This window comes from Alphaproteobacteria bacterium (assembly GCA_033344895.1).
Taxonomy (GTDB): Bacteria; Pseudomonadota; Alphaproteobacteria; order UBA8366; family Aestuariispiraceae; genus Pacificispira.
Genome location: JAWPMN010000001.1, coordinates 3724195 through 3954880, shown reverse-complemented (window position 1 = coordinate 3954880; position 230686 = coordinate 3724195). Strand labels below are relative to the sequence as shown.

The following is a 230686-nucleotide window of genomic DNA, read 5'->3' as shown; positions in this document are numbered from 1 at the left end:
CTCGGGGCCTGCGTCCTTGCGTATTTCGCCTACCACACGGTTCAGGGCGACCGGGGACTGCTGGCGCTCATGCGTCTGTCCAATGAAGCAGAGAAGGCGCAGCTGGTCCTCAACCGCTTGCGCGGAGAGAGACTCTCGCTGGAGCATCGTGTTTCGCTGCTGGACAAGCGCAGCCTGGATCTCGACATGCTTGAGGAACGCCTGCGGCTCGATCTACAGAAGCTGCGCGACAACGAGATCGTTATTTTCCTGCCGTCGCAATCCTGATTTCCGTGCCAAACGCAGGCATGCGCAACCCGCCATCTGTTGGTGGGGAATTTCGCGCGTGCGATGCTGCACTGCGCAAAACAAATCGCTTTCAAGCAATTCAACTATAATCCAGTTAAGTGTCATTTTATTGAGACAAATCAATAATTTGCCGTGCCTATTGATTAAGGAAACAAAACCGGCTACCGCTTTTAATAACAGCGCAGGGGCTGGAATGCGGAACCTTCCGAACCACTTCCCTGTCATCAATTCAGAACCGATATGCTGGCGGATATGCCGCTCTATCGGATGCGTGGGGTTAACCGACCGACCCGCGGCTTTCATACCGATTGTCGGCGATGGAACGCATAACGGGCGGCAACAGGGGAACGACCAATGGCGAAAAAGGCGACCGCCAAACGCGCGGCCAAGAAAACCGCGTCCAAGTCCGCACCGGCGAAGAAGGCGTCGGCCAGCAAGGACGACCTGCTTAAATACTACAAGGACATGCTGCTGATCCGGCGCTTCGAAGAGAAGGCGGGGCAGTTGTATGGCATGGGTCTGATTGGCGGCTTCTGCCATCTTTACATCGGCCAGGAAGCGGTCGTGACGGGCATGCAGGCCGCCAGCAAGGAAGGGGATGCGGTCATCACCTCCTACCGGGACCATGGACACATGCTTGCAACCGGCATGGATCCGAAGGGTGTGATGGCGGAGCTGACCGGTCGCGAAGGCGGCTATTCCAAGGGCAAGGGCGGCTCCATGCACATGTTCTCAAAGGAGAAGCAATTCTATGGCGGCCACGGCATCGTCGGTGCGCAGGTTCCCCTGGGGACCGGTATCGCCTTTGCCATGAAGTATAACGAAACCGACAATGTCTGCATGACCTATACCGGCGACGGTGCGGTGAACCAGGGGCAGGTCTACGAGGCGTTCAACATGGCGGCGCTCTGGAAGCTGCCGGTCATCTACGTCATCGAAAACAACAAGTACGGGATGGGGACGTCGGTCGAGCGCATCTCGGCGTCGGGCGCGAACCTGCATGATCGCGGCAAGGCATACGGCATTCCGGGCGACGAAGTGGACGGAATGGATGTCCTGGCCGTCCGCGAAGCTGGCGAGAAGGCGATGGCACACTGCCGCGCCGGCAAGGGTCCGTACATTCTGGAGATGAAGACCTACCGTTATCGCGGTCATTCCATGTCCGATCCGGCGAAGTACCGGTCGAAAGAGGAAGTCAACAAGATCCGCTCCACATCCGATCCGATCGACCGGGTGAAGGCCATGCTGATCGACGGCGGCCACGCCAGCGAAGACGACCTCAAGGAAATCGACAAGAAGGTGAAGGCCGTCGTGTCCGAAGCCGCGGACTTCTCGCAATCCAGCCCTGAGCCGGACCCGTCCGAGCTCTGGACCGACATTCTCATCGAAGCCTGATTGCGTCGCAGAAGAAAGGATCACCAGACATGGCCATTCAAATTCTGATGCCGGCGCTGTCGCCCACGATGACCGAGGGCACCCTGGCCAAATGGACTGTTAAAGAGGGGGACAGCGTGTCTTCCGGGGACGTTATCGCCGAAATCGAGACCGACAAGGCGACCATGGAATTCGAAGCCGTCGACGAAGGCGTCATCGGAAAGATTCTGGTCGAAGAGGGTTCGGAAGGAGTTGCGGTCAATACACCGATCGCGGTCCTGCTCGAGGAAGGTGAGGATGCAAGCGCCGCAGAGCAGGCATCGTCTCCCGCGCCGGCCACCCGATCCGAGGAACCCAGGGAAGAGAAGAAGGCGGAAAGCCAGTCCGCATCCGTCCCTGCCACACCAAAATCGGCTGATGCACCCGCGCCGGAGCCGGAATGGACGGGCGCAACGAAATCGCAGACCGTGCGCGAAGCGCTGCGCGACGCCATGGCCGAGGAAATGCGCCGCGACGGAAACGTCTTCCTGATGGGTGAGGAAGTTGCCCAGTATCAGGGTGCCTACAAGGTGTCGCAGGGTCTGCTGGACGAATTCGGGGACAAGCGGGTCATCGACACGCCGATCACCGAACACGGTTTTGCCGGACTTGGCGTTGGTGCCGCCTTTATGGGGCTGAAGCCGATCGTTGAGTTCATGACCTTCAACTTCGCCATGCAGGCAATTGACCAGATCATCAACTCGGCCGCCAAGACGCTTTACATGTCCGGCGGCCAGATGGGCGCGCCCATCGTCTTCCGGGGCCCGAACGGCGCGGCCGCGCGTGTCGCCGCCCAGCATTCGCAATGCTATGCCAGTTGGTATGCGCACTGCCCGGGCCTGAAAGTCGTGTCGCCGTACAGCGCCGCCGATGCCAAGGGGCTGTTGAAATCGGCGATCCGAGACCCGAACCCGGTGATCTTTCTGGAAAACGAGATCATGTACGGCAAGACGTTCGATGTGCCCGACACCGACGATTGGACCGTGCCGATCGGCAAGGCGAAAATTGTCCGTCCGGGCAGCGACGTCACGATCTGCGCCTTTTCGATCATGGTCGGCAAGGCCCTGGAAGCGGCTGATTCCCTGGCCGAGGCCGGGATTGATGCGGAGGTCATCGATCTGCGCACCATTCGTCCGCTCGATACGGCAACCATCATCGAGTCGGTGAAGAAGACGAACCGGCTTGTGTCGGTCGAGGAGGGATGGCCCTTCGCCGGGATCGGCTCCGAACTTGGCATGATGCTGATGGAGCAGGCGTTCGACTATCTGGATGCCCCGGTTGCCCGGGTCGCCGGCGCGGATGTTCCGATGCCGTACGCCGCCAATCTCGAGGCGCTGGCGCTGCCGCAAGTCGATCAAATTGTCGAGGCGGCCCGCGCCGTCTCGTATCGCTGAGCCGGGAAGGGAGGTCCGATCCCATGGCTGTAAAGATCCTGATGCCGGCCCTGTCGCCCACGATGACCGAGGGCACGCTGGCGAAATGGCTGATGAAGGAAGGCGATGAAGTCGCTTCGGGCGACGTGATGGCCGAAATCGAAACCGACAAGGCAACGATGGAATTCGAGGCCGTCGATGAAGGTGTCATCGCCAAGATCCTGGTGTCCGGCGGCACCGAAGGCGTCGCGGTCAATACGCCGATCGCGATTCTGGCGGAAGAGGGCGAAAGCGCCGAAGATGCCATCGCCGCTGTCGGGGATGAATCCGGCAGCAAATCCGAGGCCGCGCCGGTCGCAAAGGAAGAGAAGAAGGCAGACGGTCCGAAGCCGCAGGCCGATAAGGAAGAGCCGAAAGGCACGCCCGCGGCGGCGCCGTCTGCCGCAGGAACGCAGGCGTCGCCCCAAAAGGGCGATCGCATCTTCGCCAGTCCGCTGGCCCGCCGGATGGCCGCCAATGAAGGCCTCGACCTGGCACAGTTGTCGGGATCCGGCCCTCACGGTCGCATTGTGAAGCGCGACATCGAAAAGGCCCTTTCCGAAGGCACCGGCAAGGCGAGTGCGCCTGCGGCTGCCGCAAAGGCGGACGCGGCGCCGCAGGCCAAGCCGGCCGCGGCGGCGCCGGCTGTTCTGTCCGCCGACGATCCCATCTTCAAGATGCTGCCGGAAGCGGAGAGCGTTCCACATACCGGGATGCGCAAGACAATTGCGAAGCGTCTGACCGAGTCGGCCCGCGACATCCCGCATTTCACGCTTCAGGTCGATGTCGAAATCGACAAGCTGCTCGCCATGCGCAAGCAGTTGAACGAGCGGGACGGGGCCGACTACAAGATTTCGGTCAACGATTTCATCGTAAAGGCCACGGCGCTTGCGTTGACGCGGGTTCCGGATTGCAACGTCGCCTATACGGACAGCGCGATCCTGAAATTCAAGCAGGTCGATATGGCAATCGCGGTCGCGATCGACGGTGGCCTGATCACGCCGATCATCAAGAACTGCGCGGCGAAGGGACTGGCGACCATCTCGAAGGAAGCCAAGGAACTTGCAGGCAAGGCCCGAGACGGCAAGCTGGCGCCCGAGGAATATCAGGGCGGCACCTTCACGATCTCCAACCTGGGCATGTTCGGGGTGAAGAGCTTCACCTCGATTATCAATCCGCCTCAGGGCGGCATTCTGTCGGTTGGGGCGGGTGAACAGCGGCCGGTCGTAAAGGACGGCGCGCTTGGCCTCGCCACCGTGGTGACGTTGAGCCTCGCGGTCGATCACCGTTGCATCGACGGCGCAACGGGCGCGGCCCTGGTGAAAGAACTCAAGGCGCTGATCGAAGACCCGATCGCCCTGATGCTGTAAGCGGACGGATTAGGAGAATAGCCATGGCTGACAATTCCTTCGACGTCGTCGTGGTCGGCGCCGGTCCCGGCGGCTACGTCACGGCGATCCGCGCCGCGCAACTCGGCATGAAGACCGCCGTTGTGGAGGCGAACCATCTTGGCGGGATCTGTCTGAACTGGGGATGTATTCCGACCAAGGCGCTGCTGCGATCCGCCGAGATTTACCACTATATGCAGAACGCCAAGGATTATGGCCTGAAATGCGAAGGGGCGGGGTTCGATCTCGACGCCGTGGTAAAGCGCAGCCGTGCGGTTTCCAAGCAGCTGAATTCCGGCGTCGGCCACCTTCTCAAGAAGAACAAGGTCACGGTCTTTGACGGCTGGGGCAAACTCGCCGGTGGATCGAAGGGGGCACGCAAGGTGTCGGTCGAAAAGGACGGAAAATCCGTCGCGGAATTGACCGGCAAGCACATTGTTCTGGCAACCGGCGCGCGGGCTCGGGAACTGCCCGGCCTGGAAGCAGACCACAAATTGGTCTGGACCTATAAGGACGCCCTGGTTCCCAACACCATGCCCAAGCGGCTCCTGGTCATCGGGTCCGGTGCGATCGGCATCGAATTCGCCAGCTTCTTCAATACCCTCGGGGCTGAGACAACGGTCGTCGAGGTGATGGATCGGGTACTGCCGGTCGAAGACCCCGAAATCTCCAAACTGGCAAAGAAGAGCTTCGAGAAGCAGGGCATGAAGATCCTGACCGGGGCGTCGGTCAAGGGCCTGAAGAAGGCCGGCGATACCGTCACCTGCACCGTGGACGCCGGCGGCAAGACGCAGGAGATCACAGTCGATCGCGTCATATCGGCTGTCGGAATCGTGGGGAATGTCGAAGACATCGGTCTGGAGGGCACCAAGATTCGTGTCGACAAGACGCATGTTCTGACCAACGAGTGGTCGGAAACCGACGAGCCTGGAGTCTATGCAATCGGTGATCTGACCGGGCCGCCGTGGCTGGCGCACAAGGCCGAACATGAAGGCGTGATCTGTGTCGAGAAGATCGCGGGCCTGAAGGGCGTGCACCCGCTGGATACCTCACGGATTCCCGGCTGTACCTATTGCCATCCCCAGGTCGCGTCCGTCGGGTTGACCGAGGAAAAGGCCAAGGAGAAGGGCTACGACGTCAAGGTCGGGCGGTTCAGCTTCATCGGGAACGGCAAGGCCATCGCCCTGGGAGAGCCAGAAGGCCTGATCAAGACGGTGTTCGACGGCAAGACAGGCGAATTGCTGGGCGCCCATATGATCGGTGCGGAGGTGACCGAACTGATCCAGGGCTATTCCATCGCGAAGACCCTGGAAACGACCGAGGAAGAGCTGATGCACACCGTCTTCCCGCATCCGACCCTCAGCGAAATGATGCATGAGTCAGTGCTGGACGCGTATGGCAAGGTCATTCACCTGTGAGCGAACACGCCTTGTGTTCAACCGCTTGGCGCATTTGCACAACATACGCCTCATATTCGAAGGAGACTTTAATAAAATAAATATAAAATTTTAGACGTTTTGTCTTCTCCCTTGATCGGTTCTGTGGCACGTGTAGTCTCATGGATACGGTCATGGACATTGATGAGGGAAAAGGGGCGGCCGCCATGAATGCCATCGAGCATCCGCATATTGCGGAGGTTCGTCGGGAAATCGTGTATGACGGTGGTCGCTGGCGTCACATGCTGGTGGTAGTGACCGATCTGTCATTGGACCCCGCCGCACCCGATCACGACGCAAAGGCCCTGAACGAGGTTATTCAGGCCGTTGCGAATTCCGCTATCGAAAACAAGAGCGGCTATCACGGGATCGTCGTCCGGAACCCCTGACAATTCGACTGAACCGAGGTCATTTGGGAAACACCCCTTGACCCCGCCGGTTCCACTCCTCAGCTTTATCGAGCCCGCAGAGCTGGTGGAAGGCCAATGACCGAACCGACCGACGTTAAGACCCGCGCACATCGACACCCCGAAAAGCGCAATCGACCGGACAATCCGATTCAACGGAAGCCGGACTGGATTCGTGTAAAGGCGCCTGTCAGCAAGGAATACAAGGCGACCCGCAAGATTGTCGAAGACCACCAGTTGGTCACGGTCTGCCAGGAAGCCGCCTGCCCGAATATCGGGGAGTGCTGGGCGAAGAAACACGCCACATTCATGATCATGGGGGAGATCTGCACACGCGCCTGCGCGTTCTGCAATGTCTCCACCGGCCGACCGAATGCGTTGGACCCTTTCGAGCCCTATCGAATCGCGGACGCAGTCGAGAAACTGGGGTTGGAACATGTGGTCATCACATCCGTTGACCGTGACGACCTGGACGATGGCGGAGCCGCGCATTTCGCAAATGTCATCAACGCGATCCGGGAGCGCACGCCGGCCACGACGATCGAAATCCTGACGCCCGATTTCAAGGGCAAGGCGGGCGCGCTGGAAACCGTGGTCGCGGCGAGGCCCGACGTCTTCAATCATAACCTGGAAACCGTGCCACGCCTGTACCCGACGATCCGCCCGGGCGCGCGATATTTCACGTCGCTGCAGCTGCTCGCCATGGTCAAGCAGCTCGATCCGTCGATCTTCACAAAATCGGGACTGATGGTCGGTCTGGGAGAAACCAAGATCGAGATTCAGCAGCTGATGGACGATTACCGCGCTGCAGATGTCGATTTCCTGACGATCGGGCAATACCTGCAGCCGACACCGAAACACGCGGCCATCGACCGTTTCGTTACACCGCAGGAATTCGAATCCTACGCCTCCATGGCTCGTGCCCGTGGCTTCCTGATGGTCTCCTCCACGCCGCTGACGCGGTCTAGCTATCACGCCGGGGACGACTTCCGAAAACTGCGGGAGGCCCGCGAGGCCAAACTCGCCGCGCAAGGGAAAGCGTGACCCATCCGTCCGAATAGGATAGTTCCGCAATCGATCTGACGCCCAGGCCACATTAACGGACGCCACGACCGAATGCCCAGTCATACCGAACAGCGGTTGCTGCCCTATCGCGCCGACGACATGTTTCAACTTGTCGCCGATGTCGGGCGGTACCCCGAATTTCTGCCCTGGTGCCGCGCAGCCCGAATCCGAACCAAGAACGAAACCTTGCTGGTCGCGGATCTGGTGATTGGATTCAAGGGGATAACGGAGAAGTTTACCAGCCGGGTCACACTGGACCGACCCAATGGAATCATTCGCACCGCCTATGAAGACGGTCCATTCAAGTATCTGGATAACTATTGGGAATTCAAGGACGAACCCGATTCGCATTCGTGCCGGGTCGATTTCCATGTCGATTTCGAATTCCGGTCCCGATTGCTTCAGACAATGATCGGGCTTGTCTTCACGGAAGCGGTCAAACGGATGGTCTCGGCATTCGAAACACGGGCCGAAGAACTCTACGGCAAGGGTGGAAATCCCTGACTGCATCCGCAGTTCCCGCGATTCTTCCAGAACTACACCCGCAGTCATGCCTCGTTGTCGATTCGCAATGACCTCGAATCAGCGAATCGGGAGCGGTTCCAAAATTGACCTCATCCACGAAATCTTGAGGCCTTTCCGGGACTCATATATCTCTTCCCTAATCAATTAGGTGTCAGACCGAATTTTGGGGAGGTCGGCGATTGATATCGGCCGCGCAGATCCGGGCAGGAAGATCGCTGCTCAATGTCAAACAGAGCGAATTGGCGAAAGCGGCCGGTGTCTCCCTCGCCACCCTCAACAATATCGAACGCGGTGTCGGCGATCCGAGGGCAAGCACTCTGGAAGCAATCGAGCGCGCCCTTTTTGGCGCCGGTGTCGAGGTTGAATCCGACGGCGCCACCGAAACGGTCCGGCTTCATCGGCTGGCCCGGCCGAGTGCCTATGAAACCTTTCATGCCAGTCAGCGGATTCTGGAATGCCTGTCACGCGACAGCCTGCTGAAGGTGGAGGGCATTCTCTTCTACCCCCGACGCGACCACGCCATTCGCGACGGCGCGGAAGCCGTGAAGCTCTGTCTCATGTTGATCGGTCGGGTACGAACCGTGCTGTTCGATCAGGTCAGTTTCACGATGGCAAGCGGGCCCCGCACGGCTGAAACGGCAGGCATCCTGCTGGCTGCTTTCGCTCTGCATGCCCCCAATCTCACATTCATCGACAGGATCGTGGAAGATACCACCCTGGCGCCGCTATCCGAGGCCGTGGAACGGCTGCGTGACGCGGAATGGCGGCCATTGGATCACCCGCAGTCGCTGATCGACATATTCGACGACTGGGAATCGAAGTGTGAGCGTTTCGGGGATAGGGCTGGGCACCCCCTGGCGGATCTGGTGCGTCTTACCGGACGCAGTATCGCTACACCGGCGCTCGGGACGCCAGCCTGATCGCCAGATCGAGGGCGGCCACGATGGTTGCCCGTCGCACAGCAGCCCGATCCCCCGAAAAACTGTGCTCCTCAACCTCGATGTCAGTACCGGCAGCCGCCGCCACATACACCAGTCCGGCCGGTTTGCGTTCGGACTGGCCGGGCCCTGCAACGCCTGTGACCGCGACCGAGACCTTGGCCCCGGATTTCAGCAGGGCACCTTGAGCCATGGCGCGGGCAACCGGTTCGGATACAGCCCCATGGGCCTCGATAAGTGCCGCATCCACATCCAGCATTTCGGTCTTTGCCGCATTCGTATAGGTGACGAACCCCCGATCGACGACATCCGAAGACCCCGGCACCTCCGTCAGCGTACCGGCGATCAGCCCGCCGGTACAGGATTCCGCAGTGGCGATCGTGGCCCCCATATGGCGAAAGACCTGCAGGGTTTTTGTTGCGATTTCATAGAGTTCCGAATCGACCATCACGCACTGCTCCAGGCAATCAGCCAGCCAAGACCATAAACTGCCGCCATGGCGTAGAGGGCCGCCAGAACGTCGTCTGCCATCACACCCAATCCACCGGCCAGCCGCCGGTCGACCCAGCCGACAGGCCAGGGCTTGGCGATATCGAAGACCCGAAAGGCCAGAAAACCGGCCAGATAATGCATCCAGTCCGGGGGCACCAGGGCGAGAACCATCCAGACCCCGACGACCTCGTCCACGACGATTTCGGAGGAATCATGGGCGTTCTTCATCGCGTCGTATCGATTGGATGCCCAGACACCGACCGGGAATAGCAGGGCAGCGGCCGCAAATAGCCAAAGAGGCCCGGCAAGCGTTGCAAGAACCCAGGCAAAGGGCAGGGCGGCCAAAGTCCCCCAGGTTCCCGGCATCGGGCGCAACAGGCCGCTGCCGAACCACGTGGCGATCAGATGTGCCAACCGATTCACTGAAACCCTCCATCCGGCGGCACCGCCACCGTCGCGATCGCCTGACAGGCAATTCCTTCGCCCCGGCCAGTGAAGCCCAGCCGTTCCGTCGTTGTCGCCTTGATCGAAACGCGATCCTTGGTAATGTTCAGAATGTCGGCGATCCGGGCGCGCATGGCATCGCGATGCGGCCCGACCTTGGGCCTCTCGCAGATCAGCGTGGCGTCGATATTCAGTATCCGGCCGCCCAGGGCCGAAACACGGTCACCCGCATGTCGTAGAAATCTGGCGGAATCCGCACCGCGCCACGTCGGGTCGCTTGGCGGGAAGTGGCTGCCGATATCGCCATCGGAGATCGACCCCAGAAGCGCGTCTGTAATGGCGTGAAGACCCACATCCGCATCGCTATGACCTTCCAGTCTCTTGTCATGCGGCACCAGGATTCCACACAGCCAGACGCCGTCGCCTTCCGCAAAACGGTGCACATCGAATCCCATCCCGGTGCGCGGTTCCATCAAATTGACCAACCCTTCTTCCGCGGCGGCAAAATCGTCCTCGGTCGTCAGTTTCACATTCGCAGGGTCGCCCGGAACGATCCAGACCGGTTTTCCCAGCGTTTCGAACAGAGCCGCATCATCCGTGACTTCCGAAACGGCGGCCCGGTGTGCATCCAGAATTTCGCTCAGTCGAAACCCTTGGGGGGTCTGGGCTCGGAAAAGGCCCTCCCGGGGGACAGTATGACGAATTCGGCCCCCATCCGGCGCCTGTTTCAAGGTATCGACAACCGGCAGGCCGGGCAGGGCGGCACCATGATCGGTAACGCCATCCAGGACCCGGTCGATCAACGCGGTGGTGACGAAGGGGCGCGCGGCGTCGTGAATCAGGACGATGTCCTGCTGGTCCGCAAGGCGCGCCACTGCGTTCAAGCCGGACAGGACTGATTGTTGCCGTGTCGCACCGCCGGGTGCGAACACGACTTTCTCCGTGACGGATCCGAGCGCATCGCGGCACAGATCTTCCTGCCCTTCGCCGATCACAACGATGACCGATCGGCAGGCCACATGACGGAGATAAACCTCGATGCTCCTCCGGATCAGCGGTATGCCGCCGACCGGGCGATATTGCTTCGGAAGGCCTCCGCCCGCCCGCACCCCCTGTCCGGCGGCGACAAGGACAAGGTGAAACGGCTGAATCGATTGTTCGGCTTCGGCGGACATTCAATCTCTCGGGACAGGCTCGGAGGAAGGCATTTCAGGGCGGCTCACCCGGTGATATATAGCGCGGCATGCTAGCGGAGTCGCCGATCTTTCAAATAGCCGCTTTGGCCTGCCTGTTGCCGGCAATGTGGTTGGCTGTCCGTCCGGGCGGCCGAGGCGCCTTGCTTTTACCAGCACTGGTCCTGGCGGCGGTTGGCCCGGCGCTTCTGTGTCTTGCCGCCGTTCAGTCCGGATGGCGCACCGATTTTGCCTTCACGGTCTGGGTTTCCGCGTCCGCGACGTTGATACTTTTCGGATGCCTCGCAGTCCTTTCCCGGACTGCCCGTCGGATGGCGGCACTGGTCCTGCCGTATCTGGGCCTGTCGATCCTGATTGCGATCCTGACGAGTCACGACGGCCAGCCCATGACAGATGCGCCGGGCGCTTGGCTTGCCGTCCATATCGTCGTCGCTGTCTCGACCTATGCCCTTATTACCGTCGCGGCGGTGGCGGCCCTTGCCGTTTTCCTGAAGGAAAGGTCGCTCAAGGCAAAAACCCAGAACGGTCTTGCCGCGCTGCTGCCCCCCGTGGCGGAAAGCGAACGGCTGCAGGACAGGTTGATGGTGGTATCCGAGGTCGTGCTGGCCCTTGGCCTTGCCTCCGGGGTCGCCATACACATTCAGCGCGCCCAGCCGCTTCTCGAAGCGGACCATAAGACACTTCTGACCCTGGCGGCGTTTCTGGTGATCGGCCTGCTGCTGGCGCTTCAGCGCTTCAGCGGTTTGCGCGGACGCCGCGCGGCCCGCGTCGTCATGATTTCCTATCTGCTCGTCACGATGGCCTATCCGGGCGTCAAATTCGTCTCGGACATTCTGGTCGGCTAGCGAGCTCGCAATCCTGCGTCAGATTTACCTCTGGTGCTTCCGCGCAAGCAGGGGTACAAGCGCTATCGGGAAAATTGCCTAAAGTTTGAGCTGACCAAATGCCTGCGCAAAAAATCGGCACATATCCGAAGGGCGCGCCGTTGAGCGTGGGCCCGGTCGCCATCGATACCCCGGTCTATCTCGCACCGATGTCGGGGGTGACGGATCTTCCTTTCCGGACCGTTGCGCGGGCGCTCGGCGCCCCGGTTGTCGTATCCGAGATGATCGCCAGCAGCGAAGCCATCCGCGAAACCCGCGGCACGCTGAAACGGGCGGAAGCCCTGGATGACGACACGCCGCATATCGTCCAACTGGCCGGTCACGACCCTGCGACCATGGCGGAGGCGGCAAAGCTCTGCGCGGACCTTGGCGCCGATATTGTCGATCTGAACTTTGGCTGCCCGGCCAAGAAGGTGACCCGCAAACTGTGCGGGTCGGCGCTGATGCGGGATCTGGACCAGGCATTGCGCATCGTCGACGCCGTTGTCGCCGCGGTCGATGTCCCGGTGACGGTCAAGATGCGTACCGGTTGGGACGACGACAGCCGCAACGCCCCGGAATTCGCTCGGCGCGCGGAAAACGCCGGCATTCAACTGGTCACGGTTCATGGCAGGACGCGCGAGCAGAAATATACCGGACGCGCCGATTGGGGCTTCATCCGCTCGGTCAAGCAGGCCGTGACAATCCCGGTCATCGCAAATGGCGACATGACCGATTTCGACGCAGTTGACCGCTGCCTGTCGGAATCCGGCGCGGATGGCGTCATGATCGGCCGCGCGGCACAGGGTCGACCCTGGTTTCTGGGGCATGCCGCAACCTATTTCCGGACCGGCGAACGTCGCGGCGATCCGCCGACCGCGCGCCGCTGCGAAATCCTGCTATGGCACCTCGATGAAATCCTGCGCTACCACGGTGCGGACCGCGGCCTGCGAATGGCACGCAAGCATATCGCCTGGTCCATTGCCGACGTTCCCGGTGCCGCCGCGCTACGGGCCGAAGCGATGGCGGCGGAATGCCCGGAAGCGGTGGTTGATACGTTGAAACGGGCCTTTGCCGCTGCCGCGGATCTGGCGGAGGCCGCCTGATGTTGAAGGCGATCAAGAACACCTTCGGTGGCGGCCCGGAGCGTCCCAGCATCGACAGCATCATGGATTCGCTGCCCGAGCCGGTCATCGTGGTCGATGCCACGGGCAATGTCAGCTACCTGAACGCCGCCGGTCAGAGCTTTCTTCAGGGGTCGGAGGCCGTTCTCAGCGGCGTCAATCTGCAGGACCTGATCCCCCATGACAGCCCGATCCTGGCGGCGGTCGACAGGGCCCGCCGGGTTGGGAGTTCAATGACCGTTCACGGTGTCCGCCTGTCGACACCGCGCATCGGCAATCACACGGTCACAGTCGACGCGGCGCCGCTGACGGATCGCCAGGACAGTGTGGTCATCACCATCAAAGAACACTCGATCGCCGGCAAGATCGACCACGCCCTGACACAACGAGGCGCCGTTCGGTCGGTGACCGCCCTGGCGGCGATGCTGGCCCATGAAGTCAAGAACCCACTATCCGGCATTCGGGGGGCGGCGCAGCTTCTGGAGACCATGGTCCCCGCCGAAGACCGGCAACTGACCAAGCTGATCACCGAAGAGACCGATCGCATCGTCAAACTGCTGGACCGTATGGAGATCTTCTCGGATCGGCCCAATCTGGAGCGGGCGCCCGTCAACATTCATGAGGTCCTGGACCGCGTCCTCGACATTGCGCGCAACGGGTTCGCCAGAGGGATGCGCCTGGTTGCATCCTATGACCCCTCCCTGCCGCCCGTACTCGGCGACCGGGACCAGTTGGTTCAGATCTTCCTCAATCTGGTTAAGAACGCAGCGGAAGCCGCCTCGGAAGGCGAAGGCCTGGAAGGCGAGATCACGGTTACCACCGCCTATCGCCATGGCATTCGCCTGGCAGTACCGGGTATCGAGGCCCGCATGCATTTGCCGCTGGTCATTTCCATCCGCGACAATGGTCCTGGCATTCCCGACGATCTGCGCCCGCATCTGTTCGAACCGTTCATAACAACCAAATCCGGCGGGTCCGGGCTGGGCCTCGCTCTGGTCGCAAAACTGGTTTCGGAACATGGCGGCGTCATCGATTTCGAAAGCCGCCCGCGCCGCACTCAGTTCAATGTCATGATGCCGGTTCTGCGCGAAAATGCGCCGGTACCGGATGGGAAAGGCGACTGATCATGGCGGGGGAAACGATCCTGGTCGCGGATGACGACCGTGCCATCCGAACCGTGGTAAGCCACGCGCTGGCCCGTCATGGGTACGAAGTCCGCACGACCGGTAACGCGGCAACCCTGTGGCGATGGGTGTCGGAAGGCGAGGGCGACCTTGTGGTGACGGACGTGGTCATGCCGGACGGCAACGGGCTGGACCTGATCCCCCAGATCCGAAAGATCAGGCCGGACCTACGGGTCATCGCCATGAGTGCGCGCAACACTCTGCTGACCGCGGTCCAGGCGACCGAACGGGGCGCCTTCGAATATCTGCCGAAACCGTTCGATCTGACCAATCTGGTCGATACTGTCCGCCGTGCCCTGAAGTCGCAGGCCGAAGCGCCGGGGGATATTGCGCCGCATCAGGAATCGGAAGACCCGCTGCCGCTGATCGGTCGGTCACCGGCCATGCAGGACGTCTATCGCGTTATCGCCCGACTGACCGGCACTGACCTGTCGGTTCTGATCACCGGGGAATCCGGGACCGGCAAGGAACTGGTCGCCCGCGCGTTGCATGACTTTTCCAGACGGAAGAACGGACCGTTCATCGCGGTCAACATGGCGGCGATTCCGCGCGACCTGATCGAAAGCGAACTCTTTGGCCATGAAAAGGGCGCCTTTACCGGGGCGACACAGCGCAAGTCCGGCCGCTTCGAACTGGCCGACGGCGGCACGCTGTTCCTGGACGAGATCGGCGACATGCCGCTGGAGGCCCAGACCCGCCTCCTGCGCGTATTGCAGGAAAGCGAATACACGATGGTCGGCGGGCGCAACCCGATCAAGACGGATATCCGAATCGTTGCCGCTACCCACCGTGACCTGCGACAGCTCGTGTCTCAGGGACTGTTTCGGGAAGACCTGTACTACCGGCTGAATGTCGTACCGATCCGCTTACCGCCGCTGCGCGAACGCCGCGAGGATGTGCCGGATCTGGTCCGTCATTTCCTGGCACAGGCGGCGGACAGCGGACTGCCGCAGAAGACCCTGACGGAATCGGCAATGGAACGCCTGACGCGCCATCGCTGGCCCGGCAATGTGCGGGAACTGGAAAATCTCGTTCGCCGGTTGGCGGCGCTCTATGCCCAGGACCGGATCGATCAGGAAATCATCGAGGCAGAACTGGGCGAGACGCCGAACTTTGCCGATCCAGAGGATGCCATGTCCTCCGAATCGGACAACCTGTCCGAGTCCGTTCGCAAGCATATCGTCGCCTATTTCGACGCCCATGGGGATCATCTGCCCGCGGCCGGGCTGCATGCCCGCATTCTGAGGGAGATCGAGCGTCCGCTGATTGAGGTCTGCCTCAAGGCGACCCGCGGTAATCAGGTGCGAACGGCAGAGCTTCTGGGGTTGAACCGCAATACGCTGCGCAAGAAGATTCGCGACCTGGACATAACGGTCGTTCGCGGCAGCCGCGACGAATGATGCCGCCGCGCAATCGCGCTTGCCGGGGTTGGGACAAACCATGTTAAACCTTCCCCGGTCATGAAGATTGAATCTGGAAACAGCGCATCCCAGACACGCGACGCGCCCGTTCGAAAGGGCGGGCTGGCAGCGCGGATAGAGCGTCTTTCTGGATCGAAGAGGATTTCCCGTATTCTCGGCATTGCCTTGATGTCGCTCGCGGTACTCGCGGGTTTCGGGACCTATGCTGCCTTTACCGGTGTGCCGCCGCTGGGCGGCGACCCCGATACGCTGGTGGTCATGGTCTATGTCGACCTGGTCATCATGCTGCTGCTCGGCTTCATCGTCGCCCGCCGGATCGTGGCGTTGTGGTCCGAAAGACGTCGCGGCTCGGCCGGGTCAAGGCTGCATGTCCGGCTGGTGGCACTGTTCGCAGCACTTTCCGTGACGCCGGCCATCATCGTTTCGACGTTCTCCCTGCTGTTCTTCGACCTGGGGATCGAAAGCTGGTTCAGCGAACGCGTGCGTACGGCCGTAAACGAGAGTCGCGCCGTGGCGGAGGCCTATCTTGTCGAACACAGGAACAACATCCGCGCAGATGCATTGCGCATGGCACGTGACCTCAATCGCGACGCACGGCAACTGCAACTGAACCCGCCCCTGTTCAACCGAACCCTGGAAATCCAACGCCGGGTGCGGGAGCTGAGTGAAGCCATCGTCTTTCAGGGAACCACACGGGAAGTCGTGGCCCGCGCCGGCCTGACCATAGTTCTGGAGTTCGAGCCGATCGATTCCCGCGACCTGCTGGCGGCATCCAACGGCGAAATTGTCGTGCTGACCGGCGGGGCGGATGACCGCGTACGGGCCCTGCTGAAGCTCGACGCCTTCGCTGACATGTATCTTTACATCGGCCGACTGGTGGACCCGCAGGTTCTGTCCCGGATCGAGCAGGTTCGCGGCGCTGCGGCGCAGTTCGAACGCCTGGAATCGCAGCGGTCCGACATCCAACTGTCCTTCGCGCTGGCCTTTGTCGTGGTGGCGCTTTTGCTGCTGCTCTCGGCCATCTGGATCGGGCTGACCCTGGCGACGCAATTGTCCTCCCCGATCAGCGCCCTGATTGGAGCCACCGAACAGGTGCGGGCAGGGGATCTGGACGCCCGTGTGTCTGAAATCGCCGGGGAGGACGAATTGGCCCTGTTGAGCCGCGCCTTCAACCGCATGACCTCGCAATTGCGGTCGCAGCACAATGAGCTCATGGAGGCAAATCGGCAGATCGACGGCAGGCGACGGTTTTCCGAGGCGGTCTTGTCCGGCGTGAGTGCCGGTGTTCTGGGGCTGGACCGGAACGGGCGGATCGATCTGCCGAACCGCCGCGCCAGCGAACTCCTCGCCATGGCGCCGCACGCGCTGATCGGAGAAAAACTGACGGATATCCTGCCGGAACTGCAGGAATCCATGGATCAGGCACGCAATTCAACGCCTGGGCGCCCGGTCGAAGCGCAAATCCGCCTGACGGTGCAAGGAGAGACGCGCACCCTGTTCGTACGCATCGTGGTCGAGCAGGACGACGGTCAGGTGCAGGGATATGTTGCCACTTTCGACGATGTTTCACCGCTTGTTTCCGCGCAGCGCAAGGCGGCCTGGGCCGACGTTGCCCGCCGCATCGCCCACGAGATCAAGAATCCGCTGACCCCGATCCAACTGTCGGCAGAACGCCTCAAGCGGAAGTACCGCAAGGAAGTTACGACGGACCCGCATGTCTTCGAGACCTGTATCGATACCATCGTGCGACAGGTCGACGATATCGGTCGGATGGTGGACGAATTCTCGTCCTTCGCCCGCATGCCGGCGCCGACTATGCGCGATCAGGACATCGTGGATATCTGCCGGCAATCCCTGTTTCTGCAGCGCAATGCCAACGCCGATGTCGACTACACATTTGACGGGCCGGAGGTGCCGCTGGTGATCCGCTGCGACGGCCGCCAGCTTAGCCAGGTCATGACGAATCTGCTTCAGAATGCCCATGATGCAATCGAAGGGCGTTTCGAAATTGCGGAGGCCGAGGGACGCCCGGTCTCTGAAGAACCCGGCGGCCGCATAGGGCTTTCAATAGAGGCTGACGACAGGCATGTTCGAATTGCGATTCAAGATAACGGGAAGGGCCTGCCGACTGCGGAACGGGAGCGTTTGACGGAGCCCTATGTGACGACCCGCAGGAAGGGAACGGGCCTGGGCCTGGCGATCGTGAAGAAGATCATGGAAGACCATGGCGGAAGCTTGCAGTTGGACGACGCACCGGGAGGCGGTGCACTGATCACGCTGACCCTGCCGTTGGGATCCACGGAAACGAACAATGATGTACCGCCCGGTGGGGAGGCGGCCTGACATGGCATACGACATTCTCATCGTCGACGACGAGGCGGATATCCGCATGCAGATCGCCGGCATCCTGGAAGACGAAGGGTACCAGACGCGCGAGGCGTCGAATTCGTCGGATGCGCTGGCGGAGGTCGCGAACCGGCAGCCGTCGCTGATGATCCTCGATGTCTGGCTGGCGAATTCCGAATATGACGGTCTTCAGATTCTGGAGATCGTGCGGCGAGACCATCCGACCCTTCCCGTCGTCATGATCAGCGGGCACGGCACCTTCGATATGGCGGTCAACGCGACGAAGAAGGGCGCCTACGATTTCATTTCCAAGCCCTTCAAGACCGATGTCCTGATGCTGACGATCGAACGGGCCCTGTCCGAAGCGCGTCTGAAACACGAAAACGAGTCTCTGCGGAAGCTCTCGCCCTACGCCGTGCTGGACGATCTGGTCGGAAAGTCCCACGCCATCGCCGAGGTTCGGCGCGGCATAGACAAGGTCGCGCAGACCGACAGCCGCGTGTTGATCGCGGGGCCCCCAGGGAGTGGGAAGGGCGCCGTTGCCCGGGTCTTGCACAGCCGGTCTTTGCGCAAGGACGGCCGTTTCGTTGTCCTGACCTGTGCATCGCTGACCGAAAGCACGCTGGAAGCGGCGCTTTTCGGCGTCGAAGCGCGGGGCGACAACCGGCGACAGATCGGCGTTCTGGAGGAAGCCCATGGCGGCACATTGTTGCTGGATGAGGTCGCCGACATGGATTTGGCGACCCAGCAGAAGATCGTACGCGTTCTCCATTCCCGTCGCTTTCAGCGTCTCGGCGGCGACAACTGGGTCGAGGTGAACACCCGCGTCCTGGCCACGACATCCCAGGACCTGACGGAACTGATCGCCCAGGGCAAGTTCCGCGAAGATCTGTTCTACCGGCTGAACGTCGTGCCGTTGCAGGTCCCGCCTCTGTCGGACCGTCGCGAGGACATTCCGCTGCTGGCCACCTATTTCATGGAACGGTCGGCCGCAGCAAAGGGGCGCTCCCCGAGGCCGCTGACATCGGACGCCCTGACGGCACTTCAGGGTCATGAATGGCCCGGGAATGTCTGGGAACTGGCCAATGTGATCGAACGGTTGCTGCTGATGGCGCCGGGGGGACCGCAGGATCCGGTCCGTGCGGACGCAGTCGCCAGCGCGATCGGCAGCGCGGAAAGCACGGTTTCACGCTGGGACCGCGCCCCGGAAGTGATGGGCCTGCCGCTACGGGAAGCCCGGGAGGCCTTCGAACGCGAGTATCTGGTATTTCATCTGGCCCGTTTCGGGGGCAACATCTCCCGAACAGCTGAATTCGTCGGCATGGACCGGGCCGCCTTGCACCGGAAACTGAAGGGGCTGGGTGTGGCGGCCAGCAACCGGGCGAAGCAGGACGCCACGGATTGACGCCCGCCGTCGCAACGGCTGAACAGAAAAACCAGTGAGAAACCAATGAAAGTCGTCATTTGCGGTGCCGGTCAGGTCGGCTTCCACATTGCGCGCTATCTCTCCGGTGAGGACAACGACGTCACCGTCGTGGATCAATCGCCGGAATTGATCGGCAAAATCAATGACCAGCTGGATGTTCAGGCCTTTGTCGGACACGCGTCCCATCCGGACGTGCTGGAGCGGGCAGGGGCCGCGGATGCCAACATGCTGATCGCCGTGACTTTCGCGGATGAGGTCAACATGATCGCCTGTCAGGTTGCGCATTCGCTGTTCAACGTCCCGACCAAGATCGCCCGCATTCGACAGCAAAGCTATCTGAACCCGATCTGGTCCAATCTGTTTGCCAGGGACCAACTGCCGATCGATGTGATTATCTCCCCGGAGATAGAGGTTGCACGGGCCATAGCCCGCAGAATCCGGGCCCCGGGCGCGTTCGACATGATCCGGATGGGCGACGACAAGGTCCGCGTCATCGGCGTTCGCTGTACCGACACATGCCCGGTCATTCATACACCGCTGCGGCAGCTGACCTCGCTGTTCCCGGACCTGAACATCACCGTAATGGCGATTTTCCGCGACGAGACCATGATGATCCCGTCCTCCGACGACCAGATGCTGCCGGGGGACGAGGTCTATTTCATCGCCGAGACCAGCCATGTGCCGCGCGCCATGACGGTGTTCGGCCATGACGAGAAGGAAGCCCGCAAGATCCTCGTCATCGGCGGCGGCAATATCGGCATGACCCTGGCCGGGGAACTGGAAGCGAGCAACGACGGCTATTCCGCCAAGATCGTCGAAATGGACAAGGTTCAGGCCAGGAAGGTTGCGGAAGCATTGCCCACGACAGTGGTCATCCAGGGCGATGCCCTTGATCATGAGATCCTGGAAGAGGCCGGCATCCGGAATACCGAGGCGGTGGTCGCCGTCACGGATGATGACGAGACCAACATCCTGTGTTCGCTGCTCTGCAAGCGTTACGGCGTCGACAGGGCCATCACGCTGGTCAACAAGAACTCATACGGACCGCTGATTACGACCCTTGGCATCGATGTCGTGGTCAGTCCGCGCGAAATCACGGCCTCAACCATCCTGCAGCATGTCCGGCGCGGCCGCATTCGTCAGGTCCACAGCCTGCGCGACGGATTCGCGGAACTGATCGAGGCGGAGGCGATGGAGACGTCAAGCCTGGTCGGCGAGCAGTTGAAGGATGCCAAACTGCCGAATGGCGTCATCGTCGGTGCTGTCATTCGCGGCGACGATGTGATCATTCCGCGGCCGGATACCGTTGTCCGCGCCAAGGACCGCGTGGTACTGCTGGCCGCGGCACAGGCCGTCAAGAAAATGGAAAAGATGTTCGCCGTAAGGCTCGAATATTTCTAGGAAAATGCACGATACCGTACTGCCTCGCCCGTCTGCGATCCTGTATGACTGGGACAATACGCTGGTCGATACCTGGCCGGTCATCCACGCCGCGATGAACAGCCTGTTCCGCCATATGGAAATGGCAGAATGGACGCTAGAGGATACGAAGGCCCGCGTCCGCAAGTCGATGCGGGACAGTTTTCCTGAAATGTTCGGGGATCGCTGGGAAGAGGCGCGGGACGTCTTCTACGCCAGTTTCGAGGCCGTCCATCTTGATGCCCTGGTTGCCGCCCCGGGCGCGGAAAGCATGCTGTCAGCCATTCAGAAGGCAGGTATTCCGCAGGGTGTCGTCTCGAACAAGCAGGGGCGATATCTGCGAATGGAAGCGGACCACCTGAACTGGACGCCCTATTTCCGCAAACTGATCGGTGCGGGGGATGCCGCACGTGACAAGCCCGCGCCGGACCCTGCGATCCTGGCCCTGGACGGCCAGCCAAGCGGGATCGGCCCGGCCGTCTATTTCGTGGGGGATTCCAGCGTCGATATGGAAATTGCCCATGCCGCAGGCATGACCCCCATTCTGATTCACCCCAACCCCGATCTGTCCGGAGAGTTTCGCGATTGCCCACCGGTGCGGCACTTTGACGGGCTGCCGGCATTTCACCATTTTTTAACGGCGGAACAACGGTTTGTCTGATAGTGTCTGGTTGACTCGGCGGAATCGGTGATTCCGCCCCATACGTGTTTGCGACATTAAACCGTTGTATTTTTGCGGATTTGTCCAAAAATCGGATGGAAGCAGCAAGAGCGGACCGAAAAACAACAACGTTGCCATACGGAAGGGGGCATCCATGTCGTCCGACAAGAACCAGAACCTCCAAGATACGTTTCTGAACCATCTTCGGAAAAACAAACTTCCCGTGACGGTGTTCCTGGTGAACGGCGTGAAACTTCAGGGAATCGTTACGTGGTTCGATAATTTCTGCGTGCTGCTGCGACGTGACGCCCACTCGCAGTTGGTTTACAAGCACGCCATATCCACCGTCATGCCTGGCAGCCCGATCCAGTTGTTCGAGCCCAATGAAGGCAGCGGCGAGGAGAGCTGAGCGTAATTGACCGAGACCCGATACCGTACGGAGCACCGGGGCTGGACCGCCGCCGGTGCTCGGCGTGCTGCCGTCATATACCCGGAAATTCCCGGCGTCTCCCAGAGGCGCCGCAGCCCTGAAGCACGTCTGGAGGAAGCCGTCGGTCTGGCGGCCGCCATCGACCTGGACGTTGTCCACGCCGAGGCCGTTCGGCTGTCCAAGGTTGTCCCGGCCACCCTGCTGGGCGGCGGCGTGGTCGAACGTCTGAAGGGAATCTGCGCGGCTCTCGAGACCGAACTTCTGATCGTCGATGCCAGCCTGACGCCGGTTCAGCAGCGCAACCTGGAACGGGACATCGACACAAAGGTCATCGATCGCACCGGCCTCATTCTGGAGATCTTCGGAGCCCGGGCACGCACCCATGAAGGGCGTCTGCAGGTCGAACTGGCGGCATTGACGTTCCAGCGATCCCGCCTTGTCCGCAGTTGGACCCATCTGGAGCGGCAACGCGGCGGACTGGGCTTCATCGGCGGTCCCGGGGAAAGCCAGATCGAAATCGATCGCCGCCTGATCGACGAGCGCATCGTGCGCCTGAAGAAGGAGCTGGAACAGGTCGCCAGAACCCGGGGCCTGCACCGCAAGGCGCGGGAGAAGGTGCCTTATCCGGTGGTCTCCCTTGTCGGCTACACCAATGCGGGCAAGTCCACTTTGTTCAACCGGCTGACGGATGCGTCCGTCATGGCCAAGGACATGCTGTTCGCGACGCTGGATCCGACCATGCGCAAGCTGGATTTGCCGAGTGGCCGAACCGCCATTCTGTCTGACACTGTCGGGTTCATCTCGGACCTGCCGACCGACCTCGTGGCCGCCTTCCGCGCCACTCTGGAAGAAGTAAGGGCAGCACAGGTCCTGATCCATGTGCGCGATATCTCGTCCGGCGAGACCGAGGTTGAGAAATCCGACGTCGAGCAGGTCCTTTCCTCCCTTGAAATTGATCCTCAGACGGTCATGTTGGAGGCGTGGAACAAGACGGACCTGCTGCCTGAAGAGGGAAGGGGGCCGGTCGAAGCGCGTGCCGCGGCTGCTCGGGACAGTGAGGACGACCCGTCGGCCTATGCGATCTCCGCCGCTGAAGGCACCGGATTCGATCAGCTTCTGGCGGCGATCGATGCCGCACTGGCCCGGTTCCGGGAGACACGCCGCGTTCGGGTTCCGGCCGGTGACGGTGCCGCCGTTGCCTGGCTGCATCGCTTCGGCGATGTGTTGGGGCACGAGACGGACGAAACGGAGGGGACGCAGATCGTGACGGCCTCTCTCGATCCCGGGGACTGGGACCGGTTCGCGCAGCGTTTCGGTCATCCGACTGAGGCCGAAGAATAGAAAATCCAGCGATTCCGCCCTTTTTTCCCCGCCATCCATTGACATACCCCGTATGGCCCGTATATGCGGATAGCACTCACATGCGGGGAGTGCTAACACCTCGTTCACGGGCCGACCGGCGAAACGTCGCCAAGGCTCCCGAAACAACGCTGGCTTAAGGGGAAACACCATGAAATTCCGGCCTCTGCACGATCGCGTTCTGGTGAAGCGCGTCGAAAGCGAGACCAAGACCGCGTCCGGCATCATCATTCCGGATACGGCCCAGGAAAAGCCGATGCAGGGCAAGGTCCTGGCCGTCGGCAACGGCACCGTCAAGGAAGACGGCAGCGTCCGCAAACTGGACGTGAAGAAGGGCGACACCGTTCTGTTCGGCAAATGGTCGGGCACGGAAGTCAAGATCGACGGCGACGAGCTGCTGATCATGAAAGAGTCCGACATCATGGGGATCATCGAGTAAGCGCGACCGCTCCGGTACCGCGCTTTTTTCGTATCCGAACAAACTTTTAGAAGGAGTCTAGGGCAATGGCAGCCAAGGACGTCAAATTCTCGACCGAAGCCCGGGACAAGATGCTGAAAGGCGTCGACATCCTGGCCGATGCGGTCAAAGTCACCCTCGGCCCGAAAGGCCGCAACGTCGTGATCGACAAAGCCTTCGGTGCCCCGCGCATCACGAAGGACGGCGTCACGGTCGCGAAGGAAATCGAACTGTCCGACAAGTTCGAAAACATGGGCGCCCAGATGGTGCGCGAAGTCGCGTCGAAGACGAACGATCTGGCCGGTGACGGCACGACGACGGCGACGGTTCTGGCCCAGGCCATCGTGCGCGAAGGCGCCAAGGCCGTGGCCGCCGGCATGAATCCGATGGACCTGAAGCGCGGCATCGATCTGGCCGTCGAAGCGGTCGTCGGTGACATCCAGAAGCGCGCCAAGAAGATCAAGACCTCCGACGAAGTCGCCCAGGTCGGCACGATCTCCGCCAACGGCGACCGCGAAGTCGGTGAAATGATCGCCGCCGCCATGCAGAAGGTCGGCAATGAAGGCGTCATCACCGTGGAAGAAGCCAAGGGCCTGACCACGGAACTGGACGTCGTCGAAGGCATGCAGTTCGACCGCGGCTACCTGTCGCCGTATTTCGTGACCAATCCGGACAAGATGGTCTGCGAACTGGAAAACCCGATGATTCTTCTCCACGAGAAGAAGCTGTCCAACCTGCAGGCCATGCTGCCGGTTCTGGAAAGCGTTGTTCAGAACGGTCGTCCGCTGCTGATCATCGCGGAAGACGTCGAAGGCGAAGCGCTGGCGACCCTGGTCGTCAACAAGCTGCGTGGCGGCCTGAAGGTCGCGGCCGTCAAGGCCCCGGGCTTCGGCGACCGTCGCAAGGCCATGCTGGAAGACATCGCCATCCTGACGGGCGGCACGGTGATCTCCGAAGACACCGGCATCAAGCTGGAAAGCGTCTCGCTGCAGATGCTGGGTCAGGCCAAGAACGTCACGATCACCAAGGACGAAACCACGATCGTCGACGGCGCCGGCAAGAAGAAGGAAATCGAAGGTCGCTGCGGTCAGATCCGTCAGCAGATCGAATCGACCTCCTCCGACTACGACCGTGAGAAGCTGCAGGAACGCCTGGCGAAGCTGGCGGGCGGCGTTGCCGTCATCCGTGTCGGCGGTGCGACCGAAGTCGAAGTGAAAGAGAAGAAGGACCGCGTCGACGACGCCATGCACGCAACCCGTGCCGCCGTCGAAGAAGGCATTGTCCCGGGTGGCGGTGCTGCGCTTCTCTACGCCACCAAGTCGCTGAAAAAGCTGGAAGGCGCCAACCACGACCAGTCCGTCGGTGTCGACATCGTGCGCCGCGCCCTGACCGCCCCGTGCCGTCAGATCGCGAACAACGCCGGTGAAGATGGCGCGGTCATCGTCGGCAAGATGCTGGAGTCGAAAGACGCCAACTGGGGCTTCGACGCTCAGAACGCCGTCTATGGCGATCTGGTCAAGGCCGGCATCATCGACCCGGCGAAGGTCGTCCGTTCCGCCCTGCAGGACGCGGCCTCGGTCGCCGGTCTGCTGGTCACGACGGAAGCCATGGTTGCCGACAAGCCGGAACCGAAGGGCTCCGCCCCGGCCGGTGGCGGCATGCCCGACATGGGCGGCATGGGCGGCATGATGTAAGCCTGCCCAGGCACCACGTTACGAAGAAGGCCGTCGGGGCGACCCGGCGGCCTTTTTCTTTTCGGCGATGCTGATAGGTTCTCCTTTACGCCAAACAATGAAGCCCGCCATGCCCGAAACCCTCTCCCTCAAAGATGTCTACACCCTCGCCAGAGCAGCGCTGATCGGCGCGGGCACGGCGGAAGATCCGGCGGAAGTCGTGGCACAGAGCATCACGGATGCCGAGGCGGAGGGGATCCGGAATGTTGGGCTGGCCTATCTGCCGATCTATTGCCGGCATGTGTCCATCGGCAAGGTGGTCGGCGATGCCGTCCCGGTGGTGACACGAACCGGACCCTCCGCGCTGATGGCCGATGCGGGGCACGGCTTCTGCCATCCGGCCTTTACGGCAGGGGAGGAGGCCTTCTACGCCCTGGCGCGGGAAAACGGGATCGCCGGGTTCGGCATCCGTCATTCCTATGCGTCCGGCGTCATCGGCTGGTTCAGCGACCGCATGGCGCGCGCCGGGCTGATCGGCATGACCTTCACCAATGCCTCCGCCACGCTGGCCCCGTTCGGCGGCAGGAAACCCCTGTTCGGCACCAATCCGATCGCCTTCGGCGTCCCGCGCCGCGATGGACCGCCGCTGGTCATCGATCAGAGCTCCACCGCCACGGCCCGGATCAACATCGCCCTCAAGGCGCAGGCGGGCGAACCGATACCGGAAGGCTGGGGCCTGGATGCCGACGGCAATCCCTGCACCGATCCCACTATAGTCCTCGGCGAAGGCTCAATGGCCCCGTCCGGCGGGTATAAGGGCGCCGCCATGGCGCTTCTGGTCGAAATCATGGCCGGGGGCCTGACCGGCGCAAAATGGTCTTTCGAAGCCTCCAGCCTGGGGGGAGACGAGGGCGGTCCGCCGGACATCGGGCAATTCTATCTGGCCATCGATCCCGCCCGTTTCGGCGGCGAAGGAATGGCCGACCGGATCGAAACGTTGTTCGGCGCGATGCTGGAACAGGATGGCGTGCGCCTGCCAGGCAACCGACGGCACGAGAACCGGGCCAAAGCGGAAGCCAAAGGGGTCGAAGTGCCGGACGACCTGCTGGCCACCCTGGGCGGCTATGCCGAAGGGGGGCAGGGGTGACTCTGACGGACCGCATCGACACCGCGAAAGTCGAGGCGCTGCTGCGCGCGGCGGCGGAGACCATCGTATTGCCCCGGTTCGACAGTCTGCGCGGTCATGAGATCATCGAGAAGGCGCCGGGCGACCTCGTCACAATCGCGGATCTGGAGGCGGAGCGGTTCCTGACGAAGGAATTGAGCGCCCTGTTGCCGGGCAGCCTCGTCGTCGGCGAGGAGGCCCATTCGAAAGACCCGGAAATCCTGCGCCGGTTCGAGGATGACGGCCCGGTCTGGGTCATCGACCCGGTCGACGGCACCAAGAACTTCACGAAGTCCAGTGCGACCTTCTGCATGATGGTCGCCCTGGTTGAGCGCAACCGGCCGGTCATGGGCTGGATCCACGATCCGCTGCCCAACCGGACCGCCATTGCCGTGGCTGGGGCAGGGGGCTGGCTCGACGGTCAGCGGCTGACCATTCCGGAGGCACCGCCGGAAAAGGAGATGATCGGCCTCGTCAACGCCTGGTATTTCGAGGAGCCTCGGCGCAAACAGGTCCGCGCCGAGGCGCAGGCCCGGTTCGGGCATGTCTCGTCGCTGTCCTGTGCCGGCCAGGATTTTCTGGCGCAGGCTCTCGGGCAGCGCCATTTCTCGTTCTACCGACGGCTCTGGCCCTGGGATCACGCCCCGGGGGCGCTGCTGCTGCGAGAAGCCGGCGGCATGATCGAACGCGTCGACGGCACCCCGTATCGTGCCGGCGACCGCGTCCACGGCCTGCTAAGCGCGCCGAACGCGGAAATCTGGCGAAAACTGCGCCGTTTTCTGATGAGCCGCGACTAGCGGAAAGGACTAGACCGGGAACAGGCCGTCCGGATTGCCGACAGGATAGAATGTGACCGGCGCCGTGCGGCCGCGAACCGGCACTTCGGCCGCGGTCAGTGTCGCCGTCGCGACCCCCGCCGCCAGGGCTACCTCATGGGATAGGATCACCGGAACGCCATGTTCCTTGGTAAGGCTTTCCAACCGGGCGGCGATGTTGATCGTGTCGCCGATGGCTGAGGTGATCTGGGCGCGGGGCGGGCCCATCGCGCCGACGATCGCTTCACCATGATGCAGGCCAATTCCGACGGCCAGCGGGAAGGGCAACTCACTCTCCAGGGATTTATTCAGTTTTTCAAGGCGTTGCAGCATGGCTCTCGCCCCGTTCAGGGCCGACCGTGCCCCGATCTCCGGCGACGTTTCCAGGCCATAGAGCGCCATCAATCCGTCGCCGTTGAACTGGGCATAATGACCACCGGTCTCCGCAATGGCGTGGCTCATCTCGGAAAAGAACTGGTTCAGGATGAAAAGGACGTCATAGGGAAGCTTTTCCTCGCCGAGCTTGGTCGACCGGCGGATGTCGATGAACAGGCAGGTAACCTGCCGTTCCTCGCCCTCGAGGCCTCCCATCTGGCGGCCGTCCCGCGCGGTTGCCGTGGGCGGCAGCAGGGGGGAGACACCCAGATGCGCCTTCGGCCGGATCTGACAGGCAAGACGGACGCCTTCCAGGGCCTTGATCCGCTGCAGGGCAGACTCCTCCAGGTCTGCGGGCGGCTCCAGTTCCTCCGCGCCCTGAATGACCCGCACGCGACAGGTTGTGCAGCGGCCGCGGCCGCCACAGACCGCGGCATGGGGCCGCCCGGCCGCGCGCAGGGCCTCCAGGGCCGTCGCCCCCAGCGGTACCGGCACGCGCGTCCCGTCCGGCAGCATCAGGGCCACGCGCGGCTTGCAGACAATGCGGTCGCGGACAAACCGGGCCAGAAACGGCACGGTGCCGAGAAGGACAAAAGTCGCGGTCGCCGGGGCTTTCCAGGCAAGCAGCGGCTGTATTTTCGCCGGATCGAACCGGGCCTGGGACAGGATGGCATTCACCATATGGTCGCGATCCAGTTCGAACAGCACTTCGAACCCGGACGACACATAACCGGCAAGGGATAGCGCCGGCAGAACCAGGGCGACGCCCAGCAGCTGCCGGCGCCATGCGCCGTACCAGTCCTTTACGCGCAACCAGAAATGCAGACCGATGCAGCCATGGGTCCAGGCCACGATCACGGCCAGCCCCTGAAGGACGCCGGTCACCGGTTCGGCAACCCAAAGCGCCGCGATGACATAGCGGTAGGTCGGATCGACCCCGGCGACTTCCTCGGCAATCCGGGTGCCCAGGATATGCTCGACAATCAGGATCGGGATGATCAGGCCGCTGCCCATCTGGGCAGCTTCCCAGCCGGTGATCGTCATCGTGCGGCGGCGATAGATCGCCAGGATTGCCACGAAATAATGCGTCAGGAAGGCAAGGGACAAAATCGCGGTTCCGACCGGCGTGCGCCAGGTCGTCATCAGGATGTCATGCGCGTGGCCCATTGCCTGGAACGAGACCAGGCCGAATGCATGGTTGATCAGATGACAGGTCAGAAAGAGAAACAGGATCGATCCGCTGATCGCCCGCAGGCGCGCCTGTACCGTCATGACCGTCCCATGTTCCCGCAAGTTGCTCTTGTTGCTTGCCGGCAGGGTATCACGGCTGCGGGCCGCGTGGTACAAGGCAGAACCGCCTTTGGCCCATGGGATACACCCCAATTTATTTTCCATAATATACATTATCACGATTACGGAATGGCAACCGGACACTTCGCATTGCGCCGGTGCTCGCGTCATTGCACTCTACCGCCCGACAGACACCCTACCACCAACATCCTGACCGTTTGAGACCCGCCTGTGACGATTCAAGAACTGAACGCCTACCTGAAGGCCCATCCGGAAACGAAATACATCGACGGAGTGCTGTTCGACATGTGCGGCTTCGCGCTTGGAAAGCGCTATCCAATCCGGGATGCGGCGAAGCTGTATGAGGACGGGCTGACCATGTGTGCGGCGGTCACCCTTCTGGACGCGACCGGCAACACGAGCGACCCGAAGGGGTTCGGCGTGTCCGACGGTGATCCGGACGCCCTGGCCTTTCCGATCGCAGGCACATTGACGCCGGTTCCCTGGGCGGCGGAACCGACGGCCCAGGTTCTGATGTCGATGCGGCGGCCGCAATCCGGCGAAATCGTGCCGTTCGAACCAAGACAGGTTTTGAAACGTGTCGCGGACCGCTTCGACGACCTGAAGATCACCCCGGTCGTGGCCCTGGAACTGGAGTTCTACCTGATCGACCTGGATCGGGGCTCCCAGGGCGGGCCCCTTCCCGTGCGTTCACCGGCAACCGGTCGCCGAATGGACTCCAAGAAGGTCTACAGCATGGACACGCTGGACGAATTCTCGGAGGTGCTGGGGGCCATTACCGATGCCTGCGCCATCCAGGGCATACCGGCCTCCGTCGCGTCGACCGAATTCGCGCCGGGTCAGTTCGAGTTGAACCTGAACCATGTCACGGATCCGCTGCAGGCGGCGGACCATGCCTGTCTGCTGCGCCGCTGCGTCAAATCCGTCGCGCGTCAGCACGGCATGGACGCGACGTTCCTGTCCAAGCCGTTCGCGGAAGAATCCGGGTCCGGCCTCCATGTCCACATCAGTTTTCTTGGAGAGGATGGGGGCAATATCTTCGACGAATCAATCGATTCGAATGAAGAACGCATGCGACACGCGATGGCCGGCCTGCAGGCGACGATGGGACAGTCCATGGCCTTTTTCGCACCCAACCTGAACGCCTTCAGGCGGTTCGAGCCGAATCTCTTCGTGCCCGTCACGACGGACTGGGGCTATGACAATCGCTCGCTTGCGTTCCGGATTCCCTCGGCGCGTGGACAGGCGAAACGGATCGAACACCGTGTCGCCGGGGCGGATGCCAATCCTTATCTCGCCCTCGCCTGTGTCCTGGCCGGATTGCACCACGGATTGTCGAACCGGCTGGAGCCGACGACACCGCCGCGGGACGGCAATGCCGGGGAGGAAGCGGATCCCGCCCTGCCCCTGACGATCTGGCGCGCCCTGGACGCCCTGTCCGGCGCGACCATTTTGCAGGAGTATCTGGGCAGCGATTATGTCGACATCTATCACACGGTGAAGAGCAACGAGTTTCTGGACCTGCTGTCCGAACCGCTGCCCAGGGAAATGCAATGGTATCTGTAGAAATGACGGCGGTGATCCCGGAACTTGTCCTGATCGCCGGCATTCTGGGGACATTGATGATCGGTGCCATGAGCCCGGGACCGAGTTTCGTACTGGTGACGCGCATCGCCATCGGCGGCGGACGTTCGGACGGACTCGCCGCCGCCCTGGGAATGGGGACCGGCGCCGCCCTGTTCGGGGCCCTGGCGCTGCTGGGCCTCAACTTCCTGATCGCCCAGGCGCCCTGGCTCTGTACCGGGCTGAAGATCGGTGGCGGACTGTATCTGCTGTATCTGGCCGTTCGCATCTGGCGTGATGCCCGCATACCGGCCGGGCGAATGACCGAAGACGGATCGCCGCCCCCTGCCCGATCTGCGCAACGCGCCTTCGGACTGGCCTTCCTGATCCAGGTCAGCAACCCGAAACTGGCCGTGGTCTATGGCAGCGTCTTCGCCGCCTTCCTGCCGCCTGAAATTCCCCTGTGGATGAACATCGTGCTGCCGCTCGCCTTTTTCATCATGGAGACTCTCTGGTATGCCGTCGTCGCAATCGCCTTCTCCTCAAGGCATCCGAGGGCGGCCTATCTGCGTTTCAAGGTCTGGATCGACCGGGCGGCAGGCGCCGTCATGGGGGTCCTGGGCGGCAAGCTGATCGCGGAAGGCGTGGCGCGCTAGCCCGTCCCAAACAAGAAGCAGAGTGCTCGACATATGCAGAACGGCCGCAATATCGACCGACTTATCGACGTCATGGCGCAATTGCGCAATCCGAACGGCGGCTGTCCCTGGGATTTGGAGCAGGATTTCACGACAATCGCACCCTACACGATCGAGGAGGCCTACGAGGTCGCCGACGCCATCGCCCGCGGTGATATGGACGAGTTGCGGGATGAGTTGGGGGATCTGCTGCTGCAGGTCGTCTTCCACGCCCGCATGGCCGAGGAACAGGATCGTTTCGACTTCGATTCGGTGGCCGGTGCCATTGCCGACAAGATGATCCGACGTCACCCGCATGTCTTCGGCACCGACGGTGCGGACACGCCGGACGCGGTCAAGCAAAGCTGGGAATCCACCAAGGCCGCGGAACGGGCGGAAAAGGGTCAGGATGACAGTGCCCTTTCCGGGGTCGCACTCGCCCTTCCCGCCCTTCAAAGGGCTGAGAAACTGTCCAAACGGGCTGCGCGTGTCGGCTTTACATGGCCCGAAGTGTCTTGGGTTTTCAAGGACCTGGACGAAGAGGTTGAAGAACTTAAGGAAGAAATTGAGGCCGGCGGCGATCCAGACCGGCTGGAGGACGAGTTGGGCGACATCCTCTTCGTCGTCGCCAATCTGGCGCGCATGCTCAATGTCGATCCGGAAAAGGCCCTGCGCCGTACCAATCGCAAGTTCGAGCTCCGGTTCCGGGCGATGGAGACATCATTCGCGCAGGAGGGCCGGCAGCTTCCGGAATGCAGCCTGGACGAGATGGATGCCCGTTGGGACAGTGTCAAAGGCGTTGAAAACGACTAGGCGGCCATCCGCCGCTCAGACGTTCAGAGCGTAGATCGGCTGAGGTTCCGTCACGCCGCGCAGTCGATGACTGCCCATCGCCTCCCAGTCGGCATGGGCCAGGGCGATGAATGCGTCCGATGCCAGGATCGGCCGATCAAGCGGTTTGGTCAGGTCTTCCAGACGGGCGACTTCGTTGGCGGTCGGGCCGATCACCGAGAATTCCAGGCGCTCCGGCACGCCGATATTGCCGTAAAGTACATCCCCGACATGGAGGCCGAGACCAAAGCGGATCGGGTCGCGGTCATGGGGCGGCGGATCGGCATTGATGGCTTCAAGTCTTCGGATCGTGTCCCGCGCCGCGGAGACCGCCATGCGCCCTGCCCGTTCCGCGCCGCCGGGCCCGCCGATCGGAAAGATCGCCAGGACGGCATCCCCGATGAAGCGCAGCACCTCTCCGCCGTGATCCAACACGGATCCCGCAGTGCATTCGAAATATCGATTGAGGCGCTCCAGAAAGATGCGCGGGTCCATCTTGTCCGCCGTGACGGTGGAGTCACGCATGTCCGAGAACCAGACCGCGGCGCGGATGGAATCGCAATCGCCGCGCCGGATATGCCCGCGCAGCACGCGCTCCCCGGCCTGACTGCCGAGATAGGTGGACGCCAGATTCTGCGCCGTGGTTTCCCGAACCAGCGATTTCAGGGCAACCGCCAGACGCGGGAAGAGGCGCTTGATCGTCTGAATGCAGGCATCGGAAAACCCGCCCTCCGCATCCGTCGAGAAGCTGGCTATACAGCCATCCAGCTCGTCCAGGGCGCGTTCCAGCGGCTCCGAAAAGCCGGCACGGACGCAGAGGTAATCGGTCATTCCGCGCTCCTGGAATTCGCGGATCACCGGAAACTCGTCGACGCCTTCGCCCAGATGAATTCGGGCCCGAATTTCGGTCCTGTGGACGTTCAGGACCGCCTTCAGCGGACTCTGTTGCCAGGCATCGGTCGAGGCACCGTGATAGCTGAACCGGTCGCGGACCAGTCCGTCATCGCGGCTCCATACGACAGAGAATGCCTTGAACAGGGGATGCAGCTGGCCGCAGGCGATGTGAACCCGGCTGATCGGGATTCCGCCCGCGACCATCTGCTCGCAAAGATGCTTCATCAGGCGGTCCGCTCGGGTGCCCCGCAGGCTTTCGTCGACCAGCCAATCGCTGGTCTGCTGAATCCAGTCTGTCAACATGGCCCGAGAATACCGCCTGACGCGCGATCAGTCATTCGCCAATAGATGGATCAAGCTGGATGTATCCCAACGGTTTCCACCTCGTCCCTGGACTTGGGCGTAGAACTGATCGACCAGGGCCGTCACGGGCAGACGCGCGCCGTTGTTCTTGGCCTCGGAAAGGCAGATGCCAAGGTCCTTGCGCATCCAGTCGACGGCGAATCCGAAGTCGAACTCACCCTTGCACATGGTGCCGCCCCGGTTTTCCATCTGCCAGGAACCGGCGGCGCCCTTGGAGATCACGTCGATCACCTTCTCCATGTCCAATCCGGCCTTCACGCCGAAATTCATGCCTTCCGACAGCCCCTGCAGCAGGCCGGCAATGCAGATCTGGTTGACCATCTTGGTCAACTGGCCGGCCCCCGCCGGTCCCATCAGCTTGCAGGAACGGGCGAAGGCGCCGATTGCCGGCTCGGCCTTGGCGTAGACAGCCTCGTCTCCGCCGCACATGACCGTCAGGACGCCGTTCTCCGCGCCAGCCTGGCCACCGGAAACCGGCGCGTCGATAAAGCCAATGCCCGCCTCTGCACCGACCGCAGCCAGTTCACGGGCCACATCCGCGGAGGCCGTGGTGTGATCGACAAAGACCGCACCTTCGGCCATTCCCGCGAAGGCGCCGTCATCGCCCAGCACCACGCTGCGCAGGTCGTCGTCATTGCCGACACAGGCAAAGACGATCTCGGCGCCCTCGGCGGCCTCACGCGGCGTCGTCTTGGCGCTGCCACCGAACTCGGCCGCCCACTTCTCCGCCTTGGCCGCCGTGCGATTATAGACCGTCACGTCGTGGCCGCCCTTGGTCTTCAGGTGACCGGCCATCGGATACCCCATGACCCCGAGCCCCAGAAATGCAACCTTCGCCATAAAGCGTCCTCCCTTGATGCGTGTGGAAATCCCCACGTTCGAAGTAACCGATCTGGCCGTCCGGTCAAGCCAGCGGCCGTTCAGACATCCAGTTCCATTCCGTCGTAAGCGGGTTCGACCCCGTCCGGCAGCGTACGCCGCAGGGTCGCGTAATCCAGATCGATATGCATGTTGGTCAGCACCGTACGTTTCGGCTTCAACCGGTCAACCCATTCCAGGGTGCGGGCCAGATGCGCATGGCTCGGATGCGGCCGGTAGCGCAGCGCGTCGATCACGAACAGCGACAACCCTTCGAACATGCTCATCACGTCTTCCGGAATCTCCGACACATCCGGAATGTAGCCCACATCCCCGATGCGATATCCCGTCGCCGGAATGGATCCATGGACGATGCGGACAGGCGTGACCGGCACTCCGGCAACGTCGACCGGACCGGTTAGCCCATGAGCATCAAGGATCGGCGGATAGTCCTTAACCTGCCGGAAACAGTAGTCGAAACGCGATTTCAACTGCTCAAGGATATCCGGCTCGGCATAGACAGGCACGCGGCGGCGGTTGAGCAGGACCAGGCCGCGCAAATCATCGATCCCGTGGGCCTGGTCGGCATGCAGGTGCGTGTAGAAAACGGCGGCGATGTCCGAGACACCGGCAGCCAGAAGCTGCTCGCGCATGTCCGGCGATGTATCGACCAGGATGTGCTTTCCCTTCACCGATGCCAGCAGCGAACACCGGGTACGGCGATTGCGCGGCTCGGTCGGGTCGCAGGCCCCCCAGCCGCTGCCCAGCCGCGGCACACCGCCGGAAGAGCCGCAGCCGAGAATCCGAACCCTCATGCGATGCCTTCCGGCCGGACCGTCTTGGAAAACAGCCGGAAGAAATTATCGGTCGTAACCGTTGCCAGTTCCGATCCGGTCATCCCTTTCAGTTCCGCCAGACGCTCGGCCGTGTGCACGACGAAGGCCGGTTCGTTCTGCTTCCCGCGCTTCGGCACCGGGGCGAGATAGGGCGAGTCCGTCTCGACCAGCAGATTTTCCGCCGGGACCGCGGCCACCGCTTCGCGCAGTTCGTCGGCCTTCTTGAAGGTCAGTATGCCGGAGATCGAAATCGCCATACCCATCGCGACCGACCGCTCCGCGAGCCACTTGCTGCTGCTGAAACAGTGAATGACCCCGGGATAGGCGCCGTTGCCCATCTCGTCTTCCATGATGGCAACCGTATCCTCATCGGCGTCACGAGTATGGACGATCAGCGGCAGACCGGTTTCCCGCGCGGCCGCGATATGGGCACGGAAGCTCCTCTGCTGCGCCTCGCGAGGACTGTGCTCATAGAAGTAATCCAGACCGGTCTCGCCAATGCCGACGACCTTCGGATGGTCGGCGAGTTCGATCAGCCGTTCCGCCGTGATTTCCGGTTCGCTTTCTGCCTCATGCGGATGAATGCCGACGGTGCACCAGACATTGTCATGATCCTCCGCAATCGCGCGGATGGTCTCGAACTCGGTCACCTTCGTGCAGATCGTCACCAGGGTTCCGACACCAACCCGCCTTGCGGCCGACACGACCTCCGTCAGGTCGCGCCCGTCGCGTTGCAGGTAGTCGAGATGACAGTGACTGTCGACCAACATGCCGGCTTAGTCCGCTTCCGGTTCGACGTAGCGCGGGAAGACGGGCGCCGGTTTCGGCAGGGCCGTCCCGGCAACAAGGGCCGCGTCGATATCGGCGAAGGATCTGTTGTCAGCCGGGACTTCCAGTTGATCCAACAGTTTCGCAGCGGAAGCGGGCACGACCGACTGGACATAGATGCCGAGGATCCGAATGACATCGGCCAGAACGTACAGAACGGTCTCCATTCGCGCCGGATCCGTCTTGCGCAGGGCCCAGGGTGCCTGGGCGTCGACATAACGGTTTGCCTCGCCGACGACTTTCCAGACCGCCTCCAGCATCTTGTGGATGGCCTGCATGTCCATCGCTTCGCGCATGCCGGTCAGAGCGCCCTTTGCAGCCGCGATCAGTGCCTCGTCCTCCGGCGTCAACGGACCTGGAGTCGGAACTTTGCCATCACAGTTCTTGGCGATCATCGACAGAACGCGCTGCCCCAGATTGCCCAGGTCGTTGGCCAGATCGGAATTGATCCTGTTGACCATGCTTTCCTTGGAGAAGGACCCGTCATTGCCATAGGGCACTTCGCGCATCAGGAAATAGCGCACCTGGTCCAGCCCGAACTCATCGATCATGGCCTGCGGCGTAATTACATTGCCCAGAGATTTCGACATCTTCTGGCCTTCAATGTTCAGGAATCCGTGCCCGAAAACACGCTTCGGCAGCGGCAGATCCGCAGACATCAGGAAGGCTGGCCAGTAGATCGTGTGGAACCGCATGATGTCCTTGCCGATCACATGCAGATCGGCCGGCCAGTACTTCTGATAGCTTTCCTTGCCTTCGTCCGGAAAACCGGTCGCGGTGATATAATTAGTCAGGGCGTCGAGCCAGACATACATGATATGCCGGTCATCGCCCGGCACCGGAATGCCCCAGTTGAAGCTGGTGCGGGAAATCGACAGATCCGTCAGCCCCTGCTTCACGAAGTTCACAACCTCGTTGCGGCGATAGTGCGGCAGGATGAAATCCGGATTGGCCTCGTAATGCGCCAGCAGTTTGTCGCCATAGGCCGACAGCCGGAAGAAATAGCTCTCTTCCTCGACCCATTCGACCTCGGCACCGGACGGCGCGAACTTCTTGCCTTTGTTCGGCCCCTCGCCCTCGGTCAGTTCGTCCTCGCCGAAATAGGCTTCGTCCCGGACTGAATACCAGCCGGCATACTTGTCCAGATAGATGTCGCCCTTGGCGGCGATGCGCTTCCAGATCTCCTGGACGCTGTCATGGTGCCGCGCCTCCGTGGTCCGAATGAAGTCGTCATTCGAAATATCAAGCGTCTCGGCCATCTCCTTGAATTTCGATGCGATTTCATCGCAAAAGGCAGATGGCTCCTTGCCTTGACTGCGGGCAGTCTTCTCGACCTTCTGACCGTGCTCGTCCGTGCCGGTCAGAAACATCACGTCATACCCGTCCAGACGTTTGAAACGGGCGATCACGTCCGTGGAGATCGCCTCATAGGCATGGCCGAGATGCGGCGGTCCATTGACGTAGGAGATCGCCGTGGTGACGTAAAACGATGGTTTGCTACCGGCATCGCGCGACATGAACTGGTCCAATTCGAAATCACCGAGGAAACTCAGCGCCGTGCCGTCGCAACCTTTTGCAGCTCGCCAAAGGCCGCCACGATCAACTGACGCTTATCTAGATTGGCCGGGTTGTCCGACTGGGCAAGAAGGCCGGTCAGTTTCTCCCATAGCTGCATCGACGTTTCAAGGCCGCCCAACGCGTTCCAGCCCTCGAGCGCCCGCTCTTCCTCGGGAACGACGATTGCCGGTCGAATGCCCGTCGCCTGGGACCGAATGGCACGCTTGATCCACCAATCGAACAGGTTCCGAAACGCCAGATAAGCCGCTTCCGCATGCTTGGGTGACAGTGTGTCTGCAAGTCCGTATAGCTGCTTCGGATCGGGTCTGGCCGGATTGGAAAGCAGCACCAGCACCGCGCGATACAAGTCGATCCCACCGGCGGCGGCGTAATCGAGGGCACGGCCGATACTGCCCTCCCCCAACTGGATCAGGATACCCGCGTCGGAATCCGAAATGTCCGGCGCATGCTGCCGGATCAAGGCCCGCATATCGTCCGGCGACAGCGGCGACAGAGTCAGCTTCCGGCACCGAGACCGGATCGTCGGCAGCAATCGGCCCGGCGCATGGCTGACAAGCAGGAACAGGGTGTGGGGCGGCGGTTCTTCCAGGGCCTTCAGAATAGCATTGGCCCCGGACGTATTCAGTTCGTCGGCACTATCGATGACAATGGCCTTCCAGTCGCTTTCCGCCGGTGTCTGATGGACGAATCCCAGAATGCCGCGCACGTCCTCGACCGGGATGGATGTCTTGCCTTCCGGTCGCTCCAGGGCCCTGAAATCCGGATGTCCGCCGGACACGATCCGTCGAAAGGTGCCGCTTTCCGGGGACAGGTAGAGCCCATCGCCGGCCGGCTCGCCAAACAATCCGGCGCCCTGCCCGCCATCGCCGCCCGCCAGCACCCAACGGGCCATTCGATAGGCCAGCGTGGCCTTTCCGATCCCTTGCGGACCGCAGATCAACCAGGCATGCGGGAAGCGACCCGACGCCCAGGCCTTCGTGACGGTTTCCTCGGCGTCGGCATGTCCGAAGAGGTCCGGATTGTGACGGGCGCGCGGCGGCCCCGAATCGTCTTCACCGCTCATGCCGGCGCCCCAGGGAGCGCGAATCGATCCAGAACAACCGCCTGAATTCGCTCTGACACGGCATTCATGGACCCTTCCGCGGAGACCGTGACAATCCGGTCAGGTTCCCGGGACGCAATGGAAAGGAAAGCCTGGCGCAGCGATTCATGGAAGGTACTGCCCAGCTTTTCGAAGCGATCCGGCCCTCCCCGCTCCGCCGCCCGCGCGAGGCCTGTCGAAACCGGCATGTCGAGCAGCAATGTGAGGTCCGGCTTGAACCCATCGAGGCTCAGCCTGTCCAGTTGCGCAATCCAGTCCGCCCCCAGCTCGCGGCCATACCCCTGATAGGCGAGTGTCGAATCGCTGAACCGGTCGCAGATCACCCATTTGCCGTTCGACAGGGCTGGCTTGATGACGCGATCGACATGGTCGCGTCGCGCGGCATACATCAGCAGCGCTTCGCTGACGGGTCCCCAACGATCCCCGGCGCCTGAAACAACGAGGTCCCGAATTGCCTGCGCCCCTTCGGTGCCGCCGGGCTCTCGGGTGACGACCGTCTCGATTCCGGCTTGCGTCAGGAATTCGGCCAGCCGCGCGCATTGTGTGGATTTTCCGCTGCCTTCACCGCCTTCAAAGGTGATGAACCGGCCAACTTCCGCCATCAGCCGGACTCGCCAAAGACCAGGTATTCCAGGGCGGCGCGCAAGCGACCGAAGGAGCCGAGCCGTTCCACCGGTTCACCGGCAACGACGGGAATTCGGACCGTATCGAGGCCGGGGGCGCTGACGACCACTTCGCCGTAGGGCGTGCCGGGTGTGATCGGCGCGGCAATCGGCTCCTCGGTATGCAGCACCACCTTCAGATCGTCGCGGACGGATCGGCGCAGCACAATGTCGACTGGCTCCTGGACAATCAGCGGAACGCGCCCTTCCTTGCCCAGCCAGACCGGTGCTTCGGACACTGTCTCCCCCGCTTCGAACAGACGGTATGTTCCAAACTCCCGGAAGCCCCAGTCAAGGACCCGCTCGGCCTCAAGCGCCCGCTCTTTCGACGAGGTCAGACCGTTGACCACCAGGATCAGGCGCTGGTCGTTCCGAACGGCCGACGCGGTGAGCCCGTAGCCGGATGCCTCGGTATGGCCCGTCTTCAGGCCATCGGCGCCAATGTTCCGGTACAGCAGCGGATTCCGGTTGCGCTGCGTAATCTCGGAATAGGTGAACTCCGTCTCGGCGTAGAAATGGTAGTATTCCGGGAATTCCCGAATGATGCGCTCGGCCAGCACGGCCAGATCGTGCGCCGTCGTGTAGTGCTCGTCATCCGGCCATCCGCTGGCATTCCGGAACTGGGTGCCGGTCATGCCGATTTCCCGGGCCTTTGCGGTCATTTCCCGGGCAAAGGCTTCCTCGCTGCCGGACAGGCCCTCCGCGACGACAATCGTGGCGTCGTTGCCGGATTGAATGATGATCCCCCGCAGCAGGTCCTCGACCCGGACACGGGCGCCGACTTCGACGAACATCTTGGATCCACCCTTCCGCCAGGCCTTTTCGCTGACCGGGAAGGTATCATCCAGAGAGAGGGTGCCGTTTTTCAGGCGCTCGAAGACCAGATAGGCGGTCATGAGTTTGGTCATAGACGCCGGGTACATCCGCTCATCGGCATTCTTGGACAGCAGAACCGTCCCGGTATCGTAGTCCACCAGGACAGCCTGAAGGGCCTTGGTCTCCAGGCCGCTGACATCCTGCGCCGCTGCTGGGACGGTCGCCAATCCGATGAAGGCGATGGCAAGAAGCGACTTTCTGGCGAGGGTTGCGAGCATCCTTCCTCCAAATTCGGCGAGTCTGATCGTTCGGGTGGCGACGGTCGCCAGTTTGCCCCATCGTATCGTGTGAAATCCAGGCAGGATCGCGGTCCGATTGGGGCTAATTCTTGTTGACCACGATCTGCGCGTCCGTATAGCCCGCCTCGATCACCGCGACCAGCAGCGATTCCAGTCTTTCGTCATCCTTCAGCGGGCCTAGTCGGACACGGTATAGCGGGGTGGACGATCGCGTAATCTCTTCCACGATGATCGGCCCGAGATAGCTGAGCGAGACCCGCGCGCGGTCGGCATTGTGAAACTGTCCGAAGGCACCGGCCTGGATGTAGACCGAGGGGTCGGGTGTCACCGGCACCACCTCCAGATCGGATTCGATGCGCGCGTCGGCCTCCGGGCGCTCGATCGGCACTTCTTCGCGCGGCAGTTCCGCCTGCTGCACCGTCGATGAAGCCGTCCCTGGCGGCGCGGACAAGTCTTCTCCAGCCACCGCGCCGGTGGGCGCCGATTGCGGCGGCGGCGGTTCAGGCCTGGACGCCTGAACGAAGGCCGGGCCACCGGAAACGGCGGCGGCCAGCTTGCGGCTCTCCGCCTCCAGCACCTCAACCCGGACCAGGGCGGTTCCCTTCACTTCGAACCCCAGAAGCTGGGCCGCACGGCGCGACACATCGATGATCCGGCTGTGGGCGAAGGGCCCCCGGTCATTGACGATGATCTTCAGCGACCGCCCGTTTTCCAGATTGGTGACGCGCACCATGGAAGGCAGCGGCAGGGTGCGGTGGGCGGCGGACACCCGATTTTCGTCGAAAATGGCGCCGTTGGCAGTGTGCTTGCCGTGAAATCCGGGACCATACCAGGAAGCAATGCCTTCTTCGACATAGCTGAAATCTTCTTTAGGATAATACCATATATTCTTGATCTGATACGGCTTTCCGACCTTGTACGCCGCACCGAGCTCCGGCATCTGCGGGTCGGCGGATGGCGGCACCACGGCATTACCGACGGATTTGGACGCCTGGGACAGGAAGGACAGTTCCGCACACGCGCCAGGGAGCAGCAGGACCAGTAGCAGCGCGAACCGTGCGATGGCATTGGGCATTCAGACTCACCCTCCCCTCAGGGTATTCAGCAACTCATGGGTCGGATACCCGTCCGGCGGAAGACCACGGGACTTCTGATAGGCCTTCACCGCGCCGCGTGTCATCGGTCCGACCATGCCGTCCGGCTCCCCGGTATCGAATCCCGCCGCCGTAAGGCGCTCCTGCAGGTCGATGATGTCGTCCCGGTGCAAAGGTTTTTCGTTCGCCGGCCGCTTCGCCACCAGGTTCCCCAGCCCAATCAACCGGTCCGACAGATGACCGACGGCCAGGGCGTAGTAGACGGAGCGGTTCCAGGTCATGATGGCTTCGAAATTGCCATAGACCAGAAAGGCGGGTCCGTTGACGCCGGCCGGCAGAACGATGGCGCCTTCGATATCGGCTACCGGTAAATCCGCCCCGTTGGCCCGCCGCACACCGAGCGACTGCCACTCGGAAATATGCTTTCGGACCGACAAGTCCGCGGCCTCCAGATCGAAGCCGTCGGGAAGTCGGACTTCCCGGCCCCAGGTTTCGGTGTCGTCCCAGCCGATCTGGGACAGATAGTTCGCCGCCGAAGCAAACACATCCGGCAAGCTGTTCCAGATGTCCTTGCGGCCGTCCCCGTCGCCGTCCGTGGCGTAGCCGGTGAAGGTCGACGGCATGAACTGCGGCTGCCCCATGGCCCCCGCCCAGCTGCCCTTCATGTTCGAAGCGGCAATATGGCCCTGATCGAGAATCGTCAGGGCATGGAACAACTCGGCACGGAAAAACTCCGAACGCCGCGCATCATGGGCGAGCGTGGCAACCGCGCCGATCACCGGGAAGCCGCCCGTATAATCCCCGAAATTGGTCTCCATCCCCCAGAAGGCGACAAGAAAGCGTGGCTGAACCCCGTATTTGTCTGCCACGTCGCGCAGCAATCCTGCATGCTGCTGCAGCAGCGCGCGCCCGCGGGTAATCCGGTCTTCGGTCACGAAGGAATCCAGATAGCCCCAGAACGTCCGGGTGAATTCCGGCTGGCGACGGTCCAGTTCCAGAACACGCTCGATCGGCTGCAGATCATTCAGCGCCAAATCCAGAGTTGACCCTTTGAGCCCCTTGGCGAGCGCCTCGCTACGGACCCCGTCGAGCCAGGTTGCGAAGTCGTTGGATTGGGCGGAAGCGACGGTCGGGCTTGCCCAAACACTCGCCATTGCGGTTACAGCCAGGAGAAGATTTCGCATCACCGGATTTTTTCGATTGAGTTGCCGACAGACAGGCTTACGCCAATCCGGAACCTCACCACAAGGGATGTCTACATCCTTCTGAAAAACATCCTTTTTTGGCCGCAATTCCCAGACGGCGGCAACAAAGGCACGCGAATCGCGGCCGGGGCATTTGCCTGACGCTACGGTCTGGTGTAACTCAGCTATAGGACGGCAGGGTGATAACTTCCTAGGCATGGACCCGCGGATGAGCGGACAGGATGGCGATAGCGAAGCGGAACGTCGGACGTTTCAGCTTTACATCGACGAGAGCGGTCGCATCGCCATGGCACGGGGCAATGCGGACCGTTGGCTCGGTACCAATCTGTCCGACCTGGAGGGCCGCTCCGTTGCAGAATTCGCCGCCGAGGAATCCCAGTTCGCCATCAGTGAAATCCTGGTCCAGGCGGCCCTGCGCGAGTTTCTGCCGAAAAGCCTGTTCTTCATGCGCGACGGACGGACGGGGTCTGTCAGCGGGTTCGAGGTCACCGGCAAGCCGCAGACCTTCAACGAGTTGTATCGCCTGAACTTCGTCCAGGACCCGGACATGGAGTACGGGCCGCAATCGAAGAACTCCCGTGAGGGCTTCGTCGGCGCGGTGGAACGCGCAATCCAGGATGCCGCCGAGAACGATCGCGATATCGACATGACCTTCCTGGATATCGGCGATGTCGGACGCCTGGGGTCGATCCCGGGGCTGAGTCCGGAGGACGTTCGCCGGTTCACGGACCGTGTCGAAAGCCGCCTGAAGGCGGAAAGCGTCGGCGGCGACTCCCTGGGGCGGGTTGATCGCGGCAAATACGGGCTTGTCCACGATCGCAACGCCGACATGTCAGGACTGCGCACCGAGCTTGAAAGCTACGCCAAGGATGTGGATCCGGGCGGACAGGCCCTGAAAGTCGATGCCTCGACGGTCGCTCTTGACGCCGAGACGATGGATATCGGCGACGTTCGCACTGCGCTGGAACACGCGGTCGACGAGTTTGCGGATACCGGCATCGATGCGGTCATCTTCGATACGCTGGCGGACAGCCAGGCCTCCTATCTCGACCGCAAGGAGACGCGCACGGCCCTGCTGATGCGCTGCCTCGAAGATGACGTGCTGACCTGCGCCTTCTCACCGGTCTGCGACATTGCAAAGTGGACCACGCATCACCTGACATCGGAGTTCCGGGCCAATCTGGACGATGACGGGCTGGGCGCAGCAGAGATTCTGAAGCTGACGGATGGCGACGACGACCTGCGCACCAAGGTCGATACCGCCCAGTGCCGCTATATCCTGACCCATGAGGCGCTGGACGATGTCGGCGTATCGGTCAACGTGGCGATCCGGTCCCTGCTGGAGCCGGAAGTGATCCGGATGCTGCTGGATTTCCGCCACAAGGCGCCACAGCGCATGGTCATCCTGCGCCTCAACGGTCTGGACCGGATTCCATGGGAGAAGGTGCAGGCACTCGACATTCTGCGCCGCGCAGGCTTTGCCATCGCACTGTACGGCCGAGATGTCGGTGCCGTGACGGCGGAGAAGCTGGAAGCCATTCCCGCCGATTACATCCTTCTGGACCCCAGTTTCGTGGTCAATCTGGACCAGTTGAAGCGTGGCCTGCCCATGATGGCGAATATGGTGGCACGCTGCCGGGAATACGGAATTCGCATCGTGTTCGAAGGCGTTCTTGAGGCGGCCGGGGCACGGCTGCTGTCCAAGATCGAGGGTGCCCTTTGCAACGGCCCCTACTTCGGTGAGCCGGTGGAATCCCTTGAGCAGCTTAAACTGCCGGTCCAGGGCAAATAGGAGCCGCTTGGACTTGCTTGCCGCTGCGCAATGATGGTAATCACCCGCGCCCGATACGGCATGCGGACAGGTGGCCGAGTGGTTGAAGGCACTGGTCTTGAAAGCTTAAGCGCTAAAGTCTGCAGTCAATTTTGAAGCAAGAATATTGCTATTTTTTACAGAGGGTTCTAGGTACGCCATACAGACTCAGCTTTCAGGTATTTTCTCACTGACAAGCAAGTCGTAAGCGGCAAAAGACGGAAGCGTGGCCGAGTGGTTGAAGGCACTGGTCTTGAAAACCAGCAACGGGGAAACCCGTTCGTGGGTTCGAATCCCACCGCTTCCGCCAGTATTGCCAGCCTTACTTGCCTTCCTGCGGGATTGTGAGGGCATACCGGCCAATACGTCTGCCTTTCCGGAAGTGCTGGGATGCCTTGTGTCAAAGGCGTGTGACGCATGAAGAATGCCACCCTCGGGCGACTTAAATTTTGCTAAGGACGATCACGGGATATATGAGAGTGTCTGCCGGATCATGTCGTCAACGTACCCGATGGCGGCATTCATGCTCGGGCGGTAGAGCGTCGGATGAGCGCATTGATTTCGCAGAGATAGCTGCCCATCGAGTATTCGAAGCTGGGCCTTGGTCGTAAACTTCACATCCTTGGCGACGATAAGAAAGTGGGATTCTGCAACGGATTCTTTCAGCTCTGGCAGGTCTTTGAAAGTCCACTTTGGGCGGGCGGCTCGAATGCCAGATTCATGCTTCTGATAGCACCGCTCCGAGAACACGTGGAAGTGTCCCGCCCAAGCAAGTACGATACCCGATCGATATAACTCACCTTCGAGACACGCGATTGCTTCACTGAAGTAATCCTGCACGTCAACGGGTGTGCCCGACAAGCTTTTGGTCAAATCCTCCAACAGTACGACACGCGAGGCGGCGCTTTCGTGCTTCGACAAGGCTTGATGCGCCGCGCGGCGCGCCTTACTTGCCCGCGTAGTCCAGTCTTCCAAACTCATCGCTCACGCCTGCGGCCTAAGGAGGTGTTCGCGTAGAGCTTTGAACAGCTTCTCGTACACCTCTGCATTGTCTGTTTCCGGGAGGTGTAGTTGAATGTTGATTGCGATTTGCGGCGTCAAGGCTCCCGTCTGCGGAACCGACGGCAGGGATGGTAGAGGAAGCGGCGATTGGGCCCCAACTCCGTTGCTATATCCGTTATCCGATGCGCCCGGTTGCGTTGCTGCTGGAATAGTGGGGTTGAGCCCCTCGGATATCTCCTTCGCCGGTGCCGAAGACACAACCAGCTTACCATTTTCCTCCTGAAGTAGTTTGGCGGCGAGCAAGACATCAACAACACAGCGAGCACCGGTCTTGTTTCCTGAGTTGTTCTTTTGGCCGGAGACGTACAGCACGTGTGCGGAGAAATCGCCTTCCGTCATGCCGTCTTTGATGCGCACTGTCGTAACAAGTCCGGCAACCTTTTCGTTGGTCTGAACGGCCTCCTTCCAATAGCCTTCGGCATCGGCAATCTGCTTATGTTCGAGGGCACGTCCGAGCTTCTTGCCCAACTCGGTCGCAGTTTTTTTCATCCCACCCGCGATGAGTCCGATGTCCGAGAGGAATTTGTTGTTCCTACTGATTACCGTTCCGTGAAGCCCTGTCAGTTTCGATAGCTGGTCGAGAGACGCTTGCTCCGGAGCATTGTTGTATCCCTTAAGTATCTTTTGAATCTCTTCAAAAGACGAGCCTGGCAAATTGAATTCAGTGGCCACGTCTATCCCCTCCGCTGCATAAGTTTACGGTGCATGAAATTTTGAGGTAAATCTTGTCGATCTACAAGCGTCAGTTGCGCAAGGTAGGGAGAAGACTCAGCCCCCGCGCCGTGCCACGGGGAGAACGGCGTTTTTGTCATCGGCGTCTGCATCCGCAGTTGGCACGTGTGGGAATTGCAATGAATCAAAAGTAGCTGAGGCAGCTGTATCGAGAAGAGTAGCTCCAGGTGCGCCGATGCGGCGGTCGGAAACTTGCTCGATCAATGCTCGACATCTTGTCACGATTGTATGCGGCTAGGCTGCCGGTAGGAGTGCTTCTCAAGCCAAACCGCTTCACTCAGCCATCCCAATAGAAATCGACCTTGGCCCTAGCTTTGATCCGATCCATCTAGCCTTTGGCGAGTTTTGCTCGATTCGGTTTGCCGCTCATGGCAGTCTCCGTAAGCAATTCGTAAGTAGCAGTGCTAGAGCTACGCATATTTTCCTACGGCTTATCGGTCAAGACAAGAAACTGATTTTTGAAAATACTTCAGTTACATCGAAAAGAACCAAGATGTATAAAGTTCATTGATTGTAAACTTGAAAACCGGCGTACGGGAAACCGTAACGTGGGTTCGAATCCCACCCTGTCCGCCATTTGACCACCGAATGGCCCCACGGTTCACCATTGATGCCGAACAATCTCGGATCAGGCTCCACTGGCAGCAATTGGGGGTTCCACACAATCGCCGTCAGGAGCCCGGAAGTATCCGGCGTAGCCGCCGCAGAAGGTGTCCTGTGGCGCCTTGGCAACCTCGGCACGGGCGCGATGCGCCGCATTCATTGCTTCGCCCAATTCATGCCGATGTAGCACATTGTGCCCGATCGCTGTCGCAGTCGAAAGGACAGGGGGTTCGGGCGGGTCGATATGAGGTGAAATGTCGTCCCGGCCCAAATGGCGACCATCGTTCCGGTACGCTGCCGCGGCCGTGTTAGCCCGCCACAAATCCTTGAACTGGTTCGCCTGTCAGAAGGTCGGGCGACCTGCACGTGGCATGTCCAGCCCGCGCGCCTGCGCGGCCCCGGCCCGCCTTACCATCCGCCGGAATGTCGGACAGGCCATGTGGTTCGGTGCCGGGCACGCCGCCGCGTGTCTCAGGCCGTCGCGCAATGACGTCAGATCCTCAATGTGCCTGTCCAATTCGTCGGCCCTGTCGGACAGTCTGGTGCGGTCGATCCGAGGCGCCCCATCCGGCCCGAACATGGCGCGTATTTCATCCAGGCTGAAACCGGCAATCCGACCAAGGGCAATCAGAGACAGGCGCTCCAGCGTGTCGTCGTCGAACACCCTTCGCAGGCCCCGGCGGCCGATGGATTCGATCAGCCCCTTTTCTTCATAAAACCGCAATGTCGACGCCGGCAATCCCGAAGCGCGTGCCAGGACAGCGATATCGACGGGCATGATCTATCCCTCTTGACCTAAAGTTCACTTTAACTTGTAGCATCCGCCCATGATCGCGTCACGCATTCACAAGGAGAGAGGGATCAGGGTATGACTGGTGCGTTGGAAATTGCGACCGGAACGGCACTTGTCGGGCTGGGGGCTACGGCATTCATGGATCTCTGGGCGGTGGCTCAGCGCGTCGCCTTCGGCATCCCATCCTTGAATTTTGCCCTGGTCGGGCGCTGGGTTTGCCATATGGCGGAGGGCCGTTTCACGCATCCGAGTATCGCCAAGACCTGTCCGGCAAGAGGCGAGCGCCTTGTCGGCTGGATCAGTCACTACCTGACCGGCGTGCTGTTTGCAGCGCTCCTGGTCGGGACCGCCGGTGCCGGATGGCTGTCCGCCCCTACCCTGCTGCCGGCCGTCGCCATTGGTGTGGGAACAGTGCTGCTTCCGTTTCTGGTGATGCAACCTGCCTTCGGCCTCGGAATTGCCGCCTCAAAGACTCCCCGCCCCGCCGAAAGCCGCGTTCGGAGCCTGATCGCGCATGCCTCTTTCGGACTGGGCCTCTACCTCTCCGGGCTGGCCTGGGCCATGATTCCGAATTCAATCCTTCCCTGAAGCATCTTCCATCCGCATAGCCCCTTGTCTGCCCCTGCGATGGACGCCAAGTTCATCTCAGGACACGGGAAGGACATGCACCATGCGGAAACTCTCAGGCTGGATCTCAACCATCGTCGGGCTGTGGCTGCTGTTTGCGGCGGGCACTGCAGCGGCGCAAGACGAGATCGGCAAAGTGACCCGGCTTCAAGGCGGCGCGACCCAGACGCTGGAAAACGCGGCGCAACCGCTTGAAGCCGGATCGCTGATCCGGGCCGGAGGCGTTGTCGAAACCGGCGCGGACTCCCGCTTGCAAATCGTGTTCATCGACGGGTCCCAGATGACGCTTGGTGCAGAGGCCCGGCTGGTGATGGACGAACTCGTCTACAACGTCGCCGCATCGGAAGCCGGTGCGGTTTCCCAAGCCTTTGAAGTGTTTGCCGGGACCTTTCGGTTCATTACAGGGGCGGTCGGACGAGAGGACCAAAACGCGGTGCGCATCGCGACGCCCGTTGCGACAATCGGCATTCGCGGCACGGATTTCTTCGGTGGACCGCTGGCATCCGGAATGCCGCCCGGTGAACTGCACTATGGCTTCATGAGCATTTCCGGCGCCATCGAGGTTTCGACACTGCAGGGATCGGTCACGCTGGACGAGGAAAACGAAGGCACCTTCCTGCCCATGGTCGGCGGAGCCGCGCCGACGCCTGCTAACATCTGGGAACAGGAAGCGATCGATGAGGCCTATGCCTCGATTGAGTTCCGTTAGGAAACTCTCCGCCGTACCGGCCGCCCATTGCGAATAAGGCGGGTCCCTGGACCCGCGACGGCCATCGGCTGTTATTTGTGGCGGAAGGTGATGCGACCCTTGGTCAGGTCGTAAGGCGTCATTTCCACGTCGACCTTGTCGCCAACCATGACGCGGATGCGGAACTTGCGCATCTTACCGGCGGTATGGGCAATGATCTCGTGGCCATTCTCCAGCTCCACGCGGAAGGTGGCGTTGGGCAGCTTTTCGACCACGGTGCCCTGAAATTCAATCAGTTCTTCTTTCGACATAGACGCGTTATCCGAACCTTCTTCTAAACGATCAAACGGCGGAAAGCCTGTCGCCTTCCGCCGCCCCATAAACGGGCGCGTAGGATATGAGCCATTCGGCCCGGAAAGACAAGCCCCGCCGCTGACCGACACAATTCGTGCCGGAAATGGCAATAGGGCTCAAAAATATCGTTCCACGGTTACCGTGTGCCTGCTATCAAGTGGGTAACAAGCGTGGGCAATGCAACAACCTGTCGGGAGGGCACCGGTGTTTTTCCGGGACAGGTGTTCTTTGCTTTATCGGGAATTCGTTTCGTATCGCGGCGCTGGTCGCGTGTTGGGGTGCCCTTGGGGATGGCGTACGACCTCAGTCAACTTTCGATCCTGGTCGCGGATGACGACAGTTTCATTCTGTCGCTGACCCGATCCCTTCTGAACGGCTTCGGAATCACGAAGGTCCGAACCGTCACCGATTCCAACATCGTGCTGGACGAATTGCAGACATCGACGGTCGATGTCCTGATGGTTGATTGGGACATGGAGCCGATGAACGGGATCGAACTGACCCGATTTATCCGGATGCATCCTGACAGTCCGAACCGATACCTTCCGGTTATCATCATGACCGGCCATACCGAGATGTCGATTGTGCTGAAGGCAAGGGATGCCGGCGTGACGGAATTTCTGGCCAAGCCGATGACGGTGCGGTCCATGTATCAGCGCATCGTGTCCGTCATCGAAAGGCCCCGCCCCTTCGTCCGGTCGAGCGACTATTTCGGCCCCGACCGCCGCCGCATCGACGACCCTAACTACAGCGGACCGGAACGACGCGGCGACCCGGAAGACAGTATCGAAATCTAGATACGCCCACCGGTCAGGAAGGCGTTTCGTCCGCCGCAGCCAGATATTTCGGGTTCACCAGCGACAGGCGGTCGCGCACATCCTCCATCAGCAGCGCATGCAGACGCGATGCGGCATCGCCCTCGTCGAAATCTCCTGCCCGAATTGCGGCACTGAGTTGTCGGACATCGCCGCCGGGCATGATCTTGTCCAGCCGCTGCTCCTGACGGGCCGCCAAGCCTCCGGCATCCGCGAGGTCGCGCTCCGCAGCCCCCAGGATTGCCAGAATCATGAGCATGTCGAGGGTTTTCTCCTCAGGGAGAACCGGCATGATTTCAGATTTCAGCACGTCCGCCGCGGTGCGCAGCAGATCCGCGCTATCCGGTCTGTCAGGGGTCATGCGGTTGCTTCCTTCGGTGCTGTCATGCGCAGAAGTTCCAGTTCCATCTCCGCCGGTCGCCGGCCGGTCAGCCCCAGGTCCAGCGTGCGTTCGCCGCCGACCAGATAACGGTCCCCCTGCTGCATGGCGATCACCGCCCAGCGCAGATGGGCATAGACTTCCCAATAATAGACCCGTTCTGGATCAACCCGGACACCCGATACCGCCTCGTAGCCGCGCAGGAAGGCGGCCCGGCTGCCGATCCCACCGGCCGGCTTGTCCCGGCCTGAAAACCGCCAGCACATGGCGTGGAACCAGCCGATATCCTCATGCCGGTCCGACCAGCCGGCGAACTCCCAATCGAGAATGGCAGTCAGCCCGCCTTCATCGACCATGTAGTTACCGGTGCGGAAATCATGATGCGCCAGTACGATATCTGCGGGCGCCGGTTGATGCCGCTCCAACCAACGAATCGTCCAGTCGAGAACCGGGCGTGGTCGGTCCATCTCGTCCAGGAAACGGCACATTGTCGAGAGTTCCGCCTGCGCCGCATTCGCCGGCGGATCAGGCAGAAAGTCGAAGCGATGGGTCTCAGGGGTGATGCTGTGAATGCGGGCCATTTCGGCCCCCATCCTTTCGGTCAGGGTCTCTCTATCGCCGCCAAGTGCCATGTCCCGGGTGATCTTTTGCCCAAGCGCCGTGCCGGCAACCCGCCGCATCAGGCAAAATTCCTTTCCGATGACCGACTTGTCCGTCACGCAGGCCAACGGCTCCGGCACTGTGACACCGGCGTGCCAAGCCGCGGAAAGAAGTTCGAATTCCTGGGCCCGTGACAGGCTGACGGCCACACCGGTCGGGCTGTCCGTCCGCAGAACAGCGGAAAGCGATCCGGCCTTCGGTCCGCCTTCGACGGTCAGGTCGACAGCCCAGTTCTCCTGGATTGCGCCACCGGACAGGCGCTCCATTCGGCCAATTTCGACCGAATGCGCCTCCAGTTCCTCTGCCAAGCGCCGAGCCAGACGGTCGCGCGCCGCGCTATCCCCCGACAAATCCAACATTCCGGATCAAACGCCCCATCGCCAGAAATCGTCGCCTTCCTGCGACAGAAACCGATTGAGAACCATCTTGTGGACTTCGGACGCGCCATCGACCAGGCGCGCCTGCCGCGCGTAGCGGTAGATCCATTCAAGGACGGTGTCCTTGGAATAGCCCCGCGCGCCGTTCAGTTGAATAGCCGTGTCCACGGCCTGATGCAGCGCATCGGCGACCTGAATTTTCGCCATGGAGACCTGTTTGCGGGCTTTGTCGCCCTGGTCGAGCGCCCAGGCAGCCCGCATCGTTAGCAGCCGGCCGATATCCACCTGCATCGCCGCATCCCCCAGCAGCAACTGAACGGACTCCCTGTCGCCCAGTTTGACGCCGAACCCTTCGCGGTTCTCGACATAGGTGCGGGCAATGGACAAGGCACGCTGCGACAGGCCGAGCCAGCGCATGCAGTGGGTCAGCCGCGCGGTGCCGAGGCGAATCTGTGTCAGTTTCAAGCCGTCCCCGACTTCCATCAGCCGGTTCTCGTCGGGAATCTCCAACCCCTCGAAATGCAGCTCGCAATGGCCGCCATGTTCCTCGGGCCCCATGATGGGAATACGCCGCCCAATGCGCCAGCCGGGCTGATCCTTATGAAACAGGAATGCGGTGAGGCCCTTGCGCGGATCGTCCGACGTCTTGGCGATCAGGATAAAGTGGCTGGCGACCCCCGCCCCGGTGATGAACCATTTGTGCCCGTTCACGATCCACTTGTCGCCCCGCCTTTCGGCACGTGTCCGGATCATCGAAGGATCCGATCCCCCGCCCGGTGCCGGCTCCGTCATCACGAAGGATGAGCGTACGGTCCCGTCGATAATCGGCTGCAACCAGGTCTGCTTCTGATCCTCACGGGCGACCCGGTTCAGGATGAACATATTGCCGTCGTCCGGCGCGGCACAGTTGAACACGACCGGCCCGAAGATCGACCGGTTGGCCTCTTCATAGAACGCGGCCATCCCCTGCGTATCGAGACCTAGACCACCCCTGTCCCGAGGCATCTGCGGCGCCCACAGGCCGCTGGACTTCGCCTTCTCGCGCATGCGGGCCAAGGGCTCCTCGGCGATGTTTTCATGCGCATCAAAGCACGCAGGATCGGATTCCAGCGGGATCAGCTGTTCGTCCACAAAGGCACGCACCTTCAGGCGCAGGGCATCGACATCCGGCGAAAGGGTGAAGTCCATGGCGGCCTCGGCTCACATCAGGGTTTAAAGAAGGGCGCGGGCGACAGAATCTTGTTTTCCATCTTCTGCAGCAGCGGCATACCCAGCTTCAGATAGTCCTGCCAGCCCGGGTCGGCGGCCAGTTTCGCCCGTCGCGCCGCGCGATCGGCAAGATCCTCATACTGCCACATATGAACGACCTGATTCAGTTCGCCGATATCCATGGAAACATACCAACCGACCGGCTCTCCCAGGTATTTGCGCTGCAGAGGCAGTCCCTTTTCTTCATAGATCTTCAACAGTTCGGGCAGTTTCCCCGGGATAACGGAATAGGTGCGATGGTCGATGATCATGAACTGGTCTCCTGATTTTCTGGATTCTGTCGGTTCGATTACGGTGTGGCGAGCGCGTGCCCGCCATCGACGGTCAGAACATGCCCTGTGGTCCAGGACGCGAGGTCACTGAGCAGATACAGCAGCGCTCCATCCAGGTCTTCCGGCCGGCCAAATCGGCGGATCGGAATCTGTTTCATCATTCTGGCGCCCAGATCGCTTTGCAGGAACGATCGATTGAGGTCGGTTTCGACATAACCCGGAGCGATGGCGTTCACGCGGATGCCGTGCTTCGCCCACTCATAGGCAAGCGCCCTGGTCATGTGCGACAGCCCTGCCTTGGAGACACAATAGGATATCTCCGTCTTGGACACCCGTTCCGCCAGTAGGCTGGAGATATTCACGATCGCGCCCCCCTGCCCTTCAGCCATTGCCGCGGCACAGGCCTTCGCAACGAAGAAGGCGCCCTTGAGATTGACATCGACCACCGCATCCCAGTCCGCTTCGCTCTGCTGAAGGGACGGTTTCGGCACCACGGTTCCGGCATTGTTGACCAGCAAATCCAGGCCGCCGAGCGCCTCTGCCGCCGCGGTCACACCGCTTTCAATGGATGGCACGTCCGCAACATCCATCGCCACGGCAACCGCTCGCCGCCCTGTCTCCTGGGTGATCGCCGTCGCTTCATCCTGCAGGCGATCGACCCGTCGCGCCGCAAGGACGACATCCGCACCCGCCCGGGCAAGCGTACCGGCGAAATGGCGCCCAAATCCGCTGGAAGCGCCGGTAATGAGCGCTTTGCGCCCGTCCAGTCTTAAATCCATGGCTTAAAGTTCCTTCGCCCGGCTGCGCAGCACGAATTTCTGGATCTTTCCGGTCGCAGTCTTGGGCAGCGGACCGAAGACAACCTTTGTCGGCGCCTTGAACCGGGCCATGTTTTCCTTGCAGTAGGCAATCACTGCGGCCGCATCGACGGCATTCTCGCGCCCGGGCGCCATGGTGACGAAGGCACAGGGCGTCTCCCCCCATTTTTCGTCCGGGGCTGCGACGACGGCCGCTTCCATGATGTCCGGATGCTTGAACAGGACCTCTTCGACCTCGAGCGACGAGATGTTCTCACCCCCGGAGATGATGATGTCCTTGGCGCGATCCTTGATCTCGACATAGCCGTCTTCATGCATCACGGCCAGATCACCGGTATTCAGCCAGCCGGTTCCAAGTGCCTCTCGGGTTGCGTCGGGATTCTTCAGATAACCGCGCATGACGGTGTTGGAACGCAACATCAGCATGCCAATCGTCTCACCATCGCGCGGTACGTCCTGCAGGGTCTCCGGATCGGCAACACGCTGGTCTTCCAATGCGACCATGGCAACGCCCTGGCGGGCCATCAGTGGCGCCCGTTCGGACAGTTCCATGTCGTCCCACTCCGGCTGCCACTCACAGACCGTCGACGGGCCGTAGCATTCCGTCATGCCGTACATATGGGTGACGTTGAACCCCATGCCTTCCATCTTTGCGATCACGGCCGACGGCGGCGCGGCGCCCCCGGTACAAACTTCAACCCGCTGCGGAAACTCGACCTTCTGCTCTGCCGGCGCATGAATCAACATGGTCAGCACTATCGGGGCACCGCACATATGCGTGACACCGTGGTCTCGGATCATCGGAAAGATCAGCGCCGGATCGACACGCCGCAGGCAGACATGCGTACCGCAGGCCGCCGTGACAGCCCACGTATAGGTCCAGCCGTTGCAGTGAAACATCGGCAGGGTCCACAGATAGACGGACCGATTGTTGACCCCAAAAGTCAGGGCGTTCGACATGGCGTTCAGATACGCGCCGCGATGATGATAGACCACCCCTTTGGGGTTGCCGGTCGTCCCGGACGTGTAGTTGAGCGCCAACGCATCCCATTCGTCAGGCGGCAGGCTGTGAACGAAGGTCGGGTCGCCTTCTTCGGACAGCATCGTCTCATAATCCGTCGTACCGATTCGCGGACCATCCGGTTCGACCGGATCGACAATATCGATCAGGATATCCGGGCGGTTTGCCGTCTTCTCCAATGCCTCGGCCATAACCGCGTTCATCGAACATTCGGACAGAACAGCCTTGGATTCCCCATGTTCCAGGATGAAGGCGACAGTCGCCGCGTCCAGCCTGGTGTTCAGCGCGTTCAGTACGGCCCCCAGCATCGGCACCGCATAATGCGCCTCCAGCAGAGCCGGAATGTTCGGCGACAGGATGGTTACCGTGTCGCCCTTGCCTATTCCCCGCGCCTTGAGGGCGGAAGCAAAGCGACGGACCCGTTCGTAGAACTGAGCATAGGTGAACCGCAGTTCGCCATGGATCACCGCCGTGCGATGCGGAAACACGCCGGCCGCTCGTTTCAGAAAACTGACGGGCGAAAGCGGCACGTAATTGGCGACGCCCTTGTCCAGATCCCGGTCGTAAATACCAACTTGCGTCACTGATCGGCCTCCCATGCATTTGCGACGGCGGGGAACCCCCTCGGCTTTTTCTCTCGCCACCCCGGACGGTTTTGTTATCTTTGTTGTAGAGGTAAACGGGGAGGTCAAGAACCATCGCCGTTCAATGACTTCCGAAGCCCGACGGCTTCACCGGTTCTTTCAGGACGAGGGACGTGATGCGGCATTTGGCATATCTACTGATTGGCGACCCCGATCCCGATTCCGCCCTGTCCAGATCTGAAGCCCTGACGGCCAAGGGCTATCGCTGCATTCAGGCATCGGATGGCCATACACTTCTCTCGCTGGCGGATTCCCGAAAACCCGATGTGATCCTTCTCGGCACGTTCGCGGCGCCGGTCGATACCGCCAGTATCGTCAGTGCCCTGAAATCCGCGGACGCCACGCAGAATATTCCGATCGTGTTGATCGATGCACCGCTGGACGGTCCGGCTTTGGCGCAATATCGCGACGCGGGCGCGGACGACCTGCTGCCGCCGGATGACACGCTGGATGAGCTTCTGGCGCGACTGCCGCGCCTCAGCCGGTCCTCCGTGATGTTCTCGGAATTGCAGCGGCGCGTTCAGACGGCCGCCGAATTCGGCATCGACGTGGACCCGCGCCAGTTCCACCGCGGATATCCAAATGAGCCTCAGGTCATTGCCGTCGCACAGAATGGGGCCACCTGACATCCCTCGGCAAAACGCTGAACGCTTCGGGACTTCACTGCATTCCGGAGGTAAGCCCCTTCCGGGCGGCGGACCGTCTCGACGAGGGCCGGTTTGACGCGGCCATCATCGCCATTGACGAAGGCGATGATCTGGGCCGGGTACAGTATCTGTGCTCTCACATCCGCAACAATCCGCGACTGTTCAATCTGCCGACCCTGGTCCTCTCCAACGGCCGGGCGAACCATGTCGACATGGATCTGTATCGTGGGGGTGCTGCCATCGTGCTTTCAGGCAAGGCCGATCAGGCCCTGTTGAGCACCTACATCCATATGCTGGTCAACCGGCAGCGTCTGCGCTGGACCATGCGCGACCCGTACAAGGCGACCCTGTCGAACAAGACAGCGGATCAGACCGGCGTCGCCTATTCTGCTGAATTCTGGAACGCGCATCTGCCGCGATGTGTCCGCGCCGCGCAGGACCGGGGCGCTAACCTCGCGCTCGGCTACATCGAGGTCCCGACCCTGCCCCGCATTCGGGAGGAGTATGGCGAAGAGAATGCGGAGATCCTGGCGCATCAACTGGCGGATTGGATCACCGGTATGACCCGCATCGAAGACACCGTGGCCCGCATCGGCCCGGATACTTTCGCGATCCTGCTGCCCGACACGCCGGAAAGCGAAGCAAACCGCGTCGTGCAACGAATCATCGGCATTCTCCACAGTTCCGAATTTCATCTCGGCGAAGAGGTCATGCAGGTCATCCATGCCTGGGCGGAAGGCGGGGTTGCCGGATTGCAATCCGGCGACACGGCGGAGAGCCTGCTAGAACGCGCAAGGCAGATTGCGACCTGACAAGTTGGTGAGGTCCTATGGCCACGGCCGTCCTTTGATCCTATATGTCCGGGCATGATCACGATCGACGTCTTTTCCGACCCCATCTGCCCGTGGTGCTACATCGGCAAGAAGCGCCTGGATGAAGCGCTTGCCGCGCGACCGGATATTCCGGTTACGGTGCGCTGGCGGGCGTTTCAGCTCAATCCGGACATGCCGCGCAGCGGGATGGACCGCCAGGCCTATCTTTCCGCCAAATTCGGCGGGGCCGACCGTGCCGGCGAGGTCTATGGCCATATTCGCAGGGTCGGCAGCCAGGTCGGCATCGACTTCCAGTTCGATCGTATCCCGAGAACGCCCAGCACCCTGAAGGCGCACCGCCTGATCCGCTACGCCCACCGCCCCGACATCGACAAGGCGAATGACCTCGTTCCGGCCCTGTTTCAGGCCTATTTCCTGGACGGCCGGGATATCGGCGACGACGAGACCTTGCTGGACATCGCGGAAGGCGTCGGCATGCAACGGGCCGATCTGGCCGCGTATCTGGCAACCGATGAGGACGAAAACGAAGTCCAGGCCGAAGACGTCTATGCCCGCCGGCTTGGTATAGGCGGCGTACCGTGCTTCATCGTCGACGGGAAGTACGCCCTGTCCGGGGCTCAGGAACCGGAAGCGTTTCTGCCGATCCTGGACATGGCGCTTCAGGAAAGTTCGGACGCGGCATCCAGTGCCTCCGAATAGGTCCGAACGCCCCTCCCCTGGTCCCGGGTCTTAGCCGGCGACCTTTGCCAGGGCCTCAGCAACCTTTCGAACGCCTTTCAGACGGCGCTTCGAGTCCGTCCAGGGCCGCATGATCACCAATTTGTGGTCCGGCCGCAGTTTGGTTGTGCCGGCCATCCGCTGAATGAAGCCGATCAAACCCGCGGGATTGGAGAATGCGTCATTCCGGAAGGAGATCAGGGCGCCTTTCGGACCGGCATCGACCTTTTCAATCCCCGCCGCCTTGCAGGCCTGCTTGATCGCCACCACGGCCATCAGATTCTCGACTTCCTCCGGCATTGGGCCGAAACGGTCGACGACCTCCACGGCGAACTGGTCAATTTCCTTGGCGGATTTCAGGTCGGACAAGCGGCGATACAGGCCGAGCCGTACCGACAGGTCCGGAACATATTTTTCGGGGATGAGAACGGCGATCCCGACATTGATCGTCGGCGTCCAGGTCTCTTCAATTTCCTCCGCGGCGACATGATCACGGGCGGCGGCGACGGCCTCCTCCAGCATCCGTTGATACAGCTCGACACCGACTTCCTTGATATGACCGGACTGCTCTTCCCCGACCAGGTTACCCGCGCCTCGGATATCCAGGTCGTGGCTGGCCAGGGTGAATCCGGCACCAAGACTGTCCAGGGTCTGCATGACATCCAGTCGCTTCCGCGCGGTTTCGGTCAGGACCTTCCCCGGCGGCAGGGTCAGATAACAATACGCGCGCTGTTTCCCGCGCCCGATCCGGCCCCGCAACTGATAGAGCTGCGCCAGACCGAACATGTCGGACCGATGAATGATCATCGTGTTGGCGTTGGGAATATCCAGACCGCTTTCGACAATGTTGGTGGCCAACAGCACGTCGTATTTGCCGGCAACGAAATCCGTCATCACGGTTTCCAACTCCCGCGCGCCCATCCGACCGTGCGCCACGGCTACGGATGAGTTGGGGGTCAGTTCCCGAATCCGCTCACGAACGCGGTCGAGATCGGACACTCGCGGGCAGACATAGAAGATCTGGCCGCCGCGATAGCGCTCCCGCCGGATCGCCTCTCGCAGCACCACCGGATCGTAAGGCAGAACGAAGGTACGGACGGCCAGACGATCCACCGGCGGACTTGCGATGATCGACATTTCCCGAACACCGGCCAACGCCATCTGCAAAGTCCGCGGAATAGGCGTCGCCGTCAGGGTCAGGACATGCACGTTGGCCCGCAGCTGTTTCAGCCGTTCCTTCTGCTGAACCCCGAAATGCTGCTCCTCGTCCACGATCAGCAGCCCAAGATCCCGCACCTTCACGGATTTCGCCAGCAATGCATGGGTTCCGACAACGATGTCGACCGTCCCATCGGCCAGTCCCGCCTTGACCTCTTCCGCCGCTTTGCCCGTCACAAGGCGCGACAACTGGCGCACGCGCACCGGCAGGCCCTGGAAACGTTCCTCAAAAATACGGAAATGCTGGCGCGCCAACAGTGTCGTCGGTACGACAACGGCGACCTGCTTTCCGGTCATCGCCACGGCGAAGGCGGCGCGCAGGGCGACTTCGGTCTTGCCGAATCCGACATCGCCGCAGACCAGCCGGTCCATCGGCTTGCCCGATGCCAGATCGGTGAAGACGTCTTCGATCGCCTTCAGCTGATCCTCGGTCTCGCTGAAGGCGAAGCGTGCGCAGAACTCGTCATAGGCGCCCTGCTGCGGCACGACGGGCTCACCCTTGCGCAGGGCGCGCTCAGCCGCGATTTTCATCAGCGATTCCGCAATCTCACGTACGCGCTGTTTAAGCTTTGCCTTGCGGGCCTGCCAGGCAACCCCGCCCAGCTTGTCGAGCTGCACTCCGGCCTCTTCAGAGCCATAGCGGGACAGCACTTCCAGGTTCTCAACGGGCAGATAGAGCCGATCGTCCCCGGAATACACAAGCCGCAGGCAATCGTGCGGCGCCCCATCGACGGTCAGGGTTTCCAATCCGTCATACCGCGCGATGCCGTGTTCGACATGCACCACCAGATCACCGGTCTCGATCGCGGAAAGTTCGGTAATGAACTCTTCGCCGCGCCGCCGCCGACGCGCCGGCCGGGACAGCCTCTCGCCGAGAATATCCGGTTCGCTGATGACCTGGATATCGTCTGTTTCAAAACCCGCATCGACCGGAAGGACACCGATGGCGGCCTTGCCCATCGGAACACCATCCAGCTCCGACCAGGACCGGACATCCGCCAGATCCGTCAACCCACCGTCCCGCAGCAGCAGCTTCAGACGCTCTCGAGCGCCTTCTCCCGACGCGGCAATCAGACTGCGTCTCTGATCTGTGGTTTTGACACGTTCGGCAACGGCCTCGAACAGATCGACATCGGGGGATTTCCGCGCCGCTGCAAAATCCGGAATCCGTCGCGCCCCGAACTCCACGCCGCCCTCGGACCCGACATCCGGCAAGGGATAGGCATTCAGCGCGAAGACGCGGGACAAGGCGATCCGCTCCGACCATTCCTTCGCGGTGAAATACAACATTTCCGGCGCGATGGGTTTGTACGGCGGTGGCCCGTCATCATCGGTCCGACGCCGTTTCTGACGGATGGCCTCTTCGTCCTTGCGGGCAGCATAGTGATCCTGGACGGTCTCAAGCCGCGCCGCGATCGCCTCATCGGCCTGGATGTCCAGTACGATCGGTGAGTCTTCCGGCATCCAGTCCGGGATGCATTCCATGTGATCGTGGAACAGGGGCAGCCAGTGTTCGACACCCGGCGCGCGCCGCCCCTCGCTCACAGCCTCGAATAGCGGGTCCCCGGTAGCGTCCCCGCCGAACAATTGCCTGTAGGATTGCCGAAACCGATCGATATGCTCACGATCCAGCATGATTTCGCTGACCGGACGCAGAATCAGGCTGTCCGCCTGGCCCAGAGTGCGCTGGGACATGGCATCAAACCGGCGGATGGATTCCAGTTCGTCACCGAAAAAATCCAGTCGCAGCGGATCCGGCTCGCCAGGCGGAAAAACATCCAGAATACCGCCACGCACGGCGTATTCCCCGGGCTCCCGCACCGTATTCGCGCGGCGATATCCGTTTCGCTCAAAGAAGGTTTGCAGTGTCTCGACAGCGCAGCGTTCGCCCTTATCAACCGTCAGCGTCGATTCCTGGAACGACTGCACCGGCGGAACCTTCTGAAGTACGGATGCAACCGTTGTCAGGACGACGACCATGCGACCGTCGATACCGGCGGCCAGTTCCGATAGCGCGTCGAGCCTTCCTGCAACGCTTTCCGCATTCGGCGACACACGGTCATAGGGAAGACAGTCCCAGGCCGGCAGCAGAATCATTTCCAGATCAGGGTCCACGAAGGAAAGGCGCGCGGCGGCCTGCCGCATCCGCCCCTCATCGCGCATGACGGCCAGAACGGGACCGCCGCTGCGGCGCACGATCTGGGCCAGGGCCAGGGTATCGGCGCCTTCTGGCGCGCCGGCGACAACGGTTCGGCCGGGTCCGGTCGCAAGTGAATCAGGCAGGCTCAAGACTGGCTCAACGGTGATTTGGCGAATTCGAATATCCGGCGGAACATCGGGCCCTCAATCTGCTCCGGGACCTCGGCACCATGAACCAGCATGGAATAGAAGGCCTGATCGGGGACATGCAGCAACGCCTCGAAATCGTCGAGCTGCGCCGGTTCGAACGAATCGAGGTTCCGGTCGGCGAAGTTGCCGAGGATGATATCCATCTCCTTCATGCCCCGATGCCACGCCCGAAACTTCAGCTTCTTTCGGCGTATCTCAAGAGGCAAAGCGTTGTCGTTGTCAGGTTCCATCATTCCTTGTCCGGGGACGGTGACGCAGCCGCCGGGCTGTCATGAGGCGCGTTTTACCGCCCTGATCCCGCCACCGCAAACCCGTCAGTTTGAATCGTTGATTTTCGTTCCGGCATCGGGCCGGTACACTCTGTTTCCCGCCGTGATTTACAGTTTGCAGGTCCATGCGTCCCGAAATCCTCTTTCCGCTCTTTGCCAAGCTGGACAGCCTGAAAGGCGTCGGGCCGCGGATTGCTACCCTACTGGAAAAGGCGGCGGGGCCGCATGTCATTGACCTTCTTTGGCACTTGCCAAGGGAGATTATAGATCGCCGGGCACGCCCGACCATCGCCGACGCGGTTCCCGGCAAGATCGTCACCCTGACTGTCACGGTCGGGCGGCATGATGCCCCGTCCGACCGGCGTCGTCCCTACCGAGTACAGACCTCGGATGCTACCGGCACGCTGACCCTGACCTTCTTTCGCGGGGATCGGAAGTATCTGGAGCAGCAGTTGCCGGAAGGCTCCCAACGCCTCGTGTCCGGCCGACTGGATCTTTATAACGGCATCAAGCAGATGGCCCATCCGGACCACATTCAACCGCTGGATAAAGCCTCCGAGATCCCGGAGATCGAACCGGTTTACCCCCTGACGCAAGGCGTCACACCGAAAGTTCTGGCAAAAGCTCTGACCGCTGCCCTGGACCGGGTGCCGGATCTGCCGGAATGGCTGGATCCTGCACATCTGGAGCGCATGAAATGGCCGACATGGCACGAGGCGATCCGGGATGCGCACAATCCGCGCGGAACTGCGGATCTGTCGCCTCTGTCGCCGCTCCGCCAACGGCTGGCCTATGACGAACTGCTGGCCAATCAGTTGGCATTGACGGTCGTACGCCGAAAGGCAAAGCGTCAGGGCGGGCAGGCCATCCAGGGAGATGGATCGCTGCGCGACAAGGCTCGCGGGGCCCTTCCATTTGCCCTCACCGGCAGTCAGGAGATGGCCCTGGCCGAAATCTTCGCCGACATGGCCTCCGGCAACCGGATGCTGCGGTTGCTGCAGGGCGACGTCGGCAGCGGCAAGACCGTCGTTGCCCTCATGGCCATGCTGAACGCCGTCGAATGCGGCGGACAGGCGGCCCTGATGGCGCCGACCGAGATCTTGGCCCGGCAGCATTACGAAACGATCGCACCGCTTGTCGCCAAGCTGGGTCTCAAATGCATCGTCCTGACGGGCCGTGACAAGGGGGCGGCACGGCGAGACGCCCTTGCAGCACTGGCGGAAGGGCGCGCGCCGATCGCCATCGGAACCCATGCCCTTTTCCAGGACGACGTTACCTTCCGCGACTTGAAACTCGCGATCATCGACGAACAACATCGTTTCGGGGTCCATCAGCGGCTGTCCCTGGGATCCAAGGGGCAGCGGGCCGATGTTCTGGTCATGACGGCAACGCCGATCCCCAGAACCCTGACCATGACTGCCTACGGGGATCTCGATTCGTCCCGCCTGACCGACAAGCCGCCGGGCCGGCAGCCCATCAAGACCGTCGTCATCTCGGACAGTCGCCTGCATGAGGTCGTGGACGGCATCGGGCGCAAGCTCAAGGAAGGCGCAAAGGTCTATTGGGTCTGTCCGTTGGTCGAGGAGTCCGAAACCAGCGATCTTGCCAATGCGGAGGGACGCTACGCAGATCTGTGCCGGGCCTTCGGAGAGGCAAAGGTCGCCCTGGTGCACGGCCGGATGAAGGCCAAGGAGAAGGATGCCGCCATGTCCCGTTTCGTCGACGGTCCGGCGGATATCCTGGTAGCAACGACGGTGATCGAGGTCGGCGTGAATGTGCCCGCAGCGACAGTCATGGTCATCGAACAGGCAGAGCGGTTCGGTCTGGCACAGTTGCACCAGTTGCGCGGGCGCGTCGGGCGCGGCGACGCTGCCTCGACCTGTATTCTCGTGCGGGCAGAACAATTGAGCGAGACCGCCCGGGAACGGTTGCGCACGATGGCCGAGACCGAAGACGGGTTCGTCATCGCGGAAAAGGACCTGGAATTGCGCGGAGCCGGGGAAATACTGGGTACACGACAGAGTGGCCTGCCGGAGTTCCGTCTGGCGGATATCGGGCTGCATGGCGACCTGATGCGGATCGCGAATGACGACGCGCGCCTGGTCCTGGAACGCGACCCGGACCTGACCGGCGACAGGGGCCGCAAGCTGCGCTATCTGCTGTATCTCTTCGAACGCGACGCGGCGATTGCCAACCTGAAATCCGGTTAGCCGGTGTCCTTCTTGCCGTTTTCGTCTTCGCCGACCAGATGCACGCCCGGATGCACGATCCCGGCGGAGATCACCAGCTTCACGGCGTCTTCGACCGACATACTCAGCACGATCAGGTCTTCCCGCGGCACGAAGAGCAGGAAACCGGAGGTCGGGTTCGGCGTTGTCGGAAGGAAGACATTGACCGTGTCCCGGGCCAGTTTCTCACGCAATTCGCCTTCGGTCGAAGCTGTCACGAAGGCCACAGCCCACAGTCCCTTGCGGGGATATTCGACCAGCACCGCCTGGCGAAAGGCGTTGGACTGGTTCTGCAGCACGGTCTGAAAGATCTGCTTCGTCAGCTTGTAGAGGCTGCGAATGACTGGCATCCGGTCCAGGATCTTCTCGCCCAGTCCAACGACCCAGCGACCGACAAGGCCCGCGGTAAAGGCGCCGATCAGCGTGATGACAATCATCAGGACCAGAACGCCCAGGCCTGGAACACCGAAGTCGACCCCCAGATACTGCTGGAAATAGGTGTCGGGGTTATAGCGTGCCGGAATCAACGGCATGATGGTGTCGTCGATATAGGTGACGATCCATACCGCTAGGGCGATTGTGATCGCGACCGGCGCGGTAACCAGAACCCCCGCCAGGAAGTAAGCCCGGAGCTTGGCAAACAATCCGCCGCGCGGATGATGATGCGATTGCTGATCGTCTTCGGGCGTACGCATTATATCAGAGGCCCCTTGCGTTTGCTGCCCTTCGAATGGGCGAAATCTGGTCGATATTGCACCGCAATAAACGGCAGCCCCACTATAGGGCCAATCGGCGACGGATCAAACGGCACATGGATGGTTCATCCGGCCCGCCCGAGGACGTCATCGGCATGTCCGACACGATCCGGCCCGAATATCAGAGAAACCACTGTGCCACGACCCAATTCCGAAGAAATCTCGAGCTTCGCATCGTGAAGCCGGGCCAGATTATCCGCCAGGGGTAGTCCCAGACCGGTACCCGGCAGTTCCTCCTGGGGTGCATTGTCCAGTTGCTGAAACTTCGTCATCGCCAGCGGAATGTCGCTCGGGCGCATGCCGATTCCCGTATCGCAAACCTGAAAGCGGACGCCGCCCTCCGCCGTCGTATCCGCCCGAACGGTCACCATACCGCCGCGGGGCGTGAACTTGATCGCGTTGGAGAGCAGATTCAGGAGGATTTGCTTCACACGGCGCTCGTCGCACCGCACCAGCGCAATGCCGTTTTCAATCTCGGTTTCGATTTCCAGTCCATTGTTTCGCGCCCGTTCATGGACCAGTCGGACCGCCCCTTCGATCGCCGCCTCCGGTTCGATGTAGGATTCATCGAGTTCCAGATGGCCGGCCTCGGCCTTGGAAAGATCGAGAATATCGTTGATCAGGGACAGCAGGTGCCGACCGCTCTGCCGAATGTCGGCGGCATACTCCCGATATTGCTGCCACGATTCCGGACCCATGACCTGGGATTCCAGGATCTCGGCGAAACCGATGACGGAGTTGAGCGGTGTACGCAGTTCATGGCTCATATTGGCCAGAAACTCGGACTTGGTGCGGTTGGCAATTTCCGCCTGATCCCGCGCACGGGCCAGTTCTTCGGTCCGGCTGCGAACCGCCAGGGTAATCCGCCGGTTGACCTGCAGCAGCAACGCAATCAGCAGACCGACCACAACAAACAGGCCGGCACCGCCGTACCGCACGATCGTCCCCAACGACTCGTCGCGGCCCCCTTCATAGCCGGGCAGCATGTCCCAACTGTACCGCCAGACCGTTTCGCCATAGGCAATCGGCACCTCGAAGGTCTGCACGGCATTCGGCAGGGGCAGCCCATGCCCGATCAGCGGCTCCTCCCCGTCCCGGCCAGCAATCTTCACGCCCAGGCGCAACACCAACCCGTCGGGAGCGACCGAAGTCAGGAAGGACTCAAAGAAGGTCAACAGATCAAAGACGGCGATCAGCACCCCCTCCTTGCCGTTGACATCCGTCCGCGCCGCCAGCGTCAGGGTTGGCCAGCCATCCGCGCTTTCGAAGGGCGAGCCCAGCACGACCCGCCCGACGAGCCGAAATGCACTGGAAGCAGCTTGGTGCACCGCCGGAATCTCCGACAGTGCCATACCCGTTTGCAGCGGGACATCCGTGCCGCTGGCCGCTGTGACAATGAACTGTTCGGAAGGCAGCGCCCCGGCATCATGGTGCCGAACCGCATAGATCACGGAGTCGAACCGGACGGAATCGGTATGTCGCAGTGACTTTCGGATCACGGCGGACAGGGCCTCCTCCGTCAGGGGCGAAACCGTGCCATGCACGCGCTCCGACATCACGCTGACCGACACCTCTCCCTGATTGAGGGCAAGCGTCGCAAACTCGGTCAGACGATAGGCATCGCTTCGGGCGCGGTCTGTCCAGTCATCGAACTCCCGCTGCTCAAGGCTGCTTGCCGCGTAGAAGCTGGTCGCAACGCCAAACAGGATGATGCAGACAGCGATCGCCGCCGTACCGAGCGAGTATCCGCCCGGCCTCCACGGGAGCCAGTTCGACAGTCCGTCCATCACCAAAATCACCCTCGGTCGACCGCAAGCATCATTCTGGAAAAGCGCCAGTTTGTAAAAACTAACCGCTAACAATCCGGATGGCGACAACCCTCTCGCCATCGTCTTGGCCATGCGGTAACTTGAGATGCATAATCGGAGGGGATAGGGCCGTTACGATGACGGGGGAAAGCGCCAGGACGCTGGCGAATGTTTTTCTTTTCAAAGATTTGTCTGAGGAAGATCGTGCGCGTGTTGAAGCACGCTGCCGCTGGCGGGACTTTGCGCCACAGGAACAGATCATCGATTTCCAGGACGATAGTCAGGACGTCTATTTCATAACCCGGGGCGTTGCCCGCGTCGTGAACTACTCCATCTCCGGCCGCGAGATCGCCTTCGACGATCTGAAGGAAGGAGCGGTCTTCGGAGAACTGGCCGCGGTGGACGGAGAGCCCCGTTCCGCGAATGTCGTCGCGGTCGCGCCGACCACGGTCGGTCTGATGCACCCCCAGACGTTTCGCAGCGTCCTGGAGGAGCATCCCGAAATCGCCTTTACCCTGATGAAGCGCCTCACCCAGATGGTGCGGATGTCGGTGGAACGGATCATGGATTTGAGCACTCTGGGCGCCAACAACCGCGTCTATGCCGAATTGCTTCGCCTCGCCAAGCCGACGGTTCAGGACGACGGTACGGCCAAGATTGACCCGATCCCGATTCATTCCGAACTGGCCAGCCGCGTTTCCACGACCCGCGAGACCGTGGCGCGCGTGCTCAGTGACCTGTCGCGCAAGGGATTGGTAAAGCGGGCCGGCAACGTCCTTCAACTGACCGACACCAACCGCCTGCGCGACATGGTCGAGCAGTTCCGCGGCGACTGATTCCGTCTCCAGCCGCTATGAATGCCCTGAAATTGTCAAATTTCGGCCGCGTCCTGTGACCGAAGTCACTGCATCCTCCAACCGTGGGAGGGATACTTCATCTATCAGAGGAGTATCGAGACATGGTGGAGATCAAGACGCTGATTTTGACGGTTCCGCTGACCATGCTGGCGCTCATTCTGAGTGCTTCAGATCGCTGGCTGCTCGCCGTTTTCTGAGCCGTTCGAAAAACGACCGATGAATGCGTTCTAGTGATTGACCCTTCGGGCGGCCTTCCCTATGTTCCGCCCCGGTCGACGGGCGGACCGATCCGGTGCCGCCCTTCCCGGGCACTTAGCTCAGTTGGTAGAGCATTCGACTTTTAATCGAACGGTCACAGGTTCGAATCCTGTAGTGCCCACCAAAATCCCCTAAAAATCAATACGATAGGCCGCCACCCGAGGCGGCTTTTTTGTGGTTTTTGACCTTGGGGAACTCTTGGGGAACGCTAGTACGGATTTTGGTGAATAATATCAGATAGATATTCAAATTATTTAGCCACCAAAGGTTGCCGCCCAACTTTTAATCGAACGGTCACAGGTTCGAATCCTGTAGTGCCCACCATTTTCCCTGATAATCAAATAGTTAGATAATGGACCTCACTGCAGGGGTTTCAGGAAACCGGCTTGTGCCCGGTCGGCCCATCGGGGTTTCCCGTTCCGGCGGCGAGGGGAATCTTGACGGTGACTTCCAGGCCGACCGGATCTCTTGGCGTGAGAAGCAAGGCCCCGTTCATCTTTTCGACCAGTTTCAATGAAATCGGGAGGCCGAGGCCGGTTCCCGGCTGACTGGCGACCATGGGATTGGCGGACCGCGTAAACGGCTCCAGCATTCGGTCCAGTTCTTCCGGCGCAATACCGGGTCCCTTGTCTCGAATCGACAAAACGCCGAACCCTTGCACTTCCGACAGTTCAATCCGAATTTCCGATTTGTCCGGGGAGAATTTGACGGCATTTGCCAGGACATTCACAATGACCTGATGGAGCGCGCGCTTGTCAGCGAGAACGGTCGGGTCGCCGGAGGGATCATCGATCTGGACCACGATACCGCGGGAGCGGACAGTCAGCCGCAGCAGGCTCATCGCATCATTCAATGCGCGATACAGGGATTGCGGCTTAAGTTCGAGCGCGCGGCCACCACGCTCCAGTTCAGAGAAATTCAGAATATCATCGATATGGGCATGCAGGATCTTTCCGGCGCGGTGAATCTGCCGGACGAACTCGACGTTCTTCTCGAGTGAGAACGTATTGTCTTTTGAGGTCACCAGTTCCGAATAGCCGATGATCGCATTCAACGGCGTTCTCAGTTCATGGCTCATATGGGCCAGAAACGTCGATTTCGCCTCGCTTGCCACATTTGAGGCATTCAGCGCCGCCTTGGTCGATGCAATCTGCTCCTCAAGCTGACGTTCGGTCGCCCGCCGGATCGCAATCTGTTCGGCGACTTCGGTCACGAATCGATCACCGGTCCGGGCCAGGGCGCCCAGTTCGTCATTCTCATGCCCTTTGGGCGATTGTATTCGGGAAGAACCCGGATCCGAGGAATCAATGGCCCGAAACGATTCGAGCAAGCTTCTCAGCGGTTTGGACGCGATATAATGGAACACGAACAAGAGAACCAAAGTCAGAAAGACATTTCGCGCCATACCGACCAGGAAAACCACGACCGCGCGATCCAGGAATCCGGACAGTGCCTCCGCCCGGCTGACCCGCACGATCATCTCACCCTGCCCGACGGCCTGGCTCTGCGCGATCGGCGGCGCCAGGGAGCGATGCAGTTCGACCTGTTCTTCCAGCAGACCTTTCAGGGCGTGATCCGGCCGACCCTCCAATGATTTCTTCGCCGACCCCAGAAGTTCACCATGATCGCCTATAATCTTTGCCTCGATTACGAAATCATAGATCAGAAGGCTTTGAGCCACCTGATCAGCCAGAGCGTAGTCGATTGTGAAGACCGCCCGAGCAGCCGGTTTTGCAGCCACACCGAGCAACTCCTCGATCTGTCGATCCAATGCGGCTTTCTGGCTGCCATAATCGAGATAGACCTGGAACGAGGACAGAATGATGCCGACGGTAATGGCCACCAGAACGCCGGCGCGCGCCAGCCGATAGGCCAGGCCACGCCCGAACCCGCCAAACTCTTCCTGGGTGTCTGCCGGCCGCCCCCCTCCAGTGGCCACCGGCGCCTCAGTCGACGCTGAGGCAGTCGCGGAACGCACTTCCCCACTCCTCATCCGGACGGATCCTGGCTGTCACCGGCAGAAGCCGCCCAAGCACAAAAATTTCATTACAACGCTCGCGCATAACGGAGCGTATCGGACAACGCGTTAACAGAATGTTGCGGATGGGAGGAAAAATCGACCCTCGAAACGCAAAATTGCAATCAGCCGATCTTTTCGTCCAGCTTCGCCATCACCCGGGGACTGACGAATTCGGAGATGTCACCGTTCAACTGCCTGATTTCTTTAACAAATCTGCTCGAAATAAACTGATGCCTCTCGGAGGCCATAAGAAACACGGTTTCGACATCACGATTCAGTCGCGCATTCATGCCCGTCATCTGGAACTCATACTCGAAATCCGACACGGCTCGGAGACCGCGAATGATGAGTTCCGCGCCGACGGAAACGGCATGATGCATCAACAGACCCTCGAAGGGCATCACGTCGACACGATTGCGCACCGCCTCCGGCAGGGTCGCGACCTCGGCCCGAACCAGTTCCGTGCGTTCCTCGAGGGAGAACAGCGGCCCCTTGCCGGCATTGATCGCAACCGAAACGATCAATCGGTCCACCATATGGGTGGCAGCCCGTCGGATGATGTCAAAGTGACCATTGGTAATCGGATCGAAGGTGCCAGGATAAATCCCCACCCGTTCGGTCTGCCCCATGAGATCTGGTTCCCTGGCTTCCGCTACGACACTGGACCTTAAGCGGCCGCCCCCGTTGCGGGGGCGGCACTGCGGTTATAGACCGGAATCATCGGAATCGGAAGTCAGCGGCTCCGGCTCGTCGGAACCGGTCTGCTCCGGCACGTTCCCTTCTTCGGAACCATCGCTTTCGATGACGTTCCCGTCCTCGTCCGTCGCCTCTGCATCCTCTCGCAGCCGGGCCACGGACACGACACGCTGTTCGCTGCCGACATCGAATACGATGACGCCCTTCCCGCCCCTGCGGCGCCAGGAGATACCCTGGCCGTGGATCCGGATGATCTGGCCCGCATCGCTGACCATCATCAGTTCATCCTGCGTCGGATCAAACAGGAACGCCGCGGCCACACTGGCGCCACGAAGATCCATGTTGTTGATCCCCTGCCCGCCGCGGCCGGTGACGCGATAGTCATAGGCAGAGGCCAACTGCCCCATGCCGCGGTCCGAGACGGTGAGAATGAATTCTTCCCTTTCCGCCATTTCGGCGAACTTTTCCTGCTGTAACAGCGCCGCGCGCTCCTCGTCCCGGACACGATCTTCGCCATTGGCATATTCGCCCGACGTTAGACGCTTCGTCGCCGCCTGGGCGCGCAGATAATCGTCCCGATCCTCCGGCGTATGATCGCTGTGGCGCAGGATCGACATGCCGATGACCTGATCGCCCTTCGCCAGCTTGATACCACGCACGCCGGTTGACGTCCGGCCGGAGAAGACACGAACCGCCCCGACCTCGAAGCGAATGCACTTCCCCTGCTGGGTGGACAACAGAATATCCTGATCGTCCGAGCAGACGCTTACGGAGACCAGACGGTCGCCCTCGTCCAGTTTCATGGCAATCTTGCCATTGGCCTTCACATTGGTGAAGTCGGACAGCTTGTTGCGTCGGACGTTGCCGGTCGCGGTTGCGAAAACCGCATCCAGTTCGGACCAGCTTCCCTCTTCCTCCGGCAGCGGCATGACCGTCGTGATCCATTCGTCCTTCTGCAACGGCAGGACGTTCACCATGGCTTTGCCGCGCGACTGCGGCGATCCGGCCGGCAGACGGTAGACCTTCATCATGTAGACCATGCCGCGCGACGAGAAGAACAGGACCGGCGTATGGGTCGACGTGACGAAGACGCTGGAAATCGCATCCTCATCCTTCATCGACATGCCGGTTCGCCCCTTGCCCCCGCGGCGCTGTGCACGATAGGTCGCCAATGGCGTGCGCTTGATGTAGCCGCCATGGGTGACGGTAACGACCATATCCTCGCGCTGAATCAGGTCCTCGATGTCGTGCTCGAACTCGTTTTCCAGAATCACCGTCCGGCGGGGATCTGCGAAACGGTCCCGAATGTCCCGCAGTTCATCCGTCAGAACTTCCATACGCCGCGGCCGTGAGCCGAGAATCTCCAGATAATCGGAAATCTGAATCTGGATTTCACGCGCTTCAGCTTCCAGCTTCTCGCGCTCCATGCCCGTGAGGCGCTGCAGCCGCAGGTCGAGAATCGCACGCGCCTGACGTTCGCTCAGCCAGGCATTCTCACCGTCGACGCGGCTCTCCGGATCGTCGATCAGCTTCAGGTAGGGCAGGATTTCAGCGGCCGGCCAGGGCTTCGCCATCAGGGATTCGCGGGCCGACTGCGGGTCCGGCGCCTTGCGGATCAGCTCGATCACGGGGTCCAGGTTCAGGATCGCGATCATCAGGCCGGCCAGGATGTGCGCCCGGTCGCGGGCCTTGGCCAGTTCGAACGCCGTCCGGCGCTTGATCACGTCCTCCCGGAAATAGACGAAGGCGCCGATAATGTCCTTGAGCGACAGCGTCTTGGGCTGCCCGTCATGCAGCGCCAGCATGTTGACGCCGAAACTGGTCTGAAGCGGCGTGTGGCGGAAAAGCTGCGCCTTCACGACTTCGGGTTCGACACCGCGCTTCAACTCGATCACGACACGCACGCCGTCCCGATCGGATTCGTCGCGCAGATCGCCGACACCTTCCACCTGCTTCTCACGCACGACTTCAGCGATGCGTTCCAGCATGCGGGACTTGTTCACCTGGTACGGAATTTCCGTGACGATCAACGCCTGACGATCCTTGCCGACATCCTCGATGTCGACCTTGGAGCGCATGATGACGGAGCCGCGCCCCGTCGCATAGGCCGCCCGAATTCCGGCGCGCCCCAGGATTTCGCCACCGGTCGGGAAATCCGGACCCGGCACGATCTCCATGAGTTCTTCCATGGTGATATCGGGATTGGCGACATAGGCGATGCAGCCATCCAGAACCTCGCCGAGATTATGCGGCGGGATGTTGGTTGCCATGCCGACGGCGATACCGCCGCCGCCATTCACCAACAGGGCCGGGAAGCGCGCCGGCAGGACGCTGGGCTCGGTTTCCGATTCGTCGTAGTTCGGCTGGAAGTCGACGGTATCCTTGTCGATGTCGTCCAGCATCGTCTCGGCCGCCTTGGACAGGCGCGCCTCGGTATATCGCATGGCCGCAGCGGCATCGCCGTCCATCGACCCGAAATTCCCCTGCCCGTCGACCAGCGGCACCCGCAGGGAGAAGTTCTGCGCCATGCGAACCATGGCGTCGTAAATCGCACTGTCGCCATGGGGGTGGTACTTACCCATGACATCACCGACGATACGGGCGGATTTACGATACGGTTTGGTCGAATCGTAGCCGTTTTCCTTCATCGTATAGAGGATGCGGCGATGGACCGGTTTCAGACCGTCCCGAACATCCGGCAGCGCGCGGCTCACGATCACGCTCATGGCGTAATCGAGGTAGCTGCGGCGCATTTCGTCCTCGATCAGGACGGAGGAAATGTCAAAATCTGAAGGGGGTGCTGTATCGTCGGACAAGGCTGGAAGATCGCTTTTCGCTGTGGGATCGAAGGAGGGTCGTCGGACCGTCTCTGTCAGGAATCGCGCTGAACGCGATGGCTCATATATCTAGCATGCGCACCGGGTTCTGAACAACCAAATAAGGGAAATTTGCGCCGTTTTCAGGCCGCTTTGCACCCGTTCCAGGCCTGGGTAAACTGGCTCCCATGACAGATGCAAACTCCCGATCCGTTATCCTTGTAACGCATCAGCCGAGACCACTTCCGGATAGTGCTTCACAACGTCTTTCCGAACTTGGATATCGCCTTGAATGGGTCTGCCCCGCCGCAGGGCAGCCATTGCCGGAAATCGAGCCGACACATGCCGGTGCAATCGTCTATGGCGGCGAGTACGCGGCCACGGAGACGCGCCGCTTCCCTTTCATGGCGGATGAGGTCGACTGGGTCGGCCAATGGCTTGCCACGGGGCGCCCCTTTCTGGGTATCTGTTCCGGCGCACAGGTTCTCGCCGTCCAGCTGGGATCGGGCCTTTCCCCGCACCCGGATGGTTTGTCCGAGATCGGCTATTATACGATCGATCCGACGCCGGACGGCCTCTCGGTCTTCCCGACACGCATGACGGTCGCACAATGGCATTTCCTGGGCTTCGAAATCCCGGACAGCGCGATCCAGCTTGCGACCTCCGGAATATTTCCAAATCAGGCCTTCCGATATGCGGAGAACGCCTTCGGGTTTCAGTTTCACCCTGAGATCACCATGGAACAGCACGAGGCGTGGCTGGAAACACAGATCGACATGACGACCATTCCCGGCGCACAGGACGTCTTCACGCAACGCCAGTTGGCGGATGTCTATCACGCGCCGATGAGGGACTGGTTCATCGACTTCCTCGACAAATGGATTCGCGGCAACGTTCCCTGGTAGTCGGGGACGGGTTCCGAAACGGCTCGGGGCCCTCCCGGTGGACCGCCGCGTCATGCGACGATACCGAAAGGGCCCCGAACAACCGACGAGTGGATCGGTTTGGTCCGATCCCGTCCGTGGATCAATCCAGGGTTTCGAACATCTTCTCACTTTCGTCCGTCGCCGGGCGACCCGGAAGAACGAGATTCAGGACGATCCCCGCGATGGCGGCCAGGGCCATGCCGGCAATCTGCAGATTATCCGAAACCTGAATGGTCGCGCCGCCGACCCCGATGACAAGAATGACCGAGGCGATAATCAGGTTACGCTTGGCGCCCAGATCAACGCGGCTTTCCACCATCATGCGCAGACCGCTGGCTGCGATAATGCCGAACAGCATGATCGCGACACCGCCCATGACCGGCACCGGAATGGTCGAAATCAGAGCGGCGACCTTGCCGATGAAACCGAAGCACAGCGCCAGAACCGCGGCCCCGCCGATCACAAAGATCGAGAAGACCCGAGTCACGGCCAGCACGCCGATGTTTTCGCCGTAGGTGGTGTTCGGCGGCCCGCCCAGCAGGGAGGCCAGGATCGTTGCGACGCCGTCCCCCAGGATGGATCGGTCGAGGCCCGGCTTGCGCAGGAAGTTGCGGCCGACGACCTTGCTCAAGACCATCTGGTCGCCGATATGTTCGGCCACTGGAACAATGGCGGCGGCAATGAAGGCGAGGATGATCGCGCCGCTGAATTGTGGTGAATAGGAAACGAACGGCACGGAGAAATCGGGCATGGCGAAGACCGGCGCCGCCACGACCTCGTCGAAATTCACCAGACCGAGCATCGCCGAAACGACATACCCCACGACCACGCCGATCAGCACCGGCACCATGGAGAAGAAATTCTTCAGGTAAACCGCACAGCCGACCGTCACCGCAAGGGTGAACAGGGCAACCCCGAAATAGGTTCCGCTATAGGTGCCGTCCGGCGCGCCGGTCCCCGTCGTCGCCATATTGACCGCGACGCCTGCAAGCCCGAGTCCGATCACCATGATCACGGGACCGACCACGACCGGCGGCAGAATTCGCAACAGCCAGCCGACGCCCAGCAGACGAATCAAGATGGATATGACGACATAGACCAGTCCGGCGAAGAAACAGCCAACCAGGGCGAGATTGGAATCTCCGGACGCAGTTGCGGCCAGGATCGGGGCAATGAACGCGAAACTCGACCCGAGATAGGCCGGGATCTTGCCCTTCGTGATAACGATGTAAAGCAGTGTCCCGGCGCCGCTGGTCACAAGCGCGACCGCCGGGCTGAGACCGGTAATCAGGGGCACCAACACGGTCGCCCCGAACATGGCAAACAGATGCTGTAAACTCAGGGCCGCCCATGCCGGAGGCGAAGGACGGTCCTCTACATCAAGTACCGCAGACCGATCGACCATTTGGATCTCCTGTTCATTCGTTTCGTTTTTATGACCCGGTGGCCTTCCCTTCTGCCGATTCGCAACGTGACGCGAGCGATTCTTTCCGTCCGACTGCAATGGAAGCCCGGCCGGATCGCATTCGGCACCCGCATCCAGATGCCGTGACGCCAAGGCAGCATCCCTCAGAAATGATCGGGCAAACAAAAAACCGAGGGGAAATCCCCTCGGCTTCAAGTTTGTTCGGTAACTCGTTCCTAGAACGGAATTTCGTCGTCCAGATCGGCGCTGTAATCACGGCCACCGCCGCCACCGCCACCGGAACCACCACCGGACGGTCGGCCACCGCGGTCATCGTACCCCCCGCCATAGCCGCCGTCGTCATAACCGCCGCCCGACGGGCCACCGCCGCCATATCCGCCGCCACCGGACCCGCCGCCGCCTTCACGGCCGTCCAGCATCGTCATATTGCCGCTGTAGGGGCGCACGACGACTTCGGTCGTATAGCGGTCCTGTCCGTCCTGACCCTGCCATTTACGGGTCTGAAGCTGCCCTTCGATCAGAACCTTGGAACCACGTTTCAGGAAGCGTTCTGCAACTTCCGCCGTTCGGCCGAAAATCACGACACGATGCCACTCGGTACGTTCCTGATTGTTGCCTTCGCGGTCGCGCCAACGTTCATTCGTCGCGACTGACAGGTTCGCCACCTTGTCACCGGACTGCAGCGACCGGACGTCGGGATCCTGGCCCAGATTGCCTACCAGAATGACCTTGTTGAGACTGCCCGACATTAATACCCCCTTGGGACGATTTCTTGAGAAATTCAGCAGGACGATGCGCCGCCGTATCGAGGGCGCAAGTCTAAGCCATCCCCCGGGTGGATGAAAGCGTTACGGCGGTTCCGGGGAGACGATCTTCGACGACCGCCGGTCAGCCGATTTCCTTCTCCACGACCTCAGAAAGGGCGTGAACGACAGCCTGGGAAATCTCGTCCCCGCTGCCCTTGATCGACTGGCTGTAGACGACCTGCAACGCCTTCAGATGCTGGTCTACCAAGGCTGGCTTGACTTCGACATTGGCCGGGCGTTCACGGACGTAACGACAGAAGGTTCGGCCGATTTCCGTAATCAGCGGAAATCCGAACGTCGCCCCCTGACCGCGCATGTTATGAACCAGCCGGAACAGCTTATCGAGGTTTTGCTCGGACGGGTCGGCCCGATAAGCCGCCGCCAGCGCCTTCATCTGCTCGATATCTCCTGCCAGCTTGCTGACATATTCGGCGGCCATCCGCTTGACGATGGTTTCCGCCTCGGCAAACGCCTTCTCAGGGTTCTTGCCACCGACCTTGGGCACCTTCTTCGCCAGATTGTTCGGGCGCTCGACCACCTGGTGCCAGGATTTGTTCGGGTTCGGGGGCACTTCGGGAAGTTCGTCTTTCGCCATCACCCTATGGTCCTCTCAATGTCCGCCGCCAATCCGTCTTGCGGTGTCGGCTAGATCTCCAGCGCGTCGTCCATCGAGGCGCGACGATCGCTGCCGTCGAAGGTCGGCAGGTTCAGGCGCCGCCGGCACGGTCCGAAAAAGGATGCCGTACGCACGAATGGACGCGGATTCTCGATGATATTCACGATCCTGGCATGAAGCGATCGGGCCGCCAGCGGCTTTGCCAGAAACTCGGTAATTCCGAAATCGCGCGCACTCATGACCTTCGACTTTTCCGTATACCCGGTCAGCATGATCACCGGGATGTAACGGGCCGGGCTATCGCTGTCCATTCGGAGACGCCGCACCAGGGCCGGACCGTCTTCCGGTTCCATCTCCCAATCGGTAATCAGCAGGTCGAAATCGTCGGTCGCCAAATAATCCCAGGCATCAATCCCGTCCGACGCAGTTCGGACAAAACCGCACCCCAAGGCCTCCAACATACGCTCAAGTATGTTCCGCATGAACTTGCAGTCGTCGACGACCAATACCCGCAAGTTCGTGAAATCGTAGCTCTTCGACATGACCTCCCGCCACCATTTCGCCGGCGACGATTGGGCCCTCCCTTCCCCAAGCGCTACAGCGTATCATTCCGGTACAATAAGCGCCTTGGTTTCACAAGTCTTCCCCTCTCTGTTCGATTCGCCAACTGGTGCCTTGCGGCCCCGCATGGGGCGCCCTACGCTGGAATGCAGGCAGACGATCATCCATGCACGGGAATCATGGCGTGAGCGACAGCGGTCGTGTTCTCAATCGGCGAACATTCTTTCCAGGCGATATCATTTTCAATGAGGGTGATCTGGGAAGTCAGGCGTTTATTCTGCAGAGCGGGCGCGTTCGGATAACGAAAAACGTCGCGGGCGGCCGCCAGGGAACCCTGGGATTCGTTGAGCCTGGCGGGATTTTCGGCGAAATGGCACTGATCGACCAATCCGAGCGGATGGCCAGTGCGATCGCCGAACAATCCTGCGTCTGCATCGTGATCACGGAGGAATCCCTGAAGGCCAAACTGGCCAAGACCGATCCGGTTCTGCGCATGCTGATGCTGATGCTGATACGGCTCCTGCGGCGCGTCGCTGACGATACACCGATCCCACCGGACGACCTTGAGGCACTGGCCCGGCAAGCGGATGATCAGGCCGGCACCGTCGCCGCACAGAGACGGCAGGAAGCACAAGGCGATGGCTGACAGCGCGCTGGCCAAGGTCACCTACCAGTCAGGCGACATCATCTTCATGGAAGGCGATGTCGGGGACGCAACCTATCTGGTCCAGTCCGGCAAGGTGGAATTGATCAAACGCGGGCCCGACGGATTGTTCGATACGATCGCGACCATCGGACCCGGCCAGGTTTTCGGGGAAGTCGCCCTCCTGACCGACCGTCCCCGAGCCGCCGGAGCACGCGCCGCCACCGATTGTCTGTTGATCGCTGTAGAACGCGGTCAGTTGGACGCCAAGCTTGAAAAATCCGACCCTTTCATCCGGGCCCTGTTCCGGATTCTGGCGCAGAACCTGTTATCCGTCATGGATCGAAAAACGGAAATCGAAACCGCGCCGAAAGAAGAGGATCTCGCCGCCCTCTCGTCCGAAGCGGAGTAACGCCCCCTGCCCCGGCCGATCAGTCGCCGCCGCCACTGACCTCCCGGTTTGCACGGTGGTGCAAGCGCCCCATGTTTCCGAGAGACAGGAAATGTGCGAAGGCCAGGGCGGTCCAGCCGCGCCGGAACCATTCGACCGCATCCGCATCCGACAGTTTGCGCAGGCGTTCTTCGTCGATCACCCGAAATCCGGAAAAGACGATCTTCTGACCGGATGCCAGCGTTATCTCCATTTGTCGTTCCACCAGCAGATTCTGCTGACGGCAGGCATTGACGAACAGCCGGGTCCGCGCCTGTTCCTTCGAGAAGGAAGCCGCGAAAGTCGCCATTTTCGCGACGAGCGGCGTCGGCCGCCCGTCCTTGAACAGCGCCGCGCCCGCCTTCTTGGAAACCAGCGGCGATTCCACGTCCAGGCACAGATTGACGCCTTCCTTGCCGTCCTTGCTTTCCTGCATCAGAACGAACGGGGCGCGACGCAGAATGGCAGGCACATAACAGCCTTCCTTCCAGTTCCCTTTTTCGTCGACGAACAGGTTCTGATCGGGACGCAGGCCCAACAGAGCGACGGGCTGCGGCTCCGTATCGCCGGCAAAGATGATCGGGTAATGCCGGGCGGACGGCATGAACTCAACCGCACTCAAGGGCACCGTGTGCAGCTTGCGAACGAAGCTGTAATCGCGGCCCGCGGCAATGCGCAACGCCCCGTGGCGGCGCGGGTCCAGCGGTTCCGCCCGACGCAGCAGCTGACGCATGATGTCCTCTCCATCACTGGAGGCATCCAGTTTCCGCGCAATGGATGCGTCGCTCATACCCGCCCTTTCCCCAATTTGAAGGCCCGGATACCATACCGCGCACCTTGCCGCATTCAAGTACAAGCCTCACCAATCGCTGGAAGCCGGAGTCAAAAAATGAACCTGCGTGTAAGCCGTATACTGACGGTATCCGCCATCCTGGCACTGTTGCCGATATCCCTTGCCTGGGCACATGGTGGCCCCGGCCATGGCGGCGGGTTCGTCAGTGGTCTGACACATCCGATCTTCGGCCTGGATCACGTCATCGCCATGGTCGCTGTCGGGCTTTGGGGCGTTTTCCTCGGACGACCGGCCATTTACGTTCTGCCGATCGTGTTTCCGTTGATCATGGCGTTTGGCGGCGCGCTGGGGGTCCTCGGGATCCCGATCCCCGCCGTGGAAGCCGGAATTGCGACCTCGGCGGTCGTGCTCGGGCTCTTGATCGCATTCGCTGTCCGCGCGCCCGTACCAATCGCAACCGCCATTGTTGGTGTATTCGCCGTGTTTCACGGGCACGCGCACGGCACGGAATTGCCGGACTCCGCAAGCGCCGCCGCCTATTCGGTGGGCTTTGTCCTATCGACCGGCCTGCTACACCTCGCCGGTATCGGGCTGGGTGAGCTCGGCCGGGGCAAGTTCGGCCGGATTGCGGCGCGCGGCCTTGGCGGGCTGATCGCCGTCATGGGCCTAGCCTTCCTGACCGGCATGGCCTGATGCGGGCTGTCATACCGGCGACCGCTTTCCTCATTCTGTCACCGGAAGCCGCCCACGCTCACAGCAGCCTGGAGGGAATCGGGGCCTTTCCGAACGGGCTCCTGCACCCGGTGCTGGAGCCCGTCCACGCAGTCTGCCTGCTGGCGGGTTCCCTGCTGATCGCGCATCAACCCGAGGCGAAGATGCCGCGGCATTTTCTGTCGGTCGTATTGCCGCTGGCGGCCGGGTTGATTCTGTCGGTTTTCGGGGTGGGCGCAACAAGTTCCATCTGGACCGCACCGGCACTTTGGGTCGGTGCGTTGCTTCTCGGACTTGCCGTCGCGGCAACTCAGGATCGCGACTATGCGTATAGCATCGGTTTGCTGGCGCCGGTCTTTCTGGCAATTGGGCTCGATACCGGGCTTGATGCCGCGCGACCGGTGGATCGCGCAGTCTTTGCGGCGGGCGCCTGGCTCGGCGTTTCGCTGATCGTCGTCAATGCGGCGCTCGCGCTACGCAAGATCGAACGTTTCGCAATTACGCGGATTGGGATGCGTGTTCTGGCAAGCTGGGTCGCGGCCGCATCGGCGATGATGCTGGCCTTCAGCCTGCGCGGCGGGAGCTAGCGCCGGAAATCCGTTATCCTGCCGTCCTGGAGGGTGACTACCCGATCCATGCGTTCCGCCAGATCAATGTTATGCGTCGCGATCAGCGCACTCATCCCGCGTTCGCGGACCATCTCAACCAGCAGATTGAAGACTGTGTCGGAGGTCGCCGGGTCGAGATTACCGGTCGGCTCATCCGCCAGCAGGATGGCGGGATTGTTCGAAAGCGCCCTGGCCACCGCAACGCGCTGTTGCTCACCCCCCGATAGTTTGGCCGGACGATGACTGGCCCGCGCCGTCAGACCGACGCGGTCCAGCAGTTCGGACGCCGCCTTCTTCGCCGCACCCTTGCCCCGTCCCGCCACCATCTGTGGCAGGGCCACATTCTCCAAAGCGGAGAATTCCGGCAGCAGGTGATGGAACTGATAGACGAAACCGACAGTGTTCCGGCGGATCGATGTACGACGCGCATCGTTCAGGGCACCGCATGCCAGCCCCTCGATCGCGACATCGCCGCCATCCGGCAGTTCCAGCAGTCCGGCCACATGAAGCAGCGTCGATTTGCCGGTCCCGCTGGGGGCTACCAGTCCGACCAGCTCCCCCTTGCCGACAGACAGTGAGGCGCCTTCCAGAACGGTCAGCGGGCCAGCCGCCGTCTTGTAGGTCCTGACAACGTCGCGCAGTTCCAGGGCGAAAGCTTCTGCTTCACTCATAACGCAGCACCTCCACCGGATCGAGGCGCGCGGCGCGCCAGGCCGGATAGATCGAGGCCAGGAGGCTTATCGCCAGAGCGAACACAATGGTCAGAGCAACTTCCAGCGGCTCCACCTTCGCCGGCAACTGGGACAGAAAATAGATTTCCGCGTCGAACAAGGTCGCACCGGACAGGGATTGGATCCACTGGCGAATGGTCTCGATATTGACGGCAAAGGCGATCCCCAGGGCGGCGCCCAAAACCGTACCGATCACCCCGACCGAACTGCCGGTCATGAAGAAGATGCGCAGAACCGATCCCCGTGTCGCGCCCATGGTGCGCAGGATCGCGATCCCGCGTGACTTGTCCTGGACCAGCATGATCTGGGACGAGATCACATTGAACGCGGCAACAATCACGATCAGGGACAGAATCATGGCCATAACGTTACGTTCAACTTCCAACGCATTGAAAAAGCTCACATTGACGCGCTGCCAGTCCGTCGCGTGATAGCCCGCCCCCAACTCCTGGCGCAACTCGAAGGCCGTGGTGCGGGCAAGGTCCGGATTCTCCAGCATGACCTCGATGGACCCGACGGCATCGCCCGTCTTGAAGAAGGACTGGGCGGCCGACAGCGGCATGTAGATATAGGTGTTGTCGAACTCGTACATGCCGACTTCGAACAGACCGGAAATCGTATAGGCCTTCATGCGCGGGACAGTCCCGAATGCCGTAACCGTGCCATTCGGCGAAATCAGCGTCAGCTTGTCACCGACATTCAGCCCAAGGCGTCCGGCCATCCGCACGCCGATCAGAATGCCGTCGCCGGCCCGGAACTTCTCCAGATCTCCGACCACGATCGAGCTCCGCAGGATCGGGCGGGCGATAAAGTCCTTGGCCGAAAGACCGCGCACCAGGGCCCCGCCGGCACCGGCGCCGCTGCTGGCCATGACCTGCCCCTCGACCATCGGGGTGGCATAGACCACGCCCTCTTTCTGCATCAGCCTCTGTGCCAGATCGTCGTAGTTTTCGATACGGCGTTCCAGCGTTCCGACCGTGACATGGCCGTTCAACCCGATGATCCGTCCCAGCAGTTCGGCCCGAAAGCCGTTCATGACCGACATCACGATGATGAGTGTGGCCACGCCCAGCATGATGCCGAGCAGCGAGAACCACGCGACTACGGAGATGAAGCCCTCCTGACGCTTGGCCCGGAGATACCGGAATGCGACGAGTCGTTCTACGGCGGACAACATACCGCCGTTAGCCTGCCAGTTTCGCCAGCGCGGCCTCGGCGGAGAGTTCCACCTTCTCACCGGTCGCGCGGGATTTCAGCTCGACGACGCCATTGGCCAGGCCCTTTGGCCCCACCACCAGTTGCCAGGGAAGCCCGATCAGCTCCATGTCGGCGAACTTGACGCCCGCACGCTCTTCACGGTCGTCATACATGACCTCGACACCGGCATCCTGAAGCTTGCGGTACAGGTCTTCGCAGGCAGCATCGCAGGCGTCGTCGCCGCTGCGCAGGTTGATCAGACCGACCTTGAACGGCGCCACCGCTTCCGGCCAGACGATGCCGTTCTCGTCATGGCTCGCTTCGATGATCGCACCGACCAATCGCGATACGCCGACGCCATAAGACCCGCTTTGAACCGGAACGGTCTGGCCGTCCTTCGTCTGAACCTTCGCGCCAAGCGGGGTCGAGTATTTGTCGCCGAAAAAGAAGATATGGCCGACCTCGATACCGCGGGCAGAAAGGCGTTTCTCTTCAGCCACTTCCGATTCGAACTTCGCCTGATCGTGCTGTTCGTCGGTGGCCGCATAGTAGGATGTAACCTTGCCGATCACTTCGCTCATCTGTGCCGCGTCGCGATGGTCGATATCGGCGTTCAGGAGATCCAGTTTCAGCAGGTCCGCGTCGCACCAGACCTGGCTCTCTCCGGTTTCGGCCAGAATGATGAATTCATGGCTCATGTCACCACCGATCGGTCCGGTATCGGCCGCCATCGGGATCGCCTGCAGGCCCATACGGGCATAGAGGCGAAGATAGGCGACGAACTGCTTGTTGTACGAAATCCGGCCGTCTTCCGCAGTCAGATCGAAGGAATAGCCGTCCTTCATCAGGAACTCCCGACCGCGCATGACACCGAAACGCGGTCTGACCTCATCCCGGAATTTCCACTGGATGTGATACATCATCCTCGGCACGTCCTTGTAGCTCTTGGCGTGCTCGCGGAAGATATCCGTGATCATTTCCTCGTTGGTCGGGCCGTACAGCATCTCCCGCTCGTGGCGGTCTTCGAGACGCAGCATTTCCTTGCCGTAATCGTCGTACCGGCCGGAACGGCGCCACAGATCCGCAGACTGAATCGTCGGCATCAGCACTTCATGGCAGCCGATGCGATCCATCTCCTCCCGAACAATCTGCTCGATCTTGCGCAGAACGCGATAGCCCAGCGGCAGCCACGAATAGATGCCCGCCGATTCCTGCCGCACCATCCCGGCACGCAACATCAGCCGGTGCGAGACGATTTCCGCCTCGCTCGGCGTTTCCCGGAGGGTGGGCATGAAATATTCACTAAGGCGGACCGCGGGGGACAGGCGCATTGGGCGACCCTTCAATACCGGTTTCGACTGCGGCGCAATCTAGGGGGAGTGACCGGTCGCGTAAAGCCGAAGCTCCACATTCCGGCGAGCCTATTGCCCGAGCGCCTGACGGCAGATTTCAGCGAGTTCCTGTTCGGTTTCGGCGTTCAACCGTTTGCCGTCGAGGGTCAGCGCGCCGGAAGACAGATTGAAGCGAACCATGCCGAATCCGGATGAACTGTTCGAGAAGCGCTCTTCCAGGGCCTCATTGCCGGCAAAGGTCAGCGGGTTCAATGACAGTTCAAAGGCAATTTCCTCCGGCAGGACATCCGCCGCCGTGAGCGTACCCTTGAGATCTGCACCCGTAACACTGTTGCCGCGCACATCGACGCCGGCCACATAGTCGGCACCGACAACATTCCGTCTCCGCAGTACCTTCTCACAGTCCTTCTTCGTCATCCGAAGCAGCAGATCCGGCTTGCTGTCCGGTTTCGGCGGCGGGGCGCCTCCCGGATTTTGGGGCGGCACATTGTTCGGCTGCGTCGCCCCCTCGCCCGCATTGGAAAACGGATTCTCCGGTGCCTGGGCGTGAAGCGGTACCGGCAGCATGGCCGCGATAAGTAGGGTCATGAGAAGTCGCATCAACATGCCGGTTCCATCAGCAAATCTCGGGCCAACGCATTGAGGAAACGATGAACAGTCTAGCCGAAGTTTGACGCGGCAGAAACCTGAGCTACCGTATGATCCGGTCAGTCACCCGATTAGCACGACGGGAACGCGCATGGCACGTATCGCAATGCATTTGGTATCGGCAGCACTCACGGTTTTCATCGCAGCGCCGGCCCTATCTCAATCCAACGACGAAGCGCCTGTCGATCCCGGCACCCTTCCCGGGCTCGTCCGGAATTGCATGGCAACGGATGTCCCGGCCACGGACCGGGTCCAGCATTGCTCCGATCTTCTTCAGAACCCCATTCTGAACAAGGAGGGGCGCGTGACCGCCCTCGCCTTCCGCGCAACGGCCAAGATGGATACCTATGACTTCAGCGGGGCCGTTGCCGATTTTTCACGCGCGCTGGACATGGCACCCAGCAATTTCGGGCTGATGCACGGTCGGGCCCAGGCGCTTGAGCGGTTGGGTCATTATCAGAAGGCCCTGTTGGATTACGACACCGCCATCCAGATTTCGCCGAAGAACGCTGCCCTCTTTACCGGCCGCGCCCTGATCCACGCGCAGTTGGACAATATGGACGCCGCCTTTCGCGATCTTGAAAAGGCCCGCACGATCGCACCAAAGAATGTTGAAACGCTTGCGCTGATGGGCGGCCTCTACACCGAAGTCGGAGAATTCGAGAAGGCAATCGGCCTTTTCGATCGAGCCATCGACCTGCAACCTGAAATCGGGCGTTTGTATCTGCGGCGCGGATTGGCGCAGATGAAGGCCGGCGAATGGGACAAGTCGCTGAAGGATCTGACAGCCGCCATCGAGATGGAGAATGGCCTGCCGGACGCCTACATGCTGCGGGCCATGGTGCACCGGGACGCTGACCGCGATGAGGAAGCCATGGCGGATTACACCGCCGCCATTAACGGCGACCCGACCCTAGCGGGCGCCTGGCAGGGGCGCGGTCTGCTGCATATGGAACTGAAATCCTTCGATGAGGCACGCAACGACATGGACGTCGCGGCCCAGATCTCCCCAACGGCGGACAACCTCAATTCGCTCGCCTGGCTGCTTGTTTCGGCCGAAGACAAGGATTTTCGCGACCCGGCCGCGGCCCTCGACTATGTCGAGCGTTCAATCGAACTGGATGAGAACGCCGACAATGTCGACACGGCGGCGGCCGCCTATGTCCTGCTCGGTGATGTGGACAGTGCCACGCGCTACTATGCACGTTCAATGGAACTGGGCGGCGACGAGCGAATTCTGACCTATCAGGAATACCTCAGTGAACACGGCTTCTATGACGGCGCACTCGATGGAATAGACGGGCCGCGCACCCGTGAGGCGATCCGCTCTTTTGCCGAACAGGGCCGCGTCCTGCTGGTGGACTGATCCAGGAAAAATCCCCCGCGGCGCCGGCCGCAGGGGATTATCAATCTCTAACCTGACGTCGCGGTCAGCTCGGCACCTTGCCGTTCACGCCTTCGACATACCAGTTCATGCCCAGCAGTTCGCCGTCTTCGAGCGACTGCCCCTCCGCAACAACGACCTCTCCGGCCTGGTTCTTGATCGGACCGGTAAAGGGATGAAGGTTGCCCGCCGCGATGGCATCCCGGGCGGCCACAGCCTCGGCGACCACATTCTCAGGCAGGGCCGGATTGTAGTCGCTCATCTTGACCATGCCGGAATCGAAACCGCCCCAGACGTCGCCGGACGTCCAGGTCCCGGCCATCGCCTGGCGGGTCCGTTCTACATAGTACGGGGCCCAATCGTCGACGATCGCCGTCATATGCGATTTCGGTCCAAACGCGGACATGTCCGATGCCTGACCGACTGACCATACGCCGCGTTCCTCGGCGGTCTGAACCGGCGCCGGAGAATCCGTGTGCTGCAGGATGATATCGGCACCCTGGTCGATGAGGGCCTTTGCGGAATCGGCTTCCTTGCCAGGATCGTACCAGGAATTGACCCAGATCGGCGTGACTTCGATTGCCGGGTTGATCTTGCGGGCCGACAGGGTGAAGGCATTGATGCCCCGGATGACCTCCGGAATCGGAATGGAGGCAATATAGCCGACCTTGTTGGTCTTGCTCATATGTCCGGCGAGAATCCCCACCACATAGCGTCCTTCATAGAAGCGCGCGGCATAGGTCGCCATATTCGGCGCACGGGTGAAGCCGGTCGCATGCTCGAACTTCACGTCGGGGAACTTCTTCGCGACCTTTGCCGTCGGGTTCATGTAACCGAAGGAGGTCGTGAAGATCAGCTTATGTCCGCTGCGTGCCAACTGCGTGATGACACGCTCGGCATCGGCCCCTTCCGGCACGCTCTCGACATAGCTGGTTTCAACCTTGTCGCCGAAGGCCGCTTCGATCGCCAGCCGTCCCTGATCGTGCTGGTAGGACCAGCCGTGATCGCCGATCGGGCCGACATAGACGAAACCGACCTTGAACGGATCGGCAGCACGGGCTGGCAGCGCCGCGCTGGCACCGGCGGCCAGCGTCATGGCAGAGAAGGAACGGCGGGAAATCTTGATCATCGGGAGCCCCCTGTTTCTTGTTTCAGACTGTGCGGATTACGGCCGGATGCGGCCCAACGTATGGTGCGATGCAAAAAATCCTAACCCGTTACCCGTTCGGATGAAACACCTTACCGATACTGGCCGGCGCGTTGAGCCGAATGCGGGTCGCGTCGCGCGATATCAGGACCAGGACGACAATCGTCGCGATATACGGGATCATGTTCAGGAACTGTGCCGGGATCTCGATCATGCCCGAACTCTGCATGTGCAGTTGGGCGATGGTCAGGCCGCCGAACAGATAGGCCCCCAGCAGAACCCGCCCCGGGCGCCAGGTCGCAAAGACAACCAGTGCCAGCGCGATCCAGCCGCGACCGGCGATCATGCCCTCGGCCCACATCGGGGTATAGGACAGGGACATGTAGGCGCCGCCGACCCCTGCCATGGCGCCACCGAACAGCACCGCCGCCAGCCGGATCAGGATCACCGGAAACCCGATGGAATGGGCTGCATGTGGATTTTCACCCACGGAACGCAGTATCAAACCGGCGCGGCTTCGATACAGGAACAAGGCAACCGCCGCCGTCATCGCGAACGACAGATAGACCAATGCATCCTGTCCGAAGATCACCGGACCGAGGATCGGAACCTCCGACAACGCTCCGAGCGACAGTTTGGGTAAGGGCGAGATCGGCGTGCCGACATAGCTCTGCCCCAACAAGGCGCTCAACCCAATGCCGAACAACGTCAGAGCCAGTCCGGTCGCAACCTGGTTGGCGAGAAATCCGAGCGTCAGAAGCGCAAACAGACCCGCCATCAGCGCCCCCATGGCCGCCCCGGCCAGGACAGCCAGAACTCCGCTCCCTGTTTCCAGACCGACGATGAAGGCCAGGACGGCACCGGCCAGCATCATTCCCTCGACCCCGAGATTGAGAACCCCCGACTTTTCGGCAACCAGTTCGCCCATCGCCGCGAACAGCAGCGGCGTGGACGCGGCCAAGACGGAGACGATCACCGAAGAGACAATCAGAATATCCATGATCTAGACCGCCCTGCCCGCACGGTTCGATCCCAACCTGACCCGGAAATGGACCAGCATGTCGCTCGCTAACAGAAAGAACAGCAGCATGCCCTGGAACACCCCAGTGACGGCAACCGGCAGGCCAAGGTCAATCTGGGCGGTTTCCCCGCCGATATAGCTCAGGGCCATCAGCAATGCGGCGAGAAGAATTCCGACCGGATGCAGCCGGCCAAGAAACGCGACGATGATGGCGGTAAAGCCATATCCCGGTGAGATCGAAGGTGTGAGTTGCCCAATCGGGCCGGAAATCTCGATGGCGCCGGCCAGACCGGCGAGGGCCCCGCCTATCATCAGAGTCGCCCAAACGATCTTCGGACCACTGAAACCGGCATAACCGGCTGCGGGCGGCGTCAGACCGACGACCTTGATCTGAAACCCGAACAGACTGCGCGACACGATGAACCAGGCGGCGGCCACCGTGACAAGGGCAAGCGGAAATCCGACATGCATGCGCGTGCCATCCAACAGGATCGGCAGCAGCGCCCCCTCTCCGAACAACCGGGTCTGCGGGAAACCGAACCCCATCGGATCCTTCCACGGACCCGTCACCAGATAGCTGAGCAACAACCCCGCAACATAGGTCAGCATCAGGCTGACCAGAATTTCGTTGGCATTGTACCGCGTCTTCAACAATGCCGGAATCGCTGCCCAGAGTGCCCCGCCAAGCATGCCGGACAGCAACATCGCCGGCAGCAGCAGCGGCCCTTCCTGCCCATAGAAGGCAAGAGCCAGACCGCCACCGAATATCGCCCCAAGGGTCAGTTGACCCTCCGCGCCGATATTCCAGACATTGGCCCGGAACCCGAGTGCCAGCCCGACGCCGATCATGGCCAGGGGCGTCGCCTTGACCGTCAGTTCGCCAAGCCCATAGACGTCGGATAGCGGGAGTATGAAATAGGCATGCAGCGCATCCAACGGATCGAATCCCAGGACCGCGAACATAATTGCGCCGCACAAGACCGTCAGTACGACGGCCAGAACCGGCGTCGCGTAGAGCCACAGGCGCGACGTCTCGGGACGGCGTTCAACCGCAATCATGACGCCGCCTCGAACAGTCCGCCCATCAGCAAGCCGACTTCCTCCGCTGTTGTCGCATGGGTCGGCCGACTTTCGGAAAGATTGCCGTCGAACATGACCGCGACACGATCCGAAATGGTGAACAGCTCATCCAGGTCCTGGCTGACGACGATAACGCCGGCGCCGGCCCGGGCAAGATTGATCAGCGCCGACTGGATCGCGGCCGCCGATCCGGCATCGACCCCCCATGTCGGCTGTGCCGCGATCAGCAACTTGGGTTCCTGCAGGATTTCGCGCCCGATGATGAACTTTTGAAGATTGCCGCCCGACAGACTGCGCGCCGCCGCAGCGGATCCGGCACTGACCACATTGAAGGTCTGGATAACATGCTCCGCCCTTTCCCGCGCCTTGCTGCGGGACACCAGGCCGCGACGTACCAGTCCCCATCGGCGCCACCCGCTCAGCAGCGCATTCTCGTCCAGCGAAAGGTCCGGGACAGAGCCATGCCCAAGCCGTTCTTCGGGCACAAACGCAATCCCCAGATCGCGGCGCCCCCGGGCGCCGACCCTGCCGATCGGCCGCCCCTCGAACCGGATCCACTCATCCCGCGGCGATACCGATTCACCGCTCAATGCGGCGAGCAGCGTGCTCTGTCCGTTCCCGGCGACCCCGGCAATTCCCAATATCTCACCGGCCCGGACATGCAGGGAGATATTCTTGAGCGCGGTCCCGAACGGCGATGTCGCTTCCTGGCTCAACCCGCGAACCTCCAGCAAGTGGGCGCCGTCCCCGGCGGTCGCGCGCCTACCGGAAACGGGCGCATCGAACGAGCGACCGATCATCATGGCGGCAAGGGAGTTGGGTGTCTCCTCCCGGGGGTCGCAACTCGCAACAACCTTGCCGCCGCGCAGGATCGTGGCCCGATCGCAGAGATCGCGAATTTCCTGAAGCTTGTGGGAAATGTAGAGGATCGTTTTGCCTTCGTCCCGAAGTCGCCGGAGCACCGCGAACAGCCGAACCACCTCATTTGGCGTCAGAACTGAAGTCGGCTCGTCCATGACAATCAGGCGGGGATTCTGCATCAGGCACCGCACAATCTCGACGCGCTGCCGCTCCCCCACCGAGAGTTCGTGCACCATCCGGCGCGGGTTCAGTGCTAATCCGTATTCCTCGCTGAGCCGCGCGATTTCCCGATTCAAATCCGGATCCCGACCGGTTCCGGTACCAAGGGACAGGGCGACATTGTCCGCAACGCTCAACGTCTCGAAGAGCGAGAAATGCTGAAAAATCATGCCGATCCCAAGATCGCGCGCCGCGGCGGGATTCGCGATTTCCACCGGCTTGCCATCCCACTCAATCGTGCCTGAATCGGCGGTCTGTACGCCATACAGGATCTTGACCAGCGTAGACTTGCCGGCACCGTTCTCTCCAAGCAGTGCGTGAATTTCTCCCCCATTCAGGGCGAGCGAAACGTCGTCATTGGCGAGACAACCGGGAAAACGCTTGGTGATCCCCCTGAGCCGCAGTCGGGGGATTTCGAAACCGTTTCCGGTGCTGGAGACTGGTTCGGACGGATCGGATTGCATGCATCGTGTTTAATCGGAGTGTTTGCAGTTTCCAAGCATCCGGGTGTCATATTTTTTTATTTTTGCCGTGACCTGCGAAAGGTATTTCCTTAAACTCACAAATACACACGGAGACCGCGTGTACCGGCCGCAGATTGCTTCGCCCTACGAAGTCTTGTGAACGCCGGTGTACGGACTGGTCCAATCCGGACGGCTGGCGGCAATGAACCCGCAAGAATACGGTCGACGGGGCCCAAGTTTAGGGAGGGCTGAGAATTCGTCACCTTGATGGGGGACAATTCGCACAAGAGATTTCGGGGGGCAGCCGCGAGGCGCCCCCTTTTCTATTGCCCCTGCCAGTCTATTACCCCTGCCAGGGGGTCGATCGCGTTAGAAAATTTCCTCTTGACGGCCGATACCGTCACGAAGTACCAATCCCTCAGCGCCGATTTGAAGCTCAGCTTGCGGGCGCTTAACAAATGCAGCTAAAGCGGGTCGGCCCAGAACCGCCCGGCACATGCTGCGGCGGTTTTTTGTTTCGATCCCTGTCGAGACATTGGCCCGCCGCCTGCCCCCAGGGGCCGGCATTGTTTTCCCGCAAGTCATCCATTCATCGAACCGGCGCGATCGGCAGTCGACGGCTTTCATTCGGCCAGAGACATGCCCGCGGTGATTTGAGGATCAGCTTGCACCGCGTCATCAAATGCTAAAGCGACGCCAACCGTCGGCCTTTCATTCGGGACCAACGGTCGAGGCGCGGATCCTCGCTGGAGCCACTCCGGAGCACCCGGAACCCGACATGACGGGTTCCGGGCGCGCCCGGAAAAAGATAACGGAGCAAGCGACGATGACGAACGACACGACCAACCCTGAAACCCTGGCCCTTCACGCGGGCTATCGTGCGGATCCGGCGACCAATTCGGTGGCCGTTCCGATCTACCAGACGACCTCCTACCAGTTCGAGAATGCCGAACATGCACAGAAGCTCTTTTCGCTGCAGGAACTCGGCAACATCTATACCCGGATCATGAATCCGACCGTCGACGTGCTGGAAAAGCGCGTTTCAGCCCTGGAAGGCGGCGTGGCTGCGCTGGGCGTCGCTTCGGGTCAGGCGGCAAGCGCCTTTGCCATCCAAAACATCGCCCGGGCCGGCGACAACATCGTCAGTTCGACCAACCTCTATGGCGGCACCTGGAATCTCTTCGCCAACACCCTGAAGGATCAGGGCATTGAAGTTCGCTTCGTTGACCCGGAGGATCCGGAAGCCTTCCGGGCCGCGACGGACGAGCGCACCCGTGCCTATTATGCGGAAACGCTGCCGAATCCGAAGCTGGAGGTCTTTCCCATCGCCGAGGTCGCATCGATCGGCCGAGAGCTCGGCATCCCCTTGATCGTCGACAACACCGCCGCACCGGTGCTGTGCCGCCCGCTGGATCTGGGGGCCGCGGTCGTTGTCTATTCAACGACAAAGTATATCGGTGGCCATGGCACCTCCATCGGGGGCCTGATCGTCGATGGCGGCAACTTCCCGTGGGAGGATTTCAAGGACCGCCAGCCCTATCTGAACCAGCCGGACCCGTCCTATCACGGTGCGGTCTGGACGGAAGCGGTCAAGCCGTTGGGTCCGATCGCCTATATCATCAAGGCGCGGGTCACCCTTCTGCGCGACCTGGGGGCTGCACTGTCGCCGTTCAACGCTTTCCAGATCATTCAGGGACTGGAAACGCTGCCGCTGCGCATTCGGGAACACTCCCGAAACGCTGCCGCAGTCGCCGACTTCCTGTCGCAGCACGATCTCGTCGACGGCGTGATCTATCCCGGCCACCAGTCAGGAAAGGCCCGCGAGCGTGCCGACGCAGCCCTGAAAGGCGGATACGGGGGCCTGGTCGGTTTCCACATCAAAGGTGGTGCTGCCGCCGGCGCAGCCTTTATCGACGCGCTGCAGTTGTTCTATCACGTTGCCAATATCGGCGATGCGCGCTCGCTGGCCATCCATCCGGCCACGACCACGCATTCCCAGCTTACGGTCGAGGAACAGCATAAGACCGGCGTCACCGACAGCTATGTCCGGCTGTCGATCGGGATCGAGCATATCGACGACATCCTGGCCGATCTCTCCAGGGCGTTGGGCGAAGCCGCCAAGGCCGTTCAGGCCGCCGCTTAAGAACCGTCGTTTCACGAAAGGACCGATCCGATGTCTTTCCAAGTCAAGGATGCCCCTGCGAAAGTCGGTTTTGCCGGCACGTTCGACCGCATTGCCGACACGATCCGCGGAGACGCCTCGAAGGCGGTCGCGCGTTTCGAAGTCCAATCCCGCCAGATTTCTGGTCTGCACAGCGAGGTTGAAGCTCGCGACTATCTGCTCACGGTTGACGAACCGAAGGCCTTGGGTGGCCAGGATCTGGGGCCCAACCCCATTGAACTGGTCCTCGCTGCCATCGCATCCTGCCAGGAGATCACCTATCGACTGTATGCGGACAAGCTCGGCATTCCGCTGCGCGGCGTCTCCGCAACGGTTAAGGGCGATATCGACCTGCGCGGCATGTTCGCCATCGACCCGAGCGCCCGCCCCGGCTTCCGCGGCCTGGATATTCAGGTCGAACTCGACAGCGACGCATCGGCGGCAGAGCTGGACCGCCTGAAACGCGCCGTGGACGCCCATTGCCCGGTTCTCGATGTCATCCGGAACGCTACGCCGGTTGCCGCCAGAACCAGTCGCCAGCCGGATGGAGACGAGATCGATTCCGATCCAGCTCTGTTTGCAGGCCTGGCGGGCTAACACGAAAGTATTCCATCGTCGCGTGCATTTGGGGCGGACTGTGTCCGCCCCTCTTCTTTTCCGCGAACACTTTACTTGCGATTTCGGTAAGTTGTCGGTTTCGAAATATTGATGCGTTCTATATTATGCTATCCAATTGGGTGTGCTGACGAGCCTGAGCAGGTGCAGAAGCATGCGTCAGGCGTGACCTAAGTAAAGTGCCCTTATGGATCTGGCGTCGTATTTCTCAATTGGATTGGACTCGTCAAGGGCGCTGACAGCCCAGTACGATCTCACACTTGTAGCCACATCCTATCTGATTGCCGGACTGGCGGGCTTTGCCTTTATCCGGCTTCTCATTCACGTAGCCGAGCAACCAAAAGGTCCGGCGCAAACGACTTGGCAGGTCATCGGCTCGGTGATTATGGGCCTCGGCGTCTGGTCCATGCATTTTGTTGGCATGCTCGCTTATCGCCTGCCGATACCCATTGGTTACGATGTCCTACTGACCGCCGTTTCCGCCCTTCCTGCAGTTGCAGGGTCGTTCGCCGCCATTCGGCTGGTCGGCAGCCGCAGCCATGGCACGCGGGCTCTGATTCTCGGGTCGATCGCATTCGGCGGCGGGATCGGGGCCATGCATTACAGCGGCATGGCCGCCATGGAAGTGAACGCAATCGTTCGATACGACGCGATCCTGTTCAGCGCATCAATCGCTGTGGCCGTCGCACTCGGCCTTGTGGCGCTGTCTATTGCAAAATGGATTGTACGCCGCGGCGACGAACTTCAGATTTCCGCCAGTGTCGTGGCCGCGGGCATTATCGGGATTGCGGTGGCCGGCATGCATTATACCGCGATGGCGTCGACCCTGTGCTATACATCCGCCGCCCATGATTTCAGCCTCAGCCCATACAATCCCGACATTCTCGCTGCAGTTACCGGGGTCGCTACTCTGACCATTCTGGCGGCCGCCGGCGGCGCCCTGGCATATGACCGAAGACTCGCCCGGGAAGTCCTGCACAGAGAAGAGGCGTCCCGCCGCGCCATGGTCAGCGACCGACGTCTGTCAGAAGCCATGGAAACCTTGGCCGACGATTTCGCCATATTTGATGCGTCGGACAAGCTCGTCTTCTGGAACAGCCACTTCCGAGAGTCCTATTGCCCTGAAAATTCAGACCCTTCCGGGCTGCATTTCGAAGTGATCATGAGGGGCCATCTTAACCGCGCCTTTGCCGCCGATCCGGATGTCGATGTCCTGGATCGTGCCGGGGAAATCATGGAGCATCATGCGACTCCCAAGAGCCCCCTTTTGTGGCAGCCCCGTCCACACCAATGGGCGCTGGTTCGGCAGCGACACACGTCGGATGGCGGTACGGTATTCCTTTCAACCGACATCACCGACGTCAAACGTGCGGAACTGCAGGCCGAGCGTGCGAACCGGGCCAAGACCGAGTTTTTGCACAGCATGAGCCACGAACTGAGAACCCCGTTGAACGGCGTCATCGGTATCGCGGAGATGCTGCTCACGGTCGAGTCGATTCGAAATGACCCGATCCGGTCGAACGAATATCTAAACGACATCAAGGGAAGCGGTGAACATCTTCTGACGCTGGTCAGCGATATGCTGGATATGGCCGCAATCGAGCGCGGCAGCCAGAAGATGACCCCGGAGACGTTTGATATCGTCAAGACGATTTCCGAAATCGCACGGACGATGCAAAGCTCCCAGGGACCCGATGCATCCATTCGTTTCGTTGCCCCGCCCGGCCCGGTTCACGTCCAGGCGGACCGGCGCGCGTTCCGCCAGGTGATGATCAATCTGATTTCGAACGGAATTCACCACGGCGGAGGGGCGGTCACCATCGAGACAATCGCCCGGAACACTGACCGGCCTGACAGCCCCGGCCAGGAAGACGGCTTCACCCGTGTGGTCATTTCCGACGAAGGCCCGGGCATGTCCGACGATCTGATGGACATGGTCGGCCAGCCTTTCCCGCACGCCCATTCCCCGCATGTGAGAAGCACCTCCACAGGATCCGGCCTCGGACTGGCCATCGTGTCGCAACTGATGTCCCTGAATGCAGGCGCGTTTGAGATCTTCAGCAATCCGGGAGCCGGCACACGGGCCATCACCTGCTGGAAGTCGGCTCGACTTCCCGCCAAGGCGGCCGTGGCAGGCGACTAGTCGAAGGGCAATTGCCCGCCTCGCACCGGACGACTAGGTTGGCGCGTCATGTTTCAGATCTTTGAGGAACCAAGCCATGCCCTTTCCCGGCCGCTACCCGAATTCCCGTCCGCGACGCAACCGCTCCAGCCAGTCTGTTCGTGCCCTGACCGCGGAAAACGTGCTGACGACGGACGACCTGATCTGGCCTGTCTTTGTGATGGATGGGGACGTCGGACGGCAGCCGGTTCCGTCGATGCCGGGGGTCGACCGGCTGTCAGTTGATTATGCAGTCGACGCGGCAAGATCCGCGGTCGATCTGGGAATTCGTGCGATCGCGATCTTCCCCTATACAGACCCGGATTTGCGGGACGAAGACGGCAGTGAGGCGTCGAATCCCGACAATCTGGTCTGCCGCGCAGTGCGGGCCATTCGGGCAGCCTGCCCGGATCTTATGCTGATTTGTGATGTCGCCCTCGACCCCTATACCAGCCACGGACATGACGGGTTGCTGCGCGATGGCGAAATTCTGAACGATGAGACCGTCGACGCCCTGGTGAGGCAGGCCCTGGTACAGGCCGAAGCCGGCTGCGACACACTTGCGCCCTCGGACATGATGGATGGCCGGATCGGGGCAATTCGTGCCGCACTCGACGATTCCGGGAATACCAACGTCCGGATCATGTCCTACGCCGCGAAGTATGCTTCCTGCTTCTATGGGCCGTTCCGCGACGCAGTCGGGTCGTCGTCGGCCCTCATCGGTGACAAGCGGACCTATCAGATGGATCCCGCCAATAGCGATGAAGCCATAAGGGAAGTGGAGATGGACCTCGCTGAGGGGGCCGACATGGTGATGGTAAAGCCCGGGATGCCATATCTGGACATCGTGCGTCGGGTGAAGGAAACCTTTCGTGTTCCGACCTTCGCCTACCAGGTTTCAGGTGAGTATTCGATGCTCAGAACGGCGTTCGATATGGGGCGCCTGGATCCGCAACGCGGCGTGCTCGAGGCACTGCTCTGCTTTAAACGCGCCGGTGCAGACGGAATACTGACCTACTTCGCATTGGATGCGGCAAAACGATTGAATAAATTATAAATACCATACGTTTTTTAATAAAAATTTAGGTAAATTCTGTTGATCGCTGATATCTTCGGCGGTACCCCACTATGGACCGGTTGCGGATTTGGAATGGCCCGTCAGCTTGGCGGCGCATAGAGCGCCACGGCTTCGCCCTTCGTCGTCGTGTTGCTTCGGGCCAACAAGCGATGCCTGCACTGCGCAACTGGATAACGCTGAGTGGATGAGCGCAGAATAGCCTCCATCCGGCATATCTCTGGAGGCGCGTCATGGCAGAAGTCCCTGTAAACGCCGAGTTCTCCGTCCGCGACCTATCAAAGTCCGACGCAGACCCTGCTCAGTCCTCCTTTCCCGAAATCACTCTTTCGCTGGATGACGGGGCATTCTTTTCAGACGGGCGGCTCACCCTCCCCGTCTCGCACGACGACGCCGTTATCGTCCTGCCGACCGAGGACGGGTTGCTCGTTTCGACGCCTGTTGCCGTTTATGTCCTGCCGAATTTCTGGTCCTGGCTGGAAACCGACACGCTCAAGATAATCGCTCTGTCCGACGGGCCGGAATACGATCCGATTGACTTCCTTGAGACGTTTGCCGGCCAGGACGTTCTCGAGCAATTGATTTATTCCATCGAAACATCCTCCGATACGAGCGTCGGGGAGCCCGACTTGAACATGGACGCTGACGGCATCCTCGACATGCGCGACCTGACTGCGGCCGACCTGGATTTCTTGGTTGGCGGTGAATCGCGGGCGCTTGACCTCGCGGAGGCCCCGGCACGAGGGTTTTCAGACATCACGGTCAATTGGGACGCATCCCTTAATCGCTTGTTTACCGAAAACGAGGCAGATTTTGGGGGCTAGCGCGCCTTGTCCGGAGGATTGTTCGTGGATCGAACAGGTTTTCGACGGTTTTTTGGCAGATTTAGTTAAAACTGTGACGATCATCACTGAGTTTTAAACCTGCCTGTGGCACCCTTACGGTGCGGATATCGCCGTCTCGCGGCACATGGTGTGCGACTCGGTTTGTTGAAGATGCCTCCGCGCAATAAGTGGCGCGCGGTATGGAGATAGCTGTTATGGCCGAAATGGATCTCGTCGAGCTGCAGGAACTGGTGCTGAACGGTGGAGGCAACAAGCCCCTGCCCGATCACCTGATCGAGGCGGCTGAAGTCATTAACGTCCAAGAAGACGGCATGATCCAGGACGGCAGGTTGCGGATCGTGTTCGATCCGGAAACCGCTCAGCTGATTGCCGTTTTCGAGGATGATCTGGCCATCATCACCGAGGACGGCGAATTCATCGTCCTCAAGGATTTCGTGCCGGCTGTGTCGGAGGGCATGCTTGAGCTTGTCGCTCTGCCGGATGGGTCTCTGCAGGAGGCACCGGATTTTCTGGAGGAGTACGGGCTCGGATCGGGCCTTGCAGAGGCGCTTGCAGATATCGAGACGGCGGCCGGCGAGACGGCAATCCCGTCATCGACGACGAACCGGGCAGAAGCCAATCGGTTCGAAAACGAGGCACTGAACTCCGATTCCGAGGACTCACAGAATGCGCCGCTTGGCTCACTTGGGGGTGGCGGCGGTGGCGGTGGCCAATCGCAAAGCGGAAATTCTCAAGCCGGCGGCGATAACGCATCCGGCGGCGGGTCGGATAGCGAATCCGCAAGCGGCGGCGCTTCCGGCGGCAATGGCTCATCAGGGGGTTCGGCAAGCGCCGACACCGGCGCCAGTGCACCGGATTTGGCTGTATCGAACGCCATCACCGGATCGGAAGATCAGTCCGTAGCACTCACAATCGAGGCCGCTCTGACGGATCTCGACGGTTCCGAAACACTGGCGATCACCATTTCCGGACTGCCGGAGGGCGCACAATTGAGCGCCGGCGTTCATGACCCCGTCTCCGAAGCCTGGGTTCTGACGGAATCGGATCTTGCGGGCCTCATGTTGACTCCCCCGACAAATTTCGACGGATCCATAGACCTGACCGTGCGCGCCATTGCCGTGGAAAGTAACGGCGGCGCACGGACCGTTGTATCGGATACCGTCTCGGTCCAGATCGATCCTGAAGCCGACCTCCCGACCCTGACCCTTTCCACACCCGCCTCGGGCCTGGAAGACACCGAAATCGACCTCGACATCCAAGCCGTTTTGTCTGACGAGTCGGAGACACTCTCGATCACCATTTCCGGGATTCCTGAGGGTGCGACCCTCAGTGCGGGCACGGTGAACGAGGATGGCTCCGTCACCCTGACGCCGGCACAGCTCGAGGGTCTGACCATCACGCCGGCGGCGAACAGCGCGGATGACTTCACGCTGACCGTCACGGCGACCTCGACCGACGGAACCGATACCGCAACGCAGACGGCGGAACTGCCGGTGACGGTGACCGGTGTGGCCGACGAGGCGACGCTCGGGACGGCCGCGGCTTCCGGCGACGAGGACAGCGCCATTGCATTGGATATCGATGTGTCCGGCGTCAATGCCGGCGACAGTGCCAGCGTCACGATCTCGGGCATTCCTGAAGGGGCGACCCTGTCCGCGGGCACGGTGAACGAGGACGGCTCCGTCACCCTGACCCCGGCGCAGCTGGAAGGTCTGACGATTACGCCGGCCGCGGACAGCGATGCGGATTTCACGCTGACGGTGGCGGTGACGACGACGGATGCCGACAGCGGCGATACGGCGACGGTGACCGAGACCCTGGACGTCACGGTCGACGCCGTGGCCGATACGCCGAGCCTCGCAGTCGATGCGGCGGCCGGCAGCGAAGACAGCGCCATCGCCCTCGACATCACCTCGGCTCTCACCGATACCGACGGGTCGGAGACCCTGGCCGTCACCATCTCCGGGATTCCCGAGGGTGCGACGCTCAGTGCGGGCACGGTGAACGAGGACGGGTCGGTCACCCTGACCCCGGCGCAGCTGGAAGGTCTGACCATCACGCCGGCGGCGAACAGTGCCGACGACTTCACGCTGACCGTGACGGCAACCTCGACCGACGGCACCGATACCGCAACGCAGACCGCCTCCCTGCCCGTCTCCGTCACCGGGGTCGCGGATGAGGCAACCCTTGGCACAGCCTCGGCGTCGGGCGACGAGGACTCGGCGATTGCTCTCGACATCGATGTGTCCGGCGTCAATGCCGGCGACAGTGCCAGTGTGACGATCTCCGGCATCCCGGAAGGCGCCACGCTCAGCGCCGGAACTGTCAATGAGGATGGCTCCGTCACCCTCACCCCGGCGCAGCTGGAAGGTCTGACCATCACGCCGGCGGCGGACAGCGATGCGGATTTCACGCTGACGGTGGCGGTGACGACGACGGATGCCGACAGCGGTGATACGGCGACGGTGACCGAGACCCTGGACGTCACGGTCGACGCCGTGGCCGATACGCCGAGCCTCGCGGTCGACGCGGCGGCCGGCAGCGAAGACAGCGCCATCGCCCTCGATATCACCTCGGCGCTCACCGATACCGACGGATCCGAGACCCTGGCCGTCACCATCTCCGGGATCCCTGAGGGTGCCACGCTCTCGGCCGGGACGGTGAACGAAGATGGGTCGGTGACCCTCACCCCGGCGCAGCTCGAAGGTCTGACCATCACGCCGGCGGCGAACAGTGCCGACGACTTCACGCTGACCGTCACGGCAACCTCGACCGACGGGACCGATACGGCGACGCAGACGGCGGAACTGCCGGTGACGGTCACCGGTGTGGCCGATGAGGCAACTCTCGGGACGGCCGCGGACTCGGGCGACGAGGACTCGGCCATCGCGCTCGATATCAACGTCAGCAATGTGGCCGATGGCGACAGTGCCAGCGTCACGATCTCGGGCATTCCCGATGGCGCGACCCTCAGCGCAGGCACGGTGAACGAGGACGGTACCGTCACTCTGACGCCGGCGCAGCTGGAAGGTCTGACGATCACGCCGGCTGCGGACAGCGATGCGGATTTCACGCTGACGGTGGCGGTGACGACGACGGATGCCGACAGCGGCGATACGGCGACGGTAACCGAGACCCTGGACGTCACGGTAGACGCTGTAGCCGACACGCCGAGCCTCGCGGTCGATGCGGCCGCCGGCAGCGAAGACAGCGCCATCGCCCTCGACATCACCTCGGCGCTCACCGATACCGACGGCTCCGAGACCCTGGCCGTCACCATCTCCGGGATCCCGGAAGGTGCCACGCTCTCGGCCGGGACCGTCAATGAAGATGGCAGCGTCACCCTGACACCGGCGCAGCTGGAAGGTCTGACCATCACACCGGCCGCGAACAGTGCCGACGACTTCACGCTGACCGTCACGGCAACCTCGACCGACGGGACCGATACCGCAACCCAGACGGCGGAACTGCCGGTGACGGTCACGGGGATCGCGGACGAGGCGACACTCGGAACGGCCGCGGCGTCGGGCGACGAGGACTCAGCGATCGCGCTCGACATCGATGTCAGCAATGTGGCCGATGGCGACAGTGCGTCGGTAACCATCTCGGGCATTCCCGGTGGCGCGACCCTCTCCGCCGGAACCGTCAATGAAGACGGATCGGTGACGCTGACCCCGGCACAGCTCGAGGGGCTGACGATCACGCCGGCTGCGGACAGCGATGCGGATTTCACGCTGACGGTGGCGGTGACGACGACGGATGGCGACAGCGGCGATACGGCGACGGTGACCGAGACCCTGGACGTCACGGTGGACGCCGTGGCCGATACGCCGAGCCTCGCGGTCGAGGCGGCGGCCGGCAGCGAAGACAGCGCCATCGCCCTCGACATCACCTCGGCTCTCACCGACACCGACGGATCCGAGACGCTCGCCGTCACCATCTCCGGGATCCCTGAGGGTGCCACCCTCAGTGCGGGCACGGTGAACGAGGATGGGTCGGTGACCCTGACGCCGGCACAGCTCGAAGGTCTGACCATCACGCCGGCGGCGAACAGCGCCGACGACTTCACGCTGACCGTCACGGCGACCTCGACCGACGGGACCGATACCGCAACCCAGACGGCGGAACTGCCGGTGACGGTCACCGGGGTCGCGGATGAGGCGACACTCGGGACGGCCACGGCGTCGGGCGACGAGGACTCAGCGATCGCGCTAGACATCGATGTGTCCGGCGTCAATGCCGGCGACAGCGCCAGTGTGACGATCTCCGGCATCCCGGAAGGTGCCACGCTCTCGGCTGGCACGGTGAACGAGGACGGCAGCGTCACCCTGACCCCGGCGCAACTGGAAGGTCTGACCATCACGCCGGCGGCGAACAGCGATGCGGATTTCACGCTGACGGTGGCGGTGACGACGACGGATGCCGACAGCGGCGATACGGCGACGGTGACCGAGACCCTGGACGTCACGGTCGACGCCGTGGCCGATACGCCGAGCCTCGCAGTCGATGCGGCGGCCGGCAGCGAAGACAGCGCCATCGCCCTCGACATCACCTCGGCTCTCACCGATACCGACGGGTCGGAGACCCTGGCCGTCACCATCTCCGGGATTCCCGAGGGTGCGACGCTCAGTGCGGGCACGGTGAACGAGGACGGGTCGGTCACCCTGACCCCGGCGCAGCTGGAAGGTCTGACCATCACGCCGGCGGCGAACAGTGCCGACGACTTCACGCTGACCGTGACGGCAACCTCGACCGACGGCACCGATACCGCAACGCAGACCGCCTCCCTGCCCGTCTCCGTCACCGGGGTCGCGGATGAGGCAACCCTTGGCACAGCCTCGGCGTCGGGCGACGAGGACTCGGCGATTGCTCTCGACATCGATGTGTCCGGCGTCAATGCCGGCGACAGTGCCAGTGTGACGATCTCCGGCATCCCGGAAGGCGCCACGCTCAGCGCCGGAACTGTCAATGAGGATGGCTCCGTCACCCTCACCCCGGCGCAGCTGGAAGGTCTGACCATCACGCCGGCGGCGGACAGCGATGCGGATTTCACGCTGACGGTGGCGGTGACGACGACGGATGCCGACAGCGGTGATACGGCGACGGTGACCGAGACCCTGGACGTCACGGTCGACGCCGTGGCCGATACGCCGAGCCTCGCGGTCGACGCGGCGGCCGGCAGCGAAGACAGCGCCATCGCCCTCGATATCACCTCGGCGCTCACCGATACCGACGGATCCGAGACCCTGGCCGTCACCATCTCCGGGATCCCTGAGGGTGCCACGCTCTCGGCCGGGACGGTGAACGAAGATGGGTCGGTGACCCTCACCCCGGCGCAGCTCGAAGGTCTGACCATCACGCCGGCGGCGAACAGTGCCGACGACTTCACGCTGACCGTCACGGCAACCTCGACCGACGGGACCGATACGGCGACGCAGACGGCGGAACTGCCGGTGACGGTCACCGGTGTGGCCGATGAGGCAACTCTCGGGACGGCCGCGGACTCGGGCGACGAGGACTCGGCCATCGCGCTCGATATCAACGTCAGCAATGTGGCCGATGGCGACAGTGCCAGCGTCACGATCTCGGGCATTCCCGATGGCGCGACCCTCAGCGCAGGCACGGTGAACGAGGACGGTACCGTCACTCTGACGCCGGCGCAGCTGGAAGGTCTGACGATCACGCCGGCTGCGGACAGCGATGCGGATTTCACGCTGACGGTGGCGGTGACGACGACGGATGCCGACAGCGGCGATACGGCGACGGTAACCGAGACCCTGGACGTCACGGTAGACGCTGTAGCCGACACGCCGAGCCTCGCGGTCGATGCGGCCGCCGGCAGCGAAGACAGCGCCATCGCCCTCGACATCACCTCGGCGCTCACCGATACCGACGGCTCCGAGACCCTGGCCGTCACCATCTCCGGGATCCCGGAAGGTGCCACGCTCTCGGCCGGGACCGTCAATGAAGATGGCAGCGTCACCCTGACACCGGCGCAGCTGGAAGGTCTGACCATCACACCGGCCGCGAACAGTGCCGACGACTTCACGCTGACCGTCACGGCAACCTCGACCGACGGGACCGATACCGCAACCCAGACGGCGGAACTGCCGGTGACGGTCACGGGGATCGCGGACGAGGCGACACTCGGAACGGCCGCGGCGTCGGGCGACGAGGACTCAGCGATCGCGCTCGACATCGATGTCAGCAATGTGGCCGATGGCGACAGTGCGTCGGTAACCATCTCGGGCATTCCCGGTGGCGCGACCCTCTCCGCCGGAACCGTCAATGAAGACGGATCGGTGACGCTGACCCCGGCACAGCTCGAGGGGCTGACGATCACGCCGGCTGCGGACAGCGATGCGGATTTCACGCTGACGGTGGCGGTGACGACGACGGATGGCGACAGCGGCGATACGGCGACGGTGACCGAGACCCTGGACGTCACGGTGGACGCCGTGGCCGATACGCCGAGCCTCGCGGTCGAGGCGGCGGCCGGCAGCGAAGACAGCGCCATCGCCCTCGACATCACCTCGGCTCTCACCGACACCGACGGATCCGAGACGCTCGCCGTCACCATCTCCGGGATCCCTGAGGGTGCCACCCTCAGTGCGGGCACGGTGAACGAGGATGGGTCGGTGACCCTGACGCCGGCACAGCTCGAAGGTCTGACCATCACGCCGGCGGCGAACAGCGCCGACGACTTCACGCTGACCGTCACGGCGACCTCGACCGACGGGACCGATACCGCAACCCAGACGGCGGAACTGCCGGTGACGGTCACCGGGGTCGCGGATGAGGCGACACTCGGGACGGCCACGGCGTCGGGCGACGAGGACTCAGCGATCGCGCTAGACATCGATGTGTCCGGCGTCAATGCCGGCGACAGCGCCAGTGTGACGATCTCCGGCATCCCGGAAGGTGCCACGCTCTCGGCTGGCACGGTGAACGAGGACGGCAGCGTCACCCTGACCCCGGCGCAACTGGAAGGTCTGACCATCACGCCGGCGGCGAACAGCGATGCGGATTTCACGCTGACGGTGGCGGTGACGACGACGGATGCCGACAGCGGCGATACGGCGACGGTGACCGAGACCCTGGACGTCACGGTCGACGCCGTGGCCGATACGCCGAGCCTCGCAGTCGATGCGGCGGCCGGCAGCGAAGACAGCGCCATCGCCCTCGACATCACCTCGGCTCTCACCGATACCGACGGCTCCGAGACCCTGGCCGTCACCATCTCCGGGATCCCTGAAGGTGCCACGCTCTCGGCCGGGACCGTCAATGAAGATGGCAGCGTCACCCTGATACCGGCGCAGCTTGAAGGCCTGACGATTACCCCGGCGGCGAACAGTGCCGACGACTTCACGCTGACCGTCACGGCAACCTCGACCGACGGAACCGACACCGCAACGCAGACGGCGGAACTGCCGGTGACGGTCACCGGGGTCGCGGATGAGGCAACTCTCGGGACGGCCGCGGCCTCTGGTGATGAAGACTCGGCGATCGCGCTCGACATCGATGTCAGCAATGTGGCCGATGGCGACAGTGCGTCGGTAACCATCTCGGGCATTCCCGGTGGCGCGACCCTCTCCGCCGGAACCGTCAATGAAGACGGATCGGTGACGCTGACCCCGGCACAGCTCGAGGGGCTGACGATCACGCCGGCTGCGGACAGCGATGCGGATTTCACGCTGACGGTTGCGGTGACGACGACGGATGCCGACAGCGGCGATACGGCGACGGTAACCGAGACCCTGGACGTCACGGTAGACGCCGTGGCCGATACGCCGAGCCTCTCGGTCGATGCGGCCGCCGGCAGCGAAGACAGCGCCATCGCCCTCGACATCACCTCGGCGCTCACCGATACCGACGGCTCCGAGACGCTCGCCGTCACCATCTCCGGGATCCCGGAAGGTGCCACGCTCTCGGCCGGGACCGTCAATGAAGATGGCAGCGTCACCCTGACACCGGCGCAGCTCGAAGGTCTGACCATCACACCGGCCGCGAACAGTGCCGACGACTTCACGCTGACCGTCACGGCAACCTCGACCGACGGGACCGATACCGCAACCCAGACGGCGGAACTGCCGGTGACGGTCACGGGGATCGCGGACGAGGCGACACTCGGAACGGCCGCGGCGTCGGGCGACGAGGACTCAGCGATCGCGCTCGACATCGATGTCAGCAATGTGGCCGATGGCGACAGTGCGTCGGTAACCATCTCGGGCATTCCCGGTGGCGCGACCCTCTCCGCCGGAACCGTCAATGAAGACGGATCGGTGACGCTGACCCCGGCACAGCTCGAGGGGCTGACGATCACGCCGGCTGCGGACAGCGATGCGGATTTCACGCTGACGGTGGCGGTGACGACGACGGATGCCGACAGCGGCGATACGGCGACGGTGACCGAGACCCTGGACGTCACGGTGGACGCCGTGGCCGATACACCGAGCCTCGCGGTCGATGCGGCGGCCGGCAGCGAGGACAGCGCCATCGCCCTCGACATCACCTCGGCTCTCACCGATACCGACGGCTCCGAGACCCTGGCCGTCACCATCTCCGGGATCCCTGAGGGTGCCACGCTCTCGGCCGGGACCGTCAATGAAGATGGCAGCGTCACACTGACGCCGGCGCAGCTCGAAGGTCTGACCATCACACCGGCCGCGAACAGTGCCGACGACTTCACGCTGACCGTCACGGCGACCTCGACCGACGGTACCGATACGGCGACGCAGACCGCCTCCCTGCCGGTCTCCGTCACCGGTGTGGCCGACGAGGCGACACTCGGGACGGCCGCGGCCTCTGGTGATGAAGACTCGGCGATCGCGCTCGACATCGATGTCAGCAATGTGGCCGATGGCGACAGTGCGTCGGTAACCATCTCGGGCATTCCCGGTGGCGCGACCCTCTCCGCCGGAACCGTCAATGAAGACGGATCGGTGACGCTGACCCCGGCGCAGCTTGAGGGTCTGACGATCACGCCGGCTGCGGACAGCGATGCGGATTTCACGCTGACGGTGGCGGTGACGACGACGGATGCCGACAGCGGCGATACGGCGACGGTGACCGAGACCCTGGACGTCACGGTGGACGCCGTGGCCGATACGCCGAGCCTCGCAGTCGAGGCGGCCGTCGGCAGCGAAGACAGCGCCATCGCCCTCGACATCACCTCGGCTCTCACCGATACCGACGGCTCCGAGACCCTGGCCGTCACCATCTCCGGGATCCCTGAGGGTGCCACGCTCTCGGCCGGGACGGTGAACGAAGATGGGTCGGTGACCCTCACCCCGGCGCAGCTCGAAGGTCTGACCATCACGCCGGCGGCGAACAGCGCCGACGACTTCACGCTGACCGTCACGGCGACCTCGACCGACGGGACCGATACCGCAACCCAGACGGCGGAACTGCCGGTGACGGTCACCGGTGTGGCCGACGAGGCGACACTCGGGACGGCCACGGCCTCTGGTGATGAAGACTCGGCGATCGCGCTAGACATCGATGTGTCCGGCGTCAATGCCGGCGACAGCGCCAGTGTGACGATCTCGGGCATACCGGAAGGTGCGACGCTCAGCGCCGGAACCGTCAATGAAGACGGATCGGTGACGCTGACCCCGGCACAGCTCGAGGGGCTGACGATCACGCCGGCTGCGGACAGCGATGCGGATTTCACGCTGACGGTGGCGGTGACGACGACGGATGGCGACAGCGGCGATACGGCGACGGTAACCGAGACCCTGGACGTCACGGTGGACGCCGTGGCCGATACGCCGAGCCTCGCAGTCGAGGCGGCCGTCGGCAGCGAGGACAGCGCCATCGCCCTCGACATCACCTCGGCGCTCACCGACACCGACGGCTCCGAGACGCTCGCCGTCACCATCTCCGGGATCCCGGAAGGTGCCACGCTCTCGGCCGGGACCGTCAATGAAGATGGCAGCGTCACCCTCACCCCGGCGCAGCTCGAAGGTCTGACCATCACGCCGGCGGCGAACAGCGCCGACGACTTCACGCTGACCGTCACGGCGACCTCGACGGACGGCACCGATACGGCGACCCAGACGGCGGAACTGCCGGTGACGGTCACCGGTGTGGCCGATGAGGCAACTCTCGGGACGGCCGCGGCCTCGGGCGACGAGGACTCGGCCATCGCGCTCGATATCAACGTCAGCAATGTGGCCGATGGCGACAGTGCCAGTGTCACCATCTCGGGCATTCCCGATGGCGCGACCCTCTCGGCCGGAACCGTCAATGAGGACGGTACCGTCACTCTGACGCCGGCGCAGCTGGAAGGCCTGACGATCACGCCGGCTGCGGACAGCGATGCGGATTTCACGCTGACGGTTGCGGTGACGACGACGGATGCCGACAGCGGCGATACGGCGACGGTGACCGAGACCCTGGACGTCACGGTCGACGCCGTGGCCGATACGCCGAGCCTCGCGGTCGACGTGGCCGCCGGCAGCGAAGACAGCGCCATCGCCCTCGACATCACCTCGGCGCTCACCGACACCGACGGATCCGAGACCCTGGCCGTGACCATCTCCGGGATTCCCGAGGGTGCGACGCTCTCGGCTGGGACGGTGAACGAAGATGGTTCCGTCACCCTGACCCCGGCGCAGCTGGAAGGTCTGACCATCACGCCGGCGGCGAACAGCGCGGAAGACTTCACGCTGACCGTGACCGCGACCTCGACGGACGGCACCGATACGGCGACCCAGACCGCCTCCCTGCCCGTCTCCGTCACCGGGGTCGCGGATGAGGCAACTCTCGGGACGGCCGCGGCGTCGGGCGACGAGGACTCAGCGATTGCTCTCGATATCGATGTGTCCGGCATCAATGCCGGCGACAGCGCCAGTGTCACGATCTCGGGCATCCCGGAAGGTGCAACGCTCAGCGCCGGAACCGTCAATGAGGATGGCTCCGTCACCCTGACCCCGGCACAGTTGGAAGGTCTGACCATCACGCCGGCGTCGGACAGCGATGCCGACTTCACGCTGACGGTGGCGGTGACGACGACGGATGCCGACAGCGGTGATACGGCGACGGTGACCGAGACCCTGGACGTCACGGTCGACGCCGTGGCCGATACGCCGAGCCTCGCGGTCGAGGCCGCAGCCGGCAGCGAGGACAGCGCCATCGCCCTCGACATCACCTCGGCGCTCACCGACACCGACGGATCCGAGACCCTGGCCGTCACCATCTCCGGGATTCCCGAGGGTGCGACGCTCAGCGCAGGCACGGTGAATGAGGATGGCAGCGTCACCCTGATACCGGCGCAGCTGGAAGGTCTGACCATCACGCCGGCGGCGAACAGTGCCGACGACTTCACGCTGACCGTGACCGCGACGTCGACCGACGGCACCGATACCGCAACCCAGACCGCCTCCCTGCCAGTCTCCGTCACCGGTGTGGCCGATGAGGCGACACTCGGGACGGCCGCCGCCTCTGGTGATGAAGACTCGGCCATCGCATTGGATATCGATGTGTCCGGCGTCAATGCCGGCGACAGTGCCAGTGTCACGATCTCCGGGATCCCGGAAGGTGCCACGCTCTCGGCCGGCACGGTGAACGAGGATGGCTCCGTCACCCTGACCCCGGCACAGTTGGAAGGTCTGACCATCACGCCGGCGTCGGACAGCGATGCGGATTTCACGCTGACGGTGGCGGTGACGACGACGGATGTCGACAGCGGCGATACGGCAACGGTGACCGAGACCCTGGACGTCACGGTCGACGCCGTGGCCGATACGCCGAGCCTCGCAGTCGAGGCGGCCGCCGGCAGCGAAGACAGCGCCATCGCCCTCGACATCACCTCCGCGCTCACCGATACCGACGGCTCCGAGACCCTGGCCGTCACCATCTCCGGGATCCCGGAAGGTGCCACGCTCTCGGCCGGAACGGTGAACGAGGATGGCAGCGTCACCCTGACCCCGGCGCAGCTCGAAGGTCTGACCATCACGCCGGCGGCGAACAGCGCGGAAGACTTCACGCTGACCGTCACGGCGACCTCGACCGACGGCACCGATACCGCAACGCAGACCGCCTCCCTGCCCGTCTCCGTCACCGGGGTCGCGGATGAGGCAACCCTTGGCACAGCCTCGGCGTCGGGCGACGAGGACAGCGCCATCGCATTGGACATCGATGTGTCCGGCGTCAATGCCGGCGACAGCGCCAGTGTCACCATCTCGGGCATTCCCGAAGGCGCAACCCTCTCGGCTGGCACGGTGAATGAGGACGGCAGCGTCACCCTGACGCCGGCGCAGCTGGAAGGCCTGACCATCACGCCGGCGTCGGACAGCGATGCGGATTTCACGCTGACGGTGGCGGTGACGACGACGGATGTCGACAGCGGCGATACGGCAACGGTGACCGAGACCCTGGACGTCACGGTCGACGCCGTGGCCGATACGCCGAGCCTCGCAGTCGAGGCGGCCGCCGGCAGCGAAGACAGCGCCATCGCCCTCGACATCACCTCCGCGCTCACCGACACCGACGGATCCGAGACCCTGGCCGTCACCATCTCCGGGATCCCGGAAGGTGCCACGCTCTCGGCCGGAACGGTGAACGAGGATGGCAGCGTCACCCTGACCCCGGCGCAGCTCGAAGGTCTGACCATCACGCCGGCGGCGAACAGCGCGGAAGACTTCACGCTGACCGTCACGGCGACCTCGACCGACGGCACCGATACCGCAACCCAGACCGCCTCCCTGCCCGTCTCCGTCACCGGGGTTGCGGATGAGGCCGGCCTGGCGACCGCAGCCGCTTCCGGTGATGAAGACTCGGCGATTGCACTCGATATCGATGTCAGCAATGTGGCCGATGGCGACAGTGCGTCGGTAACCATCTCCGGGATCCCGGAAGGTGCGACGCTCTCGGCCGGGACCGTCAATGAAGATGGCAGCGTCACCCTGACGCCGGCACAGTTGGAAGGTCTGACGATCACGCCGGCGTCGGACAGCGATGCGGATTTCACGCTGACGGTGGCGGTGACGACGACGGATGGCGACAGCGGTGATACGGCGACGGTGACCGAGACCCTGGATGTCACGGTCGACGCCGTGGCCGATACGCCGAGCCTCGCAGTCGATGCGGCCGCCGGCGCCGAAGACAGCGTCATTACCCTCGACATCACCTCGGCGCTCACCGATACCGACGGCTCCGAGACCCTGGCCGTCACCATCTCCGGGATTCCCGAGGGTGCCACGCTCAGTGCGGGCACGGTGAACGAGGACGGTACCGTCACTCTGACGCCGGCGCAGCTTGAGGGGCTGACCATCACGCCGGCGGCGAACAGTGCGGATGACTTCACGCTGACCGTCACGGCAACCTCGACCGACGGCACCGACACCGCAACCCAGACGGCGGAACTGCCGGTGACGGTCACCGGGGTCGCGGATGAGGCGACGCTCGGGACGGCCGCGGCGTCGGGCGTCGAGGACTCGGCGATCGCGCTCGACATCGATGTCAGCAATGTGGCCGATGGCGACAGTGCCAGTGTCACCATCTCCGGCATCCCCGAAGGTGCGACCCTCAGCGCGGGCACGGTGAATGACGATGGTTCCGTAACCCTGACGCCGGCACAGTTGGAAGGTCTGACGATCACGCCGGCTGCGGACAGCGATGCGGATTTCACGCTGACGGTGGCGGTGACGACGACGGATGGCGACAGCGGCGATACGGCGACGGTGACCGAGACCCTGGATGTCACGGTCGACGCCGTGGCCGACACGCCGAGCCTCGCAGTCGAGGCCGCAGCCGGCAGCGAAGACAGCGCCATCGCCCTCGACATCACCTCCGCGCTCACCGACACCGACGGGTCGGAGACGCTCTCAGTTGAAATCGGAGGCATTCCCGTGGGGGCAATCCTGACGGCGAACGGTGAGACAGTAACGGTTTCCAACGGCGCTGCCGTCCTGACCGCAAATCAGCTGAGCGATCTTACGATCACGCCACCGCCGAACAGCAGCGACGACTTTACGCTGACCGTCACGGCGACATCCACGGATGGCGACGACACAGCGACCACCGTCGGAACGATCCCGGTCACCGTCGACGCCGTGGCCGACGCACCGGAACTGACAACGATCGCCGCATCCGGCGAGGAAGACAGCGCCATCGCCCTCGACATTTCCGCCGCACTCACCGATGACAGCGAAACCCTGACGGTCGAGATTTCGAATATTCCCAATGGCGCGGTCCTGACCGCGAACGGCGTTGCCGTCGCGGTATCCGCAGGCGTCGCGGTCCTGACGGCAAGCCAGCTCGACGCGTTGGAAATCACACCGCCGCCGAACAGCAGCGATGACTTTACCCTGACCGTCACGGCAACATCCACGGATGGTGAAGACACAGCGACCACCGTCGGAACGATCCCGGTCACCGTCGACGCCGTGGCCGACACACCGACGCTCAGCGCTGCCGACGCGGCCGGCACGGAGGACGCGGCGATTGCCCTGAATATCCAGGCCGGCAGTACCGATTCCGGAGAAGTTCTTTCGATCGAGATCGGTGGCATTCCCGCTGGCGCCATCCTGCAATCCGGTGACGAAATCATTCAGGTTACAAACGGTTCCGCCACCCTGACCGAAGACCAACTATCCGGATTGACGATCAAGCCGCCGACCAACGATGACAGCGACTTCGACCTGTCCGTTACCGTGACCGCAACGGACGGCAACGATACGGCAACCCAATCCGGCACGCTGAGTGTCACGGTCGATACCGAGGCCGACACCCCGACCCTTGACCTAAGCGCCGCCACGGCAAGTGCGAATTCGGTGACCGTCCCCATCGCCCTGCCTTCCGGCCTGCAGGATGCCCTGGTCAATACCAGCGAACCCTATGAGTTGCCGGCCGGAACCGGCCTGCAGGGCGAAATCTACGACACCGGCAGTTCCCTGTCGGATCTGAGCGATGCGGATGCCCTGATTGCAGCCGGTGGCGCGGATGTCACGTTCACGTCGACCACGGTCGATTACGACGGTGGCTCGACGCTTGGACAATTCCTCGGCAATGACGCCGCGAGCGCCAGCGGTACCACCGGCGCGTCCGCCGAAACTTTCGTCGTCAAACTGACCGGTTATGTCTTCATCGAGGCGGGATCGCACAGTTTCCAGGTAACGTCCGACGACGGTTTCCGACTGAAGGTCGGCGGCACAACCGTCACCGAGTTCGACGGCAACCGCGCGTCCGCGACAAGCGACGGCACATTCGTCGCCGAGACGGACGGCCTTTATCCGGTCGAGATCGTCTACTGGGAAAATGGCGGCGACCAGGACCTCTTCGTCAAGATGGACGGCACGACGCTCGGCGGCAACACGCTGTTCAGTAGCGTGCCCGAAGGATTGACGCTCAACGACAGCGGCTATTACAGCGTCCCCGATACCGTGGAAACCGTGACGACCTTGACTGTCTCCGACCTGCCGGAAGGCGCCGTCCTAAGTGCCGGAACCCAAAATCAGGACGGTACCTGGACCGTCGCTGCCGACGATGCAGCCAACCTGACCGTCACCTTCCCCAATGGCGGCGTCCACGCAATTACGGCGACGGTCACGGATTCCGAGGGCAATGCAATCGCGCAGGACACCCTCTCGACCGGGGAGGCCACCAGCTTCACTGCCGCGCTGGAAATCGAGGCGGCGTTGATCGATCTGGACGGCTCCGAGACCCTGTCCGTCACCATCAGCAACTTGCCGACCGGGGCAGTGCTCTCCGCCGGTACAGTCAACGGCGACGGTTCCGTTACGCTGACGCCGGCCCAACTGGACGGGCTGAGCGTTTCACTGCCGAACGGTACAGACACGTTCGACCTTTCGGTAACGGCCACGTCAACGGACGGAACCGACACCGCGAGCATCACCCAGACCTTGACGGTCACGGTACCGGAGACCGCCGGAACGCCGACCCTCTCTGTCAGCGATGCCTCCGGCAACGAGGACAGCGCTATCGATCTCGACCTCTCTGCGGCGGCAACCGATTCCGGTGACGTCATCACGGTCGAACTGTCCGGCGTTCCGACCGGGGCGATCATCGCGGTAGGCGGCGTATCCCAGCCTGTCACGAACGGCACGGTCACCCTTAGCGCGGATCAGCTTTCCGGGGTAACCATCACCCCGCCGCCCAACAGTCACGCCGATTTCGATCTGACGGTCACCGCCAAGGCAACCGACGGCCAGTTCGAGATGACCAGCAGCGATACGATCACCGTCTCGGTAACGGCGGTTGCCGACGCTCCGACAGTCAGCGTCTCAGTGGGATCTGGGAGCAATGTCGCCGTCGATGGGCAGCTTGATCCGGACACGGCGTATCCGCTGACGATCAGCGCACAGCTCCTCGATTCCGACGGTTCGGAAAGCCTGTCGATCTCGCTGGGCAATCTGCCCGAAGGGGCGAGCCTCAGCGCGGATGGAACCGCGATCCAGGTTTCGGACGGATCGGCCACCCTCACCGCCGACCAATTGTCGAACCTTGTCCTGACCATACCGGCGGGCGCGGACGATTTCGACCTTTCCGTCACCGCAACGGCGACCGATGCCAATGGCGCAACGGCCAGCACGACGCAAACCGCCTTGGTCGATGTGCCGGAGGTGGCCGGGCGGACCATTGACGGCGGCACCGGCAGCGACACGCTGCAAGGCGGTGCGGGCGACGATGTCATTACCGGGGACAACCCTGCGGTCGGCTCGGACGACGCCGTGAACGCGATCTTCCACTTCGAACTGGAAGACGCCAGTTGGAGCAGCAACGAAACGGTCACCGATTCCGTCAATGGCGTAACAGGCACCGCGAAGGGCGGAACCGGCTCCGGGTCCGGAACCGAAGGCACCGACGCGGCGCAGTTCGACGGCAGCGGCGACTATATCGAAGTGCCGCACAGCGCGGCGATGGAACTGAACAGCGGTACCTTCTCCGTGGACTTCCTGGCATGGAACAACGGGACCATCGCTTCGAAAGACTCGTCGAACTACGACGATGGCGGGCATTTCGATCTCAAAGTGAACAGCAGCCGCGAGGTGGAACTGCGCGTCCAGACGGAAAACGAGTCCTTCTACCTGAAGGGCGGAGATATCAATTATTCGGACTTCTACAATGCGACCGTGACCTGGGACGGTTCCACGGTCACGCTCTATGTCAACGGGACGGAAGTCGACAGCGTTCAGAGCGATTACAGCATGGCACCGAACCAGAACCCCTGGACCTTCGGCGCGTCCCAAACGACCAGCGGCGATGACGTCGCAGACAATCTGCATACCTATCTGGATGGCCGGATCGACAACCCCACACTCCTGGACGGCGCATTGACGTCCGATCAGGTCGCGACCCTGGCATCGGGTGGTATCGCAGATTATGTCCAGAATCACGCCGGTCGCAGCGAGACCACGCTTTTCGAAACCGACTTCGAGGACGATCCGACGGACTTTGTGGATACAGCCGATGGCTGGTCGACGACCAGCGACAAGATTGAGGTCTGGGGCAACACCCACACCGCGGCTGACGGATCGAAGTTCATCGAACTGAACACCGACCCGTCAGACAATTACTCGGATGCATCCAACATCTATCGCGACATCCAGACGGAAGCCGGCAAGGTCTACAGTCTGACGTTCCAATATTCCGGGCGCCCCGGTTTCGACGACACCGTCAACGCAATGAAGGTTTCAGTCGGCGGCGAGACCCTGGGTGAGTACACTCACGATCTCAGCAACGCATCGGATCACGACTGGCAGGAAGTCACTGTCCAATTCGTAGGAGACGGTACCGTCAAGCGGATCGAGTTCGCCGAGAACGGAACCGACGTCGACTATGGCCGCGGCATGCGCCTTGACGCCATATCGCTCACCTCCGCGTCGAGCGGCGATGACGACACGATCGACGGCGGCGCAGGCGACGACACGATCTATGCCGGCAACGGGGACGACGTAATCTCCGGCGGGACCGGTAACGATGTGATCCACCTGGGTGGCGACAGCGAAGGAGTGGTCTATAACAACATTCCTGTAAGTCATTGGAAACTGGACGAAACGAGCGGCAGCACAGTGGTCGACAGCCGCGGAGACAACGACGGTACCGTTGAAGGCGGCACCGTCCTGGACTTCTCCGGCCGACATGGAAGCGCCGCCGATTTCGACGGCAGCAACGACTACATTCAAGTCGCTCACGACAGCTCAATGGAACTTCAAAGCGGCTCCCTGTCCTTCAATTTCAAGAGCGACCAGCAGCAGAACACACTGGTCTCGAAGGGCGACAATGGCGACGGTGCCGGTCAGTTCCAGTTGACGACACGCAACGACGGGAAGATCCGTTTCCAGTTCACGAAGGAGAACGAGGACAGTGTTACCGTCGAGGGCGGCAGCATCAGCTGGGACAGCTGGAACAATGTCACGGTTACCTGGGGTGAAGAGGGATTGCAGCTGTATTTGAACGGCAGCCTGGTCGACAGCGACACCTCGGTCACAAACGGAATCGATACAAACTCCGAGCCCCTGCGGTTCGGGGTCCGGGATGATTTAGGCGACGATTTCGACGGCGCAATCGACGATATCGCGCTCTACGATCAGCAGTTGTCCGCGACCGACATCTCCTACCTGTCGAACAACGGTGTCGATGCCCTGGTCGATCACTCGACAACAATCATCGCGGCCGGTGCGGACACTGTGGATGCTGGAAGCGGTGACGATACGGTCATCGGGGGCGAAGGTGCCGATACGATTGACGGCGGCAGCGGGATCGACACGATCGACTATTCGGAAAGCGATGAGGCCGTCACCATCGATTTCGGCAGCGGAACGGTCTCCGGCGGACATGCGGAAGGGGATGATATCTCCAACTTCGAAAACATGGTCGGATCGGCTCACAACGACACCTTGATCGGTGATAGCGGCGCGAATCGTCTGGATGGCGGCGCCGGCAGCGATGACCTGACCGGAGGCGCGGGCGCTGATGTCTTCGTTCTTGGCAATCCGGGCGAAGGCATCGACACGATTACCGACTTCAACGCAGCCGAAGGCGACATGCTGGATATCTCCAGCGTGGTGAACATGGACGATATCGACCAGCTTCAGAACTACCTGAAGCTGGAGGAAGACGATGCCGGCAACACCACGGTCAAGGTCAATGCCAACGGCGACGGCAATTCCGACAACTTCGAAGCCGTCGCAACCCTGGAAGGCGTCACCGGGCTGGACGTGAACGACATCATTCAGAATCAGGATGACGGCAGCGGCAACGTCTAACGCTCACATCGTACCAACGCGTCAAAACGGCCGCTTCCAGAACGGGAGCGGCCGCATTCCTTTAAAGGCAGTCTGGCAAGACTCTTACGACGCCGGTGGTCGGTCGAGGATGGCCAGGGCCGCGGCGTAATCCCGCAGATGTCGGACAATCCTCTCCCGGGTCGCTCCTTGTTCAATCGCGGTACGCGCACCGTTCAATGCAATCTGCGCGTCAGTGATTCTGGCGTTGAACCAATCCCGTGGGACATCGGACAACGGCACTTCGGCCCCCGGTTCGCCGGCAAGTGTCACGCTCTCGGCCTGGCCGGGCCGCAAGGACGCCAGCGGCGGTGAAGCAACTTTATCGTCGGCACGCGTTTCGGTCTCTGCCAATGCAAACCGTCGGGTCGCATCGGTCAGGGCCTGCACGCCGGCCCAGATCTGCGATTCCGGGGTGGCGGCATCCTCGGTCTTGTCGATCAGTCGGGCTGCCAGTTCCCGAACGGATTCCAGGGCCCTGTCCCTGCCCTGAGCACGGCCATCGGATGCCATGCCACCGACAAGTGCCAACAGGACGAAACCAGCCAGCGTCAGGCGCATCGACCAAACTGCAGTCATTCCAAATCCTTTCGTCACGCCGATCGGCACCAGTCTCGCAGAACCCCGATCTGATGGGAGTCCATGAGCGCGGGCGCATGGCCGCATCCAGGTATCTCCAGAACCTCCGCCCCGGGCCCCCGACGCGTCATCTCTTTCGCAATTTCCGGTGTCAGCAAATCCGATTCCGCACCGCGCATCACGAATATCGGTATTCGGATCGCATCCCATAGATACCAGAGGTCCGCATCCGCGATCTGATCGCCGCGAAACGGGTCCGCTATACGCGGATCATAGGCATTGACCCAGCAACCGGCTTCATCACGGGCGGTCGAAATCTCCGTCATGAAGCGCCAATCTTCATCGGACTCAAGGCCGAAGGGCGCATACGCAGCGCGAATATGGGCTTCCGCCTTCTGAAAGGTGTCGAAACGCCATTCCACTCCGACATAATCGCCGATGCGCTGCAGCGCTGCCTTGGGAATGAATGGCCCGACATCGTTGAGTACCATGCGGCGGATCGGGCCGCCGGGCATCGCAGCCATCGCCATGCCGATCAGGCCGCCCATCGATGTACCGATCCAATCGACGGACCGCAGCCCCTCGGCGGCCAACATTGTCGTCAGGTCCGCGACATATTGCGGAACCTCATAAGCCCCCCCGGGGCCCAGACGGTCGGACGCCCCTCTTCCGACAATATCGGGACACAGCACCCGATGGCCGTCCGACGCCAAAGCATCCGCAAGGCGCTCAAAATCGCGCCCGTTTCGGGTCAGCCCATGCACACAAACGACCGTTTTCGCCGCATCCGACCGGCCCCAATCCCGATAGACCATCTCGTGGAACCCGGCCTGGCTGGCGCAGCGAACCGACTTCATTCGGAATGGCAAAATATTGCTCCCATCTTCCTGACGCACTGAACAGGCCTGACATTGCCCAACCCCAAGGCTGCATTCAATCTCGCCATGCGCTAGAACGAGGCGATCATTCGAACTTCATTGGTCGGAGCCTTAGCCGTGCGCGTCATTTTCAGATCTGTGCTGATCGTCCTTGCCGTCATCGTACTTTCGGGCGGCGCGCTGATCTGGATTCTGGGCGTCGCCAGCGTTCCGGATGTTGCGGGCGACGAGACACTACCGGGCCTGAATGCGGAGGTCACCGTCATCACCGACGACAGAGGCATTCCGGTCATCCGGGCGGAATCCCTACGCGATGCGTATCGGGCGCTCGGATTTCTGCATGCCCGGGACCGGTTGTGGCAGATGGAAACAACCAGGCGGATCGGGGCCGGCCGCATGGCAGAAATCGTCGGTGCCCCGATGTTGAACTATGACCGAATGATGCGGGAACTCGGTCTTTACCGCCAGGCAGAGCAGCAGGTCGAAGCGCTGAGCCAGAGCGAACGCGACGATCTTCAGGCGTATGCCGACGGGGTAAACGCATTTCTGGAAAACACTGAGGCCCCCTTGCCGGTGGAGTTCCAGCTAACCCTGCATTCTCCCGATCCCTGGGTCATCGCCGACAGCCTTGTCTGGGGTCGCTTGATGTCGCTTCAACTGTCGGGGAACGGATTCTCGGAGGGTCGTCGCGAAGCCCTGATTGACCTGGTGGGCGCCGAACGGGTTCGGGAGTTGTTCCCCCGCAATCTCGCCAGTCCGTCGACCATGAACGACGACAATCGGGATGCCTGGATCGGCAAATACGACGCGTCAAACGCCTGGGTGCTGAGTGGCAAACGGACGGAAACCGGCAAGCCGATCCTTGCAAATGACCCGCATCTCGGGCTGCGCATGCCGGGCCAATGGTATCTGGCCAGGATACAGACCCCAGAACTTTCCCTGACGGGCGCAACCGCGCCCGGTGCTCCGTTTCACATACTAGGTCACAACGGCACGGTCGCCTGGGGCCTCACGACGACCCACGCCGACAATCAGGACACGGTCCGCCTTGATCAGGAGGCGTTCGACGCGTCGGAAGTCCGACAGGAGACAATCCAGGTCCGGTTCGGAGCCGACGAGACGATTACGATCCGGGATTCCGCATTCGGACCTGTCCTCAGCAGGCTCGGTGATCCGCCGGTGGCCCTGCAATGGACGGGAACGAAGACGCTCCCAAGGTCCGTCCAGGCGCTTTACCATCTTAATCGGGCGCAGGACTGGGACCAGTTTCTGCGGGCGCTGGCCCTGTTCGACGACCCGGTACAGAACGTGTTCTACGCAGATACTGCCGGCCGGATCGGCATGAAAGTCGCCGGACGGCTGCCAGTTCGGCACGGCGGAGACGGTACCGTTCCGAATTATTCGGCCCAACCGGAAGCCACATGGCGGGGTGTTCTTCCGTCTCAGGACCTTCCGGGCCTGGTGGACCCGGCCAACGGCCTGATTGCAAACGCCAACAACCGCGTCGTCAGCGCCGATTATCCGAACGATGTTTCGCATGATTTTGTCGACGAGTATCGCGCGGTTCGGCTTCTGGAGGCCCTTTCCGAGGTTCCCGAAGCGCACACACTCGAAGACAGCGCGCGAATTCAGAATGACGTCCTGTCCGACGCGGCCCGTCGGCTGGTGCCCCATTTCCTGAAGGCGGCGCCGACATCGCCCCTTGCCCGGGATGCCCGCAATCTTCTGCGCGACTGGGATTATCGAATGACCCGGGATTCGGCTGCGGCGGCGATCTATATGACGATGCTGAATGAAGCGGTCCGTCTGCTTGCCGAAGACGATCTGGGTGCGGACGCGTTCGAAGCCTATTGGCGCGCCGATGCGCGTTTCGTTGAAGAAGTGCTGACCGTCGCCCCGCACTGGTGTGACGACACTAGAACGGACCCCGAAGAGGATTGCAGTTGGATGCTGTCCTCTGCCCTGGACCGCGCCGTGTTCGTGCTGAATGACGACTATGGGTCGGATGCATCGGCCTGGCGGTGGGGCGATCTGCACACCGCGCCGATGGAAAACTTCCTGCTGGACCTCGTGCCTGGCCTTTCCTCTCTCGGAAACCGTCCGCTGGAAACCAATGGCGGCGATCATACGATCAACCGCGGCCAAAGCCGGGGCGGCGACGGCCGGCATCCGTTCCGTCATATACATGGCGCCGGATATCGGGCGATCTATGATCTGTCGGACCTCGACAACAGCCTGTACGCTCTGGCCGGCGGTCAGTCCGGCAATCCCTTTTCGCCACACTACGATGATCTGCTGGAGCCGTGGCGCGACGGTCGCTATTTCAGAATTCCCGGGCGCACGGGCGATATCGGCGAAGAAAGCGGCGACGTATTGCATCTGCGTCCATGATCGGACCCGTTCACAGGAGATCTGTCCGAAATGTTCCTCAGCGTTTTTGACCTTTTCAAGATCGGCATCGGCCCATCCAGTTCCCACACTGTGGGTCCGATGGTTGCGGCGTCGCGCTTCATCGAGATGCTGAATGAACGCGGATGCTTCGAGACCGTTCAATCCGTGCGGTGCAGTCTGCATGGGTCCCTGGCCTGGACCGGCAAGGGACATGCCAGCGACCGGGCCGTGATCCTGGGGCTTGCCGGGGCGCGTCCCGACACCATCGATCCTGACGACGCCTTCAAGCTGGTTCATCAGATCGATGCCGAGCTTGAAATCTCTCTGGGGGGCACGCGGCGCATTCCCTTCAACCGCGACGACCACCTGATCTTCGATTTCGGACCGCCCCTGCCCGGTCATGCCAATGGCATGATCTTCGCCGCCTTCGACACGGCCGGCGACCTGCTGGCGGAACAGACCTACTATTCCATCGGTGGCGGGTTTGTCGCGACGCCTGAGGAACTGGACAACAGGACCGGTGCCGGCTCCCTGCCGCAATCGGAGGTCCCCTTCCCCTTCAAGTCGGCCAAGGAGATGTTGGCCATGGGAGAGACCTCGGGCCTCTCCATCGCCGACATGAAACTTCAGAACGAATGTACCGCGCGCGACAAGGCGGAGGTCATCGACGGCCTCGACCGCCTCTGGCGTGTCATGCGGAGCTGCATAACACGGGGACTTGGTCAGGACGGCCGACTGCCGGGCGGCCTCGATGTGAAGCGGCGGGCCAAGGCGATCCTGCAGGAACTGGAGAAAAACCGGCAGTCGAACCGCCGTTTTGACCACGACATCATGGATTGGATCAGCCTTTACGCCATCGCGGTGAACGAGGAGAACGCCGCCGGCGGAACCGTCGTGACCGCGCCGACCAACGGGGCGGCGGGGATCATTCCGGCCACAATCCGCTATTACGAAGCCTTCATCCCGGGCGCCAGCCAGGAAGGCATTCGCACCTTCCTTCTGGCCGCCTCCGCGATCGGCGGAATCATCAAGCACAATGCGTCGATCTCCGGCGCAGAGGTCGGCTGTCAGGGAGAAGTCGGTTCAGCTTCCGCCATGGCCGCAGCCGGCCTGGCCGCCGCGCTTGGGGCAACCAACATGCAGGTCGAAAATGCGGCCGAAATCGCGCTTGAGCACCATCTTGGCATGACCTGCGATCCGATTGGGGGCTTGGTCCAGATCCCCTGTATCGAGCGCAATGCCATGGGTGCGGTCAAGGCCGTGAACGCCTGTTCCCTCGCCATGAAGGGCGACGGCACGCATTTCGTTCCGTTGGACGCGGCCATCAAGACGATGAAGAAGACCGGCGACGACATGCGCTCCGAATACAAGGAAACCAGCCAGGGTGGCCTCGCCGTCAACGTCGTCGAATGTTGACCGCCGTCGTCAGGCAGCCGTCATCGGGGTAATGCTCAGCGCGCCCCGTACCGTACGGCAGATTTCCACCTCGACGCGGTAGACCGCACGTATCCTGTCTTCCGTCAGGACACGATCGGGGGCGCCATCGGCGACAATGCGACCGTCTGACATGCAGACAATCCGGTCGGCAAAGCGCGCTGCCTGTCCAAGATCATGCAAGGCGACCACAACCGCCATCCGGCGCGCCCGGCATACAGTCCGCACGGATTCCAGAACCATGAGCTGATGTCGGAGATCGAGGGCCGAGGTGGGTTCATCCAGAAGCAGGGCATTCGGCTCTCGAAACACGGACTGCGCCAAGAACACCAACTGGCGCTGCCCCCCGCTGAGCGTATCCAGCCGCCGGCCGGCCAGTTCAGCCAGCCCGAAACCCGACAGGGCGCTCGAGGCCGCATTCAGCACGTTTCTCGACACCCTGATCCCCAAGGTGCGGACCCGCCCCAGCAGCATCGCCTCCATCACCGTCAGCGAAGTGGCCACCCCGGACTCCTGCGGCATGTAGGCAGCATCCGATCCGGCCCCTTCAATTGAACCACTTGACGCAACAATGCCGCACAGCGCCTTCAGAAGCGTCGACTTTCCGGCGCCGTTCGGGCCGATCAGGGCCACCATTTCCCCGGCATTCACGGTCAGGGAAATGTCTTCAATCAGGGGCGTTCCGGAAATCGCGACCGAGACGCCGCGGGCGGATATTCCACTTACCAATAGGACCTCCTGCCTCTCAAGATCAGGCCGAACAAGAAGGGGACGCCGACGACGGCGGTCACGATTCCGATCGGCACCACGGCGCCGGGGCTAATGCCCTTCGAAACGACCGACGCGGTGACCATCACCACCGCGCCGGTTGCCGCAGATACCGGCAGCAGCAGCCGCTGGTCCTCGCCGACCATTGACCGGGCAATGTGCGGGGCGACAAGCCCCACGAACCCGATGGTCCCGACGAATGCGACCGCGCCTGCGGTCAGTAGCGCCACGATTATGAAAATTCGACGGCGCAGCCTCTCCACATTCACCCCCAGACTTCGCGCCCGGTCATCTCCCAGGCGCAGAGCGGTCAGCCGCCATAGATCGGGCGCCAGAAGGACGGCGGACACGATCAGGATGCCGCCGGACACACCGACACTCAGCCATGTCGCCTTCAGCAGGCTGCCAAAGAGCCAGAACACGATCTCCTGCAATACCTCCGGTGCCGCCATGTACTGCACCAGCGACTGCGCCGATTGAAACAGAAACAGCGTGGCGATCCCGGACAGGATCATGACTTCCGCAGATGCCTCTCGCCGTCTCGCCAATCCATACACCAGCGCGGTCGCGCCTGCGGCCGCCAAGAAGGCGGCAATCGGCACGGTCAGCCCCGGCAATGCGGGAATTTCTATGCCGATCAGGATCACCAGGGCCGCGCCGAATCCCGCTGCGGCGGAGAAACCCAACGTGTAGGGACTGGCCAACGGATTCCCGAGAATGGTCTGCATCAGCGCCCCGGCAACCCCGAGCGACGCACCGACGACGACGGCCATCGCAGTCATTGGCATACGAATGTTCCAGACAATGACCTCCACCGTCCGGTCCAGTTCACCGCCAAGGGGAATGAAGGAACCGAGAACATCGAAAAGCGGCAGAAACGCCGGCCCGATCAGGAGGTCGGTCACTGCCATCGCGAACAGTAGAGCCAGGACCACGGTGAGCCACACGATGCGGCGGCGACGCATCATGTCGTAATGCGTTACGGCACTTGCGGTTGCGGACATTTTCGGTCCCTTTCAGATCCGGAGCGCACCGGAGCCATGGCCCTGGTGCCCATTGGCCATCAATCCAGCTTCACCATGAAACTTCCATCCGCCGAAATCGGCAGATAGGCCTGATAGAAGCGGCGATGGGTCTCCAAAGGATCGACATCCGCAAAGGCTTCGGGGTGCAGGATCTTTGCGACATACTGCAGGAATGCGTAGTCGTAGAGCGTGCGGGCTCCGCCGTGATACACGGAATGGACCTCGCCGTTCCGAACCGCCGGAATCGTCGCCCACCCTGCCCGTTCCGTATAGGGGCGCAGACGATCGCGCGTCACCGCTGGGTCGGTTCCGAACCCCATCAGAACCGCCTTGTCACGGCCTGCCCAGCCCGATCCAGGGATCAGGATCACGTCCGGCCGGCTGGCGATGACATATTCCGGGCTCAGCGGTCCCCAATTTTCGATCCGACCCTCGGCAATGTTCTCACCGCCCGCCAGGTCGACGACACCGGCCCACATGGTGCCGGAATAGCTATTGCCGTATTCCGAAGCTCCCTTGTTGCCGAGTTCGACATAGACCTTCTTCGTGCCCTCCGCCGACGCGGCAACCCGTGCCATCACATCATCGACAGCCGCCTTGTATTCCATCGCGAGTTTCTCGGCGCGATCCTCTACTGCCATGATCTTGCCGATCAGGCGGGTGCTGGCGACATGCTTTTCGACCGTCTGGGCATTGTAGTCGACCACGACAACAGGAATGCCGGCCGCATCGAACTTGGCGACCGCTTCCCCCAGGCCGCGAAACTGCCACGCGGCCAGAATTGCGACATCCGGCTTGGATGCCACCGCCGCCTCGATGTTGAACGACCCGGCATCCACTTCCCCGACGTCGATCAGGCTTTCGAGGCGCGGCAGGACCTTCACGTAGGCCTGCCACTGCGTATTGCGCCACCCCTCCCAGGTATCTCGGGAAATGGCGACCACACGGTCAAAGGCACCGGGGCCGACGATGGCCTGAAAGTCCTCGAAGTAGAACCCCAGCAGAACCCGTTCCGCACCATGCGGCACGGTCACTTTCCGATCGAGGACATCGGTCACCTCGACGGTTTCATGGGCACAGGCGGCCGAAACGGCCAAGGCGTAGATGGAAAGAATGGCGGCCGCGGCGACGCGCGCCACGGAAAGCGTTCGAAAAAACATTGGGTATCCCCCTCATTTCACGGGCAAACATTCCGCCGTCCCATGCTCGGAACGCCGGCGAAATCAATCGATGCACTGGAAAATCAGAGAGGTGGCCCGCGGATGGGATAAGGCTGGTCGGACGGGCGGCCGACACGCAGATCATGGTCTGCGGACACTTCAACGGTGCCGACCGGATCAAGGTTCAGAATACTGGCATCGGCCGGGGCCGCAGGCATCACGACTGCGCCGAACGCCTGACACCATTCACACAGGCTTCCGATCGCCTTGGCCGGATCGACCGGCTGACCATCGGCGTTCAATGCGACCCTGGCGAATCCGTCTGCGGTACAGATGACGATGCTGCGGACGCCATCGCCCGTTGCGGCGGACGCGGTCTGCGCGCCGAACACACCTGACATGCCGAGCTGAGCCGTCAGCCACAATATGGCCGGCAGCAATCGCAAGAGCCTGATTGTCCGGATGCTCGCCGTCATCGGAACCGCTGACCTAGTGACTTACGGCGCACGACACTGCGTGACACGAAGATCGCACACAATGCCAAAATTGCCGCATGCCGGCTTCTACGAAATGCCAGCATATCCTCCGGCATAGTAAAGAAGCGGCCGAGCCGTCGTATCCTTTGATACGGCGGTGTGACGCACACGTCCCAGCAGAATGGTGTGATCCCCGCCAGGAAATGTATTTGCCAGATCACAGACGATATGCGCGATCGCACCGTCGATAAGCGGGGGGTCGGCTTCCCTTCCGGACACCAGATCTATACCGTCGAACCGATCCTCGTCCTTGAGAAAGGAAAACCGGTCCGAAAGCGCCTTCTGGCGGTCCGACAGGATATTGATCCCGAATCGTGGAGATCCCAGAAAGATATCATGCGAGGACGCCGACCGATCGATCGAGAACAGAACCAGTGGCGGATCCAGGGAAACCGAGGAAAACGAGTTGACGGTCAGCCCCCAGCGCGCGCCCTTCCCGTCCCGGGTCGTGGCCACAGCCACGCCGGTCGCAAACCGTCCGCAAACCGTACGAAACACCGTCGATGTCACTTCGTCGTCGCTATCCATCGACGTCCTGACCTCTAGTAAGTTAAGCCGTTGCGGGCATAACATGATGCGTATGCGAGGGAAAGCGAGAGGACGATGACACTGCGGGGACGAAAACCGATCCTGGTGGCGGTGGCAGCGCAGGGAGCCGCCGTCATCGCGGTGCTGTTTCTCGTTCAGGGCCACTTTCATGTGACCGGCACCGATTTACCGACCTGGGTGAAGGTCGCGGCAGCCTCATCAGCCGCGGCCGCGACCTCGGCGCTCTTTCGGGCGGCGCTTGGCTGGATCGCCTTCATGGCGACCCTTCCGGCACTGTTCGCGGCCGCGCTCTATATCGATCTGCCGGTGTGGATTCCGGGCGCAGTATTGCTGGTGCTGGTCCTGTTGTTGCGGAATGTCGTCGGCGACCGGGTTCCGCTCTACCTCAGCAATGCGGAGACCGTGGACAGACTGTCGGACCTGCTCCCGAATGATGCCCCTGTTGCCGTACTCGACCTCGGCTGCGGTACCGGCAGCGTCCCCCTGGCCCTGGCACGTCGGCAAAACAATCCGGACAGTCGTTTTGTAGGGGTCGAAAACGCGCCGCTACCCTATGCGATCGCGCGTCTACGCTCCTTCCTGACCCGTGACAGGCGCGTCGACATCCGCTGGGGGTCGCTGTGGAATACCGACCTTCAGGGCTGGAATCTCGTCTATGCCTTCCTGAGCCCCCACCCGATGGCCGCCCTTTATGACAAGGCATCTCGGGAGATGTCGTCAGGTGCGGTTTTTGTCAGCAATTCCTTCGAAGTTCCGGGCCATGAGCCGGACAGACGGGTACCGATCGAAAGCGGTCGGGCAACGGCCCTACTGCTCTGGAACATGGGCTGAGGTCAAAAGGCGTTGATTTCGCACTGCGATGATGGACAGAAGTATTCGATTCCGACTAAAGTTGCGCAGTTTCGACGGTGAATGCCCGAGTGGGTTCCAAGGCAGACCGTCAATAGGCAGAAGGTCCATCCCATTCTATGTTTGTTATCATTGGAATTGTCGCAGTTATCGGATGTGTCCTGGGCTCCTACATGGCCATGGGCGGTAAACTGGGCGTTCTGAACCAGCCCTTTGAATTCACCCTGATTTTTGGCGCCGGGGCTTCGGCCTTCATCATCGCCAACCCGATGCGCATCGTGAAGGGCTCGGTCAGCCGTCTCGGCGGCATTTTCAAGGGCCCTAAATACAAGAAGGCCGACTATCTGGAACTGCTGACCATGCAGTATCAGGTCTTCAAGTTGATCAAGCAGAAGGGCGCGCTGGCGGTCGAACAGCATGTCGAGAATCCACACGATTCAAAACTGTTCGAGCCGTTCGAGAAATTCCACAAGGATCATCACGCCATCGAATTTTTCTGCGACTATCTGCGCCTCATGACGCTGGGCACAGACAATCCGCATGAAGTCGAGGCGCTGATTGATGCGGATTTGGAAACGCACCACCAGACCGATCACCAGATCGCCCACGCCCTGACGGGTATGGCAGAAGGCTTCCCTGCCCTCGGGATTGTCGCGGCGGTTCTGGGGGTCATCAAGACCATGGGGTCGATCAACGAGCCGCCCGAAGTCTTGGGCCGGCTGATCGGCGGCGCCCTGGTGGGTACCTTCCTCGGCATTCTGCTGTGCTATGGTTTCTTCGCTCCCTTCGCCAGCAATGCAAAGGCGATCATGGAAGAGGAAGCAACCTACTTTAACTGCATGAAGGCAGGCATTCTGGCGCATCTCGCGGGATATGCACCGGCGGTTTCAACGGAATTCGCCCGCAAGTCTCTGGCGCCGCATAACCGCCCGACCTTCGCAGAGGTGGAAAGCGCGGTCGAATCCCTGCCGCCGGTCAGCGGCTAATTGAATTTGACGGTGCGCTGGACCCGATAGGACCTTAGGAGAGGACTGACGCCGGATGTCGGAAGGTCTCCAGGGTGAAGCGATAGAACCGCTGATCCTGAAAAAGAAGATCAAGATCCCGGCAGGGGCCCATGGCGGCGCCTGGAAAGTCGCCTATGCCGATTTCGTGACCGCCATGATGGCGTTCTTTCTCCTGTTATGGCTCCTCAACGCCACGACCGAAGAGCAGATGACCGGCCTGTCCGACTATTTCGCCCCGCCCAGCGCGGCGGAGGATTCCCAGGGCATCGGTCAGGCCCTATCCGGTGCCGTGGCCTCTCTGGAGGGCGCAATGCGTTCCGCATCGTCCCCACCGGTTACCAGCGTTGCGATCCCTTCCTACGGTTCGGAGGAGTCCGGCAAGGAAACCGGCGAGGAACGGGAAGATCCCGACGCTGCCAATGTCAATCTGGGCGACGCCACTGCCGAGCAGCAGGAGCAGCAGATGCTGGATGACGCTCTGGCAAAGCTGAAACAGTCCATTCAGGAAGACCCCAGTGTCCGTGATCTTCAGGACAGCATTATCTATGAGATCACTGAGGACGGGCTGCTGATCCAGCTACTGGACTATCAACGACGGGAGATGTTCGAGCCCGGAACCGACCAGATGACACGGCGCGCCGTTCGCCTGCTGGCACTGATCAGCGGCATCATCGTGCAGCTTCCCAATGATGTCGCGATCACGGGCCATACGGATTCCGCGCCGCAGCCTGGCGCGACACCGGACTATGGAAACTGGGAGTTGTCCGGGGATCGGGCGGCGGCCAGCCGTCGCTGGATGGAGCGCAACGGCTTTCCGACAAGCCGTCTCGTACGGGTCGAAGGCAAGGCCGATTCCGACCTTCTTGACCCTCGTGATCCCGAGAATGAACGGAATCGCCGAATTTCCATCCTGTTGTTGCGCCAGAATGCGCCGGAGAAGCAACAGCAGGTCTTCGTGCCGGGCGTGGACGATGTTCCAGGCAGCGGAGACGCCGGCGCCGCACCGGCACGCGATACGAGCGGTCTTGCCCCGCCGCCCCTACCCGAGAATTGACGGAGGGCGCCATGGCAGATCTCGAGCAGCAAATCATCGTGAAGAAGGTAAAGGTCCCCGAGGAAGGCGCCCATGGTGGCGCCTGGAAGGTCGCCTATGCCGATTTCGTTACCGCCATGATGGCGTTCTTTCTGTTGCTGTGGCTGCTGAATGCGACCGAACAGGAAGTACTGGACGGCATCTCAAACTATTTCACACCGACCACGCGAACGACCTCGGCCGATTCCGGCTCAAACAACGTGTTCGGCGGCATCACCCCCAACCAGCCCGGCCCGACGCAGGACAAGCGGACCGAATCCCCGGACGCGACCGACGGCTCCTCGCAGGGGAACCTGAATTCCAGCGACGACGAATCCGGTAAGGACGATGTGACCAGCACCGGCAGCATCGGCGAAGTCAACGCCGATGAGGAAGAAAAGCGTTTCAACCAGGCTAAACAGAACCTGGAAACGCAAATCAATGAATTGCCGCCTGAACTCCAGGACCTGAAGGAAACCGTCAAGATCGACGTGACGGATGAAGGCTTGCGGATTCAACTGGTCGACAGTCGCGACAAGTCGAACTTCCAGGAAGGCACCGCGCAGTTGACGGAACACGCACGCATCAGCCTTCAACTGCTCTCTGACATCGCAATCAATTTGCCCAATCCCATATCGATTACCGGCCACACGGGCAGCGACGAGGGGGGCGATCAAAGTTGGGACCTGTCCGTGGATCGAGCCAACTCTGTCCGCCGCGGCTTGCGGCAGAACAATATCCCCGAGGTCCGCTTCGAAACTGTCATCGGTGTCGCGGATTCAGACCCCCTGATCCCGGAAAACCCTTCCTCTCCGCAGAACCGGCGCATGACAATCGTACTGTTGCGCCAGGCGCCGGCGCCGCCCTGATAGTGTCCGTTGCCCCCTGCCCGCGATCCGACCTAACTTGAACGAGACCGGCGGCGTGCACACATTCATGGAAAGCGAAGGAATGGAGCGCATGTCACACCAGGACGGACAGATCGAACCCGGGCGGGGTCGAGGAAAAAGCGGCACTGACCAGTTTGAGGACCCGCAATACTGGTCCGGCACGATCTTCAAGCGGACGATGAGTTACCTCATCGATTTCTGTGTGCTCGCGGCGATCGGAGTGGCGCTCTGGTTGATCACAGCGCTGACTTTCGGCCTGCTCGCCCCGATCACCGCACTTCTGTGGGCGGCTACGCCAATCGCGTATCATACGCTAATGGTTTCGGGACGCGGCGCGACAGTCGGACAGTCTGCCCTGGGATTGAAGGTGGTCGACGCGGAAACCGGGCATGTCCCCTCGGTTCTCCAGGCCCTGATCCTGACATTGCTGTTCTATGTCAGTGTCGCCTTCAGCTTCGTGCCCCTGCTGTATGTCCTTTTCGACGACCGCAGCCGATTCCTGCATGATATCTTGAGCGGCTTGCGCACCATCCACGCCGGGAAAGTGTCGCCCTGATCTGTTTCAGGCCCCCGGTTCCCGCCAATCAGGGGCTTTGTTGTTGAATTTCAACAAGAACGCCTCATACTTATCTCCATAAGAATGAGATGAACAGGCTGGCCAGCGGGGTCGGTACGAAGGGCGAACGACCGGTCATCAAGAGCCGTCGTTCGAGACAGTGACGCGATGGGAGTCTCAGACAACTCGAACGCACCGGCACACGGTTACGACCCGTCGGGCTACTTTTGCGAAATCCTCTCCGCGGCAGAACGCGGCGTCATTCCGCAGGCTGTGGTCGAGCGATTGCGCAGCATCGAAACCAAAGAATTGAGCAACAGGGCCGATGCGGCCTCCCGGGAACTTTACAATCTCGGGATTACCTTCACCGTCTATTCCGACAGGACCATGATCGACCGCATCCTGCCGTTCGATGTGCTACCCCGCGTCATTGGCGCATCGGAGTGGGAGACGATCGAACGCGGCGTCGAACAGCGGGTCAAGACGCTCAACCTGTTCCTCCAGGACATCTATCATGATCAGAAATGCCTGAAGGACGGCATCATTCCCACCGATCTGGTTGTCGGGAACAAAAACTATCGCAAGCGCATGGTGGGTGTGGATGTACCGGGCGGAACCTATGTCCATGTATCCGGCATCGATCTGGTCCGCGATGGCAATGGCGACTTTCGGGTTCTCGAAGACAATGCCAGGACGCCGTCCGGCGTATCTTATGTGGTCGAAAACCGGCATATGATGCAGCGGGCCTTTCCCGATCTGGTCGATGATATCGGAATCCGGCCGGTGGACGATTACGGTCCGAAACTGCTCCAGGCCATGCTGGATGTCGCCCCGGACGGGCCGATGGACCCTCAGGTCGTCCTGCTCTCCCCCGGCGCATACAATTCCGCCTATTTCGAGCACATCTTCCTGGCGCGTGAAATGGGCGTGCCGCTTGTCGAAGGCCGTGACCTGCGTGTCGAGGACGACCGCGTCTTCATGCGAACAACGGAAGGCGAGGAAGAAGTCCACTGCATCTATCGCAGGATCGATGATGACTTCCTCGATCCCAGGGCTTTCCGGCCCGACAGTCTGCTGGGCGTTCCCGGCATTTTCGACGCCTATCGAAAAGGCAACATCACGCTGGCCAATGCGATCGGCACGGGCGTGGCCGACGATAAAGCGGTCTATGCCTACCTGCCCCGGCTGATCGAGTATTTTCTTGGTGAGGAAGCCATCCTGGCCAATGTCCCGACCCATATCTGCCGGGAGGCGGAAGGACTGTCCTACACGCTGGACCATCTCGAGGAGCTGGTGGTGAAACCGGTCGGGGAGTCCGGCGGTTACGGCATTCTCATCGGTCCGCGCGCGACCAAGGAGGAATTGGCGGAGTTCCGCACAAAGATCAAGGCGGACCCGTCCAACTTCATTAGCCAACCCATGATCAATCTTTCGGTCTGTCCCACGCTGGTCGACGGGGCCGTTGAACCGCGCCATGTCGATCTTCGTCCGTTCTGTGTGACCGGAAAGTCGAGTTGGGTTCTGCCCGGCGGTCTGACACGCGTGGCGCTGCGCAAGGGCTCGCTGGTCGTGAACTCCAGTCAGGGCGGCGGCTCCAAGGACACCTGGGTCCTGACGGACTGATCGAAGGAGGAGACGGATTTCATGACGCAGCACAGTCTCCTCGCGCGATATGCGGAAGACATCTTCTGGATGGCCCGCTACATGGAGCGCGCAGACAATCTGGCACGACTGCTGGAGGTCAACGAGGTCTTCACGCGAGACCGACGCGGGGCCCACAACTGGGATGCCATCATCGACCTGAACTCGGACCGTGACAGGTTCCGAAACCTGCACGGTGCTGCCTCGCCGACCAATGTTTCGTATTTCTACATGCTGGACCGCGAGAACCCGACATCGATCGTATCGTCGATCCGGGCGGCGCGGGAAAATGCCCGCACCCTGCGCCCGCTGATCTCGACCGAGATGTGGACGCATCTGAATGTCTTCTACAACGAGCTGTCGGCGATATCGGCCGGGCCCAACTCCGTGCCCAACACCGCCCGCTTCTGCGATCGGGTCCGGACCGCGTGTCAGGCCCATTCCGGCATTACCGAAGGAACCTTCTATCGCGATCAGGGCTGGTATTTCTATCAACTGGGCAAGTATCTGGAACGGGCAGATCAGACGACCCGCCTGGTCGATGTCAAATACCACACCCTGTTGCCGGACATCAGCGAAGTCGGATCGATCCTCGATCTCAGCCAGTGGAATGCGCTGTTGCGCTCGGCGGCGGGGTATCACGCCTATCGACGAGTGCACCCGCGCGGGATCGAGCCCATCAAAGTTGCCGAATTTCTGGTTCTGAACAATCGGTTCCCCCGTTCGGTGCGCTATTGCATCGCCGAAATCTCAACTTTGCTGTCCCAGTTGATCTATACGTTCCAACTAACGCGGGGGGATCGCGTCGCCGCGTCGGTCGACGTCATCCATCGGCGCTTGGAGGACACGGATATCGATGCCATCATATCCTATGGCATGCATGAATTTCTGGATGCCGTGCAGTTGGACCTGATCGAAGTCGCGAACGCCATGGCGGTCGCCTATTTCGGTCACCCGGAAGAAGAAAACGCTGCGTGACCGTGGCGTTTCGCACTGAAAGCAGGCCGAACGGAATCCTGAAATGAGCCACCAACGCCCGCTTGCCCCAATCGTGTTCCATCGCTCAGGCCCGATGTCATGTCCCTATCTGGACGGCCTCGTCGAACAGCAGTTGTTCATGGAACTGGGCGGTCCAAATGCGCAGGACACGTTCGAACATCTCAGCCAGTTCGGTTTTCGTCGATCACACCACATCGTCTATCGGCCGACCTGCCGCGGCTGTCAGGCCTGCGTGCCGGTGCGAATCCGGGTTAGGGATTTCGACGATCGGCGCAGGTATCGAAAGACGCGCAACCGGAATGCCGACCTGACGATGACCGATGTCGGTCAGATGGCGACGCAGGAACAGTACCGCCTGTTCAGCCGCTATGTTCGGTCACGCCATGGCGATGGCGATATGGCGGGAATGACCATTCGGGACTATTCGAACCTCGTCGTCGCAAGCCCCGTCGACACCCGCCTGCTGGAATGGAGGCGTGACGACGGCAAGTTGATGGCGACCTGCATCACCGATCGTCTGGCAGATGGATATTCCGCGGTCTACAGCTTCTTCGACCCGGAGGACGACCGGCGCAGCCTGGGCAACCATATGATTCTCAGTCTGGTGGACTTGGCCAAGAATACTGATAAGCCATTCGTTTATCTGGGTTTTTGGGTCCCGGACAGCCCGAAGATGGATTACAAAGCGGGGTTTCGTCCCCTGGAGGGCTACACGCGCAGCGGCTGGCAAGAGATCGACGATCCCGCCAACTGGGCAGAAATTGTGCGGTGCAAGGTTGATTGATGCTGTTGCTGTTGCAGGCGGCCAAATTTGCGTTATAACGTCAAGTTAAGCGGTTCTGGCGACAGGATCGAACAAAATGGCTGCATTCAGGACATCAATCCGTCCGCAGGGTCGGAAATGGACTGAAACGGCTAGAACATCGTCTGCTTTGACCGTGACGCGAGGTCGCGGTCAGGAAAGACGAACGGGACGTCACGAAGAGGGAGAATCATGAAACGTCGCGATTTCCTTAAAGCTGGTACGGTTGCTGCAGGCGCGGCCGCTGTTACCGCCGCCTCGAATTTTGCCAAGCCGGCCATCGCGCAGAACCGCGTTGAGATGAACATCGTCTCGACCTGGCCGCGCGACTTCCCCGGTCTGGGTACCGGCGCACAGCGTTTCGCGCAGCGTATCTCGGACCTGTCCGAGGGCCGCATCCAGGTCGAATACTTCGCGGCCGGTGAACGCGTCGGCGCGTTCGACGCCTTCGATGAGGTCGCGTCCGGCAACGCGCAGGCCTATCACGGCGCGGACTACTACTGGAAAGGCCGCCACCCGGGCTGGGCTTACTTCACGGCGGTTCCGTTCGGTCTGACCTATACGGAAATGAATGCCTGGATTCGCTTTGCCGGCGGTCAGGAACTGTGGGACGAGCTCGGTGCCGAATTCGGCATCAAGGGTCTGATGTGCGGCAGCACGGGCGTCCAGATGGGCGGCTGGTTCAACAAGGAAATCAACTCGGCGGACGACCTGAAGGGTCTGAAAATGCGTATGCCGGGTCTGGGCGGCGACGTCCTGGCCAAGCTGGGCGCCTCGCCGGTCTCCCTGCCGGGCGGTCAGATCTACGAAAACCTCGTTTCGGGCGCCATTGAGGCGACGGAATGGGTCGGTCCGTGGAACGATTACGCGATGAAGTTCTACGAAGCCGCCAAGTACTACTACTATCCGGGCTACCACGAGCCGGGCTCAATGCTGGCTTGTGGCGTGAACAAGGCCTGGTGGGACGGCCTGTCGACGATCGATCAGATGATCATCGAGTCGGCCGCGACCGTCGAAAACGAAGTCATGATGTCCGAGTTCAACGCAAACAACGGTACCTATCTCCGCAAGCTCATCCAGGAGCAGGGCGTTCAGGTCCGCAAGTTCAACGACGACGTCTACGACTCCTTCGGCGAAGCTTCGGAAGAGGTCTTCGAAGAAGCACGGGCGCACAGCGACCTGGCCAACCGGATCCACGAGAGCTTCGTTGCCGCTCGTTCGGATATCGGTGGCTGGCAGAACCTCGCGGACGCGGCCTACGTGGCGCAGCGCAACCGCGTTCTGGGCGTTTAATCCAGAACTTCTGCGAGATTGGACGGGGTCTTCGGGCCCCGTCCTTCTTGCAGGCGCCGGATCAGCGTTTGCGACTACCGCAGCGGATAAGACGAAAACGTCACCGTTGCGACGGAACCAGCGACTAGAGGCGTGAAGCTGGACACGCCGGCGCGATCGGTAGGGGGCCGATCCTGTCCATTCATTCTGACACTATGGGGCGGGAATGAATTCATCATCTGACACTTCTGCATTTCATGACGGCATCGACGCCGCCGGAACCAATGTCTGGCTTCTGCGCGCGTTCGGCTGGGCCATCGTGCTTTGCTCCTTCGTTTATATTGTAAACAACTACCTCAATGTCTGGTGGGAATGGCCTGGCGCGACACCGTTTTACGGGTTGATCGGCCTTGTCGAGGCCGGTCGCGGTGCCCCTGAGACAGGTGCGGCCATCGCCAAGACGGTGGCGCAGTTTCTGTTCTATGTCGCCGCCATTCTCGTCGCGCTCTTCTTCTGCCAACGGACATCAGGACGGGCCCTTCGCCGGGATGCCAATACCCTTTCCAGCATCACCAACTTCATCATTCGGGCTGCCTTCTGGTCGGTTCTCCTGATTGGACTGGTGGACGCCCTGGTCTCCTTCCTGCGGGTCGAGGGATTTCTCGCAGCCTTTGTCGGCGAAGACATGACGACGGAACTGGGACGGTCCCGTTTCCGGGGGCCCTATGTCCATTTCCCGCTGATCATCCTTTCCCTGCTGATCGCCCTCAAGATCAAGGATCTTGGCTTCCAGTGGCTGGGCCTACTGATCGTTTCGGCCGAACTGCTGATCGTGATCACCCGCTTCGTGTTCTCTTATGAGCAGGCCTATCAGGGCGATCTTGTGCGCTTCTGGTACGGCGCGCTGTTCCTGTTTGCGAGCGCTTACACGCTGTTCGATGACGGCCATGTCCGGGTCGACGTCTTCTATTCCGGGTTTTCGGAGCGCAAGAAGGGCCTGGTGAATGCTCTGGGTGCCGTTTTCATGGGCATCGCGCTGTGCTGGACGATCCTGGTGTTCGGCATGTGGGACAAGTCCAGCATCATCAACTCACCGCTGGTGAACTACGAGGTCTCCCAGTCCGGGTTCGGCATGTATGTGAAGTTCTGGATGGCAGGCTTCCTGGGCGTCTTCGCGGCGACGATGGCGGTGCAGTTCGTCAGCATCATGTTCGAAGGCATGGCTGACTGGCGTGGTGATCCCGGGAAGCGGGAAGTCACGCAAGCAGGCGCCCACTGACGCATTCGAGGCGGAAACGGTTTCCGCACCAATGATTTCCGGGCTGCGAAGCGGCCGGCAAAAATCCCGCGGCAAAGCGGTCAGATAAAGAGCTAAGCCCATGGAACTGTTTTTTCTACTCCTCCTGATCGTCCTGATGGCAGGCGCATTGGCTTCGGGTTTCCCGGTGGCCTTCTCCCTGCCCGGCGCGGCAATTCTGACCATCGCGATTGCCGCCCTCACCGGCTATCTGGTCGAAGGCTCTCCCGACGTCTACTTCGCCCAGGGCGGCGCCAGCAACTGGCTGAGCGCGGGCGTCACGAACTTCAGAGGGGTCTATTGGGAGGTCGAACGAGACACTCTCATAGCCATTCCGCTGTTTGTGTTCATGGGGATCATGCTGCAGCGCTCCAAGATCGCAGAAGATCTGCTGATCACCATGGCGCAGCTCTTCGGCCCGGTCCGCGGCGGTCTGGGCATTTCCGTTGTCTTTGTCGGCGCCCTTCTGGCCGCCACCACCGGCATCGTCGGCGCCACCGTCGTCGCGATGGGCCTGATTTCGCTGCCCGCCATGATGCGGAACAATTACGCCAACTGGCTTTCGACCGGTACGATCGCGGCCTCCGGTACACTGGGACAGATCATTCCGCCGTCAATCGTTCTGATCATTCTGGCGGACCAGCTTTCCAACGCCGTCGATCAGGCCAGCACGGCCCGCCAGGCCATGTACAAGCAGGCCACCGGCGAATTCTCGATGCCGAGCGATTTCGGCGTCGTCTCCACCAGTGCCGGCGACATGTTCATGGGCGCCATGCTGCCCGGTCTGGTGCTGGTAGCGGTCTATATGGTGTTCATTCTGGTGGTCGCCTTCCTGAAGAAGGACATCGCGCCGCCGGTGCCGTTCGAAGGCAAGTATGACCGCAAGTTTCTGGCCAAGATCCTGCTGGCCCTGGTGCCGCCGCTGACCCTGATCTTCGTGGTTCTCGGGTCCATCATTTCCGGCATCGCGACCGTCAACCAGGCCGGTGCCGTCGGCGCTGTGGGTGCCATGGTGATGGCCGGTTATCGCCTCTACGAAGGTCGTCCGCGCGCCTATTGGCCCGCGATCCTCGCCTCGGTCTCCATTGCCCTGACCCTGATCATCACGTCGGTGTTCAACGTGAACATCAAGGCGATTCAGAACAACACGGATTTGCTGGGCGTCATCCTGGCATCGATCACGACGGTGCTGTTCCTGATTGCCGTCGTCTGGAGCGGCTGGCGTTCCTTCAAGATCGACAACACGATGCAGGGCGTTCTCATCGAGACCGCCAAGACGACCTCTCTCGTCTTCATCATTCTCCTCGGCGCCGCCATGCTGACCGCTGCCTTCCGTGGCTTCGGCGGCGAAGAACTGGTAAAGGAATTCCTGCACGGCCTCCCCGGCGGTTTCTGGACCCAGTTCATCATCGTCATGGCGGTCATTTTCGTCCTGGGCTTCTTCCTGGACTTCATCGAAATCGCCGTGGTTGTCGTGCCCATCGTTGCCCCGATCCTGCTGGCCGACCCGTCCGCCAACGTGACGGCGGTCTGGCTCGGCGTCATGATTGGCCTGAACATCCAGACCAGCTTCCTGACACCGCCTTTCGGCTTCGCTCTGTTCTATCTGCGCGGGGTCGCCCCGTCTGTGGTCCGGACGGTTCAGATGTATAAGGGGGTCATTCCCTTCATCGCATTGCAGTTGCTGGCCCTGGTGATCGTCGGCGCAAACCCGGCACTTGTGAACTATCTGCCGCTGCGCATGTCGCTTCTGTCCGAAACAGCGCCGCCGCCGGCCAACCCCCGTCTGCAAGCCTGTATCGAGGACTACATCTCCGAACAGTTCGACGAGAACGGCGACGCCATTCGGGCGGCAATCGCATCGGCACAGAACTGGGATATGACCGACGTGCCGAAGGATGTCGCACGTGATGTCCTGGGCGCATTGAAGCTGGCGTCGGAAGCACCAGCCGAGCTGGAAGCCGCCCGTGCCGCAAGTGCAGCCATCGACACCGCGGCTCCCGCCTACCAGCCTTTGCAACGGCAGGTGCGCGCCATCGAACGTGAACTGGCGGACAATGCCGAGAAGTTCGAAGACACCAAGCGGATACTGTCCCGCCTCGAGCGTAACAGCCCGGACGACGAAAGCGGAATTGCGAAGGCGAAGGCCGACCTGGAAGAGCTTGAAGCGGAACGCGCGGCCCTGACGGCGTCCATCCCGTCGAACTGGGAAGAGGCCCAAAAGACCTTCAAGACCGTCGTAATGGAAGAGAAGAAGGCCTCCGGTGCCTATCGCCGAACCGTCGACAGCGCATATGAGCCTATGGTCGTCTTTGCCCGCATCCTGCGCGGTGGTGAACGACTCGAGGCGCTTCGTGGAGATGTCTCTGGACTGGAGGAGGTCATTCGCACCGCCGAGGGCGATGCCCTGGACGACGCGTTCAAGGATGTGGAATCCCGTGTCGGCGATGTCGAAAATGCCGGTGATATCCGCTCTGCCCTGTCGAAGGCACGCCGTACGATGCGGTCCGGGGGATCCAACGTTCCGGACCCGCAGGAAGCCATGGCAAAGCTGGAGGAAGCCCTTCAGATTCTCGACCAGGAAGTGGCCTGGCGCAGCGCGGTCTCCGAACGGCTGCTGGCCGAGGTTGACACTTACATCGCAACGATTTCCGATACGATCGGTTTGCGTCAGCAGGAACGCCTGCCCCGCAACGTTGCGCTTTACGTCGCCACCTGCAACTCCGGACACAGGGACATTTCGCTGTACTTCTAATCCGGGAGCTGACGTAGCCGATAACCGGTACGGCGGACCGCCTGTCCGGACAGGGAGACGTCCATGGCAGCACTCGTCGACCGGATATCGGGTGCGATTGACAGGCTGAACAGCGCCATTGGCATTGCCGCGGGCTGGATGGCGACCTTCATGGTCGTCATCCAGTTCGGCGCCGTTTTCATGCGCTTCGTCTTTGGTGAGAACCTGATCCTGGTTCAGGACATCGTGCTGTATCTGCACGGCATGATCTTCATGCTGGCGGCCGGTTATCTGCTGCTGCGCGACGGGCATGTTCGGGTCGACCTCGTCTATCGGGGACTTACGGAAAGGCAGAAATCCTGGATCGACCTTGCCGGCTCGGTCTTGATGCTTATCCCCTTCGCCCTGGTGCTCCTCATTCTCTCCCTGCCCTACACGGTCAGCAGTTGGCAGATTCTGGAAGGCTCCCGCGAAATCACCGGGCTGCCGCTGACCTTTGTCCTGAAGACAACAATCCCGCTCTTCGCGATACTGCTCCTATTGCAGGGCGGCGCGAATGCGCTGCGGCATTGCCTGCACCTGATGTGCGGAAGACAGGCCTGATGGAACCGGCGGCCCTACTCGTCATCCTGATGCTGGCTACGACCTGCTGTGCCTTGCTGGCGGGGTTTCCCGTGTCGTTCACGCTGGCCGGCATCGCGCTGCTGTTTTCGTTTCTCGGCCAACTGTTCGGTTTGGAAGGCCTCATCGGCAATCTCCCGGCCCGGATTTTCGGCAGCGCGATCTCAAATGAAACGCTGATCGCGGTCCCAATGTTCGTTTATATGGGTGTCATGCTGGAACGCAGTCAGGTTGCCGAAAACCTGCTGCGTGCGCTGAGCGGGCTGTTCGGCCGTCTGCCAGGAGGGCTGGCCATCGCAGTTGTCCTGGTCGGTGCAATGCTGGCGGCGTCGACCGGTATCGTCGGTGCCACGGTGGTTGCCATGGGGGTGATCTCGCTGCCGACCATGCTGCGCAGCGGCTATGCTCCCTCGCTGGCGGCGGGCACGATCTGTGCTGCTGGCACTCTCGGTCAGATCATACCGCCTTCAATCGTTCTGGTAATCCTGGGCGATCAGATTTCAGCAGCCTATCAGGAGGCGCAAAGCCATCTGCAGCAGAAGGCCTGGGCCGAGGGGAACATGGACTTTACCCCGCAAGCCGTGTCCGTCGGAGATCTCTTTGCCGGTGCGCTGCTGCCTGGGCTGCTTCTCGTCGGACTGTTCATTGCCTATCTGCTCGCCCGCGGCGCGTTGACCCCGGCAGCATTGCCCCCGACGAAAGAGACCGACGATCCGCAAGATTGGATAGCCATCCTGAATGCGCTGGTCGCGCCGCTTCTGCTGATCCTGGCCGTTCTGGGATCGATCCTGCTTGGCATCGCGCCGCCGGGGGAAGCCGCAGCCGTGGGCGCGGTCGGTGCGACATTGCTGGCTGCGCGGAACACCCAGGCCATGTCCGGCAATCCAGACCCTGAAGAGCCGCAGTCAACGAAGCTGGGGTGGACGATCGGCGGATTTCTGGCGGGTGCAATCCTGGGGGCCGTCCTGTTTGCCGGAACAAGACAGTTCTTCTTCATGACCGGGCTCTTTGCCTGCATCGGCGCCCTTGGCCTGCCTATGCTATCCCGGATCGCTGCCGTGCGCCGCGTCGCCGCACGTCTGGATCCGGGCGGGAAGATGCCGATCAACTGTGCGGGCCTGTCCCTGATCGCTTTGGCGGGCCTGATCCTGGCCGTAGACCTTCGCGGGAATGGCGGCGGTCTGACCTCGATCGCCATGGCGGGGGCGGCGTTGCTGTGCCTCATCTCGGCATGGGGCATCGCCATCGCCTTTCGGCGCTGCCACGCGGCCGGTATTCTTCCCTATGTGAACCGCCGCACCGTCGAGATCACGGCGATGATCTTCACCATTCTCATCGCCGCCTCGCTCTTCAGCCTCGTGTTTCGCGGGCTGGGCGGTGACGACCTGATCGCCGGCCTGTTACGCAGCCTGCCGGGCGACGGGTTCTGGGCATTGCTAGCCGTCATGCTCGTCATGTTCGTATTGGGCTTCTTCCTCGATTTCGTCGAGATTGCGCTGGTTGTGGTTCCCATCGTGGCGCCGATCCTGCTGATGACCGGACAGATCGACCCGATCTGGTTGGGTGTCCTGATGGCGATGAACCTTCAGACCAGTTTCCTGACCCCGCCCTTCGGATTCGCGCTGTTCTATCTGCGCGGCGTGGCACCGGCGGCACTGCAGACCCAGGACATCTATCGCGGGGCCGTGCCCTTTATCGGGCTTCAGATCGCCGCAATCGTGCTGATCTGGATCTGGCCCGGGCTCAGCACCTGGCTTCCCAAACTCATCTTCGGATAAGGAAAAGGCCCGGCACAGCGGCCGGGCCTTTCCCGAAACTCACGCTTTTGACAGGCGCTTAGCGCAACTTGCCGAACGTCTTCCACGCCAGCGGCAATGCGATGGACGCCAGAGCGATCTTGGTAACCGCACCGATCAGGAAGGGCGTCACGCCGTTCGCAACGGCAACGCCAAAGGCTTCCGCGAGCGTCTTGTCACCGGACATGCCGACCAGATAGGTCAGCCACGCAACGCCGAACAGGAAGATCAGGCAGGTGCCGATCGTGTTGGCGGCAAACGTGCCGACCGGACCGCGATCCCAGCCGCGCTCAGCCAGCCAGCCGACCGTAACGGCGGCAACGAAGAAGCCGACCAGGTAGCCGCCCGTCGGGCCAGCCATATAGGCCAGGCCGCCACCGGCCGCGAAAACCGGGATCCCGACAGCGCCTTCGGCGAGATAGGCCAGAAGGGTTGCGCCGGCCAGACGCCAGCCATAAGCCATCGCGATGACCAGAACCGCGAAGGTCTGCATCGTCATCGGCACCGGGATCATCGGAACATTGATTTTGGCGGCAATCGCCATCAGGGCGGAACCGGCGAGGATCAGGACCGCATTTCGAACCCACCGGGCCTGACCTTCTGCACGCCAGAGCGTGTCGGCCAGAGTCGGCATAGTTGCGACCGCATTGGACATATCTGCAACTCCCTTTGCTGCACTGTGGTCTGTTGATTTGTTGGGGTCACGGCGCTTATAGCCGATAAAACCCTAGGCGTCATGTGTTTCAAACACCGCCGGCGATGTGATCTCCAGCATCTCGCAATCGTCGGAACAGGCCATCAGTTCATGCGCGATTCCCGGAGGCTGATGCACGCAGGCGCCCTGCTCCAGCACGACCTCCCCTTCGCCCTCGTACCAGAACTTCACCCAGCCCTTCAGCACGTAGACCATCTGAAAATCCAGGGTATGGGTGTGTCGACCGGTTCCATTCGTGCAGGCCTCAGCCGCGCGGATCACCTGCGCATGAAAACGGCCGTCGGTCGCGGCATCGATGCCCAAGTCCCTGTACTGAAAGAAGGAACGCAGCCCCTTGTCGTCAAAGTGACCGTCTTTCGCGTGCTGAATACCAAGCTTCATGTCCATCCCCGTCCGGTTTCGGGACAGTCTAGCCGAGACGCTGGTAATTCGTCACCATGGCATAGTCCTTGCGCGGTCCGACGACACGCCAGCCGAGGGCAAACCGGTCCGGGAATCCGTTTCTCAGCCGCGCCTCATAGCGATCCGGTGCGCAAAGATGCACGGCGTCCGGCCGCGCCAACTCCAAATCAAAACGGACCAGGGGCGCACCGTCGGCATAACAGATATCCAGGGAATCCCCGGAAATCCGCCAGAGGGATTCGCGCCGGCCGTCATACCCGTCGAATGTCAGTGTTTCGACCAGACGCCATGTGCCGGGGGATCCAGGTGTGGCCACCAGCACGCCGCTGCCGCGAACAAGGCGACGCGCGACGCCATCCGCCACCAGCCGGTTCAAACGCCAGCGGCCGGTGGGATCGATGGTCATTGCCTTGAGGGTCAATCGAACCTGTTGGACCTCGGGAACCCGGCCGGCGGCATGCGACCCGCGGCGGCACGCTTGCCAACCCATGTCGTCAGGTCCGTTTCCGTGCGGGTCCGGTCACCGATCTGCCACGACAATCCCTGCGACCGGGTAAAGGTCTTGATATCGCTGAGGCCGCCGTCGCGATACTTCTGCAGCATTACCCCACGGCCACGTCCCATTTCCGGCAGTTCGTCGAGACCGAAAACCAGCAGCTTCCGGTTCTTGCCGATCACGGCGACACTGTCATCCGTGGCGCCGACCGGCCGGCAGATCGCAGCCTCGACCTTGCCACTGACGTTCAGGACCTGCTTGCCGTTCCGGGTCTGGGCAACCACGTCCTTTTCGGCGACGACGAAACCGCGGCCGTCGGAGGACGCGACCAGAAGGCGGCGCTCCGGATCATGGACACAGATCGACACGATCTCATGATCGTTGGGCAGGTCAATCATGAGGCGCAACGGCTCCCCATTGCCCCGGCCGCCGGGCAACTTGTCGGCCCCAAGCGTATAGAAACGCCCATTGCTGCAGAAAACCAGAAGCTTGTCCGTCGTCTGGGCCGGCAGAACGAAACGACCGCTGTCGCCTTCCTTGTATTTGATATCCGCATCCGGCCCCAGATGCCCCTTCATGGCCCGAATCCAGCCCTTCGCCGAACAGACGATGGTAACGGGCTCCTTCTCGATCATGGCTTCCAGCGGCACCACGACAGCGCTCGGTGCCTCACCCATTTCGGTGCGGCGACGCCCCAGCTCGGTCTCCGGACCATAGGCCTTCTTCAGGTCGCGAATTTCTTCCGCGACGCGTTTCCAACGCAATTCCTCGTTACCAAGGAGATCAACCAATGCGGCAAGTTCCTCCGCCAAGGCCTCACGCTCCTTGCGGATTTCGAACTCTTCCAGCTTGCGCAAGCTGCGCAGCCGCATGTTCAGGATGGATTCCGCCTGGAGTTCGGTCAGCCCGAAACGCTCCATCATCACCTGCTTCGGATGGTCCTCCTCGCGGATGATCCGGATGACCTCGTCAATGTTCAGATAGCAGACAATGTAGCCTTCAAGAATTTCCATCCGGCGCTCGATCTGCTCCTTCCGATGCTCGCTTCGGCGGATCAGCACGTCATGACGATGATCCAGAAATTCCTGCAACGCCTCGCGCAGATTGACGACCTTGGGGATCTTTCCGCCCTCGACCAGGACGTTCATGTTCAGGCCGAACCGGGTTTCCAAATCCGTCTGACGGAACAGACTTTCCATCAGCATTTCCGGCTCGACATTGCGCGACTTCGGTTCGATGACGATGCGCACGTCCTCTGCGGATTCATCGCGAATATCCCCCAGGATCGCCACCTTGCGGTCCTGGATCAGTTCGGCGATCCGCTCGATCAGTCGCGACTTTTGAACCTGATACGGGATTTCCGTCACAACAATCTGCCACAGACCGCCCTTCAGCTTCTCGACTTCCCAACGGGCGCGAATGCGGAAGGACCCGCGACCGGTCGCATAGGCTTCGGCAATCGCTTCGGCGCTCTCCGCCAGGATGCCACCGGTCGGAAAATCCGGTCCGGGCACGAACTCGGTCAGCTTCTGAATGGACGCGTTGGGGTGCTTGATCAGGTGACCCAGGGCGTCGCACAGCTCCGCCACATTGTGCGGCGGAATGGAGGTCGCCATACCCACAGCGATTCCCGCGGCGCCGTTGGCCAGAAGGTTCGGGAAGGCGGAGGGCAGAACGACCGGTTCCGCCCCCTCACCGTCATAGGTCGCGCGGAAGTCGACGGCATTCTCGTCGATACCGGCCAGCAGCCGGTTCGCGGTCTGCGTCAGGCGCGCTTCGGTATAGCGCATGGCCGCCGGGTTATCGCCGTCGACATTGCCAAAATTGCCCTGGCCGTCGACCAGCGGATATCGCACCGCGAATTCCTGGGCCAGGCGCACCATGGCATCGTAAATCGCATTGTCGCCGTGCGGGTGATACTTACCCATCACATCCCCGACGATGCGCGCGCATTTCTTGAAGCCGGAATCCGGGTTCAGCTTCAGTTCGCGCATCGCATAGAGCAGCCGCCGGTGAACCGGCTTCAGCCCATCCCGCGCGTCCGGCAAGGACCGGGACGTGATGGTGGACATGGCATAGGCCAGGTAACGGGTGCTCAACGCGTCCGCAAGCGGGGTCGGGCGGACATCCTGCGCCGCAGTATCTTCGGACATCTAAATCTCCTCAGGCTTCACCGGATATTGTATTCACCGGCACCGGAAGCGCAAGATATCGTAGAACGATTGCGCCTTATTCCGCCGCTACCGCATGGCGGTTTACCCGACCCTGAAGGAACAGAACGCAGGCACCGGCAAGGATGACCGGACCGGCGATGGTCAGCGTGACAACCTCCCAGCCATAGGCCTGCTGCAGCGCGCCGGACAGGAAACTGGCGATCGTCACCGACCCGAAGACCAGGAAGTCGTTCACGCCCTGCACCTTGGCCTTCTCCTCCGCGCCGGCGAATTCCGTCAGCATGGTCGTGCCACCGACAAACATGAAGTTCCAACCCACGCCGACCAGAACCAGAGAGGCAAAGAACTGGGCGACCTCAACGCCGGTCAGGTTGATCGCGACCGAGCACAGGTACAACAGCGCACCGGTCAGGATAATGCGCGGCGCACCGAAACGGCCGATCAGACTGCCGGTGAAGAAGCTGGGGGCGAACATTGCGATGACATGTCCCTGGATAACGAATTTCGCATCGTCGAAGACATGGCCGCAATCGATCATCGCCAGCGGCGTGGCCGTCATCAGGAAAGACATCGTGGAATACCCCACCATGCCGGCAAGCACCGCGATGACAAATTTCGGCTGTCGTACCAGTTCCTTGAACGGTCGGCCGCTACTGTCGCCCTTTTTCCGCCGCGGCGGTGTCGGGATCCGAATGAACTGCAGCAACGTCATGGCACACAGCGACAGGACCGCAATCGCACCATAAGCACCGGCAAACTGGACCGGCGCCAGAAGGTCCTTGGAATAGAGAGCGATTTCCGGGCCGAAAATCCCTGCAGCGAGCGGGCCGATCATGACATAGGAGACCGCCTTCGGCCGGAATTCCTCCGAGGCCGTATCTGCGACCGCAAATCGGTATTGCTGCCAGAACGCCGCGTGAACGCCGATCAGGAATCCGCCGGCGCAGAACATCCAGAAATGCTGTTCCACCAGCGCCAGGACGGAAAGCGCAGCCCCGCCGACACCGATCATCTGGCCGATGGTGAAGCCCGCGCGGCGGCCGATCCGTGCCATCAGAAGTGCCGCCGGCGGCGCGGAGGCCATAGTGCCAACAAACATCATCGACAAAGCCAGCGTCGACAGTGCCTTTTCCGGGAACTCCCCGATCAGCGGCAGCCAGTAAGTCACCCCTTCCCGTGCAAGATAGGCGCCGGACAGGGCCGTCACCGTCATGACCAGAACTGCGCCGGTATTGCTGAGTGCAAGGGCCGCGCAGAGAAGCAGTGTGTTCCTTTTGGATGGATCCTTCAGAATTCCCGCGCCCGTGCCGGTCTCAATCCCCATCGGAAATGTCCTTTCACCTCAGATCAGCCGGCGCGCGGATGCCGGACGAATTCGTTTCGTCTCCTGAATACGCCTGTCGACCGGTCGGGCCAAGGCCTCAAACCGTCACAGGATTTTTGGCCTGAAAGCGCGCAAACCGCGCCACCGTGCCCTATCAGTAGCCGATGGCGCAGCCATCCTTGCGCGGGTCCGACCCAGCGGTCAGGAGATTGCGCTCCCAGTCGATCTCGATCGCCTGGGATCCGCCGACCGGGGCACGCGGCGTCACCAGACGATGGCCCCTGGCACGCAGTTCCTGTTGGATTTCCTCCGGAACGGCGCCTTCCATCTCGACCTCCCCGTTGAACGGATCGGGCATGAAACGCGGCGTATCCATGGCTTCCTGGATATCCTGGCCGTAGTCGAAATGGCGGCTCATGAACTGGGCCTGTCCCATCGCCTGATAATGACCGCCCATCACACCGAAAGACAGGGTCGCCTTGCCGTCCCGCGTCGCCATGGCGGGAATGATCGTGTGCAGCGGGCGCTTGCCGCCCTCAATCACGTTCGGATGCCCCTCCTCCAGCGAGAAGCCCATACCGCGGTTCTGCAGGAGCACACCCGATTGCGGGGCGGTCAGGCCGCTGCCGAAGCCGTAGAACAGGGTGTTGATGAAGCTGCAGGCGTTCCGGTCGCTGTCGACAACGGTGATATAAACCGTGTCGCGATGTTTCGGCAGGGCCAGGTCCTTCGGCGGGTCGCCGGCGCGCTGCGGATCGATGGCATCCACAATCGACTGGGCATAGGCGTCGGACATCAATGCATCGACCGGCACATCTGCGAAGGCCGGGTCGGCCAGATAGAGATTTCGCGCCCGATAGGCCATGCGGCAGGCTTCGATTTCGTAATGAATGCGGTCCGCCGTGATCGGACCTTTTGCCCGATCCGCCTCGATCCGCGCCATGGCCTTCATCAGCAGCAGGGCGATAACCCCCTGGCCGTTCGGCGGGCATTCCCAAACCGTCATGTCACGATATTCGGCGGATATCGGCGTAACGTAGTCACCTTTGACGGCCGAAAAATCCTCCGTCGTGTGCAGGCCGCCCTTGGACTGCAGATAGGACACCATGTCGTCCGCGACATCCCCGGCGTAGAAGCCGGCGCGCCCCTGATCCGCGATCTTCTGCAACGTCGCCGCCAGCTTCGGCAGCGCCAGACGCGCACCGACGGCTGGCACCTTCCCGTCGATGAGATAGGCCTCGGCGGTCGACTGTTCCGCGGAAATCAGGTCGAACTCAGCTGCAAAGTCGCGATGGACCCGCGGAGAGATCGGGAATCCGTCACAGGCATATCCGATCGCGGGCGCCAGCACCTCAGCGAAGGGCAACTTCCCATGATCCGCATGCAGTCTGCACCAGGCATCGACGGCGCCGGGGACCGTGACGGCATGAACGTCGCGAGGAATCTCGGTATAGCCGCGCTCCTTGTACCAGGCGGCATTGGCCGCCTTCGGTGCCTTGCCGGAGCCGTTGAAGGCGATGATCTCATCCCCGCCCTGCGGCGCATAGAGGCAGAAGTTGTCACCGCCTATTCCCGTCGATCCCGGCTCCACGACGCATTGCACGGCGCAGGCCGCAATAGCGGCATCCATCGCGTTGCCGCCCGAAAGCAGAATTCGGATTGCCGCCTGGGTCGACAGCGGATGCGACGTGGACGCCATGGCGTTGGGGGCATGAACGGGCGAACGGCCCGGAAGCTCGAGATTTCTCATCGGTTTTCAGTCCCGGTTTTTCAGAGATGAACATGGGGCGTGACGGACCTGACAATAATCCGTTCGCCCCGGAAGGCTAGCGCAAATTGGTAATACCGCCCGGCAACACGGCCCCGCCTACCCTTTCTGCTTGAACGCCTTCTGGATCAGAACCTCATTGACCGTACCGGGGCCCAACACCCTGTTGCTGATGATTTGCAGTCGCCTTTTCAGGGCCTTGACCATCAATCGATCCTCGACCGATACCGTTGCGAAATAGCCATGCAGATCGGTCAGGAACGCATTTCTGAGGCGCGGCAGGAGCGAACGCGCCAGTTCCTCGTTATCCGCGCCGACCGTCTCCAGGGTGAGGTGCAGAACGACATAGTTCACGACGACGCCCCCGCGCATGACCGGAATGCGCAGCGACTTCATTTCCACGAATCGATTGTCCGGCGGCGGGGGTGGTTCGGGTTCCGCACTTTCCTGCTCCGCCGCCAGGATGAAGAAATAGTAATAGCCGCCGCCACCGCCGAGAATCAGCAGCAAGAGCAGAATGATCAGTAACTTCTTCATCAGCGGGGACCCGCAGCAATTCAACCCGGCGGGAGTTTACGCGATGCAGCAAACTATTGAAATAAATAGCGTTCAGCCGTGCCGAAAACCGGTCTGCGCAAACTCCAGCAGATTCCCGTCGCCATCGCGAACCGCCACACCCGGCTCTTCCCGGATTACCCCGATGCGGGTCAGGCGCGTATCGCATGACGCTGCGGCGGCGCGGATCGCATCCTCCGGCCCGGTGACCAGAAGTTCGTAATCGTCACCGCCGGTCAGAATCTCCGGGAAAAGATCCGGCGCCCCTGCCAGCAGTTCCGCGCCCGCCTGGGAAAGGGGGACGGACCGCGCGTCGACCTCCGCCCCGACCCCGGAGGCCGCGCAGATATGTGCCAGATCGGCAACAAGACCATCGGATACATCCATCGCCGCATGGGCCGTTCCTGCCAGCGCCATGCCCAGGGAAACGCGTGGCTCCGGCCTGTGATAACGCTGCTGGACGGCCTCCGCCTCCGGTCCATAGGGCAGACGTCCCTGTGCAGCCAACAGTCCCAGAAATCCGTCGCCGATCGTGCCGGACACGAAGACCGCATCACCAGGCCGTGCGCCCGACCGGCGCAGCGCGCGCCCCTTCTCCACCAGTCCCAGCGCCGTGACCGCAATGGAAATCGGCCCCGGCGTCGATGTGCTGTCGCCGCCCATCAGGTGCCATCCGAAAGCCGCCTGATCCCGCTCCAGTCCCTTGCAGAAGGCTGCAATCCACTCGTCGTCAATCCGGCCGGGCAGGCTGATCGACAGGAAATATCCGTGTGGTTTCGCACCCATGGCCGCGAGATCGGAAAGATTCACCCGGACCGATTTCTGGGCCAGGGCGTCGGCGGGCTCGTCCCCGAAGAAATGGATGGATTCGACCAGAGTATCGGCGGTGACGGCCAGCTCCATCCCCTCCGGTATGGAGAGCAAAGCAGCATCGTCGGTCAGTCCGAGGGATGCTTCCGAGCCGCGGGCCAGCGGCGCGAAATAGGTCGCGATCCGGTCGAATTCGCCCGATCCGCCCGCGCCGCCCGACATCGCCGTCAGCCGTTATCCGCGTCCGGCAGATCGTCGCCGCGCAGGACCTTGGCCAGACGGTCGAGAATGCCGTTCACAAAACCCGTTTCCGCCGGATCGTAGAATGCGGCCGTCACGGTCAGGTATTCGCTGATGACCACAGGCGGATCGATATCGTCCCGACGCGACATTTCATAGGCGCCGGCACGCAGAATTGCCCGCAGGACCGTCTCCAGGGACGTCACCTTGCGGCTGGAATCGATCGCCGATGCGATCATGCTGTCCAGATCGTCCGACGATGCGCTGACGCCGCGAACCAGTTCGGTAAAGAATTCCCCGTCGGCCAGGATCATTTCCCCGTCGAGATCCGCCGTACCCCCGCGAAGACGGAAACTGTCTATGACCTGCAGCGCATTGTGGCCGGACACTTCCATGTCATACAGGGCCTGCACCGCGGCCAATCTGGCGGCGCGGCGGCGTGTTGCGCGGCTGGGCTTATTGCTGGATTTTCCGCTCATCTCTCGTCCCGATCAGATCGACAGGCCAAAGCCGCGACGCATTTCGATCATCCGCAGGCAGGCCGCGGCCGCATCGCGGCCCTTGTTCTTTTCATTCACGCGCGCCCGGGCCCAGGCCTGATCCTCGTTCTCGACCGTCAATACGCCATACCCGATCGCAAGATGATCGCGCACCGACAGGTCCATCAAGCCCCGGGCGCTTTCGTTGCAGACATAGTCGTAATGCGTTGTTTCACCCCGGATGACACAGCCCAGCGCCAGGTAACCATCATATTTCGGCGTGCCATCGGCGTTCCGCACGGACTTTGCCATGGAAATGGCGGCCGGCAGTTCAAAGACCCCGAACACCGTCTCGCGCTCATGGGTCGCCCCCTGCGCATCCAGTTCGGCCAGGGCGCCGCGGGTCAGTTCTTCGGTGATGTCCGCATAATACGGCGCCTCTACCACCAGAATATGGGGCATTGTCTTTTCCTTATCTCGCGATCAATCCAGCGGCTGGCGATCGACGATCTTCAAGCCATAGCCGTCCAGGCCAATCACGGTCTTCTCCGTGTTGGACAGCAAAATCATTTCGCTTACGCCCAGGTCAGTCAGGATCTGGGCGCCGATGCCGTAGTCACGCAGTTCCGCGCCACCGGCAGATTTGTTCTCACGTACACGGACGCAGTCGGACAGGGCCTTCGCATGCGGCTCGCGGATCAGGACGACGACGCCGCGTCCCGCCTCTCCGATCCGATCCATCGCCTTCTGCAGATCCCCCGCCTTGCCGCTGACCTTGTCCATCAGGACATCATCCAGAACGTTCAGCGCGTGCATGCGCACCAGCACAGGTCCGCCCTCCGTCGGGTCCCCCTTCACCAGGGCCACATGTTCGGCGTAGGAAATCTGATTGACGTATACGTGCATATCGAACGCGCCGCCATGGACGGATTCCAGCGTGGTCGATTCCGAGCGCTCCACGATGTGATCATAGCGCCGGCGATAGGCAATGAGGTCCGCAATCGCACCGATCTTAAGGCCGTGATACTGGGCGAATTTGATCAGATCCGGCAGGCGCGCCATATCGCCGTCGTCATTCATGATCTCGCAGATCACGCCGGACGGATTCAGCCCGGCCAAACGCGACAGGTCGACTGCCGCCTCGGTGTGGCCGGCGCGCACCAGAACGCCACCATCGCGCGCCAGAAGGGGGAAAATATGGCCCGGCGTCGTGATGTCCGCGGGCGTCGCATCAGGCGCAATGGCCGCCGCGATGGTGCGGGCGCGGTCAGGGGCGGAAATACCGGTGGTAACACCTTCCCGCGCTTCAATGGAGATCGTGAAGGCAGTCCCGAAACGGCTGGCGTTCTTCTGCGGCATCAGTTCCAGGCCCAGGCGTGACACCTGGTCTCCCGGAAGGGCGAGACAGATCAGGCCGCGACCATACTTCGCCATGAAGTTGATGGCCTCCGGCGTCGCCATCTGCGCCGGAATGACCAGATCGCCCTCATTCTCGCGATCTTCATCATCGACCAGAATGAACATCCGACCGTTCCGCGCCTCGTCGATGATTTCCTCAATCGGTGACAGAAACGCCAGATCGCCCGATGCCCGGGCAATGTCCTGCTTCGATACCGTTGCGAGTTCGTCCTTGCTCATCAGGGCCTTACCCTTCCTTCCCGAGAAGGCGCGCAACATATCGGGCGAGCGCGTCGACCTCAAGGTTTACGCGGTCTCCGGCCTTGGCTGCGCCAAATCCGGTAACCGCAGATGTATGGGGAATGATGTTAACCCCGAATGTATCGCCTTCGACCTCATTGATCGTCAGCGATACTCCATCAAGAACCACTGACCCCTTTGGTGCGATGTATTTCATGAGTGCGGGCGGCGGGCGGAAGGTGAAGCGGATGCTATCCCCTTCCTCGGCGCGGGAAACGATCTCTGCCACACCGTCGACATGCCCCAGAACGAAGTGCCCGCCCAGTTCGTCGCCAAGGCGCAACGCCCGTTCAAGATTGACCAGGGTGTCGGCCTGCCAAGCGCCGAGCGTGGTCTTGGAGAGCGTTTCGGTCGAGGCCTCCACCGCGAACCACCCCTGCCCGTCCGCAGTGCGCCCGGTTTCGATGACGGTCAGGCAGCAACCGTTGCAGGAGATCGAGGCCCCGAGATCGATGCTTTCGACCTCATAGGCTGTTTCCAGCACGAAGCGCGTATCCCCGCGATCCTGTCGCGCGGAAACCCGTCCGCGGTCCGTTACGATGCCGGTGAACATGGGCGGCCCCACTTTCCTGTCTCGGTGCCAAATCGGCCGATGTATTACGCTTATCACCCGATAAGGCAAACCAAGACTGCGACTCTTTCAGAGCAGAGTACGACAGGACGGCGCCGCTCGGATCAACGCAGATATCCGCCGATTTCATCCAGCAGAGCGAGCCGGCGCTTCTTCAGTTCTTCCAGATGAAACTGGCCCATCGGTTCGACATCCGTCTCACCGCGATGAATTTCGCGGTTCAGTTCATGGTAGCTGTCCGCCAGTTCTCTGAAATGACCATCCTGTTCCTTGAGAAAGTGGATCCGGTCGCCGCATTCGGGAAATTCCTGGATCAGTTCGTGGGGCGTGTGCGTCATTGGCTGCATCTCCTTACCCAAAATTCGAAATCTATAATGTGGAGACTACGACCAGGGGCGCTGCCCCGCATTGCGCCATGTCAACAAAGTGGGGTCAGCCGGAAGGCAGCGGTTCGGCGGTATACCGCCCGCCCTCCTGTAGTTGAGACACCACGCCGCGCGACGTGAAGAATTGGGTCGGGAAGGACCTGTAGAAGACGTCCGGGTCCGGCGACAGGGAGGAGACCTGAAAGTGAAGATGCGGTCGCGACGAAAACCCGGTATCCCCGGAAAGTCCGATCAGGTCGCCGGACTGCACGATCTGCCCGGTTTCGACCGTCACGCCGTCGTATTTCAGATGCAGATACCAGGCGTAGGTTCCATCGTCATGCCGGATGATGATGTGGTTGTCCCAGCCCTGCCCCTTCCGGTTCGAGTCCCCCCGGACCGCCACCACGACGCCGCCCCGGGCCGCCAGCACCTCCGTCCCTGCCGGCATAGCCCAATCGATCGAATGAAAGTTGTCGCCCATGTGGCTGAAATCGCCGCCATACCCCTGAATGACCTCATAGGTCTCGCCGTCGCGATACGGCAGCCGATACAGATTGTTGTCGTCATGGGCTGCCGGCATCGCCCCCGGATGCAGGTCGAAATGCCAGCGCCAGTCCCAGGATCCGGTCGCGCGGGCACGGACATTCAGGATTTCCACCCGATGAGGGTCTTTCAGGACGAAAGTTTCCCGCTCGACCCAGGTACCTTCCATCCCGGAGACGTCCGTTCGGATCCGAACCGTGAAGGGTTCTTCGGACCCTTTGTAATCCAGCACGATTCTGGCGACACGCCTGTCCGCCGTTTTTGAAACATCGAAGCAGGTGTGCCCCCACCAGCATTGCCCCGACGTCGTCATCGGGCCGCTCAGTCCTCCGTTGGACTGACAGGCTGCCAGGGCCGTGGCGGACAGAACTAGAGCGCTGAACCACCCCATTCGCGCCATGCCGAAAAATCCCCCGCTTCGTAGGTTTCGACACGATCCGCCCCAACTGTGCGGACCGAAACAGGCAGAAAAGATCGCGCATCCGACAGGCGGTCAAGGCCGTATGCGGCCACACCGTCCCGACCGTCGCCGCCAATCGCGATTGGTGCACGGTACCAGACGACACGGTCGACCAAGCCCGCTGCCAGGAAAGATGCCGCAACCGACCCGCCGCCTTCGATCATCACGCGGGTAACGTCCGCTTCCGCAAGCGCGGACAGGCATTCTGCCGGATCCAGACGACCATCCTTGCCGAGGCCGACGGAAAGGCGATTGACACCCGGCGGGGTCGGCATTTGCGGCTGTGGCCCTACAATCTGCAGTGTGGGAACGGTTCCGTCGCACAGTGCAGCATCGGCCGGTAGGCGTCCCCGGCTGTCGAGGACGACCCGTAGGCCCCTGGCGTCTATCCCCGGCAACCGACAGGTCAGGGACGGATTATCCGCCAAAGCCGTGCCGATGCCGACCAGAACGGCGTCATGGGTCATCCGCAGAAGATGGGCGTCGGCGCGGGCTTCCGGACCCGTGATCCACTGACTTTCGCCGCTCGCTGTGGCGATCTTGCCGTCCAGACTGGTTGCCAGTTTCAGGGTGACCATGGGTCTGCCGCGCAACCTGTGGGACAGAAACCCGGCATTCAGTCGTGCCGCTTCCGTCTCCATTGGGCCCAAGGTCACGTCAATGCCGGATGCCCGCAATCGGTCCAGACCGCGACCCGACACGCGGGGGTCCGGGTCGGGCATTGCCACGACGGCCCGCACGATACCGGCAGCGATCAGCGCATCGGCACAAGGTCCGGTCTGGCCGGTATGGGAACAAGGTTCCAGGGTCACATAGGCGACCGCGCCCCGCGCAGCGTCTCCCGCCCGTGCCAGTGCCTCCGTTTCTGCGTGCGGACGCCCCCCAGGCTGGGTCCAGCCCCGCCCGACGATCCGACCGTCCCTGACAAGAACACAGCCGACCGCCGGATTGGGTGCGACCCGGCCAAGGCCCCGCCGCGCAAGCGAAAGCGCCGCACGCATCCAGCGTGCGTCGTCTGTGCGGTGAGATGGAAGGGCCATGGCCCGGAATCAGATTTCGTCTTCGAGCCGCGAAACGTCGCGCTGGACGAAATCGGTGAAATCCTTCGCCTCACGGAAATTCCGGTATACGGACGCGAATCGCACATAGGCGACCTGATCAAGCTGCAGCAGCGCTTCCATGACCATCTCGCCGACCGTGGAGACCGGAATCTCGTTTTCGCCCGAACTTTCCAGGCGCCGGACGATGGAGTTCACGATCCGCTCTATGCGATCCAGCTCGACATTCCGCTTGCGGCAGGCGATCTGCATCGAGCGGATCAGCTTGTCGCGATCGAACGGCTCGCGCTGACCGTTCTTCTTCACGACAGTCAGTTCGCGCAGTTGAACGCGTTCGAAAGTGGTGAAACGCGCCCCGCAGTTCAGGCACATCCGCCGCCGGCGGATCGCGGAATTGTCCTCCGTCGGCCGGGAATCCTTAACCTGGGTGTCGTCGTGACCGCAGAACGGACATTTCATCGCTTCACCGCCCCTTGTGTAAGCGCCCGGGACGGGCCGGTCCCGTCCCGGGTCTCGTTAACCACCGCTTCGCAAGGCCTCAGTAAGCCGATGCGTATAGCGGGAACCGTTCGCACAAGGTCTTCACCCGCGCGTGCACGGCATTTTCGACCGCGCTATTGTCTTCCCGATTCTGTGCCAGTCCGTCCAGCACTTCGACGATCATCTGCCCCACTTCGCGGAATTCCGCCTCCCCGAAGCCACGGGTCGTCGCCGCCGGCGTGCCCAGTCGAATGCCGCTGGTGACCATCGGCTTTTCCGGATCGAACGGGATGCCGTTCTTGTTGCAGGTAATGCCAGCCCGTTCCAGGCTCTTCTCGGCGATGTTGCCGGTCAGCCCCTTCGGCCGCAAGTCGACCAGCATCAGATGCGTGTCGGTACCGCCGGACACGATGTCCAGGCCCCCCTCGATCAGCGTTCCCGCCAGCACCTTGGCATTTCGGACGATTGCACCGGTGTAGGCCTTGTACTCCGGGCGCAGCGCTTCGCCGAAGCCAACCGCCTTGCCGGCGATGACATGCATCAGCGGACCACCCTGCAGACCGGGGAACACAGCGGAGTTGAACTTCTTCGCCAGAGCCTCGTCGTTGGTCAGGATGATGCCGCCGCGCGTGCAGCGCAGGGTCTTGTGTGTGGTCGACGTCGCGACATGGGCGTATTCCAGCGGATTCGGATGATGACCGCCCGCGACCAGACCGGCGAAATGCGCCATGTCGACCATCAGGTAGGCGCCGACGGAATCGGCGATCTCACGGAAACGCTTGAAGTCGAGAATGCGCGGATAGGCGGATCCACCGGCAACGATCAGCTTCGGTTTGTGCTCCTTCGCCAATCGCTCTACCTGATCGAAGTCGATCAGGTGGTCTTCCGCCCGCACATCGTACTGGACGGCGTTGAACCATTTGCCCGACTGGTTCGGGGCCGCGCCATGGGTCAGATGTCCGCCCGATGCCAGGGACAGGCCCAGATAGGTGTCTCCCGGCTGCAGCAACGCAAAGAAGACCGCCTGGTTGGCCTGGGCGCCCGAATGCGGCTGAACATTCGCGAACTGACAGTTGAACAGTTTGCAGACCCGTTCGATTGCGAGGGTCTCGACAACATCCACATGTTCGCAGCCGCCATAGTAGCGACGGCCGGAATAGCCTTCCGCATACTTGTTGGTATTCACGGAGCCGACGGCCTGCAAAACGGCGCGGCTGACAATGTTTTCCGACGCGATCAGTTCGATCCCGTCATTCTGGCGGCGCAGTTCGTCTTCAAGCGCGGCATGAACCGCAGGATCGCTGTCCTCCAGGCTCGCGTCGAAGAAACCGGTGTAACCGTAAAGTTCTTGTTTCTCTGCAGTACTCATATCCTCAGGGTCCTTCCACGTTGCGGTCCGCCGCGCCCGAGGTCTACGCGGGACGGGCCATAGGTCACAAGCGAACGCCGTCTCAAGCGGAACCCGGCCGGCCGGGCGACATCTTGGAGACGCGGCGTTCATGCCGCCCTCCCTCAAAGCCCGTGGTCAGGAACGCCCTAACACACTCCTTCGCCACTTCGTCGCCCATCGTGCGCGCGCCGAAAGCAATGACGTTTGCGTCATTGTGCTGACGCGACAGCCGCGCATCGGTCGAATTGTGGCATAATGCTGCCCGGACATGCTTATGCCGGTTGGCGGCGATGGAAATGCCGATGCCCGAGCCGCATACAAGAATGCCGCGTTCCGCACGGCCCTGTGCCAGCGCGTCCGCCAGCCGATCGGCAAAATCGGGGTAATCGACGCTATCTGTCGTATCCGTACCAAGATCCAACGCGGTCAGGCCCATTTCTTCCAGAACAGGCACCAAGGCACGCTTCATGCCGAGGCCGGCATGATCGCTGGCAAGAACGACGGTTTTTGATGGATCGGACACCCGAACAAACCCCTTTCGAGTCTCTGGCAGAAAGCCTCTATCGGCAGGATTGGGCGGGATGTATCATAGCCCTCTGGGAAATTCCAGCCAAACACACCTCAAACCCGTAAATCAGCGAAAATGATGTGGGCTCGCCAGCCCTCTCCCCCAATGGATAGTGTTGAACCAAACGCCCCAACGGTATGAACCCGGCAAATCCAAATTACCTTATACCATAAAAAACAATTCATTAGGTCCATCAACAAACAATTAAAATTAATATTACTAATCATCTAATTGTTAAAAATAGTATTTCTTTCAATCCAATCGGTTTCGCTCGACACGCGACGCGAGCCCGTTTCGGCGGAACTGCCTCCGTTCGAGCGCAATCGATCCGTCGCCCAGGCCCTGCGAAGCGGTGCATTTTCGCATCACCTGCCTCGGGTCCCAAACCGTGCGTGTCCAATAAGTATTAGGCAGGCACTCCATATGGTATTTATCCGCCGGATCGGCATCAACAAATTGTGGTAATATCTAAAACACTCAATACATCTCTCAAGACAAAACAGGTCTGTACTGAATCTTTATTGATTCACTTACGGTAGTTTGATTAAATTCCTTTGCTTGCCCTCGCTGTTATCAATATTTCGTCTGCGGGGCATTTGCGAAGCCTAGGCTTCAGGGGGAGCGTCGGGGATGAGTCGCCGCGAAGAAAGCAAGATCAAGCCGTCTGCCAGCCGTGGCGAACTGTTGCATATGACCGCTGAAGTCGTATCGGCATATGTCGGCCATAACAATGTCGCCAAGGCTGACATCAGTGGCGTGATCGGTACGGTTTTCGGAAAGTTTTCCGCGCTGAATCAGGACCCGCCCAAGACGCCGGCCCGCCCGCTACGCGCGAACCGGACCACGACGGCCGCGATACGCGACTCCGTTCAGCCCGATTACATCGTCTGCCTGGAAGACGGTCGGAAGCTCAAGATGCTGAAACGGCATCTGCGGACCGCCTATGGCATGACGCCGGAACAGTATCGTGCCAAGTGGGGTCTGCCGCCCGACTATCCGATGGTCGCACCGAACTACGCGGCACAGCGGTCCAAATTTGCCAAACAGATCGGCCTTGGAAAAACGACCGGGCGCGGTGGCCGCGGCTGAACCGGTTTCTGGTCGTCAGACTTATAAATCCCATCCACTCGGAAACTCCTGACGCTTTCCGCGCGGCACGACCTTGTCGGCCTCACGCCCCAGTGTTTCCTTGTCATATTTTCTTTTGTAAACAATGCGTTCCAGCTTGCGCAAAACCTGTTGCGTCAGAACTTTCTCCCCTGCCGTCGGGTCGCCGACGATCGAAACTTCGATATAGGTAACCGGATCGACGGCGGAGACCTTCACATAGCTCCCCTGAACGACAAATTCGATCAGGGCCCCTTGCGGCAGAATTGTTCTATTGTTGGGCGGGACAGGTTGGCTCATAACGACATTCTAGGATGCGTCGCGCACCTGTCCAAGCAGTTGCTGCGTCCGGAAATTATTTTAAGCTTAAAATAAATCTTTACACCTTGGACAGACCGGCGTAGCACTGCCACCTGGCATGCAGTTTGACCCGAGAACCGATTGAGGAAACAACCATGAGCGACCGACAGAGCCGTGCGCATTTCGAATGGCAGGACCCGTTCCTTCTGGAAGATCAGCTGACCGAAGAAGAGCGGATGATCCGCGACACGGCCAGAGACTACTGCCAGGACAAGCTCATGCCGCGGGTTCTCGAGGCGAACCGCCACGAGAAGTTCGATCGCGAAATCATGACCGAAATGGGCGCCCTGGGCCTTCTCGGCATGACCGTCGACCCCGAATATGGCGGTGCCGGCGTCAACTACACCAGTTACGGCCTGGTTGCGCGCGAAGTCGAACGCGTGGATAGCGGCTATCGTTCCGCCATGTCGGTACAGTCGTCGCTGGTCATGCACCCGATCAACGCCTACGGGTCCGAAGAACAGCGCCGCAAGTTTCTGCCGAAGCTCGCCAGCGGTGAGTGGGTCGGCTGTTTCGGCCTCACCGAGCCGGATCATGGTTCCGACCCCGGCTCCATGGTCACGCGGGCCAAGAAGGTCGACGGCGGCTACAAGCTGTCGGGGTCCAAGAACTGGATCACCAACTCCCCGATCTCCGATGTGGCGGTTGTCTGGGCCAAGACCGAGGACGACGTGATCCGCGGCTTTATCCTGGAACGCGGGATGAAAGGGTTCGAGACGCCGAAGATCGAAGGCAAGTTCTCGCTTCGGGCCTCCATCACCGGCATGATCATGATGGACGAGGTGTTCGTTCCGGAAGAAAACCTGCTGCCGAACGTCTCGGGCCTGAAAGGTCCTTTCGGATGCCTGAACAATGCCCGTTACGGTATTGCCTGGGGCGCGCTGGGCGCGGCGGAGTTCTGCTGGACCCAGGCGCACAGCTATACGATGGACCGCAAGCAGTTCGGCCGCCCGCTGGCTGCCAACCAGCTGATCCAGAAAAAGCTGGCGGACATGCAGACCGAAATCTCGCTGGGCCTTCAGGGCTGCCTGCGAGCCGGTCGCCTGAAGGACGAGGACCGGTGCCCGGTCGAACTGATTTCGCTCATCAAGCGCAACAGCTGCGGCAAGGCGCTGGAAATCGCACGCACGGCGCGCGACATGCATGGCGGAAACGGCGTTTCGGACGAGTATCACGTCATTCGCCACGTCATGAACCTGGAAGCCGTCAATACCTATGAAGGCACGCACGACGTTCACGCCCTGATCCTGGGGCGTGCCCAGACCGGCATTCAGGCCTTCATGTGACACGGGCGGCGGTACCGCCCCCTGCGGAGAGTGACGTCCCGGCGGCTGCGGCCGCCGGGGCATCCCCCCGCGCGGTTCCCGGCACGGCCTGGGTCCTGCTGATCTGCCTGACCTTCGCCTGGGGCGCGATGTGGCCCCTGATGAAGCTGACTCTGACCGAAATTCCCCTCCTGACTTTCCGGGCCGGATCTGCGGCCTGCGCCGGCACCATCATGCTCTGTGTCGCCGCAGCAACCGGACTGGCCCTGCGCCCCGCCGCGGGAGAAGCGCGCAAGGTCATCCTCTGCGCCGGGGTCAACGTTTCCTTATGGTTTTTCCTCTCGGCCCTGGCGGTGACGTATCTCCCGGCCGGCCGGGCCGCTCTCCTTGCCTATACGATGCCGCTATGGGCCCTCGTGATCGGTGTCATGTTCCTGAAGGAACGGCTGACCACCCGGCGCTGCGTGGGAGTCGCAGCGGGAATTGGCGCCGTGCTTGTTTTTGCCTGGGATGACCTTGGCGCCGCAGGGCAGGCCGGCTTTCCCGTCGGAATCGTCGCCATACTTCTCGCCGCCCTGACCTGGGGCGTGGGCTCGACACTTCAGAAACAGTTCAACTTCAAGACCCCGGTCACGACGCTCGTCGCATGGCAGTTTGTCCTCGGCTCGCTTCCTCTCATGGCGCTCGCTCTCGGGTCTGAAGACACCGGATGGGTCGCCACCGTCTCCGCACCGGTCATCGCGGCCGCAGCAGGTGTCACCGTGATCAGTCAGGCATTTGGCCTGTGGTGCTGGTCGATGATCCTGAAACTGACGGATATGGCATTTGCCTCCATTGCAGTCCTTACCGTCCCGATGATGAGCCAGGTTCTGAGTTTTCTGTTTCTCGGCGAACCCTTCGGTCCGGTCGAACTGGCAGGACTGCTGCTGATCACCTTCGGCCTTGCGACGGTTCTGCCGTTGGATCAGATGGTGCGGCGCCTCAAACGGTGACATATTTGCAACCCGCAACGACGGTAGGTGCAGCATTGGGGCATGCGTAACCTTGCTTCCGCATCTCGATATTCGTATGTAACTCGCTGCCTGACTATCGTCCGGAGACGCCAGATGCCGCGTATGATTGCCGCTATTTTTGCCTTGTTCCTGCTCCCGGCAACGGCCCTGGCGGAAACGCCTCCGGACGAGGCGGCCGCCTTTATCGAGGGCCTGGGGGACCGCGCCGTCGAAGTTCTTCAGGACCAGTCAATCTCCCTGGAGGAGCGCGAAGCAAAACTGCGCGACATCGTCGCCGGCAGTTTTGAGGTCCAGGAGATCGGCCGGTTCGTGCTCGATAAGGCCTGGGAACGGGCAAGCGCGGAAGAACGCTCCGAATATCTCGACCTGTTCTCGAACTACGTCCTGCAGACCTACACGAAGCGCCTTGGCGGCTATTCGGGACAGACGCTCACGATTGAGGAGGCAAAGGTCTATCGTGAACGACTGGCACTGGTCTCCACCAGGATCGTTCAGGAGGGGACGGATGACATCAAAATCGATTGGTTGGTTCGCAAGCGGGACAATGCCATTCGGATTCTGGATGTCGTCATTGACGGCAAGAGCATGACCCTGACTCAGAAGCGCGAATTCGCCTCGATCATCGCGCGTGAGGATATCGGCGGCCTGCTGCAGCTCCTGCGACTTAAGATCTCCAAATACTCCGCTCAGGGCTGATCGATCACTCTGACGTCGCCCCCTTGTTCATCAATCCCAATCGGATCATAATGATTCAGTTGGTTGGAGGGAGGCCACATGTTCGCTGAGACGAGACGAACCCGTCGTATCGTGCTCGCCGTCGCGTTTGCAGGCGGGCTTTCGATTACGACCCCTGCCCTTGCTCAGGATTTCTCGGACGGCTGGGCGGCCTATCAGCGCGGCGAATTCCTCAAGGCCATGTCGATCTGGACCCCCCTGGCCGAGGCCGGAAGCGCCAAGTCCATGTTCAATATCGGCGTTTTGTACGATGAAGGGCGCGGTGTCGCCGTCGACCGCAAGAAGGCCATCAACTGGTGGAGCCGTGCCGCGGAAGCCGGTCACGCTCAGGCCATGCATAACCTCGCCCTCGCCTATATCGAAGGCGATGGGGTGGAACAGAATTATGACCGCGCCTATGGCTGGCTTGAACGGGCCGCCTATCACGGGCTTGTCCGGTCCCAGTATTCCCTGGGCAAGATGTATGAATACGGCCTGGGAGTGGATTCAAACGAAATTCGCGCCGCCCTGTGGATCGAACGCGCCGCCATCGCCGGGTTTGACCGCGCCCAGTACAATATGGGCAAGCGTTACCGGGACGGGAACGGGGTCGACAAGAGCCTGGAAATGGCCGCGCGCTGGTTCCTGGCAGCCGCCCGTCAGGGGTATTCCAAGGCACAGAACCATATCGGCACGCGTTATATGCGCGGTGAAGGCATCGCCAAGGATCCGGTCGAAGCCCTGAAATGGTTCACCCTGGCCGCCGAACAGGGGCATAGCGGTGCCGCCAAGAAGGCGGAGAAACTTTCCGCGGAACTCTCGGAGGATCAACGGGCGGAAGCCGGTGCCCGTGCCGATGCCTTTGTGCCGCGACGGGCAACCGTCTACTGAGACTTCCCCTGATCCAATGCCCCTCTATGCCTATTCCTGTGTCTTGAGCGAGGGCCAGTTCGCGTCCGCCTCACGGATCCGCGACGGAATATCCTCCTCCCAGCGGCGCTGCACACCCTTCGAGTAATTCAGGTAAAGCTTTCCATCGACAATCTTCCAGGCTTCGGGGTCAATCGACGCCGTATAGCCTTGGCTGACCGCCCAGGCACAATATCCCCCGTATTGCGGGGCATAGAGTTCCGGATCGGCCTCAAAGGCGGCACGGTTTGCGGCATTGGCGAAGCGCCAGACCGCGCCGTTCCACTCCAGTTCGAAGTCGGACGACCCCAGCACCGCCCGACCGTCCTGGAAATATGCCACGGGATCGGCACCGTCGATGGCGACATTGCCGAATGTCGTCGCGTTTACCGCACCGGCCAGAGCCACGGCAGGTGCGGACAGCCAGATCAACAGGCTCAGAAGCGCAGAGCGCCCAACAAGGGCAAACGGGCCAAGCATGACTACCCTCCGGTCTTGCATCCGGAAGACTATGCAGAGCGTCAGTCGGAGATGCCAAGTCCGACCGAAGGTCGCTCACGAAAGTGTTAGAAAAGGGCCTACCGTCACCCCCAGCTTTCGGTCGTCCCCTTCCGACGGGCCATGCGCCGTGCCGGATGAATGTCCGACGGGGGCGGGACTTCCGGTTTCTGGGGCTTGGATCCGGGCAGTTCGCTGAAAGACATCAGATCGAACTTCTCGCCGCCGACCGCGTCGAAGCGCTCCATCGCCTGTTCGAAGAAGGCACCGAAATCGTCAGTGTCGATGACATCGTTCACATCGAGCGCGGCATGGTTGACGTCCAGGTCCAGCTTGTCATCCGTTTCCCGGGCAACATCGGCGATACGCTTCTTGAGAACTTCCGGGTCAATCCCTTCGTCGAGCAGCAGCGAATACTTGCCCTGCCCGACCTGTCCGACACCGCTGCCGCCCGAAGCCCAGGCCCGAAGTGTCTGGACGAGATTCTCGTTCAGCGTCTCGGCAGTCGTGCTGTCGACCTGGGATTCGACCTTCTCCCAACCGACATCATACATGGCGAAGTTCAGTTTTTCGCCCGCGTCCCGGGCTTCGCCGGAGAGCATCGCTGCGCTGTTCGCGAAATCCAGAACCCCCATGGGATTTGCCGGAGCCTGCTTCTGCGCAGGCCGGGAAGCCAATGGCACCCGCTTCACAGCAAGATGATGAATGCCTTTGCGCTGCGGGCTCGACATGCCCGACACACTGATCTGCAGCTTCCTGCCATCCGCTTCCGCCGCGGCGGTAATTAGGCGATCAGAGGCACGGCCGGTTGCAATCAGCTTTTTCAGATATTCACCCAACAGAACCCTGTCGCCCTGATCGGCAATCCGGGCGACATCTCCATTCATCAACTGGTCCGGCGACAGGCCGAACAGGCTCTTGACCGATCCGGCCACGAAGACAACGGTGCCGCTGTCGTCCACTTCGATCAGGACGTCCGATGCGGCAAAGGCAAATGCCAGGAATCGGTCTCGCTGATCGGCGATGGATAACTCACCAGACACGGATCAACCTCCTCGTGTTCGGTACGCCATGTCTCTTGGGCGGTTGCGATCTTCGCCCAACTGGTCGCCGAAGTCGATGATCAGGATCAATATTCCGAATTTTGGCGGACTTACGACCGTTCCCTTGTCTTGGAGAACCGAATTTTCGGATTGTTCTGAGTCTGGTGGTTCAGTTCCCAATAGTTCCGCGCCAGGAAGACGGGTGCGCCATCGCGATCCACCGACATCGCACTGCGAATCGAGCTTGTGAATCGATCCAGTTCCGCCGGGTCGTCGGCAGCGACCCATCGGGCCGTTTCGAAGGGTGCGGGCTCCAGCGTGACGTTGATCCCGTATTCGGCTTCGATCCGGGTTTGCAGCACATCAAGCTGAAGTTGCCCGACGACACCGACGATCCAGTTGGCGCCCAGTTCCGGCTTGAAGACCTGGGTAACCCCCTCCTCCGCCAGGCTTTCGAGCGCCTTTTTCAGATGCTTGCCCTTCATCGGATCGTCCAGCCGCACACGGCGCAGGATCTCTGGCGCAAAGTTCGGAATACCCGTGAAGCGCACTTCCTCTGCCTCGCTCAACGTATCCCCCACACGCAGCGTACCGTGGTTCGGCACACCGATAATGTCGCCCGGATAGGCCTCGTCCGCGATTTCCCGGTCCTGGGCAAAGAACATGATGGGATTGTAGATCGCCATCGGCTTGCCGGACCGGACATGCTTCAGCTTCATGCCCCGCTTGAACTTGCCGGAGACCAATCGAACGAAGGCGATGCGATCCCGGTGGTTCGGGTCCATGTTCGCCTGAACCTTGAAGACAAAACCGGTGACCTTCTCTTCCTTCGGATCGATTTCGCGCTTGTCCGTCGGCAGGGGGCGCGGCGGCGGCGAATGCAGGCTGATGCCGGAGAGCAGATGACCGACCCCGAAATTGCGCAGGGCGCTGCCGAAATAGACCGGCGTCATGGTCCCTTCCAGATACGCCTCCACGTCGAATTTCGGACAGGCTTCCCGGGCGAGTTCCGCTTCCTCACGCAGTTGTTCCAACTGTTCGGCCGGAATCAGGTCGTCCAGTTTCGGGTCGTCCAGACCGTCGACCTCGACCGATTCCGTGCGGTCCTCCCCCATCAGCAGGACGCGATCGTTCAGCAGATCGTAGCAGCCCTTGAATTCCCGCCCGGACCCGATCGGCCAGGCAACCGGCGAAACGTCCAGCGCAAGCTCCTCGGCGATCTGATCCATCAATTCGAAAGGATCGCGAGCCTCGCGGTCCAGCTTGTTGATGAAGGTCGCAATCGGCATATCGCGCAGTCGGCAGACTTCGAACAGTTTGCGGGTCTGCGGCTCGATGCCCTTCGCGGCGTCAATCACCATTACGGCACTGTCGACCGCCGTCAGCGTGCGGTAGGTATCCTCCGAAAAATCCTCGTGGCCCGGCGTATCGAGCAGATTGAAATAGACGCCGTCCCGAATGAAGGTCATGACCGACGTCGTGACCGAGATGCCGCGCTGCTGCTCGATCTTCATCCAGTCGGAACGCGCACGCCGGCGGTCGCCTTTGGCCTTCACCTCCCCGGCAAGGTGAATGGCGCCACCGCGTAACAACAGCTTTTCCGTCAGCGTCGTCTTCCCCGCGTCGGGGTGGCTGATGATCGCAAATGTGCGACGGCTCGCGGCCTGCTCTGCAAGGGTGGCCATGGTTTGGGCGCTTTCCGAAATTCCGGGATCAAGGTGACGGCCCTATCTAATCCCCGCGCCCGCGCGACGCAAGCGAGGCCCGCAAAGATTGCGTCCGAACCGGTTCCGGCGTATGGGCAGTTCATGTTCTCAAAGCTCGACTCCACCAGCCGCGGCATTCTGATGCTGATCGGCGCGACATTCATCTTCGCGTGCCAGGATGCCGTCACAAAGCATCTGGCGCAGACTTATGCGACGCCGCAGATCATCTGGGTGCGCTATCTGTTCTTTGCCGTCTTCGCGATGGCACTGAGCAGCTGGCACACGCCGTTGAAGACTGCGGTGAAGGCGAAGCGTCCCTGGCTACAGGTCGTGCGCTCCCTGATCATCGTGGCCGAAATCGGAATCTTCGTCATGGCGGTCCGGGTTCTCAGCCTGGCCGAAACCCATGCCCTGTTCGCCAGCTTCCCGCTCATCGTCACCGCGATGTCGGCGGTCTTCCTGGGTGAGAAGGTCGGGCTGCGCCGCTGGAGTGCGGTGATCGTTGGGTTCCTGGGCGTCCTGATCATCCTGCGTCCGGGAACCGGCGTGTTTCAGCTGGAATCCCTGATCGCCCTCGCCGCTGCCGTCATGTTTGCCAGCTATCACGTGATCACGCGCGTCACCAGCCGCGACGACGGCACCAACACCTCCCTGCTCTACATGGCGGTTGTCGGGGCCGCGGTCCTGACTCTGATCGGTCCATTCTATTGGGTGGAACCGACGCCAGAGGCCTGGCGCTGGCTTGCCCTGTTGTCCGTGACCGGCGCGACCGGGCATCTGCTGCTGATCAAGGCGCTGGAACTGGCGCCGGCATCCACGCTTCAGCCGTTCAATTTCACCCTTCTGGTCTGGGCCACCATCATGGGCTACCTGGTCTTCGGCAACCTGCCGGATTTCTGGACCATCGTCGGCGGCGCGATCGTGGTGGGCAGCGGTCTCTATACCATCTATCGCGAACGGGCCCGCAAGGTGCCCGACGCGCCGACGGAAGCGCAACTCAAGCCCTGACACGGACCGGCCGCTCCCATAGGCTGTCCGCTCTGAGTGTTTCGAAGGAGGCGACATGTCCGAGACCGTCAATCTGAGCCTGTCCGAAGCCCGGGAACTATCCCTTGCCGCCCTTGACGCGCATGGCGCGGACAGCGCCAATGCCGAAGCCGTGACTCAGATCATGCTGCGGGCCGAGCAGGATCGCTGCGCCAGTCACGGCTTGTTCCGCCTGCCGGGCTATTGCGCATCCCTGCGCAGTGGCAAGGTCAATGGATCGGCATCGCCAAAACTGCATGATATTGCCCCGGGGATTCTGCGTGTCGACGGGGACGGCGGGTTCGCGCCGCTTGCCCTCGACACCGGGCTTCCGGCCCTCGCGGAACGGGCGCGCAGCCAGGGTATCGCAGCCCTGGGCCTCGTCGACATTTATCATTTCGCCGCCCTGTGGCCGGAAGTGGAAACCCTTGCCGAGGCCGGTCTGTCCGCCCTGGCCTTCACCCAGGCCTCCCCCATGGTGGCGCCGACCGGCGGGACCCGCCCCTTCTTCGGGACAAATCCGATGGCATTTTCCTGGCCGCGGCCGGGCAAGGATCCCTATGTCTTCGATCAGGCATCCGCCGCGATGGCACGCGGCGATGTCATGATCCACGCCCGGGACGGCAAGAAGGTTCCGATCGGCACCGGCATCGACGCGAACGGCAATCCGACCGAGGACCCCAATGAGGTTCTGAAGGGGGCCCAACTGCCCTTTGGCGGTTACAAGGGGTCCAATATTGCCATGATGATCGAATTGCTGGCTGGTGGGTTGATCGGCTCCGTATTCTCCTTTGAGGCCGGGCGCCAGGACAATCAGGATGGCGGGCCGCCGATCGGTGGAGAGATCATCGTCGCCATGGACCCGTCCCGGTTTGGGGATGCGGAAAACTGGGCTGCCCATTGCGAGCAGCTGTTTGCCGCGGCCACCGCGATGGACGGCGTCCGCCTGCCCGGGCAGCGCCGCCGTCGCGCACGCCTGGAGACCCCGGAATCGGGCATTGAATTGGCAAGATCCCTGTACGAAACAGTCACCGAGCTGGCGGGACGCTAACTGGGCTTGCGCCAGGCGCCGGGAATGTTCCCGACAAGAAAACGTTCCACCGCGCCCGTCGGGCCGGCAAGGGGCAGCACCAGCCGGCGCCACGTCGTGGCCGAAACCTTGGGCGGCGCCGAATGTTCCGTCAGGATCGGCCGCCGGGTGTCGATTGCCACCCGATAACAGGCCAGGAAAAGGGTCGTCACGCTCGCCTGGGTCGGGATATCGCTGGTCCGCTTCCCAACCATGTTACGCCCGAACCGCTCGGCAATTTCCTCTCCGTAGATAAGGTAGCGAAAATCATCCCCTTCCGGCAGAACCTCCAGCAGCATCACGATGCCCAGGGTCGACGTGATGTCGATCGGATCGAGGGCACTATGGTCCGGAAGTCCCTTTATCTGCGGCATGTCGTGCCAATAGCGGAGCAAGGTAACAAGCCGGCTTTCGCGCATGTCGGCCTCAGCTGGATCGAACACGATCAACGGATTGGGGGCGCCCCATGCCTGAAACATGGCGTCCAGGGAGGCCGAGCCTCCGTTTCGGATTTCCGTCGCTACATCCGCAATGGTGGCGGGCAGCAATTCCCTGTTGTTTGCTCCATCCATTCGCGGTTCCATCCAAGGCAATCGGCGAGACTGTTATCGCGATTCTCGCTGTTGGGGAAACGGCATGCCTGAATTCTATAGCACTTTGAGCAACGTCTCCATAAATCCTGACAGATTGTGGCAAAGCCACATGGAAATGGCGAAACACGGTGCGACGCAGAAGGGCGGAGTCAATCGTCAGGCCCTGACCGTGGAAGACGGCGCCGCACGCAACCTCTTTCAGGAATGGTGCGAAGACGCCGGATGCCAGGTCGAGATCGACGCAGCGGGAAACATTTTTGCGCGGCGTCCGGGTCTTGATCCCGATGCCGAAGCCGTCTGCACGGGAAGTCACCTCGATACCCAGCCGACCGGCGGGAGATTCGATGGCGCCTTCGGTGTTCTGGCCGGCCTGGAAGTCGTGCGCTCACTGAATGACGCCGCGATCGAAACCCGACGTCCGATCGATGTGGTGGTCTGGACGAACGAGGAGGGAACGCGTTTCCCCTATGGCGGTTCCGCTGTGTTTGCCGGCCTGATGAAACTGGAAACGGTCTATGACACCGTCGATTCCGCCGGTACTCGCTTCGAGGATGCGTTGACCGCCATCGGCGCGAAGGGAAACCTGCCCTGCGGATTCCGCCGTTTCGACAGCGTGTTCGAGGCTCACATCGAACAGGGACCATTACTGGAGCGACAGAGACTATCCGTCGGCATCGTTACCGGTGCCAGGGGGCAACTTCGGTACGATGTCTCGGTCACCGGGCAGGAGGGGCATGCCGGGACGATGCCGATGGATATGCGACGCGACGCCCTGACCGCCGCGGCCCGGTTGGTGGTAAGGCTGGAAGAGATCGGGCTGAGCCACCTGCCCCAGGGTGTCTGTACCGTCGGCGCCCTGACGGTCGCACCAAACTCCATCAAAACGATACCGGGCCGTGTCCGGTTCTCAATCGATCTGCGGCATCCGACGGCCGCCGGTCTGGCAGCCATGGAAAGCGCCATTTCTGAAGCATTCGCGGCTGAACAGGCCCGTGATCAGGTGATCGTCGAAAGCCGAATACTGGAGCGGGAACCCCCCATCAATTTCGATCCTGACCTAGTCCAGTTGTTGCGGCAATCCGCGGAAAGCTGCGGGATCGCCGCAGCAGATATCTTCTCGATGGCAGGGCATGATTCCTGCTATCTGGCACCGCTCCAGCCGACGGCAATGGTCTTTGTCCCCTGTCGGGACGGTCTGAGCCATAATGAACTGGAATCCGCAACGCCGTCCGACCTGGCCGATGGAACGCGGGTATTGGCAACGGCAATGCTGGCGCGGGCGGGGAGAGTCTGATTCCATCGCGCATCGTTTTATAAGACCTGTGGAAAGGGCGAGTACATGCAGATCGAATGGCGCGGGAAACCGGCACCGGACATATCGGCAGAAACCGGCGTGTCTGTCTGGGCCGAAGGAACTTCCAACGAGACGGATTTAAAGGGTGGGTTCCTCGGTGCCGCGGCGGCTCTTGGGCGCGACCTGGCCTCGAAGGGCGCGGCGCCCGCGCATATCGAACGCCTGACAATTGCGGTTCCGGACACCGAGGCATTCATGGCCGCGCTGACAGACATGGATCTGCTCTATCGCGAGGCGCTGGCCGGCAATTCGGGTCTGGTCGCCCTGATCGAATCGGACGGCGCAATTCGTCTGCAGGCGCAGGCGGTGATTCCCCCCGCATCCGATGAGATTGTCTTTGCCGGATACACCCGCAGCGACCTGAACCGGCAGTACAGCCCTCGTGCAACGGTCCCGGAGGCGCCGGATATCATGGCGCGGTGGCGACGCGAAGGAACAGCCAATCAGGCCAAGAGAAGCGCGGTGCTGAACTATGGCGCCGACGACGCCCGAGCAATCGACATTTTTCTGCCGAGTTCCGGCGGAGAAGATCGTCCGCCGCTGCATGTCTATATTCACGGCGGTTACTGGCAGGCCCTGGACAAGCGGGACAACGGGCAGTTCGGGGCCGGACTGGTCGAAGCCGGAATCGCCGTCGCCGTACTCAACTATCCTCTCTGCCCGCCCGCCACGGTCGGCGGCATTGTCACAGATTGCCGCGACGCGCTCGCCTGCCTCTATCAGGAGGCGGACAAATACGGGTATGATCGAGACTGGATTACCATTTCCGGCCATTCCGCCGGCGGCCATCTGGTCGGCATGCTGGCGGCGACGGATTGGACCTCGGTCCATACGGACCTGCCGCGCGATCTGATCAAGGGAACGGTTGCGATCTCCGGCCTGTTTGAGGTCGAGCCGCTGGTCCATACCGGTCTCAACAAGGCCCTGCGCCTGACTTTGGAACAGGCCCGGGAAATCAGCCCGATCCGGTATCCGGTGGTCTCCCCCGGCCCGATCATCGCGGCGGTCGGCGGCGCGGAAAGCGACGAATTCCGCCGCCAGAGCCGCGACTATGTTGATCATCTGCTTGGTCAGGGTGTCCAGGCCACCTATCTGGAACTGCCCGGACTGAACCATTTCACAGCCGTCGAAGCCATGGCCGACCGGGAAAGTGTTCTTTACACAAAAACTGTGGAACTGGCATCCCGCGCCGAAAGTGGAAGTCAGGTCGCGTAGAACTCCGCGCCTTGCTGCATCCATGGCGGGCTCAGAGCGGCAATCCGACGGTAGGCCGGGCAGTCCTCGCGATGGGCGCCGGGCAGATAGCCGATCGACATCAGAAATTCACCGGTAATCTCCCCACCGGTGAATTTGAACGTCTTCTTGAACAACTTGATCCAGCGATCCTTGGTCAGCGGGTGATGTGTTTCGATCCAGCCCGCGAAACCACCGTGACTGTCGCGCATCTTTTTCAATACGCAGGCATTGTATATGACGGCATTGACCTTCAGACGGTTCCTGACGATGCGCTCGTCTGCCAGAAGCCGCCGCACATCCGCGTCACCATAGGCGGCGACTGTGTCGACATCGAAACCGTCAAAGGCCTGATTCAACCCGTCCCTCTTGCGCAGGATCAGGCCCCAATTCAGCCCGGCCTGCATGATTTCCAGGGTCAGACGCTCGAAAAGGCGCGCTTCATCCCGTTCCGGAACGCCGTACTCGGTATCGTGATAGCCGCCATGGACCGGATCACCGATCGCGAAGTCGCAATACCAACTCATCGTAAGCCTCGCAGTTGTTTCTGCGGCAGACGATAGAACCGGATTCCGCGATCAGAAAGACGGGCCGGACAGGGCTCCTGACAGCCTTGTGTCAGGAAGGAACGATCCGGAACCCGACGATATCCACCAGATACCAATAGACGCCGGTCAGGACGACCGCGGCAAGTCCCGCCCAAAGCACCTTCTTTCCGATCATGTGAATTTTCGGGGCGCCGGGATCGTTCCCCTTCTCCGGATTGTCGTCTCGGCGTACGCCGATCGGCAGGACCATGAAGAAGGCGAGCCAGAAACCGATGACAAATACGACAATGAAGGACGCGATGCTCATGCCGCTCAGACCTGTTCCAGTTCCACCAGGGTGCCGCAAAAATCCTTGGGATGAAGGAACAGCACGGGCTTTCCATGGGCGCCGGTCTTCGGCTCGCCATCACCCAGGACGCGGGCGCCCTCCGCCTTCAGCCTGTCACGCGCGGCAATGATGTCATCCACTTCGTAGCAGACGTGATGCATGCCTCCGGACGGGTTCTTTTCCAGGAATTTGGCAATCGGGGATTCGTCGCCGAAGGGATGCAGCAACTCGATCTTCGTATTGGGAAGATTGACGAAAACCGTCGTAACCCCGTGCTCCGGAAGGGTGTGGGGTTCGGAAACGTCACCGCCCAGCGTATCACGGTACACCGCGCTGGCCGCCTCAAGATCCGGTACGACGATCGCAACGTGGTTGAGCTTGCCAATCATTTCCCGCTCCTTGTTCAACCTACTCTAAACACGCAACAAATGGACATCGACCTGGGGACGGCGACGGGTCATCTGCTGCAATCGACGCCGCACGGCAACCCGCACCGCCTCAATCACCGCGCCATCGTCCTGACGCTGCTTGCGCCCCAGGGATTCGACAGTGTCTTCGGCTATATCCAGCAATTCGTCCCATTCCGGCCCGTCGGAATCGAGCAAGCCGGAAACAGAGATCTGGGCCTCGTCCGCGAGTTTTCCAGACTTGTCCAACGCAATCGAGACAACGGCGGCCCCGTTATAGGACATGCGGCGACGCTGACGGATCGAGCCGTGGTCCAACGGGATCAGGCGGTCCCCGTCGAGCGCAAGGCGTCCGGCATAGACCTCGTCGACTACATCGACACCATTCGGGGTCACATTCATCAGCATGCCGTTCTTGGACACGATGCCATGAGGCACCTGGCAGCTCTGGGCCAACCGGGCATGGGCAAGCAGGTGGCGGTGCTCACCATGCACCGGGATCGCGACGCGGGGGCGGATCCAACCGTACATATCGGCCAGTTCGTCCCGGTTCGGATGGCCGGATGTGTGAATTTCGGCATCATTGGCCGTGATGATGGTACAGCCTAGTTGCGTCAGCGCGTTCTGCAGCTCGCCGATGGCGACCTCGTTCCCGGGAATTTCGCGGCTGGAGAAGATAACGGTATCGCCCTCCCCCATCTCGATGAAGTTGTGGTCCCCACGGGCGATCCGGGAAAGCGCCGCCCGGGGCTCACCCTGGCTTCCGGTGCAGATCAACAGAACCTTGTTCGGTGGAAGGCGCGATGCCGCCTCATCCGTCAGAAAATTGGGGAGATCCTGAAGATATCCGGTTTCCCGCGCGGCATCATTCATGCGCCACAGGGAGCGCCCGACAAGCGCCGGTTGGCGGCCGCAGGCCAGGGCAGCCTTCGCCGCGCTCTCAAGCCGCGCCACGTTGGACGCGAAGCACGCCACGGCTACGAGCCCGTCGCACCCCTTCACGACTTCCGCCAGGTTCTCCCGGACATCGCCTTCGGAGCCGCTGCGCCCCGGAGACATGGCATTGGTCGAATCGCAGACCATCGCCAGAACGCCTTCCTCCCCGAGCGCCATCAACCGCTTTTCGTCGGCCGAGGGACCGATCTGGGGATCCGGATCCAGCTTCCAGTCGCCGGTATGAAGGATCGCGCCCATGGGCGTGCGGATGACCAGGGCATTCGGTTCCGGGATCGAATGGGTCAGTGTGATCAGTTCCACATTGAAGGGGCCGACATCAAACTGGCCCGACATCGGAACCTCTATGATCTCAACCTTCCCGCCGAAGCTTGCCTCCGCCAGCTTCCGGCGCAGAACGGCCGCCGTGAAAGGCGTCGCATAGACCGGGCATTTGAGGCGCGGCCAGAGATACTGAACCGCACCCAGATGGTCCTCATGGGCGTGGGTCAGAACCAGACCACACAGGTCTTCGATCCGTTCCTCGATGAAGCCGGGGTCGGGCATGATCACATCGATACCCGGCGTGCGTTCGTCGCCGAAGGTAATGCCGCAATCCACCATCAGCCATTTCTCGTCGTGACCGTAGAGATTGAGGTTCATCCCGATCTCGCCGGTTCCGCCGAGCGGCAGAAACAGGAACTCTTCCGCGCCAGGTGTATCGGTTTCGCGAAACCCGATCATTGGTTACCCCGGTTCTTGCGATAAATCCCGATCAGGCCGCGGATCGTCAGCGCCCGGTCCGTATGCTGAATGACGGCCGTCTTTTCCGCGAACAGGTCCGCGAGACCGCCGGTGGCAACAACTTTCATATCATCTCCGTATTCCAGTCGGATTCGGTCGACCATGCCTTCGATCATGCTGACATAGCCCCAGAAAATGCCGGACTGCATTGCATGCTGCGTCGACTTGCCGATGACCGTGCGGGACGGCGCGATCTCCACGAGCGGCAGCTTGGCGGAAGCCATGTAAAGGGCCTCCAGCGAAAGGTTGATCCCGGGCGCGATCACACCGCCCCGATAGTTTCCATCCCCGTCCACGACGTCGAAGGTCGTCGCCGTGCCGAAATCGATACAGATCAGCGGACCGCCATAGGTCTCATGCGCTTCACGCGCATTGACCAGCCGGTCCGCCCCGGCCTGCTCCGGACGGTCGATCAGAACCTCAATGCCCAGTTCGACGCCCTCTTCGCCGATCACCACCGGCTCGCCGTCGAAATAGCGTCGGCACAGACTGATCAGATTGAATTCGGTTTCCGGCACGACACTGCCGATCACGGTGCCGGTAATGTCGTTGTAATCCAGCCCGTTCAGCTTCATGAGCTCGCTCAGCCAGACGATATATTCGTCCGCCGTGCGCTTCGGATCATTGGCGCAGCGGAATGCCTTAACGAAGTCGACACCGTCGAAGATGCCGAACACGACATTCGTATTCCCGGAATCGATGGCTAGAAGCATGGTTCCAATCCTTCAGTCGAAGAACACATCGCCGGCCGCAATCGCATGCCGTTCATTTCCGTCGGTCCGGACGATCAGCCGCCCCTCGCTGTCCAGCGATTCAAAGACGCCATCGATCTGTCGTTCCCGGAGGCGCACACGGATCGGCTCACCAACACCCTTGGCATGATCCATCCAGGCCCGATGCAGTGCGGGCGCCCCCTGCTTATGCCAAATCCCGCGCCAGCGGTCGATTCCCGACGCAAGGCTGCGGCAAAGCGCGTCCAGGTCCGTCGGGAGGTCTTCAGCCGACAGGCTGGTGGCGCGATAGGGTGTATCGGTCGGAAAATGGGCGACATTGACGCCGATCCCGATCAGGATCCACGGCGCGGTGTTCTCGCCGCCGGCTTCCAGTAGGATTCCCGCCGTCTTCTTGTCCCGGATCAGAACATCATTCGGCCATTTCAAACGAACACCGTCATCCGGGATCGACTCCGCGACTGCCAGAGCCGCCGCAAAACTCAACTGGGCGCACTGGGAAAGCGGCCGCGCCTCGCGCAGGATGACCGTCAGATAGAGATTGCCGGCCTCCGACACCCAGGGACGCCCATACCGTCCGCGACCACCGCTCTGCACGTCGGCACGCACGAGCGTACGGTCGCCGGCGCCGGATTCCGCCATGTCGCGGGCGGCATCCATCGTCGATCCAAGACTGTCGAAGCGATGCTCCGTCCAGCCCGCTGGCAGGGACGAAATCACCCCGGGAAAAGGACCGATGCCGCGTGCGCCGCGTAGTCGGCGATGGGCTGAGGCGCCAGAACAAAGACCAGAACCGCGATGGAGCTGACCAGCAGGATCGCCTTCATGGAACGGCCTTCGATCGGGTCGAGCGTTTCCTCGCTCTCATCGAAATACATGACCTTGATGATGCGCAGGTAGTAGAACGCGCTGATCACACTGGTCAGGGCACCGATCACGGCCAGATAGATCAGGCCGGCCTCGATCGCTGCGGCAAAGACGAAGAATTTGCCGAAGAACCCGGCCAGCGGGGGAATACCCGCCATGGAGAACATGAACAGCATCAGCGCAAAGGCCATACCCGGTCGGGTCTTGGACAGGCCGGCAAGGTCGGAGATGTTCTCAACCATCCGGTCCTTGACCTTCATCGACAGAATGCAGGCGAAGGTACCGACATTCATGACGAGGTAGATCGCCATATACAGCATGACCCCGCCTGCCCCGGCTTCGGAGCCGGCCGCCAGCCCCATCAGGGCATAGCCGACGTGACCGATGGAGGAATAGGCCATCAGGCGCTTGATGTTGGTCTGGGCAATCGCGGCCAACGCACCGAGGATCATCGACGCGACCGAGATCAGCCAGATGATCTGGCGCCACTCGTCGATCAACTCCCCGAACGGGCCAAGCATCACGCGTAGGATCAGCGCCATGGCCGCAATCTTCGGCGCGACCGCAAAGAAGGCTGTTACCGGGGTCGGCGCGCCTTCGTAAACGTCCGGCGTCCACATATGGAACGGAACCGCGGAAATCTTGAAGGCGAGACCGGCGGACAGGAAAACCAGACCGACAATCAGTCCGGTCGGAGCCTGGTCGACAGCGGACATCTGGCGGGCCAGATCGTCGAAGCCGGTGGTGCCGGCGAACCCGTAGATCAGGGAGCAGCCGTAGAGCAGCAGGCCGGAGCTGAGCGCGCCGAGCACGAAATACTTCAGGCCGGCCTCCGTAGAGCGCAGCTGGTCGCGTTGGAAGGCCGCGACGACATAAAGTGACAGGCTCTGCAGTTCCAGACCGATATACAGCGAAATCAGATCGTTCGCCGAGATCATCATCAGCATGCCGAGCGTGGCGAAGCACAACAGCACCGGATACTCGAACCGGCCCATGCCTTCCCGTCGGATGTAGCCGTCGCTCATCACCAGGGCCAGCAGTGCCGCAATCACGACCAGAAGCTTCATGAAGAAGCCAAAACTGTCGACCACGAACAGGTCGCCAAGCGCCAGTCGGTAGTCGCTGCCGACAACGGCGATCAAGACGCCGACCCCTACCAGCGTTACGACCGCCAGGAAGGAAACGCGCCCGAGCGCCGCCTTGGCCGGCGAGAACACGCCGACCATCATCAGGGCCATGACCGCGCAAGCCAGGACGATTTCCGGAAGCGCGGGGGCGAGCATGGAGGTTTCGAACATCATAGGGGTCGGCCCCTCTCTTCCTTATTGGCTGTCGGCCAGCGCGGCGGCGCTGTCGCGTGCCGCGGCAATAGCCGCATCGTAGTTCTGAACCAGATTGATTACGGACGCTTCGATCGGATCGAGGAAGGTCGATGGATAAACGCCCATCCAGATCGTCAGGATGATGAGCGGCGCGAAGATCGCAATCTCCCGCGGGCTCATATCCAACATGGCCTTCACGTCATCCTTCGTCAGTTCCCCGAAGACGACCCTCCGATAGAGGAACAGCATGTAGGCCGCACCGAGGATCATCCCTGTCGCAAGGAACGCCGCAACCCAGGTGTTATGCTCGAACGCTCCATAGAGGATCAGGAACTCACCGACGAACCCACTGGTCCCCGGCAGCCCCACGGACGCCATGGTGAACAGCATGAAGACAAGCGCATAGCGCGGCATGTTGGTCGCCAGACCGCCGTAGCGCGCAATCTCACGGGTATGCAGGCGGTCATATACCACGCCAACGCAGAGGAAGAGCGCGCCGGACACCAGGCCGTGGCTCAGCATCTGAAGGATGGACCCCGCAATCGCGGTCTCGTTGACCGAGAAGATGGCCGCCGTGACGAAGCCCATATGGGCGATCGACGAATAGGCGATCAGCTTCTTCATGTCTTCCTGCACCAGGGCGACCAGTGAGGTATAGACCACCGCGACACAGGACAGCGCAAAGACGATCCAGGCGAAATCAGCCGACGCCAGTGGCATCATCGGGATGGAGAAGCGCAGGAAGCCGTAGCCGCCCATCTTCAACAGCACCCCGGCCAGGATGACGGACCCGGCGGTTGGTGCCTCGACATGCGCGTCGGGCAGCCAGGTGTGAACCGGCCACATCGGGACCTTGACCGCGAAGCTGGCAAAGAAGGCGAGCCAGATCAGCTTCTGCATGTCCTCGGGGAACTGCGTCGTCATCAGGGTCGGAATATCGGTCGTGCCGCCAGCGAAGTAGTACATCGCGATCAGCGCCACCAGCATCAGGATAGAGCCGAGCAGCGTATACAGGAAGAACTTGAACGCGGCATAAATCCGGCGGGCGCCGCCCCAGACACCGATGATCAGGAACATCGGCAGCAGTACACCTTCGAAGAAGATGTAGAACAGCAGCATGTCGAGTGCGCAGAACATGCCGACCATCATGGTTTCGAGAACCAGGAAGGCGACCATGTATTCCCGCACACGGGTCTTGATGGCGTTCCAGCTGGCCAGAATGCAGATCGGCGTGAGCAGGGTCGACAGCAGGACGAACCAGACGGAAATTCCGTCGACGCCCAGATGATACGATATGCCGACAGAGGGCAGCCATTCCTCGCGCTCGACCAGTTGGAATTCCGCGCTCGAGCCATCGAAATTGGCCAGAATCAGCAACGACAGGAAGAACACGACCAATGAGGTGAACAAGGCACCCCAGCGGGCATTGCGTGCGACTTCCTCCTCATTGTCGCTGCGGATCACCATCAGGAACAGCGCCCCGACCAGCGGCAGGAAGGTCGTCAGACTCAGAAGAGGCATAGTGGTTTGCGACATTGTCCCTACGGGTCCCTTCTTAGCCTGCCAGGAGGTAGAAGCCGATCAGGACGACAACGCCGATCAGCATGGCAAACGCATAGTGATACAGATATCCGCTCTGCAGCAGGCTGACGCGCCCTGCCGCCAGATTGGTGGTCTTCGCGACTCCATCCGGTCCCAGACCGTCGATGACCGTACCGTCGCCCCGTTTCCAGAACAGGCGGCCGATGGCGAAGGACGGGCGAACGAACAGGAAGTCGTAGAGCTCGTCGAAGTACCATTTGTTGAACGAGAACTGGTAGAACGGTCCCCAGAACTGTCCGATCGCACGCCCCTTATCCAGGCCGCGACGATAGACATGGATGGCCCCCAGGATCCCGATGATCCCAACGACCAGCGGGGTCCACTTCACCCAGAGCGGCACATGATGCGCGTTCTCGAGTGCGGCATGCTGTTCCAGGATCAGGATCGAGTCGCCCCAGAATGCCTGCCAGTTGTCACCGGTGAAGTACGGATAGAACACAGCGCCCGCGAAGACCGCACCGATGGCCAGCACATACAGCGGCACCAGCATGACATTCGGGGATTCATGGACATGCGCCATCACCTTCTCATCCGCGCGCGGCGGCGTGTGGAAGGTCATCCACAGCAGACGCCAGGAATAGAATGCGGTCATGATGGCCGCAGCCACGCCCATCCAGAAGGCAAACATGCCGATCCCGGTATGCGCGCCATAGGCCGATTCCAGAATGATGTCCTTCGAGAAGAAGCCGGCAAAGCCGATATACGTGCCGGGGATACCGATCCCGCCAAGGGCGAGAGAGCCGATCCACATCAGCACGCAGGTCTTCCAGATCGGCTTCGCAAGCCCACCCATCTTGCGCATGTCCTGTTCGTCGGAGACGGCGTGAATCACCGCACCGGCGCCAAGGAACAGCAGGGCCTTGAAGAAAGCATGCGTGAACAGGTGGAACATGGCCGCGGGATAGGCCGAGACGCCAGCCGCGAAGAACATGTAGCCGAGCTGCGAACAGGTCGAATAGGCAATGACACGCTTGATGTCGTTCTGCGTCAGGCCGACCGTCGCCGCGAAGAAGGCGGTACTTGCCCCGACGAAGGTCACGACCAACAACGCCGTTTCCGAGAATTCGAACATCGGCGAAAGGCGGCAGACCATGAAGACACCGGCGGTCACCATGGTCGCGGCATGGATCAGCGCGGAGACCGGAGTCGGACCTTCCATCGCGTCCGGCAACCAGGTGTGCAGGCCCAGCTGCGCCGACTTGCCCATGGCCCCCATGAACAGCAGCAGGCAAAGACAGGTAATCGCTTCACCGGGCGTGAAGCTCATCCACAGGAAGGTGAAGACCGCCCCTTCGGCTTCGCTGGCGGCAATGCCAGGAATGGCGGCGAAGATATCGTCGAAGGCAAGCGCGCCGGTCATCACGAAGGTGCCGAAGATGCCGAGCGCAAAGCCGAAATCACCGACACGGTTCACGACGAACGCCTTGATCGCCGCCGCATTCGCCGACGGCTTCTTGTACCAGAACCCGATCAGCAGATAGGACGCCAGACCGACGCCTTCCCAACCGAAGAACATCTGGACCAGATTGTCGGCGGTCACCAGCATCAGCATCATGAAGGTGAACAGGCTCAGATAGGCCTGGAACCGCGGAATACCCGGATCGTGATGCATGTATCCAATGGAATAGATATGCACCAGCGACGACACCGTGGTCACGACCACCAGCATCACGGCGGTCAGCGTGTCGATGCGCAGTGACCAGTCGAAGGCGAAATCACCGACGACAACCCACCGCAGCAGCTCGATCTTGTAGCCTTCCATCGCCTGGCCGCCGGCAAAGAGGCCGCCGACCTGTATGAAGGTGATCCAGGACAGAATCGCCGCCACGACCAGCAGGCCGGATGAGACCCATTGCGCGAAGACGTCGCCTTTATGGCCGCCGATGGCGCGCCCGCCGAATCCGGCGATCAGCGCCCCGATCAGCGGAAGGAATACGATCAGTGCTTCCATGGCTCTGTCTCTAGCCCTTCATATTGCTGACGTCGTCGACCGCGATGGAGGCGCGGTTGCGATAGAACACGACAAGGATGGCCAGACCGATGGCGGCCTCCGCCGCAGCCACGGTCAGGACGAACATGGCGAAGATCTGGCCAGTCAGATCCTGCAGATAGGCTGAGAATGCGACCAGATTGATGTTCACCGCCAGCAGCATCAGTTCCACCGACATCAGGATGACGATGACATTGCGGCGGTTCAGGAAGATGCCGAACAGACCCAGCGTGAACAGGATCGCCGCAACGGTCAGGTAGTGTTCGAGACCGATGATCATTTCGCGCCCTCCCTTTACACGCCGCTGCCGGTTGGCACTTTGACCACGGAAACCTCGTCCTTCGAGGACCGGTTTACCTGGTCGGCGATGATCTGTTTCTTGACGCCGGGTCGACTGCGCAGCGTGAGCACGATCGCACCCAGCATGGCGACCAGCAGAATCATGCCCGCGCCCTGGAACAGATAGACATAGTCGGTGTAGATCACCTGGCCGATGGCGCGGGTATTGTGAACGTCACCCGCCACCGGGCTGAGCGCGACATTCGCGATCTCCGGGCCAAGGGTCCAGGATGTCGCCGCGAGCCCCAGCTCGAGGAACAGGATGCCGCCCAGCGTCGCGCCGATATAGACGTATTTCTTCACGCCCTTGCGCAGTTCGACGAAATTCACGTCCAGCATCATGACGACGAACAGGAACAGAACCGCGACCGCGCCGACATAGACCACGACGAGGATCATCGCCAGGAACTCCGCGCCGATCAGGACGAAGAGCCCCGCCGCGTTGAAGAAGGCGAGGATCAGATAGAGCACCGAATGCACCGGATTGCGCGACGTGATGACCATCACCCCGCACGCCACGGTGATCGCGGCGAAGATGTAGAACATGAACCCGGCGAATGCCATTGGTTCCCCCCTCGTAGTGTCGCCCGGCCTTACCGGTAGGGCGCGTCCAATTCAAGGTTGGAAGCGATTTCCGCCTCCCAACGCTCACCGTTCGCGAGGAGCTTGTCCTTGTTGTAGAACAGCTCTTCGCGGGTTTCGGTCGCGAATTCGAAATTCGGCCCCTCGACGATGGCATCGACCGGACAGGCCTCCTGGCAGTAGCCGCAGTAGATGCATTTTGTCATGTCGATGTCGTAGCGCGTCGTCCGACGGGACCCGTCGGCCCGCGGCTCGGCCTCGATGGTGATGGCCTGTGCCGGGCACACGGCTTCACACAGCTTGCAGGCGATGCAGCGCTCTTCCCCGTTGGGATAGCGACGCAGTGCATGCTCGCCGCGGAAGCGCGGGCTCAACGGTCCCTTTTCGTAGGGATAGTTGATCGTGTGCTTCGGCTTGAACATGGCCTTGAAGGTCAGGGCCATGCCGCTGAGCAGTTCGCTCAGCAGGAAGGCTTTCGCGGTCCGGTCGAGGCTAGTCATATCGAAGCTCTCCTCTGTCTCAATTGGCCGCGGTGGGCAGCAGGTCGAATGCGACCAGGAAACCGGCGGTCGCGACCACCCAGAACAGTGACAGCGGCAGGAAGACCTTCCAGCCCAGGCGCATCAGCTGGTCGTAGCGGTAGCGCGGGAAGGTGGCGCGAACCCAAAGGAAGATGAACAGCACGAAGCAGATCTTCAGCGCGAACCAGATCGGGCCCGGCACCCAGGTGAAGGGCGCGATGTCCAGCGGCGGCAGCCAGCCGCCCAGGAACAGCACCGTGGTCATGCCGCTCATCAGGATCATGTTGGCGTACTCACCCAAGAAGAACAGGGCGAAGGCCATGGCGGAGTATTCGACGTTATAGCCGGACACCAGTTCCGCCTCCGCCTCCGGCAGATCGAACGGCGCCCGGTTCGTTTCGGCCAGGGCCGAGATCACGAAGACGACGAACATCGGCAGCAACGGCAGGAAGTACCAGTTCCAGAAACCGCCGCCGGCCTGCGCCAGGACGATATCGCTGAGGTTCAAGGAACCGACGCAGATCAGCACGGTTACGATGACGAAGCCGATGGAGACCTCATAAGACACCATCTGCGCGGCGGAGCGCAGGGCCCCGAGGAAGGCGTATTTCGAATTGGAGGCCCAGCCCGCGATGATGATGCCGTAGACGCCCAGCGACGAAATCGCGAACAGATACAGTACCCCGACATTGATGTCGGCCAGCACCCAGCCCTCGTCGAACGGGATGACCGCCCAGGCAATCAGCGCCAGGATGAAGGTCAGCATCGGCGCGATCAGGAACAGAACCGGGTTCGATCCCGACGGGATGACGGTTTCCTTCAGCATCAGCTTCAGGCCGTCCGCCAGCGGCTGCAGCAGACCGAACGGGCCGACGACATTCGGCCCCTTGCGCAATTGCATCCAGCCGATGACCTTGCGCTCCGCCAGCGTCAGATAGGCCACGGCGATCAGGATCGGGACCATGATCGCAACGATCAGCAACACCGTCAGGAGGGTCGGCCAGACGTAGCCGCTCCACCAAATGCCGTCGAACAACTCAGCCATTGGTGCCGGTCCCCTTTTCCTGGCGGTCCAGCACGAAGACCTGCGTGCATTCCGCCATCGTCTCGGACGCCCGCGAGATCGGGTCCGTCATGTAGAAGTTTTCGATCGGCGACTGGAACGGTGCGGAATCCATTGCACCGGCCTCACCGAAATCCGCCCAGGTGGCCGCCTCGGCATCGTCGATCCGGGCCAGATGCGGGAACTCCGCGCGCATCGACTGACGCAGACCGTCGAAATCGATCCAGGGCAACGGTTTACCCAGCGTTTCCGAAAGTGCCCGAAGAATGGCCCAATCGTCCTTCGCGTCGCCCGGCGGGAAGTTGGCACGCCGCGCCAGCTGTACCCGACCCTCGGTATTCACGAAGGTGGCATTCTTTTCCGTGTAGGCCGCGCCCGGCAGGATGATATCCGCTGCATGGGCGCCCGCATCGCCATGGTGCCCCTGGTAGACGACGACGGCGCCGCTGTCCTTCAGGCCGGTCAGATCCATTTCATCGACGCCCAGCAGATATACCAGCTTGATCGACCCGGCCTTGGCACCGGCGACGATTCCGGCGGCATCCGCCCCGCCCTCTTCCGGCGTGAAGCCAAGATCCAACGCACCAACCCGGCCGGCGGCCGTGTGAAGGACATTGAAGCCGTTCCAGCCATCCTTGATCAGACCGCACATGTCCGCGATCTTCTTCGCAGCAGCCAGAACCGCCGCGCCGTCTTCGCGCGCCACCGCCCCAGGGCCGACAATCAGCATCGGGCGTTCCGCCTTCTTCAGAACATCGGCGAAGGGGTGCTTCCCATCCGCCAGTTCCTTCAGCGTTTCCGGTCCGGCGCCCAGGTGGTCCACATCGTAGGTTGTCTGAACCGCGGGCCCGACCGATGCGACCTTCAGATCGCCATGCAGCCACCGTTTGCGGATCCGCGCATTGATGATCGGAGCTTCCCACCGCAGGTTCGCGCCGACGACCAGCAATGCGTCAGCTTCATCGATCCCGGCAATGGTGGTGTTGAACAGGTACCCGGCACGCACGCCGCTATCCAGCTTGGCACCGTCCTGACGACAGTCGGTATTGGGCGATCCCAGGGCCGTCATCAGCTTCTTCAGGGAATAAACGCTCTCCACGCAGGCCTGGTCGCCCGAAATCGCCGCGATCTCCGCGCCTTTCAGGCCGGATGCCGCCTTGGCGATCGCCGTCATGGCGTCCTGCCAGGAGGCCGCTTTCAGCTTGCCGTCTTCGCCGCGCACATAGGGGCGGTCCAGGCGCTGACGGCGCAGGCCGTCACAGGCATAACGCGACTTGTCGGAAATCCATTCCTCGTTCACGTCCTCATTCAGACGCGGCAGCACGCGCATGACCTCGTTGCCCCGCGTGTCGATGCGGATGTTGGAGCCGACGGCGTCCATCACATCGATGCTTTCGGTCTTCTTCAATTCCCAGGGGCGTGCTTCGAACGCATAGGGCTTGGACGTCAGGGCGCCGACCGGGCACAGGTCGATCACGTTGGCAGACAACTCGCTGTCCACCGCCTTCTCAAGGCTGGAAATCTCGGCATTTTCACCGCGGTTCAGCAGGCCGATTTCCTCGACGCCGGCGACTTCCGCGACGAAGCGGACACAGCGCGTGCAGTGAATGCAGCGGGTCATGATCGTGTTGATCAGCGGTCCCATATACTTGTCTTTGACCGCGCGCTTGTTCTCGTCATAGCGCGAACCGCTGCGGCCATAGGCCATGGCCTGGTCCTGCAGGTCGCATTCGCCGCCCTGGTCGCAGATCGGGCAATCCAGCGGATGGTTGATCAGCAGGAATTCCATGACGCCGTTACGCGCCTTATGGACCATCTCCGTATCGGTGAAGATTTCCTGGTTCGGCGCGACCGGCAAAGCACAGGACGCCGCCGGCTTCGGCGGGCCGGGCTTCACTTCGACCAGGCACATGCGGCAGTTGCCCGCGATGGAGAGCCGCTCGTGATAGCAGAAGCGCGGCACTTCCACGCCGGCCTGCTCGCACGCTTGCAGGACCGTCATGCCCTGCTCGACCTCGTGCTCTTCGCCGTTAATCTTGACCGTTATCGTCGCCATGGTCAGCGCCCCGTCCTACTTATTCAGCCGCCGCCGCGCCTGGCATGGCCACGCGCGTGCGGTTCTTGATGCGGTCTTCGATCTCGTCGCGGAAGTGACGGACCAGGCCCTGGATCGGCCAGGCCGCCGCGTCGCCGAGAGCGCAGATCGTGTGCCCTTCGACCTGTTTGGTGACTTCCAGCAGTGTGTCGATCTCTTCGATCTCCGCCTCACCACGCACCAGTCGCTCCATGACGCGCCACATCCAGCCGGTGCCTTCGCGGCAGGGCGTGCACTGGCCGCAGCTTTCATGTTTGTAGAAGTAGCTCAGCCGGGCGATCGCCTTGATGACGTCGGTGGACTGATCCATCACGATCACCGCCGCCGTGCCCAGGCCGGATTTCACTTCCTTCAACGCGTCGAAATCCATCAGAACATCGTCGCAGATATCCTTCGGGATCAACGGCACGGACGAACCGCCCGGAATGACTGCCTTCAGGTTATCCCAGCCACCGCGCACGCCGCCGCAATGCCGTTCCAGCAATTCCTTCAGCGGGATCGACATGGCTTCTTCGACGTTACAGGGCTTCTCCACGTGCCCGGAGACGCAGAACAGCTTGGTCCCGGAATTGTTCTCCCGTCCGAAGCCAAGGAACCATTCCGCGCCACGGCGCAGGATCTCGCCGGTCACCGCGATGCTTTCGACATTGTTCACGGTGGTCGGGCAGCCATACAGACCGGCCATGGCCGGGAATGGCGGCTTCAGGCGCGGCTGACCCTTCTTGCCTTCCAGGCTCTCCAGCAGCGCGGTTTCCTCGCCGCAGATATAGGCCCCGGCGCCATGATGCATGTAGATGTCGAAATCGTAGCCCGAACCACAGGCGTTCTTGCCGACCAGACCGGCCTCATAGGCCTCAGCGATCGCCTGTTCCATCACACGGTATTCCAGGCGGTATTCGCCGCGGATGTAGATGTAGCAGACATGCGCGCCCATACCGACAGAGGCCAGAAGGCAGCCCTCAATGAAGGTATGCGGATCGTTGCGCATGATTTCCCGGTCCTTACAGGTACCGGGCTCGGACTCATCCGCGTTGACGACCAGATAGGACGGCTTCTCCGGATTGGCCGGCGGCATGAAGGACCATTTCAGGCCGGTGGGGAAGCCCGCACCGCCTCGCCCGCGCAGACCGGACGCCTTGACGATCTCGCAAATCTTCTCCCGGCCGAGTTCGACCAGGGACTTCGTGTCCTTCCAGGCGCCGCGTCTTTTCGCCGATTCCAGGTTCCACGGGTGGTACCCGTAGAGATTCTGGAAGACGCGATCCTCGTCCTTGAGCGGAGACCAATCCGGCATGGTTTCAGCCCCCTTCCGTCAGTTCTTGACCTGCGGCGCCGGGCCGGACTGCAGCGTCTGCGGCCCACCTTCCGGTTCCGAGCACATCCGACCATTCTGCGGCCCCGGGGTCACGGCCTCGCCCTTGGCGAGCCGATCGATCAGGTCCGACATGATGTCCGGTGTCAGGTCTTCGTAATAGTCGTCGTTGATCTGGACCATCGGCGCGTTGCAGCACGCCCCGAGGCATTCCACTTCAGTCAGCGTGAACTTGCGGTCCTGCGTCGTCTGGCCGGCATGGATGCCCAACTTGGATTCGATGGCGGCGCGAATGTCCTCGGCGCCGCGCAGCATGCAGGGCGTCGTACCGCACAGCTGGATGTGAAACTCGCCGACCGGCTCCAGATTGATCTGCGTGAAGAAGCTGGCAACCTCCATGACGCGGATATACGGCATGTCCAACATGTCGGAGATTTTCCGCATGGCCGCCTCGGTCACGTAATGGCCGTTGGCATGGTTCTGCTCCTGCGCCTCGAACAGCAGCGCCAGAACAGCCGACTGCTGACGGCCTTCCGGATATTTCGCGATCGCCCGCTCCGCTTCGGAGAGGTGCTTGCCGGTAAATTCGAAGTTCTCAGCCGTCATCTCGTAACCGCTTCCCTTGGTCGAACCGCCGCCTTAGCGGTCGATCTCGCCGAACACGACATCGAAACCGCCCAGAATGGCGACCGAGTCGGCCAGCATGTGTCCCTTGCAGACATGATCCATCGCCTGAAGATGCGCGAAGCCCGGCGCGCGGATCTTGCAGCGATAGGGTTTGTTGGATCCGTCGGAAACCAGATACACGCCGAACTCGCCCTTTGGCGCCTCAACGGCCGTATAGGTCTCCCCTTCCGGAACGTGGAACCCTTCCGTATAGAGTTTGAAATGATGGATCAGCGCTTCCATCGACTGCTTCATGTCGCCCCGGCGCGGCGGCGCGACTTTGCTATCGGTCGACAGGACCGGCCCGGCCGGCATTTCGGCCAGGCACTGCTTGATGATCTTCAGCGACTGACGCATTTCCTCGACGCGGACCAGATAGCGGCTGTAGCAATCGCCGTTCTTTCCGATCGGGATGTCGAAATCCATCTTGTCGTAAACGTCATAGGGCTGCGACTTGCGCAGGTCCCACGGAATGCCTGAGCCGCGAATCACCGGGCCGCTCATGCCCCATGCCATGGCTTCTTCCGGCGTGATGATGCCGATATCGACCGAGCGTTGTTTGAATATCCGGTTCTCGGTCAGCAGGCTTTCCATGTCGTCGATGAACTTCGGAAAGCCGTCGGCCCATTCCTCGATCTTCGCCGCCATGTCGGCCGGCATGTCCTGATGGACACCACCGACGCGATAGAAGGCCGCGTGCAGACGGGCACCGCAGACACCTTCGTAAAATTCCATCAGCTTTTCGCGTTCTTCAAACGCCCAGAGCATCGGGGTCATCGCGCCGACATCCATGGCATAGGCCGGCACGTTCAGAAGGTGGTTCAGAATGCGGCTGATCTCGTCGAAGAGGACGCGCATATATTGACCGCGAATCGGCGGCTCAATTCCCAGCAGCTTCTCGGTCGCCAGAACAAAAGCGTGCTCCTGCGCCATCGGCGCAACGTAATCGAGGCGATCGAAATACGGAATAGCCTGCAGGTAGGTCTTGTACTCGATCAGCTTCTCGGTGCCTCGGTGCAGCAGACCGATATGCGGATCAAGGCGCTCGACGACCTCGCCGTCCATTTCCATGACCATGCGCAGCACGCCATGGGCCGCAGGGTGCTGCGGACCGAAATTCATGGTCAGCGTCTTGATCGTCGGATCCTGGCTGGTTCCGCTGTAGGATTCAGCGACGCTCATGCCTTGTCCCCTTCCTGCTGGCCTTCGGCCTTCTCGTCGCCCGGCAGAGTCGGCGTCATGCCTTCCCACGGGCTCATGAAGTCGAAGCTACGGAATTCCTGGGTGAGCCGGACCGGCTCATACACCACGCGGCGCTGCTCGTCGTCGTAGCGGACCTCGACATAGCCCGTCAGCGGGAAGTCCCGGCGCTGCGGATGGCCGTCAAAGCCATAATCCGTCAGGATTCGGCGCAGGTCGGGATGGTCGGAGAAGAACACGCCGTACATGTCCCAGACTTCACGCTCGAACCAGTTCGCCGCCGGCCAGATCTTGACGACCGACGGAACCGCCGTGTCCTCATCCGCATTGACTTTCACGCGACAACGCAGATTATGCTTGAAACTCATAAGGTTATAGACAACCTCGAAACGCTTTTCGCGATCCGGATAATCCACCCCGCAGATATCCGACACCTGTTGAAACAGGCACTGGGCATCGTCGCGCAGGAACTTGCAGAGCTTCAGAAGATTCTGCGGACCGACCGTCACCACAAGCTGGCCGTTGATCAGCTCGTGACCGTCGATCTCATCGCCGAACTTCGCGGCGATGTATGCTCCCAGATCCCTCAAGGCTTCCAGATTGGCATTCATGTGACTGTCCCTGCCCCTCTTGCCGCGATCAGCGGGCGATCGTTCCGGTGCGGCGAATCTTCTTCTGCAGCTGCAGCACACCATAGACCAGCGCTTCGGCGGTCGGCGGGCAGCCCGGCACATAGATATCGACCGGGACGACTCGGTCGCAGCCACGCACGACGGAATAGCTGTAGTGATAGTACCCGCCGCCATTGGCGCAGGACCCCATGGAGATAACCCAGCGGGGCTCCGCCATCTGGTCGTATACCTTGCGTAGCGCGGGCGCCATCTTGTTGGTCAACGTACCGGCAACGATCATGACGTCCGACTGGCGCGGGCTGGCCCGCACGACGACACCGAAGCGGTCCAGATCATAACGCGGCATGTAGGCGTGGATCATTTCCACCGCGCAGCAGGCCAGGCCGAAGGTCATCGGCCACATCGAACCGGTGCGGGCCCAGTTGACCAGCTTGTCCATATTGGCAACGATGAAGCCCTTGTCCTGCAGCTCGTCGGTAACGGCGCCGATCGCCCGGTTCTGCATTTCACCCGGCGGAAGGACGGCACCCTGTTGTGTGGTGGTTACTCCCATTCCAGAGCCCCTTTGCGCCATTCGTAGATGAAGCCGATGGTCAGAATTCCCAGAAAGATCACCATCGACCAGAAACCGAACAACCCGATGTCGCCCAAGGCCACCGCCCAGGGAAACAGGAAGGCGACTTCAAGATCGAAAATGATGAAGAGAAGCGTGACCAGATAGAAACGAACGTCGAAGCGGGACCGCGCGTCGTCAAACGCCTCGAACCCGCATTCATATGCCGAGAGCTTTTCGGAATCCGGCGCCTGCCGAGCAATGATCATGCTGGCGGCGATCATCAGGACCGCGATACCGATCGCGATGCCAAGGAACACCAGGATCGGAAAGTATTCGCTCAGAAGCTCTTCCATCACGGTCCCCGTATCGAAACGTGGGCTTCCGGCCGCCTGTACCGCGAGTCCGGATCGCCCGGTAATTCCCTGACGCGAAAGCCCTTCTGCCCGATACGGACCTGGCCCCCGGCGCCCGTTTTCTTGTCCGCGCCATGTTGCACGGACGGCCCCCCCGGTCAAGGCACCCGCGACCGCATAGCACGCATTCGCGGGGTTCCGGTACGGACACTATACTGGCTGGATATTGCAACATAAAGGGCGCATACGACATCGAATGCCGCAGCGCAGCATCCGCTGCCTGCGCATTCGATCGTGTCGACTTCTTTTGGGAAGAAGTGGCGGGAGTGACGGGGCTCGAACCCGCGACCTCCGGCGTGACAGGCCGGCACTCTAACCAGCTGAGCTACACCCCCGCGTTTGGGCCCGCAGCGCTCACTTCGTCTGCGGTGAGCGGGGTGATATTGCACCCAAACCACAGTGTCAAGCAGCCAACGCACCCCTTGTTACGATTTTTCTACCCCCGCCGGTGACATCCGCGGTTTTCCGCGAAACTTGTTTGCGCCCCCCACCGACCAATGCCGTTTGACGACCTATTAAACTGACGTTACGGATTGAAGACAGACGGGGCGCTGCGTGGAACGCAAGCTTGTGGGGGTACAAGAGCGCTGAAGTCAAAGGGGGAAATATGCGTATACTCGTCGTCGGCGGCGGGTCGGCCGGATGGATCACGGCCGTCTACCTTGACCGATATCTGAATGGTACCGGGCCTAAAGAGGCCCTGATCGGTGTTGTGGAATCGTCCCGGATCGGCCGGATCGGCGTCGGTGAGGCGACAATTCCGACAATGAAGCGGACCTTGTCCAACATGGGAATTCCCGAGAAGGAATTCCTGAAACACGCGGACGCGACCTTCAAGCAGGCGATTCGGTTCGATGACTGGCTCAGGCCCGGTCATCGATATTATCACCCGTTCGACCGCTTGACGGCCTTGAAATACGATCGCGTCGGCCTGCGCTATCTGGCCAGTGATCGCAGCGTTTCCTTCGCCGACAGCGTCACCCCGCAAACAGGCATGTGCGAAGACATGTTGTCGCCAAAGCGTCTGGATGACGGGGACTATGAGGGCCAGATGCCCTACGCCTATCATATGGATGCGGAAAAATTCGCGGTCTATCTGGGCGAACTGGGCCGGTCTCGGGGCATTCATCATCTCGTCGATGACGTGACCGATGTGGAAACGAAGGAAAACGGCGATGTGGCCGCCGTCAAAACCGCCGGCGGGAAGCGGCTGGAAGCGGATCTGTTCATCGACTGCTCCGGCTTTGCCCGCCTGCTGATCGGCAAGACACTTGGTGTCCCCTATCAGGAGTTCGGCCAGTATCTGCTTTGCGACCGCGCCGTGGCGATGCAGGTGCCCTATGACATCAAGAAGCCAGAGCCAACCGTACGTCCCTTCACGACCGCCAGGGCCCTCACTTCCGGATGGGTCTGGGATATCGGACTGCAGAACCGCCGCGGCACAGGCTACGTCTATTCAAGCCAGTTCATATCGGACGACGAGGCCGAATCGGAACTGCGGGCACATGAAGGACCCCATTCCGACCAGATTTCGGCACGCCGCCTGAAATTCACCACCGGGCGCGTCGAACAAGCCTGGAAGAACAATGTCGTCGCAATCGGACTGTCGGCCGGGTTCCTGGAACCCCTCGAATCGACCGGCCTGTTCTTCGTCGAAGAAGGCGTCGACTACCTGTGCGAACTCTTCCCGCGCCTCGGGTCGATGGAGCACTCCCGGGCGATCTATAACGAGCGCATGCGCGATCGCTATACGGAATGCCTGGATTTCATCAACCTGCACTACATCCTGAACCAGCGGGACGATACACCCTTCTGGAAGGAAGTCCGCAAGCGCGAGCATACGACCGACAGCCTTGCCGCTCTGCTCGAACGCTGGGCCGAGAAACCACCCAGCCGTCTGGACTTCACGGACCAGCAACAGCTGTTCTCGCACATCAATTTCGAGTTCATTCTCTATGGCATGGAATGGGCGCCACCGGGATTGCGCACGCCGCCACCGTCGGCACGTCCCTGCGACACGCAACTGATGGACCGAATCGATCGTAGCGCCCGTAACGGCCTGAAAAAGCACACTGACTTCATCACGGCCTATCTCGATCCAAAACGCGGCAAACGCGGCAAGTCGGGGAAGATCCCCAACAGGGTTCCATCCCCGTCGTCGTCACGCTGGTAGGAAACTGAGACGGGGCGGTACGACGAGATCGTATCGCCCCGGTTTCCGTCGGGGCGACCTCCCTTTCCAATCAATGATGCACCGGGTGTCGTAGACCGTCCCGCGCCCGCATGCGTCTCAAACACTGAGCGAATCGCTGACGACCCTGTCGTGCTGCGAATATCTCCCCGCAGACAATTGTAATTGACAGATCGACAATTCTTTAATGTTTTATTTTAAGTTTTTCACAAATGAGATGATCATGAGACAAATGCCCCCTCCCCTTCGGACAACATGCCGGCTGCTCTCCGCTCTCTGCCTGATCGGCATTCCGACGATCCTCCTGCTGCCGGCCGTCGTCTGGATCTCTCCAACTGCTGTTGTCGCCTTGTTCGACGCTTTGCCCCCGGAACTGCCGTCTGACCTGGAGGCTTTAGGAGCCGTTCCGACCCTCAACCGGATAGGATCCTATCTGGCCCTCGCGGTTCCTGCTGCGGTCCTGTGCGCCGGTCTGTGGCGATTGCGGACCATGTTCCGGTGTTTCGGCCGCGGCGAGGTATTCAGTGAAGCACCGATTTCCAGTCTGCGTTTCTTCGCAGTGACCCTGCTGCTTCACACAATACTGCAACCGATTGCCGGCGCCGCCGCATCGGTGTTCGCAACGTATCACCTGGGACCGGGCCAAAGAGCCCTGACCATTTCAATCGGGTCCGGCGAGCTGATCTCGCTCGCATTGAGCGGCCTGCTTCTTGTCCTGAGCTGGGTTCTGCTGGAGGCCGTTCGGATCGACAAGGAAAACCGGGAGTTCATATGACATCCGGCATCGTGGTTCGCCTGGATGTCGTCCTGGCGCAAAGGAAAATGAAATCCCGCGAGCTCGCTGCGCGAATCGGCATCAGTGAGCAAAATCTGTCGCTGCTCAAGTCCGGTAAGGTGAAAGGCGTACGGTTCGAAACACTGGCCGCAATCTGCCGGGAGTTGAACTGCCAGCCAGGCGACCTCCTGGACTACATCGAGGAGTAACCACCGGGCCACAAAGGCGCGCAACTCAGGGAGGATATACGGTGAAAAGGGGGAATGGTGGGCGGTGACGGGATCGAACCGCCGACCCTCTCGGTGTAAACGAGATGCTCTCCCAGCTGAGCTAACCGCCCATTCCAAGGCGGTCTATACCCCGTGACGCCCGATGGTTCAAATCCGTAATCGCCCCTGCGACAGCATTTGCGCATAGAAAAACCGGCCGCCCAATCGGACGGCCGGCTTTCAATTCCAAGGACTGGAACGGTCTTAGTTGACCGCGTCCTTCAGCGCCTTACCGGCCTTGAACTTCGGCTGGTTGGACGCCGGAATCTGAATGGTCGCACCGGTCTGAGGATTCCGGCCCGTGGAAGCCGCACGCTTGCTCACCGAGAAGGTGCCGAAACCGACGATGCGGACTTCGCCACCCGACTTCAGCTGACCGGTGATGGCTTCGAGAACACCATCGACTGCCTTGGCAGCATCGGCTTTGGACAGGTCGGCAGAATCGGCGACGGCGGCGACGAGATCGTTCTTATTCACAGGAACCCCCCTAATGTTTCGGGATGATGTTGAGTTGGGCGGATAGAACTATCCGAACGCCGTGGAGTTTACGGGGAATTCGGGAGGGGCGTCAACGCGAAACGCTTAATTTTCCCCGGTTTTCTGGGGATTTTTAGCATTCTGCAACGGTATGTGGATAGTTTTGACCATCCCCGATAGCAGTGACGCACCGACGGTTGACCGTCAGTGCGCCACCACACCAGATTTTATAGAACAGAACGAAAATTCGCGCCTTAGTGTGTGACGACACCGTCGAGATCGTCCCCCGATTCGCCCGCGGTTACAGGCACTTCGGCTTTCTCGTCCTCTTCCGGATTCCATTCGATCGGAACCAGCGGCGCCACCAGGGCATGCCCCAGAACCTCATCGACAGTCCGAACGGGGATGATTTCCAGCCCCTTCTTCACATTATCCGGAATATCGGCGAGGTCCTTTTCGTTGTCATGCGGGATCAGCACGGTCTTGATTCCGCCGCGCAATGCCGCAAGCAGTTTCTCCTTCAGACCGCCGATCGGCAGGACCCGACCACGCAACGTGATCTCACCGGTCATCGCGACTTCGCGACGAACCGGAACCCCCGTCAGAATGGAAACGATCGACGTCACCATGGCAACGCCAGCCGACGGGCCATCCTTCGGCGTCGCCCCTTCCGGCACGTGCACATGGATGTCGTTCTTGTCGAACACGGTCGGCTTGATCCCGAAGGAAACAGACCGACTCTTGATCAGGTTTTCTGCCGCCTGAATCGATTCCTGCATCACGTCGCCCAGCTTGCCGGTCTTCGTGACACGGCCCTTACCGGGCACAAGAACACCTTCGATCGAAAGCAGTTCACCGCCGACTTCGGTCCAGGCCAGACCGGTGACGACGCCGATCATGTCCTGCTCTTCGATCTCGCCGAAGCGATATTTCCGGACCCCGGCATATTTGCCGAGATTCTGCGTGTTCACGGAAACGGTCTCCCGTTCCCCCATCATGATTTCCTTGATCGCCTTACGCGCCAGGTTCGCAATTTCGCGTTCCAGGTTCCGGACCCCGGCTTCCCGCGTGTAGTAGCGGATCAGGTCGCGCAAGGCGTTGTCCGAAATCGACCATTCCTCTTCGGTCAGGCCGTTCTCCTCACGCTGCTTCTGAAGCAGGTGACGCTTCGCGATTTCGACCTTCTCATCCTCGGTGTAACCGGGAATTCGAATGATCTCCATGCGATCCATCAGCGGCTGCGGCATGCGCAGGGTATTTGCCGTGGTCACGAACATCACGTCCGACAGGTCGTAATCGACTTCGAGATAATGGTCGTTGAAGCTGGAGTTCTGTTCCGGATCCAGCACTTCCAGAAGGGCGGAAGACGGATCTCCACGCCAATCCGCACCCAGCTTGTCGATCTCGTCCAGCAGGAACAGCGGGTTCGACTTCTTCGCCTTTTTCATCCCCTGGATGACCTTGCCGGGCATCGACCCGATATAGGTCCGGCGATGGCCACGAATTTCGGATTCGTCGCGAACGCCCCCCAGGCTCATTCGAACGAACTGGCGTCCAGTCGACTTCGCAATCGACTTGCCGAGCGACGTTTTGCCGACACCGGGCGGTCCGACGAGACACAGGATCGGACCCTTGAGCTTCTTCTGTCTGGCCTGGACCGCAAGATATTCCAGAATGCGTTCCTTGACCTTTTCCAGACCGTAATGGTCCGAATCCAGAACGGCCTGGGCCTCCTTCAGATCGGACTTCACCTTGGACCGCTTCTTCCACGGAATGGACAGCAGCCAGTCCAGGTAGTTGCGCACCACCGTCGCCTCGGCGGACATCGGGCTCATGGACCGAAGTTTCTTCAACTCGGCGTAAGCCTTTTCCTTGGCTTCCTTGGAAAGGCGCGTCTTTTCGATCTGCTCCTCAAGCTCGGAAAGCTCGTCCTTGCCGTCCTCGCCCTCGCCGAGTTCCTTCTGAATGGCCTTCATCTGCTCATTCAGATAGTATTCGCGTTGGGTCTTCTCCATCTGCCGTTTCACGCGGTTGCGGATGCGCTTTTCGACCTGCAGAACGCTGATCTCGCCTTCCATGAAGCCGAAGATTTTCTCCATCCGTCCGGAGACCGTGTCCAGTTCCAGGAGGTCCTGCTTGTCGGAGATCTTCAGCGTCAGATGCTGCGCCACCGTATCGGCCAGACGGGACGGTTCTTCGATCTGATTGATCGAGATCATCACCTCGGCGGGGACTTTCTTGTTCAGCTTGATGTATTGCTCAAACTGACCGACCACGGCGCGGCTCAGGGCCTGCAGGTCGGCTTCCGGCTCTTCCGGGTCCTCGATCATCTCGGCACGCACCTGGAAGAAATCTTCCGTCGCGGTGTAGTCCGAGATACGGGCTCTCTGGACGCCTTCGACCAGGACCTTCACCGTTCCGTCCGGCAGCTTCAGCAACTGCAGGACGGTGGCGACCGTTCCGACCTCATAGATGTCTTCAGGTTTCGGATCGTCTTCGCCGGCATTCTTCTGCGTCACCAACAGGATCTGTTTGTCGTCCTGCATGACGTCTTCCAGGGCACGCACCGATTTGTCTCGGCCGACAAACAGCGGCACGATCATGTGAGGGAAAACGACAATATCCCGCAGCGGCAAAACCGGAAGTTCCACACCTGGATTATACTCGTACATCGGCAATCTCTCCAAAACGGGGGACCCGCATCCGCGTCCCGCGTACTCCATCGTTGTCCGGGCCAGGACAGGAATTACGCGCCATATTGATGCGCGCGTCCGAACCCGTGTCATCGGTGGCCGATTTCCAGGCCACCCGCGTCGGACCCACGCCAGTCGGGTCATCTTTATTGTGGTGCGCTTTGCGCCCTACTTCAAGCGAACCATAGCGGATTCTTGAGGAATTTGGCCTTCTCCCGGCCGTTCACATAGAAAGACCGCCCGCGCGAAACACGCAGGCGGTCAATCGTGATCTCAATGTCCCTCAGGAGGCGTTGCTTTCAACTTCCTCGCGACGATCGGAGTAGATGTAGAGCGGCTCGGCCCGCCCTTCGACCACCTCGCGATTGATGACGATCTCCTCGACCCCTTCCAGGCTCGGCAACTCGTACATCGTATCCAGAAGGATGGCTTCCATGATGGACCGCAGCCCGCGCGCACCGGTCTTGCGCTCAATGGCGCGCTGCGCGATGGCGGACAGTGCGTCGGAGGTGAACTCCAGGCCGACATCCTCCATCTCGAACAGCTTGCCGTACTGCTTGACCAGCGCATTGCGGGGTTTGGTCAGGATATCGATCAGCGCATCCTCATCCAAATCCTCCAGGGTCGCGATCATCGGAACACGCCCGACGAATTCCGGAATCAGGCCGAATTTCAGCATGTCTTCCGGTTCGACCTCGCGCAGGATCGCCCCGACCTTGCGGTCGTCTTCGGCATGCACATCCGCGCCGAACCCGATCGACGACCCCTTGCCGCGTGACGCGATGATCTTTTCGAGACCGGCAAAGGCTCCGCCGCAAATGAACAGGATGTTCGTCGTATCCACCTGCAGGAATTCCTGCTGCGGATGCTTGCGGCCGCCCTGCGGCGGGACCGATGCGACAGTGCCTTCCATGATCTTCAGAAGTGCCTGCTGCACGCCCTCACCCGACACGTCGCGCGTGATCGACGGGTTGTCCGACTTGCGGCTGATCTTGTCCACCTCGTCGATGTAGACGATGCCGCGCTGCGCACGCTCGACATTGTAGTCGGCAGCCTGCAGCAGCTTCAGAATGATGTTCTCGACGTCCTCTCCGACATACCCGGCTTCGGTCAGCGTCGTCGCGTCGGCCATGGTGAAGGGCACATCCAGGATGCGCGCCAGCGTCTGGGCCAGCAGCGTCTTGCCGCAGCCTGTCGGCCCGACAAGGAGAATGTTCGACTTCTGCAGCTCGACATCATTCTGCTTCTGGCCATGTGCCAGTCGCTTGTAGTGGTTATGAACAGCCACCGACAGCACGCGCTTGGCGTAGTCCTGCCCGATCACATAGTCGTCCAGCACCTGACGGATCTCCTGCGGCGTCGGCACGCCGTCGGAGGTCTTGGAGACGCTCGATTTGTGATCCTCGCGGATGATGTCCATGCACAACTCGACGCATTCATCGCAGATGAAAACGGTCGGGCCGGCGATCAGCTTCCGCACCTCGTGCTGGCTCTTGCCGCAGAAGGAGCAGTAGAGCGTGTTCTTTCCATCGCTGCCGCTGGATTTGGTCATCGTATCTTCGGATCCTTCTTCGATCGTTGCCGATCTTTTCCGTTTTCCGCCCGATGCAGGGCACCGGATGCCAACCGTCTGTTATCGTAGACGTACCGACCGGCCCCCTCAAACGGAAAATCGCCGTTTCCCTAGGCCTGTCGCATATCCGTCACGGCGGCTCCGGGGCAGCGGCACAGCGCTCGCCAGCCCCGGAGATCAACGGCATTCCAGACGGCCGGGGCCCCCGCGCCCCGATTTCGGGCAGCCCTGTCCAGGGCCGGATAATCAGCTTTCGGATTCGCCATCCGGCTTCGGGCGGCTCGAAACAACTTCATCAATCAGCCCGAACTCCTTGGCTTCGTTCGCACTCATGAACTTGTCGCGATCCATCGCCTTTTCAATCTCTTCCAGCGGCCGGCCGGTATGTTTGACATAGATACCGTTCAGCATTTCGCGCATCCGCAAGATCTCACGGGCCTGGATTTCGATATCCGTGGCCTGACCCTGCGCCCCGCCGGAAGGCTGATGGACCATGATTCGGCTATAGGGCAGCGCGAATCGCTTACCCGCTGCGCCAGCGGTCAGCAGCAACGACCCCATGGAGGCGGCCTGCCCCAGGCAGACCGTCGATACTTCCGGACGGATGTACTGCATCGTGTCATAGATCGACATGCCCGAGGTCACCACGCCACCCGGCGAGTTGATGTAGAAGGCGATGTCCTTGCTGGGGTTTTCCGATTCCAGGAACAGCAGCTGCGCGCAGATCAGGCTCGCGACGTGATCGTCGACGCCGCCCGTCAGAAAAATGATCCGTTCCTTGAGGAGGCGGGAATAGATGTCGTAAGCGCGCTCGCCGCGGTTGGTCTGCTCGACAACCATCGGCACCAGCGTGTTCATGTACAGATCGACCGGATCCCGCATGTCTCAACAAAGCTCCCTGATTTCCCGGGGGTGATCGTCGGTCCGCGGGCGCCCCGGGCCGCACCGCGAATGGCAGAGTTAAGTGCGCCGTCCGGGATGTAAAGACCCCGTAAGACGAAAAGCGGCGCTTCCCCCACCGGAGACGAAAAACGGCTGCCGAACCGACGAGTCCGACAGCCGTTTCGTTCCGCGTGGCGGAAATCAGTCGTCGGACTTCTTCGCCGCCGCCTTCTTGGCCGAAGCCTTCTTGGCGGAGGATTTCTTTGCCGCCTTCTTGGCCTTGCCCTTCTTCGCCGGGGCGTCGTCGTCCGAATCGTCGGCTCCCAGCAGCTTGTCGACCGGCAGGGACACGTCGGTCACCTGGGCAAGCTCCAGAATGTAGTCGACCGTCTTCTCTTCGAAGATCGGCGCACGCAGGCTTGCCATCATTTCCGGGTTCTTCGTGAAATGTTCGAAGACCTGCTGTTCCTGGCCCGGGTAACGGCGCGCCTGTTCGAAAACGGCACGCTGCAGCTCTTCCTGCGTTACCTGCACGTTGGCCGTGTCGCCGACATGGCTCAGCAGCAGGCCCAGCAGGACACGGCGCTTGGCGATGTCGCGGTACTCGGACTTCAGGACTTCCTCGTCCTTTTCCTTGTCCTCGTCGTCGACATTGCCCTCCTCACGCGCCTTCGAGAACTGTTCCCAGATCTGCTCGAACTCGCTGTCGACCATACCGGCCGGCACTTCGAAATCGTGCTTCTCGAACAGGACATCCAGAAGTTCACGCTTGGTCCGGGCACGGGCCAATTCGGCATACTCGCCTTCCAGCCGCTCGCGCATCTGGCCGCGCAGATCGTCCAGCGATTCCAGGCCCAGCTCCTTGGCGAATTCATCGTCAAGCTGGCGCTCGGTGTATTCGTGGATTTCGCTGATCTTGCATTCAAAGACCGCGTCCTTGCCGGCCAGGTTGGCCGCGCCGTACTCTTCCGGGAACTTGACTTCGACCTTGATGTCCTCACCGGCGGCCTGACCGATCAGCTGATCTTCGAAACCGGGGATGAACTGGCCGCTGCCGAGTTCCAGTCGGAAATCGCTGGCCTCGCCGCCCTGGAAGGCTTCACCATCGACGAAGCCCTTGAAGTCCATCACGACGACGTCGCCGGACTGGGTCTTGCGGTCTTTTTCGATCTTCTGGGTGGCACGGTTGTTCTTTGCCAGCTCGCCCAGGGCGTTCTCGACTTCCTCATCCGCGATTTCCGGCTTGTACCGGGTCAGCGTCAGGGTGGAGAAATCAACCGGCTCGATCTCCGGCATGATTTCGACACCCATCGTATAGACAAGGTCCGCGCCGGGGTCGAAGCTGGAAATTTCGATCTTCGGCTGCATTGCCGGCTTCAGGGCCCGTTCGGTCAGGACCGACTGGCTGGTTTCGCTCACGGCGGCTTCCAGCACCTCGCCCAGCACGGCGTTGCCGAAGCGCTGCCGCAGGATCTTCATCGGAACCTTGCCGGGACGGAAACCCGGAAGATTAACGGTCTGCCCGACCTCGGTCAGCTTTGCCTCGACCTTTTGATCGATCTCGTCCGCACCGACAGTCACGGTGAATTCGCGGCTCAGACCTTCGTTTTTCGTTTCGCTTACCTGCATAGGAGAATGGGCCCCGGCTCGACGTTTCTAGAATATGAATCGCGTTCCCCGCATCGGGACCGGATCGTGCCGAAATCGCCTGTATGGAATAAGGCGTCTGGTGCGGGCGGAGGGACTCGAACCCCCACGGGTTGCCCCACCAGAACCTAAATCTGGCGCGTCTACCAATTTCGCCACGCCCGCACGGTTCGGACTTCCGAAACCACCCTTCAACGGATCGCGCGCCCCGACTTTCATCGAAGCGCGCGCGTCATAGCAAACGCATTACCCCGCGTCAAAGCGTCAGTTCCGGTGTTTTCCCGGAATTGCGGCTGATCGGAAGCTAGGCCAGTGCCTCGGGGTAGGTCGCGGAAAACTGTGAAAGGGAAAGGACCTTGGTCCCCGCCGGATAGACACCGTGTGAAAGCGGCTTCTCCACGGTCAGCTCGTATCGAACATGCGGAATGCCGAAGCCATCGGGCGAAATGCCCAGTACCTGAGCAATTTCAATCGCATCATCCCGACGCCGCCGGCTGAAGGATCGGCCGATTGCAACCCGATCTAAAGGCAAACTACGTCTGAAGAACATGGTACTCACCCCGTTTTCGCCAGAAATGAATTCGCCAGAATTCATTTTTCCCCTTGCCTTCTCGACGAATCGAGAATCCCCATCGAAACCAGATAGCAATACACGCTAGTGGTCAATCCTTTACAAATGGTAACTATCCGCAATTAGAGGGAAATACTGTTAGTTCTTGGAAACAGAGCGGCAGCGTTCGATGGAATCGGGAAGTCGATCCGGTAGGTCGCTGGCAATCAGGCCCACAGGGGACTGCGATGCCGCATCGCCATGCAGATAAACCGCCGCCGCCGCCGCCGCGAATGGCGGCATTCCACCGGCCGCAAGCGCTGCAATGACCCCGGACAGGACGTCTCCAGACCCGGCGGTCGCCAGTTCGGGAGGGGCATTGCTATTGACGACCGCATAGCCGGACGGGTCGGCAACAACCGTATCGTAGCCTTTCAGCACGACGACCGCGCCGCTGCGCACCGCCGCCGCCCTCGCCCGCTCAAGCCTTCCGGCCCGGTCCGCCAGATCCGGAAACAGGCGCGTGAACTCCCCATCATGGGGCGTCAGAATTGTCGGAGCCTGGATTTCGTCGAACAGGGATTGGGGCGCTTCGGCAAACAGTGTCAGCGCATCGGCATCCAAAATCGCCGCACATCGCCGACGCAGTACCGCGAGGACTTTTTCATGACCGCCAGGACTGTGGAGGCCGAGGCCCGGCCCGACAACAGCGGCACCGATCCGCGGGTCTTCCAGGAGTTCAATAAAGCCCCGCGTATCCTTCATCGTCCGGACGACAGCACTCTCCAAGGCCAGCTTGTAGAGCGGCGCCTGTTGCAGCGGCGAGGCGACCAAGACAATGCCGGCACCCGCTCGCTGCGAGGCCCGTGCCGCGAGACAGGCTGCGCCGATCATCTCCGCGCCGCCGGTAATCAGGACACAGCCGCGGCTGTACTTGTGGGAATACGGCGTTGCGACCGGCAATGCTTCGCGCCACAGCGAAGGATGATTCTCCGCAGTTTCCGGCAAGATGGAATCCAGAACCGATTCCGGGATCCCGATATCCGTCAGAACACGCTCGCCGCACAGTTCGCGGCCGGGCAGCAGATGGTGCCCCGGTTTGCCCCGGAAGAAGGTCACGGTCAGGGCGGACGGCTTCGTGGAATGCCCCGATGTACATCCATCGCTGCCCGACACTCCGCTAGGGATATCGACGGCAATGATCGGCCTGTCCCCGGCCGCATCCAGCGTTGCACGAGCGACGCCATCGACCTCGCGGTTCAATCCGGCGCCAAACAGGGCGTCCACAATGATATCGGCGCCGTCCAGAATTCCGGGCGTCAGGGGCTCTACCCCTCCCGTGAAATCCGCTGCCGCCTGCGCGGCATCCCCCTTCAGTGCCGACCTGTCTCCCAACAGACCAAGACGAACGTCCCATCCGGCGCGCAACAGCCGTTCCGCGACAACAAACCCGTCCCCGCCATTGTTGCCTGGCCCGCAGAGGACGGCCACACGGCCGATCGGAAAGCGTTCGGTAACCGCGTCGAAAACGGCATTTCCCGCAGCCTGCATGAGGTCATAGCCTGCCAGGCCGCCCTCGATTGCAAGACGGTCTGCCTCCCCCATCTCGGTCGGCGACAACAACGCGTGCCGATTCCATGCCTTCCGGTCGATACCCGAAGGAACATCTTCGAGTTCAAGGGGTTCATCGCTCATACAGGCCCGTTTCCCAATCCGTTGCGCATTGAAATCCCACCCGATGCGCCCCACTCTGACAAGGACTTCTTCCTGACCGGAGCCAGAGATGCGCGGCCTGTTTCACCTGACTTTCGCGGCGACCCTGACCGTTCTAACGGCGTGTGACGAGGCCGGCCCCAGAACCCAGGTCACCTATGTCGGCACATACGGCAGCCTGCGCGCATTGGGGGCGGAAGCCCGGGCTGGTCGCGCAGTCCCCGTACACGCGGTCAACAATCCCTATGGCAATGATGCCGCGCTTGCGAACACCTTCGCTGAGCACCTTTCCCAGCGTGACCAATCCCTGCGGTTTGAAGGGGCCGGCGGCGGCTTGCCGGACGCCGGCGCCCCGCGTGTCCTCGTGCTGGTCGATACGCCGACGGATTATACCGGGATATCCGCATGCCAGGGTAAACCCTATGAGGCACAACGCCGCGAAGAGCGGATCATCGTGCGCATGATGGTCTGCGACGAGGCACAGCGCCTTGTCGAGGTTATGGGGGTTCTGCCCAGGGAAACCGCCTCCCTGGAATCCGCATTCGACCAGTTGCTGGAACAGGGCGCGGGAGAGCTGATCGTCGGCGAGGATCGCAGCCCCAAATAGAGGCTCACCAGGTCACGAAAAAAACACGATCCGGTAAACAACCTGCAACACGCGGCATCTAGGTTTCGCGCATCGACCAACCGCCCGATCCCCGGCCTCACGGGGTTAGGGCATCCTGGCGACGCACGATGACGGCCGATGAGATTAAGTGTAGGCCCGAATCGTGTCGTCGCTTTTCTTTTGCCCGAATTTCCTTTGCCCGGATCAGGCCGCTTGAGGCATATCCTCGGCAATCATGACGACGCCTCCGCAAGATGACAGCCTGGAATGGCGCGGCACCGTGCCCTTTGCGACGCGGTTCGCCGATGTCTACTACTCCGTCGACGACCCGCGCGGAGAGGTGCGTCACACCTTTCTGGAGGGCACGAATTTCGGCGACCTTTGCCGACGGAAACGGCTCTGTGTCGCCGAGACGGGTTTCGGCACCGGTCTGAACTTTCTGGAAGCCTGGGCCGCCTGGGCGCGGGACGCATCCGATGGAGCCCATCTGGATTTCCTGTCCGTTGAGGCCTATCCGATGGGCAGGGAGTCGATGCGCCGTGCGCATGCGGCCTTTCCCGAACATCTGGCACGCTCTCAGCAATTGGTCGCCGCGTGGCCCGGCGCCGTGCCCGGCATTCACCGAATACGCCTCGCCGAAGGTCGGGTGAGGCTGATCGTCATGATCGGCGAAGCGGCCGAGATGCTTTCGTCCATGTCATTCCGGGCAGACGCCTGGTTCCTGGATGGCTTCGCCCCGTCCCGCAATCCGGAGATGTGGCGACCCGAAGTTCTGAAACAGGTCGCCCGCAACAGCGCTGAGGGCGCGCAGCTGGCGACCTTCACCGCGGCCGGCGCGGTTCGGCGCGGTCTGTCCGATCAGGGCTTCAAGGTCTCCAAGCGTCCGGGCTTTGGGCGCAAGCGGGACTGCGTCACCGCGACCTATACCGGCCCCGTCGCGTGGAGCGGACCACCCTGGCACGCCCAGCCCGCCCCACTGTCCCAGGATAGCCGGATTGCCATTATCGGGGACGGTATCGCCGCTCGGGCGGTCGAGCGTGCCCTGCGGGACCGGCACAGATCGCCGGTCCGCATTGCCGGCCGCGCAAGCCGCGCCTACGCCGCCAGCACCCTGCCCCGCGCCCTGATCGCGCCGAAGTTGATCCGCGGCGACCAGCCCTTTGCAACATTCTGGCGCCAGGCGTTCTGGGATGCCGTCCGGGAACTCGACGCGCTGGACGACGGCGACATCTGGGCGGGGCCGAGGGGATTGAGGATTGCAGCCGGTACACAATCCGATCTCATCAAGCTTCAGAAACTGAAGGACGCCCTGAACTGGCCGTCTACTGATCTGGCCGAATTTGCACCGGACGGCACCCTTCCAGGCGGCCTGTCCCTCTCAAAGGCCGGCGCCATCAACCCCGACCGGCTTCTCACTCGCCTCAGCGCACATGCAGCCATTGAAAGGGACGTTGCGGACATCCGGCAGCACGCCGACGGGTGGCAGATCATCGCGGGGGACGGCCGTATCATCCATGAGGCGGAAGCGGTCATTCTGGCCTGTGGTCCCGGCACCGCCGCGCTTCTACCGGCTGCACCGGGCGGATACGGCATGCGCATCGGATCGGGACAATGTCTGATCCTTCGCAGTGAGAACGGTCCGACGCAGGCGGTGATGAAGGACGGATATATGACCGCGGCGGACAGCGAGGGCCGGTTCGCCCTGGGCGCGACCGCGACGCCCCGCGCGCCGCTGGCCCCTGTCCCGGTTTCCGATCAGGAGAGCGCAGACCTTCTGCGCCGTCACGACCAACTCCTGTCCGAATTCGACGCCCGGGTCGAAACGGCATGGACCGGATTGCGCTGCGATACCGGTGACCACCTGCCGCTTGTGGGGCCGGTTCAGGATGCGAAAACATACTCCCGGCACTATGCCGGTCTCGCGGATGGAAAACCTGGCGAGGGAATGCCCGAGGCAACCTATCGGTCAGGCCTCTTCGCGCTCGCGGCGCTTGGCGCACGGGGGTTTCAGGGGGCATTTCTGGCGGCGGACCTCATCGCCGCCCAGATTGACGGATCGCCCGTCGCCGTCAGCGACGCCGTTCGTCACGCCCTGGCACCGTCTCGATTCCAGATACGCGCGATCAGCCGTCGGCAGATCCCGCCGCCGCGTCCATAACGCCTTGATTTTCCGGGAAAGCTGGGGTGGCTGATGGGACTTGAACCCACGACCTCCGGAATCACAATCCGGCGTTCTAACCAACTGAACTACAGCCACCATGGGACGGACCGACAGTACGCCCTCAGCGGCGGCGCTTTTACGCCGTGGGCGCGGTCCCGTCAAGCGATGGTATCGTCCGATTGCCCCTCAAAACCGAACCGCAATTGGGGGTCGAATCCAACGGAAATACTAGATATGGATTCACTTGCACTTTCTTAGGCTTCAGTTGCGAATACCTGTTTACACCATTGAATATTTGAATAAATTTCCACAGTCCCAGCTTGCGAGTGAATCCAAATTGACCGGATTTATTTGGGACCGGGTCTGGCAGGGCCTGTTCCGGCGGCAGAAGTCCGCCACCATCCACTCTGCGGCAGAACACCGCGAGTGAGGGAGGGGAAAATGTTGGATTCGCATGATCCGTCCGGACCGAGTCCGTCAAAACTGACGGCCTTGTCGGGGGGCCGCGGGGAATCCGGGACCGATACGGAGCGCGTTCTGCGTCATCTGTCGGTCGAGGATCTTTCGACTCCGGCCTATCTGATCAATCACAAGTTCCAGGTCGAATGGGCAAACGAATTTGCCCTGAAGGAGTTGTTCGGCAGGCCGGACGGCCTGCCTCCGGCCATCGAGGATTCGAGCCTGTTCAACCTGCTGCTGTCGAGTCCGATCGCCCGGAACGCGGATGGCCTGCCGGAACTGCTGAAGTTCCACCTGACAATCGCCAAGCGCAGGGCGTCGAAGGCATTCCTGTTCCTCAGCAACCCGCATCTGGATTCGCGCGAAGCCGAACTGTTGGGTCAGCTCTATGACCGCGTCCAGGCGGTGCCGACCCATCAGATGACCAGCGACGCGGAGGTCAATCTGGCCGCGCGCGACGAGCCGCAGAAGTGGCACAGGCTTTACGCAACCTTCTTCCGGGAGGGGATCTTTTTCACGATTGCCCCGGAAGCGCGGGAGCAGGAAAGCTTCATGAGCTGGCTCAGCCGTCGCGACATCGTCATTCGCGACCTGCTGAGGGTTCGACGGCCCTATGTGACCTCTCTCGCCGTCCTGGTGGCGGACCTGCAGAGTTCGATGCGCATTTGCGCCGAACTGCCGCCCGAGCAGTATTTCGAGTTGATCAACTCGATCTGGACGACGATGCAGCCCTATCTGCGGAAGTATTACGCCACCTACGGCAAGCATGCAGGCGACGGCATGCTGTACTACTTCCTGCCGCAGCCCGATTCGAACTATATCCTGAACGCCATTCAGTGCTCGTTCGAGATGCGCGCGGCCATGCGCAAGGTAAACCGCGAATGGCAGAGCCGGAAGAACTGGGGCACCACATTGCACCTGAATTTCGGCCTTGAGCAGGGCGAGGAATGGTTCGGAACCTTCGAGGGGCCGACATTCATCGAATTCACCGCCCTAGGTGACACGATCAATCGGGCGTCACGCCTCAGCGACTTTTCCCGGGACGGTTCGATCTGGATCACCAAAAGCATGCTGAGCCGCCTGAGCGACAAGGAACGCAGTCAGATTCGCTACGGCATCCGACAGACAATGGCCAACGGCACGGAAGCGCAGATACCCGAGATGTATTCGCGAATCTCCAACATGATCGATCCCGACGACCCGCGAAATCACAAGCTTCTGGATATCTCCACCCTCGCCGCCACCGAACTGTTCGATATCGGCGTGGACGAAGACGACTAGCCCTTTCCTACCGTACCTCTGCCGGATCAGACCCCACGCATGCCTGGACGCAGCGGGACGACCGCCGCCTTGCAGAGCCCTCCACCTTGGTCCTAATCTCGGCCCGCATTTCTGCGTGGCCCGCTGACCGACAGGAGATTGACCGACATGCCCCTACTCGCCGCCCGCATGGACCGCCTCGGCACCGAAACCGCCTTCGACGTCCTTGCCAAGGCGAATGCGTTGAGTGCGCGTGGCGCGGACATGATCAATCTCGGCATCGGCCAGCCCGATTTTCCGACTCCGCCGCATATCGTAGAGGCCGCTGCAAAGGCCCTGCGCAACGGGCATCACGGCTATACGCCGGCCAACGGTATTCCGGCCTTGCGGGAAGCCATCAGCGCCGACCTGGAACGCCGCCACGGTGTCGAAGTCGACCCGAACCGGGTCGTTGTCGTGCCCGGGGGCAAGGTCACGATGTTCTTCGCCATGCTGATGTTCGGAGAGCCCGGTGCGGAAATCATCTATCCGGACCCCGGTTTCCCGATCTATCGATCCGCGATCGAGTTCAGCGGCGCCAGGGCGGTCCCCCTGCCCCTGCGCGAGGAAAACGGCTTCGCCTTTTCCGCCGACGAGTTGCTGTCCCTCATCACGCCGAAAACCCGCCTGATCATCGTCAACAGTCCGGCCAATCCGACGGGCGGGGTCACGCCGGTGGCGGAAATGGACAAGCTTGCCGCCGGGCTGGAGCGGCATCCGGACGTCGCGATCCTGTCCGACGAAATCTATTCTTGCATGCTGTATGACGGCCGGCAGCACTGTTCGATCCTCCAGTATCCGCATCTGGCGAACCGCGCGATCATGCTGGACGGCTGGTCGAAGACCTATGCGATGACGGGTTGGCGTCTGGGCTATGCCGTGTGGCCGGAGAAACTGGTCGAGAAGGCAACCCGGCTAGCAATCAACGACCATTCCTGCGTCAACGCCGCCACCCAGTATGCCGGGATTGCCGCTCTAGAGGGGCCGCAGGATGCCGCCCGGGACATGGTGACGGCATTCGACGCCAGGCGCAAAGCGACCGTTGCCGCGCTAAACGACCTTCCGGGCGTATCCTGTGTCGATCCAGGCGGGGCCTTCTATGCCTTTCCGAACATTTCGGGCACCGGACTGGATGCCCGCACCTTGCAGGACAAGCTGCTGACCGAAGCGCATGTCGCGGCAATTGCCGGCACCAGTTTCGGCATCCACGGTGAAGGCTACCTGCGGATTTCCTACGCGAACTCCCAGGAGAACATTCTGCGCGCCATCGAGCGTATCGGGGACTTCCTGAACACGAACTGATCAGGTCGCACGGGCCTCGGAATCGTCCCGACGAATATCCGTCACGAACCGTTCAAGTTCGCGGGCCAGATCACCCGTGCTCTGACGAACTTCGCCGACTCCGCGGACCAGGGCGTCGGATGCCGACTGAACCTGTTCGGAGGCGGCCATGATGCTGCCGACCTGCCCGTTCACGGATTCGATCTCCTGAGAGGTCGACTGCATGGTCTCATTAATGGCCGCCGTCGCATCCGTCTGACGCTGGGTGACGTCGGCAATTTCCGAGACGACGCGGTCGACATTGCCGACCCCTTCGGTCACCAGCTTGGTCGTATCCGCCGCTTCGCGCACCGCCGATTTGATGGCATCGACCTGGGCCACGATGTCGCCGGTCGCGGATGCGGTCTGGTTGGCCAGGCTCTTCACCTCGTTCGCCACGACGGCAAATCCCTTTCCGGCCTCACCCGCTCGCGCCGCCTCGATCGTTGCATTCAGCGCCAGCAGATTGGTCTGTTCGGCAATATCGGAGATCAGGGCAACGACGTCGCCGATCCGGGCAGCGGCTTCCGAGAGCGATTCCACTGCCGTATCCGTTCGCTCCGCATCCTGCGTGACAGAGCCCGAGATGCGCGACGCCTCACTGGTGCGGGCGCTCATATCCCGCATGGATTCGGACAGTTCCAGAGACGTCTGCGACACGCTGCCGATCCGATCCACCGAGGTCTGCGCCGATCGGGAAGCCGCACGGGCCTGTTCCGCGGAGCGCGATGTATCCTGCGCCATGCCGTTCACCGCATCGGTCAGCCCGGAAACGGCGACATCCACGCTTTGAACAATGGCGGAAACGCGGCTGTTGAAATCGTCGGCCAACCGGTTCAGGGCGGCGCGCCGTTCGCGTTCCGCATTTCGGTCGGCAACTTCCTTCTCGGCCCGAAGGCTCTCGACCTTGCGGGAGTTTTCGCGGAGCGTCACCAGCGCCCGGCTCATATTGCCGATTTCGTCGCCCTGGCGGGTATCGATTTCAGAGTCCAGATCGCCGCCGGCAATGCGCTCCATCGCGTCGGAGAGGTTCAGCAGGCGCCCGACCACCATGCGGCCGACATAGAAGTAGCCGATGCCGAAAGCCAGAGCGATCGACAGGATGCTGATCGCAATCAACCAGATCTCCGATTGCAGGACCGTGTCCTCGACCAGGCCGATGGACTCCCGACCGCCCTGAGCCGCCGCCCCGGCGGCATCCAGTGTAAAATCTTCAAGCTTGGCAACAAGTTGCTGGTTTTCGGCCATCAACGTTTCCAGTTCCGCCTGAACTGCGAAAACCTGAGCCCGATGAAAGGCGAGGCCCTTTTCCTTGCCGAGCACCTCGAAGAATGCCTTGAGCAGTTCCGCGACGGCCCGCCCCGATTCCGTGAAATCCGCGTTGAGCGCCGATCGCGTGTCGGAGGCCCAGCGCAGCAGTTCCTGCGCTTCGGCATCCGCTTCACGCATGCGCGCTTCCGTCGGCGCGGTCGCGATGGTGACGACATGCGTCATGATCTGATCGGAGAAGGCCTGAACCGTATGCAGCACCTGTACCTTGCCGTAGGCGCCATATAACGGGAACAAGAACTCCATCATCTTGTCGGGCTGGGTCAGCATGTTGTTGAAATTGTCGCCGACATTGCCACTCAGTTCCTCGATATACGGCCCAAGCTGGTCGTTCAGCGCCTTGCGCGCGGTGGCGATCTCTTCAAAAGCCGCGGCGACAGCCTGTTCCTGTGAGGTGCGGCGGCCGACGGCGTCATTGATCAATCTCAGATTGGCGGCCAGGGATTCGATGGTCGCCTGGATGTCAGCATCCGACGCGTCGGCGCCGGAAAGGTTCTGCACCACCTGACGCAACTCGGCGATGTCCTGCTGCAATCGCTCAAAGCGCTGGATGCGTTCCGCCTCGCTGGGCGACGCGATCAGGTTTGCCGCGCCGGCGCCGACGCTGGGGCCCAGCGCGCTGACCCGTTGCGCGGCTTCAAGGTCTGACAACGTCCGGGAGCTGAACAGGTTCATCTGATCGGAAATCCGATCAAAGGACAGACCGCTGATCCCCGCCGAAATCACTGTTGTAGCGGCAATTACCCCCATCGCCAGGAGCAGCTTCACCCGCAATCCGAAACGGGTCGTCGAGCCCCCCTCATCTGGCCCGTTAGTCCCGGCTTCCGTCGCCAACGCCATGTTGCAATTCCCCACATCTTTGCACTGCGTAAACTCACCGACTCACAGATCACCGAAAATAGCCAAGATTTCGTTAATAAATTTTCCACTCGGGCGACGAGATTTAACAAATTCTTGCCGAAATTGCGCTGACGCGCCGACGGGGGCCGGAAGAATGACAACAGGTGTCAGCAATTCCTGGGGATAACTGGCTGCGATGCAGCATCCGGACTCGAAGTTCACGGAATGGTCCCCTATATTCCCTTGCTCAAATTTCTCAGCTCAAAACCGGTGAGGTTCATGGTCAACGACACGATTTCAGTTCGCGGCGCGCGTGAGCACAACTTAAAGAACGTCGATGTCGACCTGCCCCGGGACAAGCTGGTGGTGATCACCGGGCTCAGCGGATCCGGCAAATCCTCCCTTGCATTCGATACGATCTATGCCGACGGGCAGCGCCGCTATGTCGAAAGCCTCTCGGCCTATGCCCGGCAGTTCCTGGAGATGATGCAGAAGCCGGATGTCGACCTGATCGAAGGTCTGTCACCCGCGATTTCCATCGAGCAGAAGACGACGTCGCGCAACCCGCGATCCACCGTCGGGACCGTGACCGAGATCTATGACTATATGCGCCTTCTGTGGGCGCGCGTCGGGGTCCCCTATTCCCCGGCCACGGGCCTGCCGATCGAAAGCCAGACCGTATCCCAGATGGTCGACCGGATCATGGCGATGGAGGAAGGCACGCGCCTTTACCTGCTGGCGCCGCTGGTGCGGGGTCGCAAAGGGGAATATCGAAAAGAGTTCGGCGAACTTCAGAAACGCGGGTTCCAGCGCGTGAAGGTCGACGGCAAGTTCTACGAGATCGAGGACGTCCCGGCGCTCGACAAAAAGCTGAAACACACGATCGACGTGGTCGTGGACCGCGTGGTGGTTCGCGAAGGGCTGGAGCAGCGCCTCGCGGATTCGATCGAAACCGCCCTCGGCATTTCGGATGGGCTGTTGTTTGCGGAAAATGCGGATGGCGGCGATCAGACGATCTTTTCCGCCAAGTTCGCCTGCCCTGTTTCCGGCTTCACGATCGAGGAGATCGAGCCGCGACTGTTCAGCTTCAACAACCCGTTCGGTGCCTGCCCGACCTGCGACGGTCTGGGCACGGATATGGAATTCGATGTCGATCTGATCGTCCCGGACAAGACCAAATCCCTCTGGCAGGGGGCGATTGCGCCATGGTCGACCTCGTCATCCCCCTATTACAAGCAGACGCTCGAAGCGATCGTCCGTCATTATGGGGCGTCGCTGAAAACGCCATTCGCGGAACTGGACGAGAAGGTACGGAACTGCGTCCTGCATGGCAGTGGCGAGGAGGCGATCGAGTTTCGCTATGACGATGGTCTCCGTTCCTACAAGACCAAGAAACCTTTCGAAGGCGTCATTCCGAATATGGAGCGCCGATATCGCGAAACCGAGTCCAACTGGTCGCGCGAGGAATTGTCCAAGTATCAGACAGTGACCCCCTGCCCAGCCTGTAACGGCCACCGGCTCAAACCGGAGGCCCTGGCTGTGAAGGTCGGCGGGCGTCATATCGGCGAGGTGGGGCAGATGTCCATCGCCGATGCCGGCGCCTGGTTCGAAGGCCTGGACGACCACCTGACCGACAAGCAGAAGGAAATCGCCTATCGTATCCTGAAGGAAATCAACGAGCGGCTGGGCTTCCTGAACAATGTCGGACTGGACTACCTGACCCTCAGCCGGAACTCCGGCACGCTGAGTGGCGGGGAAAGCCAGCGTATCCGCCTCGCCTCTCAGATCGGGTCGGGCCTGACCGGCGTGCTTTATGTGCTGGACGAGCCTTCCATCGGCCTGCACCAGCGCGACAACGACCGTTTGCTGGAAACGCTGCGTCGGCTGCGGGACCTCGGCAACACGGTGATCGTCGTGGAGCACGATGAAGATGCGATCCGCGCGGCCGATTATCTGGTCGATATGGGCCCCGGCGCAGGGGTGCATGGCGGCGAAGTCGTGGCGGCGGGTCTGCCCGCGGAAGTTATGCAGAACCCGCGTTCCCTGACCGCGCAGTACCTGACCGGCATGAAGCAGATCGAAGTCCCGAAGAAGCGCCGCAAGGGGCACAAGGGCCAGCTCCTGAAGGTGTTCGGCGCGCGCGAGAACAACCTTCAGAACGTCGACGCGACCATTCCGCTGGGTACCCTGACGGTCGTCACCGGGGTCAGCGGTTCCGGCAAGTCGACGCTGATCATCGAAACCATGCAGCGCGCCCTGTCCCGCGCATTGATGGGAAGCCGCGACCATCCCGGCCACCACGACAAGATCGAGGGCATGAATTTCCTCGACAAGATCATCGACATTGATCAGTCCCCGATCGGCCGGACGCCGCGTTCGAACCCGGCGACCTATACCGGTGCCTTCACACCGATCCGCGACTGGTTCGCCGGACTGCCGGAAGCGAAGGCACGCGGCTACCAGCCGGGTCGTTTCAGCTTCAACGTCAAGGGCGGCCGCTGTGAAGCCTGCCAGGGCGACGGCGTCATCAAGATCGAGATGCACTTCCTGCCCGACGTCTACGTGCAGTGCGACCAGTGCCATGGGCACCGCTACAATCGCGAAACGCTGGAAGTTCAGTATCGCGACAAATCCATTGCCGACGTCCTGGAGATGACCGTCGACGAAGGGGCGGAATTCTTCAAGGCCGTGCCGTCGATCCGGGATAAGTTGGTCACTCTGCAGCGTGTCGGCCTGGGCTATATCAAGGTCGGTCAGCAGGCGACGACCCTGTCCGGCGGCGAGGCGCAGCGCGTCAAACTGGCCAAGGAACTGTCGAAGAAGGCGACCGGCAGGACGCTCTATGTCCTCGACGAGCCAACGACCGGACTGCATTTCCATGACGTCAGCAAACTGCTGGAAGTCCTTCAAACACTGGTCGATTCCGGCAACACCGTGGTCGTGATCGAACACAATCTGGAGGTCATCAAGACCGCCGACTGGATCATCGATCTTGGTCCGGACGGCGGCACGCGCGGCGGCGAGATCGTTGCGCAGGGCACACCAGAAGAAATCGTCAAGGCGGACCGGTCCCATACAGGTCGCTATCTGGCGCCCTATCTGGGGAAGCAGGTTCAGAAAAAGGCCGGATGATCTCATGCGCATGACCGGGCGGTGTCATTGCGGCGGCATTGAGTACGAGGCGGAAATCGATCCCGCCGACGTCATCATCTGTCACTGCACCGATTGCCAATCCCTGTCCGGAAGCGCCTATCGCACCGTCGCCTTCACCGCTCCGGACGGCCTCACCCTGCTGAAGGGAGAGCCGACCGTCTACGTGAAGATCGCCGACAGCGGCCGTGAACGGCAGCAGAGTTTCTGCCCGACCTGCGGTTCCCCGATCTATTCCGCGCCGAACGCCGACGGCCCGAAGGTTTATGGCGTTCGTGTCGGTACCTTGGACGATCGGCGAAATCTCGTCCCGTCGCGGCAGTACTACTGCAGCAGCAGGCTCGACTGGCTCCCCTTGATGCAGGCCGAGGATATCGGCGGCGACGTCTAGTCGCGCGGCACCGTCACCGTCATCTCCGCCCCACCCCATTCGTGGACACTGTCATGGGCACGCACGACGACCCGGTCGACCCCGTCGGGAATTTCGACGCCGGACAGGGAGCGCGTAAACGGTTGTTCATTGACGTGGGGGTGGTGCAGCTTCCGATAGCCTAGGCTGGTCCCGTCCTCGGTCAGGATCTCCCAACCGTCGGCGTAATGATCCCAGCCCTCGTCGGCATGCCGGACCGTGACGTCGAAGCGATAGGTACCGTTCCCCTGCGCCGTGATGTCGACCGCCAGGACATCGGCCTCATCCGCAACAGCCGGAAAGCTGCAGGTGAAGAGGAGTGCGGCCATGGACAGGATGCGACGCATAGTGACCTCCCGGTCAGTCTCCGATCTGTCGCGGCCGACGATCATCGCCGATTGCGACATAGGTGTAGACGCCTTCGGTGACCAGGCATCTCTCGTTGGTCTTGGCCCGCAGCGCCCAGGCCTGCACGTTGACGGCGATGGACGTCCGTCCGATGCGCACGACGTCACCGTAGCAGCAAACGACATCACCGACGAAGACCGGCAGATAGAAGGTCATCCCGTCGACGGCCACGGTCGCAACGCGCCCATTTGCCTTTGTCGCCGCCAGGATCCCGCCGGCAACGTCCATCTGCGACAGCACCCAACCGCCGAATATATCGCCGGACGGATTGGTGTCCGCCGGCATGGCGAGGGTGCGGATCTGAAGTTCCCCGCGGGGCTCGTTCTGGGACGAATCACTCATGACGCGTATCCTATATCTAGTGCCACCGACACACATCCTATACCTTATAGGCTTGATAGAGCCGGGCCTGACCGTATAATGCCGATATGAGCGATCTTTTCCAGAACTCCGGCGCCAAGGGCGCAGACTATTCCGCCAAGGACATCGAGGTTCTCGAGGGGCTTGAGCCCGTTCGACGCCGACCCGGCATGTATATCGGCGGCACCGACGAGCGTGCCTTCCATCATCTGGTGGCCGAAGTGCTGGACAACTCGATGGACGAGGCGGTCGCCGGGCATGCCAGCCGGATTGAACTGGAACTGGGCGAAGACGGGACCTGCACGGTCCGCGACAACGGCCGCGGCATCCCGATCGATCCGCACCCGAAATACAAGGACAAATCGGCGCTGGAGGTCATCCTGACGACCCTCCATTCCGGCGGCAAGTTCTCGGGTAAGGCCTATGCCACATCCGGCGGCCTGCACGGTGTGGGCATTTCCGTCGTGAATGCCCTCTCGGAAAGCCTGATGGTCGAGGTCGCGCGCGACCGTACGCTCTATCGCCAGAACTTCTCTCGCGGCCTTGCCCAGGACAAGCTCTCGAAGGTCGGTGATGCGCCGAACCGGCGCGGCACCACGGTCACGTTCAAGCCGGATGGACAGATCTTTGGCGACAAGACCCGTTTCGACCCGGAACGCCTCTACAAGATGGCCCGGTCCAAGGCGTATCTGTTCAAGGGTGTCGAGATCCGCTGGAGTTGCGCGCCGTCCCTGCTGGCGGAAGGCAGCGAGGTACCGCAAAAGGGCGTGCTGCATTTCCCGGGCGGTCTGAAGGATTTTCTGACCTTTACCCTCGGGGCACGGGCGACGATCACCCCCCGCCCCTTTGCGGCCGGCTGGAAGGCGCAGGACGGCGTTGGCCAGATGGAATGGGCCATTCACTGGCCGGCCGATGGCGACGGGTTCTGTCACACCTATTGCAACACGGTGCCGACCCCGCAGGGTGGAACCCATGAAAGCGCAATGCGTTCGGCGCTTGCTAAATCGATCCGCGCCTACGGCGAACTCGTCGGCAACAAGAAGGCCGCCCAGATAACCGGTGACGATGTCACGGGCGAGGCCTGTATCATGCTGTCGGTCTTCATCCCGGATCCACAGTTCCAGGGACAGACCAAGGAAAAGCTTGTTTCCGTCGAAGCCGGCAAGATGGTCGAAAGCGCACTGAAGGACCGCTTTGATCATTGGCTGGCCGAAGACCCGGCCTCCGCCAACGATCTGCTCGAGCGAATTCTGGAGCGAGTCGACGAACGTCAGCGCCGCAAGCAGCAGAAGGAGCAGCGCCGCAAGACGCCGACCCGCAAGCTGCGGTTGCCCGGCAAACTGGCGGACTGTTCGGACGAAAGCGCCGAAGGTACGGAAATCTTCCTGGTCGAGGGCGACAGTGCCGGCGGCAGCGCCAAACAGGCACGCAACCGGAAGACCCAGGCGATCCTGCCAATGAAGGGCAAGATCCTGAACGTTGCATCAGCTTCGGCTGACAAGTTGAAGCAGAACCAGGAACTGAAGGACATCATCCAGGCGCTGGGCTGCGGCACACGGGCGGATTTCCGGTTGGACAAGCTGCGCTACGAACGGGTCATCATCATGACCGATGCCGACGTCGACGGCGCGCATATCGCCTCCCTGCTGATGACATTCTTCTACCGCGAGATGCCCGGCCTTGTTGAATCCGGCCGCCTGTTCCTGGCGCAGCCGCCGCTTTACCGCCTGACCCATGGCGGAAAATCGGTCTATGCCATGGATGACGCCGCAAAGGACGCCGCGATCAAGGCCGAGTTCAAACCGAACGCGAAGGTTGATATCAGTCGCTTCAAGGGCCTGGGCGAGATGCCGCCGCAGCAACTGCGCGAAACGACGATGGATCCCGCCAAACGCACCCTTCTGCGTGTCGAACTGCCCGACCGAAGCCGTGAGGACGAGCTGGAGGAAAGCCGCCGCACGGCCAAGATCGTCGAGACATTGATGGGCAAGAAGCCGGAACTGCGGTTCCAGTACATTCAGGACAATGCCCGGTTCATCGAGGACTTGGACGTCTAGACATCGCATCGCGGGCTCTGGCGTTTTTGCCCCTCCTCACCATATCCGTGCAAGGGACGGATTGGGACTGGAGTATGTCGATGCGCCGATTTTTGTCTTTCGCCGCCCTAGCTCTGACGCTGACCGCCTGTTCCGGTGGAACGCTGTATAATCAGCATTTTGCCAGCTCCTACGATTTTCTGGAACTGATGGCGTTTCACGGCGGCAAGGAGATGCCCCTGTCGGTTTCCGGTAATCCGTACCGCATCGATGGGAAGAAACTTTCGAACGCAGTGGGCGCGGCGATGAGCGGTCGCAACCCGGGACTTCCGATCACCTTTACCGACAGACCGAACAATCCAGACATCGGCCCGGGACGCATCGAAGTGCTGTTCCAGCCACCGCCCGATGCGATCGGTGCCTATCTGTGCCGCGGCGAGACAAAGCCCGATCCTGGCAGCCGCTATGCCGACGAGGCGTTGATCGTCTATTGCAAGCGGGATCGGGATCTCAGCTCGCTTTGGCTCAGGTTCCCCGAAGGCGCCACACCGGGAAATGAGGCATTCAACGACGCATTCGCCCTCGCGGTCCGGGAACTGCTGCCCAGCGACCCGCCACTGGACCGACGCGATCGTTGCCTGAACTGTCTGGTCAGAGATTTCCCGACAATCAGGTAATCAGGCCCCGCAGATCCCGAAATTCCGGCGTCGCCGCCTGATGCAGCCATTCGAACAGCACCATCTCCAATGTCACCACGGAAACGCCGCCGGCCAGGAAACGATCCCTGGCTGCCGCGACGCTATCCGGCGACCGGCTGGAAACAGCATCCAGAACGACGAAGACGTCATATCCGGCCTCCCGAAAGCCAAAGGCGGATTGCAACACGCAGACATGGGCTTCGACACCGCAGAGGATCAGCTGTCGTCGACCGGATTCCGCGATCCGTCGCGCCATGTCAGGATCGGCCGCGCAGGAGAAATGAAGCTTCGGCATGATCTCGTCGGACGCGAGGGCGGCCTTCAGTTCAGGCACGCTGGGACCGAGTCCCTTCGGATACTGTTCGCTGCAGAGAGCTGGAATCTCGAGCCGGCGGGCGGCCTCAATCAGCTTGAGGCAGTTCGCCAGAACCCGGTCGCCCTCGTGAATCGCCGGCAACAGCCTCTCCTGAACATCGATTGTCAGGAGCAGAGATTGCTTAGCATCAATCAGCATGGGTCACCTTTCCATCCAAACAGGGTCCGACAGACCCGCAGACCGTAGCCATAGGGCAACAGTTGGGCAATCGTGCGCCCCTGCAAGGTAAGAGATATTGGGCTGTCGTTGACAGGAAAGGCGCGCGGCCTATAGTCCGGCGCAATCGAAGACGCCGGATTTGGTCGATTCTGACGCAATAAACCGGCGAGAAGGAACGCATGGCGACGACTTTTGCCGATCTCGGTCTCAGTGACCCCATCCTGCGCGCGATCAGCGACGCGGGCTATGAAACCCCGACGCCGATTCAAGAGAAAGCGATCCCTTATGTCCTGATGAACCGGGATATACTGGGCTGCGCACAGACCGGGACGGGCAAGACCGCGTCCTTCACCCTACCGATGATCGACATCCTGTCCCAGGGACGTGGCCGGGCGCGGATGCCGCGGACGGTGATCCTGGAGCCGACGCGGGAACTTGCCGCACAGGTCGCGGACAACTTCGAGACCTACGGGAAGTATAACAAGCTCAACATGGCCCTGCTGATCGGCGGCGTGTCATTTGCGGAGCAGGAAGCCAAGATCAATCGCGGTGTCGACGTCCTGATCGCAACGCCGGGACGCCTGCTGGATCATTGCGAGCGCGGCAAGGTCATCCTGACCGACGTGAAGATTCTGGTCATCGACGAGGGCGACCGCATGCTCGACATGGGGTTCATCCCCGATGTCGAGAAACTGGTCTCGCTGATGCCGCCGCTGCGTCAGACGCTGATGTTCTCCGCCACCATGCCGCCGGAAATCCGCAAGCTGGCGTCGAAGTTCCTCAGCAACCCGAAGGAAATTACCGTCGCGCCGCCGGCCAGCACGGCCGACACGATCGAGCAGCGTCTGATGAAGGTCGACGGGCGACAGAAGCGCAAGACGCTCTATCGTCTGCTTCAGGACGATACGATCAAGAACGCACTCGTCTTCTGCAATCGGAAGCGTGATGTGGCATCGCTCTACCGCGCCCTTGAACAGGCGGGTTTTTCGGCCGGTGCCCTCCATGGCGACATGGATCAGTACAAGCGCCTCGAATGGCTCGACAAGTTCAAGAAGAACGAGATCAACATCCTGGTCTGTTCCGACGTCGCCGCACGCGGCCTGGACATTCCGTCCGTGAGCCACGTTTTCAATTACGACGTCCCGTCCCATTCGGAGGACTACGTTCACCGGATCGGCCGGACCGGCCGTGCCGGGCGCAGCGGTGTGTCGATTACCTTCGCCAGCGACAACGACAGCAAGTATCTGGACGCGATCGAGAAGCTGATCGGGAAGAAGATCCCGCAGGTCACGGAGGCCGGACAGGCCGAAGACGCCGAAGCGAAGACCGGCAACGATGAGCCGCGGACCGAAACCGGGCCGGAGGATGAGGCTCAGCCACAGAAGGCGGACGCCAAGCGGGGACGCGGATCGCGATCCCGCAGCAAGAATGCGCCGGCGAAAGACGAAGCACGCGAAGGCAAGGGCCGTCGCGGCGGCCGGGAGCGCAGCGCCGCTGCCGAAGCCAACGACGATCCCCTGCCCGATATTTCGGACGTCCCGTTCGGCAAGACCGAGCAGGTTCCGGCCTTCCTGCTGCGCGCGCGGTAAGCCATTCCGCAGACCGGGTTTTCCTTGCACCGCGCAGGTTGCGCGGGGCATTCTCCAACTGTCTGTACAGTTCGATGAGGAGACCGATCCATCATGCGCACGTTATTCGTTCAGGTGAAATGCGACCTGGGGGAGGCCTACACCACCGCCGCCGAGGCGGTCGAATCCGTGGAGCATGTGTCTGAGGTCTATTCGACGTCGGGGCAGTACGATCTGCTGATGAAGTGCTATCTGCCGGAAGACCTGGATGTCGGGCGTTTCGTCACCGACCATATCCAGAAACTGCCGGGCGTTCGGGATACCTTCACCATTCTCGCGTTCAAAGCGTTTTAGGGGGAAGTCGGATGCCGGAACGGCACGCAAACGACAAGCAACTGAAGTCCGAGATCGTCAGTCTCGTCCAGTACATCAAGCGTTTCAGGGAAGAAATCGCCCATATGGTCGCCGCTGACGGCAACCAGACGCGGTTCGAAACCATGGCCGACCAGTTGGACGCCATTGTCGGCGCGACGGAAACGGCGACCCATTCCATTCTGGAACACATGGAATCCGTCGATGGTCTGGTTGAGGAAATCCGCACAACCGACGACCCCAAGGCGCGTGGCGCGCTGTGCGACCAGATCAGCGAGAAGACCATGGAAGCGATCGAGGCCTGCACCTTCCAGGACATCACCGGCCAGCGTGTGACCAAGATCGTCCGGTCGATGAAATTCGTCGAGGAGCGGGTGAACAAGATGATCGACCTCTGGGGTCATGACGAGATCAATCGGCTGGCCAGCGAGTTCGCCCAGGAGGACAAACCGCAGGGCGACGATGCCCTGTTGAACGGACCGGCCCTTCAGAAGGAAGCGTCGATTTCCCAGGACGAAATCGACAAGCTGTTCGATTGAGCGACCTCGACCGACGCCTCAACGCCTACCGACCGGACCTCGCTGCCCAGTCGCTCCAGGGCCAGGTCGAGGCCACCCGCTTTGTCGCAGGCGAAACGGCACGTGTGGTCCACCCTGTCCTGCCGGTAAGGCCGGCGCCGGATGCGGCCCGGCCGCGGGATACGGAATTCCTGTTCGGAGAACCGGTTACGGTCTATGACACCAGCGACGGCTGGTCCTGGGTGCAGTCTCAGTTGGATGGATATGTCGGCTATGTCGACGCAACGGCCCTTTCCTATTCCGAGCCGTCACCGACACATCGGGTCGCCGCCCGCCGGACCCATCTTTATCCGGCACCGGAACTGAAACGGTTCGCCGTCGCTGCGCTGCCTCACGGCGCCTTGGTCCATGTGGTGGATGTCAGCGGACGCTGGTCTCAGATCGCTGACGGCCAGTGGCTCTATTCCGCCCATCTGGTGGCGGTGGATCATCGCGAACGGGATCCCGTCGCCGTTGCGGAACGCTTTCTGGAAACACCCTACCTCTGGGGCGGTCGGTCCAGCGAAGGCATGGATTGTTCCGCGCTGGTTCAATTTGCCCTGTCCGCCTGCGGCATAACATGCCCCAGGGATTCCGACATGCAGGAAAGACTGGTCGGCACCGAGATCGACTTTGAAGAGGCTCCGCTTCAACGCGGCGACCTCGCCTTCTGGCCCGGGCATGTCGGCATTCTGACCGCACCGGACAGGATCCTGCACTGCAATGCCACGGATATGTCCACACGGGTCTGGACCTTGCCGGACCTAAGAGCGCATATTCGCCGGGCGGAGGAAACCGAACTCAGAGCGGTTCGACGCCCCTGATCGTCCCTGCCCGGGAAAGGACTTCATGCCCCGTTTCGCGGCCAACCTGTCGATGTTGTTCACCGAAGTGCCGTTTCTGGAGCGCTTCGATGCGGCGCGGGAGGCCGGTTTCGCCGGCGTCGAGTTCCAGTTTCCCTATGAACACGCCAAGGAAGAAGTCGCCGAAGCCCGAGAGAAGGCCGGCGTCGAGGTCGTGCTGTTCAACGTTCCGGCCGGCGACTGGGCGCGCGGGGACCGCGGTATCGGCGCCCTGCCCGGTCGCGAGGCGGAGTTCGAACGCGGGTTCCGGACCGCCATGGACTATGCCGCAATATTGGAATGCGAACGCCTTCATGTAATGGCCGGAATCGCTCCAGTCACCCTGGACGAGCGGGTTCACCATTCGGCCCTGGAAGGGAATCTTCGCCGCATAGCCCCCCATGCGGAGCGCGGCGGTATCACGCTGATGGTCGAGCCGATCAACACACGCGACATGCCGGGATATGTGGTGAACCGGACCGAACAGGCGATCCGCATCATGGACAATGTTCAGGCCTCCAACCTCGCCCTGCAGCTCGACATCTATCACCGCCAGATCATGCAGGGCGACCTGATGGCAACCATCGAGCGTCATATCGGTATCATCGGGCATATTCAGATCGCCGGTGTGCCCGGCCGCAACGAGCCGGACACCGGGGAAGTCAATTATCCGGCCCTCTTCGATCGTCTCGACCGGCTGGGATACAATGGCTGGATCGGATGTGAGTATCTTCCCCGGGAAGATACCTGGTCGGGCCTGAAATGGTTGAAGCCCTATCTGACATGACGGCCGGTGCGGAAACCAAACGGGCGTGGCAACGCATGTTGAGCGGCCGCCGGCTGGATCTCTTGAATCCCAGCCCTGTCGACATCGAAATTGAAGACATTGCGCATGGACTGTCCCGGGTGGCCCGCTGGAACGGCCAGACGACCGGCGACTGGGCCTTTTCGGTCGCACAGCACAGCGTTATGGTTGAAGCCCTTGCCGTGGAGCTGAACCCGAAATTGACCGCCTCCCAGCGACTGATGGCGCTGCTGCACGACGCGTCGGAATATGTTGTGGGCGACATGATCTCGCCCTTCAAGGCAGCGATTGGAATTGACTACCGCGCCCTGGAAGATCGGCTTCAGACGGCGATACACATCCGCTTCGGCCTGCCCTCTCAAACGCCCCCGTCCCTCAAGAAACTGATCAAGAAGGCCGACCTTCAAGCGGCCCGCATCGAGGCAACGGGCATCGCCGGCTTCTCGGAAAAGGAAGCCCGCAAGCTTTGGGGCAAGGCTCCGTCGGTCGGCTCCAGCGGACCGTTCGATCCGACGCCCCTCCGTCCGGACGAGGCGAAATCCAGGATGATTTCCCGATACCGCCATCTATCCGCCGCGATGCAGGCCTGATCGGCAAGAGGTGTAATTCGGACCGGTTCCGTTCGTGTCACCTCTCTGTTGACTCGCCATCATTGAAATGCAATTGACTCTCACTAGCATTCTCAAAATCGGGAGAGTCCCCTTGAGCGCAGTCAAGAATACCCTGGTCGCAGCAGCCTTCGCGACGTTTCCAATGATGACCGCACAGGCAGCTGATCCGGAAGCGGTGCTGAACACCTATTCGGATATTGCCCATGCCGGCTACGAGGATTCCCTCATTACCGCGCGCGCTCTGGACAGCGCAATCGATGCCTTGATCGCAGCGCCCAGTACCGCAACCCTTTTGACGGCAAGGGCCGCCTGGATTGCCGCGCGCGAGCCTTATCAGCAGACCGAGGCCTACCGCTTCGGAAACGCCATCGTCGACGACTGGGAAGGACGCGTGAACGCCTGGCCGCTGGACGAAGGACTGATCGACTATGTCGCCACGTCCTACGGCAGTGAATCCGACGCCAATGCCCTCTACACCGTAAACGTCATCGCCAATCCGAAACTGACCGTGAACGGTACCAAAGTCGACGCAACGCGGATAACGCCGACGCTACTGTCCGAGACATTGCATGAAGCCGAAGAGGTCGAGGCGAATGTCGCCACCGGCTACCATGCGATTGAGTTCCTGCTCTGGGGGCAGGATCTGAACGGTTCTGAGGCCGGCGCCGGCACCCGCCCCGCCAGCGACTTCGACGTTGAAAACTGCACCAACGGCAATTGTGACCGCCGTGCCGCCTATCTGAAGGCGGCTTCGACGCTCTTGATCGCGGACCTGGAGGAAATGGTCGGGAACTGGCAGGCCGATGGCGCTGCGCGCGCCGCCTTGCTGGAGGACCCGAAACAGGGCCTATCGTCGATCCTCACCGGCATGGGGTCGCTGTCCTATGGGGAATTGGCGGGTGAGCGCATCAAACTGGGCCTGATGCTGCACGATCCGGAAGAAGAGCATGACTGCTTCTCGGACAACACGCACGATTCCCATTACTTCGATCAGATCGGCATTCGAAACGTCTATACCGGCACATACCGACGCATCGATGGATCGGTCGTATCGGGCCCTTCCATTTCAGACCTGTTGCGCGATCTGAATGCCGGGTTGGATCAGGAATTGCGCACCAAACTGAATAACAGCGTCGCTGCTCTGGCGGTCATGCGCGCACGAGCGGAGTCCATCGAGGCTTACGATCAGATGATCGGTGAAGGAAACGCGACCGGCAATGCCGTTGTCCAGGCCGTCGTCGACGCCCTTGTCGACCAGACGCGCTCCATCGAACGCGCCGTTGCAACGCTGGGATTGTCCGCAATTGAGTTCGAAGGCTCCGACAGCCTCGACAACCCGAACGCCGTTTTCCAGTAAGTCCGTCATCGCATCAGGCGGTTATCCGGACGGGAGAAATTCCGTCCGGATTTCGGTCTCAGCGGAAGTTCAGAGGGTTTCATGCGCGCAATGATTCTTCATTGTCCGAAGACCACGGCGTTGGCGTTCGTCTCTACCCTCTTCCTGAGCCTCCTTGTCCCCCAAATTGCGGCACAGGAACCGGGACGGACCGACCTATCCGCCACAGATCGCGGCCGGGTGGCGGCCGTGGTCAAACCGGCGACCGCATTCGACAAGCCGGAGAGTTTCGAGGTCATGTCCGCGGGTGCGGCAACGTCAATGGCAACGCCGGACGGCAATGCCTTTTCCCACCCATCGGCAAATCTTGATTTCGAAGGGGAGCAGAACTTCAAGCTGGGCAATGGGTTGTTCAGGAAAGTTTGGGTGGCCTCGCCCGCTTCCACTCGCGCATCCGACGGACTTGGCCCCCTGTTCAACGCGCGATCCTGTCAGAGATGTCATTTGAAGGACGGGCGCGGCCATCCGCCGAACGGACCGGAGGATTCCGCGGTCTCCATGTTCCTGCGCCTGTCCATTCCGCCGCAGACAGATGATGAGAAAGAAGCCATCGAAGGCGGCCGTGTTCCACGCATTCCAGAGCCGACCTATGGCGGCCAACTGCAGGATCTCGCAGTGCCCGGCCTCCCGGCAGAGGGAACCATGCGGATAACCTATGAGGATGTCGTCGTCGAACTGAACGGCGAGCCCCCTGTAGTTCTGCGGAAACCCTCCTACAGTATCGAGAATCTGGGATACGGGCCATTGCATCCCGATACCATGATGTCGCCCCGTATCGCGTCTCCGATGATCGGCCTGGGACTTCTGGAGGCGATCCATCCCGATGACATTCTGCGCCAGGCGGATCCGGAGGACCGCAACGGCGACGGCATTTCCGGACGGCCGAGCTATGTGTTTGACCCGGCAACGGAGACCATGATCCTGGGCCGGTTTGGCTGGAAGGCCTCGATGCCGGACGTGGAACAGCAATCCGCCCATGCCTTTGCCGGCGATATCGGGCTCTCTACACCCCGTCTGCCGATCGATTGGGGCGATTGTACCGACAAGCAGCCAAAGTGTATCGGCATGCCCCACGGGACACAGGAAAGTCTGGGCCCCACGGAGGCACCGCCGCCCGTCCTGGAGCTGGTGTCGCACTATGCACGCAATCTGGCCGTCCCGGCGCGGCGCCATGTCGACGACCCGGCGGTTCTTCGCGGCAAGGCGCATTTCTATGCGCTCGGCTGTCCGGCATGCCATACCCCGAAATATGTCACCAGCCGCGAGGCCGAGTTCGAGGAACACCGGTTTCAGTTGATCTGGCCCTATACGGACATGCTTCTGCACGATATGGGCGATGGGTTGGCGGACGGTCGCCCTGTCGGCAGCGCCTCCGGCAGAGAGTGGCGCACCCCGCCGCTTTGGGGCATCGGTCTGACTGAACGTGTGAACGGTCATACCTTCTTCCTGCATGACGGTCGCGCCCGCACCCTGTTGGAAGCAATCCTCTGGCACGGCGGCGAGGCGTACTCTGCGCGGAATGCCGTCACCCGGCTTACGCCGGAAGAAAGACGCGACCTGATCCGCTTTCTGGAGTCCCTGTGATGCTTCGAAGGAAACTGCCTTCGCTGATGGCCGCAACATTGTTTGGAATGATTGCGCTTCCCCTCTCCGCGGAACCCTTGGACCTGCAGGGGGCCGTCAACCGTTCGATCGATGACGTCATCGTTCCCGGATATGAAGCGCTGGCCGGGGCAGCCACAGAGCAGGCGGACGCGATCTCCACCCTTTGTGATGCACCGGGCGCCGTCGCGCTCACCGCCGCGCGGACCCGTTTCCAGACGCTGGTGGCTACCTTCTCGAGAATGGAGCCGTTCCGCTTCGGTCCAGCCCGAGAGGATAACAGGATCGAGCGGCTGTTCTTCTGGCCGGACCCTAGAGGACGCGGACTGCGTCAGGTTCAACGCATTGTCGACAGCGCGGATGAATCCGCAACCGATCGACACGCACTTCAGCAGAAGAGCGTCGCGGTTCAGGGACTCCCGGCCCTTGAATTCACGCTGTTCGGTACTGGAAGTGAGACGCTGGCCGACGGGCGCGCCCCACACCGCTGCCGATATGCCCGCGCCACGGCCAACGCGATCGCGGATGTTGCAATCCGGTTGCGGGATGAATGGTCCTCACCGGACGGATATGCGTCCCGCCTGCGGCACCCGGCGGAAGACAATTCGATCTATCGCAATGCCGACGAGGCCATGCAGGAGCTCCTGAAAGCGGCGCGGCAGCAACTTCAGGCCACAGCAGACCTGAAACTTGAGATTGCGCTAGGCGATGCGCCGCAAAACGCGAAGCCGAAGACCCTGCCCTTCTGGCGCTCGGGCCATGCTCTGAGAGCCATCGAAAACAATCTGATCGGCGTGAACCGTTTGATCGCGGTCTGGCAATTGGGTTCGATCCTGGATCGTGAAACCGCCCTGATTGCGGACCAGTTGCACAGGGAGTTGGGAACCGCCCTAGATGCCATCGCTGCGGCACAAGCGATGGACGAAGACGTCTTGGCGGTCGTTGAATCGTCGAATGGACACAGCCACTTGGTCTATGCCGGGATTCCAGTGAGAAGCGCGATCGCCCTGCTTTCCGAAGACATTGCCGACGCACTTGGTCTGACGGTCGGATTCAATGCCCTCGACGGCGACTGAACTCTCGCGACGTTCCGCCCTCTCTCTGCTGGCCGCAGGCACGGCCTGGCCTGCAGAAAGCCTTGCGTCCCCGTCCGGGGCGACATTCCTGTCATCCCGTCGAATGCCGGACGGCGAAAATGTCGCCACCCTAGTCTCGGAAACCGGACAGACCCTGCTTGAACTTCCCTTCGACGGCCGGGGCCATGGTGGCGCCGTGTCGCCGGATGGGCGCTTCTGTGCGCTTTTCGCCCGCCGACCCGGCACAACCATCGTCATCGTCGATCGGCAGGCGGGGATGGCTCGGTGGATCGTAAGGGCGCGGCGGGATCGGCATTTCTTCGGGCATGGTTTCTATGCATCGAGCGGCCGTTTGCTGTTCGCGTCCGAGAATGATTTCGACAGGGGCCGAGGCGTTCTGGGGATTTACGATGTCACCGACGAATACCGGCGCGTCGGGGAGTTTGAGACGTTCGGCATCGGTCCGCATCAATGCCTGCTGTCCCTGGACGGTCGTTGTGCGATCGTCGCCAATGGCGGCATCGAGACTCACCCGGACTTTCCGCGGCAGAAACTGAACCTGTCCACGATGTCCCCCAATCTGGCGAGGATCGACATTCGTACAGGAGAGTGTCTGGAAAGGCACGCATTGCCGTCGGATCTGCGTCAACTGTCGCTGCGTCACATTGCGGAAACGCCGGACGGCTCTGTCTGGATCGGCGGCCAGTATCAGGGGCAGATGGAAGACGACATCCCTGTTCTTGCGGTGGGGCGGCCGGGCGCGCCGCTGAAATCGGTCGACACGCTCGGCATGGATGGGCGTCGCGGCAGGCGCTACATCGGGTCGGTGGCTGCGAATCCGAAGACCGGACAGGTTGCGGTCACTTCACCACGCGGCGGCCTGGCCCATATCCTCGACGGACGATCCGGCGAGGTCGCCCGACGTCTCGAGATCGATGATGTCTGTGGGATTGCTCCCTATCAAGAGGGGTTCCTGTTCAGCGATGGGAAGGGCGGGCTCTGGCACAATCAGAACCCGCTCTTACAAATGCCGGGACACGCCTGGGACAATCACCTGACGGCTCTCGGCCCCTTCTAGCCGCTGCTCGCTAGAGCGGAACGCGCGCCTCGTAGTCCGACCGAAGCCGGACCCACCCGTCCCAGAACGGCTCCGGGTCGGCACCCGACAGCCTGGCGGCAAGAATATCGAGATGGATGTGCCAGCCCGCACCGACCATGACCCTTGTGCTGCGCTCCGCCAATCCGCGATGGATCAGGGTCAGGAGAACACCCTCCCCGGCCTCGCTGAGCTGGATTGTCACCGTTCCACTCTCGCCCCAGGTGAAGGTCAGTCGATGCGGCGGGTCGAACTCGACCACCCGGCTCGCCATCGTCGCCCCCTCGGAAAACCCCTCGGGCCGGCTGCCTGGCGGATCCGTCAGTTCATCGTTGCGCCAGGTCAGCACGAACTCGGCCCCCGTCCCGCCCTTCATGTCGCCGGATGCGAGCCATCTTTGACGCTTGTCGCTGTCAGCCAGGTAGTCCCAGACCCGCTCGATCGGCCCGGGCAAACGGCGTCGGATCTCCAAGGTTCTCTCGTCCTTCAGAACGCCGTAATCCTCTGAAGCAGTCGGCACGCTCATTCTTCATCTCCTTCGGGGGGGTGCGCGGATTTTTGGGGCCCATGCGTCCCGGTATCTTCTTCCAGCAGGAGCTGCTCCAGAACGTCGAGGCGTTGCGTCCAGAACCGTTCATAGAAGCTCAGCCATTCATGGGCGTTGGCCAGCGGCTCAGGCCGCAGGCGGCAAACATGCGTTCGCCCCTGGACTTCCCGCCGGATCAGCCCTGCCTTCTCAAGCGACTTGATGTGTTTCGACGCTGCTGCCAGCGACATGGCGAAAGGTTCTGCGAGCTGGCTGACGGTACGGTCGCCGAGAGCCAGATCAGCAAGCATCCGGCGGCGCGTCGCATCGCCGAGTGCATGAAAGACCGTGTTCAGGTCCTGTACATTTTGATCAACCATACGGTTGAATATAATCGCTCCAGGCAAACAGTCAACCAGGTGGTTTACTATAACACCTCAACGCTTAGCATCTGGACCTTGCCGGCGTCCCGATGCTATCGCTCCTGCACCCTATGACCAGATTGGCGATCCAGCATGGCCGGCCTTCCTCCCCTCAAGAGTCTGCAGGCTTTCAATGCCGTTGCCAGGCATCTCAGCTTCAAGCGGGCGGCGGAGGAACCCAACCTCACCCCTACCGCTGTCAGTCACCGAATTCGTACCCTGGAAGAACACCTGGGAAGAAAACTGTTTCATCGGCTGACCCGGTCTCTGAAACTGACGCCGGCCGGCGGGGCCTACGCCCCGCGCATACGACACGGATTTCAGGCCCTCCACGATGCGGAGGCCGCGTTGAACGAACTCACGGTTGGAGGAAACCTGGTCGTCACCGCAACCATGTCCTTCGCCACCAACTGGCTGGGGCCACGCCTGCATCGGTTTTCGGACCGCCATCCTGAGATTTCCCTGCGGCTGGTCGCCACGGACGAACCGCTGGATTTCGTACAGCACGGTATCGACATCGCGATCCGCTATGGCACAGGGGAGTATGAGGACCGGTTCGTTGCCTGGATCCTTTCCGACCTTGCCGTTCCGGTCTGCGCCCCCGCCCTCTTGTCGGTAAAAGGAGAGCTTTCCCCTGAGGAAATTCTGGCCCTGCCGCTAATCCAGTACGAATGGCGCGGTCATAAATCCGGCGACCCGGACTGGCGGCAGTGGTTTTCGCAGCTTGGCATCGCGTCAGGGAAACCGGCCGCACCCACCGTATTCAGTGATGAACACATGTGCCTGCAGGCCGCCATCGACGGACGCGGCGTGGCGCTGGTTGGTCTGCTTGCTGCAGCCCGCGATTTGGAGGCCGGTCGGCTTTCGATCCCCCATTCCGGACATCTCCCCAGCAAGCGCTGCTATCTGACCTGCCC

Annotated in this window: 200 protein-coding genes and 6 tRNA genes (2 of these 206 running past the window's edge); 95 read left to right on the top strand and 111 right to left on the bottom strand. The window is 61.5% G+C overall.

Annotation, left to right across the window (positions count from 1 at the left end; translation table 11 throughout):
• The 9 genes from R8L07_18835 to R8L07_18795 form a co-directional block, all read left to right on the top strand.
• A protein-coding gene (locus tag R8L07_18835; protein MDW3207596.1) for a septum formation initiator family protein crosses the window boundary here: on the top strand, nucleotides 1-267 show its 3' portion. It extends 54 nt beyond the left edge of the window; only the last 267 of its 321 coding nucleotides appear in the window; its start codon lies beyond the left edge, outside the window; its stop codon occupies nucleotides 265-267.
• A 375-nt stretch (nucleotides 268-642) separates the two neighbouring features.
• On the top strand, nucleotides 643-1683 hold the full coding sequence (pdhA, locus tag R8L07_18830; GenBank protein ID MDW3207595.1) for a pyruvate dehydrogenase (acetyl-transferring) E1 component subunit alpha: 1041 nt from the start codon (nucleotides 643-645) through the stop codon (nucleotides 1681-1683).
• A gap of 29 nt (nucleotides 1684-1712) precedes the next feature.
• The gene (locus R8L07_18825; protein MDW3207594.1) at nucleotides 1713-3095 is read left to right on the top strand and encodes a pyruvate dehydrogenase complex E1 component subunit beta; all 1383 of its coding nucleotides are present in this window, start codon (nucleotides 1713-1715) and stop codon (nucleotides 3093-3095) included.
• Between the two features lie 23 nt (nucleotides 3096-3118).
• Complete coding sequence (locus R8L07_18820) at nucleotides 3119-4483, top strand: pyruvate dehydrogenase complex dihydrolipoamide acetyltransferase (GenBank protein MDW3207593.1); 1365 nt, start codon at nucleotides 3119-3121, stop codon at nucleotides 4481-4483.
• A gap of 23 nt (nucleotides 4484-4506) precedes the next feature.
• On the top strand, nucleotides 4507-5919 hold the full coding sequence (gene lpdA / locus R8L07_18815) for a dihydrolipoyl dehydrogenase (GenBank protein ID MDW3207592.1): 1413 nt from the start codon (nucleotides 4507-4509) through the stop codon (nucleotides 5917-5919).
• A gap of 152 nt (nucleotides 5920-6071) precedes the next feature.
• Nucleotides 6072-6326 carry a hypothetical protein gene (locus tag R8L07_18810; GenBank protein ID MDW3207591.1) on the top strand — a complete coding sequence of 85 codons (255 nt, stop codon included), beginning with the start codon at nucleotides 6072-6074 and terminating at the stop codon, nucleotides 6324-6326.
• Nucleotides 6327-6422: 96 nt separating this feature from the next.
• The gene (gene lipA / locus R8L07_18805; protein MDW3207590.1) at nucleotides 6423-7388 is read left to right on the top strand and encodes a lipoyl synthase; all 966 of its coding nucleotides are present in this window, start codon (nucleotides 6423-6425) and stop codon (nucleotides 7386-7388) included.
• 72 nt (nucleotides 7389-7460) lie between these two features.
• Entirely contained in the window at nucleotides 7461-7913 is a 453-nt protein-coding gene (locus tag R8L07_18800; protein ID MDW3207589.1) for a type II toxin-antitoxin system RatA family toxin, read from the top strand.
• A gap of 200 nt (nucleotides 7914-8113) precedes the next feature.
• A complete protein-coding gene (locus tag R8L07_18795) occupies nucleotides 8114-8854 on the top strand; it encodes a helix-turn-helix transcriptional regulator (GenBank protein MDW3207588.1) in 741 nt (246 codons plus the stop codon).
• Here R8L07_18795 and R8L07_18790 read toward each other — a convergent pair.
• The 3 genes from R8L07_18790 to R8L07_18780 are packed head-to-tail and all read right to left on the bottom strand — an operon-like array spanning nucleotide 8826 to nucleotide 10983.
• Nucleotides 8826-9320, bottom strand: coding sequence for a CinA family protein (locus tag R8L07_18790; protein MDW3207587.1), 495 nt, complete (start codon nucleotides 9318-9320; stop codon nucleotides 8826-8828). The two genes, R8L07_18795 and R8L07_18790, sit on opposite strands and share 29 nt — an antisense overlap.
• Entirely contained in the window at nucleotides 9320-9787 is a 468-nt protein-coding gene (locus tag R8L07_18785) for a phosphatidylglycerophosphatase A (protein MDW3207586.1), read from the bottom strand. Before R8L07_18785 ends, R8L07_18790 begins: the two co-directional genes overlap by 1 nt.
• Nucleotides 9784-10983, bottom strand: a complete 1200-nt coding sequence (locus R8L07_18780; protein ID MDW3207585.1) for a bifunctional 2-C-methyl-D-erythritol 4-phosphate cytidylyltransferase/2-C-methyl-D-erythritol 2,4-cyclodiphosphate synthase — start codon at nucleotides 10981-10983, stop codon at nucleotides 9784-9786. Before R8L07_18780 ends, R8L07_18785 begins: the two co-directional genes overlap by 4 nt.
• Nucleotides 10984-11144: 161 nt before the next feature.
• Between R8L07_18780 and ccsA the strand changes: the two genes are divergently transcribed.
• The 14 genes from ccsA to R8L07_18710 all read left to right on the top strand — a co-directional run bounded on the left by ccsA (nucleotide 11145) and on the right by R8L07_18710 (nucleotide 27326).
• Nucleotides 11145-11846, top strand: coding sequence for a cytochrome c biogenesis protein CcsA (ccsA, locus tag R8L07_18775; protein MDW3207584.1), 702 nt, complete (start codon nucleotides 11145-11147; stop codon nucleotides 11844-11846).
• A 98-nt stretch (nucleotides 11847-11944) separates the two neighbouring features.
• Nucleotides 11945-12970, top strand: a complete 1026-nt coding sequence (dusB, locus tag R8L07_18770) for a tRNA dihydrouridine synthase DusB (GenBank protein MDW3207583.1) — start codon at nucleotides 11945-11947, stop codon at nucleotides 12968-12970.
• Nucleotides 12970-14112: an ATP-binding protein gene (locus R8L07_18765; GenBank protein MDW3207582.1), complete on the top strand. Its 1143-nt coding sequence runs from the start codon at nucleotides 12970-12972 to the stop codon at nucleotides 14110-14112. The genes dusB and R8L07_18765 overlap by 1 nt, the downstream gene beginning before the upstream one ends.
• A 2-nt stretch (nucleotides 14113-14114) precedes the next feature.
• Nucleotides 14115-15572, top strand: a complete 1458-nt coding sequence (gene ntrC / locus R8L07_18760; protein MDW3207581.1) for a nitrogen regulation protein NR(I) — start codon at nucleotides 14115-14117, stop codon at nucleotides 15570-15572.
• A gap of 189 nt (nucleotides 15573-15761) precedes the next feature.
• On the top strand, nucleotides 15762-17936 hold the full coding sequence (locus R8L07_18755) for a PAS domain-containing sensor histidine kinase (protein MDW3207580.1): 2175 nt from the start codon (nucleotides 15762-15764) through the stop codon (nucleotides 17934-17936).
• A 1-nt stretch (nucleotide 17937) separates the two neighbouring features.
• Nucleotides 17938-19344 carry a sigma-54 dependent transcriptional regulator gene (locus R8L07_18750; GenBank protein ID MDW3207579.1) on the top strand — a complete coding sequence of 469 codons (1407 nt, stop codon included), beginning with the start codon at nucleotides 17938-17940 and terminating at the stop codon, nucleotides 19342-19344.
• A 45-nt stretch (nucleotides 19345-19389) separates the two neighbouring features.
• Nucleotides 19390-20766 (top strand): Trk system potassium transporter TrkA, encoded by a 1377-nt coding sequence (gene trkA / locus R8L07_18745; GenBank protein ID MDW3207578.1) that lies wholly within the window; start codon nucleotides 19390-19392, stop codon nucleotides 20764-20766.
• 4 nt (nucleotides 20767-20770) lie between these two features.
• Nucleotides 20771-21445 carry an HAD hydrolase-like protein gene (locus R8L07_18740; GenBank protein ID MDW3207577.1) on the top strand — a complete coding sequence of 225 codons (675 nt, stop codon included), beginning with the start codon at nucleotides 20771-20773 and terminating at the stop codon, nucleotides 21443-21445.
• A gap of 154 nt (nucleotides 21446-21599) precedes the next feature.
• Complete coding sequence (gene hfq / locus R8L07_18735) at nucleotides 21600-21854, top strand: RNA chaperone Hfq (GenBank protein MDW3207576.1); 255 nt, start codon at nucleotides 21600-21602, stop codon at nucleotides 21852-21854.
• Between the two features lie 75 nt (nucleotides 21855-21929).
• Nucleotides 21930-23216, top strand: coding sequence for a GTPase HflX (gene hflX / locus R8L07_18730; protein MDW3207575.1), 1287 nt, complete (start codon nucleotides 21930-21932; stop codon nucleotides 23214-23216).
• Between the two features lie 169 nt (nucleotides 23217-23385).
• On the top strand, nucleotides 23386-23673 hold the full coding sequence (groES, locus tag R8L07_18725) for a co-chaperone GroES (protein MDW3207574.1): 288 nt from the start codon (nucleotides 23386-23388) through the stop codon (nucleotides 23671-23673).
• 65 nt (nucleotides 23674-23738) lie between these two features.
• Complete coding sequence (gene groL, locus R8L07_18720) at nucleotides 23739-25385, top strand: chaperonin GroEL (protein MDW3207573.1); 1647 nt, start codon at nucleotides 23739-23741, stop codon at nucleotides 25383-25385.
• Nucleotides 25386-25494: 109 nt separating this feature from the next.
• A complete protein-coding gene (locus tag R8L07_18715) occupies nucleotides 25495-26511 on the top strand; it encodes an Ldh family oxidoreductase (GenBank protein ID MDW3207572.1) in 1017 nt (338 codons plus the stop codon).
• Nucleotides 26508-27326: an inositol monophosphatase family protein gene (locus R8L07_18710; GenBank protein ID MDW3207571.1), complete on the top strand. Its 819-nt coding sequence runs from the start codon at nucleotides 26508-26510 to the stop codon at nucleotides 27324-27326. Before R8L07_18715 ends, R8L07_18710 begins: the two co-directional genes overlap by 4 nt.
• Before the next feature lie 9 nt (nucleotides 27327-27335).
• Here R8L07_18710 and R8L07_18705 read toward each other — a convergent pair whose 3' ends face one another.
• Nucleotides 27336-28991, bottom strand: a complete 1656-nt coding sequence (locus tag R8L07_18705; GenBank protein MDW3207570.1) for an adenylate/guanylate cyclase domain-containing protein — start codon at nucleotides 28989-28991, stop codon at nucleotides 27336-27338.
• Between the two features lie 249 nt (nucleotides 28992-29240).
• Between R8L07_18705 and R8L07_18700 the strand changes: the two genes are divergently transcribed.
• The 3 genes from R8L07_18700 to mazG are packed head-to-tail and all read left to right on the top strand — an operon-like array spanning nucleotide 29241 to nucleotide 32080.
• A complete protein-coding gene (locus tag R8L07_18700) occupies nucleotides 29241-30596 on the top strand; it encodes a glutamine synthetase family protein (GenBank protein MDW3207569.1) in 1356 nt (451 codons plus the stop codon).
• The gene (locus tag R8L07_18695) at nucleotides 30584-31249 is read left to right on the top strand and encodes a LysE family translocator (GenBank protein MDW3207568.1); all 666 of its coding nucleotides are present in this window, start codon (nucleotides 30584-30586) and stop codon (nucleotides 31247-31249) included. Before R8L07_18700 ends, R8L07_18695 begins: the two co-directional genes overlap by 13 nt.
• 33 nt (nucleotides 31250-31282) lie before the next feature.
• Nucleotides 31283-32080, top strand: a complete 798-nt coding sequence (gene mazG, locus R8L07_18690; GenBank protein ID MDW3207567.1) for a nucleoside triphosphate pyrophosphohydrolase — start codon at nucleotides 31283-31285, stop codon at nucleotides 32078-32080.
• Between the two features lie 15 nt (nucleotides 32081-32095).
• On the opposite strand, the gene R8L07_18685 is transcribed toward mazG, so the two are convergent.
• From R8L07_18685 to R8L07_18640, 10 genes are all read right to left on the bottom strand, one after another.
• Nucleotides 32096-33295 (bottom strand): adenylate/guanylate cyclase domain-containing protein, encoded by a 1200-nt coding sequence (locus R8L07_18685; GenBank protein MDW3207566.1) that lies wholly within the window; start codon nucleotides 33293-33295, stop codon nucleotides 32096-32098.
• Between the two features lie 27 nt (nucleotides 33296-33322).
• The gene (locus R8L07_18680; protein MDW3207565.1) at nucleotides 33323-34195 is read right to left on the bottom strand and encodes an NAD(P)-dependent oxidoreductase; all 873 of its coding nucleotides are present in this window, start codon (nucleotides 34193-34195) and stop codon (nucleotides 33323-33325) included.
• Between the two features lie 80 nt (nucleotides 34196-34275).
• Entirely contained in the window at nucleotides 34276-35028 is a 753-nt protein-coding gene (locus R8L07_18675; protein ID MDW3207564.1) for an MBL fold metallo-hydrolase, read from the bottom strand.
• Nucleotides 35025-35819, bottom strand: coding sequence for a TatD family hydrolase (locus tag R8L07_18670; protein ID MDW3207563.1), 795 nt, complete (start codon nucleotides 35817-35819; stop codon nucleotides 35025-35027). The genes R8L07_18675 and R8L07_18670 overlap by 4 nt, the downstream gene beginning before the upstream one ends.
• A gap of 6 nt (nucleotides 35820-35825) precedes the next feature.
• Nucleotides 35826-37394 (bottom strand): methionine--tRNA ligase, encoded by a 1569-nt coding sequence (gene metG, locus R8L07_18665; protein ID MDW3207562.1) that lies wholly within the window; start codon nucleotides 37392-37394, stop codon nucleotides 35826-35828.
• A gap of 32 nt (nucleotides 37395-37426) precedes the next feature.
• Nucleotides 37427-38518, bottom strand: a complete 1092-nt coding sequence (locus R8L07_18660; GenBank protein ID MDW3207561.1) for a DNA polymerase III subunit delta' — start codon at nucleotides 38516-38518, stop codon at nucleotides 37427-37429.
• Nucleotides 38515-39159: a dTMP kinase gene (gene tmk / locus R8L07_18655; protein ID MDW3207560.1), complete on the bottom strand. Its 645-nt coding sequence runs from the start codon at nucleotides 39157-39159 to the stop codon at nucleotides 38515-38517. Before tmk ends, R8L07_18660 begins: the two co-directional genes overlap by 4 nt.
• Nucleotides 39159-40313, bottom strand: coding sequence for a D-alanyl-D-alanine carboxypeptidase family protein (locus R8L07_18650; protein MDW3207559.1), 1155 nt, complete (start codon nucleotides 40311-40313; stop codon nucleotides 39159-39161). The genes tmk and R8L07_18650 overlap by 1 nt, the downstream gene beginning before the upstream one ends.
• 103 nt (nucleotides 40314-40416) lie before the next feature.
• Nucleotides 40417-41409: a septal ring lytic transglycosylase RlpA family protein gene (locus tag R8L07_18645; GenBank protein ID MDW3207558.1), complete on the bottom strand. Its 993-nt coding sequence runs from the start codon at nucleotides 41407-41409 to the stop codon at nucleotides 40417-40419.
• Between the two features lie 6 nt (nucleotides 41410-41415).
• Nucleotides 41416-42612 (bottom strand): lytic murein transglycosylase, encoded by a 1197-nt coding sequence (locus R8L07_18640; GenBank protein ID MDW3207557.1) that lies wholly within the window; start codon nucleotides 42610-42612, stop codon nucleotides 41416-41418.
• A gap of 229 nt (nucleotides 42613-42841) precedes the next feature.
• On the opposite strand from R8L07_18640, the gene R8L07_18635 reads away from it, so the two are divergent.
• Together R8L07_18635 and R8L07_18630 are read left to right on the top strand one after the other, a co-directional pair.
• Complete coding sequence (locus tag R8L07_18635) at nucleotides 42842-44425, top strand: EAL domain-containing protein (protein MDW3207556.1); 1584 nt, start codon at nucleotides 42842-42844, stop codon at nucleotides 44423-44425.
• Nucleotides 44426-44663: 238 nt separating this feature from the next.
• Nucleotides 44664-44753: transfer RNA gene (locus tag R8L07_18630), tRNA-Ser, on the top strand.
• A gap of 152 nt (nucleotides 44754-44905) precedes the next feature.
• Here the strand turns inward: R8L07_18630 and R8L07_18625 are convergent.
• From R8L07_18625 to R8L07_18615, 3 genes are all read right to left on the bottom strand, one after another.
• Entirely contained in the window at nucleotides 44906-45424 is a 519-nt protein-coding gene (locus R8L07_18625; protein MDW3207555.1) for a hypothetical protein, read from the bottom strand.
• A 3-nt stretch (nucleotides 45425-45427) separates the two neighbouring features.
• A complete protein-coding gene (locus R8L07_18620; GenBank protein ID MDW3207554.1) occupies nucleotides 45428-46177 on the bottom strand; it encodes a hypothetical protein in 750 nt (249 codons plus the stop codon).
• A 1006-nt stretch (nucleotides 46178-47183) separates the two neighbouring features.
• Nucleotides 47184-47621 carry a helix-turn-helix domain-containing protein gene (locus tag R8L07_18615; GenBank protein MDW3207553.1) on the bottom strand — a complete coding sequence of 146 codons (438 nt, stop codon included), beginning with the start codon at nucleotides 47619-47621 and terminating at the stop codon, nucleotides 47184-47186.
• 87 nt (nucleotides 47622-47708) lie between these two features.
• Here R8L07_18615 and R8L07_18610 point away from each other — a divergent pair, with 87 nt between their 5' ends.
• Together R8L07_18610 and R8L07_18605 are read left to right on the top strand one after the other, a co-directional pair.
• Nucleotides 47709-48221, top strand: a complete 513-nt coding sequence (locus tag R8L07_18610; GenBank protein MDW3207552.1) for a DUF2938 domain-containing protein — start codon at nucleotides 47709-47711, stop codon at nucleotides 48219-48221.
• 82 nt (nucleotides 48222-48303) lie between these two features.
• Entirely contained in the window at nucleotides 48304-48969 is a 666-nt protein-coding gene (locus R8L07_18605) for a FecR family protein (GenBank protein ID MDW3207551.1), read from the top strand.
• Nucleotides 48970-49040: 71 nt separating this feature from the next.
• Here R8L07_18605 and infA read toward each other — a convergent pair whose 3' ends face one another.
• Nucleotides 49041-49259, bottom strand: a complete 219-nt coding sequence (infA, locus tag R8L07_18600) for a translation initiation factor IF-1 (protein ID MDW3207550.1) — start codon at nucleotides 49257-49259, stop codon at nucleotides 49041-49043.
• A 333-nt stretch (nucleotides 49260-49592) separates the two neighbouring features.
• Here infA and R8L07_18595 point away from each other — a divergent pair, with 333 nt between their 5' ends.
• On the top strand, nucleotides 49593-50099 hold the full coding sequence (locus R8L07_18595; GenBank protein MDW3207549.1) for a response regulator: 507 nt from the start codon (nucleotides 49593-49595) through the stop codon (nucleotides 50097-50099).
• A 13-nt stretch (nucleotides 50100-50112) separates the two neighbouring features.
• Here R8L07_18595 and R8L07_18590 read toward each other — a convergent pair whose 3' ends face one another.
• Genes R8L07_18590 through R8L07_18565 form a run of 6 tightly spaced genes read right to left on the bottom strand, consistent with a single transcriptional unit; the run spans nucleotide 50113 to nucleotide 55497 of the window.
• Nucleotides 50113-50478, bottom strand: coding sequence for a DUF6285 domain-containing protein (locus R8L07_18590; GenBank protein ID MDW3207548.1), 366 nt, complete (start codon nucleotides 50476-50478; stop codon nucleotides 50113-50115).
• Complete coding sequence (locus R8L07_18585) at nucleotides 50475-51515, bottom strand: phosphotransferase family protein (protein MDW3207547.1); 1041 nt, start codon at nucleotides 51513-51515, stop codon at nucleotides 50475-50477. The genes R8L07_18590 and R8L07_18585 overlap by 4 nt, the downstream gene beginning before the upstream one ends.
• 6 nt (nucleotides 51516-51521) lie before the next feature.
• Nucleotides 51522-52721, bottom strand: a complete 1200-nt coding sequence (locus R8L07_18580) for an acyl-CoA dehydrogenase family protein (protein MDW3207546.1) — start codon at nucleotides 52719-52721, stop codon at nucleotides 51522-51524.
• 17 nt (nucleotides 52722-52738) lie between these two features.
• Nucleotides 52739-53053, bottom strand: coding sequence for an NIPSNAP family protein (locus R8L07_18575; GenBank protein ID MDW3207545.1), 315 nt, complete (start codon nucleotides 53051-53053; stop codon nucleotides 52739-52741).
• A gap of 38 nt (nucleotides 53054-53091) precedes the next feature.
• Entirely contained in the window at nucleotides 53092-53853 is a 762-nt protein-coding gene (locus tag R8L07_18570) for an SDR family oxidoreductase (protein MDW3207544.1), read from the bottom strand.
• A gap of 3 nt (nucleotides 53854-53856) precedes the next feature.
• A complete protein-coding gene (locus R8L07_18565) occupies nucleotides 53857-55497 on the bottom strand; it encodes an acyl-CoA synthetase (GenBank protein MDW3207543.1) in 1641 nt (546 codons plus the stop codon).
• Nucleotides 55498-55673: 176 nt separating this feature from the next.
• Between R8L07_18565 and R8L07_18560 the strand changes: the two genes are divergently transcribed.
• The 3 genes from R8L07_18560 to R8L07_18550 all read left to right on the top strand — a co-directional run bounded on the left by R8L07_18560 (nucleotide 55674) and on the right by R8L07_18550 (nucleotide 57736).
• Nucleotides 55674-56183 carry a hypothetical protein gene (locus R8L07_18560; GenBank protein MDW3207542.1) on the top strand — a complete coding sequence of 170 codons (510 nt, stop codon included), beginning with the start codon at nucleotides 55674-55676 and terminating at the stop codon, nucleotides 56181-56183.
• A 233-nt stretch (nucleotides 56184-56416) separates the two neighbouring features.
• Entirely contained in the window at nucleotides 56417-57016 is a 600-nt protein-coding gene (locus R8L07_18555; GenBank protein MDW3207541.1) for a diguanylate cyclase, read from the top strand.
• 54 nt (nucleotides 57017-57070) lie between these two features.
• A complete protein-coding gene (locus R8L07_18550) occupies nucleotides 57071-57736 on the top strand; it encodes a DsbA family oxidoreductase (protein ID MDW3207540.1) in 666 nt (221 codons plus the stop codon).
• A gap of 30 nt (nucleotides 57737-57766) precedes the next feature.
• On the opposite strand, the gene mfd is transcribed toward R8L07_18550, so the two are convergent.
• The gene (gene mfd / locus R8L07_18545) at nucleotides 57767-61261 is read right to left on the bottom strand and encodes a transcription-repair coupling factor (protein MDW3207539.1); all 3495 of its coding nucleotides are present in this window, start codon (nucleotides 61259-61261) and stop codon (nucleotides 57767-57769) included.
• Nucleotides 61258-61554 (bottom strand): succinate dehydrogenase assembly factor 2, encoded by a 297-nt coding sequence (locus tag R8L07_18540; GenBank protein MDW3207538.1) that lies wholly within the window; start codon nucleotides 61552-61554, stop codon nucleotides 61258-61260. The genes mfd and R8L07_18540 overlap by 4 nt, the downstream gene beginning before the upstream one ends.
• A 161-nt stretch (nucleotides 61555-61715) precedes the next feature.
• Here R8L07_18540 and recG point away from each other — a divergent pair, with 161 nt between their 5' ends.
• Nucleotides 61716-63800 carry an ATP-dependent DNA helicase RecG gene (gene recG / locus R8L07_18535; protein MDW3207537.1) on the top strand — a complete coding sequence of 695 codons (2085 nt, stop codon included), beginning with the start codon at nucleotides 61716-61718 and terminating at the stop codon, nucleotides 63798-63800.
• Here recG and R8L07_18530 read toward each other — a convergent pair.
• Both R8L07_18530 and R8L07_18525 read right to left on the bottom strand, forming a co-directional pair.
• Nucleotides 63797-64513, bottom strand: a complete 717-nt coding sequence (locus R8L07_18530) for a DUF502 domain-containing protein (GenBank protein ID MDW3207536.1) — start codon at nucleotides 64511-64513, stop codon at nucleotides 63797-63799. The genes recG and R8L07_18530 overlap by 4 nt on opposite strands.
• A 125-nt stretch (nucleotides 64514-64638) precedes the next feature.
• On the bottom strand, nucleotides 64639-66360 hold the full coding sequence (locus R8L07_18525) for an ATP-binding protein (protein ID MDW3207535.1): 1722 nt from the start codon (nucleotides 66358-66360) through the stop codon (nucleotides 64639-64641).
• 158 nt (nucleotides 66361-66518) lie between these two features.
• On the opposite strand from R8L07_18525, the gene R8L07_18520 reads away from it, so the two are divergent.
• Together R8L07_18520 and R8L07_18515 are read left to right on the top strand one after the other, a co-directional pair.
• The gene (locus R8L07_18520; protein MDW3207534.1) at nucleotides 66519-67217 is read left to right on the top strand and encodes a Crp/Fnr family transcriptional regulator; all 699 of its coding nucleotides are present in this window, start codon (nucleotides 66519-66521) and stop codon (nucleotides 67215-67217) included.
• 327 nt (nucleotides 67218-67544) lie between these two features.
• Nucleotides 67545-67620, top strand: a tRNA-Lys gene (locus R8L07_18515).
• A gap of 249 nt (nucleotides 67621-67869) precedes the next feature.
• Here R8L07_18515 and R8L07_18510 read toward each other — a convergent pair.
• The 3 genes from R8L07_18510 to gyrA form a co-directional block, all read right to left on the bottom strand.
• Entirely contained in the window at nucleotides 67870-69474 is a 1605-nt protein-coding gene (locus R8L07_18510) for a HAMP domain-containing sensor histidine kinase (GenBank protein MDW3207533.1), read from the bottom strand.
• A gap of 164 nt (nucleotides 69475-69638) precedes the next feature.
• Complete coding sequence (gene coaD, locus R8L07_18505; protein ID MDW3207532.1) at nucleotides 69639-70145, bottom strand: pantetheine-phosphate adenylyltransferase; 507 nt, start codon at nucleotides 70143-70145, stop codon at nucleotides 69639-69641.
• A 75-nt stretch (nucleotides 70146-70220) separates the two neighbouring features.
• The gene (gene gyrA, locus R8L07_18500) at nucleotides 70221-73028 is read right to left on the bottom strand and encodes a DNA gyrase subunit A (GenBank protein MDW3207531.1); all 2808 of its coding nucleotides are present in this window, start codon (nucleotides 73026-73028) and stop codon (nucleotides 70221-70223) included.
• Between the two features lie 320 nt (nucleotides 73029-73348).
• On the opposite strand from gyrA, the gene R8L07_18495 reads away from it, so the two are divergent.
• Nucleotides 73349-73933 (top strand): glutamine amidotransferase, encoded by a 585-nt coding sequence (locus tag R8L07_18495; protein ID MDW3207530.1) that lies wholly within the window; start codon nucleotides 73349-73351, stop codon nucleotides 73931-73933.
• Nucleotides 73934-74054: 121 nt separating this feature from the next.
• Here R8L07_18495 and R8L07_18490 read toward each other — a convergent pair whose 3' ends face one another.
• The 4 genes from R8L07_18490 to R8L07_18475 form a co-directional block, all read right to left on the bottom strand.
• A complete protein-coding gene (locus R8L07_18490) occupies nucleotides 74055-75359 on the bottom strand; it encodes a solute carrier family 23 protein (protein ID MDW3207529.1) in 1305 nt (434 codons plus the stop codon).
• A 236-nt stretch (nucleotides 75360-75595) separates the two neighbouring features.
• Nucleotides 75596-76129, bottom strand: a complete 534-nt coding sequence (gene ssb / locus R8L07_18485) for a single-stranded DNA-binding protein (GenBank protein ID MDW3207528.1) — start codon at nucleotides 76127-76129, stop codon at nucleotides 75596-75598.
• A 139-nt stretch (nucleotides 76130-76268) separates the two neighbouring features.
• Nucleotides 76269-76781 carry an Hpt domain-containing protein gene (locus tag R8L07_18480; protein ID MDW3207527.1) on the bottom strand — a complete coding sequence of 171 codons (513 nt, stop codon included), beginning with the start codon at nucleotides 76779-76781 and terminating at the stop codon, nucleotides 76269-76271.
• Between the two features lie 50 nt (nucleotides 76782-76831).
• On the bottom strand, nucleotides 76832-77344 hold the full coding sequence (locus R8L07_18475) for a response regulator (GenBank protein MDW3207526.1): 513 nt from the start codon (nucleotides 77342-77344) through the stop codon (nucleotides 76832-76834).
• Nucleotides 77345-77529: 185 nt separating this feature from the next.
• Between R8L07_18475 and R8L07_18470 the strand changes: the two genes are divergently transcribed.
• Nucleotides 77530-78009, top strand: coding sequence for a cyclic nucleotide-binding domain-containing protein (locus tag R8L07_18470; protein ID MDW3207525.1), 480 nt, complete (start codon nucleotides 77530-77532; stop codon nucleotides 78007-78009).
• Complete coding sequence (locus tag R8L07_18465; GenBank protein ID MDW3207524.1) at nucleotides 78002-78418, top strand: Crp/Fnr family transcriptional regulator; 417 nt, start codon at nucleotides 78002-78004, stop codon at nucleotides 78416-78418. Before R8L07_18470 ends, R8L07_18465 begins: the two co-directional genes overlap by 8 nt.
• Before the next feature lie 19 nt (nucleotides 78419-78437).
• Here R8L07_18465 and R8L07_18460 read toward each other — a convergent pair whose 3' ends face one another.
• Entirely contained in the window at nucleotides 78438-79226 is a 789-nt protein-coding gene (locus R8L07_18460) for a SapC family protein (GenBank protein ID MDW3207523.1), read from the bottom strand.
• A 99-nt stretch (nucleotides 79227-79325) separates the two neighbouring features.
• Between R8L07_18460 and R8L07_18455 the strand changes: the two genes are divergently transcribed.
• Nucleotides 79326-79922, top strand: coding sequence for a HupE/UreJ family protein (locus R8L07_18455; GenBank protein MDW3207522.1), 597 nt, complete (start codon nucleotides 79326-79328; stop codon nucleotides 79920-79922).
• The gene (locus R8L07_18450) at nucleotides 79922-80527 is read left to right on the top strand and encodes a HupE/UreJ family protein (GenBank protein MDW3207521.1); all 606 of its coding nucleotides are present in this window, start codon (nucleotides 79922-79924) and stop codon (nucleotides 80525-80527) included. Before R8L07_18455 ends, R8L07_18450 begins: the two co-directional genes overlap by 1 nt.
• Here R8L07_18450 and R8L07_18445 read toward each other — a convergent pair.
• The 4 genes from R8L07_18445 to R8L07_18430 form a co-directional block, all read right to left on the bottom strand.
• Nucleotides 80524-81219: an ABC transporter ATP-binding protein gene (locus tag R8L07_18445; GenBank protein ID MDW3207520.1), complete on the bottom strand. Its 696-nt coding sequence runs from the start codon at nucleotides 81217-81219 to the stop codon at nucleotides 80524-80526. The genes R8L07_18450 and R8L07_18445 overlap by 4 nt on opposite strands.
• A complete protein-coding gene (locus tag R8L07_18440; protein MDW3207519.1) occupies nucleotides 81212-82456 on the bottom strand; it encodes a lipoprotein-releasing ABC transporter permease subunit in 1245 nt (414 codons plus the stop codon). The genes R8L07_18445 and R8L07_18440 overlap by 8 nt, the downstream gene beginning before the upstream one ends.
• 7 nt (nucleotides 82457-82463) lie before the next feature.
• A complete protein-coding gene (locus R8L07_18435; GenBank protein ID MDW3207518.1) occupies nucleotides 82464-83807 on the bottom strand; it encodes a proline--tRNA ligase in 1344 nt (447 codons plus the stop codon).
• Nucleotides 83808-83897: 90 nt separating this feature from the next.
• On the bottom strand, nucleotides 83898-84416 hold the full coding sequence (locus R8L07_18430) for a hypothetical protein (GenBank protein MDW3207517.1): 519 nt from the start codon (nucleotides 84414-84416) through the stop codon (nucleotides 83898-83900).
• Nucleotides 84417-84567: 151 nt separating this feature from the next.
• On the opposite strand from R8L07_18430, the gene R8L07_18425 reads away from it, so the two are divergent.
• Complete coding sequence (locus R8L07_18425; GenBank protein MDW3207516.1) at nucleotides 84568-85842, top strand: tetratricopeptide repeat protein; 1275 nt, start codon at nucleotides 84568-84570, stop codon at nucleotides 85840-85842.
• Between the two features lie 64 nt (nucleotides 85843-85906).
• Here the strand turns inward: R8L07_18425 and R8L07_18420 are convergent, their stop codons facing one another.
• The 4 genes from R8L07_18420 to R8L07_18405 form a co-directional block, all read right to left on the bottom strand.
• Nucleotides 85907-86956 (bottom strand): BMP family ABC transporter substrate-binding protein, encoded by a 1050-nt coding sequence (locus tag R8L07_18420; protein ID MDW3207515.1) that lies wholly within the window; start codon nucleotides 86954-86956, stop codon nucleotides 85907-85909.
• Between the two features lie 121 nt (nucleotides 86957-87077).
• Complete coding sequence (locus tag R8L07_18415; protein ID MDW3207514.1) at nucleotides 87078-88007, bottom strand: ABC transporter permease; 930 nt, start codon at nucleotides 88005-88007, stop codon at nucleotides 87078-87080.
• A 3-nt stretch (nucleotides 88008-88010) separates the two neighbouring features.
• The gene (locus R8L07_18410) at nucleotides 88011-89087 is read right to left on the bottom strand and encodes an ABC transporter permease (GenBank protein MDW3207513.1); all 1077 of its coding nucleotides are present in this window, start codon (nucleotides 89085-89087) and stop codon (nucleotides 88011-88013) included.
• Nucleotides 89084-90652 carry an ABC transporter ATP-binding protein gene (locus R8L07_18405; GenBank protein ID MDW3207512.1) on the bottom strand — a complete coding sequence of 523 codons (1569 nt, stop codon included), beginning with the start codon at nucleotides 90650-90652 and terminating at the stop codon, nucleotides 89084-89086. The genes R8L07_18410 and R8L07_18405 overlap by 4 nt, the downstream gene beginning before the upstream one ends.
• A gap of 826 nt (nucleotides 90653-91478) precedes the next feature.
• Here R8L07_18405 and R8L07_18400 point away from each other — a divergent pair.
• The 6 genes from R8L07_18400 to R8L07_18375 all read left to right on the top strand — a co-directional run bounded on the left by R8L07_18400 (nucleotide 91479) and on the right by R8L07_18375 (nucleotide 116741).
• The gene (locus tag R8L07_18400) at nucleotides 91479-92795 is read left to right on the top strand and encodes a PLP-dependent transferase (GenBank protein ID MDW3207511.1); all 1317 of its coding nucleotides are present in this window, start codon (nucleotides 91479-91481) and stop codon (nucleotides 92793-92795) included.
• Between the two features lie 30 nt (nucleotides 92796-92825).
• Nucleotides 92826-93410 carry an OsmC family protein gene (locus R8L07_18395; GenBank protein ID MDW3207510.1) on the top strand — a complete coding sequence of 195 codons (585 nt, stop codon included), beginning with the start codon at nucleotides 92826-92828 and terminating at the stop codon, nucleotides 93408-93410.
• A gap of 205 nt (nucleotides 93411-93615) precedes the next feature.
• On the top strand, nucleotides 93616-95571 hold the full coding sequence (locus tag R8L07_18390) for an MHYT domain-containing protein (GenBank protein MDW3207509.1): 1956 nt from the start codon (nucleotides 93616-93618) through the stop codon (nucleotides 95569-95571).
• 76 nt (nucleotides 95572-95647) lie between these two features.
• A complete protein-coding gene (gene hemB, locus R8L07_18385) occupies nucleotides 95648-96646 on the top strand; it encodes a porphobilinogen synthase (protein MDW3207508.1) in 999 nt (332 codons plus the stop codon).
• A 251-nt stretch (nucleotides 96647-96897) separates the two neighbouring features.
• Nucleotides 96898-97488 carry a hypothetical protein gene (locus R8L07_18380; protein ID MDW3207507.1) on the top strand — a complete coding sequence of 197 codons (591 nt, stop codon included), beginning with the start codon at nucleotides 96898-96900 and terminating at the stop codon, nucleotides 97486-97488.
• Nucleotides 97489-97703: 215 nt separating this feature from the next.
• A complete protein-coding gene (locus R8L07_18375) occupies nucleotides 97704-116741 on the top strand; it encodes a LamG-like jellyroll fold domain-containing protein (GenBank protein ID MDW3207506.1) in 19038 nt (6345 codons plus the stop codon).
• Between the two features lie 84 nt (nucleotides 116742-116825).
• Here R8L07_18375 and R8L07_18370 read toward each other — a convergent pair whose 3' ends face one another.
• Both R8L07_18370 and R8L07_18365 read right to left on the bottom strand, forming a co-directional pair.
• A complete protein-coding gene (locus R8L07_18370; protein ID MDW3207505.1) occupies nucleotides 116826-117338 on the bottom strand; it encodes a hypothetical protein in 513 nt (170 codons plus the stop codon).
• A 14-nt stretch (nucleotides 117339-117352) separates the two neighbouring features.
• Nucleotides 117353-118207 (bottom strand): alpha/beta hydrolase, encoded by an 855-nt coding sequence (locus tag R8L07_18365; GenBank protein MDW3207504.1) that lies wholly within the window; start codon nucleotides 118205-118207, stop codon nucleotides 117353-117355.
• Between the two features lie 126 nt (nucleotides 118208-118333).
• Here R8L07_18365 and R8L07_18360 point away from each other — a divergent pair, with 126 nt between their 5' ends.
• Both R8L07_18360 and R8L07_18355 read left to right on the top strand, forming a co-directional pair.
• Complete coding sequence (locus R8L07_18360) at nucleotides 118334-120607, top strand: penicillin acylase family protein (protein MDW3207503.1); 2274 nt, start codon at nucleotides 118334-118336, stop codon at nucleotides 120605-120607.
• 30 nt (nucleotides 120608-120637) lie between these two features.
• On the top strand, nucleotides 120638-122023 hold the full coding sequence (locus R8L07_18355) for an L-serine ammonia-lyase (GenBank protein ID MDW3207502.1): 1386 nt from the start codon (nucleotides 120638-120640) through the stop codon (nucleotides 122021-122023).
• A gap of 9 nt (nucleotides 122024-122032) precedes the next feature.
• On the opposite strand, the gene R8L07_18350 is transcribed toward R8L07_18355, so the two are convergent.
• The 5 genes from R8L07_18350 to R8L07_18330 form a co-directional block, all read right to left on the bottom strand.
• Nucleotides 122033-122770, bottom strand: a complete 738-nt coding sequence (locus R8L07_18350; GenBank protein ID MDW3207501.1) for an ABC transporter ATP-binding protein — start codon at nucleotides 122768-122770, stop codon at nucleotides 122033-122035.
• Complete coding sequence (locus R8L07_18345) at nucleotides 122764-123813, bottom strand: iron ABC transporter permease (GenBank protein MDW3207500.1); 1050 nt, start codon at nucleotides 123811-123813, stop codon at nucleotides 122764-122766. The genes R8L07_18350 and R8L07_18345 overlap by 7 nt, the downstream gene beginning before the upstream one ends.
• 59 nt (nucleotides 123814-123872) lie before the next feature.
• Complete coding sequence (locus R8L07_18340; protein ID MDW3207499.1) at nucleotides 123873-124994, bottom strand: ABC transporter substrate-binding protein; 1122 nt, start codon at nucleotides 124992-124994, stop codon at nucleotides 123873-123875.
• Between the two features lie 83 nt (nucleotides 124995-125077).
• Nucleotides 125078-125470: a DUF2946 family protein gene (locus R8L07_18335; protein ID MDW3207498.1), complete on the bottom strand. Its 393-nt coding sequence runs from the start codon at nucleotides 125468-125470 to the stop codon at nucleotides 125078-125080.
• 87 nt (nucleotides 125471-125557) lie between these two features.
• The gene (locus R8L07_18330; protein MDW3207497.1) at nucleotides 125558-126058 is read right to left on the bottom strand and encodes a flavin reductase family protein; all 501 of its coding nucleotides are present in this window, start codon (nucleotides 126056-126058) and stop codon (nucleotides 125558-125560) included.
• Between the two features lie 75 nt (nucleotides 126059-126133).
• On the opposite strand from R8L07_18330, the gene R8L07_18325 reads away from it, so the two are divergent.
• The 13 genes from R8L07_18325 to R8L07_18265 all read left to right on the top strand — a co-directional run bounded on the left by R8L07_18325 (nucleotide 126134) and on the right by R8L07_18265 (nucleotide 141597).
• The gene (locus R8L07_18325) at nucleotides 126134-126910 is read left to right on the top strand and encodes a class I SAM-dependent methyltransferase (protein MDW3207496.1); all 777 of its coding nucleotides are present in this window, start codon (nucleotides 126134-126136) and stop codon (nucleotides 126908-126910) included.
• Between the two features lie 137 nt (nucleotides 126911-127047).
• Complete coding sequence (gene motA, locus R8L07_18320) at nucleotides 127048-127914, top strand: flagellar motor stator protein MotA (protein ID MDW3207495.1); 867 nt, start codon at nucleotides 127048-127050, stop codon at nucleotides 127912-127914.
• A gap of 55 nt (nucleotides 127915-127969) precedes the next feature.
• Nucleotides 127970-128989, top strand: a complete 1020-nt coding sequence (locus R8L07_18315) for a flagellar motor protein MotB (protein ID MDW3207494.1) — start codon at nucleotides 127970-127972, stop codon at nucleotides 128987-128989.
• Nucleotides 128990-129000: 11 nt separating this feature from the next.
• Nucleotides 129001-129876 (top strand): flagellar motor protein MotB, encoded by an 876-nt coding sequence (locus R8L07_18310; protein MDW3207493.1) that lies wholly within the window; start codon nucleotides 129001-129003, stop codon nucleotides 129874-129876.
• A 91-nt stretch (nucleotides 129877-129967) separates the two neighbouring features.
• Nucleotides 129968-130453 carry an RDD family protein gene (locus R8L07_18305; protein MDW3207492.1) on the top strand — a complete coding sequence of 162 codons (486 nt, stop codon included), beginning with the start codon at nucleotides 129968-129970 and terminating at the stop codon, nucleotides 130451-130453.
• A gap of 168 nt (nucleotides 130454-130621) precedes the next feature.
• The gene (locus R8L07_18300) at nucleotides 130622-132076 is read left to right on the top strand and encodes a circularly permuted type 2 ATP-grasp protein (protein MDW3207491.1); all 1455 of its coding nucleotides are present in this window, start codon (nucleotides 130622-130624) and stop codon (nucleotides 132074-132076) included.
• Between the two features lie 21 nt (nucleotides 132077-132097).
• On the top strand, nucleotides 132098-133072 hold the full coding sequence (locus R8L07_18295) for an alpha-E domain-containing protein (protein MDW3207490.1): 975 nt from the start codon (nucleotides 132098-132100) through the stop codon (nucleotides 133070-133072).
• A gap of 43 nt (nucleotides 133073-133115) precedes the next feature.
• A complete protein-coding gene (locus R8L07_18290; protein MDW3207489.1) occupies nucleotides 133116-133877 on the top strand; it encodes an arginyltransferase in 762 nt (253 codons plus the stop codon).
• A gap of 210 nt (nucleotides 133878-134087) precedes the next feature.
• The gene (locus R8L07_18285) at nucleotides 134088-135188 is read left to right on the top strand and encodes a TRAP transporter substrate-binding protein (protein MDW3207488.1); all 1101 of its coding nucleotides are present in this window, start codon (nucleotides 134088-134090) and stop codon (nucleotides 135186-135188) included.
• Between the two features lie 205 nt (nucleotides 135189-135393).
• On the top strand, nucleotides 135394-136446 hold the full coding sequence (locus R8L07_18280; GenBank protein ID MDW3207487.1) for a TRAP transporter small permease subunit: 1053 nt from the start codon (nucleotides 135394-135396) through the stop codon (nucleotides 136444-136446).
• 100 nt (nucleotides 136447-136546) lie between these two features.
• On the top strand, nucleotides 136547-139219 hold the full coding sequence (locus R8L07_18275) for a TRAP transporter large permease subunit (GenBank protein ID MDW3207486.1): 2673 nt from the start codon (nucleotides 136547-136549) through the stop codon (nucleotides 139217-139219).
• Nucleotides 139220-139282: 63 nt separating this feature from the next.
• Nucleotides 139283-139801: a TRAP transporter small permease subunit gene (locus R8L07_18270; protein ID MDW3207485.1), complete on the top strand. Its 519-nt coding sequence runs from the start codon at nucleotides 139283-139285 to the stop codon at nucleotides 139799-139801.
• Entirely contained in the window at nucleotides 139801-141597 is a 1797-nt protein-coding gene (locus R8L07_18265; protein MDW3207484.1) for a TRAP transporter large permease subunit, read from the top strand. Before R8L07_18270 ends, R8L07_18265 begins: the two co-directional genes overlap by 1 nt.
• A gap of 58 nt (nucleotides 141598-141655) precedes the next feature.
• Here the strand turns inward: R8L07_18265 and R8L07_18260 are convergent, their stop codons facing one another.
• From R8L07_18260 to rpiB, 18 genes are all read right to left on the bottom strand, one after another.
• Nucleotides 141656-142270: a biotin transporter BioY gene (locus tag R8L07_18260; protein ID MDW3207483.1), complete on the bottom strand. Its 615-nt coding sequence runs from the start codon at nucleotides 142268-142270 to the stop codon at nucleotides 141656-141658.
• A 72-nt stretch (nucleotides 142271-142342) separates the two neighbouring features.
• Entirely contained in the window at nucleotides 142343-142711 is a 369-nt protein-coding gene (locus R8L07_18255) for a cupin domain-containing protein (GenBank protein MDW3207482.1), read from the bottom strand.
• A gap of 28 nt (nucleotides 142712-142739) precedes the next feature.
• Nucleotides 142740-143138, bottom strand: coding sequence for a DUF6314 family protein (locus R8L07_18250; protein MDW3207481.1), 399 nt, complete (start codon nucleotides 143136-143138; stop codon nucleotides 142740-142742).
• Between the two features lie 11 nt (nucleotides 143139-143149).
• On the bottom strand, nucleotides 143150-145381 hold the full coding sequence (gene parC / locus R8L07_18245) for a DNA topoisomerase IV subunit A (protein ID MDW3207480.1): 2232 nt from the start codon (nucleotides 145379-145381) through the stop codon (nucleotides 143150-143152).
• Nucleotides 145382-145457: 76 nt separating this feature from the next.
• Entirely contained in the window at nucleotides 145458-146726 is a 1269-nt protein-coding gene (locus R8L07_18240) for an MFS transporter (protein MDW3207479.1), read from the bottom strand.
• Between the two features lie 154 nt (nucleotides 146727-146880).
• Nucleotides 146881-148476, bottom strand: a complete 1596-nt coding sequence (gene ggt, locus R8L07_18235) for a gamma-glutamyltransferase (GenBank protein MDW3207478.1) — start codon at nucleotides 148474-148476, stop codon at nucleotides 146881-146883.
• Nucleotides 148477-148593: 117 nt separating this feature from the next.
• Nucleotides 148594-149031, bottom strand: coding sequence for a flagellar basal body-associated FliL family protein (locus R8L07_18230; protein ID MDW3207477.1), 438 nt, complete (start codon nucleotides 149029-149031; stop codon nucleotides 148594-148596).
• A gap of 72 nt (nucleotides 149032-149103) precedes the next feature.
• Entirely contained in the window at nucleotides 149104-150081 is a 978-nt protein-coding gene (gene thiL / locus R8L07_18225; protein MDW3207476.1) for a thiamine-phosphate kinase, read from the bottom strand.
• A gap of 5 nt (nucleotides 150082-150086) precedes the next feature.
• A complete protein-coding gene (gene nusB, locus R8L07_18220) occupies nucleotides 150087-150578 on the bottom strand; it encodes a transcription antitermination factor NusB (GenBank protein ID MDW3207475.1) in 492 nt (163 codons plus the stop codon).
• A 12-nt stretch (nucleotides 150579-150590) separates the two neighbouring features.
• Complete coding sequence (ribH, locus tag R8L07_18215; GenBank protein MDW3207474.1) at nucleotides 150591-151040, bottom strand: 6,7-dimethyl-8-ribityllumazine synthase; 450 nt, start codon at nucleotides 151038-151040, stop codon at nucleotides 150591-150593.
• A gap of 21 nt (nucleotides 151041-151061) precedes the next feature.
• Nucleotides 151062-152216 (bottom strand): 3,4-dihydroxy-2-butanone-4-phosphate synthase, encoded by a 1155-nt coding sequence (ribB, locus tag R8L07_18210; GenBank protein MDW3207473.1) that lies wholly within the window; start codon nucleotides 152214-152216, stop codon nucleotides 151062-151064.
• Between the two features lie 7 nt (nucleotides 152217-152223).
• Nucleotides 152224-152829: a riboflavin synthase gene (locus R8L07_18205; protein MDW3207472.1), complete on the bottom strand. Its 606-nt coding sequence runs from the start codon at nucleotides 152827-152829 to the stop codon at nucleotides 152224-152226.
• A 122-nt stretch (nucleotides 152830-152951) separates the two neighbouring features.
• The gene (locus tag R8L07_18200) at nucleotides 152952-153185 is read right to left on the bottom strand and encodes a DUF465 domain-containing protein (GenBank protein MDW3207471.1); all 234 of its coding nucleotides are present in this window, start codon (nucleotides 153183-153185) and stop codon (nucleotides 152952-152954) included.
• 94 nt (nucleotides 153186-153279) lie between these two features.
• Nucleotides 153280-154158, bottom strand: a complete 879-nt coding sequence (locus R8L07_18195) for a M23 family metallopeptidase (protein ID MDW3207470.1) — start codon at nucleotides 154156-154158, stop codon at nucleotides 153280-153282.
• Nucleotides 154128-155258, bottom strand: a complete 1131-nt coding sequence (ribD, locus tag R8L07_18190; GenBank protein ID MDW3207469.1) for a bifunctional diaminohydroxyphosphoribosylaminopyrimidine deaminase/5-amino-6-(5-phosphoribosylamino)uracil reductase RibD — start codon at nucleotides 155256-155258, stop codon at nucleotides 154128-154130. The genes R8L07_18195 and ribD overlap by 31 nt, the downstream gene beginning before the upstream one ends.
• A 9-nt stretch (nucleotides 155259-155267) precedes the next feature.
• Nucleotides 155268-155735: a transcriptional regulator NrdR gene (gene nrdR / locus R8L07_18185; protein ID MDW3207468.1), complete on the bottom strand. Its 468-nt coding sequence runs from the start codon at nucleotides 155733-155735 to the stop codon at nucleotides 155268-155270.
• Between the two features lie 79 nt (nucleotides 155736-155814).
• Nucleotides 155815-157125, bottom strand: a complete 1311-nt coding sequence (glyA, locus tag R8L07_18180) for a serine hydroxymethyltransferase (protein MDW3207467.1) — start codon at nucleotides 157123-157125, stop codon at nucleotides 155815-155817.
• An 82-nt stretch (nucleotides 157126-157207) separates the two neighbouring features.
• Nucleotides 157208-157669 carry a ribose 5-phosphate isomerase B gene (gene rpiB, locus R8L07_18175; GenBank protein ID MDW3207466.1) on the bottom strand — a complete coding sequence of 154 codons (462 nt, stop codon included), beginning with the start codon at nucleotides 157667-157669 and terminating at the stop codon, nucleotides 157208-157210.
• A gap of 675 nt (nucleotides 157670-158344) precedes the next feature.
• Between rpiB and R8L07_18170 the strand changes: the two genes are divergently transcribed.
• Nucleotides 158345-158803 carry a MucR family transcriptional regulator gene (locus tag R8L07_18170; protein MDW3207465.1) on the top strand — a complete coding sequence of 153 codons (459 nt, stop codon included), beginning with the start codon at nucleotides 158345-158347 and terminating at the stop codon, nucleotides 158801-158803.
• Nucleotides 158804-158824: 21 nt separating this feature from the next.
• Here the strand turns inward: R8L07_18170 and R8L07_18165 are convergent, their stop codons facing one another.
• A complete protein-coding gene (locus R8L07_18165; protein MDW3207464.1) occupies nucleotides 158825-159121 on the bottom strand; it encodes a hypothetical protein in 297 nt (98 codons plus the stop codon).
• A 155-nt stretch (nucleotides 159122-159276) separates the two neighbouring features.
• On the opposite strand from R8L07_18165, the gene R8L07_18160 reads away from it, so the two are divergent.
• The 4 genes from R8L07_18160 to R8L07_18145 all read left to right on the top strand — a co-directional run bounded on the left by R8L07_18160 (nucleotide 159277) and on the right by R8L07_18145 (nucleotide 163064).
• A complete protein-coding gene (locus tag R8L07_18160) occupies nucleotides 159277-160467 on the top strand; it encodes an acyl-CoA dehydrogenase (protein MDW3207463.1) in 1191 nt (396 codons plus the stop codon).
• Nucleotides 160464-161438: a DMT family transporter gene (locus R8L07_18155; GenBank protein ID MDW3207462.1), complete on the top strand. Its 975-nt coding sequence runs from the start codon at nucleotides 160464-160466 to the stop codon at nucleotides 161436-161438. The genes R8L07_18160 and R8L07_18155 overlap by 4 nt, the downstream gene beginning before the upstream one ends.
• Nucleotides 161439-161552: 114 nt before the next feature.
• A complete protein-coding gene (locus R8L07_18150; GenBank protein ID MDW3207461.1) occupies nucleotides 161553-162155 on the top strand; it encodes an ABC transporter substrate-binding protein in 603 nt (200 codons plus the stop codon).
• Nucleotides 162156-162233: 78 nt separating this feature from the next.
• Nucleotides 162234-163064, top strand: coding sequence for a tetratricopeptide repeat protein (locus tag R8L07_18145; protein MDW3207460.1), 831 nt, complete (start codon nucleotides 162234-162236; stop codon nucleotides 163062-163064).
• A gap of 30 nt (nucleotides 163065-163094) precedes the next feature.
• Here R8L07_18145 and R8L07_18140 read toward each other — a convergent pair whose 3' ends face one another.
• The 3 genes from R8L07_18140 to R8L07_18130 form a co-directional block, all read right to left on the bottom strand.
• The gene (locus R8L07_18140) at nucleotides 163095-163562 is read right to left on the bottom strand and encodes a YHS domain-containing (seleno)protein (protein MDW3207459.1); all 468 of its coding nucleotides are present in this window, start codon (nucleotides 163560-163562) and stop codon (nucleotides 163095-163097) included.
• A 104-nt stretch (nucleotides 163563-163666) separates the two neighbouring features.
• A complete protein-coding gene (locus R8L07_18135; protein MDW3207458.1) occupies nucleotides 163667-164623 on the bottom strand; it encodes a PAS domain-containing protein in 957 nt (318 codons plus the stop codon).
• A 110-nt stretch (nucleotides 164624-164733) separates the two neighbouring features.
• Entirely contained in the window at nucleotides 164734-166308 is a 1575-nt protein-coding gene (locus R8L07_18130) for a peptide chain release factor 3 (protein MDW3207457.1), read from the bottom strand.
• Nucleotides 166309-166431: 123 nt separating this feature from the next.
• Here R8L07_18130 and R8L07_18125 point away from each other — a divergent pair, with 123 nt between their 5' ends.
• Nucleotides 166432-167337, top strand: coding sequence for a DMT family transporter (locus tag R8L07_18125; GenBank protein MDW3207456.1), 906 nt, complete (start codon nucleotides 166432-166434; stop codon nucleotides 167335-167337).
• 55 nt (nucleotides 167338-167392) lie between these two features.
• Nucleotides 167393-168406, top strand: coding sequence for an Ldh family oxidoreductase (locus tag R8L07_18120; GenBank protein MDW3207455.1), 1014 nt, complete (start codon nucleotides 167393-167395; stop codon nucleotides 168404-168406).
• Here the strand turns inward: R8L07_18120 and R8L07_18115 are convergent.
• Nucleotides 168403-168996, bottom strand: a complete 594-nt coding sequence (locus R8L07_18115) for a PAS domain-containing protein (GenBank protein MDW3207454.1) — start codon at nucleotides 168994-168996, stop codon at nucleotides 168403-168405. The genes R8L07_18120 and R8L07_18115 overlap by 4 nt on opposite strands.
• 64 nt (nucleotides 168997-169060) lie before the next feature.
• Here R8L07_18115 and R8L07_18110 point away from each other — a divergent pair, with 64 nt between their 5' ends.
• Nucleotides 169061-170311, top strand: coding sequence for a Zn-dependent hydrolase (locus tag R8L07_18110; protein MDW3207453.1), 1251 nt, complete (start codon nucleotides 169061-169063; stop codon nucleotides 170309-170311).
• Between the two features lie 45 nt (nucleotides 170312-170356).
• Nucleotides 170357-171586 carry an alpha/beta hydrolase gene (locus R8L07_18105; protein ID MDW3207452.1) on the top strand — a complete coding sequence of 410 codons (1230 nt, stop codon included), beginning with the start codon at nucleotides 170357-170359 and terminating at the stop codon, nucleotides 171584-171586.
• On the opposite strand, the gene R8L07_18100 is transcribed toward R8L07_18105, so the two are convergent.
• From R8L07_18100 to R8L07_18000, 21 genes are all read right to left on the bottom strand, one after another.
• Nucleotides 171574-172131, bottom strand: coding sequence for a DNA-3-methyladenine glycosylase I (locus R8L07_18100; GenBank protein MDW3207451.1), 558 nt, complete (start codon nucleotides 172129-172131; stop codon nucleotides 171574-171576). The genes R8L07_18105 and R8L07_18100 overlap by 13 nt on opposite strands.
• A gap of 91 nt (nucleotides 172132-172222) precedes the next feature.
• Entirely contained in the window at nucleotides 172223-172459 is a 237-nt protein-coding gene (locus R8L07_18095) for a DUF1467 family protein (GenBank protein ID MDW3207450.1), read from the bottom strand.
• A gap of 5 nt (nucleotides 172460-172464) precedes the next feature.
• Nucleotides 172465-172869 (bottom strand): methylmalonyl-CoA epimerase, encoded by a 405-nt coding sequence (gene mce, locus R8L07_18090; protein MDW3207449.1) that lies wholly within the window; start codon nucleotides 172867-172869, stop codon nucleotides 172465-172467.
• A 24-nt stretch (nucleotides 172870-172893) separates the two neighbouring features.
• Nucleotides 172894-174564: a ribonuclease J gene (locus tag R8L07_18085; protein ID MDW3207448.1), complete on the bottom strand. Its 1671-nt coding sequence runs from the start codon at nucleotides 174562-174564 to the stop codon at nucleotides 172894-172896.
• A complete protein-coding gene (locus R8L07_18080) occupies nucleotides 174561-175337 on the bottom strand; it encodes a type III pantothenate kinase (GenBank protein MDW3207447.1) in 777 nt (258 codons plus the stop codon). Before R8L07_18080 ends, R8L07_18085 begins: the two co-directional genes overlap by 4 nt.
• Before the next feature lie 12 nt (nucleotides 175338-175349).
• Nucleotides 175350-176075: a biotin--[acetyl-CoA-carboxylase] ligase gene (locus R8L07_18075; protein ID MDW3207446.1), complete on the bottom strand. Its 726-nt coding sequence runs from the start codon at nucleotides 176073-176075 to the stop codon at nucleotides 175350-175352.
• Nucleotides 176072-177523 carry an NADH-quinone oxidoreductase subunit NuoN gene (nuoN, locus tag R8L07_18070; protein MDW3207445.1) on the bottom strand — a complete coding sequence of 484 codons (1452 nt, stop codon included), beginning with the start codon at nucleotides 177521-177523 and terminating at the stop codon, nucleotides 176072-176074. The genes R8L07_18075 and nuoN overlap by 4 nt, the downstream gene beginning before the upstream one ends.
• 21 nt (nucleotides 177524-177544) lie before the next feature.
• Nucleotides 177545-179065 (bottom strand): NADH-quinone oxidoreductase subunit M, encoded by a 1521-nt coding sequence (locus R8L07_18065; protein ID MDW3207444.1) that lies wholly within the window; start codon nucleotides 179063-179065, stop codon nucleotides 177545-177547.
• Between the two features lie 34 nt (nucleotides 179066-179099).
• A complete protein-coding gene (nuoL, locus tag R8L07_18060; GenBank protein ID MDW3207443.1) occupies nucleotides 179100-181097 on the bottom strand; it encodes an NADH-quinone oxidoreductase subunit L in 1998 nt (665 codons plus the stop codon).
• 10 nt (nucleotides 181098-181107) lie between these two features.
• Nucleotides 181108-181416, bottom strand: coding sequence for an NADH-quinone oxidoreductase subunit NuoK (gene nuoK, locus R8L07_18055; protein ID MDW3207442.1), 309 nt, complete (start codon nucleotides 181414-181416; stop codon nucleotides 181108-181110).
• 14 nt (nucleotides 181417-181430) lie between these two features.
• Nucleotides 181431-182039 carry an NADH-quinone oxidoreductase subunit J gene (locus R8L07_18050; GenBank protein ID MDW3207441.1) on the bottom strand — a complete coding sequence of 203 codons (609 nt, stop codon included), beginning with the start codon at nucleotides 182037-182039 and terminating at the stop codon, nucleotides 181431-181433.
• 29 nt (nucleotides 182040-182068) lie between these two features.
• Nucleotides 182069-182557 (bottom strand): NADH-quinone oxidoreductase subunit NuoI, encoded by a 489-nt coding sequence (gene nuoI, locus R8L07_18045; protein MDW3207440.1) that lies wholly within the window; start codon nucleotides 182555-182557, stop codon nucleotides 182069-182071.
• A 19-nt stretch (nucleotides 182558-182576) separates the two neighbouring features.
• Nucleotides 182577-183623, bottom strand: coding sequence for an NADH-quinone oxidoreductase subunit NuoH (gene nuoH / locus R8L07_18040; protein MDW3207439.1), 1047 nt, complete (start codon nucleotides 183621-183623; stop codon nucleotides 182577-182579).
• Nucleotides 183616-185697 carry an NADH-quinone oxidoreductase subunit NuoG gene (nuoG, locus tag R8L07_18035; protein ID MDW3207438.1) on the bottom strand — a complete coding sequence of 694 codons (2082 nt, stop codon included), beginning with the start codon at nucleotides 185695-185697 and terminating at the stop codon, nucleotides 183616-183618. The genes nuoH and nuoG overlap by 8 nt, the downstream gene beginning before the upstream one ends.
• 19 nt (nucleotides 185698-185716) lie before the next feature.
• Nucleotides 185717-187030, bottom strand: coding sequence for an NADH-quinone oxidoreductase subunit NuoF (nuoF, locus tag R8L07_18030; protein MDW3207437.1), 1314 nt, complete (start codon nucleotides 187028-187030; stop codon nucleotides 185717-185719).
• Nucleotides 187031-187048: 18 nt separating this feature from the next.
• Nucleotides 187049-187654: an NADH-quinone oxidoreductase subunit NuoE gene (nuoE, locus tag R8L07_18025; GenBank protein MDW3207436.1), complete on the bottom strand. Its 606-nt coding sequence runs from the start codon at nucleotides 187652-187654 to the stop codon at nucleotides 187049-187051.
• Between the two features lie 33 nt (nucleotides 187655-187687).
• The gene (locus R8L07_18020; GenBank protein MDW3207435.1) at nucleotides 187688-188896 is read right to left on the bottom strand and encodes an NADH-quinone oxidoreductase subunit D; all 1209 of its coding nucleotides are present in this window, start codon (nucleotides 188894-188896) and stop codon (nucleotides 187688-187690) included.
• On the bottom strand, nucleotides 188893-189525 hold the full coding sequence (locus R8L07_18015; protein ID MDW3207434.1) for an NADH-quinone oxidoreductase subunit C: 633 nt from the start codon (nucleotides 189523-189525) through the stop codon (nucleotides 188893-188895). Before R8L07_18015 ends, R8L07_18020 begins: the two co-directional genes overlap by 4 nt.
• A gap of 28 nt (nucleotides 189526-189553) precedes the next feature.
• On the bottom strand, nucleotides 189554-190051 hold the full coding sequence (locus tag R8L07_18010; GenBank protein ID MDW3207433.1) for an NADH-quinone oxidoreductase subunit B family protein: 498 nt from the start codon (nucleotides 190049-190051) through the stop codon (nucleotides 189554-189556).
• Between the two features lie 38 nt (nucleotides 190052-190089).
• Entirely contained in the window at nucleotides 190090-190455 is a 366-nt protein-coding gene (locus tag R8L07_18005) for an NADH-quinone oxidoreductase subunit A (GenBank protein MDW3207432.1), read from the bottom strand.
• A 318-nt stretch (nucleotides 190456-190773) separates the two neighbouring features.
• Nucleotides 190774-190850 (bottom strand) — tRNA-Asp (locus R8L07_18000).
• A gap of 272 nt (nucleotides 190851-191122) precedes the next feature.
• On the opposite strand from R8L07_18000, the gene R8L07_17995 reads away from it, so the two are divergent.
• From R8L07_17995 to R8L07_17985, 3 genes are all read left to right on the top strand, one after another.
• A complete protein-coding gene (locus R8L07_17995; GenBank protein ID MDW3207431.1) occupies nucleotides 191123-192688 on the top strand; it encodes a tryptophan halogenase family protein in 1566 nt (521 codons plus the stop codon).
• Nucleotides 192689-192929: 241 nt separating this feature from the next.
• Nucleotides 192930-193481: a DUF2975 domain-containing protein gene (locus tag R8L07_17990; protein ID MDW3207430.1), complete on the top strand. Its 552-nt coding sequence runs from the start codon at nucleotides 192930-192932 to the stop codon at nucleotides 193479-193481.
• Nucleotides 193478-193690 (top strand): helix-turn-helix transcriptional regulator, encoded by a 213-nt coding sequence (locus tag R8L07_17985; GenBank protein MDW3207429.1) that lies wholly within the window; start codon nucleotides 193478-193480, stop codon nucleotides 193688-193690. Before R8L07_17990 ends, R8L07_17985 begins: the two co-directional genes overlap by 4 nt.
• A gap of 55 nt (nucleotides 193691-193745) precedes the next feature.
• On the opposite strand, the gene R8L07_17980 is transcribed toward R8L07_17985, so the two are convergent.
• From R8L07_17980 to R8L07_17940, 9 genes are all read right to left on the bottom strand, one after another.
• Nucleotides 193746-193821: transfer RNA gene (locus R8L07_17980), tRNA-Val, on the bottom strand.
• Between the two features lie 133 nt (nucleotides 193822-193954).
• Nucleotides 193955-194242: an HU family DNA-binding protein gene (locus R8L07_17975; protein ID MDW3207428.1), complete on the bottom strand. Its 288-nt coding sequence runs from the start codon at nucleotides 194240-194242 to the stop codon at nucleotides 193955-193957.
• 239 nt (nucleotides 194243-194481) lie between these two features.
• Complete coding sequence (gene lon, locus R8L07_17970) at nucleotides 194482-196899, bottom strand: endopeptidase La (GenBank protein ID MDW3207427.1); 2418 nt, start codon at nucleotides 196897-196899, stop codon at nucleotides 194482-194484.
• A gap of 304 nt (nucleotides 196900-197203) precedes the next feature.
• On the bottom strand, nucleotides 197204-198472 hold the full coding sequence (clpX, locus tag R8L07_17965; protein MDW3207426.1) for an ATP-dependent Clp protease ATP-binding subunit ClpX: 1269 nt from the start codon (nucleotides 198470-198472) through the stop codon (nucleotides 197204-197206).
• A 267-nt stretch (nucleotides 198473-198739) separates the two neighbouring features.
• Nucleotides 198740-199375 carry an ATP-dependent Clp endopeptidase proteolytic subunit ClpP gene (gene clpP / locus R8L07_17960; protein MDW3207425.1) on the bottom strand — a complete coding sequence of 212 codons (636 nt, stop codon included), beginning with the start codon at nucleotides 199373-199375 and terminating at the stop codon, nucleotides 198740-198742.
• Nucleotides 199376-199576: 201 nt separating this feature from the next.
• Nucleotides 199577-201004 carry a trigger factor gene (gene tig / locus R8L07_17955; protein ID MDW3207424.1) on the bottom strand — a complete coding sequence of 476 codons (1428 nt, stop codon included), beginning with the start codon at nucleotides 201002-201004 and terminating at the stop codon, nucleotides 199577-199579.
• 98 nt (nucleotides 201005-201102) lie between these two features.
• Nucleotides 201103-201187, bottom strand: a tRNA-Leu gene (locus tag R8L07_17950).
• A 139-nt stretch (nucleotides 201188-201326) separates the two neighbouring features.
• Nucleotides 201327-201617 (bottom strand): hypothetical protein, encoded by a 291-nt coding sequence (locus R8L07_17945; protein ID MDW3207423.1) that lies wholly within the window; start codon nucleotides 201615-201617, stop codon nucleotides 201327-201329.
• A gap of 114 nt (nucleotides 201618-201731) precedes the next feature.
• Nucleotides 201732-203267 (bottom strand): NAD(P)H-hydrate dehydratase, encoded by a 1536-nt coding sequence (locus R8L07_17940; protein MDW3207422.1) that lies wholly within the window; start codon nucleotides 203265-203267, stop codon nucleotides 201732-201734.
• A gap of 88 nt (nucleotides 203268-203355) precedes the next feature.
• Here R8L07_17940 and R8L07_17935 point away from each other — a divergent pair, with 88 nt between their 5' ends.
• Both R8L07_17935 and mnmD read left to right on the top strand, forming a co-directional pair.
• Nucleotides 203356-203892, top strand: a complete 537-nt coding sequence (locus tag R8L07_17935) for a hypothetical protein (protein MDW3207421.1) — start codon at nucleotides 203356-203358, stop codon at nucleotides 203890-203892.
• A 235-nt stretch (nucleotides 203893-204127) separates the two neighbouring features.
• Entirely contained in the window at nucleotides 204128-206050 is a 1923-nt protein-coding gene (gene mnmD / locus R8L07_17930) for a tRNA (5-methylaminomethyl-2-thiouridine)(34)-methyltransferase MnmD (protein ID MDW3207420.1), read from the top strand.
• A gap of 22 nt (nucleotides 206051-206072) precedes the next feature.
• Here mnmD and R8L07_17925 read toward each other — a convergent pair.
• Nucleotides 206073-206149, bottom strand: a tRNA-His gene (locus R8L07_17925).
• Between the two features lie 345 nt (nucleotides 206150-206494).
• Between R8L07_17925 and R8L07_17920 the strand changes: the two genes are divergently transcribed.
• A complete protein-coding gene (locus R8L07_17920) occupies nucleotides 206495-207793 on the top strand; it encodes an adenylate/guanylate cyclase domain-containing protein (protein MDW3207419.1) in 1299 nt (432 codons plus the stop codon).
• 147 nt (nucleotides 207794-207940) lie between these two features.
• Nucleotides 207941-209113, top strand: a complete 1173-nt coding sequence (locus R8L07_17915) for a pyridoxal phosphate-dependent aminotransferase (GenBank protein MDW3207418.1) — start codon at nucleotides 207941-207943, stop codon at nucleotides 209111-209113.
• Here R8L07_17915 and R8L07_17910 read toward each other — a convergent pair whose 3' ends face one another.
• Nucleotides 209114-211300, bottom strand: a complete 2187-nt coding sequence (locus R8L07_17910) for a methyl-accepting chemotaxis protein (protein ID MDW3207417.1) — start codon at nucleotides 211298-211300, stop codon at nucleotides 209114-209116.
• Nucleotides 211301-211579: 279 nt separating this feature from the next.
• Between R8L07_17910 and uvrA the strand changes: the two genes are divergently transcribed.
• Entirely contained in the window at nucleotides 211580-214432 is a 2853-nt protein-coding gene (gene uvrA, locus R8L07_17905) for an excinuclease ABC subunit UvrA (GenBank protein ID MDW3207416.1), read from the top strand.
• 10 nt (nucleotides 214433-214442) lie between these two features.
• Nucleotides 214443-214841: a GFA family protein gene (locus R8L07_17900; GenBank protein ID MDW3207415.1), complete on the top strand. Its 399-nt coding sequence runs from the start codon at nucleotides 214443-214445 to the stop codon at nucleotides 214839-214841.
• On the opposite strand, the gene R8L07_17895 is transcribed toward R8L07_17900, so the two are convergent.
• Both R8L07_17895 and R8L07_17890 read right to left on the bottom strand, forming a co-directional pair.
• Nucleotides 214838-215206: a hypothetical protein gene (locus R8L07_17895; protein ID MDW3207414.1), complete on the bottom strand. Its 369-nt coding sequence runs from the start codon at nucleotides 215204-215206 to the stop codon at nucleotides 214838-214840. The genes R8L07_17900 and R8L07_17895 overlap by 4 nt on opposite strands.
• A 13-nt stretch (nucleotides 215207-215219) precedes the next feature.
• On the bottom strand, nucleotides 215220-215609 hold the full coding sequence (locus R8L07_17890; GenBank protein MDW3207413.1) for an acyl-CoA thioesterase: 390 nt from the start codon (nucleotides 215607-215609) through the stop codon (nucleotides 215220-215222).
• Between the two features lie 86 nt (nucleotides 215610-215695).
• On the opposite strand from R8L07_17890, the gene parE reads away from it, so the two are divergent.
• Together parE and R8L07_17880 are read left to right on the top strand one after the other, a co-directional pair.
• On the top strand, nucleotides 215696-217684 hold the full coding sequence (parE, locus tag R8L07_17885) for a DNA topoisomerase IV subunit B (protein ID MDW3207412.1): 1989 nt from the start codon (nucleotides 215696-215698) through the stop codon (nucleotides 217682-217684).
• An 80-nt stretch (nucleotides 217685-217764) separates the two neighbouring features.
• Complete coding sequence (locus tag R8L07_17880) at nucleotides 217765-218340, top strand: hypothetical protein (GenBank protein ID MDW3207411.1); 576 nt, start codon at nucleotides 217765-217767, stop codon at nucleotides 218338-218340.
• Here the strand turns inward: R8L07_17880 and R8L07_17875 are convergent.
• Entirely contained in the window at nucleotides 218333-218875 is a 543-nt protein-coding gene (locus tag R8L07_17875) for a hydrolase (protein ID MDW3207410.1), read from the bottom strand. The genes R8L07_17880 and R8L07_17875 overlap by 8 nt on opposite strands.
• A 200-nt stretch (nucleotides 218876-219075) precedes the next feature.
• Between R8L07_17875 and R8L07_17870 the strand changes: the two genes are divergently transcribed.
• The 10 genes from R8L07_17870 to R8L07_17825 all read left to right on the top strand — a co-directional run bounded on the left by R8L07_17870 (nucleotide 219076) and on the right by R8L07_17825 (nucleotide 228803).
• The gene (locus R8L07_17870) at nucleotides 219076-220485 is read left to right on the top strand and encodes a DEAD/DEAH box helicase (protein ID MDW3207409.1); all 1410 of its coding nucleotides are present in this window, start codon (nucleotides 219076-219078) and stop codon (nucleotides 220483-220485) included.
• 93 nt (nucleotides 220486-220578) lie between these two features.
• Entirely contained in the window at nucleotides 220579-220818 is a 240-nt protein-coding gene (locus tag R8L07_17865; GenBank protein ID MDW3207408.1) for an Lrp/AsnC ligand binding domain-containing protein, read from the top strand.
• An 11-nt stretch (nucleotides 220819-220829) separates the two neighbouring features.
• Nucleotides 220830-221375, top strand: a complete 546-nt coding sequence (locus R8L07_17860) for a protein phosphatase CheZ (GenBank protein MDW3207407.1) — start codon at nucleotides 220830-220832, stop codon at nucleotides 221373-221375.
• Complete coding sequence (locus R8L07_17855) at nucleotides 221372-222217, top strand: NlpC/P60 family protein (protein ID MDW3207406.1); 846 nt, start codon at nucleotides 221372-221374, stop codon at nucleotides 222215-222217. The genes R8L07_17860 and R8L07_17855 overlap by 4 nt, the downstream gene beginning before the upstream one ends.
• A gap of 25 nt (nucleotides 222218-222242) precedes the next feature.
• Nucleotides 222243-223022, top strand: coding sequence for a 2-oxo-tetronate isomerase (gene otnI / locus R8L07_17850; protein ID MDW3207405.1), 780 nt, complete (start codon nucleotides 222243-222245; stop codon nucleotides 223020-223022).
• A complete protein-coding gene (locus R8L07_17845; protein ID MDW3207404.1) occupies nucleotides 223019-223630 on the top strand; it encodes an HD family hydrolase in 612 nt (203 codons plus the stop codon). The genes otnI and R8L07_17845 overlap by 4 nt, the downstream gene beginning before the upstream one ends.
• A gap of 163 nt (nucleotides 223631-223793) precedes the next feature.
• Nucleotides 223794-225008, top strand: coding sequence for an imelysin family protein (locus R8L07_17840; protein MDW3207403.1), 1215 nt, complete (start codon nucleotides 223794-223796; stop codon nucleotides 225006-225008).
• Between the two features lie 81 nt (nucleotides 225009-225089).
• The gene (locus R8L07_17835; protein MDW3207402.1) at nucleotides 225090-226631 is read left to right on the top strand and encodes a di-heme oxidoredictase family protein; all 1542 of its coding nucleotides are present in this window, start codon (nucleotides 225090-225092) and stop codon (nucleotides 226629-226631) included.
• A 26-nt stretch (nucleotides 226632-226657) separates the two neighbouring features.
• The gene (locus tag R8L07_17830; protein MDW3207401.1) at nucleotides 226658-227725 is read left to right on the top strand and encodes an imelysin family protein; all 1068 of its coding nucleotides are present in this window, start codon (nucleotides 226658-226660) and stop codon (nucleotides 227723-227725) included.
• 103 nt (nucleotides 227726-227828) lie between these two features.
• Nucleotides 227829-228803 (top strand): DUF1513 domain-containing protein, encoded by a 975-nt coding sequence (locus R8L07_17825; GenBank protein ID MDW3207400.1) that lies wholly within the window; start codon nucleotides 227829-227831, stop codon nucleotides 228801-228803.
• 10 nt (nucleotides 228804-228813) lie between these two features.
• Here R8L07_17825 and R8L07_17820 read toward each other — a convergent pair whose 3' ends face one another.
• Together R8L07_17820 and R8L07_17815 are read right to left on the bottom strand one after the other, a co-directional pair.
• Nucleotides 228814-229347 carry an SRPBCC family protein gene (locus tag R8L07_17820; GenBank protein ID MDW3207399.1) on the bottom strand — a complete coding sequence of 178 codons (534 nt, stop codon included), beginning with the start codon at nucleotides 229345-229347 and terminating at the stop codon, nucleotides 228814-228816.
• Nucleotides 229344-229727: a metalloregulator ArsR/SmtB family transcription factor gene (locus R8L07_17815; GenBank protein ID MDW3207398.1), complete on the bottom strand. Its 384-nt coding sequence runs from the start codon at nucleotides 229725-229727 to the stop codon at nucleotides 229344-229346. Before R8L07_17815 ends, R8L07_17820 begins: the two co-directional genes overlap by 4 nt.
• 135 nt (nucleotides 229728-229862) lie before the next feature.
• Between R8L07_17815 and gcvA the strand changes: the two genes are divergently transcribed.
• Nucleotides 229863-230686 carry the 5' portion of a transcriptional regulator GcvA gene (gene gcvA, locus R8L07_17810; GenBank protein ID MDW3207397.1) on the top strand. It continues 112 nt past the right edge of the window, so the window shows 824 of its 936 coding nt (coding positions 1-824); the start codon lies at nucleotides 229863-229865; its stop codon lies off the right edge, out of view.

Coding starts and splice junctions, on each gene's coding strand:
- R8L07_18160 (MDW3207463.1), top strand. CDS start 159,277: ATGAGCGACCGACAGAGCCGTGCGCATTTCGAATGGCAGGACCCGTTC.
- nrdR (MDW3207468.1), bottom strand. CDS start 155,735: ATGAAATGTCCGTTCTGCGGTCACGACGACACCCAGGTTAAGGATTCC.
- glyA (MDW3207467.1), bottom strand. CDS start 157,125: ATGAGTACTGCAGAGAAACAAGAACTTTACGGTTACACCGGTTTCTTC.
- nuoK (MDW3207442.1), bottom strand. CDS start 181,416: ATGATCATCGGTCTCGAACACTACCTGACCGTTGCGGCGATCCTGTTC.
- R8L07_18435 (MDW3207518.1), bottom strand. CDS start 83,807: ATGCGCCTGTCCCCCGCGGTCCGCCTTAGTGAATATTTCATGCCCACC.
- R8L07_18015 (MDW3207434.1), bottom strand. CDS start 189,525: ATGAATGCCAATCTGGAAGCCTTGAGGGATCTGGGAGCATACATCGCC.
- R8L07_17880 (MDW3207411.1), top strand. CDS start 217,765: ATGCGCCGATTTTTGTCTTTCGCCGCCCTAGCTCTGACGCTGACCGCC.
- R8L07_17920 (MDW3207419.1), top strand. CDS start 206,495: ATGTTGGATTCGCATGATCCGTCCGGACCGAGTCCGTCAAAACTGACG.
- R8L07_18520 (MDW3207534.1), top strand. CDS start 66,519: ATGACGGGGGAAAGCGCCAGGACGCTGGCGAATGTTTTTCTTTTCAAA.
- R8L07_17820 (MDW3207399.1), bottom strand. CDS start 229,347: ATGAGCGTGCCGACTGCTTCAGAGGATTACGGCGTTCTGAAGGACGAG.
- R8L07_18540 (MDW3207538.1), bottom strand. CDS start 61,554: ATGATGGAACCTGACAACGACAACGCTTTGCCTCTTGAGATACGCCGA.
- recG (MDW3207537.1), top strand. CDS start 61,716: ATGCGTCCCGAAATCCTCTTTCCGCTCTTTGCCAAGCTGGACAGCCTG.
- R8L07_17890 (MDW3207413.1), bottom strand. CDS start 215,609: ATGAGTGATTCGTCCCAGAACGAGCCCCGCGGGGAACTTCAGATCCGC.
- R8L07_17840 (MDW3207403.1), top strand. CDS start 223,794: ATGATGACCGCACAGGCAGCTGATCCGGAAGCGGTGCTGAACACCTAT.
- R8L07_18355 (MDW3207502.1), top strand. CDS start 120,638: ATGTTCCTCAGCGTTTTTGACCTTTTCAAGATCGGCATCGGCCCATCC.
- mnmD (MDW3207420.1), top strand. CDS start 204,128: ATGACGACGCCTCCGCAAGATGACAGCCTGGAATGGCGCGGCACCGTG.
- mazG (MDW3207567.1), top strand. CDS start 31,283: ATGCAGAACGGCCGCAATATCGACCGACTTATCGACGTCATGGCGCAA.
- R8L07_18125 (MDW3207456.1), top strand. CDS start 166,432: ATGTTCTCAAAGCTCGACTCCACCAGCCGCGGCATTCTGATGCTGATC.
- R8L07_17835 (MDW3207402.1), top strand. CDS start 225,090: ATGCGCGCAATGATTCTTCATTGTCCGAAGACCACGGCGTTGGCGTTC.
- R8L07_18130 (MDW3207457.1), bottom strand. CDS start 166,308: ATGGCCACCCTTGCAGAGCAGGCCGCGAGCCGTCGCACATTTGCGATC.
- R8L07_17935 (MDW3207421.1), top strand. CDS start 203,356: ATGCGCGGCCTGTTTCACCTGACTTTCGCGGCGACCCTGACCGTTCTA.
- R8L07_17875 (MDW3207410.1), bottom strand. CDS start 218,875: ATGCTGATTGATGCTAAGCAATCTCTGCTCCTGACAATCGATGTTCAG.
- R8L07_18405 (MDW3207512.1), bottom strand. CDS start 90,652: ATGCAATCCGATCCGTCCGAACCAGTCTCCAGCACCGGAAACGGTTTC.
- R8L07_18555 (MDW3207541.1), top strand. CDS start 56,417: ATGGATCTGTATCGTGGGGGTGCTGCCATCGTGCTTTCAGGCAAGGCC.
- motA (MDW3207495.1), top strand. CDS start 127,048: ATGTTTGTTATCATTGGAATTGTCGCAGTTATCGGATGTGTCCTGGGC.
- R8L07_18150 (MDW3207461.1), top strand. CDS start 161,553: ATGCCGCGTATGATTGCCGCTATTTTTGCCTTGTTCCTGCTCCCGGCA.
- nuoF (MDW3207437.1), bottom strand. CDS start 187,030: ATGCCGGATTGGTCTCCGCTCAAGGACGAGGATCGCGTCTTCCAGAAT.
- R8L07_18260 (MDW3207483.1), bottom strand. CDS start 142,270: ATGTCCAATGCGGTCGCAACTATGCCGACTCTGGCCGACACGCTCTGG.
- R8L07_18605 (MDW3207551.1), top strand. CDS start 48,304: ATGCGGAAACTCTCAGGCTGGATCTCAACCATCGTCGGGCTGTGGCTG.
- R8L07_17895 (MDW3207414.1), bottom strand. CDS start 215,206: ATGCGTCGCATCCTGTCCATGGCCGCACTCCTCTTCACCTGCAGCTTT.
- R8L07_18010 (MDW3207433.1), bottom strand. CDS start 190,051: ATGCAGAACCGGGCGATCGGCGCCGTTACCGACGAGCTGCAGGACAAG.
- R8L07_18395 (MDW3207510.1), top strand. CDS start 92,826: ATGTCTTTCCAAGTCAAGGATGCCCCTGCGAAAGTCGGTTTTGCCGGC.
- parE (MDW3207412.1), top strand. CDS start 215,696: ATGAGCGATCTTTTCCAGAACTCCGGCGCCAAGGGCGCAGACTATTCC.
- R8L07_18575 (MDW3207545.1), bottom strand. CDS start 53,053: ATGATCATCGACCATCGCACCTATTCCGTTATCCCGGGGAAACTGCCC.
- R8L07_17830 (MDW3207401.1), top strand. CDS start 226,658: ATGGCCGCAACATTGTTTGGAATGATTGCGCTTCCCCTCTCCGCGGAA.
- R8L07_18580 (MDW3207546.1), bottom strand. CDS start 52,721: ATGGACTTCACCCTTTCGCCGGATGTCGATGCCCTGCGCCTGAAGGTG.
- ribB (MDW3207473.1), bottom strand. CDS start 152,216: ATGAGCAAGGACGAACTCGCAACGGTATCGAAGCAGGACATTGCCCGG.
- R8L07_18470 (MDW3207525.1), top strand. CDS start 77,530: ATGCACGGGAATCATGGCGTGAGCGACAGCGGTCGTGTTCTCAATCGG.
- hemB (MDW3207508.1), top strand. CDS start 95,648: ATGCCCTTTCCCGGCCGCTACCCGAATTCCCGTCCGCGACGCAACCGC.
- R8L07_18265 (MDW3207484.1), top strand. CDS start 139,801: ATGGAACCGGCGGCCCTACTCGTCATCCTGATGCTGGCTACGACCTGC.
- nuoE (MDW3207436.1), bottom strand. CDS start 187,654: ATGACGGCTGAGAACTTCGAATTTACCGGCAAGCACCTCTCCGAAGCG.
- R8L07_18790 (MDW3207587.1), bottom strand. CDS start 9,320: ATGGTCGATTCGGAACTCTATGAAATCGCAACAAAAACCCTGCAGGTC.
- R8L07_18165 (MDW3207464.1), bottom strand. CDS start 159,121: ATGAGCCAACCTGTCCCGCCCAACAATAGAACAATTCTGCCGCAAGGG.
- R8L07_18640 (MDW3207557.1), bottom strand. CDS start 42,612: ATGCGAAATCTTCTCCTGGCTGTAACCGCAATGGCGAGTGTTTGGGCA.
- thiL (MDW3207476.1), bottom strand. CDS start 150,081: ATGTCGGGCGGCGCGGGCGGATCGGGCGAATTCGACCGGATCGCGACC.
- R8L07_18205 (MDW3207472.1), bottom strand. CDS start 152,829: ATGTTCACCGGCATCGTAACGGACCGCGGACGGGTTTCCGCGCGACAG.
- R8L07_17915 (MDW3207418.1), top strand. CDS start 207,941: ATGCCCCTACTCGCCGCCCGCATGGACCGCCTCGGCACCGAAACCGCC.
- R8L07_17825 (MDW3207400.1), top strand. CDS start 227,829: ATGCCGGACGGCGAAAATGTCGCCACCCTAGTCTCGGAAACCGGACAG.
- R8L07_18145 (MDW3207460.1), top strand. CDS start 162,234: ATGTTCGCTGAGACGAGACGAACCCGTCGTATCGTGCTCGCCGTCGCG.
- lon (MDW3207427.1), bottom strand. CDS start 196,899: ATGTACGAGTATAATCCAGGTGTGGAACTTCCGGTTTTGCCGCTGCGG.
- R8L07_18420 (MDW3207515.1), bottom strand. CDS start 86,956: ATGACGCTGGCCGCCGGTGCCAGCGCGGCGCTGCCAGCCCGTGCTGCC.
- R8L07_18660 (MDW3207561.1), bottom strand. CDS start 38,518: ATGAGCGGTGAAGACGATTCGGGGCCGCCGCGCGCCCGTCACAATCCG.
- R8L07_18380 (MDW3207507.1), top strand. CDS start 96,898: ATGGCAGAAGTCCCTGTAAACGCCGAGTTCTCCGTCCGCGACCTATCA.
- R8L07_18230 (MDW3207477.1), bottom strand. CDS start 149,031: ATGAAGAAGTTACTGATCATTCTGCTCTTGCTGCTGATTCTCGGCGGT.
- R8L07_18755 (MDW3207580.1), top strand. CDS start 15,762: ATGTCGCTCGCGGTACTCGCGGGTTTCGGGACCTATGCTGCCTTTACC.
- R8L07_18685 (MDW3207566.1), bottom strand. CDS start 33,295: ATGTTGACAGACTGGATTCAGCAGACCAGCGATTGGCTGGTCGACGAA.
- R8L07_18140 (MDW3207459.1), bottom strand. CDS start 163,562: ATGCTTGGCCCGTTTGCCCTTGTTGGGCGCTCTGCGCTTCTGAGCCTG.
- R8L07_18250 (MDW3207481.1), bottom strand. CDS start 143,138: ATGACCATCGATCCCACCGGCCGCTGGCGTTTGAACCGGCTGGTGGCG.
- ggt (MDW3207478.1), bottom strand. CDS start 148,476: ATGAGAAATCTCGAGCTTCCGGGCCGTTCGCCCGTTCATGCCCCCAAC.
- R8L07_18120 (MDW3207455.1), top strand. CDS start 167,393: ATGTCCGAGACCGTCAATCTGAGCCTGTCCGAAGCCCGGGAACTATCC.
- groES (MDW3207574.1), top strand. CDS start 23,386: ATGAAATTCCGGCCTCTGCACGATCGCGTTCTGGTGAAGCGCGTCGAA.
- R8L07_18005 (MDW3207432.1), bottom strand. CDS start 190,455: ATGGAAGAGCTTCTGAGCGAATACTTTCCGATCCTGGTGTTCCTTGGC.
- pdhA (MDW3207595.1), top strand. CDS start 643: ATGGCGAAAAAGGCGACCGCCAAACGCGCGGCCAAGAAAACCGCGTCC.
- R8L07_18325 (MDW3207496.1), top strand. CDS start 126,134: ATGACACTGCGGGGACGAAAACCGATCCTGGTGGCGGTGGCAGCGCAG.
- R8L07_17940 (MDW3207422.1), bottom strand. CDS start 203,267: ATGAGCGATGAACCCCTTGAACTCGAAGATGTTCCTTCGGGTATCGAC.
- R8L07_18410 (MDW3207513.1), bottom strand. CDS start 89,087: ATGATTGCGGTTGAACGCCGTCCCGAGACGTCGCGCCTGTGGCTCTAC.
- nuoH (MDW3207439.1), bottom strand. CDS start 183,623: ATGGCTGAGTTGTTCGACGGCATTTGGTGGAGCGGCTACGTCTGGCCG.
- uvrA (MDW3207416.1), top strand. CDS start 211,580: ATGGTCAACGACACGATTTCAGTTCGCGGCGCGCGTGAGCACAACTTA.
- R8L07_18695 (MDW3207568.1), top strand. CDS start 30,584: ATGGTATCTGTAGAAATGACGGCGGTGATCCCGGAACTTGTCCTGATC.
- R8L07_18330 (MDW3207497.1), bottom strand. CDS start 126,058: ATGGATAGCGACGACGAAGTGACATCGACGGTGTTTCGTACGGTTTGC.
- lipA (MDW3207590.1), top strand. CDS start 6,423: ATGACCGAACCGACCGACGTTAAGACCCGCGCACATCGACACCCCGAA.
- trkA (MDW3207578.1), top strand. CDS start 19,390: ATGAAAGTCGTCATTTGCGGTGCCGGTCAGGTCGGCTTCCACATTGCG.
- clpP (MDW3207425.1), bottom strand. CDS start 199,375: ATGCGGGATCCGGTCGATCTGTACATGAACACGCTGGTGCCGATGGTT.
- nuoN (MDW3207445.1), bottom strand. CDS start 177,523: ATGATGTTCGAAACCTCCATGCTCGCCCCCGCGCTTCCGGAAATCGTC.
- R8L07_18740 (MDW3207577.1), top strand. CDS start 20,771: ATGCACGATACCGTACTGCCTCGCCCGTCTGCGATCCTGTATGACTGG.
- R8L07_18375 (MDW3207506.1), top strand. CDS start 97,704: ATGGCCGAAATGGATCTCGTCGAGCTGCAGGAACTGGTGCTGAACGGT.
- R8L07_18550 (MDW3207540.1), top strand. CDS start 57,071: ATGATCACGATCGACGTCTTTTCCGACCCCATCTGCCCGTGGTGCTAC.
- R8L07_17900 (MDW3207415.1), top strand. CDS start 214,443: ATGACCGGGCGGTGTCATTGCGGCGGCATTGAGTACGAGGCGGAAATC.
- R8L07_18080 (MDW3207447.1), bottom strand. CDS start 175,337: ATGCTTCTAGCCATCGATTCCGGGAATACGAATGTCGTGTTCGGCATC.
- R8L07_18170 (MDW3207465.1), top strand. CDS start 158,345: ATGAGTCGCCGCGAAGAAAGCAAGATCAAGCCGTCTGCCAGCCGTGGC.
- R8L07_18065 (MDW3207444.1), bottom strand. CDS start 179,065: ATGCCTCTTCTGAGTCTGACGACCTTCCTGCCGCTGGTCGGGGCGCTG.
- R8L07_18825 (MDW3207594.1), top strand. CDS start 1,713: ATGGCCATTCAAATTCTGATGCCGGCGCTGTCGCCCACGATGACCGAG.
- R8L07_17870 (MDW3207409.1), top strand. CDS start 219,076: ATGGCGACGACTTTTGCCGATCTCGGTCTCAGTGACCCCATCCTGCGC.
- R8L07_17945 (MDW3207423.1), bottom strand. CDS start 201,617: ATGAATTCTGGCGAATTCATTTCTGGCGAAAACGGGGTGAGTACCATG.
- R8L07_17815 (MDW3207398.1), bottom strand. CDS start 229,727: ATGGTTGATCAAAATGTACAGGACCTGAACACGGTCTTTCATGCACTC.
- tmk (MDW3207560.1), bottom strand. CDS start 39,159: ATGGCGGAAGTTGGCCGGTTCATCACCTTTGAAGGCGGTGAAGGCAGC.
- R8L07_18675 (MDW3207564.1), bottom strand. CDS start 35,028: ATGAGGGTTCGGATTCTCGGCTGCGGCTCTTCCGGCGGTGTGCCGCGG.
- R8L07_18670 (MDW3207563.1), bottom strand. CDS start 35,819: ATGTTGGTCGACAGTCACTGTCATCTCGACTACCTGCAACGCGACGGG.
- coaD (MDW3207532.1), bottom strand. CDS start 70,145: ATGGGGCAGACCGAACGGGTGGGGATTTATCCTGGCACCTTCGATCCG.
- R8L07_18020 (MDW3207435.1), bottom strand. CDS start 188,896: ATGAGCGTCGCTGAATCCTACAGCGGAACCAGCCAGGATCCGACGATC.
- otnI (MDW3207405.1), top strand. CDS start 222,243: ATGCCCCGTTTCGCGGCCAACCTGTCGATGTTGTTCACCGAAGTGCCG.
- R8L07_18100 (MDW3207451.1), bottom strand. CDS start 172,131: ATGAGTTGGTATTGCGACTTCGCGATCGGTGATCCGGTCCATGGCGGC.
- R8L07_18450 (MDW3207521.1), top strand. CDS start 79,922: ATGCGGGCTGTCATACCGGCGACCGCTTTCCTCATTCTGTCACCGGAA.
- clpX (MDW3207426.1), bottom strand. CDS start 198,472: ATGACCAAATCCAGCGGCAGCGATGGAAAGAACACGCTCTACTGCTCC.
- R8L07_18095 (MDW3207450.1), bottom strand. CDS start 172,459: ATGAGCATCGCGTCCTTCATTGTCGTATTTGTCATCGGTTTCTGGCTC.
- R8L07_18370 (MDW3207505.1), bottom strand. CDS start 117,338: ATGACTGCAGTTTGGTCGATGCGCCTGACGCTGGCTGGTTTCGTCCTG.
- ntrC (MDW3207581.1), top strand. CDS start 14,115: ATGGCGGGGGAAACGATCCTGGTCGCGGATGACGACCGTGCCATCCGA.
- R8L07_18800 (MDW3207589.1), top strand. CDS start 7,461: ATGCCCAGTCATACCGAACAGCGGTTGCTGCCCTATCGCGCCGACGAC.
- R8L07_18115 (MDW3207454.1), bottom strand. CDS start 168,996: ATGGATGGAGCAAACAACAGGGAATTGCTGCCCGCCACCATTGCGGAT.
- R8L07_18750 (MDW3207579.1), top strand. CDS start 17,938: ATGGCATACGACATTCTCATCGTCGACGACGAGGCGGATATCCGCATG.
- R8L07_18625 (MDW3207555.1), bottom strand. CDS start 45,424: ATGAGTTTGGAAGACTGGACTACGCGGGCAAGTAAGGCGCGCCGCGCG.
- R8L07_18570 (MDW3207544.1), bottom strand. CDS start 53,853: ATGGATTTAAGACTGGACGGGCGCAAAGCGCTCATTACCGGCGCTTCC.
- R8L07_18610 (MDW3207552.1), top strand. CDS start 47,709: ATGACTGGTGCGTTGGAAATTGCGACCGGAACGGCACTTGTCGGGCTG.
- R8L07_18460 (MDW3207523.1), bottom strand. CDS start 79,226: ATGAGCGACGCATCCATTGCGCGGAAACTGGATGCCTCCAGTGATGGA.
- R8L07_18085 (MDW3207448.1), bottom strand. CDS start 174,564: ATGATCGGGTTTCGCGAAACCGATACACCTGGCGCGGAAGAGTTCCTG.
- nusB (MDW3207475.1), bottom strand. CDS start 150,578: ATGAGCGGAAAATCCAGCAATAAGCCCAGCCGCGCAACACGCCGCCGC.
- infA (MDW3207550.1), bottom strand. CDS start 49,259: ATGTCGAAAGAAGAACTGATTGAATTTCAGGGCACCGTGGTCGAAAAG.
- R8L07_18285 (MDW3207488.1), top strand. CDS start 134,088: ATGAAACGTCGCGATTTCCTTAAAGCTGGTACGGTTGCTGCAGGCGCG.
- R8L07_18440 (MDW3207519.1), bottom strand. CDS start 82,456: ATGTTGTCCGCCGTAGAACGACTCGTCGCATTCCGGTATCTCCGGGCC.
- R8L07_18705 (MDW3207570.1), bottom strand. CDS start 28,991: ATGACGGTACAGGCGCGCCTGCGGGCGATCAGCGGATCGATCCTGTTT.
- R8L07_18765 (MDW3207582.1), top strand. CDS start 12,970: ATGTTGAAGGCGATCAAGAACACCTTCGGTGGCGGCCCGGAGCGTCCC.
- R8L07_18340 (MDW3207499.1), bottom strand. CDS start 124,994: ATGTTTTTTCGAACGCTTTCCGTGGCGCGCGTCGCCGCGGCCGCCATT.
- ribD (MDW3207469.1), bottom strand. CDS start 155,258: ATGGCCCTTCCATCTCACCGCACAGACGACGCACGCTGGATGCGTGCG.
- R8L07_18650 (MDW3207559.1), bottom strand. CDS start 40,313: ATGCTCGCAACCCTCGCCAGAAAGTCGCTTCTTGCCATCGCCTTCATC.
- R8L07_18475 (MDW3207526.1), bottom strand. CDS start 77,344: ATGTCGAAGAGCTACGATTTCACGAACTTGCGGGTATTGGTCGTCGAC.
- R8L07_18300 (MDW3207491.1), top strand. CDS start 130,622: ATGGGAGTCTCAGACAACTCGAACGCACCGGCACACGGTTACGACCCG.
- R8L07_18105 (MDW3207452.1), top strand. CDS start 170,357: ATGCAGATCGAATGGCGCGGGAAACCGGCACCGGACATATCGGCAGAA.
- R8L07_18310 (MDW3207493.1), top strand. CDS start 129,001: ATGGCAGATCTCGAGCAGCAAATCATCGTGAAGAAGGTAAAGGTCCCC.
- R8L07_17845 (MDW3207404.1), top strand. CDS start 223,019: ATGACGGCCGGTGCGGAAACCAAACGGGCGTGGCAACGCATGTTGAGC.
- dusB (MDW3207583.1), top strand. CDS start 11,945: ATGCCTGCGCAAAAAATCGGCACATATCCGAAGGGCGCGCCGTTGAGC.
- R8L07_18810 (MDW3207591.1), top strand. CDS start 6,072: ATGGACATTGATGAGGGAAAAGGGGCGGCCGCCATGAATGCCATCGAG.
- R8L07_18390 (MDW3207509.1), top strand. CDS start 93,616: ATGGATCTGGCGTCGTATTTCTCAATTGGATTGGACTCGTCAAGGGCG.
- R8L07_18585 (MDW3207547.1), bottom strand. CDS start 51,515: ATGTTGGATTTGTCGGGGGATAGCGCGGCGCGCGACCGTCTGGCTCGG.
- R8L07_18400 (MDW3207511.1), top strand. CDS start 91,479: ATGACGAACGACACGACCAACCCTGAAACCCTGGCCCTTCACGCGGGC.
- R8L07_18110 (MDW3207453.1), top strand. CDS start 169,061: ATGCCTGAATTCTATAGCACTTTGAGCAACGTCTCCATAAATCCTGAC.
- R8L07_18525 (MDW3207535.1), bottom strand. CDS start 66,360: ATGGACGGACTGTCGAACTGGCTCCCGTGGAGGCCGGGCGGATACTCG.
- R8L07_17995 (MDW3207431.1), top strand. CDS start 191,123: ATGCGTATACTCGTCGTCGGCGGCGGGTCGGCCGGATGGATCACGGCC.
- R8L07_17990 (MDW3207430.1), top strand. CDS start 192,930: ATGAGACAAATGCCCCCTCCCCTTCGGACAACATGCCGGCTGCTCTCC.
- R8L07_18280 (MDW3207487.1), top strand. CDS start 135,394: ATGAATTCATCATCTGACACTTCTGCATTTCATGACGGCATCGACGCC.
- R8L07_18560 (MDW3207542.1), top strand. CDS start 55,674: ATGCGGCATTTGGCATATCTACTGATTGGCGACCCCGATCCCGATTCC.
- R8L07_18345 (MDW3207500.1), bottom strand. CDS start 123,813: ATGTCCGCAACCGCAAGTGCCGTAACGCATTACGACATGATGCGTCGC.
- R8L07_18195 (MDW3207470.1), bottom strand. CDS start 154,158: ATGGCGCGAATGGGGTGGTTCAGCGCTCTAGTTCTGTCCGCCACGGCC.
- R8L07_17865 (MDW3207408.1), top strand. CDS start 220,579: ATGCGCACGTTATTCGTTCAGGTGAAATGCGACCTGGGGGAGGCCTAC.
- R8L07_18820 (MDW3207593.1), top strand. CDS start 3,119: ATGGCTGTAAAGATCCTGATGCCGGCCCTGTCGCCCACGATGACCGAG.
- R8L07_18315 (MDW3207494.1), top strand. CDS start 127,970: ATGTCGGAAGGTCTCCAGGGTGAAGCGATAGAACCGCTGATCCTGAAA.
- R8L07_18240 (MDW3207479.1), bottom strand. CDS start 146,726: ATGGGGATTGAGACCGGCACGGGCGCGGGAATTCTGAAGGATCCATCC.
- R8L07_18255 (MDW3207482.1), bottom strand. CDS start 142,711: ATGAAGCTTGGTATTCAGCACGCGAAAGACGGTCACTTTGACGACAAG.
- R8L07_18465 (MDW3207524.1), top strand. CDS start 78,002: ATGGCTGACAGCGCGCTGGCCAAGGTCACCTACCAGTCAGGCGACATC.
- hfq (MDW3207576.1), top strand. CDS start 21,600: ATGTCGTCCGACAAGAACCAGAACCTCCAAGATACGTTTCTGAACCAT.
- R8L07_18645 (MDW3207558.1), bottom strand. CDS start 41,409: ATGCCCAATGCCATCGCACGGTTCGCGCTGCTACTGGTCCTGCTGCTC.
- groL (MDW3207573.1), top strand. CDS start 23,739: ATGGCAGCCAAGGACGTCAAATTCTCGACCGAAGCCCGGGACAAGATG.
- nuoI (MDW3207440.1), bottom strand. CDS start 182,557: ATGACTAGCCTCGACCGGACCGCGAAAGCCTTCCTGCTGAGCGAACTG.
- nuoG (MDW3207438.1), bottom strand. CDS start 185,697: ATGGCGACGATAACGGTCAAGATTAACGGCGAAGAGCACGAGGTCGAG.
- R8L07_18635 (MDW3207556.1), top strand. CDS start 42,842: ATGAGCGGACAGGATGGCGATAGCGAAGCGGAACGTCGGACGTTTCAG.
- R8L07_18780 (MDW3207585.1), bottom strand. CDS start 10,983: ATGTCCGCCGAAGCCGAACAATCGATTCAGCCGTTTCACCTTGTCCTT.
- R8L07_18415 (MDW3207514.1), bottom strand. CDS start 88,007: ATGGATATTCTGATTGTCTCTTCGGTGATCGTCTCCGTCTTGGCCGCG.
- R8L07_18200 (MDW3207471.1), bottom strand. CDS start 153,185: ATGACGCACACGCCCCACGAACTGATCCAGGAATTTCCCGAATGCGGC.
- R8L07_17985 (MDW3207429.1), top strand. CDS start 193,478: ATGACATCCGGCATCGTGGTTCGCCTGGATGTCGTCCTGGCGCAAAGG.
- lpdA (MDW3207592.1), top strand. CDS start 4,507: ATGGCTGACAATTCCTTCGACGTCGTCGTGGTCGGCGCCGGTCCCGGC.
- R8L07_18295 (MDW3207490.1), top strand. CDS start 132,098: ATGACGCAGCACAGTCTCCTCGCGCGATATGCGGAAGACATCTTCTGG.
- R8L07_18050 (MDW3207441.1), bottom strand. CDS start 182,039: ATGGCATTCGCCGGGTTCATGTTCTACATCTTCGCCGCGATCACCGTG.
- ssb (MDW3207528.1), bottom strand. CDS start 76,129: ATGTCGGGCAGTCTCAACAAGGTCATTCTGGTAGGCAATCTGGGCCAG.
- nuoL (MDW3207443.1), bottom strand. CDS start 181,097: ATGGAAGCACTGATCGTATTCCTTCCGCTGATCGGGGCGCTGATCGCC.
- R8L07_18445 (MDW3207520.1), bottom strand. CDS start 81,219: ATGAGTGAAGCAGAAGCTTTCGCCCTGGAACTGCGCGACGTTGTCAGG.
- R8L07_17860 (MDW3207407.1), top strand. CDS start 220,830: ATGCCGGAACGGCACGCAAACGACAAGCAACTGAAGTCCGAGATCGTC.
- R8L07_18270 (MDW3207485.1), top strand. CDS start 139,283: ATGGCAGCACTCGTCGACCGGATATCGGGTGCGATTGACAGGCTGAAC.
- R8L07_18480 (MDW3207527.1), bottom strand. CDS start 76,781: ATGGCGAAAGACGAACTTCCCGAAGTGCCCCCGAACCCGAACAAATCC.
- R8L07_18275 (MDW3207486.1), top strand. CDS start 136,547: ATGGAACTGTTTTTTCTACTCCTCCTGATCGTCCTGATGGCAGGCGCA.
- R8L07_18425 (MDW3207516.1), top strand. CDS start 84,568: ATGGCACGTATCGCAATGCATTTGGTATCGGCAGCACTCACGGTTTTC.
- parC (MDW3207480.1), bottom strand. CDS start 145,381: ATGTCCGAAGATACTGCGGCGCAGGATGTCCGCCCGACCCCGCTTGCG.
- mce (MDW3207449.1), bottom strand. CDS start 172,869: ATGATTGGCAAGCTCAACCACGTTGCGATCGTCGTACCGGATCTTGAG.
- R8L07_18335 (MDW3207498.1), bottom strand. CDS start 125,470: ATGACGGCGAGCATCCGGACAATCAGGCTCTTGCGATTGCTGCCGGCC.
- R8L07_18595 (MDW3207549.1), top strand. CDS start 49,593: ATGGCGTACGACCTCAGTCAACTTTCGATCCTGGTCGCGGATGACGAC.
- metG (MDW3207562.1), bottom strand. CDS start 37,394: ATGTCGCGCGATGCCGGTAGCAAACCATCGTTTTACGTCACCACGGCG.
- R8L07_18455 (MDW3207522.1), top strand. CDS start 79,326: ATGAACCTGCGTGTAAGCCGTATACTGACGGTATCCGCCATCCTGGCA.
- ribH (MDW3207474.1), bottom strand. CDS start 151,040: ATGCCCCATATTCTGGTGGTAGAGGCGCCGTATTATGCGGACATCACC.
- tig (MDW3207424.1), bottom strand. CDS start 201,004: ATGCAGGTAAGCGAAACGAAAAACGAAGGTCTGAGCCGCGAATTCACC.
- R8L07_18490 (MDW3207529.1), bottom strand. CDS start 75,359: ATGGTCGATCGGTCTGCGGTACTTGATGTAGAGGACCGTCCTTCGCCT.
- R8L07_18430 (MDW3207517.1), bottom strand. CDS start 84,416: ATGACCCTACTTATCGCGGCCATGCTGCCGGTACCGCTTCACGCCCAG.
- R8L07_17910 (MDW3207417.1), bottom strand. CDS start 211,300: ATGGCGTTGGCGACGGAAGCCGGGACTAACGGGCCAGATGAGGGGGGC.
- R8L07_18290 (MDW3207489.1), top strand. CDS start 133,116: ATGAGCCACCAACGCCCGCTTGCCCCAATCGTGTTCCATCGCTCAGGC.
- R8L07_18530 (MDW3207536.1), bottom strand. CDS start 64,513: ATGCGTACGCCCGAAGACGATCAGCAATCGCATCATCATCCGCGCGGC.
- R8L07_18590 (MDW3207548.1), bottom strand. CDS start 50,478: ATGACCCCTGACAGACCGGATAGCGCGGATCTGCTGCGCACCGCGGCG.
- R8L07_18305 (MDW3207492.1), top strand. CDS start 129,968: ATGTCACACCAGGACGGACAGATCGAACCCGGGCGGGGTCGAGGAAAA.
- R8L07_18680 (MDW3207565.1), bottom strand. CDS start 34,195: ATGGCGAAGGTTGCATTTCTGGGGCTCGGGGTCATGGGGTATCCGATG.
- R8L07_18715 (MDW3207572.1), top strand. CDS start 25,495: ATGCCCGAAACCCTCTCCCTCAAAGATGTCTACACCCTCGCCAGAGCA.